The 230686-nt window shown below is 73.6% G+C and carries 186 protein-coding genes, 2 pseudogenes and 3 riboswitches (2 of these 191 only partly in view); of the genes and pseudogenes, 94 read left to right on the top strand and 94 right to left on the bottom strand.

Annotated elements, in window-relative coordinates; genetic code table 11:
- Positions 1–314, top strand: the final stretch of a protein-coding gene (locus tag ACH4SL_RS07790; RefSeq protein ID WP_398442530.1) for a TetR/AcrR family transcriptional regulator. The gene continues 337 nt to the left of window position 1, outside the view; the window shows 314 of its 651 coding nt (coding positions 338–651); its start codon lies off the left edge, out of view; its stop codon occupies positions 312–314.
- A 35-nt stretch (positions 315–349) separates the two neighbouring features.
- Here ACH4SL_RS07790 and ACH4SL_RS07785 read toward each other — a convergent pair whose 3' ends face one another.
- Together ACH4SL_RS07785 and ACH4SL_RS07780 are read right to left on the bottom strand one after the other, a co-directional pair.
- Complete coding sequence (locus ACH4SL_RS07785) at positions 350–598, bottom strand: hypothetical protein (RefSeq protein WP_398442529.1); 249 nt, start codon at positions 596–598, stop codon at positions 350–352.
- A 230-nt stretch (positions 599–828) separates the two neighbouring features.
- Positions 829–1656 (bottom strand): hypothetical protein, encoded by an 828-nt coding sequence (locus ACH4SL_RS07780; RefSeq protein ID WP_398442528.1) that lies wholly within the window; start codon positions 1654–1656, stop codon positions 829–831.
- 227 nt (positions 1657–1883) lie between these two features.
- On the opposite strand from ACH4SL_RS07780, the gene secD reads away from it, so the two are divergent.
- The 6 genes from secD (at position 1884) to ACH4SL_RS07750 (ending at position 8313) form a co-directional block, all read left to right on the top strand.
- On the top strand, positions 1884–2714 hold the full coding sequence (gene secD / locus ACH4SL_RS07775; protein ID WP_398442527.1) for a preprotein translocase subunit SecD: 831 nt from the start codon (positions 1884–1886) through the stop codon (positions 2712–2714).
- 145 nt (positions 2715–2859) lie between these two features.
- Positions 2860–3441 carry a hypothetical protein gene (locus ACH4SL_RS07770; RefSeq protein WP_398442526.1) on the top strand — a complete coding sequence of 194 codons (582 nt, stop codon included), beginning with the start codon at positions 2860–2862 and terminating at the stop codon, positions 3439–3441.
- A complete protein-coding gene (locus ACH4SL_RS07765) occupies positions 3428–4021 on the top strand; it encodes a SigE family RNA polymerase sigma factor (protein ID WP_398442525.1) in 594 nt (197 codons plus the stop codon). The genes ACH4SL_RS07770 and ACH4SL_RS07765 overlap by 14 nt, the downstream gene beginning before the upstream one ends.
- Positions 4022–4026: 5 nt before the next feature.
- A complete protein-coding gene (locus ACH4SL_RS07760) occupies positions 4027–4797 on the top strand; it encodes a hypothetical protein (protein WP_398442524.1) in 771 nt (256 codons plus the stop codon).
- A 422-nt stretch (positions 4798–5219) separates the two neighbouring features.
- On the top strand, positions 5220–6506 hold the full coding sequence (locus ACH4SL_RS07755) for a glycine betaine/L-proline ABC transporter ATP-binding protein (RefSeq protein ID WP_398442523.1): 1287 nt from the start codon (positions 5220–5222) through the stop codon (positions 6504–6506).
- Complete coding sequence (locus ACH4SL_RS07750) at positions 6499–8313, top strand: ABC transporter permease/substrate binding protein (RefSeq protein ID WP_398442522.1); 1815 nt, start codon at positions 6499–6501, stop codon at positions 8311–8313. Before ACH4SL_RS07755 ends, ACH4SL_RS07750 begins: the two co-directional genes overlap by 8 nt.
- Positions 8314–8374: 61 nt before the next feature.
- On the opposite strand, the gene ACH4SL_RS07745 is transcribed toward ACH4SL_RS07750, so the two are convergent.
- Positions 8375–10039, bottom strand: coding sequence for a ricin-type beta-trefoil lectin domain protein (locus ACH4SL_RS07745; RefSeq protein ID WP_398442521.1), 1665 nt, complete (start codon positions 10037–10039; stop codon positions 8375–8377).
- Positions 10040–10261: 222 nt separating this feature from the next.
- Positions 10262–10975, bottom strand: coding sequence for an ArsR/SmtB family transcription factor (locus ACH4SL_RS07740; protein ID WP_398442520.1), 714 nt, complete (start codon positions 10973–10975; stop codon positions 10262–10264).
- A 64-nt stretch (positions 10976–11039) separates the two neighbouring features.
- On the opposite strand from ACH4SL_RS07740, the gene ACH4SL_RS07735 reads away from it, so the two are divergent.
- The 3 genes from ACH4SL_RS07735 to ACH4SL_RS07725 all read left to right on the top strand — a co-directional run bounded on the left by ACH4SL_RS07735 (position 11040) and on the right by ACH4SL_RS07725 (position 13906).
- The gene (locus ACH4SL_RS07735; RefSeq protein ID WP_398442519.1) at positions 11040–11678 is read left to right on the top strand and encodes a flavin reductase family protein; all 639 of its coding nucleotides are present in this window, start codon (positions 11040–11042) and stop codon (positions 11676–11678) included.
- A gap of 67 nt (positions 11679–11745) precedes the next feature.
- Positions 11746–12216 carry a hypothetical protein gene (locus ACH4SL_RS07730; protein ID WP_398442518.1) on the top strand — a complete coding sequence of 157 codons (471 nt, stop codon included), beginning with the start codon at positions 11746–11748 and terminating at the stop codon, positions 12214–12216.
- Between the two features lie 130 nt (positions 12217–12346).
- Entirely contained in the window at positions 12347–13906 is a 1560-nt protein-coding gene (locus ACH4SL_RS07725; protein ID WP_398442517.1) for a hypothetical protein, read from the top strand.
- 15 nt (positions 13907–13921) lie between these two features.
- Here the strand turns inward: ACH4SL_RS07725 and ACH4SL_RS07720 are convergent, their stop codons facing one another.
- Positions 13922–14467, bottom strand: coding sequence for a hypothetical protein (locus ACH4SL_RS07720; protein ID WP_398442516.1), 546 nt, complete (start codon positions 14465–14467; stop codon positions 13922–13924).
- 141 nt (positions 14468–14608) lie between these two features.
- On the opposite strand from ACH4SL_RS07720, the gene ACH4SL_RS07715 reads away from it, so the two are divergent.
- On the top strand, positions 14609–15526 hold the full coding sequence (locus ACH4SL_RS07715) for an NADP-dependent oxidoreductase (RefSeq protein WP_398442705.1): 918 nt from the start codon (positions 14609–14611) through the stop codon (positions 15524–15526).
- 90 nt (positions 15527–15616) lie between these two features.
- Here ACH4SL_RS07715 and ACH4SL_RS07710 read toward each other — a convergent pair whose 3' ends face one another.
- The 3 genes from ACH4SL_RS07710 to ACH4SL_RS07700 all read right to left on the bottom strand — a co-directional run bounded on the left by ACH4SL_RS07710 (position 15617) and on the right by ACH4SL_RS07700 (position 21074).
- A complete protein-coding gene (locus tag ACH4SL_RS07710; RefSeq protein ID WP_398442515.1) occupies positions 15617–18871 on the bottom strand; it encodes a hypothetical protein in 3255 nt (1084 codons plus the stop codon).
- Entirely contained in the window at positions 18868–19296 is a 429-nt protein-coding gene (locus ACH4SL_RS07705; RefSeq protein WP_398442514.1) for a hypothetical protein, read from the bottom strand. The genes ACH4SL_RS07710 and ACH4SL_RS07705 overlap by 4 nt, the downstream gene beginning before the upstream one ends.
- 182 nt (positions 19297–19478) lie before the next feature.
- Positions 19479–21074, bottom strand: coding sequence for a helix-turn-helix domain-containing protein (locus tag ACH4SL_RS07700; protein WP_398442513.1), 1596 nt, complete (start codon positions 21072–21074; stop codon positions 19479–19481).
- 284 nt (positions 21075–21358) lie between these two features.
- Between ACH4SL_RS07700 and ACH4SL_RS07695 the strand changes: the two genes are divergently transcribed.
- Positions 21359–21808 (top strand): hypothetical protein, encoded by a 450-nt coding sequence (locus ACH4SL_RS07695; RefSeq protein ID WP_398442512.1) that lies wholly within the window; start codon positions 21359–21361, stop codon positions 21806–21808.
- 311 nt (positions 21809–22119) lie between these two features.
- On the opposite strand, the gene asnB is transcribed toward ACH4SL_RS07695, so the two are convergent.
- The 5 genes from asnB to ACH4SL_RS07670 all read right to left on the bottom strand — a co-directional run bounded on the left by asnB (position 22120) and on the right by ACH4SL_RS07670 (position 29464).
- Positions 22120–23949, bottom strand: coding sequence for an asparagine synthase (glutamine-hydrolyzing) (gene asnB, locus ACH4SL_RS07690; RefSeq protein ID WP_398442511.1), 1830 nt, complete (start codon positions 23947–23949; stop codon positions 22120–22122).
- Positions 23950–24145: 196 nt separating this feature from the next.
- Positions 24146–25471 carry a cytosine permease gene (locus ACH4SL_RS07685; RefSeq protein ID WP_398442510.1) on the bottom strand — a complete coding sequence of 442 codons (1326 nt, stop codon included), beginning with the start codon at positions 25469–25471 and terminating at the stop codon, positions 24146–24148.
- 32 nt (positions 25472–25503) lie between these two features.
- Entirely contained in the window at positions 25504–27000 is a 1497-nt protein-coding gene (locus ACH4SL_RS07680) for a DUF1116 domain-containing protein (RefSeq protein ID WP_398442509.1), read from the bottom strand.
- Entirely contained in the window at positions 26997–28547 is a 1551-nt protein-coding gene (fdrA, locus tag ACH4SL_RS07675) for an acyl-CoA synthetase FdrA (RefSeq protein ID WP_398442508.1), read from the bottom strand. The genes ACH4SL_RS07680 and fdrA overlap by 4 nt, the downstream gene beginning before the upstream one ends.
- Entirely contained in the window at positions 28544–29464 is a 921-nt protein-coding gene (locus ACH4SL_RS07670) for a DUF2877 domain-containing protein (protein ID WP_398442507.1), read from the bottom strand. Before ACH4SL_RS07670 ends, fdrA begins: the two co-directional genes overlap by 4 nt.
- Before the next feature lie 125 nt (positions 29465–29589).
- Between ACH4SL_RS07670 and ACH4SL_RS07665 the strand changes: the two genes are divergently transcribed.
- Positions 29590–30525 (top strand): carbamate kinase, encoded by a 936-nt coding sequence (locus ACH4SL_RS07665; protein WP_398442506.1) that lies wholly within the window; start codon positions 29590–29592, stop codon positions 30523–30525.
- Positions 30526–30538: 13 nt separating this feature from the next.
- Here ACH4SL_RS07665 and ACH4SL_RS07660 read toward each other — a convergent pair whose 3' ends face one another.
- Positions 30539–31192, bottom strand: coding sequence for a GntR family transcriptional regulator (locus tag ACH4SL_RS07660; RefSeq protein ID WP_398442505.1), 654 nt, complete (start codon positions 31190–31192; stop codon positions 30539–30541).
- A gap of 187 nt (positions 31193–31379) precedes the next feature.
- Between ACH4SL_RS07660 and ACH4SL_RS07655 the strand changes: the two genes are divergently transcribed.
- The 3 genes from ACH4SL_RS07655 (at position 31380) to ACH4SL_RS07645 (ending at position 38025) form a co-directional block, all read left to right on the top strand.
- Positions 31380–32888: a cryptochrome/photolyase family protein gene (locus tag ACH4SL_RS07655; protein WP_398442504.1), complete on the top strand. Its 1509-nt coding sequence runs from the start codon at positions 31380–31382 to the stop codon at positions 32886–32888.
- A 93-nt stretch (positions 32889–32981) separates the two neighbouring features.
- Entirely contained in the window at positions 32982–34001 is a 1020-nt protein-coding gene (locus ACH4SL_RS07650) for a hypothetical protein (protein ID WP_398442503.1), read from the top strand.
- Between the two features lie 187 nt (positions 34002–34188).
- Positions 34189–38025: a S8 family serine peptidase gene (locus tag ACH4SL_RS07645; protein WP_398442502.1), complete on the top strand. Its 3837-nt coding sequence runs from the start codon at positions 34189–34191 to the stop codon at positions 38023–38025.
- A gap of 78 nt (positions 38026–38103) precedes the next feature.
- On the opposite strand, the gene ACH4SL_RS07640 is transcribed toward ACH4SL_RS07645, so the two are convergent.
- The 3 genes from ACH4SL_RS07640 to ACH4SL_RS07630 all read right to left on the bottom strand — a co-directional run bounded on the left by ACH4SL_RS07640 (position 38104) and on the right by ACH4SL_RS07630 (position 40259).
- Positions 38104–38907 (bottom strand): transglycosylase SLT domain-containing protein, encoded by an 804-nt coding sequence (locus ACH4SL_RS07640; protein ID WP_398442501.1) that lies wholly within the window; start codon positions 38905–38907, stop codon positions 38104–38106.
- Between the two features lie 280 nt (positions 38908–39187).
- Positions 39188–39505, bottom strand: coding sequence for a hypothetical protein (locus ACH4SL_RS07635; protein ID WP_398442500.1), 318 nt, complete (start codon positions 39503–39505; stop codon positions 39188–39190).
- A gap of 64 nt (positions 39506–39569) precedes the next feature.
- Entirely contained in the window at positions 39570–40259 is a 690-nt protein-coding gene (locus ACH4SL_RS07630) for a DJ-1/PfpI family protein (RefSeq protein ID WP_398442499.1), read from the bottom strand.
- A gap of 198 nt (positions 40260–40457) precedes the next feature.
- Here ACH4SL_RS07630 and ACH4SL_RS07625 point away from each other — a divergent pair, with 198 nt between their 5' ends.
- The gene (locus ACH4SL_RS07625; RefSeq protein ID WP_398442498.1) at positions 40458–41396 is read left to right on the top strand and encodes a GlxA family transcriptional regulator; all 939 of its coding nucleotides are present in this window, start codon (positions 40458–40460) and stop codon (positions 41394–41396) included.
- Between the two features lie 99 nt (positions 41397–41495).
- Here the strand turns inward: ACH4SL_RS07625 and ACH4SL_RS07620 are convergent, their stop codons facing one another.
- From ACH4SL_RS07620 to ACH4SL_RS07605, 4 genes are all read right to left on the bottom strand, one after another.
- Entirely contained in the window at positions 41496–42998 is a 1503-nt protein-coding gene (locus tag ACH4SL_RS07620; RefSeq protein WP_398442497.1) for a glycoside hydrolase family 6 protein, read from the bottom strand.
- A gap of 268 nt (positions 42999–43266) precedes the next feature.
- Positions 43267–44115 (bottom strand): universal stress protein, encoded by an 849-nt coding sequence (locus tag ACH4SL_RS07615; protein ID WP_398442496.1) that lies wholly within the window; start codon positions 44113–44115, stop codon positions 43267–43269.
- Between the two features lie 149 nt (positions 44116–44264).
- A complete protein-coding gene (locus tag ACH4SL_RS07610) occupies positions 44265–46190 on the bottom strand; it encodes a cellulose binding domain-containing protein (protein WP_398442495.1) in 1926 nt (641 codons plus the stop codon).
- Positions 46191–46497: 307 nt separating this feature from the next.
- Positions 46498–47235: a TetR/AcrR family transcriptional regulator gene (locus ACH4SL_RS07605; RefSeq protein WP_398442494.1), complete on the bottom strand. Its 738-nt coding sequence runs from the start codon at positions 47233–47235 to the stop codon at positions 46498–46500.
- Positions 47236–47289: 54 nt separating this feature from the next.
- Between ACH4SL_RS07605 and ACH4SL_RS07600 the strand changes: the two genes are divergently transcribed.
- Positions 47290–48438: an FAD-dependent oxidoreductase gene (locus ACH4SL_RS07600; RefSeq protein ID WP_398442493.1), complete on the top strand. Its 1149-nt coding sequence runs from the start codon at positions 47290–47292 to the stop codon at positions 48436–48438.
- Between the two features lie 15 nt (positions 48439–48453).
- Here ACH4SL_RS07600 and ACH4SL_RS07595 read toward each other — a convergent pair whose 3' ends face one another.
- Positions 48454–49014: a TetR/AcrR family transcriptional regulator gene (locus tag ACH4SL_RS07595; RefSeq protein WP_398442492.1), complete on the bottom strand. Its 561-nt coding sequence runs from the start codon at positions 49012–49014 to the stop codon at positions 48454–48456.
- Between the two features lie 182 nt (positions 49015–49196).
- Here ACH4SL_RS07595 and ACH4SL_RS07590 point away from each other — a divergent pair, with 182 nt between their 5' ends.
- Entirely contained in the window at positions 49197–49649 is a 453-nt protein-coding gene (locus tag ACH4SL_RS07590; protein ID WP_398442491.1) for a nuclear transport factor 2 family protein, read from the top strand.
- A 4-nt stretch (positions 49650–49653) separates the two neighbouring features.
- On the opposite strand, the gene ACH4SL_RS07585 is transcribed toward ACH4SL_RS07590, so the two are convergent.
- Both ACH4SL_RS07585 and ACH4SL_RS07580 read right to left on the bottom strand, forming a co-directional pair.
- On the bottom strand, positions 49654–51048 hold the full coding sequence (locus tag ACH4SL_RS07585; protein WP_398442490.1) for a GH1 family beta-glucosidase: 1395 nt from the start codon (positions 51046–51048) through the stop codon (positions 49654–49656).
- 115 nt (positions 51049–51163) lie between these two features.
- Positions 51164–52384: a hypothetical protein gene (locus ACH4SL_RS07580; protein WP_398442489.1), complete on the bottom strand. Its 1221-nt coding sequence runs from the start codon at positions 52382–52384 to the stop codon at positions 51164–51166.
- 133 nt (positions 52385–52517) lie between these two features.
- Between ACH4SL_RS07580 and ACH4SL_RS07575 the strand changes: the two genes are divergently transcribed.
- Positions 52518–53759 (top strand): histidine kinase, encoded by a 1242-nt coding sequence (locus ACH4SL_RS07575; RefSeq protein WP_398442488.1) that lies wholly within the window; start codon positions 52518–52520, stop codon positions 53757–53759.
- On the top strand, positions 53747–54397 hold the full coding sequence (locus ACH4SL_RS07570) for a LuxR C-terminal-related transcriptional regulator (protein WP_398442487.1): 651 nt from the start codon (positions 53747–53749) through the stop codon (positions 54395–54397). Before ACH4SL_RS07575 ends, ACH4SL_RS07570 begins: the two co-directional genes overlap by 13 nt.
- Positions 54398–54446: 49 nt before the next feature.
- On the opposite strand, the gene ACH4SL_RS07565 is transcribed toward ACH4SL_RS07570, so the two are convergent.
- Both ACH4SL_RS07565 and ACH4SL_RS07560 read right to left on the bottom strand, forming a co-directional pair.
- The gene (locus ACH4SL_RS07565) at positions 54447–58412 is read right to left on the bottom strand and encodes a GH92 family glycosyl hydrolase (RefSeq protein ID WP_398442486.1); all 3966 of its coding nucleotides are present in this window, start codon (positions 58410–58412) and stop codon (positions 54447–54449) included.
- 959 nt (positions 58413–59371) lie between these two features.
- Positions 59372–61717, bottom strand: a pseudogene (locus ACH4SL_RS07560) (GH92 family glycosyl hydrolase); the annotation flags it as partial.
- Between the two features lie 320 nt (positions 61718–62037).
- Between ACH4SL_RS07560 and ACH4SL_RS07555 the strand changes: the two are divergent.
- The 3 genes from ACH4SL_RS07555 (at position 62038) to ACH4SL_RS07545 (ending at position 63714) form a co-directional block, all read left to right on the top strand.
- Positions 62038–62544 carry a hypothetical protein gene (locus ACH4SL_RS07555; protein WP_398442485.1) on the top strand — a complete coding sequence of 169 codons (507 nt, stop codon included), beginning with the start codon at positions 62038–62040 and terminating at the stop codon, positions 62542–62544.
- 67 nt (positions 62545–62611) lie between these two features.
- Entirely contained in the window at positions 62612–63037 is a 426-nt protein-coding gene (locus ACH4SL_RS07550; protein WP_398442484.1) for a PPOX class F420-dependent oxidoreductase, read from the top strand.
- A gap of 173 nt (positions 63038–63210) precedes the next feature.
- Complete coding sequence (locus ACH4SL_RS07545; protein ID WP_398442483.1) at positions 63211–63714, top strand: hypothetical protein; 504 nt, start codon at positions 63211–63213, stop codon at positions 63712–63714.
- Between the two features lie 250 nt (positions 63715–63964).
- Here the strand turns inward: ACH4SL_RS07545 and ACH4SL_RS07540 are convergent, their stop codons facing one another.
- A complete protein-coding gene (locus ACH4SL_RS07540) occupies positions 63965–65002 on the bottom strand; it encodes a substrate-binding domain-containing protein (protein ID WP_398442482.1) in 1038 nt (345 codons plus the stop codon).
- 174 nt (positions 65003–65176) lie between these two features.
- On the opposite strand from ACH4SL_RS07540, the gene ACH4SL_RS07535 reads away from it, so the two are divergent.
- Positions 65177–67168 (top strand): glycoside hydrolase family 35 protein, encoded by a 1992-nt coding sequence (locus tag ACH4SL_RS07535; protein ID WP_398442481.1) that lies wholly within the window; start codon positions 65177–65179, stop codon positions 67166–67168.
- A gap of 17 nt (positions 67169–67185) precedes the next feature.
- Here the strand turns inward: ACH4SL_RS07535 and ACH4SL_RS07530 are convergent, their stop codons facing one another.
- Entirely contained in the window at positions 67186–67560 is a 375-nt protein-coding gene (locus tag ACH4SL_RS07530; protein ID WP_398442480.1) for a winged helix-turn-helix transcriptional regulator, read from the bottom strand.
- 86 nt (positions 67561–67646) lie between these two features.
- Between ACH4SL_RS07530 and ACH4SL_RS07525 the strand changes: the two genes are divergently transcribed.
- A complete protein-coding gene (locus tag ACH4SL_RS07525) occupies positions 67647–68636 on the top strand; it encodes a zinc-dependent alcohol dehydrogenase family protein (RefSeq protein WP_398442479.1) in 990 nt (329 codons plus the stop codon).
- A gap of 22 nt (positions 68637–68658) precedes the next feature.
- Here ACH4SL_RS07525 and ACH4SL_RS07520 read toward each other — a convergent pair whose 3' ends face one another.
- Entirely contained in the window at positions 68659–69612 is a 954-nt protein-coding gene (locus ACH4SL_RS07520) for a helix-turn-helix transcriptional regulator (RefSeq protein WP_398442478.1), read from the bottom strand.
- 42 nt (positions 69613–69654) lie between these two features.
- Between ACH4SL_RS07520 and ACH4SL_RS07515 the strand changes: the two genes are divergently transcribed.
- The 5 genes from ACH4SL_RS07515 to ACH4SL_RS07495 all read left to right on the top strand — a co-directional run bounded on the left by ACH4SL_RS07515 (position 69655) and on the right by ACH4SL_RS07495 (position 76963).
- Positions 69655–71148, top strand: coding sequence for an MFS transporter (locus ACH4SL_RS07515; RefSeq protein WP_398442477.1), 1494 nt, complete (start codon positions 69655–69657; stop codon positions 71146–71148).
- Between the two features lie 136 nt (positions 71149–71284).
- The gene (locus ACH4SL_RS07510) at positions 71285–72793 is read left to right on the top strand and encodes an MFS transporter (protein ID WP_398442476.1); all 1509 of its coding nucleotides are present in this window, start codon (positions 71285–71287) and stop codon (positions 72791–72793) included.
- Entirely contained in the window at positions 72790–73356 is a 567-nt protein-coding gene (locus ACH4SL_RS07505) for a TetR family transcriptional regulator (protein ID WP_398442475.1), read from the top strand. The genes ACH4SL_RS07510 and ACH4SL_RS07505 overlap by 4 nt, the downstream gene beginning before the upstream one ends.
- A 207-nt stretch (positions 73357–73563) precedes the next feature.
- The gene (locus ACH4SL_RS07500; RefSeq protein ID WP_398442474.1) at positions 73564–74988 is read left to right on the top strand and encodes a condensation domain-containing protein; all 1425 of its coding nucleotides are present in this window, start codon (positions 73564–73566) and stop codon (positions 74986–74988) included.
- An 88-nt stretch (positions 74989–75076) separates the two neighbouring features.
- The gene (locus ACH4SL_RS07495) at positions 75077–76963 is read left to right on the top strand and encodes an alkaline phosphatase D family protein (protein ID WP_398442473.1); all 1887 of its coding nucleotides are present in this window, start codon (positions 75077–75079) and stop codon (positions 76961–76963) included.
- 57 nt (positions 76964–77020) lie between these two features.
- Here the strand turns inward: ACH4SL_RS07495 and ACH4SL_RS07490 are convergent, their stop codons facing one another.
- Complete coding sequence (locus tag ACH4SL_RS07490) at positions 77021–77965, bottom strand: alpha/beta fold hydrolase (RefSeq protein ID WP_398442472.1); 945 nt, start codon at positions 77963–77965, stop codon at positions 77021–77023.
- A 90-nt stretch (positions 77966–78055) separates the two neighbouring features.
- On the opposite strand from ACH4SL_RS07490, the gene ACH4SL_RS07485 reads away from it, so the two are divergent.
- Positions 78056–78646: a TetR/AcrR family transcriptional regulator gene (locus ACH4SL_RS07485; RefSeq protein WP_398442471.1), complete on the top strand. Its 591-nt coding sequence runs from the start codon at positions 78056–78058 to the stop codon at positions 78644–78646.
- 121 nt (positions 78647–78767) lie between these two features.
- Positions 78768–79451 (top strand): DUF4232 domain-containing protein, encoded by a 684-nt coding sequence (locus ACH4SL_RS07480; protein WP_398442470.1) that lies wholly within the window; start codon positions 78768–78770, stop codon positions 79449–79451.
- 104 nt (positions 79452–79555) lie between these two features.
- Here ACH4SL_RS07480 and ACH4SL_RS07475 read toward each other — a convergent pair whose 3' ends face one another.
- Positions 79556–80272: a G1 family glutamic endopeptidase gene (locus ACH4SL_RS07475; protein ID WP_398442469.1), complete on the bottom strand. Its 717-nt coding sequence runs from the start codon at positions 80270–80272 to the stop codon at positions 79556–79558.
- A 241-nt stretch (positions 80273–80513) separates the two neighbouring features.
- Positions 80514–81254: a class I SAM-dependent methyltransferase gene (locus ACH4SL_RS07470; protein ID WP_398442468.1), complete on the bottom strand. Its 741-nt coding sequence runs from the start codon at positions 81252–81254 to the stop codon at positions 80514–80516.
- Between the two features lie 141 nt (positions 81255–81395).
- Here ACH4SL_RS07470 and ACH4SL_RS07465 point away from each other — a divergent pair, with 141 nt between their 5' ends.
- From ACH4SL_RS07465 to ACH4SL_RS07455, 3 genes are all read left to right on the top strand, one after another.
- Positions 81396–81926, top strand: coding sequence for a hypothetical protein (locus ACH4SL_RS07465; RefSeq protein WP_398442467.1), 531 nt, complete (start codon positions 81396–81398; stop codon positions 81924–81926).
- A gap of 101 nt (positions 81927–82027) precedes the next feature.
- Positions 82028–83134 carry a sensor histidine kinase gene (locus ACH4SL_RS07460; protein WP_398442704.1) on the top strand — a complete coding sequence of 369 codons (1107 nt, stop codon included), beginning with the start codon at positions 82028–82030 and terminating at the stop codon, positions 83132–83134.
- A gap of 8 nt (positions 83135–83142) precedes the next feature.
- Entirely contained in the window at positions 83143–83811 is a 669-nt protein-coding gene (locus ACH4SL_RS07455; protein ID WP_398442466.1) for a response regulator, read from the top strand.
- A 17-nt stretch (positions 83812–83828) separates the two neighbouring features.
- Here ACH4SL_RS07455 and ACH4SL_RS07450 read toward each other — a convergent pair whose 3' ends face one another.
- From ACH4SL_RS07450 to ACH4SL_RS07430, 5 genes are all read right to left on the bottom strand, one after another.
- The gene (locus ACH4SL_RS07450; protein ID WP_398442465.1) at positions 83829–85706 is read right to left on the bottom strand and encodes a hypothetical protein; all 1878 of its coding nucleotides are present in this window, start codon (positions 85704–85706) and stop codon (positions 83829–83831) included.
- A gap of 170 nt (positions 85707–85876) precedes the next feature.
- Positions 85877–86317, bottom strand: a complete 441-nt coding sequence (locus tag ACH4SL_RS07445; RefSeq protein ID WP_398442464.1) for a hypothetical protein — start codon at positions 86315–86317, stop codon at positions 85877–85879.
- A 214-nt stretch (positions 86318–86531) separates the two neighbouring features.
- Positions 86532–87587 carry a hypothetical protein gene (locus ACH4SL_RS07440; protein WP_398442463.1) on the bottom strand — a complete coding sequence of 352 codons (1056 nt, stop codon included), beginning with the start codon at positions 87585–87587 and terminating at the stop codon, positions 86532–86534.
- A 133-nt stretch (positions 87588–87720) separates the two neighbouring features.
- Positions 87721–88539, bottom strand: coding sequence for an SAM-dependent methyltransferase (locus tag ACH4SL_RS07435; protein WP_398442462.1), 819 nt, complete (start codon positions 88537–88539; stop codon positions 87721–87723).
- A 172-nt stretch (positions 88540–88711) separates the two neighbouring features.
- Complete coding sequence (locus ACH4SL_RS07430; protein ID WP_398442461.1) at positions 88712–89575, bottom strand: PhzF family phenazine biosynthesis isomerase; 864 nt, start codon at positions 89573–89575, stop codon at positions 88712–88714.
- A 95-nt stretch (positions 89576–89670) separates the two neighbouring features.
- Between ACH4SL_RS07430 and ACH4SL_RS07425 the strand changes: the two genes are divergently transcribed.
- The gene (locus ACH4SL_RS07425) at positions 89671–90579 is read left to right on the top strand and encodes a LysR family transcriptional regulator (RefSeq protein ID WP_398442460.1); all 909 of its coding nucleotides are present in this window, start codon (positions 89671–89673) and stop codon (positions 90577–90579) included.
- 75 nt (positions 90580–90654) lie between these two features.
- Here the strand turns inward: ACH4SL_RS07425 and ACH4SL_RS07420 are convergent, their stop codons facing one another.
- The 5 genes from ACH4SL_RS07420 to ACH4SL_RS07400 all read right to left on the bottom strand — a co-directional run bounded on the left by ACH4SL_RS07420 (position 90655) and on the right by ACH4SL_RS07400 (position 96081).
- Positions 90655–91503 (bottom strand): ketose-bisphosphate aldolase, encoded by an 849-nt coding sequence (locus tag ACH4SL_RS07420; protein ID WP_398442459.1) that lies wholly within the window; start codon positions 91501–91503, stop codon positions 90655–90657.
- A 111-nt stretch (positions 91504–91614) separates the two neighbouring features.
- Positions 91615–92571 carry a DMT family transporter gene (locus ACH4SL_RS07415; RefSeq protein WP_398442458.1) on the bottom strand — a complete coding sequence of 319 codons (957 nt, stop codon included), beginning with the start codon at positions 92569–92571 and terminating at the stop codon, positions 91615–91617.
- Positions 92568–93560, bottom strand: a complete 993-nt coding sequence (locus tag ACH4SL_RS07410; RefSeq protein WP_398442457.1) for a BadF/BadG/BcrA/BcrD ATPase family protein — start codon at positions 93558–93560, stop codon at positions 92568–92570. Before ACH4SL_RS07410 ends, ACH4SL_RS07415 begins: the two co-directional genes overlap by 4 nt.
- Before the next feature lie 50 nt (positions 93561–93610).
- Positions 93611–94789 (bottom strand): SIS domain-containing protein, encoded by a 1179-nt coding sequence (locus tag ACH4SL_RS07405; protein ID WP_398442456.1) that lies wholly within the window; start codon positions 94787–94789, stop codon positions 93611–93613.
- A complete protein-coding gene (locus ACH4SL_RS07400; RefSeq protein ID WP_398442455.1) occupies positions 94786–96081 on the bottom strand; it encodes a D-tagatose-bisphosphate aldolase, class II, non-catalytic subunit in 1296 nt (431 codons plus the stop codon). Before ACH4SL_RS07400 ends, ACH4SL_RS07405 begins: the two co-directional genes overlap by 4 nt.
- A gap of 120 nt (positions 96082–96201) precedes the next feature.
- Here ACH4SL_RS07400 and ACH4SL_RS07395 point away from each other — a divergent pair, with 120 nt between their 5' ends.
- On the top strand, positions 96202–97014 hold the full coding sequence (locus ACH4SL_RS07395) for a GntR family transcriptional regulator (protein WP_398442454.1): 813 nt from the start codon (positions 96202–96204) through the stop codon (positions 97012–97014).
- 193 nt (positions 97015–97207) lie between these two features.
- The gene (locus tag ACH4SL_RS07390) at positions 97208–98470 is read left to right on the top strand and encodes an FG-GAP repeat domain-containing protein (protein WP_398442453.1); all 1263 of its coding nucleotides are present in this window, start codon (positions 97208–97210) and stop codon (positions 98468–98470) included.
- 40 nt (positions 98471–98510) lie between these two features.
- On the opposite strand, the gene ACH4SL_RS07385 is transcribed toward ACH4SL_RS07390, so the two are convergent.
- Both ACH4SL_RS07385 and ACH4SL_RS07380 read right to left on the bottom strand, forming a co-directional pair.
- Positions 98511–99284, bottom strand: a complete 774-nt coding sequence (locus ACH4SL_RS07385) for a class I SAM-dependent methyltransferase (protein ID WP_398442452.1) — start codon at positions 99282–99284, stop codon at positions 98511–98513.
- 153 nt (positions 99285–99437) lie between these two features.
- The gene (locus ACH4SL_RS07380) at positions 99438–100499 is read right to left on the bottom strand and encodes an EamA family transporter (protein WP_398442451.1); all 1062 of its coding nucleotides are present in this window, start codon (positions 100497–100499) and stop codon (positions 99438–99440) included.
- A 115-nt stretch (positions 100500–100614) separates the two neighbouring features.
- On the opposite strand from ACH4SL_RS07380, the gene ACH4SL_RS07375 reads away from it, so the two are divergent.
- A complete protein-coding gene (locus ACH4SL_RS07375; RefSeq protein WP_398442450.1) occupies positions 100615–101160 on the top strand; it encodes a CGNR zinc finger domain-containing protein in 546 nt (181 codons plus the stop codon).
- Between the two features lie 7 nt (positions 101161–101167).
- Here the strand turns inward: ACH4SL_RS07375 and ACH4SL_RS07370 are convergent, their stop codons facing one another.
- Both ACH4SL_RS07370 and ACH4SL_RS07365 read right to left on the bottom strand, forming a co-directional pair.
- The gene (locus ACH4SL_RS07370; protein WP_398442449.1) at positions 101168–101725 is read right to left on the bottom strand and encodes a putative glycolipid-binding domain-containing protein; all 558 of its coding nucleotides are present in this window, start codon (positions 101723–101725) and stop codon (positions 101168–101170) included.
- A 74-nt stretch (positions 101726–101799) separates the two neighbouring features.
- A complete protein-coding gene (locus ACH4SL_RS07365) occupies positions 101800–102528 on the bottom strand; it encodes a spermidine synthase (RefSeq protein ID WP_398442448.1) in 729 nt (242 codons plus the stop codon).
- Positions 102529–102791: 263 nt separating this feature from the next.
- On the opposite strand from ACH4SL_RS07365, the gene ACH4SL_RS07360 reads away from it, so the two are divergent.
- From ACH4SL_RS07360 to ACH4SL_RS07325, 8 genes are all read left to right on the top strand, one after another.
- Entirely contained in the window at positions 102792–103859 is a 1068-nt protein-coding gene (locus ACH4SL_RS07360; RefSeq protein ID WP_398442447.1) for an ABC transporter ATP-binding protein, read from the top strand.
- 12 nt (positions 103860–103871) lie between these two features.
- Positions 103872–104990, top strand: a complete 1119-nt coding sequence (locus ACH4SL_RS07355; protein ID WP_398442446.1) for a PotD/PotF family extracellular solute-binding protein — start codon at positions 103872–103874, stop codon at positions 104988–104990.
- A 31-nt stretch (positions 104991–105021) separates the two neighbouring features.
- Entirely contained in the window at positions 105022–106773 is a 1752-nt protein-coding gene (locus tag ACH4SL_RS07350) for an ABC transporter permease (protein ID WP_398442445.1), read from the top strand.
- A 49-nt stretch (positions 106774–106822) separates the two neighbouring features.
- Complete coding sequence (locus ACH4SL_RS07345; protein ID WP_398442444.1) at positions 106823–108400, top strand: DUF885 family protein; 1578 nt, start codon at positions 106823–106825, stop codon at positions 108398–108400.
- 106 nt (positions 108401–108506) lie between these two features.
- A complete protein-coding gene (locus ACH4SL_RS07340; RefSeq protein ID WP_398442443.1) occupies positions 108507–109286 on the top strand; it encodes an IclR family transcriptional regulator in 780 nt (259 codons plus the stop codon).
- A 67-nt stretch (positions 109287–109353) separates the two neighbouring features.
- Positions 109354–110343: a succinylglutamate desuccinylase/aspartoacylase family protein gene (locus ACH4SL_RS07335; RefSeq protein WP_398442442.1), complete on the top strand. Its 990-nt coding sequence runs from the start codon at positions 109354–109356 to the stop codon at positions 110341–110343.
- Positions 110344–110432: 89 nt separating this feature from the next.
- Positions 110433–111647, top strand: a complete 1215-nt coding sequence (locus tag ACH4SL_RS07330; RefSeq protein ID WP_398442441.1) for an amidohydrolase family protein — start codon at positions 110433–110435, stop codon at positions 111645–111647.
- 32 nt (positions 111648–111679) lie between these two features.
- Positions 111680–112618: an aldo/keto reductase gene (locus ACH4SL_RS07325; protein ID WP_398442440.1), complete on the top strand. Its 939-nt coding sequence runs from the start codon at positions 111680–111682 to the stop codon at positions 112616–112618.
- 37 nt (positions 112619–112655) lie between these two features.
- On the opposite strand, the gene ACH4SL_RS07320 is transcribed toward ACH4SL_RS07325, so the two are convergent.
- Positions 112656–113321, bottom strand: a complete 666-nt coding sequence (locus tag ACH4SL_RS07320; protein WP_398442439.1) for a hypothetical protein — start codon at positions 113319–113321, stop codon at positions 112656–112658.
- Between the two features lie 333 nt (positions 113322–113654).
- Between ACH4SL_RS07320 and ACH4SL_RS07315 the strand changes: the two genes are divergently transcribed.
- From ACH4SL_RS07315 to ACH4SL_RS07295, 5 genes are all read left to right on the top strand, one after another.
- Positions 113655–114914 (top strand): glycosyltransferase, encoded by a 1260-nt coding sequence (locus tag ACH4SL_RS07315; protein WP_398442438.1) that lies wholly within the window; start codon positions 113655–113657, stop codon positions 114912–114914.
- A 271-nt stretch (positions 114915–115185) separates the two neighbouring features.
- The gene (locus ACH4SL_RS07310; RefSeq protein WP_398442437.1) at positions 115186–116121 is read left to right on the top strand and encodes a DUF4232 domain-containing protein; all 936 of its coding nucleotides are present in this window, start codon (positions 115186–115188) and stop codon (positions 116119–116121) included.
- A gap of 175 nt (positions 116122–116296) precedes the next feature.
- Complete coding sequence (locus ACH4SL_RS07305; RefSeq protein WP_398442436.1) at positions 116297–117397, top strand: NADH:flavin oxidoreductase/NADH oxidase; 1101 nt, start codon at positions 116297–116299, stop codon at positions 117395–117397.
- Between the two features lie 382 nt (positions 117398–117779).
- Positions 117780–118544, top strand: coding sequence for a hypothetical protein (locus ACH4SL_RS07300; RefSeq protein WP_398442435.1), 765 nt, complete (start codon positions 117780–117782; stop codon positions 118542–118544).
- Between the two features lie 157 nt (positions 118545–118701).
- The gene (locus tag ACH4SL_RS07295) at positions 118702–119883 is read left to right on the top strand and encodes a helix-turn-helix domain-containing protein (protein ID WP_398442434.1); all 1182 of its coding nucleotides are present in this window, start codon (positions 118702–118704) and stop codon (positions 119881–119883) included.
- A 31-nt stretch (positions 119884–119914) separates the two neighbouring features.
- On the opposite strand, the gene ACH4SL_RS07290 is transcribed toward ACH4SL_RS07295, so the two are convergent.
- Complete coding sequence (locus ACH4SL_RS07290) at positions 119915–121255, bottom strand: toll/interleukin-1 receptor domain-containing protein (protein ID WP_398442433.1); 1341 nt, start codon at positions 121253–121255, stop codon at positions 119915–119917.
- Positions 121256–121515: 260 nt separating this feature from the next.
- The gene (locus ACH4SL_RS07285; RefSeq protein WP_398442432.1) at positions 121516–121785 is read right to left on the bottom strand and encodes a hypothetical protein; all 270 of its coding nucleotides are present in this window, start codon (positions 121783–121785) and stop codon (positions 121516–121518) included.
- 247 nt (positions 121786–122032) lie between these two features.
- On the opposite strand from ACH4SL_RS07285, the gene ACH4SL_RS07280 reads away from it, so the two are divergent.
- Entirely contained in the window at positions 122033–122335 is a 303-nt protein-coding gene (locus ACH4SL_RS07280) for a hypothetical protein (RefSeq protein ID WP_398442431.1), read from the top strand.
- A 595-nt stretch (positions 122336–122930) separates the two neighbouring features.
- Here the strand turns inward: ACH4SL_RS07280 and ACH4SL_RS07275 are convergent.
- The 4 genes from ACH4SL_RS07275 to ACH4SL_RS07260 form a co-directional block, all read right to left on the bottom strand.
- Positions 122931–123443: a hypothetical protein gene (locus tag ACH4SL_RS07275; protein ID WP_398442430.1), complete on the bottom strand. Its 513-nt coding sequence runs from the start codon at positions 123441–123443 to the stop codon at positions 122931–122933.
- Between the two features lie 157 nt (positions 123444–123600).
- Positions 123601–124203, bottom strand: a complete 603-nt coding sequence (locus tag ACH4SL_RS07270) for a GNAT family N-acetyltransferase (protein WP_398442429.1) — start codon at positions 124201–124203, stop codon at positions 123601–123603.
- A 38-nt stretch (positions 124204–124241) separates the two neighbouring features.
- Positions 124242–129851, bottom strand: coding sequence for a WD40 repeat domain-containing protein (locus ACH4SL_RS07265; protein ID WP_398442428.1), 5610 nt, complete (start codon positions 129849–129851; stop codon positions 124242–124244).
- Positions 129848–131266: an esterase/lipase family protein gene (locus tag ACH4SL_RS07260; protein ID WP_398442427.1), complete on the bottom strand. Its 1419-nt coding sequence runs from the start codon at positions 131264–131266 to the stop codon at positions 129848–129850. The genes ACH4SL_RS07265 and ACH4SL_RS07260 overlap by 4 nt, the downstream gene beginning before the upstream one ends.
- A gap of 548 nt (positions 131267–131814) precedes the next feature.
- Here ACH4SL_RS07260 and ACH4SL_RS07255 point away from each other — a divergent pair.
- From ACH4SL_RS07255 to ACH4SL_RS07245, 3 genes are all read left to right on the top strand, one after another.
- Positions 131815–133323, top strand: coding sequence for an FAD-binding protein (locus tag ACH4SL_RS07255; RefSeq protein WP_398442426.1), 1509 nt, complete (start codon positions 131815–131817; stop codon positions 133321–133323).
- 142 nt (positions 133324–133465) lie between these two features.
- A complete protein-coding gene (locus ACH4SL_RS07250; protein WP_398442425.1) occupies positions 133466–136813 on the top strand; it encodes an FtsX-like permease family protein in 3348 nt (1115 codons plus the stop codon).
- Between the two features lie 41 nt (positions 136814–136854).
- Positions 136855–139656, top strand: coding sequence for a hypothetical protein (locus ACH4SL_RS07245; protein WP_398442424.1), 2802 nt, complete (start codon positions 136855–136857; stop codon positions 139654–139656).
- Between the two features lie 15 nt (positions 139657–139671).
- Here ACH4SL_RS07245 and ACH4SL_RS07240 read toward each other — a convergent pair whose 3' ends face one another.
- From ACH4SL_RS07240 to ACH4SL_RS07195, 10 genes are all read right to left on the bottom strand, one after another.
- Entirely contained in the window at positions 139672–140676 is a 1005-nt protein-coding gene (locus ACH4SL_RS07240; RefSeq protein ID WP_398442703.1) for an ABC transporter ATP-binding protein, read from the bottom strand.
- 145 nt (positions 140677–140821) lie between these two features.
- On the bottom strand, positions 140822–142102 hold the full coding sequence (locus ACH4SL_RS07235; protein ID WP_398442423.1) for an FAD-dependent monooxygenase: 1281 nt from the start codon (positions 142100–142102) through the stop codon (positions 140822–140824).
- 160 nt (positions 142103–142262) lie between these two features.
- Complete coding sequence (locus ACH4SL_RS07230; protein ID WP_398442422.1) at positions 142263–142958, bottom strand: IMP cyclohydrolase; 696 nt, start codon at positions 142956–142958, stop codon at positions 142263–142265.
- 15 nt (positions 142959–142973) lie between these two features.
- Positions 142974–143681 (bottom strand): hypothetical protein, encoded by a 708-nt coding sequence (locus ACH4SL_RS07225; protein ID WP_398442421.1) that lies wholly within the window; start codon positions 143679–143681, stop codon positions 142974–142976.
- A complete protein-coding gene (locus ACH4SL_RS07220; RefSeq protein ID WP_398442420.1) occupies positions 143678–144535 on the bottom strand; it encodes a class I SAM-dependent methyltransferase in 858 nt (285 codons plus the stop codon). Before ACH4SL_RS07220 ends, ACH4SL_RS07225 begins: the two co-directional genes overlap by 4 nt.
- Positions 144532–145128 carry an AAA family ATPase gene (locus ACH4SL_RS07215; protein WP_398442419.1) on the bottom strand — a complete coding sequence of 199 codons (597 nt, stop codon included), beginning with the start codon at positions 145126–145128 and terminating at the stop codon, positions 144532–144534. Before ACH4SL_RS07215 ends, ACH4SL_RS07220 begins: the two co-directional genes overlap by 4 nt.
- 29 nt (positions 145129–145157) lie before the next feature.
- Positions 145158–145901 (bottom strand): hypothetical protein, encoded by a 744-nt coding sequence (locus tag ACH4SL_RS07210; protein ID WP_398442418.1) that lies wholly within the window; start codon positions 145899–145901, stop codon positions 145158–145160.
- A gap of 22 nt (positions 145902–145923) precedes the next feature.
- Positions 145924–147408, bottom strand: a complete 1485-nt coding sequence (locus ACH4SL_RS07205; RefSeq protein WP_398442417.1) for a class I adenylate-forming enzyme family protein — start codon at positions 147406–147408, stop codon at positions 145924–145926.
- Entirely contained in the window at positions 147402–148889 is a 1488-nt protein-coding gene (locus ACH4SL_RS07200) for a nucleotidyltransferase family protein (protein WP_398442416.1), read from the bottom strand. Before ACH4SL_RS07200 ends, ACH4SL_RS07205 begins: the two co-directional genes overlap by 7 nt.
- Positions 148890–148903: 14 nt before the next feature.
- Positions 148904–149341, bottom strand: coding sequence for a cupin domain-containing protein (locus ACH4SL_RS07195; protein WP_398442415.1), 438 nt, complete (start codon positions 149339–149341; stop codon positions 148904–148906).
- A gap of 783 nt (positions 149342–150124) precedes the next feature.
- Between ACH4SL_RS07195 and ACH4SL_RS07190 the strand changes: the two genes are divergently transcribed.
- From ACH4SL_RS07190 to ACH4SL_RS07170, 5 genes are all read left to right on the top strand, one after another.
- Entirely contained in the window at positions 150125–151771 is a 1647-nt protein-coding gene (locus tag ACH4SL_RS07190) for an ABC transporter ATP-binding protein (RefSeq protein WP_398442414.1), read from the top strand.
- Complete coding sequence (locus ACH4SL_RS07185) at positions 151768–153582, top strand: ATP-binding cassette domain-containing protein (RefSeq protein WP_398442413.1); 1815 nt, start codon at positions 151768–151770, stop codon at positions 153580–153582. Before ACH4SL_RS07190 ends, ACH4SL_RS07185 begins: the two co-directional genes overlap by 4 nt.
- A gap of 65 nt (positions 153583–153647) precedes the next feature.
- Entirely contained in the window at positions 153648–155036 is a 1389-nt protein-coding gene (locus ACH4SL_RS07180; protein ID WP_398442412.1) for an aldehyde dehydrogenase family protein, read from the top strand.
- A 25-nt stretch (positions 155037–155061) separates the two neighbouring features.
- Positions 155062–156453 carry a condensation domain-containing protein gene (locus ACH4SL_RS07175; protein WP_398442411.1) on the top strand — a complete coding sequence of 464 codons (1392 nt, stop codon included), beginning with the start codon at positions 155062–155064 and terminating at the stop codon, positions 156451–156453.
- A 27-nt stretch (positions 156454–156480) separates the two neighbouring features.
- Entirely contained in the window at positions 156481–157647 is a 1167-nt protein-coding gene (locus ACH4SL_RS07170; RefSeq protein ID WP_398442410.1) for a nucleotidyltransferase family protein, read from the top strand.
- Between the two features lie 30 nt (positions 157648–157677).
- Here ACH4SL_RS07170 and ACH4SL_RS07165 read toward each other — a convergent pair whose 3' ends face one another.
- The 5 genes from ACH4SL_RS07165 to ACH4SL_RS07145 form a co-directional block, all read right to left on the bottom strand.
- Positions 157678–158667, bottom strand: a complete 990-nt coding sequence (locus ACH4SL_RS07165) for a phosphoribosylaminoimidazolesuccinocarboxamide synthase (RefSeq protein ID WP_398442409.1) — start codon at positions 158665–158667, stop codon at positions 157678–157680.
- A 108-nt stretch (positions 158668–158775) separates the two neighbouring features.
- The gene (gene tmk, locus ACH4SL_RS07160) at positions 158776–159399 is read right to left on the bottom strand and encodes a dTMP kinase (protein ID WP_398442408.1); all 624 of its coding nucleotides are present in this window, start codon (positions 159397–159399) and stop codon (positions 158776–158778) included.
- Positions 159399–160379, bottom strand: a complete 981-nt coding sequence (locus ACH4SL_RS07155; RefSeq protein ID WP_398442407.1) for a hypothetical protein — start codon at positions 160377–160379, stop codon at positions 159399–159401. The genes tmk and ACH4SL_RS07155 overlap by 1 nt, the downstream gene beginning before the upstream one ends.
- 36 nt (positions 160380–160415) lie before the next feature.
- Positions 160416–162527, bottom strand: a complete 2112-nt coding sequence (locus ACH4SL_RS07150; protein ID WP_398442406.1) for a PEP/pyruvate-binding domain-containing protein — start codon at positions 162525–162527, stop codon at positions 160416–160418.
- Between the two features lie 819 nt (positions 162528–163346).
- The gene (locus ACH4SL_RS07145) at positions 163347–164171 is read right to left on the bottom strand and encodes a hypothetical protein (RefSeq protein WP_398442405.1); all 825 of its coding nucleotides are present in this window, start codon (positions 164169–164171) and stop codon (positions 163347–163349) included.
- A gap of 163 nt (positions 164172–164334) precedes the next feature.
- Between ACH4SL_RS07145 and ACH4SL_RS07140 the strand changes: the two genes are divergently transcribed.
- The gene (locus tag ACH4SL_RS07140) at positions 164335–165699 is read left to right on the top strand and encodes an SMI1/KNR4 family protein (RefSeq protein WP_398442404.1); all 1365 of its coding nucleotides are present in this window, start codon (positions 164335–164337) and stop codon (positions 165697–165699) included.
- Positions 165700–165745: 46 nt separating this feature from the next.
- Here the strand turns inward: ACH4SL_RS07140 and ACH4SL_RS07135 are convergent, their stop codons facing one another.
- On the bottom strand, positions 165746–166069 hold the full coding sequence (locus ACH4SL_RS07135) for an SCO0607 family lipoprotein (protein ID WP_398442403.1): 324 nt from the start codon (positions 166067–166069) through the stop codon (positions 165746–165748).
- A gap of 115 nt (positions 166070–166184) precedes the next feature.
- On the opposite strand from ACH4SL_RS07135, the gene ACH4SL_RS07130 reads away from it, so the two are divergent.
- Positions 166185–166742, top strand: coding sequence for a hypothetical protein (locus tag ACH4SL_RS07130; RefSeq protein ID WP_398442402.1), 558 nt, complete (start codon positions 166185–166187; stop codon positions 166740–166742).
- A gap of 178 nt (positions 166743–166920) precedes the next feature.
- On the opposite strand, the gene ACH4SL_RS07125 is transcribed toward ACH4SL_RS07130, so the two are convergent.
- A complete protein-coding gene (locus ACH4SL_RS07125) occupies positions 166921–167856 on the bottom strand; it encodes an aldo/keto reductase family oxidoreductase (protein ID WP_398442401.1) in 936 nt (311 codons plus the stop codon).
- Positions 167857–168153: 297 nt separating this feature from the next.
- On the opposite strand from ACH4SL_RS07125, the gene ACH4SL_RS07120 reads away from it, so the two are divergent.
- Positions 168154–169440, top strand: coding sequence for a phosphatase PAP2 family protein (locus ACH4SL_RS07120; RefSeq protein ID WP_398442702.1), 1287 nt, complete (start codon positions 168154–168156; stop codon positions 169438–169440).
- 65 nt (positions 169441–169505) lie between these two features.
- Here the strand turns inward: ACH4SL_RS07120 and ACH4SL_RS07115 are convergent, their stop codons facing one another.
- The 8 genes from ACH4SL_RS07115 to ACH4SL_RS07080 are packed head-to-tail and all read right to left on the bottom strand — an operon-like array spanning position 169506 to position 178561.
- Complete coding sequence (locus ACH4SL_RS07115; RefSeq protein WP_398442400.1) at positions 169506–170459, bottom strand: hypothetical protein; 954 nt, start codon at positions 170457–170459, stop codon at positions 169506–169508.
- Positions 170456–171544: a ring-opening amidohydrolase gene (locus ACH4SL_RS07110; RefSeq protein WP_398442399.1), complete on the bottom strand. Its 1089-nt coding sequence runs from the start codon at positions 171542–171544 to the stop codon at positions 170456–170458. The genes ACH4SL_RS07115 and ACH4SL_RS07110 overlap by 4 nt, the downstream gene beginning before the upstream one ends.
- Positions 171541–172998 (bottom strand): amidase, encoded by a 1458-nt coding sequence (locus ACH4SL_RS07105; protein ID WP_398442398.1) that lies wholly within the window; start codon positions 172996–172998, stop codon positions 171541–171543. Before ACH4SL_RS07105 ends, ACH4SL_RS07110 begins: the two co-directional genes overlap by 4 nt.
- Entirely contained in the window at positions 172995–174647 is a 1653-nt protein-coding gene (locus ACH4SL_RS07100; protein WP_398442397.1) for an ABC transporter substrate-binding protein, read from the bottom strand. Before ACH4SL_RS07100 ends, ACH4SL_RS07105 begins: the two co-directional genes overlap by 4 nt.
- Positions 174644–175675 carry an oligopeptide/dipeptide ABC transporter ATP-binding protein gene (locus ACH4SL_RS07095; protein WP_398442396.1) on the bottom strand — a complete coding sequence of 344 codons (1032 nt, stop codon included), beginning with the start codon at positions 175673–175675 and terminating at the stop codon, positions 174644–174646. The genes ACH4SL_RS07100 and ACH4SL_RS07095 overlap by 4 nt, the downstream gene beginning before the upstream one ends.
- Positions 175672–176598 (bottom strand): ABC transporter ATP-binding protein, encoded by a 927-nt coding sequence (locus ACH4SL_RS07090; RefSeq protein ID WP_398442395.1) that lies wholly within the window; start codon positions 176596–176598, stop codon positions 175672–175674. The genes ACH4SL_RS07095 and ACH4SL_RS07090 overlap by 4 nt, the downstream gene beginning before the upstream one ends.
- Complete coding sequence (locus ACH4SL_RS07085; protein WP_398442394.1) at positions 176595–177464, bottom strand: ABC transporter permease; 870 nt, start codon at positions 177462–177464, stop codon at positions 176595–176597. The genes ACH4SL_RS07090 and ACH4SL_RS07085 overlap by 4 nt, the downstream gene beginning before the upstream one ends.
- The gene (locus tag ACH4SL_RS07080) at positions 177461–178561 is read right to left on the bottom strand and encodes an ABC transporter permease (RefSeq protein WP_398442393.1); all 1101 of its coding nucleotides are present in this window, start codon (positions 178559–178561) and stop codon (positions 177461–177463) included. Before ACH4SL_RS07080 ends, ACH4SL_RS07085 begins: the two co-directional genes overlap by 4 nt.
- A 272-nt stretch (positions 178562–178833) precedes the next feature.
- Between ACH4SL_RS07080 and ACH4SL_RS07075 the strand changes: the two genes are divergently transcribed.
- The 4 genes from ACH4SL_RS07075 (at position 178834) to ACH4SL_RS07060 (ending at position 182739) form a co-directional block, all read left to right on the top strand.
- Complete coding sequence (locus tag ACH4SL_RS07075; protein WP_398442392.1) at positions 178834–179769, top strand: IclR family transcriptional regulator; 936 nt, start codon at positions 178834–178836, stop codon at positions 179767–179769.
- Between the two features lie 2 nt (positions 179770–179771).
- Positions 179772–180146 carry a hypothetical protein gene (locus tag ACH4SL_RS07070; protein WP_398442391.1) on the top strand — a complete coding sequence of 125 codons (375 nt, stop codon included), beginning with the start codon at positions 179772–179774 and terminating at the stop codon, positions 180144–180146.
- Complete coding sequence (locus tag ACH4SL_RS07065; protein WP_398442390.1) at positions 180143–181429, top strand: Zn-dependent hydrolase; 1287 nt, start codon at positions 180143–180145, stop codon at positions 181427–181429. The genes ACH4SL_RS07070 and ACH4SL_RS07065 overlap by 4 nt, the downstream gene beginning before the upstream one ends.
- 62 nt (positions 181430–181491) lie before the next feature.
- Positions 181492–182739 carry a dihydroorotase gene (locus ACH4SL_RS07060; RefSeq protein ID WP_398442701.1) on the top strand — a complete coding sequence of 416 codons (1248 nt, stop codon included), beginning with the start codon at positions 181492–181494 and terminating at the stop codon, positions 182737–182739.
- A gap of 71 nt (positions 182740–182810) precedes the next feature.
- Here the strand turns inward: ACH4SL_RS07060 and ACH4SL_RS07055 are convergent, their stop codons facing one another.
- From ACH4SL_RS07055 to ACH4SL_RS07040, 4 genes and pseudogenes are all read right to left on the bottom strand, one after another.
- A complete protein-coding gene (locus ACH4SL_RS07055; protein WP_398442389.1) occupies positions 182811–183203 on the bottom strand; it encodes a hypothetical protein in 393 nt (130 codons plus the stop codon).
- 424 nt (positions 183204–183627) lie between these two features.
- Positions 183628–183842 (bottom strand): annotated as a pseudogene (locus tag ACH4SL_RS07050) (DDE endonuclease); the annotation flags it as partial.
- A 182-nt stretch (positions 183843–184024) separates the two neighbouring features.
- Positions 184025–184534 carry an SMI1/KNR4 family protein gene (locus ACH4SL_RS07045; protein ID WP_398442388.1) on the bottom strand — a complete coding sequence of 170 codons (510 nt, stop codon included), beginning with the start codon at positions 184532–184534 and terminating at the stop codon, positions 184025–184027.
- Between the two features lie 306 nt (positions 184535–184840).
- Positions 184841–186190 (bottom strand): DUF3370 family protein, encoded by a 1350-nt coding sequence (locus ACH4SL_RS07040; RefSeq protein ID WP_398442387.1) that lies wholly within the window; start codon positions 186188–186190, stop codon positions 184841–184843.
- 223 nt (positions 186191–186413) lie between these two features.
- Here ACH4SL_RS07040 and ACH4SL_RS07035 point away from each other — a divergent pair, with 223 nt between their 5' ends.
- The 9 genes from ACH4SL_RS07035 to ACH4SL_RS06995 all read left to right on the top strand — a co-directional run bounded on the left by ACH4SL_RS07035 (position 186414) and on the right by ACH4SL_RS06995 (position 198159).
- Positions 186414–187733, top strand: a complete 1320-nt coding sequence (locus ACH4SL_RS07035) for an ABC transporter substrate-binding protein (protein ID WP_398442386.1) — start codon at positions 186414–186416, stop codon at positions 187731–187733.
- Between the two features lie 112 nt (positions 187734–187845).
- The gene (locus ACH4SL_RS07030; RefSeq protein ID WP_398442385.1) at positions 187846–188724 is read left to right on the top strand and encodes a carbohydrate ABC transporter permease; all 879 of its coding nucleotides are present in this window, start codon (positions 187846–187848) and stop codon (positions 188722–188724) included.
- Positions 188721–189650 (top strand): carbohydrate ABC transporter permease, encoded by a 930-nt coding sequence (locus ACH4SL_RS07025; protein WP_398442384.1) that lies wholly within the window; start codon positions 188721–188723, stop codon positions 189648–189650. The genes ACH4SL_RS07030 and ACH4SL_RS07025 overlap by 4 nt, the downstream gene beginning before the upstream one ends.
- The gene (locus ACH4SL_RS07020) at positions 189647–190417 is read left to right on the top strand and encodes a GntR family transcriptional regulator (RefSeq protein ID WP_398442383.1); all 771 of its coding nucleotides are present in this window, start codon (positions 189647–189649) and stop codon (positions 190415–190417) included. The genes ACH4SL_RS07025 and ACH4SL_RS07020 overlap by 4 nt, the downstream gene beginning before the upstream one ends.
- Complete coding sequence (locus ACH4SL_RS07015; RefSeq protein WP_398442382.1) at positions 190414–191436, top strand: ROK family protein; 1023 nt, start codon at positions 190414–190416, stop codon at positions 191434–191436. The genes ACH4SL_RS07020 and ACH4SL_RS07015 overlap by 4 nt, the downstream gene beginning before the upstream one ends.
- On the top strand, positions 191433–192977 hold the full coding sequence (locus tag ACH4SL_RS07010) for a DUF4127 family protein (protein WP_398442381.1): 1545 nt from the start codon (positions 191433–191435) through the stop codon (positions 192975–192977). The genes ACH4SL_RS07015 and ACH4SL_RS07010 overlap by 4 nt, the downstream gene beginning before the upstream one ends.
- Positions 192974–194755: an FAD-dependent oxidoreductase gene (locus ACH4SL_RS07005; protein WP_398442380.1), complete on the top strand. Its 1782-nt coding sequence runs from the start codon at positions 192974–192976 to the stop codon at positions 194753–194755. Before ACH4SL_RS07010 ends, ACH4SL_RS07005 begins: the two co-directional genes overlap by 4 nt.
- 12 nt (positions 194756–194767) lie before the next feature.
- A complete protein-coding gene (locus tag ACH4SL_RS07000) occupies positions 194768–195514 on the top strand; it encodes an N-acetylmannosamine-6-phosphate 2-epimerase (RefSeq protein ID WP_398442379.1) in 747 nt (248 codons plus the stop codon).
- The gene (locus ACH4SL_RS06995) at positions 195511–198159 is read left to right on the top strand and encodes a glycosyl hydrolase-related protein (protein WP_398442378.1); all 2649 of its coding nucleotides are present in this window, start codon (positions 195511–195513) and stop codon (positions 198157–198159) included. Before ACH4SL_RS07000 ends, ACH4SL_RS06995 begins: the two co-directional genes overlap by 4 nt.
- Positions 198160–198245: 86 nt before the next feature.
- On the opposite strand, the gene ACH4SL_RS06990 is transcribed toward ACH4SL_RS06995, so the two are convergent.
- Complete coding sequence (locus tag ACH4SL_RS06990) at positions 198246–199079, bottom strand: phytanoyl-CoA dioxygenase family protein (RefSeq protein WP_398442377.1); 834 nt, start codon at positions 199077–199079, stop codon at positions 198246–198248.
- A 146-nt stretch (positions 199080–199225) separates the two neighbouring features.
- Here ACH4SL_RS06990 and ACH4SL_RS06985 point away from each other — a divergent pair, with 146 nt between their 5' ends.
- Complete coding sequence (locus ACH4SL_RS06985; protein WP_398442376.1) at positions 199226–200134, top strand: AraC family transcriptional regulator; 909 nt, start codon at positions 199226–199228, stop codon at positions 200132–200134.
- On the opposite strand, the gene ACH4SL_RS06980 is transcribed toward ACH4SL_RS06985, so the two are convergent.
- Positions 200131–201090: an NmrA family NAD(P)-binding protein gene (locus ACH4SL_RS06980; protein ID WP_398442375.1), complete on the bottom strand. Its 960-nt coding sequence runs from the start codon at positions 201088–201090 to the stop codon at positions 200131–200133. The two genes, ACH4SL_RS06985 and ACH4SL_RS06980, sit on opposite strands and share 4 nt — an antisense overlap.
- A 112-nt stretch (positions 201091–201202) precedes the next feature.
- Here ACH4SL_RS06980 and ACH4SL_RS06975 point away from each other — a divergent pair, with 112 nt between their 5' ends.
- Positions 201203–201994: a TetR/AcrR family transcriptional regulator gene (locus ACH4SL_RS06975; RefSeq protein ID WP_398442374.1), complete on the top strand. Its 792-nt coding sequence runs from the start codon at positions 201203–201205 to the stop codon at positions 201992–201994.
- 90 nt (positions 201995–202084) lie between these two features.
- On the opposite strand, the gene ACH4SL_RS06970 is transcribed toward ACH4SL_RS06975, so the two are convergent.
- A complete protein-coding gene (locus ACH4SL_RS06970; RefSeq protein ID WP_398442373.1) occupies positions 202085–203344 on the bottom strand; it encodes a phosphopyruvate hydratase in 1260 nt (419 codons plus the stop codon).
- A gap of 372 nt (positions 203345–203716) precedes the next feature.
- Positions 203717–203782, top strand: a riboswitch (Fluoride riboswitch).
- A 42-nt stretch (positions 203783–203824) separates the two neighbouring features.
- Between ACH4SL_RS06970 and ACH4SL_RS06965 the strand changes: the two genes are divergently transcribed.
- The 11 genes from ACH4SL_RS06965 (at position 203825) to ACH4SL_RS06915 (ending at position 216074) form a co-directional block, all read left to right on the top strand.
- The gene (locus ACH4SL_RS06965) at positions 203825–204790 is read left to right on the top strand and encodes a respiratory chain complex I subunit 1 family protein (protein ID WP_398442372.1); all 966 of its coding nucleotides are present in this window, start codon (positions 203825–203827) and stop codon (positions 204788–204790) included.
- A complete protein-coding gene (locus tag ACH4SL_RS06960; RefSeq protein ID WP_398442371.1) occupies positions 204790–205482 on the top strand; it encodes a hydrogenase in 693 nt (230 codons plus the stop codon). Before ACH4SL_RS06965 ends, ACH4SL_RS06960 begins: the two co-directional genes overlap by 1 nt.
- Positions 205483–205489: 7 nt before the next feature.
- Positions 205490–206956, top strand: coding sequence for a proton-conducting transporter membrane subunit (locus ACH4SL_RS06955; protein WP_398442370.1), 1467 nt, complete (start codon positions 205490–205492; stop codon positions 206954–206956).
- Positions 206953–208473 carry an NADH-quinone oxidoreductase subunit C gene (locus tag ACH4SL_RS06950; protein WP_398442369.1) on the top strand — a complete coding sequence of 507 codons (1521 nt, stop codon included), beginning with the start codon at positions 206953–206955 and terminating at the stop codon, positions 208471–208473. The genes ACH4SL_RS06955 and ACH4SL_RS06950 overlap by 4 nt, the downstream gene beginning before the upstream one ends.
- Positions 208473–209258, top strand: coding sequence for a ferredoxin (locus ACH4SL_RS06945; RefSeq protein WP_398442368.1), 786 nt, complete (start codon positions 208473–208475; stop codon positions 209256–209258). Before ACH4SL_RS06950 ends, ACH4SL_RS06945 begins: the two co-directional genes overlap by 1 nt.
- Positions 209255–211312, top strand: a complete 2058-nt coding sequence (locus tag ACH4SL_RS06940; RefSeq protein WP_398442367.1) for a proton-conducting transporter membrane subunit — start codon at positions 209255–209257, stop codon at positions 211310–211312. Before ACH4SL_RS06945 ends, ACH4SL_RS06940 begins: the two co-directional genes overlap by 4 nt.
- A 53-nt stretch (positions 211313–211365) precedes the next feature.
- Positions 211366–211815, top strand: coding sequence for a universal stress protein (locus tag ACH4SL_RS06935; RefSeq protein WP_398442366.1), 450 nt, complete (start codon positions 211366–211368; stop codon positions 211813–211815).
- Positions 211816–211874: 59 nt separating this feature from the next.
- Positions 211875–211941, top strand: a riboswitch (Fluoride riboswitch).
- 192 nt (positions 211942–212133) lie between these two features.
- Positions 212134–212643, top strand: a complete 510-nt coding sequence (locus tag ACH4SL_RS06930) for an inorganic diphosphatase (RefSeq protein WP_398442365.1) — start codon at positions 212134–212136, stop codon at positions 212641–212643.
- Entirely contained in the window at positions 212640–212993 is a 354-nt protein-coding gene (locus ACH4SL_RS06925; RefSeq protein WP_398442364.1) for a DUF190 domain-containing protein, read from the top strand. The genes ACH4SL_RS06930 and ACH4SL_RS06925 overlap by 4 nt, the downstream gene beginning before the upstream one ends.
- Before the next feature lie 43 nt (positions 212994–213036).
- The gene (locus ACH4SL_RS06920; protein WP_398442363.1) at positions 213037–214575 is read left to right on the top strand and encodes a hypothetical protein; all 1539 of its coding nucleotides are present in this window, start codon (positions 213037–213039) and stop codon (positions 214573–214575) included.
- Positions 214572–216074 carry a hypothetical protein gene (locus tag ACH4SL_RS06915; RefSeq protein WP_398442362.1) on the top strand — a complete coding sequence of 501 codons (1503 nt, stop codon included), beginning with the start codon at positions 214572–214574 and terminating at the stop codon, positions 216072–216074. The genes ACH4SL_RS06920 and ACH4SL_RS06915 overlap by 4 nt, the downstream gene beginning before the upstream one ends.
- 34 nt (positions 216075–216108) lie before the next feature.
- Here the strand turns inward: ACH4SL_RS06915 and ACH4SL_RS06910 are convergent, their stop codons facing one another.
- From ACH4SL_RS06910 to ACH4SL_RS06875, 8 genes are all read right to left on the bottom strand, one after another.
- Complete coding sequence (locus ACH4SL_RS06910; protein ID WP_398442361.1) at positions 216109–216621, bottom strand: NUDIX domain-containing protein; 513 nt, start codon at positions 216619–216621, stop codon at positions 216109–216111.
- A gap of 45 nt (positions 216622–216666) precedes the next feature.
- A riboswitch (Fluoride riboswitch) is annotated at positions 216667–216728 on the bottom strand.
- An 82-nt stretch (positions 216729–216810) separates the two neighbouring features.
- Entirely contained in the window at positions 216811–218049 is a 1239-nt protein-coding gene (locus tag ACH4SL_RS06905) for an MFS transporter (RefSeq protein ID WP_398442360.1), read from the bottom strand.
- A gap of 168 nt (positions 218050–218217) precedes the next feature.
- Positions 218218–220056 (bottom strand): dihydroxy-acid dehydratase, encoded by a 1839-nt coding sequence (gene ilvD, locus ACH4SL_RS06900; RefSeq protein ID WP_398442359.1) that lies wholly within the window; start codon positions 220054–220056, stop codon positions 218218–218220.
- 94 nt (positions 220057–220150) lie between these two features.
- Positions 220151–220903: a 2,3-diphosphoglycerate-dependent phosphoglycerate mutase gene (locus tag ACH4SL_RS06895; protein ID WP_398442358.1), complete on the bottom strand. Its 753-nt coding sequence runs from the start codon at positions 220901–220903 to the stop codon at positions 220151–220153.
- Complete coding sequence (gene eno, locus ACH4SL_RS06890) at positions 220900–222168, bottom strand: phosphopyruvate hydratase (protein WP_398442357.1); 1269 nt, start codon at positions 222166–222168, stop codon at positions 220900–220902. The genes ACH4SL_RS06895 and eno overlap by 4 nt, the downstream gene beginning before the upstream one ends.
- A 352-nt stretch (positions 222169–222520) precedes the next feature.
- A complete protein-coding gene (locus tag ACH4SL_RS06885; RefSeq protein WP_398442356.1) occupies positions 222521–223249 on the bottom strand; it encodes a hypothetical protein in 729 nt (242 codons plus the stop codon).
- Positions 223246–223632 carry a hypothetical protein gene (locus tag ACH4SL_RS06880; RefSeq protein WP_398442355.1) on the bottom strand — a complete coding sequence of 129 codons (387 nt, stop codon included), beginning with the start codon at positions 223630–223632 and terminating at the stop codon, positions 223246–223248. The genes ACH4SL_RS06885 and ACH4SL_RS06880 overlap by 4 nt, the downstream gene beginning before the upstream one ends.
- Before the next feature lie 317 nt (positions 223633–223949).
- A complete protein-coding gene (locus ACH4SL_RS06875; RefSeq protein WP_398442354.1) occupies positions 223950–225581 on the bottom strand; it encodes a tannase/feruloyl esterase family alpha/beta hydrolase in 1632 nt (543 codons plus the stop codon).
- Positions 225582–225822: 241 nt separating this feature from the next.
- On the opposite strand from ACH4SL_RS06875, the gene ACH4SL_RS06870 reads away from it, so the two are divergent.
- Positions 225823–226380, top strand: coding sequence for a CGNR zinc finger domain-containing protein (locus ACH4SL_RS06870; RefSeq protein ID WP_398442353.1), 558 nt, complete (start codon positions 225823–225825; stop codon positions 226378–226380).
- Positions 226381–226536: 156 nt separating this feature from the next.
- Here ACH4SL_RS06870 and ACH4SL_RS06865 read toward each other — a convergent pair whose 3' ends face one another.
- Entirely contained in the window at positions 226537–230106 is a 3570-nt protein-coding gene (locus ACH4SL_RS06865) for a CHAT domain-containing protein (RefSeq protein ID WP_398442352.1), read from the bottom strand.
- Between the two features lie 75 nt (positions 230107–230181).
- On the opposite strand from ACH4SL_RS06865, the gene ACH4SL_RS06860 reads away from it, so the two are divergent.
- Together ACH4SL_RS06860 and ACH4SL_RS06855 are read left to right on the top strand one after the other, a co-directional pair.
- A complete protein-coding gene (locus ACH4SL_RS06860; protein ID WP_398442351.1) occupies positions 230182–230538 on the top strand; it encodes a hypothetical protein in 357 nt (118 codons plus the stop codon).
- A protein-coding gene (locus ACH4SL_RS06855; RefSeq protein WP_398442350.1) for a hypothetical protein crosses the window boundary here: on the top strand, positions 230535–230686 show its 5' portion. The gene runs 502 nt beyond the window's last position; 152 of the gene's 654 nt are visible here — the first part of the coding sequence; it begins with the start codon at positions 230535–230537; its stop codon lies beyond the right edge, outside the window. The genes ACH4SL_RS06860 and ACH4SL_RS06855 overlap by 4 nt, the downstream gene beginning before the upstream one ends.

The raw sequence follows: 230686 nt of genomic DNA, 5'->3' as shown, positions 1-230686 counted from the left end.
TCCTGCGGCTCCACATGCTGCTGATGATGAGCGACGAGGCCGCCGAGGCGGAGGTCGCGGAGATCAACCGGCAGGTGCGCGAGGAGGGCCGCGCCTACATGCGCGTCATGATCTCCTCGGCCTTCGCCGACGAGGGCCCGGAGACGGCCCGGGCGGTCGCCGAGGAGCTGGACCACTTCGCCATAGCGGGCTTCGACGGGGCCTTCGTCAACTCGCAGACCGACCCCGAGCGCAGCATCGCCCGCCAGATGTCCCACCTCACCGACGCGATGGTCGCCCTCGGCGACGCGGCGGCGGCGCGCCTGCGGGGGTGACGCCCCGGGCCGGACGGCCCGGGGCGCCTACCGGCTCAGTGCATCCAGAGCAGGTACAGGCCGTTGGTGCCGTACTCGCAGATGTAGACCGGCCCGTGCACGGGCGCGTACGCCTGCGCCTGGGCCACACAGCTCTCGTTCGTCGGGAAGTACCCCATGAACATGAACCCGCTCCCGGGCGGCGGCGAGGCCTGCGCCGCCGTGGTAGCGAGGCCGACCCCGAGGACGGCGGTGGCGGCGAGGGTGGCCGCGCGGGCGAGGATCTTGGTGCGCATGTCGCTCACGACTCCTTCCAGGCAGGCGGATGCGCCTGCGGCTGAACTGGCAGGGGGAGGTGGTGCGTTGTGCGTGGACACACGTGCGCGCGCAGCACGAAGCTTGGCCGCTCCCGGGGGCGGAATTCAATAGGTCCAGACCAATTGGTGAGGGTGGGGTGGGTGAGGCGCGGCTCCCCCGGGGGCGGGAGACGCGCCACCACCGGCCCTCCTCGGCGCCGCGGACCCGGCCCGCCGGACTAGCCGACCATGAACTCCGTGGTCGTGGTCGCCCCGTAGCGGCCCAGTACGTCCCGGGCGGAGACCTGCAACTGCTCGAAGGTGGCGTAGGGAGGGGTGAACACGATCGTGGCCGGGGATCCGGTGACGATCGTCCAGGCGCTGTCGGTCGCGAACTTGTAGCGGTAGCCGACGACAGGCGAGTCCCCGTCTGCGGGCGCGAAGGTGAAGGTGCCCGGGACCCCGGCCCCGCCGTGGGGCCCGCAGTCGTTGGCGGTGCACTCGGTGTACGGGCCGCCGTACGTGATCCCAGGGGCGAGGGGTGCGGTCGGATCCACGGTGAAGTAGCAGTACGCGGTGGCGTCCGAGACCGTGTACTGGGTCTGGTCTGCGGCGTAGGCCCAGGTGGCGGCCGATATCCGGTAGACGGTGTCCGTGGACAGCGTCGTCATCAGGGTCGTCGTCTCCACCACGCCGTCGCCCACGAAACCCGCGGAGGGTGCCAGTTGGTCGGCGACCGGCGTCCACGTGCCGTCCGCGTTGCGGCTCGCCACGTCGAAGTCGGCCCGCAGGCGGGGCGGCTGCGCGCCGTCCGCCACGCCGTGGACCCGGGCGGTCAACTGCGGCCGCGGACTCGCAACGACGCCGGGAGCGGATTCGTCCCCGGCGCATACGACGCCGCTGCCCTGCACGATGCCCTGCTCCGTCGGCACGGCGGGCGCGGGCCCGCCGTCCGCGTGTGCCGCGGCCAGCGGGACCACGGCGAGCAGGCATCCTGCCGCAAGGGCCGCCCAGCGGCGTCCGGTCTTCCGCTCGAATCCGCCGCGCGTACGCGTCCTGGTGTCCACGTGCGATCCCCACCCCTCGACCCACCATCAACGAACGTATGTACGAATCTTGGCGCACGGAATCCGCTCCGGCAAGCACCCGTCAGCTCCCTCACCCGAATACAGCAGGACCGCGCGGCATCCGTCGCCCTGCTCGCCCTCGCCCGGCTCGACGGCCGGCTGTCAGCGCCGCCGCCGGGTTGCGGAACACCCGCACCCGGCGGGGCGTGACACGACACACTGGGCTCATGCGCAATCACCGTACGGCGTACGCCGCCGCGCTCGCCGCCGTCGTGCTCGGCCTCTCGGGCTGCTCTGGCTCCGGTGGGAGCCCGAAGCCGGCGCCGCCCTCCGACGCCCCGCAGGCGCGCACCACCGCGTCGTTCACCGCGAGCCGCGCCGACTCCGGCGCCCCGACCGCCGAGGACATGCGGACGACCGCCGACCGGCTGCGTGAGCGCGCCGCTTCCCTGGGCCTGAAGAACACCGACGTGACGGTCGCCGGCAGCGTCGTCACCATCGTGGCGCCCCGCGCCGACGCCGACCGGGTGGCGCAGATGACGGCGACGGCGCTGCTGGAATTCCGCCCGGTGCTCGACCCGGCGACCGCCGCGCAGAAGGGCCTCAAGGCCGCCTACGACGCGCTGGTCTGCGACGGATCCACCCGGGCGCTCACCTCCCTGCCGGACGGTCCGGGCGTGGCCTGCGACCACCGGCTGAAGGAGAAGTACCTGCTGGGACCGACCGCGCTGCCCGGTACGGACGTGGAGAGCGCGACGGCGGCGCTCGACACGTCCCACGACAGCGGATGGGTCGTCAACCTCTCCTTCACCCCGGGCGGCTCCGCCGACTTCGCCAAGATCACCGGCACCCTGTCGCAGAACCCCCCGCCCACCAACCAGTTCGCGATCGTGGTCGACGGCGAGGTGGTCTCCGCCCCCGCCGTCTACTCCCCCATCACCGGCGGTACGGGCCGGATCAGCGGCAGCTTCACCCGCGACAGCGCGCAGAACCTCGCCGCGGCGCTCTCCAGCGGGGCGCTGCCCGTCCAGCTCGTCGCGAGCGGCACGAAGCAGTAGACCGGGCACCCGGCTCCGCGGCCGCGCGGTTGCGGAAAGACGCGGACGGCGTGCAACTCCGGTGGCGGTACGGGAGTGAAGGAAGGCGGAGGAGCGGCGGGGAGGCTCCTCCACCAGACCGGACACACCGTTACGGAGGATCTCCATGAAACTGCGTCACCTCGCCTCGGCCGCGGCTGTCGCGGCCGCGGCCGCGGTCGCCGTCGGCACCGCCCACGCGTCCGCCGCGCCGACTCCCGCGGCGGTCAAGGCCCAGGCGAAGGCCCCGGTGCGGGTGGCCGCGCAGGCCGCGCCGGCCGAGGCCGCTCCCGTCGCAGCCGCCAAGGCCCCCGGTGTGCTCGTCGTACGGCCGGGGCAGCTGGTGAACGCCGGGCACGGGCAGTACCTCAAGCTCACCCGCGCCGAGCGCTGCCTCGGCGTCCCGTCCGAGGGCTGGGCCACCTGCAAGAGCGTGACCGACGGCAACCAGCCCGCGGGCACGGTGAGCCTCCAGAGCACGGGCGACGCGACCGGCAGCCTGTACTCCCCGCTCTACATCGGCGACGGGCGGGCGGCCCGTATGACGGTGACGTCCGGCGGCGTGACGTACCAGGTCCGGGTGGTCACGCTCGGCGGACACCCGGGATACGCGACCGGCTACGTGTGGGGCGCCCCGACCTCCTTCCCCGGCGACACGCCGGAGGTCACCGTCTACGACGCCTCGGGCACGGTCCTTGCCCACCTCTGACGGCCCGTTGCTCGACACCCCCGCGTGCGGCGGCGCCCTCCCGGGACCTGAAGCGTCCCGGGAGGGCGCCGCCGCCGCGGAGCCGGGCCCGGACTTCGAGTCCTGGGCGGCGGTGCGGTGGTCCCGGCTGGTACGGACCGCGTATCTGCTGACGGGCGACCACCACGAGGCGGAGGACCTCGTCCAGACGACCCTCGCCAAGATCTATCCCGGCTGGTCCCGGATCAGCCGGCTCGACGAGCCCGACGCGTACGTCCACCGCGCGCTGACGAACAACAACCTCAGCAGATTCCGCCGGCGCCGCGTCGTCCACCTGCTCACCGCCCGGCTGCCGGAGCGGAGCCGGCCGGAGAGCACCGGCCGGGTCGAGACCCGGGCGTCGCTGGTCGCCGCCCTCGCCGCGCTCCCGCCGCGGATGCGCGCGGTGGTGGTGCTGCGCTACTGGGAGGACATGAGCGAGCAGCAGGTCGCCGACGTGCTCGGCTGCTCGGTCGGCAACGTCAAGAGCCAGGCGAGCCGGGCCCTGCGCAAATTGCGGGACCATCCGGCGCTCGCCGCGGCGGAGAGCGGGGAGAGGTGACAGGCGTGAACGGCAGCCACCAGGAGGGCGCCGGCGGGCCGGCTCCCGAAGAGGCGCACATGCTGGAGGAGCGGCTGCGCCGCGCCCTCGCCGATGCCGCGGGCACGATCGCGCCGGGCCCCTGGCCCGCCGGGCGGGTGCTGGGGCGCGCTGCGCGCCGGCGGCGCAACCGCCTGGTCGCGGTGTGGCTGCCCGCGCTGGGCGCGGCCGCCGCCGTGGCCGTCGCGGCGGTGCTGGCGGGCGCGCCGCGCGGCCAGGACGGGCCGAGCCCGGCGCTGGCCGCCCCCGCGCCCCGTACGCACCCGGCCACCTCCCCCTCTCCCCCGGTCGTCTGGCCGGCGGTGCGGGTGGTCGCACCGGGCAGCGCCTTCGGCATCGGCGACGGGGGCCGGATGCGCGTCACCGCGGGCGAGCGCTGCGTCGACGAGAGCGACGGCACCGGCTGGGACTGCCGGGACGAGACCAACGCGGACGGGAACCAGCCGCCGGAGTCGGTGAACGTCCAGTCGTACGCCTACGCGGGCGGCATGCGCTATCTGCTGGTCTACCGGGGGACGCACGTGCCCGCGCGGATGGGCGTGACCTTCGGGGGCCGGGTCCGGCCCGCGACGGTGGTGACGCTCGCGGTGCACCCGGGGTGGGTGGGCGGCTACCTCGACGTCCCGTCGTCCACGGCGGTGCAGGACTCGTTCGACTCCCCCGGCGTCACGGTGTGGGACGCCCGGGGCCGGGTGATCGCGTCGATGGCGGAGATGCCCCCGCGCCCGGGTCGGTGACCGGCGGCCGGTGACGAAGGGCGGGGCGGAGGCCGCGCCGCCCCCGTCCGCCGGTCACCGACCGTCACGGACGGGACGGCCACCGAGGACGCCATGACCGCCGGTGCGGCATTCCTCACGTTCGCCCGATGCGCGGGGGCATCGCCGCGCCGGTGTAGGTTCGTCGTACACAGCGGCGCGCGGAAACCTCTTTCCCCTTGCGCCGAGCGCGGCGGCCCGGATCGCCGGCGCGGTGCCGCCCCGGCGGCCGGACCTGCGGGAACACCCACCACGAGAGACCCGGATGTGACCCGCCCCACACGGGCGCGGGGAAAATGTTTGCCCGATGCACGGGCCTGGGTACGCGCGCCGCGACCACTACGTCCATGGAGCGGCGCGGTCACCTGCCGGACGACGGAGGGTGACCGGGCAGGAAGGCAGTCGTGCCGAAACTTGCAGTCGAGAACGTGTACAAGGTCTTCGGACGCAGACCGGGGGAAGGCGTCCGCCGCTTGCGGCAGGGCGCGGACCGGGCCCGGCTGCGCGCCGACGGCACCACGGCCGCCGTGATCGACGCCTCCTTCGAGGTGGCCGCCGGCGAGATCTTCGTGGTGATGGGCCTGTCCGGCTCGGGCAAGTCGACCCTGCTGCGGACCCTCAACGGGCTGAGCGCCCCCACCGCAGGCCGGGTGCTCTTCGACGGGCAGGACCTGGCGCAGCTGCCCGGCAAGGCGCTGCGCGCCCTGCGGGCCCGCCGCATCAGCATGGTCTTCCAGCACTTCGCCCTCTTCCCGCACCGCAGCGTGCTGGAGAACGCCGCCTACGGCCTGGAGGTCCAGGGCCGCCCGTGCGAGGAGCGCGAGCGGCGCGCCACCGAGGCGCTGGAGCTGGTCGGCCTGGCCGGCTGGGAGCGGTCCTGGCCGGACGAGCTGTCCGGCGGCATGCAGCAGCGCGTGGGCCTGGCCCGCGCGCTGGCCACCGACGCCGACCTGCTGCTGATGGACGAGTCGTTCTCCGCGCTGGACCCGCTGATCCGCCGCGACATGCAGGACCAGCTGCTGGAGCTCCAGCGCCGGCTGCACAAGACCATCGTCTTCATCACCCACGACCTCAACGAGGCCATGCGGCTCGGCGACCGTATCGCCGTCATGCGCGACGGCGAGATCGTGCAGGTCGGCACCGCCGAGGACATCCTCGTGGGGCCCGCGAACGACTACGTCGCGAGCTTCGTCCAGGACGTCGACCGCTCCCGGGTGCTCACCGCCGCCTCGATCATGGAGGAGCCGGGCATGACCGTGGAGCCCGGCGACGACGCGCGGGCCGCGCTCCGCGCGCTGCGCGACGACCACGCGCCGGCCGCCTTCGTGGTGGCGCCCGACCAGCGCCTGGTCGGCCATGTCACCGGGGAGGACGCGGCCGGGGCGGGCGGCGCGGACCACGACCGGGTGCGCGACGTGATGCACACCGACTGCGCCGTGGCGCAGGCCGACACCCCGCTGGCCGAGCTGCTCTCGCCGGCCGCCCGCTCCGAGGTGCCGCTCGCGGTGGTCGACGAGCAGGGGCGCCTGACCGGCGTGATCCCGCGCGGCACGCTGCTGGCCGCGCTCGGCGACCAGCCCGAACCGGCCGCCGCCTCGTCCTCCACCTCGGCCTCCGCCGCGGCCGGGGACGGCTCGGGAGCCGCCGCGCCGGCGGACGTCCCCTTCCGGAAGGAGGCCGCCGGTGCCTAGGCTCCGTCTCGGCAACTGGGCCGAGGACGTCGTCGACTGGCTGACCCGCCATCTGTCCTGGCTCTTCGACGCGGTCTCGGCCGTCGTCAACCACCTCTACGACGCCGTCGAGTGGGTGCTCGGCGGCCCGTCGCCGCTGCTGATGGCGGCCATCCTCGCCGCCGTCGCCTTCTGGCTGCGCGGCGCGGCCGCGGGCGTGCTGTCCTTCGCCGGCTTCGCGCTGGTGGATTCGCTCGCGCTGTGGGACGAGGCGATGCAGTCGCTGTCGCTGGTGCTCGTCTCCGCCGTGGTCGCGCTCCTGCTGGCGGTGCCGCTCGGCGTGTGGGCGGCCAGGAGCAAGGCGGCCGGCGCCGTGGTGCGCCCGGTCCTGGACGTCATGCAGACGCTTCCGGCCTTCGTCTACCTGATCCCCGCGATCATCTTCTTCAGCCTGGGCACCGTCCCGGCGGTCATCGCCACCATCGTCTTCGCCATGCCGGTCGGGGTGCGCATGACCGAGCTGGGCATCCGCCAGGTCGACCCGGAGCTGGTCGAGGCCGCCGACGCGTTCGGCACCTCGCCGGGCCGGACGCTGCTGCGCGTGCAGCTGCCGCTTGCGCTGCCGACCATCATGGCCGGCGTCAACCAGGTCATCATGCTCGCGCTGTCCATGGTCGTCATCGGCGGCATGGTCGGCGCGGAGGGCCTAGGCTCCACCGTCTTCGGCGCGATCAGCCAGGTGGACATCGGCCTCGGCTTCGAGGGCGGGGTGGCCGTCGTCGTGCTGGCGATCTACCTCGACCGGGTGACCGGCGCCCTCGGCGACCAGGTCTCGCCGCTGGGCCGCCGGGCGCTGGCCCGGATGCGCTCCGGGCTGCACGGCGCGGCCGTGCTGCGCTACCGGCCGCGCCCCGCCGTGGGCCTGTCCTGCGTCGTCGTCCTCGCCCTGGTGGCGGGCGGCACCGGCGTCTTCTCCGGATCCGGTTCCGGTGACGGCTCCGGCTCCTCGGCCGCCGCCACCGCGGGCAAGGGGCGGGCGGTGCACATCGGGGCGTTCAACTGGGACGAGTCGGTGGCCACCGCCAACCTCTGGGACGCGGTGCTCGACGACCGCGGCTACAAGGCCGACGTCAAGACGTACGACCCGGGCGCCGCGTTCACCGGCCTGTCACGGGGCGTGCTGGACTACATCACCGACGCCTGGCTGCCGACGACGCACGCGTCGTACCTGAAGCAGTACGGGGACAGCTACACCGACCTCGGCCCGTGGTACGACGAGACGTCCCTGGAGGTCGCCGTCCCCTCCTACGTCAAGGGCGTCAAGACGATGGCCGACCTCAGGGGCAGGAGCGCGGAGTTCGGCGGCCGGATCATCGGCATCGAGCCCGGCGCGGGCGAGACGAAGCTGCTGGCGACGAAGGTGCTGCCGGGCTACGGCCTGGACAAGGAGTACAAGCTCGTCAACAGCTCGACCGCGGCGATGCTGGCCGAGCTCAAGCGCGACTACGCCGCGCACAAGCCGGTCGCCGTCGTGCTCTGGTCGCCGCACTGGGCCTACAGCACGTACGACATGACGAAGCTGTCCGACCCGAAGGGGCTGTGGGGCAAGGGCGACTCGATCCACACCCTGGCCAACAAGGCGGGCGCGGCGAAGCTCCCCCAGGTGACCGGGTGGATGCGGGACTTCCACCTCACCGACGCCCAACTGGGCTCCCTGGAGGCCGACATCCAGCAGGCCGGGCAGGGCAAGGTCATGCAGGGCGTGCGCACCTGGCTGCAGCAGAACCCGGGCGTCGAGGACAAGATGGCGCCGGTCGCCGCCGGCTGACCCGCCGTTCCCCGGGCCCCGGTGCCGGCCGCGAACCGCGCGGCCGGCACCGGGGCCGTTCTCAGGCCAGGGCGAACTTCTGGGCGCCGGAGCCGTTGCAGTCCCAGATCTGCAGCCGGGTGCCGTTGGCGGTCGCGCCCGAGGGCGAGTCGACGCAGCGGCCGGTGGTCGGGTTGGACAGCGAGCCGTCCCCGTTCACCACCCAGTTCTGGTAACCGCCGCCGTTGCAGGTGGCGAGCTGGAGCGGGGTGCCGTTGGCGTTGGCGCCCCCGGCGATGTCCAGGCACCTGCCGAGGGTGCGCAGCGTCTGGCCGCTCCAGGTCCACTTCTGGTCCAGGGAGGTCGCCTGCTGGCAGTCCCACAGCTGGACGGCGGTGCCGTCGCCGCCGGTGTCGTCGCCCGCGACGTCCACGCACTTGCCGCCGGGGCCGTAGACCGGGGTGCCGATGGCGAAGCCCTGCGCGCCGGAGCCGTTGCAGTCCCAGATCTGCAGCCGGGTGCCGTTGGCGGTCGCGCCCGAGGGCGAGTCGATGCAGCGGCCGCTGGTGGGGTTGCGCAGCGAGCCGTTGGTCTGCCGCACCCAGTTCTGGTAGCCGCTGGTGTTGCACGTGGCCAGTTGCAGTTTGGTGCCCGCGGCGCTGTTGCCGCCCGCGATGTCCAGGCACTTGCCGAGGGTCTGGAGGGTCTGGCCGCTCCACGTCCAGTGCTGGTCCTTGGCCCCGGACTGGCAGTCCCACAGCTGCACGGCGGTGCCGTCGCCGCCGGTGTCGTCGCCCGCGACGTCCACGCACTTGCCGCCGGGGCCGGTGATCGGCTGGCCGGTCACCGAACCGCCGCCGCCCCCGCCTCCGGAGCCGGGGCCCTTGTTGTAGACGGACACCGAGTCGATGACGAGCTTGCCGCCGGAGACCGTGGCCGCGTTGGGGCCGCCGCCGAAGGCGTCGGGGAAGCCGCCGCCGATCGCCAGGTCGTAGATGATGAAGAAGGGGTGGTCGACCGCGTCGGACCAGGTCGTCGCGTCCACCTGGTTGGCGCTGACGGTGAAGAAGTTGTTGCCGTCGAGGTAGAAGCGGATCTGCTCGGGCGACACCGAGCGGTCGATCTCCGCCGCGTAGTCGTGGAAGCCGGTCTGGCAGCCGGAGCACGCGCGCTCGCCCGAGCCGATGCCGGTCGACTCGTTGCACGGGCCGCCCGGGTTCACCCCGCAGTGGAGGGTGCTGAAGTCGGAGCTGCGGCCGTTGATGTCCTCCATGATGTCGACCTCGCCGGACTTCGGCCAGGTCACTCCGCTGCGCAGCGGCGCGCCGAGCATCCAGAACGCCGGCCAGTAGCCGGCGCCGTTGGCGGTGCTGACGTTCGGCTGCTGGAGGACGGACTCGATGCGGACGACGCCGCCCGCGGGGGCGCCGAAGGTCGCCGCCTGGGTCTCCACCCGGCCGGACGTCCAGTTGCTGCGCGGGTCGGAGCCGGAGTGCTGGGCCTGGAGCACCAGATGGCCCTGGCCGTCGTAGTAGACGTTGGACGTGCTGCTCGTCATGGTCTCGATCTCGCCGGTGCCGAAGCTGCTGCCGGGCCCGGTGTCGTACTTCCACAGGCCCTGGTCGATGCCGGTGCCGGCGGCGCCGTTGAAGTCGTCGCTCCAGGTGAGCGAGAAGCCCGACGGCGGCGCGGGCACGGCCGCCTGGGCGGCAGGTGACGCGGTGACGGTGGCTGCCACCGTGGCCACGACGACGGGCAGGAGTGAGAGCGCTCTCTTCCATGCACCACGACGTGCTCGTACGAAATTCCAGCGCATAGGTCCAACTCCAGGGAGAAGGCGTGATGTCCGCATGGTCACCGCGCGGGGTGCGCGGGCGTAGGCCGGACCGCCGCGCGGGGTGCCGCCGCACGGTGTGTCATGAACACAGCTTGGAGAGCGATCGGACGTCCGGCAAGATGCGTGACCGGGTCAGCCGAAGACGCTGTCGCCCAGGCCGAGATGGCGGTGCAGCTCGCGCCGGCCGAGCGGTGTGACGGCGACCGCGCGGGTGGTGCCGACGCGGGCGATCCACCCCTGGTCGAGCGCGTGCCGGCACAGCGCGCCGCCGACGGCGCCGGCCAGGTGCGGGCGGCGCTCCGTCCAGTCCAGGCACGGCCGCACCGACGGCCGCCGGGTCCCGGCCGGGACGGTGACGCCGAGGTCCGCGAGCCAGGCCGCCCCGGCGCCGGTGAGCCCGAGCCCGTGCTCCAGGTCCAGCAGCCGCCGCCCGATCATCGCGTCGGTGACGGCGACCCCGAGGGCGCCCGCGAGGTGGTCGTAGCAGGTACGCGCGTGCGCCAGGGCCCGGCGGCGGCCGTCCGCCGAGAGCGTGCGGGGTGCCGCGGCGCGTTCGGGGGCGAGCGCCGCGAGGCTCTCGATCAGCTCGGCGACCTGCGGACCGGCCAGCCGGACGTAGCGGTGGCGGCCCTGCCGCTCCTCGGCCAGCAGACTCCCGCGGACGAGTACGTTCAGATGCTCCGTCGCGGTCGACCGGGCCACCCCCATATGGCGTGCCAGCTCCGTCGCCGTCCAGGCCCGGCCGTCGAGCAGCGCCACGCAGAAGCCCGCCCGGGTGCCGTCGGCCAGCAGGGCCGCCACCGAGGCCAGATCGGGACCTGTCCCGCGCTCGCGCGTTGCGTCCATGCCTCCATTGTCCCCGGTGACGCTTCGGCCGCCGCCGAAGCGAGCGGCTCCTACGCTCCCCGCCATGGACACCGCACCGCCGGACGCCCCGGCCGCCTCCGTGGAGATCGAGCCCGCCATCCTCTATTTCGGCACGCCGGTGGTGCTGCTGTCGACGGAGAACGAGGACGGGTCGTTCAACCTCGCTCCGATCTCCTCCGCCTGGGCGCTCGGGTGGACGGTCGTCCTGGGCCTGGGCCGCGAGGGCCAGACCGCCCGCAACCTCGCCGCCCGCCCCGACCTGGTGATCAGCCTGCCGTCCGCCGGGCAGTGGCGCGCGGTGGAGCGGCTGGCGCCGCTGACCGGCCGCTTCCCCGTGCCCCCGACCAAGCCCGCGGGCTGCCGCTTCGAACCCGACAAGTTCGCCGCGGCGGGCCTGACCCCCGAACCCTCCCGCCATGTCCGCCCGCCCCGCGTCGCCGGCTGCCCCCTCCAGCTGGAGGCCCGCGCCGAGCGGGTGCGCCCGGACGCCGCCGGCAGCTTCGTCGTCGTCGAGGCCGCCGTCCGCACGGTCCACGCCGACCCGGCCGTCGTCGTCCCCGGCACCGACCACGTCTCCCCCGCCGCCTGGCGCCCGCTCATCTACAACTTCCGCCACTACTTCGGCCTGGGCCCCGAACTCGGCCACTCCTACCGCACCCGGACGCCCACGGCCGGACGGTGACAGACCTGTTGCTGGAAGTGTGGCCTCCGTCACAGCAGCCGGGCCCCGGCCCTGCTGGACTCGCCCGATGGCGTACGCGCTGTTCCTCCTGCTGCCCGGCTGTCCGATCGCCGCCATGGCCCTGGCCGGCTACGGCCTCGGCCGCCACCGGCTGCGGCAGGCCGACCGGCAGGCGCGGCTGCGCTCCCTGGCCGCGCTGGCGGGGTCCGTGGCGGCGGCGGTCTACACCCTGGGCCTGCTCTGCCTCACCCTGGCGATCCTGGACTCCGACGACAGCGGCGCCGACTCCGCGCCCCTGCACCCCTGCCGGGTGGCGGGCCACCCGGAGCGGGCGGCGCACGTGACCGACTACCGGGTGGAGTACATCCCCCTGCGCTACGTCTGCGAGACGACGGACGGCTCCGACTACTCGGCCGCGGTGGTGCCCGGCTGGGTCACCCCGGCCGCAGCCGGTTCCGGCCTCGCGGCCGTGGGGTGCGCGGGCGCCGCGGCGTACGAGGGCGAGCGCCGCGCCCGCCGCGGCGCGGCCACCGCCTGAGGCACGGGGCAGCGGCGCCTCCCCGCAGGCGGGATGGGGGCGCGGTCAAAGCTTTGCCCGCCCGTCCGCGGCCGTTCGTCTTGCGGGGCTAGTGTCCACACGCCCGGTCCCGCGGCGGAGAGGCATGTCCATGAGCACCCCGGTCCACCGCAGTCCGGAACGGCAGTCCGGGGCCGTCGCGGCGCCGGGCCGCAAACGGTCCGCGGGGGCGCCCGAGCGGGGGCTGCTCGGCGTGCAGGCCGGGGCGGGCAACCGGGCCGCGGCCGCGATGGTGCAGCGCGCCGGGGGCGCCGACGGCGCGAAGGGCAAGGGCAGGGCGGCGGAGGGCGGGGGCCCGGCGGCGCCCTCGCCGGGCTACCGCGACCGGATCGCCGCGGTTCTGGACCGGCTGAAGAAGAACTTCGAGTTCATCGACACCTTCGTCAAGAACGTGCAGGTGCCCGCCAACGCGGGCTTCTCCCAGCACGCGGCCGCCACCGTCGACGACGGCCTGAAGCACTCCGCCGCCTCCTCGGGAGGCGCCGCGGGCTCGGAGAGCCTTGTCGCGGAGGCCGTGGGCGCCGCGCTCGGCGGCATGGAGGCGGCCAAGGCGCGCAAGGACGCCGCCAAGCACAAGACCGGGGCCGCCTTCCACGGGGCGAACAAGAAGTTCACCTCCAAGGCGACCGAGGCGGTCGTCGGCGCGGCGAGCGCCGGGAACAACGCCCTCGGTGTCGCCAAGGAGCTGACGAAGGCGGAGAAGGCGCTGCACGCCGCGCAGGCGGCCGAGGTGAGCGGCATCGGCTCCGGCGTCGTCGGCGCGGTGAAGGGCGCGCGCGCCGCCCGCCGTTTCGGCCTGACGGCCCGCAAGTACCGCGCCCTCAAGGGCATCGAGAAGCCCGGGCGCACAGGCGAGGGGGCGCTGAACCGGCTCAGGGAAGCGCGCGACGACGCGGAATGGGCCGCCGCCGAGGCGTACGTCGCGCTGGACGCCCAGTGGGACCACGAGGGTGACGACCGGCTGGACCGGGTGTCCGACGCCATCGACGCGGCCTGGGCGTCGATGGGCGAGGCCCGCGACGCGGCCAGGGACTTCCGGCGCGCCGAGGACGTCAACACGATGGACACCGTCCTCACGTACGCGCTCGGCAAGCAGCGCAACAAGATGGGCAAGCAGGCGCTCACGGCCGTGGGCGAGTCGACCAAGGCCGCGGGCGGCATCGTGACGGCGATCGCCGCGACCGCGGGCGGCGCCGCGCTGGCCAGCAACCCGGTGGGCTGGGGCCTGGCCGCGGGCGCGGCCGGCCTCATCCTGGGCGTCACCGCGTACAAGGCGGGCCGCGCGGGCACCAAGCGCTACGACGGCGCCCGCCACCCCGACCGATGGGCCGACGACGGCGCGGCCGCGGCGGAGCCCGCCTCGCGCGGGGACGCGCTGAAGGAGGCCCTGAAGTTCTGGAAGAAGGTGGAGAACGGCGAGCGCCAGGCCATGGCCCGCAGGATCTACGCCCTCGCCGCGGGCCCGGACGTCAGGGGAAGCGGCGACACCTCCGCCGCGATGCGGGAGTCGGCCCGGGCCCTCCTCGTCGCCCTCAAGGCGGGCCCGGCCAACCAGCGCCTGACCCCCGAGGAGTGGGCGGACTCCCTCAACGACCCGCGGAAGACCACCGCCTGGGTCAAGGAGATCGCCGAGCAGCTGTCCTCGGCATGACCCGCGGGGCCGGCCTCAGTGGGTCAGGGCGTTCGCGCTCACGATGAAGAGGCCGAGCAGGACGTCCACGAGGCCGACCCGGCAGGCGGGGCCCCAGCCCTGGCCCGCCGCACGGGCCGCCAGCAGGCCCCAGCCGAAGAGGGCGGCGGTGTTGACGGTGAGGATCACGTCGACGGCGCTCTCCTCGCCCCACCACCCGGCGGCCGCGCCCAGCAGCGCCGCCACCGTCGGGAGGGCCGCGGCGACCAGGGGCCACTCGGCGAGCACCGAGCGGACGCTCTCCGCGGTGGCCCGCCGGCCGCCGCCCGTCCAGTGGGCGATGGCGTGCGCGTAGCCGTGCGCCGCGGCCGCGGCCAGGGCCGCCACCAGGATCCACAGCGCGTCGTACCCCGGGTTGGGCTTGCCCTCGCCCTCGTCGAGGGCGGAGGCGAGCGCGCTGGCGAGCACCGTCCCGTACACACCGCCGAACAGCAGTCGCTGGAGCGGCACGCCCAGGGGCGCGGCGGGCGTACCGTGCCCCGCGCCTTCCGGCACGGCGCCGCCCCTCGGCGGAAGCGTCATCCCTCCACGATGTCACCGCGGGCGGGCGCGGGCGCCGGGACGCGCCGCACCGCCTTCCGGATCGGCGCCGGGGCCCGTGGTGGGATGGAGGCGGCGGGGGCGGTTTCGGTGCGGAGAGGTCGGGCGATGGCCGAGAAGACCATGCGGGCGATGGTGTACGGGACGTACGGCGGGACGGAGGTGCTGCGGGAGGAGCGGGTGCCGCTGCCGAAGGTCGCCCCGGGCGAGGTGCTCGTCAAGGTGCGCTGCGCCGCGGTCAACCCGGTGGACTGGAAGGTCATGGCGGGCGGGCTCGACAGCATGATGGACGTGGTGTTCCCCGCGATCCCCGGCTGGGACGTGTCCGGCACCGTCGCGGACGTCGGTATCGACGTCCCGGAGTTCGCCGTCGGCGACGAGGTGATGGGGTACGCCCGCAGGGACTCCGTGCACGGCGGCACCTTCGCCGAGTACGTCAGCGCGCCCGTGCGCACCCTCGCGGCCAAACCCGCCGCGCTGGACTGGGCGCAGGCCGCCGGGCTGCCGCTGGCCGGGCTCACCGCCTACCAGGTGCTGACGCGGCTGCGCACCGGCGCGGGCGACACCGTGCTGGTGCACAACGCGGCGGGCGGCGTCGGCTCGCTCGGCGTGCAGATCGCCCGCTCCCTGGGCGCCCGCGTCATCGGCACGGCCTCCCCGCGCAACCACGAGCGGCTGCGCGCACTGGGCTGCGAGCCGGTCGCGTACGGGGACGGGCTCGCCGAGCGGGTCCGCGCCCTGGCCCCGGACGGCGTCGACGTCGTCGCGGACTTCGTGGGCGGGGTCCTCGACAGCACCCTGGCGGTCCTGGCCGCGGACGGCCGGCACGCCTCCATCGCCGACCCCGCCGTGCTCGGCGCGGGCGGCCAGTGGATGTGGGTGCGGCCGGTCGCCGAGGACCTCGCCGCGCTGGGCCGGCTCGCCGACGCGGGCGACCTCACGGTGGAGGTCGCGGAGACCTTCCCGCTCGCGGACCTCGCGGCGGCCTTCGCCCGCAGCCAGGAGGGCCACGCCGCCGGGAAGATCGTCGTCGAGGTCTGACCCCCGGCGGGAGCCGGGTCCTTGCCTGCAGGACAGGCTTTCGTGCGCTCGTCAGCACCTTCGACGGGAGAGCCCCGCCTCGGCGCGTGGTCACTTGCCCGGCGGGCTCCGGAGCCAGGACGGGATGGGCTGACCGGTCATCTGTCGGTATTGAAGGGAGACCGCTTGTGGAGCGCCGGCGTGCGCGGTGCGGATCAGCTCCGCGAGCCACAGTCGGATCGGAGGCCCTTCCTCATGCAGTTGGGGCACGAAGCTGGAGGCGAAGACCAGCGGGACAACGGCTTCGGCGAACCGGCCGCCCTTGATCAGGATGTGGGCGAAGACCGCGGTGTTGCGCACGTAGCCCTCCCGGTGGGTATCGGGATCGAGCTCGAAGAGCTCCTCGAACCACTCGACCGCCAAGCGGCAGTGAGCGAGGGCTTCCTCTTGCCGTCCCGCGTCCGCCAGCCTCGATGCGTGGTCGCTCACCCGCCCTGCCAGGTCCGGCAGGTTGGCATCCCTGTCGGCCTGGACGCGTCCGTAGGCGATGTCGACGGCCTCCGCCGAGTAAAGGAGGACGTCACGGAAGCGCTCGCTCTGTTCCAGCCACAGCGCATGCAAGCCGGACGCGATAGGCAGATCGACGGTGTCGGCCGGTCCGCCCTTCAACTCGTCGGCGGCGGCCGTCGCCTCCTGCGAGTAAGCGAGGGCCTCGTCGAAGCGGCCGGCCTTCATCAGGCGCGACGCGTGAGGAATCAGCGCGCGGACCAGGTCCGCGAGGCTGTCCGGGTCGCCCTCACGCTGCGCCATCTCCCGGTGCAGGGCGACTGATTCCTCCGAGTGCCGGAGGACTTGGGACGCAGGCGCATCGGCCTCCTCCAGCAGGACCAGGTGAAGTCTCACCGCCGCGATGAGCGGCCGCAGGTGTGTGTCGCGGTCCTCGGCTGCCAGTTCCCGGCAGGTGAGGACCGCTTCCTCGGACACGTGCACCGCTTCCGCCGTGCTGCCCACCTCCGAGAGCCGCACAGCGTGCCGGCTCAGCTCCTGGGCAAGTGGCGCGCGGTACGCATCCTGGTCGTGGCTCGCCAGTTCCCGGAGAACCTCGACCGCTTCCTTCGAATGTGGCAGGGCGTCGAGGGGACGGTCGGTCTGCTCCAGCAGGTCTGCGTGGTCGCACAGGGATGCGGGGAGTTCCGGCAGGAGCCTCGTGCGGTCCAGGCGTACCAGGCTCTGGAGCGCCGCCAGGGACAAGCCGGAGAGAGCGAGTGCTTCCTCGTGCCGTCCCACGGTCGCGAGCAGTCGCGCGTGGCGGGACACGGCTGCGTTGAGGTCTTGCAGGGAGGGGAGGTGGAGGTTCCCGTCGGGCAGCTCGGTGAGTTCTCGCAGCCATTCGACGGCGTCCTGGGACCAGCTCAGTGCTTCTTCGTGACGGCCGGCGTCCGCCAGCCAGCCTGCATGGTTGTAGTGGGCCCTGGCGAGTTCGGGAAGGAATCCGTCCCGGTCCTGCTCAGTGAGAATCATCAGCCAGAGCACTGTCGTGTTCGAGTGGGTCAGTGCTTCGTCGAGGCGACCGGACTGGGCCAGGCGTACGGCGAAGTTGCCCTCCGCGTACGCGGCTTCGGGCAGGTACGCGGAAATGTTCTCGGGTGCCAACTTGTGGAAGGCCCTGAAGGCTTCCTCGGAGAGGGCCAGGGCTCGCTCCGTGTAGCCGACGTTCGCGAGGCGGTTGGCAAGGCCTGCGCGGATCCGCGCACGTCCGGCCTCATCGGCTGCGGCCAGCCGCCGGTCGAACAGCCTGTCCGCGACCGCGGCCGCTGCGGGAGCCCATTGTCTGCGCTCCTCGGGCAGTAGCGTGTCGATGGCTTCCAGGACGTCGGGGTCGATGTGCGGGTGTGCGGCGAGGGCGACAACCGCAGCTCCGCCGGCCTCCAGGGCAAGCGCGGGCCTGGCGAGCAGCAGCGGGTAGAGCTGCCTGTGTGCCAGATGCGGCCACCGGCCGGCGGCTTCGACAAGGGTGGTCAGCGCTCGGCGGGTCCACACCGGACCGGCGGTCTCGGTTGCCGTGCCGGCGTTGCCCGGGAGAGTCAGGAGCCGGGCGGGTGCCTCGTCGGCCCACAGGTCGCTCGGGAAGTCGTGGGAATGGCCGTGGGTCAGCAGTGCGATGTAGTCCTCGCCCAGACGATCCGGGTACAACGGTTCCAGCACGGTGGCCGGGGTCGTGCCGGCTGCGCCCGGCTGCGCGGCGGCCGGATAGCAGCGGGCATGCTCCTTCAGCATCGTCCCCGGTGGCTCCGTGCTTTCGACGCCTGCCTGGAGGATGGCCTGCTTCGCGTCGCCGTAGCCGACCGGGCCGGTGAGGGTTGCGGTATAGACGAGCTGTCCCATCGCGTCCGGCGTCACGGTGATCGGGTCCTCGCGGCGGTGGCGCAGGGACAGCCAGTGGTCACGTTCCCGGGCCAGCAGGTACGCGGACACCGCGGCGGGTTCGCTCGGCGGGGCGTCGCCGTGGCGCGTCGCGAGGACGGCGCCGAGGGCGGCCATGTGCACGGCCAGGACGAGCTGATAATCGTCGCGGCCCAAGAGGCGCGCCGGAGGAAGGGCTGCCCTGGCTTCGGGTACGGCCAGCAGTTCGCTGAAGCGGTCCCGGGCGGCGGAGAACAGCCCCTCCCGGGAAACCGTCGGGTCGCTTTCCGCCGGCGGGAGTTCGAACCGTTCTGCCCGGATGCCGAACTCGCGCTCGACGCGGTAGGAGATGTTCTGCCACCACACTCCGCTCGGCCGGGCGAGCAGCAGGACCCGGACCCGGATGCCGCGGTCGGCGCCCGCGCTCGTGTCTCCGAGCAACGTCAGCAGCTCCTCGGTGTCCCATCTCTCCGCGTAGTCCACGACGACGAGCACACCGGCCGCCCGGTCCAGGCCCTCCGGAACGCTGAAGGCCGGCGGGGCCTGCCGGTCCCGGTGGTGGAACGCGCCCAGGACCGTCCAGCCCTGCACACGCCATTCGGCTGCGACCTGCATCGCGAGCCGCGTCTTGCCCTGACCGCCGGGGCCGTGGACCAGGCACACGCGCAGCGTGCCTTTTGCGTCGCGCCACCGGCGCGCCCGAGCCAGCTCCGCCGACCGGCCGGCGAAGTCCACGGTCGCGGCGCCCGCCTGCAGCAGCGTGCTCGGCGCCGCCGCCGGTCCTGATGCCCCTTCGTGTCTCGACGGCGGCCACGGCGCGAGCCGGTACGGCTCGCCGCCTTCGTACACCACCATGTCGCCCGCGGCCTGGAAGATCCTGCCGAAGCCGGACGCGGCAGCACGCTGCTCCGTCCGGGCGGCGCCGAACGCCTCCCCGGGGAGCGGCCGTTCCGCAGCAGTCACCTGTCGCTCCGGTGGATCGTGATGTTTCCGCCGGCCTGGTGCACCGAACTGCCCCCGGACGCAACGGCCGACTGCTGGATCGATCCGCCTGTCGCCTGAGGTCCTGCCGCGTGCCGATCCAGCGCGTCGACAAGGACCTGCAACTCCTCCGCGAAGCCGGCGTCCCGCTCTGCGCGCTCGGCAAGGGCGTCGCTGACCCGGCGCACCGTCCGCTCGCTGACCTCCCCGTCGCCGCTCCCGGCCTCCGTGACGAGCGTCTCCAGTGCCGTGTCACCGGACAGATTCCGGGTCACCAGCTCGTGGATGGCGTCCATCCCGGTATCGAGAACCTGATCGACCTCCTCGTCAGCTCGTCCCGCCACGCGGTGCAGTTTGCGGACCATGTACCCCACGGCGGCGCCCGCCAGTAACTCGATGCCCGTCACCGAACCTCCCCCGGTCAAACTCCGACGCACTGCCGGCGTTTATATACCCACATGCCCCACAGCGCCCACCTCTGGCCGGGCGCATCCCCGTGACGTGTTTCGCGGCTCCGCAACGGGGCCGCCGGCCTCCGGACCCGGGAGGTGCCGTCGGAGAGACCGGTCGCGGGGCCGACCGGCGTATGTCAGTGCAGGGCGCTGTCGCGGACGTGGCGGTCGAGGCCGGCCCACCAGTCGGACATATGCCGGGTGGGCGCGGTCCGGGACCGCTTCTCGGCCACCAGCCGGGTCAGCAGGTCGAGTTCGCCACTCATGGCGAAACAGCACACGAGGCGCTTGAGGTCGCCGTGCCGGGCGGCGCCGTCCTGGTCGCGGGTGTACTTGCCGAAGACGGCACGCCAGTAGCCCTCCGGGCTGGTGCCCCTTATGTGTGCCAGGGCGTGCACGGCTGCGAGGGAGACGCCCGGGGGCAGGCCCGGGGCGAGGGTGAGGCCGGCGACCGCCGCTCGCTGGCCGGGGCCGCCCAGAACGCGCAGGGCGTGCAGGAGGGGGATTGCGCGGTCCTCGGCGCGGGCGGTCGCCGGCTGCCGCAGTTCCTCGGCCAGGGCGGCGGCGATCCGGGGACCGTGGGGGCTGGCCTGCAGCAGCATCGCCGCGTGGAGTCGCACGTCCGTCACCGGATGGTGCAGGAGTTCGCCGACGACAGCGGCCAGGACGCCCGCGGGCCCTCCGGGGGTGTCGTCGCCCAGCCGGGCCATGATGCGCGAGACGGTGACCTCGGCTGTGACCGGATCGGTCAGCAGGCCGTGTGCCACGATCGCGTGGGCGGTGGGGCCGAGGTCGGCCGCGGAGGCGGTGAGCCGCTCGGCGCGCCCGCTCTGCAGCGGCAGCCGGTGCAGCAGGACGGCGGCGGCTTCGACGTCCGGCTGCGGGTGCGGCGTGCGGGGGTGGGCCAGCAGATCCTCCACCGCGTTCATGAGGGTCCGTGTCTGCTCGGCGGTGAAGTGCTGCTTGCGGACCTTGCGTGCGGCGGCGAGCAGCGCTCCGTAGCGAGTGTCGGCGGTGGTGGGATCGGTGAGCTGGGTCAGCACGGCTCGCCCGGCGTCCGGGTGCGGGCTGGCGTCCAGCAGGCACACTGCCTCGATCAAGCCGGCGTGATCGGGCTGCTGCGCGGCGCCGGCGCACACGGTGATGGTCGCCGGCCCCCACAGGGGGTCGGTGACGAGGCGGTTGAGCGCCTCGAAGCGGCGCATCCACGAAACGCCGTCTGCCACCGTCGTCTCCAGCAGCAGCCGTTGCACGACCGCGTCGCGCACCCGGCTCGGGAAGACCCGTCCGCCGCCGCCGGCGGTCCACCGGGTCAGGGCGTCCCAGTCGCCGCCGGTGAGCATCCCGTTGTCGAGCGCGCGGTCGAGCAGTGACTCCATTCGGGGGCCGGTCTCCGGGGCGGTGCGGCCCCCGCGGAGGAACGCTGCCGCGGCCGGGCCGCCCTGGTGCCGGGCGATGGTCTGGACGGGCGCCAGCAGGCTGTACGGAGGCAGGCCCACCAGGTCCTCGTAGCGCCGGACGGCGGCTGCGGTCACCGGTACAAGGCCGTTCTCCCACCGCGACAGGGAACTGGGCGAGACCCCGCCGGCAAGGCGGCGGTCCTCACGGTAGGCGCGGGCGAACCCGGCCAGCCCGCGGAGTGCCGGATCCCGGTGCCGCGTGCGGTGGGTGCGCAGCAGCCAGCCCGCTTGCACCTGCCACGGCGTCGAGCGGATGAACGCCGGTCTGGTCACGGCAGTTCGCCCCATGTCGGCCCCTCGCGTGAGTGCCTCTCCGCGCAACGTTCCGCAGCGTGTTTCAGGATGAGGGGGTGCGTCCCGGACTGTGAGACCAATTTCGGACATCGGTAGACGAGGCAGGACGTCCGGCCCGTAGCAGAGCCACGGGCACCGCGGTAGAGGCGTTGCACGGGACTGCCTGGCAGTGGGAGGCCGCGGCCACCGAGTGCGGCGCCCGCCTACAACGGAACCGGCGTCCGGCACAGGACGCCGACCGACGTCGCGAAAGGACCACGGAGATGACGATCTCTTCCCTCGGCCTCAGGCCGTCCACGGCGAAACGCGAGAGCAGGCGGCTCGCGACGGCGGGGCGTCACCGGCGCCGCGGCCTGCTCCTCGGTCTGGCGGCAGCCGGGGCTGCCACGGCCGTCCTCGCGGTGGGCACGCCCGCCTTCGCCACCACCGACGTGACGATCTGGGACGCCAACGCCAACGTCCGCGACTGCTACCACCCGCCGCAGTCCTACCCGAGCACCAGCTGCGCCCCCCAGGCGACGCTGGAGGCGTGGCTCCCGGTCCGCCTGGTCTGCCAGTACCCGGGCCAGACCGTCAGCGGCGACCCGTACTGGGACTACGTCCTTTACCCGGCGACCTCCGCGCACGGAGCCGGTGAGGGCTATGTGTCCGACTCCCTCGTCTACACCAAATTCGGCACCCGTGACCCCCAGGTCCCGATCTGCACCTGGTAGCCGGCGCCCGTCCGAGGGGAATCCCGTAGCCGCCGCACGGGACCTTCGGAGCGGGGACGCCCTCGTCCGGCTGCTGTCGGTGCCCATGGTCACGAACCGCAGGAGCACCGGCAGCAGCCGGACAGCGCGGCAACAGACCGCTCGGCGCGGGTAGGAGAGGCATCAACGCTCGTCGGAACGCGATCGTCGTCGCTACGGCAAGCGCCGCTGACCGCTGCCGTCCGGATCACCGGCGAGGAGGCCCGCCGCCTGGAAACCCCCTCCCCCGCGCCACGTCGTCTCCGGCTGCGCCGACGCCTGACGCGCGTGCGTCACGCCGCCTCGACGACCGGGTGGCGCAGGTCGAACCAGGCGGCGAGGTCGAGTGTGCGCTCCAGCGCGGAGCGCTCCTGCTGGGTGATCTCCGCGGGCCCGGCGCTCGCGGCGGCGCGGACCGCGTCGCGGTCGCACAGGGCGAGGCCGGTGTGGTCGGACGCGAGCAGGTCGAGGGCCTGCTGCTGGACGGCCGAGACGTACGCCGGGTCGAAGGTGCCGGGGTAGCCGCTCTTCTTGCGGTCCGCCACCGAGGGCGGCAGCAGGTCGCGGGTCGCGGCGCGCAGCAGGCTCTTCTCCCGGCCGTCGAAGGTCTTCAGCGACCAGGGCGTGTTGAAGACGTACTCCACGAGCCGGTGGTCGCAGAAGGGCACCCGGACCTCCAGGCCGACGGCCATGCTCATCCGGTCCTTGCGGTCGAGCAGGGCCTGGACCATACGGGTCAGATGGAGGTGGCAGACCTCGCGCATCCGCCGCTCCAGGCCCGTCTCGCCGTCGAGCCGCGGCGTCGCGGCGACGGCGGTGCGGTACTGGTCGGCGAGGTAGCCGGGCAGGTCGAGGGCGGCCCGCAGGTCGGGGGCGAGGACGCCCTCGGAGTCGAAGGCGCCGCCGCCCGCGAGCCACGGGAAGGTGTCGGCGTCGCGCCGCTCGTCGTGGAACCACGGGTAGCCGCCGAAGACCTCGTCCGCCGACTCGCCGGACAGCGCCACCGTCGACCGCTCGCGTATCGCGCGGAAGAGCAGGTAGAGGGAGTTGTCGCGGTCCCCGATGCCGACCGGCAGGTCGCGCGCGCCGACCGCGGCCCGGCGGACCTCCGGCGAGGCGAGGTCCGCGCCGCCGAGGACGACGTCCTGGTGGTCGCACCGCACGTGCTCGGCGACGGCGTGCACGTACGGGGTGTCCTGGGTGGGGCTGATGTCGACGGGCCGGAAGTGCCGCTCCTGGTCGGGGAAGTCGACGGCGAAGCTGCGTACGGTCTCGCCGTCCGCGGCGAGCCGGAGCGCGGCCAGCGCGGTCATGGCCGAGGAGTCGAGCCCGCCGGAGAGCAGCGTGCAGCGCGGGACGTCCGCGACGAGCTGGCGGGCGATGACGTCCTCCAGCAGCTCGCGCACCCGGCGTACGGTCGTCTCCCGGTCGTCGGTGTGCTCGGTGGCCTCCAGCTGCCAGTAGGCGCGCTCGCGCACGCCGGCCGCGTCCACCACCGCGAGGTGGCCGGGCCGCAGTTCGCGGATGTCCTTCCACACCGCCCGGCCGGGGGTCTTGGCGAAGGTGAACAGCTCGCGTAAGCCGTCCAGGTCGACGACCGGCCGGCACAGCGGGTTGGCCAGGATCGCCTTGGGCTCGGAGCCGAAGACGACGCCGTCGTCGGTCTCGGCGAAGTAGAAGGGCTTGATGCCCATCCGGTCGCGGATCATGACGAGCCGGTCGGTGCGGGCGTCCCAGACGGCCAGCGCGTACATGCCGTTGAGCCGCTCGGCGACCGCCTCGCCCCATTCGAGGTAGCCGTGCAGGACGACCTCGGTGTCCGAGGCGGTGGTGAAGCGGTGGCCGCGCGAGCGCAGTTCGGCCCGCAGCTCGGTGTAGTTGTAGGCCTCGCCGGAGTAGACCATCGCGACCGGGCCGTCGTCGGTGTCGATGTGCATGGGCTGCGCCCCGCCCGGCAGGTCGATGACCGCGAGCCTGCGGTGGCCGAGCGCGGCGTGCCGGGCCGTCCACGCGCCGCGCGCGTCCGGGCCCCGGCAGGCCATCGTCTCGGTCATCGCGTCCAGGACGTGTCCGTGGGCGGTCAGGTCACGCCGGTAGCCGACCCAGCCGGTGATTCCGCACATGTGCTGCCTCCGTCACGAGGGGATTGGGTGCATTCACCATGCACCCGAGCGTGACGGAGCGGGCACGCTGTGCGGCGAGTGAGATTGTTGTATTTCTCACACGTAAAGACTTGTTATATACATGTTTCCCCGGCGGGGCCGGATCCAGGACATTCCCGCGGATCCCCTTCCCGCCGGGCGGCGGAACGTATACGGCTCAGGTGGCGGCCGACGGCCGCGGCAGCACCCGTTCCAGCACGGCGTAGGCGGCCACCGCGACGACCAGGCCGGTCACCGCGTCGGACAGTTGCGGGGCCCACCAGTGGGCGATCGCGGCCGCGCCCGCGCCGACGGCCCACGCGCCGAAGGCCGTGGGGCGCACGGCCGCGGTGGGCCTGCTGTCCATGGCCCCGCGGCCGCCGCGGGCCAGGAACTGGTCGGCGATGAGGACACCGCCGAGCGGCGGCACGAACACGCTGAGGATGACCAGCCAGTCCAGGAAGTGGTTCCACACCCCCGCGAGCGCGGCGACGGTACCGATCACGCCGAGGACGACCGTCGTCGTGCGCATCCGGCGGCCGGTCAGGTGCGACCAGCCCAGCGCGCCGTTGTAGAGGCAGTGGCTGCACACCGAACCGAGGTTGACGAAGACGAAGACCGCGGCCAGCACGTTCAGGATCCCGGAGTGCTCGCCGGTGAGGATCGGCAGGAAGTCCCCGCCGCCGGTCGCGGGCGCGGCCACCGCGCCCGCCGCGACGACCAGGCCGCCCGTCACCTGGGCGACGACGCTGGCCACCGGGAAGGCGCTGACGGTCGCGAGGACCGCCTGCCGCCCGTTCTTCGACCAGCGGGTGAAGTCCGCCGTCATCGTGCCGGAGTCGGCGAAGGTCGCCATCATCATCGACACCGCGGCCCCGAAGGTGAGGCTCGCGTCGCCGCCCACCCCGTCGTACGAGAGCACGTCGCCCAGGCCCTGGTTGCGGGCGACGATCACCAGGGCGACGCCGCCGGCCAGCAGGAACAGCGGGGCGGCGACCGCGCCCAGCCAGGACAGCGCCCTGATGCCGAGGTAGGTCAGCGCGATGAAGCCGAGCCCGGCGAGGACGGCGACCAGCCGCTCGTGCCAGCCGAACGCCTGGTGCAGCGTCGCGCCGGTGGCGCCGGTGTTGAAGGCGAACCACCCCACCACCACGGTGGCCAGGAACGCCGAGGCGATGACGTAGCCGGCGCGGCCGAAGGTGCGGGTGGCCTGCAGGGAGAAGCTCTCGCCGGTGGATCCGGCGCGGTGGCTGAGGATCCCCACGTACAGCAGCATGACGAGGTTGGCCGCGGCGATGGCCGCGAGCCCGCGCCAGAAGCCCAGCATGGCGACGACCACGCCGCCGGGCACCGCGTTGGTGAGGATCATCGGGAAGCCGAACCAGACGGCCGAGACCGTCCAGAGCGACTTGCGGCTGTCCGCGGGGACGGGGCTGTGCTCGAACTCGGCGTCCAGCTCCCGGGCCGCGGGGGCCGGGGCCGCCGCGGCGTCGTGCGTGTTCATGGCATGTGGGCTTCCGGTCGGGCTCTCGTGCATCAGGAGAGGGCGTCGGCGGGGGATGCTGCGGAATCTGCGGCGGCGGCCGTGCCGGTGAAGAGGCCGGCCAGCGCGGTGGCCGCCGTGGTGAAGGCCTCGGCCGGCGGGTGCGTGATGCCCGCGCCGATCATGCCGATACCGGCCTCCTTGTGCGCGATGGCCGTGTTGATGACCGGCAGGATGCCCGTGTCGAGGACCTTGCGGACGTCGATGCCGGTGGGCAGGCCCTGGAAGTCCAGCGCGGGGATGGTGACGTTGGGGTTCTGCGCGGTGGTGATCTCGCCCATGTCCCGCGTGTAGCCCATGGCCTCCTGGACGGTGCCGCCGACCAGGGCGACGATCGCGGGGGCGGCGGACATCGCGAAGCCGCCGAAGCCGTACGTCTCGGTGATCGCGCTGTCGCCGATGTCCAGGCCGGAGTCCTCCGGCTTGTAGCCGGCGAACATCGGGCCGACGACCCGCTGCGCCGGGCCGGTGAACCAGCGGCCCGGCAGCCCGCTGACGCGGATGCCGAACTCGACGCCGTTGCGCGCCATGGTGGTGACGATCGTGGAGTCCGCGATGCCGTGCGCGGCGTCGAGCGCGGCCTTGGCCATCGCCATCCACGTGGGCCCGGAGAAGTAGTCCGAGCTGGCGATGAAGTCGAAGACCTCCTTCTTCTGCTCGGTGGTGAAGGACGTCCGGATCAGCGAGGAGCTGAGCGCCTGCGCCAGCAGCAGGGTGCCCGCGTTGTTGCGGTTGTGGCACTCGTCGCCCATGTGGACGGCCTGCGAGAGCATCAGGCGCAGGTCGATCGGCCCGCCGATCTCCACGGCCTCCTTGAGCATCGGCCCCAGGACGTCCCGCATCCAGTTCAGCCGGTCGATGACGCTGCGGTCGTTGGCGCCCATCCGCAGGATCTTGGCCATCTGCTCGGACAGGTTGGTGTACGCGGTGTTGCCGTGCGTCTCGTTGCGCACGACGTGCATGTACATCGACGCCGAGGTGACACCGGCCATCGAGCCGACGCAGTCGTGCTCGTGGCACGGCGCGAAGGTGATCGCACCGGAGGCGGCCAGCTCCGCGGCGGCGTCCAGGTCCGCGGCCAGGCCCTCGAAGACGAGGGCGCCGGTGACCGCGCCCTTCATGGCGCCGGCCATCCGCTCCCAGGTGATGGGCGGGCCGGAGTGCAGGATCGTGGTGGGCGTCATGCCCGGCACGACGTCGAGGGCGCGGCCGAAGCCGACGAGCATCGGGCGGGCGGCGGTGATCCGGGCGACAGCCTCCTCGTTGGCCGCGGCGATACGGGCGGCGACCTCCGGCGCGTCGAGGACGTCGAGGGCGCGGGCGGCCTCCGGGCTGCCGCCGCCGGGCGGGGTCCAGTCGACGGTCGTGACCCGCGCGCCCTGGGCCGCGATGTCCCGTTCGAACATGGCCAGGCCGACGTTGACGACGACGGGCTCGGCGGCGAACAGCGCGGCGGCGGGGGTGGTCTGCGGTGCGGTGGTGTCGGTCATGCCTGCTGGGCCTTCCGTGCGATCTCGCGGGCGAAGCGGCCCGTCTCGGTGCTGCTGGTGGTGACGGTGACGCCGGCTGCCCTGAGCGCCTCGGTCTGGGCGGCGACCGACGGGGTGTCCAGGTCGGTGCCGAGGACGTAGCCGACGATCTCCAGGTGGCGGCCGGCCGCGCGGGCGACGTCCTGGGCCCGGATGATGGCGGGCAGCGTGCTGCCGACCGGGTCCTCGTGCGCGCCGAAGCCGAGCACGAAGTCCATGACGACGGCCGCGACCTCGGGGTCGGCGGCCTCCGCGACAAGGCGCTCCAGGCGCACGGAGGGGTCGATCATGGGGTGCGGGCGGCCGTTGGTGAAGTCGTCGTCCCCGAAGTCGAGGAAGGTGTGGCCGGTGCTGGGCGCGGTGGCGGCCAGCCGGCGGGCCGGGTCCTTCTGGATGTTGCTCCAGACGTCGAAGCCCGCGTCGCGCACCGCGTACATCGTCTCGTCGCAGAGGGTGCCGCCGCAGAACAGGCCGCGGACGTACCGCTGGCCCGGGGCGAGCCGGGCGGCGACCGCGTCCGCGGCGGCCGTGACGTCCAGCTCCTCGGTGGCCGCGGGCTCGATACCGGCCAGCCGCACCGCCTGGCGGGCGGCGTCCTGGCTGTCGGCGGCGAAGTGCCCGCCGGCCGCCGCGACCGCCTCCCGCGAACCGCCGATGAAGTAGACGACGACGGGCTTGCCCGCGGCGGCGACCTCGGCCAGCACCTTCTTCTCGACCGAGGGGGCCGGGGGCTTGGAGACCAGGACGACGACGTCGGTGGCCGGGTCCGCGGCGAGCGCGCGGATGCCGTCGATCATCATGATGCCGCCGACCTCCTCGCTGAGGTCGCGGCCACCGGTGCCGATCAGCTGGGATATGCCGCCGCCGAGGGCGTGCACCCGGACGCCGACCTCCTGCGAGCCGGTGCCGGAGGCGGCGACCACGCCGATCCGGCCGGGGCGCACCTTGTTGCCGAAGCACAGCGCGACGTTGCCGATGACGGCGGTGCCGCAGTCCGGGCCCATCATGAGCAGGCCGCGGTCGTGCGCGAGGTGCTTGAGGGCGACCTCGTCCGCGACGGACACGTTGTCGCTGAAGAGCATCACGTGCAGGCCGCTCAGCAGCGCCTTGCGCGCCTCGCGCGCGGCGTAGGCGCCGTTGACCGCGATCACCGCGAGGTTGGCGCCCGGGGTCGCCGCCGCGGCGGCGGGCAGGGTGCGGTACGCGACGGCGCCGGGGGCCGCGGAGGCGGGGGCCTTGCGCTGGAGCAGCTCCCCGACCTGGTCGAGCAGGGCGTCGGTGTCGGCGTCCTCCGCGGTGACCAGGACGATCATCAGATCGCCGTTGCCCGCGTCCCGCAGCTCGTCGGTCAGCAGGCCGAGGTTCTCCAGGACCTGCTTGTTCATCTCGGTGCCCATGGCGGTGAACGCCTGGTCGACGCCGTCCAGGCCGTTGGCCTTGGTGGAGACGGACATCAGGGACACGGAGTCGAAGTAGGTGTTCTTCCGTACGACTGCTGTGGTGCTCACAGCGGACCTCGCAGTTCTTCTTCCAGATGGAGTCCGGCCGCCAGGCCGGACAGGGTGTCGCTGCCCGAGGTGTGGCCGATGGCCAGCACCGCGCGGACCGGAGCGTGCAGGTCGAGCGGGTCGGCCGCACGCTCCAGCAGCCGCAGCAGGTCCAGGAGTTCGGCGCGGGCCCGGCCGTCGGCGGCCTCGCGCAGCGTCGCGAGGGCGACGTCCGTGGTGCGCTCCGGGTGGGTGTCCACCGCGTCGCGCACGACGGGGACGAGCCCGGCCAGCGCGCTGCCCGGGAGGGCGGCGACGAGCACCAGCCCGGTCAGGAAGTCGTCGCCGGCCGGGGTCAGCCCGGGGCCGAGGCCCAGCAGGGCGAGCACCCCGCGGCGCGTCGCCGCGCTGTCGCGGGCCAGGATCCCGGCGGTCAGCGCCGCCCGTCCCGCGTGCAGGGCCCGTACGACGGCGGCCGCCATCGGGCCCGCGCCCGGGGCCGCGGCGAGCATGCCGCCGCGGGGGCCGTGGGCGTGGTTGAGGCGGTCCAGCTCCGCGGCCGCGGCGGCGCGGGCGCCCGGCGGCAGACCGGCGAGCGACGGCCGGATGGTATACCAACACCGCGCACCCTCGGCGGTGAGACGCAGCGGGCGGCCCGGCACGCCGAGCGTGACGCCGCCGGGCGCGAAGGCGACCGGCTGCCCGGCGGCGATTCCCCGCCCCGCCCAGTCGGCGACGTCGGCGGTGAGCGTCCGCGGGGCGTCGCCCGAGCCCCGCACCGCCAGTGCGATCAGCACGTCCTGCGGGCTCAGGACGTTGACGACGCGCGCGAAGACGGAGTGGACGCGGCCGGTGCCGCCCCCGGTGCGCAGCCACCGGAGCAGCACCGCGTCACCGGACTCCACCCGTACCGCGGTCGTCGCGCCGTGGTCCGCCATCGCACCTCCTCTGCCGCTGCCCCGGCCGGCCGCGCCCGCGCACCCGCGCAGGCTCCCGGCACCTCGTCCATATTGGTATACCATTCTGATCCGATAAGCGAACACACGTAAGGCAGGGACACCACATGCGCATCGTCGTCGCCCTCGGAGGCAATGCACTGGCCAGGCGCGGGGAGCCGATGACGGCCGGGCACCTGCGCGCCAACGTGCGCGGGGCCTGCCAGGCGCTCGCGGGCCTCGCGCGCGAGCACGAGGTGGTCATCACCCACGGCAACGGGCCCCAGGTCGGCCTGCTGGCGCTGCAGAACCTCGCCTACCAGGACGTGGCCGCCTACCCGCTGGACATCCTCGGCGCGGAGACCCAGGGCATGATCGGCTACGTCATCCAGCAGGAGCTGTCCAACGCCCTGGACGGCGAGCGGGACGTCGCCGCGATCGTCACCACCACGGAGGTCGACGAGGCGGACCCCGCGTTCGAGCGCCCCACCAAGCTGATCGGCCCGCAGTACTCGGCCCAGGACGCCGCCGAGGCCGCCGCCGAATACCGGTGGACCATCGCCCGCGACGGGGCGGCCTTCCGCCGCGTCGTCCCCTCCCCGAACCCGGTGCGCATCATGCAGGCGCCGCTGGTGAGCCGGCTGCTCGACAGCGGCATCCTCGTGGTGTGCGTGGGCGGCGGCGGTGTCCCGGTGCGCACCGACTCGCGCGGCCGCCAGGTCGGCATGCAGGCCGTGGTCGACAAGGACCTCGCGAGCGCGGCGCTGGCCGCCGACCTCAAGGCGGACATGCTGATCATGCTCACCGACGGCGATTTCGTCAGCGAGAACTGGGGCACCCCGGAGCAGCGCGACATCCTCACCGCCTCCCCCGAGGGCCTGGCGCGGCTCGCCTTCGCCGAGGGCTCGATGCAGCCCAAGGTCGACGCGGCGGTGCGGGTCGCCAAGGCGGGCGGGCGCGCGCTCATCGGCCCGCTGGAGCGCCTGGACGACCTGCTGGCGCGCGAGGTCGGCACCGAGATCCGCCCGGACCTGCCGGAGGGCATCGTCTACACCGGCGCGTGATCCCGGGCGGGGGCTACTCCGCGGTGGTCACGGCGCGGCGGGCGGCGGCCCGCTCGCCGCTGGACTCCAGGTGGCGCGCGGCCAGTTCCTCGACGCCGGGTACGTCGCGCGCCTCGATCGCCCGGTAGAGGGCCTCGTGCTCGTCCGCGACGGCCACGAAGTCGTCGTGCTGCCCGAGCAGCCAGCGCAGCCGGCTGCGCAGGGTGAGGTCCAGCTCGCTCAGCAGCGCGTTGTCGGCCAGCTCGGTGACCGTCTCGTGGAAGCCGGCGGCGGCCCGCCGGGCCGCGGCGCCGTCGCCCCGGGCGGCGGCGGCCACCTCCTCGTCCAGCCGGGCGCGCAGCTTCGCCAGCCCCGCCCGGGTACGGCGCTGCGCGGCCAGCCGGAAGCCCAGCGTCTCCAGCGCGGACCGCACCTCGTTGAGGTCCGCGACATCGGTGGGGCTGAACTCCCGCACCACCGCCCACGTCCGCGGCCGCGGTGTCACCAGCCCCTCGCCGACCAGCCCGCGCAGGGCGTCCCGCACCGGCAGCCGGCTCACCCCCAGCTCGGCGGCGATCTCCCGCTCCACCAGCCGGCTCCCCGGCGCCCGGGTGCCGTCGGTGATCTGGTCGCGCAGGACGCGCATGACCCGCTCCGACTCGGGGGTGAATTCCTCAGCGCCTGTCATGCCCTCATTTTCGCACCGGCCTCCGCCCGGCCCGCCCCGGCGCCGCCGCGACATGGCGTCAGGGCCGTCGGAGTGAGCTTGCGCGCGCGGCCCCCCGGCGTCCCCGATCATGCTGCGAGCGGCATGCGTACGGGCGGATCGCGTACGGGCGGCCGCGCCGGCAGGGCACGGGAACGGAGACGTGGACATGGCTGATCCGCACTGGCTGTTCGGCGACCAGCTCGGCCCCGGCTTCCTGCGCCCGGACGCGCGCGGCGGCGGCCCCGGCCGGGACAGCCTCGTCGTGATGGTCGAGGCCCGCTCAGTCTTCCGGCGGCGGCGCTTCCACCGGGCCAAGGCGCATCTGGTGCTGTCGGCCATGCGGCACCGCGCCGCCGAACTCGGCGACCGCGTCCGCTACGTCCGGGCCGACACCTACCGGGAGGGGCTGCGCGAGGCGGTGCCCACCGGACCGGTCACGGTGCACCACCCCACCTCCCGCGCCGCGCTGGCCCTGGTGAACCGCCTGGAGCAGGTCCGCGTCCTGCCCGCCCGCGGCTTCCTCGTCCCGCACGACGCCTTCGCGTCCTGGGCGGACGGGCGCGAGGGGCACCGGCTGCGGCAGGAGGACTTCTACCACTGGGTCAGGCGTACGCACGGCCTGCTGATGGACGGGGAGGAGCCGGCCGGCGGGCGGTGGAACCTGGACCGGGACAACCGCGAGCCGCCGCCCGCCGCCGCCTCCCTCGGCGCGCCCGCGCCCTACCGCCCGCGCGAGGACGACATCGACGCCGAGGTCAGGCACGACCTGGACCGCTGGGAGCGCGCCGGTGAGGTGAGCTTCGTCGGGCGCGACGGGCCGCGGATCTTCCCCGCCACCCGCCGCGAGGCCCTGGCGGCGCTGCGCCGCTTCACCGGCACCCGGCTGGCCGGCTTCGGCCCGTACGAGGACGCGATGCTCGCCGGGGACCCGGTCATGAGCCACAGCCTGCTGTCGTCCTCGCTCAACCTCGGGCTGCTCGACCCGGCCGAGTGCGTGGAGCGCGCGGAGGCGGCCTGGCGGGCGGGCGAGGCCCCGCTGAACAGCGTCGAGGGCTTCGTACGGCAGGTCGCCGGATGGCGCGAGTACGTCTGGCAGCTCTACTGGCACTTCGGCGAGGACTACCGGCGGCGCAACGCCCTCGGGCACCGCGCCCCGCTGCCGGAGTGGTTCACGGAGCTGGACGCCGACGCGGTCACGGCGCGGTGCCTGTCCACCGTGCTGGGGCAGGTCCGCGACACCGGGTGGACGCACCACATCCCGCGCCTGATGGTGCTGGGCAGCCACGCCCTCCAGCAGGGGTGGGAGCCCGCCGCGCTGACCGACTGGTTCCACCGCTGCTTCGTCGACGGCTACGACTGGGTGATGCTGCCCAACGTCGTCGGCATGTCGCAGTACGCCGACGGCGGGCGCATGACGACCAAGCCGTACACCTCCGGCGGCGCCTACATCGACAGGATGAGCGACCTGTGCGGGCCTTGCGCCTACCGCCCCGGGGAGCGCAGCGGCGAGCGGGCGTGCCCGTTCACGCGCGGCTACTGGTCCTTCCAGCACCGCCACCGCGCCCTGCTCGCGGCGAACCCGCGCACGGCCCGTGCCGTCTCCGGCCTGGACCGCCTTGCCGACCTCGACGCGCTGCTGCGCGAGGAGCGGGAGCGCGGGAACCGGCCGCCGTGACCCCCACCCGCCGGGCGGACGGCGGGTGTTGACAGCGGTTGTACGGGACATGAAGATTCCGGCACGGATTATTCCAGCTCCGGGGGGGTGCTGATGCTGGCTCCGCTCGGGATCCCGCCGGAGCAGGAGCGGTTGTACGTGCTGCTGGTCGGCCGCCCCGGCAGCTCCGCCGCGGAGCTGGCCGAGCGGGCCGGGATCGGCGTCGGGGAGGCGGTGGCCCGGCTCGACGAGATGGCGGCCGGCGGGCTCGTCGTCGGCGAGGAGCCGCCGCCCTTCGGCGACGCGGGCCCGCGGGAGACGGGTGCGCGCACCTACCGGGCGGCGTCGCCCTCGGTCGCGCTCGCCCCGCTGCTGGTACGCCGCCGCACCTCGCTGGACGAGGCGGGCGCGGCGGTCGCGGCGCTCGGGGAGCAGTTCCGCAGCGCCTCGTCCCGCGCGGCGGGCGGGGTGGTGGAGGTGGTGTCGGGGCCGGTCCCGATCCGCCACCGGCTCGGCCAGCTGATCGGCGGGGCCCGCCGCGAGGTGCTGATCTTCCTCGCGGAGTCGGTCATCGCGGTGGAGCGCGACAGCGTCTACCCGATGGAGCGCGACGCCCTGCTGCGCGGGGTGGACTTCCGCGCGATGATCACCCGCAGCCATCTGGAGGTCCCCGGCATGTGGGACGACGTGCGGGAGGTCGTGGGCCTCGGCATGAAGATGCGGGTGACGCCGGAGATCCCGATGCGGCTGATCATCTCCGACCGCGCCAACGCCATGGTGCCGCTGTCGCTCGGCGAGGAGCCCGGCCACGCCGACACGGTCGTCGTGCACGGTACGGGCCTGGTGGCGGCGCTGGTGCTGCTCTTCGAGGAGCACTGGCGGCGCGCCCGGCCGCTGCCGGTGCCCGGCGAACCGCCCGGCCCCGGGCCCGCGGGCCCGCAGCCGGGCGACCTCGACCGGCAGATCCTCGCGCTGCTCGCCCTCGACGTCGCCGACCGGACCATCGCCGCGCAGCTCGACCTGTCGCTGCGGACCGTCGAGCGCAAGATCCGCGCCCTGATGGACCTGGCCTCGGTCGGCTCGCGCTTCCAACTCGGCGCCGAGGCCGTCGCCCGCGGCTGGCTGGCCCGCTGACCGGCGGCCCCGGGCGTATCCGCCCTTACCGCCGCCCATCCGGCGGCCTGACGCACCGTCAGTGACGGCAGGCTTCCGTCATGGCGGTGAACCGTCACGCCGAAGTGTTCAGCCCGCATCGCCGCGCCCGAAGAATGTGCTGCGTTCCCGTGTTCCCGCGTTCCACGCACCGTATGGAGGGCACCACGTGAGATCCCCGACCCGGCGCGGGCGGCTGCTGACCGCCGTCGGCGCCGTCCTGGCGGCGATAGCGGCGACCCCGTCGATCGCGCAGGCCGCACCGTCCCGGACCGCCCCGCCGCCCGGCCCCCCGGCCGCCGCCCCGGCCGCCACCGCGAGCACCGTCACCCTGGTGACCGGCGACCGGGTGACCGTGACCACGCTGGCCGACGGGCGCGCCGCGGCGGCCGTCACCCGCCCGGCGAACCTGACCGGCGGCGTGCAGACCAGGACCGTCGGCAAGGACCTGTACGTCTACCCGTCGGAAGTCCTCCCCTACGTGGCGGCCGGCGTCCTGGACCAGCGGCTGTTCGACGTCACCGCCCTGATCGCCGACGGCTACGACGACGCCCGCGCCCCGTCCCTGCCGCTGATCGTGCAGTACGGCGACACGGCCGCGCGCACCGCCCCCGCCGTGCCGCGCGGCCTGTCCACCCGGCTCGACCTGCCCGCCGTGCACGGCAGGGCGATGAGCCAGAGCCGGTCGGGCGCGGCCGCCTTCTGGCAGGCCGTCACCCCGCCCGCGGCGCTGACCCGCGCGAAGAGCCGCGCCGCGCAGCGGCAGGCCGCGGACGGCGGCGCCGCGGACGCGAAGGCCCGGTCCGCGGACGGCGCCGCCGTCTTCGGCGCGAACATCAGCCACATCTGGCTGGACGGCAAGGTCAAGGCGTCGCTGGCCGACAGCACCGCGCAGATCGGCGCCCCCGGCGTGTGGCAGGCCGGTGACGACGGCAAGGGCGTGGACGTCGCCGTCCTCGACAGCGGCATCGACGCCGAACACCCGGACCTGGCGGGCCAGGTCGCCGCCTCGCAGAGCTTCGTCCCCGGCCAGGACACCACCGACCGCCTCGGCCACGGCACCCACACCGCGTCCACGATCGCGGGCACCGGCGCGGCCTCGGACGGCAAGGAGAAGGGCGTCGCCCCCGGCTCGCGGCTGCTGGTCGGCAAGGTGCTGGGCGACGACGGCTTCGGCGACGAGTCCTGGATCATCGCCGGGATGCAGTGGGCGGCGCAGACCCGGCACGCCCGCGTCATCAGCATGAGCCTGGGCTCCACGGAGGTCAGCGACGGCACCGACCCGATGAGCCAGGCCGTGAACGACCTCAGCGACTCCACCGGCGCGCTGTTCGTCATCGCCGCGGGCAACACCGGCGCGGGCGGCATCGGTTCGCCCGGCGCCGCGACCTCCGCGCTGACCGTCGGCGCGGTCGACTCCGCCGACCAGCTCGCGTACTTCTCCAGCTGGGGCCCGCGCTCCGGGGACGGCGGGCTGAAGCCGGAGATCACCGCGCCCGGCGTGGACATCCTCGCCGCCCGGTCGCAGTTCTCCGCCGAGGGCTCCGGCCCGTACATCACGATGAGCGGGACGTCGATGGCGACCCCGCACGTCGCGGGCGCCGCCGCGCTGGTCGCCGAGCAGCACCCGGACTGGACCGGGCAGCAGATCAAGGACGCCCTGGTCAGCACCGCGCACGAGACCCCGGACATCCCCGTCACCCAGGGCGGCAGCGGGCGGCTCGACGCGAAGGCGGCGGCGCTCGGCGGCGTGCGCGCCACGGCGACCGCCTGGGCCGGGTTCTACCCGTGGCCGCACACCGCGGACGCCCCGGCGACCAGGACCGTCACGTACTCCAACACCGGTACGGCCGCTGTCACCCTCGCCCTGAAGGCGACCGCGACCGGCCCCGACGGCGCCGACGCGTCGGCCGCCTTCACGCTCTCCGCGCCGTCGGTCACCGTCCCGGCGGGCGGCAGCGCCTCGGTCGACGTCACCGCCGACCCGGCCGAGGCGCCGTACGGGGTGAGCGACGGGCAGCTGGAGGCCTCGGCCGCGGACGGCTCGGTGGTCGCGCACACCCTGATCGGCATCGACCGCGAGGAGGAGCGCTACAACCTGACGATCACCACGGCCGACCGGTCCGGCGCGCCCGTCGCGGGCTACGCGGTGGTCTACCGCACCGGCGAGACGACGCCCTACCAGGTGGAGGTCCCCGACAGCGGCAAGCTGGTGATGCGGCTGCCCAAGGGCGAGTACTCGGTGCTGATGTACGCCGACCTGCCCGGCGCGGCCGGGCCCGACGACCTCGGCCTCGGCGTGCTGTCGGTGCCCCAGCTCCAGCTGGACGGCGACCGGACGGCCGCGCTGGACGCCCGCAAGGCGCACCGCGTCTCCGCGGTCACCCCGCAGCGGTCGGAGGACCGGCTGACGCGGGTGGAGTGGAACAGGGTGGCCGGGGGCTTCGCCCTCAACGAGAACTACCTGCTGCCCGTCGCGTACACCAGCGTGTGGGCGCAGTCCACGACGAAGGTGACCAGCGGCAGCTTCAATTTCGACACCCGCTGGCGCAAGGCTGCCCCGCTGCTGACCGCCACCGCCAAGGGCGCGCACGGCAAGGCCCCGGACCTGTCGGGTCTGCTGGTGCAGGCCGGGTCCACCCTGCTGCCGGCCGGCCGCAGCAAGCTCCCCGTCGTCTACGCCGGGCTCGGCGCCACCGCGGACTACGCGGGTCTGAAGGCCAAGGGCAAGGCCGTGGTCGTCCGCTACGACCGGCAGGCCGACCCGGCCGACCAGGCGGCCGCCGACACCGCGCAGGCCGCGGCCGCGGCCGCCGCGGGCGCCAGGCTGCTGCTGGTCGTGGGCGACACCCCGGGAAGGCTGTCGGCCTGGTACGGCGCGGACGACTACACCTCGTCCGCACCGATCGAGACGGCCTCGCTGCAGCCTGCGCAGGGCGCCGCGCTCGTCGCCGCCGCCGCCCGCCCCGGGCTGACCCTGGACGTGACCTCGACGCCCACCTCGCCGTACCTCTACGACCTGGTGGAGCGGCACGACGGGGCCGTCCCGGCGGCCGATCTGACCTACGCGCCGAAGCAGCGCGACCTGGCCAGAATCGACTCGCGCTTCGCGGGCGAGGCCGCCGACGCCGGTGACAACGGCCGCTACGACATGCAGGACTTCGACAGCTTCGGCGTCGGCTTCCAGACCGCCCAGGCGCTCGGCACGGCCCGTACCGACTGGGTCACCCCCGGTGGCGACCGCTTCGGCTGGTACGAGGAGTCCGACAACCCGGTGGTCCAGGAGCGCTCCCTGATCACCCACCCGGCGAAGGGCTCGACCACGCGCAGCGACTGGTTCCTGCCCGTCTACCACCCCCGGATGAACGACAGCCAGTCGCTGCCGAACCGGCAGGGCGACTTCTTCGTCCTGAACGTCCCCGGCTGGGGCGACTCCGGCTCCGGCCACAACGGCTTCGACCTCAACCTGTGGGGCGAGGAGGACAACCTCCACGAGACCGTCACCCTCTACCAGGGCGACAAGGACCTCGGGTCCACCGTCTACCAGCAGCTCGCCGCCGACGCGCCGAGCAGCGACCCGCTGCCCTACCGGCTGGTCGCCGAGACCAGCCAGGACGGCATCCTGCCCAGCTCGCCGAGCACCCGCACCGAATGGGGCTTCACCTCGGGCAGCGGCTATGTGAACCTGCCGCTGCTGCAGCTGGACTACGGCGTCCCCACCGACCTCGCGGGCCGGGCCCACCGCACCGCCCCGCTGACCCTGACCGCCTCCCACCTGCCCGGCGTCACCGGCGCCGGCACGATCACCGCGGCCACCCTCCAGGTCTCCTACGACGACGGCGCCACCTGGACCGGCCTCCACCTCTCCCACGGGCACGGCGCCACCTGGACCACCACGGTCAAGGCCCCGCACTCCGCCGCCCGCGTCTCGCTGCGGGCCACCGCCAAGGACGACGCGGGCAACACCGTCAGCCAGACCGTGCTCGGGGCGTACGCACTGAAGTAGGCGTATCCGGACACGCCGAAGGGCGGCGGGGCCGGAATGGCCCCGCCGCCCTTTCGTATCGCTTTTTCCGGTGACGGATCAGTACGCGGAGTCGACGTTGTCCATCGTGCCGTAGCGGTCGGCCGCGTAATTGCAGGCGGCGGTGATGTTCGCGACCGGGTCGTAGATGTTGTGCGAGGTGCCGGCCACGTGGAAGCGGTTGAACGTCGGGTCGATCACCTGGAGCAGACCCTTCGAGGGAATGCCGTTGCGGGCGTTGATGTCCCACAGGTTGATCGCCTTGGGGTCACCGCTGGACTCGCGGATGATGTTGCGGTGGATTCCCTCGTACGTGCCGGGGATCCCCTTCTTGTGCATGATGTCCAGCGACTGCCGGATCCAGCCGTCGAGGTTGTTCGTGTAGTGCTTCGCGACCGGCTTGGCGGCGGGCTTGGCCGCGCTCTTCTTCACCGCGGCGGCGCGGTGCTCCGAGCGGTTCGCGGCGGCCTTGGCCTTCGCACGCTCGTTCGCCACCTTCGCCTCGGCCGCGGCCTTCTTCTTCGCGGCCGACGCGGTCAGGTCCGCCTTGGGCTGCGCCTTCGGCGCGGCCAGCGCGGTCTTCGGCGCCGCCTTCTGCTGCGTGGTACCGGCGGCCGCCTTCAGCTGCGCCGTACCGCTCTGCGCGCCCAGTTCCTTGGCGTGCGTGACAGCTGCGGCGGACACACCGGTCGTGCTGCTCGCCGCGGACGCCGAACCGGCACCGGCGGTCGCTTGCAGCCCGGTGACGGTCAGCACGACCGCAGCGGCGGCGCCTGCGCCGGCCGCGGTGACCTTGTGCTTGGTCGACATCTGGTTGAACTTCGCGAACGTCGGGCGCTTCTTCGGCATCGTGGGGAGCTGCATGGAGAAATTACCTCTTCCGTAGCGGGACCCCTGAATTGTTAGGGGGCGCGGAACCCCGGGTCAAAGACCCCCACTACGGTGCACTTTCGTAGCACGCATATCCGGCATTGATATCCGGTGCGACGACGCGACCGAGGCCTACTAAGCGGCTTCGTATGTGACCCGCGCCTCGTAGAGGGCATCACAAAGGGCCCGCACAGTTTTCACCGCGCGCGAGAAAAGGCCTGCGCTGCGTGAGCGGAAATGGTGACGGCGGTCACTCGGAAATCAAGGAGCTGGGTCACGCCCGGTGTTCCGGGACGGTCTCGCGCGTGCCGGTGACCTTCGACGACGGAAGGCGGCCGGCCTTGGAAGTGCCCTGGAGGGTGTCGCCGTCGACCGTCACGTCGAACGCCAGGTTCAGCCGCACGGGCTTGGTGACGGCCTGCTTCCAGGTGAGCCGGTCGCCGTCGAGGGTGATGTCGCCGAGCGGGACTTCCTCGCCGGCGCCGTGGGCGGTGCCGGTCAGGGTGCCGTCCTGCTCGCGGAGTTCGACCACGGCCTTGATCTTGCCGATGGGGGTGGAGATGGACAGGTTCCAGGTGCCTTCGACGGACATGCTGATGGTGTCTCCTGACGTGCGCGGAGGATGGTGGGCGGCTGGATCGCGAGGGGCCGGATGCCTAGAAGGCACTGGGCGTCGGGCCCTGCGGGCGCCAGACCGTGCCGCGGCGCTCGTGGGCGAACAGCTCTTCGACGGCGTGCGCGACGCGGGGGCCGACCTCACGCTCCAGCAGGTACAGGCCCAGGTCGAGCCCGGAGGTGACGCCGGCGCCGGTGACGAGGTCGCCGTCGTCCACGATGCGGGCGCGGACCGCGTGGGCACCGGTGGCGTCCAGCATGTCCAGGCCCATGTGGTGAGTGGTGGCGTGTCGTCCCTCCAGCAGGCCGGCCATGGCCAGGACGAGCGAGCCACCGCAGACCGTGGCGACCGTGGTGTCCGGGTCGTCCATGGCCAGCTGGAGAAGCGCGGGGAGCCCGGTGGTCAGCGTGCGGCCCAGCAGCACCGGGATGAGCTCGTCCTGCTGCCGCTCGCCGGCGCCCGCTTCCTCCTCCGGCACCTCGCCGGGCTCACCCACCCGGCCGGAGGCGCCGGGAATCAGGACCATGTCCGCACGCTCCGGGTCGAGGGCACCCGTGGCGCACAGCGCCAGCCCCTCGGTGCCGCTGATCACCTCCCGGGGGCCCTCCGCGGAGACCAACTCCACGGTCACCGCACCGTCCGATGCCTGACCGCCGGCGGAGAGCACCTCGTAGGGAGCGACGACGTCGAGCGGGTCGAACCCGTCGAACAAGACAACCTGCACGTGCATGAGCGTTCCTTCGGAATGGGGTTCTCAGCTCGGACACGTGGGAGTCAACCTCCTGCGGAACCCGGCGCCCAGTGGCATGAATGACATCTTTCAACGGAAAAATGCCACGCGCTTCCCGGGCCTCGGACGTCGGGTGACAATGAGGATGCCCCGATATCGGACCGCTGTGATCGAGCGGTGAGGAGGGAGGTTCCGGCCATGCACACAGTCGCCGTTCTCGCGCTGGACCAGGTGATCCCCTTCGATCTGTCCACCCCGATCGAGGTCTTCTCGCGGACCCGCCTGCCCGACGGGCGACCCGGCTACCAGGTCCGCGTGTGCGCCGAGGTCGAGGAGGTCGACGCCGGAGCCTTCACCCTGCGTGCCCCCTGGGGTCTGGAGGGCCTCCGGGACGCCGACACGATCATCGTGCCGGGCGTCAGCGATCCCGCGGCCCCGCTCACCCCCGCCGTACGGGACGCGCTGCGATCGGCCGCCGACGACGGCACCAGGATCGCCTCCATCTGCACGGGCACTTTCCCCCTGGCCTCCACCGGGCTCCTCGACGGGCTGCGCGGCACGACCCACTGGAGCGCGGCCGGGCTTCTGGCCACCCTGCACCCGGACGTCGACGTCGATCCGGACGTCCTCTATGTCGACAACGGCCAGTTCCTCACCTCGGCCGGCGCGGCCGCGGGCCTGGACCTGTGCCTGCACATGATCCGCCGTGACTACGGCTCGGCGGTCGCCGCCGACGCGGCCCGTCTCTCGGTGATGCCGCTCGAACGCGAGGGAGGCCAGGCGCAGTTCATCGTCCACGACCACGCCCCCGCACCGCAGGGCTCCGAACTGGAGGCACTGCTCACCTGGCTGAGGGGAAACCTGGCCCGCGAGCTCACCCTGGCCGATATCGCCGCGCACTCCGGTACCAGCACCCGGACCCTGATCCGGCGCTTCCGCGACCAGACCGGTACGACCCCGCTCCAGTGGCTCCACCAGGCCCGCATCCGCCAGGCGCAGCACCTGCTGGAAACCACGGACCACTCCGTGGAACGCATCGGCAGCCAGGTCGGCTTCGGGTCGCCCACCACGTTCCGCGACCGCTTCAAACGCACCACCGGCGTCAGCCCGCGAACCTACCGGCGCACCTTCAGCTGAACCAGCGGCCCCTCGGCGGGCAGGACAGTGCTCGCCGAGGGGTGCAGTCCCAGATCTCCAGTTGGGTGCCGTCGGCGGTGCCGCGACGCTGGGGGCGGATCAGGACACGGTGCAGGCGGCGCCGTTCAGGGTGAAGGCGGTGGGCGAGCCGGTGCCGTTGCCCGTCCCCTGGAAGCCGAAGCTCGTGGAGCCGGCGGCCGGGATGGTCCCGTTGTAGCCCAGGTCGGTGGCGGTCACGGCCGCGCCGGACTGGGTGGCGGCGGCGTTCCAGGCGCTGGTGATCTTCTGGTCGGCCGGGAAGGTCCACTTGAGCGACCAGCCGTTGACGGCGGTGCTGCCGGTGTTGCGCACGGTGACGTCCGCGGTGAAGCCGCCCGTCCAGGCACTGGAGACCTTGTAGGTGACGGAGCAGCCCGCACCGGCCGGCGGGGTCGTCGGGGGCGTCGTGGGCGGCGTGGTGGGAGGCGTCGTCGGAGGAGTGGTGGGCGGCGTGGTCGGGGGCGTCGTCGGAGGAGTGGTCGGCGGAGTCGTGGGCGGAATCGTCGGAGGGGTGCTCGGGTCCGACGCGCCCGCGGACGCGAGCTGGTAGGCCACGTCCGGCAGGAAGGTGCCCGCGGTACCTGCGCAGCCGTCCGCCTCGCCCGGCGGCTTCACCCAGAGGAAGGCGTCGATCGCCGGGTCACCGGTGTCGGTCGTGGGGTAGGTGCCGATCGCCCGGCCGGACGGGTCGCACCACTCCCCTCCCCCGGCGGGACCGTTGCCGTTGCGGCTGGTGTCGACGACGGCGTGCAGGTTGCCCGGGTTGCCCAGCGCGGACAGCACGTTCTTGGCGAAGTTGACCTCGTTCGCCGTGCTGTTGAAGTTGGAGACGTTGGTGAACAGGCCGTCGGCGTTGGTCAGGATGCCGGCGCTGCGCAGCCGGTTGGCCTGCTCGGAGGCGCTGTTCCAGGCCGAGTGGCCGCCGTCCAGGTAGACCTTGGAGCTGGGCGAGGCGGCGTGGATGGCGGCGCCCGCCCGGGAGAGCGCGGCGAAGCGGTCGGACTGCTGCTGCGCGGAAAGGCACGTGGTCAGGGCGATGGAGTCGGGCTCCAGGATGACGATCGACTGCCCGCTGCCCAGCCCGGCGGCGAAGTTGCCCACCCAGGTGTCGTACGCGGCCAGGTCCGGCGCGCCGCCGGCGGAGGCGCCGCCGCAGTCGCGGTTGGGGATCTCGTACACCGCCAGCACCGGCACCTGCCCGGCGGCGGCCGCGGCCGAGGTGACCTTCCGGACGTCGGCGGTGACGGTGGAGGGGCTGTAGTTGGAGAACCAGACCGCCTGCGGCTGGGAGGCGATCCGCCGGGCGATGACCGGCTCGCGGGAGTCGCCGGGGTTGGCGGCGACCCACCGGTTGACCTGGGACGTCGGGTCCTTGTAGAGCTGGGTGCCCGTGGGGAGGCTGCCCTGCGCCGCGGCGCCCGCGGAGATCTGGGTGCCCAGCGCGATACCGGCGGCGGCGAGCCCGGTGGCCAGGCCGAGCGCCACGGCCTTGCGCAGCCGGGGCCCGCGCGTGGCGGCCGCGGCCGGCCCGGCGGGGCGCGGGGTGCGGATGGGGGGTGTCACAGTCGTCCTCCGTGCTCTCGTGGGGGGAGAGGGCGGGCCCTCGGATGAGGGCCGGGTGCGGCGGGGGCTTTCCATGGGAGCGCTCCCGCGCAACCGGGCCCGAGCCTAGCCAGCGCGGCGGAGCTGCGAAATCCCTGCGCGCCATGCACTTTCCACCAAATGGGAGCGCTCCCACTCGCCGAACCGGCCACGCGGCCCGGATCCCGGGGGCACTCTGGTGCCGCCGGGGCCCGATACGTCGGAGGGGTCCGGCGGTCCGCGGCCTCGGTCAGCCGGTGCGCGGCACCACGGCCACCGGGCAGTCCGCGTGGTGCAGCAGGGCGTGGTTGACCGGCCCCAGGTGGAGCCCGACCGCGCCGTCGCGCCGCCGCGCGCCCACCACCAGCAGGTCGCTCGACGCCGAGGCCGCCAGCAGCGGCGTCCGCGCCTTCGCCTCGGTGGTGCTCGCGTGCACGGCGACCCCGGGGCTGTCGCGGCGGGCGTCGCGCAGCGCGTCGTCGAGGACCCGCTCCGCCGCGGCTTGGCCGCCGCCCGCGTCCCCGTCGCCGTCCGGGCTGCGCCAGGCGTGCAGGGCCTCGACACGCACGCCGCGCGCCGCGGCCGTACGGAAGGCGAACCGCACCGCGTCGGCCGCGTCGTCCGGCCCGCCCACGCCGAGGGTGACGCGGCCGAAGCGCCCGGCCACGTTCGCGTCCCCGCCGCGGACCACGACGACCGGGCAGGACGCCTGGCCCGCCACCGTGAGGCCGACCGACCCCAGCAGCATGTCGGTGAGCTCGCCGCGGCCGCGGTTGCCCACCACCAGCGCGTACGCCTCGGGCGCCGCGCGCAGCAGGGCTCCGAAGGGGTCGTCGGCGACGTCCTGCGCCGTCAGCGGCACGCCGGGGCCGAGGCGGGCCGCCCGCTCACGGGCCGCGTCCACCACGGCCTCGTCCGCCGCCGGCTGCCCCGGCCGTACGGCAGCGAGCTTCGGGGCGGGCCGCACGTACCGGTCCCACAGCGACGCGTGCAGGATGCGCAGCGGCAGCTCCAGCCGCGCGGCCTCGTCGACGGCCCAGTCCAGGGCCCGCAGGCTCGCGTCGGACCCGTCGACGCCGACCGTCAATGGCTTCGTCATGACCGCCCACCCGCTTCCCGGCCGCACACCGTCCCGTACCGCCTCCTTCCACCGTGCGCCCTCCGGCCGCGCGCGGCCAGACGGCCGGGGCCCCGCGGTCCCACGCGGCGGTCGGCCCGTGCGGGCCGGCCGCCGCGGTGGGCCGCCGGTCAGGCCGTCGTGCAGGTGCCGCCGTCGAGGGTGAAGGCGGCCGGCGCCGGGTTGCTGCCGCCCTGGTTCGCCAGGAAGCCCACGGTCACCGAGCCGCCCGCGGGGATGGTGCGGGTGTAGTCGGCCGGGGTCACGGTCACCGCCGCGCCGCTCTGCGCGGCCGTGCCGCCCCACATCTGGGTGATGGTCTGGCCCGCGGTGAAGGCGAAGGCGAGGCTCCAGCCGGAGCGCGCGGCCGCGCCGGTGTTGCTGATGACGATCTCGCCCTGGAAGCCGCCGCTCCAGCTGTTCGTGACCCGGTAGCCGACCCCGCAGCCGCCCGTGGAACTCCCGGCGGACGTGGTGAGGGTGACCCTGGCGGAGCGGGCCGAGCGGTTGCCGGCCGCGTCGCGCGCGTAGACCGCGAAGGTGTAGGCGGTCGCGGCGGCCAGGCCCGTGACGGTGGCCTGGCTGGTGGTGGAGGTCGCGGCGGCCGTCTCCGTACCGCCGCTGACCCGCACCACGTCGTAGCCGGCCACGCCGGTGTCGTCGGTGGAGGCCGGCCAGCTCAGCGTGGCGGAGGTCGCGGTGACCGCGGTGGCCGCGGGCGTGCCCGGCGTGCTGGGCGGCTTAGTGTCGGTCCCGCCGGAGGGGCCGGTCGTGACGACGAAGGTGGTGACGCTCTGGGCGGGGAGCGTGCCGGTGAAGGTGCCGTTCGCGACGGCGGGCCCGCTCTGGGCCGCCAGCGTCCTGGTCGCGTCCGTGACCCAGCAGCTCACGGCGGACGCGGTGGTGCCCGCCAGCGTGAAGGGCTGGGTCGCCGCGGCCGTACCGGTGTTGACGGCCACCACGACCACGGAGGAGCCGTCGGTGTAGGCGGACGTCCAGACGTTCGTCTGCGGGGTGGCGGCCGCGTCGATCCGCGCGTACCCGGGGCGGACGAACTTCGAGAAGTGCGCCATCATCGCGCCGCGCTTGCTGATCTGCCCGTCCTCGCGCAGGGGCCCGTAGGAGCGCCGGATGTACCACCACACGTACGCCTGGAATTCCGCGTCCACCAGGGCGTGGTGCATGTGCTCCGCGACGCCGAGCGAGGCCGGCCACAGGTCCGCGGAGTCGGTGCTGTTGGGGTAGTAGACCTCGGTCATCCACAGCTCCCTGCCCTGCCCCTTCTGCTGGAAGAGGGGGTAGGGGAAGTCCGCGTAGGACGTGCCGTAGAGGTGGGCCCCGAGGATGTCGAGGTTGGCGAGCGCCGCGGCGTCGTTCAGGATCGGGTCGGACATGCTCTTGACGTACTGGAAGGACTCCGGGGCGATGACCCGGGTGCCGATCGAGCCGGCGTTGTCCCGCAGGAAGGTGACGATCTCGGCCGCGGTCCACCACGTCCAGTCCTGGGCGTAGTCGGGCTCGTTCTGGATCGAGATCGCGTACAGGTCCACGCCGTTGCTCTTCATGAAGGCGTGGAAGTCGTTGAGGTGCTGCGCGTAGGCGGCGTAGCTGTCGTGGCGCAGGCGCTTGGCGTCGGTCTGGCTCCCGCGGACGAAGGTCTCGACCAGGGCGGCGGGCGGATTCCACGGCGAGGCGAAGACGAGGGCCCCGAGGGCGGCCGCGCGCTGGGCGGTCGCCACTTCGGCGCTCCAGTTCGCGGAGTTCTCGTCGATGTGGATGCGCAGGATCGAGAAGCCGAGCTGGCCCGTCCCGTTGCCGAAGGCCGTGTCGCGCTGGGCGGCGGTCAGGTCGCCCGCCCAGGCGGGGTGGTTCATGCCGCCGAAGCCGCGGATCGTCTGCCGCCGCTTGCCGGGGTCGACGACGACGGCAGCGGCCGCCGCGGTGGCCGGCGGCAGCGCGACGGCGAGGAGTGGGAGCGCTCCCATCGCCGCCAGCACGGCCCTGCGGCGCAAGCGTTGCGGTCCGGGAGCGGTCGATTCGTCCTGTGGTGAGGTCATGGCTGTCTCCTGTGCCTCGGTGGGGGGATGCGCCGGTCGGGGCCGGGCTGGGCCCGGACCGGGCAGGGGCGACGCCGCGGGCGCGTACGGGGCGCGGAGGAGCATCGAACCGTCCTCGCGTGGGGGGGAGGAGCCGGTCGGGGGGCACCGCGTGAGCGCTCACATGCGGCGGTCGGGCGGCGTTGCGGAGCGGAGCCCCGCACGGGGCGGGGCGGTCCGAACGGAGAATGTAGGCGACGGCCGCCCCGTCGGCAAGGGAGCGGGGCTCCCGGCGCCGCCGCACACCGGCGCCCCCGGGAGCGGGGCGTCACTCCCCCGCGGGCTGCGCGAGCCTGGCGGCCACGGCGTCGAGGATCCACTCCAGGCCGATCGCGAAGGACGTCGCGGCGTCGACGTCCGTGCCGTCGTGGACGGCCCTGGACAGCGTCGGGAAGCGGCCCGTGGCCAGCATCCTCGTCAGGTGCGGGCCGGACGCGCGCTGCCACTCGCGCTCGGACAGGCCCGTGGCGCGCTCGGCCCGCAGGCGCGCGACCTCGCGCCGGATCGCGCCGGTGACGTAGGCGTTGACGGTCTCCACGGCGCGCATCGCGGTGTCGATGTCGGTGTGCCCTTCGAGGGCGGCGAGCGTCGCCTCGCCCACGGCGAGGCCGTTCGGCCCCAGGGCCGGGCGGCCGCCGAGCAGGTCGGCCAGCCACTCGTGGCGCAGCGCCGTCCGCCGGGTGCCGTGGGCGAGGGCGTGCAGCGCCGCCCGCCAGTCGCCGGGCGGCCCGGCGGGCAAGGCCTCGGCCCGGACCTCGTCGCCGGGCGGCCCGGCGGGGACGATCTCGGCCCGGACCTCGTCGAGCATGAGGTCGAACAGCTCCTCCTTGGTGGCGATGTAGCCGTACAGCCGCATCGGGCCGGCGTTCAGCCGGGCGGCGACCTTGCGCAGCGACACCGCCTCCAGCCCGCCCTCGTCGGCCAGCGCGACGGCGGCGACGACGATCCGCGCCCGGTCGAGCGGTACGGGGCGGGTCGGCGGCTCGGGGCGGTCCCACACAGTCATGGCCACCACCGTACTGTTGCCGGACACCGCATCGGATCAATACAGTGTATCGACATGAGACACCGCATCGCAGTGGTCGGCGGCGGACCCGCCGGCCTCGCCTTCGCCCGCGTCATGCACCGCCACGGCCACCGCGTCACCGTCCTGGAGCGCGACTCCTCCCCCCACGCCCGCCCCCCGGGCGGCACGCTCGACCTGCACGCGGGGCTCGGCCGGCTCGCCCTCGACAAGGCCGGGGTGCTCGCGGAGTTCACGGCGCTCTCCCGCCCCGAGGGGCAGGCCATGCGCATCCTCGCCACGGACGGGACCGTCCTGCGCGACTGGCGGCCCCGGCCGGACGACCTGGCCAACCCCGAGATCGACCGCGGCCAGCTGCGCGACCTGCTGCTCGGCCCCCTCGACGTCCGCTGGGGGCACGCCGTGACGCGGGTCGAGCCGGGGACGGCGGAGGGCACGGTGGTCCACGGCGCGGACGGGCGGCGGGAGGCGTTCGACCTTGTCGTCGGTGCGGACGGCGCGTGGTCCCGGGTCCGCCCGGCCGTCTCGCCGGTGACGCCGCACTACACCGGGGTCACCGCGGTCGAAACCTCTCTGGACGACATCGACACCCGCCACCCCGGCCTGGCCCGGCTGGTCGGCGACGGCTCGCTGGCTGTGTACGGCGTGAACCGCTCGCTGGTCGCGCAGCGCAGCAGCGGCGGGCACGTCAGGGTGTACGCGCAGTTCCGCGCCCCGCTGGACCACCGGCCCGCGGGCACGGTCACCGACCCGGCGGGCGTCGAGGCCGTGCGCTCGGAGCTGCTGGCGCTGTTCGAGGGCTGGGCCGAGCCCGTCCGCGAACTCCTGCGGCACGGCGCCGCCTTCACCCGCCGCCCCCTCCACGTCCTGCCGGTCGCCCACACCTGGACCCACGTCCGCGGGGTGACGCTGCTGGGCGACGCCGCCCATCTGATGCCCCCGCTGGGCGCGGGCGCGAACCTCGCGCTGCTGGAGGGCGCGGAACTGGCCGATTCCCTCGCCGAATCCCTCGCCGCGGACCCCGCCGACCCCACGGGCCTGGACGCCGCCGTCCGCGCCTTCGAGGAGCGGATGTGGGCGCGGGCCGCCCGGTGGGCGGCGCGGACGGCGGCGGGCCTGGAACGCCTGGTGAGCCCGGACCCCGCCGCGGCCGTCGCCCTCTTCGACGAGGTCCAGCCGTCCTGACGGGCCGCGGCGGCGCTACGGCCGGGCGGCCAGTCCGTCGCACAGGACGGCCACCACGAGGTCCTGGTCCACCGGGGCGGCCGGGTCGCGCGGGCGGGCGCGCAGCGCGTGCAGCAGGCCGGACAGGAGGGCCATCAGCTCGGCGGCGCCGAGGTCGGGGCGTACGGCGCCGCTGCGCTGGGCCCGCGCGAGGAGGCGGCCGACCTCCTCGCGCAGCTCGGCCGCGGTGTCGGCGACGGCGGTCCGCACCTCCGCCCCGGCGCCGCCCAGCGCGTCGACCAGGTCCTGCTTGGGGGCGGCCTCGCGCACCATGTGGGCGACGAAGCCGAAGAAGGCGGCGCCCGGGTCGGGGTCTTGCGCCGACTCCCGTGCGCGGGCGACGAGTTGGCGCAGCCGCTCGTGGACGACGGCCTCGAAGAGCGCCTCCTTCGTCGGGAAGTGCCGGTAGAGGGTGCCGGGGCCGACACCGGCCCGGCGGGCGACGCTGTCCAGCGGCACCCCGATCCCCTCCTCGGCGAAGGCGTCCTGCGCCGCTCGCAGCAGCAGGTCGCGGTTGCGCCGCGCGTCGGCCCGCATGAACCCTCCGCCTCTCTCTCCGGTAAACCCCTGTAAGCGGGGCGCACTCTCCGGTACCGTCCAACCGGGGCGCACTCTCCGCTTCTGCCGTACCGCTCCCGGTCCGGCCCCCGAAGCCTGGCCCCGCGACCCCTGCCCCGGCAACCCGGGGCGCAGCAGCCCGGCCCCGGAAGGACACCAGCATGCCGAGCACCGCCCGCGAGACCGCCGAACGCTTCCTCACCGCCACGACCGGGGCCGACCCGGGGGATCTCGCCGACTGCTACGCCCCGCACACCGTCATCGAGATGCCCTTCGCCCCGCCCGCCCTCCACCCCGCCCGCACCGAGACCGACCGGGAGTCCCTGCGCGCCCGCTTCCGGGCCGGTGCAGCCGTACGCCGGTACGAGCGCGTCACCGGCGCGACGGTGCACGAGACGGCCGACCCGGAGGTCGTGATCGTCGAGTACGACCTGCACGGACGGCTGCTCGCCGGCGGGGAGCCGTTCACGCTGTCGTTCCTGATGGTGATGACGGTCCGGGACGGCCTGATCGTGCACACCCGCGACTACGCCGACCCGATCGCCGGCGCGACGGCCCTCGGCCGCCTGCCGGAACTCCTCGAAGCCCTCGCCGCCGCGGGCCAATACAGCTAGGGCGTCAGTTCCCGTGTGCCGCGCGCTCGGCGGCGATGAAGTCGCGGTACCAGCGGTAGCTGTCCTTGGGGGTGCGCCGGAGCGTGTCGTAGTCGACGCGGACGATGCCGAAGCGGCGGTCGTAGCCGAAGGCCCACTCGAAGTTGTCCAGCAGGGACCACACGTAGTAGGCGCGCACGTCGACGCCCTCGGCGACGGCCTGGGCCAGCGCGTCGAGGTGGTCGCGGAGGTAGTCGACGCGGTCGGCGTCGTGGACCGTGCCGTCGTCGCCGGGGACGTCCGCCTCGGCGGAGCCGTTCTCGGTGACGACGATCGGCGGCAGGTCCGGGTAGCGGCGGGTGAGGTCGACGAGCAGGTCGCGGAAGGAGGAGGGGACCACCGGCCAGCCCATGGTGGTGCGGCGGGCGGCCGGGTCGCCCCAGGTCTCCGCGGCACGGATGTCGACGGCGGTGCGCAGCGCCGGGTCGGGCTGCTGCCAGGGGGCGTCGGCGACGGTGATGGGCCGGTAGTAGTTGACGCCGCAGAAGTCCAGCGGGCGGGAGGCGAGCGCGAGGTCGCCGTCGCGGCGGAAGGAGAAGTCGCTGATGCCGCCCCAGACGTCCGCCTCGCCGTCGGGGTAGCGGCCGAGGAAGATCGGGTCGAACCAGCAGCGGTTGTGCAGGATCTCGGCGCGCGCCACGGCCTCGGCGTCCGCCTGCGAGCCGGTGGCGGGCAGCAGCCGGTCGGGGTTGAGTGCGATGCCGACCTCGCGGGCCCCGGCGGCGCGCAGCGCGTCGACGGCCAGGCCGTGCCCGACGAGCAGGTGGTGCACGACGGCGAGCGCGCCGTCGCCCTCGCGGGTGCCGGGGGCGTGGCGGCCGACGGCGTGGCCGACGAACGCGGTGCAGAAGGGCTCGTTGAGGGTCATCCAGCGCCCCGCCCGGTCGGCGAGGCGGTCGGCGACGACGGCCGCGTAGTCGGCGAAGGCCTCGGCGGTGTCGCGGACCCGCCAGCCGCCCGTGTCCTCCAGGGCCTGCGGGAGGTCCCAGTGGTAGAGGGTCGGGGCCGGTTCGACGCCCGCGGCGAGCAGCTCGTCCACCAGCCGGTCGTAGAAGTCGAGCCCGGCCGGGTTGACCGCCCCCCTGCCCTCCGGGACGATCCGCGGCCAGGCGATCGAGAAGCGGTAGGTGTCGGCGCCCAGGTCGCGCAGCAGGGCGACGTCCTCGGGGTAGCGGTGGTAGTGGTCGCACGCGATGTCGCCGGTGGCCCCCTCGGCGGTGGCGCCGGGCGTCCGCGCGTAGGTGTCCCAGATGGACACGCCGCGACCGTCCTCACCGGTGGCGCCCTCGATCTGGTAGGCCGCGGTGGCGGCGCCGAACCGGAAGCCGCGCGGGAAACGCGGGGCGGGGGCGGACGTCATGGGGTGGCTCCTCGTCTTGTCGATCTTCGCGGCCGCCACATTACGCGGCGGCCGCGGCGACCGGAGGACGGCGTCCCGGCGGGCGGGCCGCGGAGCCCGCCCGCGGGGCCGCAGGTCACACCCGGCTGACCACTCCGCAGTCGCCCTTGGTGTCGAGCGGCTTGCTGCGGTCGTACGGGTCCGTGGCGGGGCCGGTGGGGGTGATCTTCGGAGCGGCCTCGGGCAGCGGGTGCACGTAGCCGTCGTCGATGTCGCACTGGGAGCCGCCGAAGGAGGCGGTGCGCGACACGATCCACACCTTGCCGCGCGGCACTTGCGGGGCCCACTCGGCGTCCACCTCGCGCCGTACGACCAGCCGGGCCACCTGCCCGTTCGCGTCCCCGGCCTTCGTGAAGGCGTAGACGAAGGTGTAGTCGGTGTGCACGCGGACGGCGCCGTGGGCGGCCTTGGCGAAGGTCATCCGGCCGCGGACCTTGATCACCTTGCCCACCGGCTGGACCTCTTTCGGGTCGTAGCGGGTGACCCAGGTGGTCGGGTTCTTCTTCTTGCTGGGCGCGTGCACCGCGGCCTTCATCTCGGCCGGCTCGCCGCTGGCCGGGTCGACCAGCCGCGCGGCCGCGGTCGGGGAGCCGCCGCGCAGCACCGCCGGATCGAGGTTGGTCGCCACCAGGTAGGCCCGGGTCGTCTGCAGGACGGCGGCGACCTGCTTGGCGCTCAGGCTGCCGACCGCGGTGGCGTGCGGCACCTCGATGCCGGCCGCGCCGTCGGCCCAGGCGAGAGCGGGCGAACCCGCGAAGGGGTGGCTGACGGTGGGCATGTCGGGGTCCACGGGCGGTGGCGGCGCGGTCGGCGCCGCGGTCTCCGGCGGGAGCGGCGTGATGGGGCTCTTGTCGGGGCCGGAAGCGTTCTCGCCGCTGCCGGAGGAATGCCGGTGACCGCGCACCAGCGCCCGTGCACCCGACGGGTTGAGGGCGATCAGCGCGAGCGCGGCCAGCACCACGACGACCACCCCCGTGCGCGCCAGGTCCCGCCACGGCCGGTGCTCGGCGCGCCGCATCTCCCGCCAGGCGGGCCCGGTCCGCCACCCCGCCGGCTCCTGGGGCCTGCGCTCCTTGCGGCCCCACCGGCGCTTGGCCGCGGCCCGCTCCCGCTCCGCCGCCTCCGCGTCCTCGCGCCGCAGCCGCTCGGTCACCATGCGCGCGCGGGCCGAGGGCTCCTTCGGCGCACTGGCCCGGATCTTGCCGGGGGTGTCGTCCGCGAACTCCTCCCACACCGTGTCAGGTACGGCGGACGGCTCGTCGTCTTCCTCGCGGGGAGGAGGGGATGCAGTTGTCATCAAATACCCTTGATCTCGCCTGAAGTCGGCAGAGATTACCGCATCCGGGAACACCTGTTCGCACGGCCCCGCCCCGTCGAAGGTGTAGCGCGCTCCACTGTGCCGGGAGGCCGGGGCCGGAAGACTGGACGACGTGAAATCGATACCGAAGGTGTGGATGAGCGCGCCGAAGTCGGCGCGGGCCGCCGGGTATTGCGCGGTCACGTTCCTCCGCGGGCTGCTGCTGGTCGTACTGGTGCCCGTGCTGGTGTATTCGGCGGTGCTGTGCCTGGTCGGCCTGGGCCTGCTCGTGCTGCCGGTGGAGCTGCGGCTGCTGCGGCGGCTGGCCGACGGCGAGCGTGCGCGGCTGGGACGGTGGGCCGCGGCCGCCGCCCCGGCCGGGCCGCACGAGGGGCGCCGCCTGGCGGCGGCGCTGTCCGACCCGGCGACGGGCCGGGATCTGCGCTGGGCGCCCGCCGCGATGGTGGCCGGCACCGCGCTCGGGCTGCTCGGCGCCGCGCTGTTCGTCCTCCCCGCGGCCGTGGCCGTCCTCGCGTGCCTGTGGTGGCTGTTCCCCGCGGACCAGCCGATCCGGCTGCTGCTGGACCTGCCCGTGGACAGCTGGTGGGCCGTGCTCTACGCCGGGGCACCCGACCTCCTGCTGAGCGTGCTGCTCGCGCTGGTGGGCCCGCCCCTGGTGGCCCGGCTCGCGGCGTCCGTGAGCCGGTGGCTGCTCGCCCCGTCGCCGGCCGCGGTGCTCGCCGAGCGGGTGTCGGCGCTGGACCGTACGCGGACCGGGGCGCTCACCGCGCACGGCAGCGAACTGCGCCGCATCGAGCGGGATCTGCACGACGGCACCCAGGCGCGGCTGGTGTCCCTGGCCATGCAGCTCGGGCTCGCCGAGCGGACGCTCCCCACCGACCCCGCCGCCGTGGGCCCGCTGCTGGCGCGGGCGCGGGAGGGCGCCGAGGAGGCGATGGCCGAGCTGCGCGACGTGCTGCGCTCGGTCTACCCGCCGGTCCTCGCCGACCGGGGCCTGGCGGGCGCGGTCTCGGCGGTCGCCGCCCGCTGCCCCGTACCGGTGGCCGTGGACGTCGGCGAGCTGGGCGAGGTGCCGCCGCACGTCGAGGCGGCCGTGTACTTCGCCGTCACCGAGGCCCTCACCAACGCGGCCAAGCACGCCCACGCCGCTTCCGTGACGGTGACCCTGGCCCGGTCCGGCGGCGGCGTCCGCGCGGAGGTCGGTGACGACGGCCGGGGCGGGGCGGTGGAAGGCGGGGGTACGGGGCTGCGCGGCATCCGGCAGCGCGTCGAGGCGGTGGACGGCACGCTGCGGGTGCAGAGCCCGCCGGGCGGACCGACGACGGTCACCGTGGAGTGCCCGTGCGCATCGTGATCGCCGAGGACAACGCGCTGCTCGCGCAGGGGCTCTCCGCGATGCTGACGGCCGTGGGCAACGAGGTGCTGGCCACGACGGGGGACGCCGCCTCCTTCGTGGCCGCCGCCGTCTCCCGGCGGCCCGACGTCGCCGTGGTGGACGTCCGCCTGCCCCCGTCCTTCACCGACGAGGGCGTCAGGGCGGCGCTGCGCGCCCGGGAGCGCGTCCCCGGCCTGCCGATCCTGGTGCTGTCGCAGTACGTCGAGGACACCTACGCCCGCGAACTGCTCGCGGACGGCGGCGGGGTCGGCTACCTCCTCAAGGACCGGGTGGCCCGCGTCGACGACTTCCTCGACGCGCTGCGCCGGGTGGCGGCCGGTGGCACCGCCCTGGACCCCGAGGTGGTCCGCCAGCTGTTCACGGCCCGCGGCAACCCGCTGGCGCGGCTCACCGAGCGCGAGCGCGAGGTCCTGGCGATGATGGCCCAGGGCTACGGCAACTCCGAGATCGCCGCCCGCCTCACCGTCACCGGGCGGGCCGTCCACAAGCACGTGGGCAACATCTTCCTCAAGCTCGACCTCCCTCCCGAGGAGAGCGGCCACCGCCGGGTCCTCGCCGTCCTGGCCTACCTGGGCGCCCCGCAGCGCGAACGCTGACGCCCGGGGAGGGCCTCCCCGGGCGTCGGCGGTGTGCGGTGGCGGAGCGTCAGCCGCGGGCCAGCAGCTCCACCTCCGCCAGGGAGGTGGTGGCCGGGTCGCCGCCGTTGGCGGTCACCACCAGGCGGTAGGAGGTGTACGCGCCGGGGTGGGCGATCTCGAAGGGACGGGTCTGCAGCCGGTCGGTGAAGCTCTGGCCGGTCCTGGTGTCGAGCGTCTTCCAGTGCGTGCCGTCCGCGGAGCCCTGGAGCTGCCAGCTCCGCGGGTCCTGGGCGGCGGCGGTGCTGCCCGAGGTGAGCGTGTAGAAGGTGGCCTTCCGCCCGGACTTCCCGGCGGTGTCACCGGCGAAGGTGTAGCGCACGGTGGGGTCGGCCCCGGGGAGGGCGACCGCGGTCTTCGAGGTGTTGTCGAAGAGCGCGGTCACGTCGGTGCCGTCGCCCGCGGACGCGGTGCCCTTGCCCGCGCCGGTCAGGTCGGCCAGCGGCTGCGGGGTGGCCCCGGGCGCGGTCAGGGACGGCGGCAGCGCGTCCTTGCCCGTGCCCCACGACGACGGACGCGAGCCCATCGTGAAGTCCAGCCGCGCGCCCGACTCCAGCTGGCTCTGCGTCAGGTAGACCTTGTTCCACGGCTTGCCGTTGACCCTCAGCGACTGCACGTAGACGTTCTTCCCGCTGTTGTTCGGGGCGTTGACGACGATGCTGCGGCCGTTGTCCAGGTGGACGGTGGCCTTGGTGAACAGCGGGGAGCCGATGACGTAGTTATCGTTGCCGACCTGGAGCGGGTAGAAGCCCAGCGCGCTGAAGACCTGCCAGGTCGAGGTGGCGCCGTTGTCCTCGTCGCCGGGGTAGCCCTGGCCGATGGAGCCGCCGGTGAACAGCCGCTGCTGGATCTCGCGGACGGCGGCCTGGGTCTTGGCCGGGGCGCCCGCGTAGTCGTACATGTAAGGGATGCCGAAGGAGGGCTGGTTGCTCATGCCCAGCTCGCCCATCCGCACGTCGCGGGCCTCGATCATCTCGTGGATGGTGCCGCCGTAGCCGCCCGCGTCACCGTCCGCGGTCTCCTGGGTGCCGAAGAACGCGTCGAGCTTCTTCTCCAGGCCCTTCTGGCCGCCGTAGAGCGCGGCCAGGCCGTTCGGGTCCTGCGGCACGGTGAAGGCGTAGTTCCAGGCGTTGGTCTCGGTGTATTCGTTGCCCCACTGCTGCGGGTCGTACGAGGCGTCCGGGACGCGCCAGGAGCCGTCGGCCTTGCGGCCCTCGAAGAAGCCGACGTTCTGGTTGAAGAGAGTGGTGTAGTTCTGGGCGCGGCCCAGGAAGTACGCCGACTCCTCCTGGTAGCGCTCGCGGTCGGCCTTGGAGGTGTGCGGGGCCTCGGCGAGCCTGGCGGCCATCTGGCCGATGCCGTAGTCGTTGACGTAGCCGTCCAGCGACCACGAGACGCTGCCGTCCACCGAGGTGTTCGTGTAGCCGTTGAAGACCGAGGTGTCCAGGCCCTTGCGGCCGACGCCGCCCGCGGTCGGGACGACGGTGGCGTTCTTCACGGCGGCCTCGTAGGCGGCCTTGGCGTCGAAGTTGTCGACGCCCTTGGCGAGGGCGTCGGCGAAGGCCACGTCGGAGCTGGTGCCGGTCATCAGGTCGGCGTAGCCGGGCGAGGACCAGCGGGCGGTCCAGCCGCCGTCCTTGTACTGCTGCACGAAGCCGTCGGCGAGTTCACCCGCGGTCTTCGACTCCAGCAGGGAGTAGGCGGGCCACTCGCTGCGGTAGGTGTCCCAGAAGCCGTTGTTGACGTAGACCTTGCCGTCGACGATCTTCGCGCCGGTCTGCGTGGGCGTGCTGGGTCCGGTGGCCGGGGAGAAGGGGCTGGCGTACTCGTACACCGGCTTCGCCGCCGTACCGGTGTTCTCGTAACCGGAGTTGGGATACAGGTTCATCCGGTAGAGGTTCGAGTAGAGCGTGGTGAGCTGGTCGTCGCTCGCGCCCTGCACCTCGACCTTGCCGAGCTTGGCGTTCCACTGCCGCTCGGCGTTCCTCTTCACGGTGTCGAAGGAGGTGCCCTTGGGGATCTCCAGCGCCAGGTTCTTCCTCGCCTGGTCGGCGCCGACGAAGGAGGTGGCGATCCGCATCGTCACCGTCCGGGAGCCCGAGGTGTCGAAGGCGGCGTAGCCGGTGACGTTGTCGCGGCCCTGCCCGGTGACCTTGGCGGCCGTGCCCGGGGCGCGGTCGAACTCGGCGTGCACGTACATCCGCGTCGCGGCCTCGCCGCCGCCGGTGTTGACGTCGGACCAGCCGTCCAGGGTGCCCGCGGCGGCGTCGAAGGTCAGGCCGCCGTTGTTGTTGACGTTGTCGAACAGCAGGTCGCCGTGGTCGCCGGGGAAGGTGAAGCGGAATTCCGCGGCGTGGTCGGTGGGCGCGATCTCGGCCTTGATGCCGTTGGTGAAAGTGACGCCGTAGTAGTGCGGCTGCGCCACCTCGTCCTTGTGGTCGAAGGCCAGCGCCCGCTTGCTCCGGTTCAGGTCCGGGGTACCGGTCGCCGCGGACGGCATGACCTGGAAGGTGTCGCGGTCGCCCATCCACGGGCTGGGCTCGTGGCTGATGCCGAGCGCCTGGAGCTCGGGCAGGTTGGCGGCGTCGTTCTGCGCCGCGTAGCTGTACTCCCAGCTGGTCGATCCGGCGTCGGTGACCGGCGTGAAGAAGTTGAAGCCGTTCGGCACCGCCGTCAGCGGCAGGTTGTTGCCGCGCGAGAAGGAGCCCGAGGCGTTGGTGCCGCGCCGGGTGTCGACGTGCTCGGCGTAGCTCGCGTGCGGGTCGCTCGCCGGGGCGGCGCCGATGGTCAGGTCGTCGATCCACCCCTTGAACTGGGTGTTCGCGCCCGCCTCCGCGCTGCCGGCCGGGTTGTCGTAGCCCAGCAGAACGCGGTCGATCGTCTTGCCCGCGGCGACCTTGCCGATGTCCGCGGCGACGGCGTTCCACTGCGAGGCGTAGAGGATCTTGGCCGCGCCCTGGCCGCCCGGGGTGAGCGGCACACCGTTCTGGTCCTGCGCGGGGGTGCGCAGCCTGCTGAGGTAGCTGCCGTCGGTGAAGTGCAGGTCGATCGAGGCGTACGTGCTCGGGTACGCCAGGTCCGCGCCGGTCAGCTCGGGGAAGATGTCGTAGGACAGCCGGGTGTCGCGCCTGACCGGGATGTGCACGTCGTAGAGCTTGTTGTACGCGTGCACCGCGCCCGACCGGGTGTGGGTGCCCGCGTACTCCAGGGCCTTGAGGCCGCTGAAGCCCACGCTCGGCTTGACGTTCGGGCCGGAGGCGGGTCCGGCGCCGATCGAGGTCGTCATACCGGACACCGGCGGCGGCGCGGCGGAGCCGTCGGAGAGGATCAGGTCGGCGAGCTGCACGATGGAGCCGCTGGTGTTCGCCGTGACGTTCAGCCGGTAGTAGCGGTACGCGCCCGGGTCGGCGACGTCGTACACGGTGCTCCTGAGGCGGCCGCTGAACTTCACGCCGCTGCGGGAGTCGACCGTGGTCCAGTCGGTGCCGTTCGCGGAACCCTGGAGGGTGAAGTCCTTGGGGTCGCGCTCCGGGGAGTCGTTCGCGGACGTGAGCGCGTACTTCTTGACCGTCACATCGGCCGACAGCTGGTACTGCACCCACCCGGTCGCGGCGAAGGTCAGCCACTTGGTGTTCGGGTCCTCGTCGGCGGCGTTCTTCGCGACCTCGTTGGGCGGGTTGTCCGAACTGGCCGTCACCGCGGTGATGTCGTCCTTGACGCTGCCGGGCAGCACGGGCAGGGTGCCCGCGGTCACCCCGGAGACCTCGGGGGCGCCCTTGGCGTCGGTCTCCGCGGTGTCGGTCCAGGTCGGCTGCGGGTCGCCGGTCTCGAAGGACGTCGTGAAGGCGGGGGCGGCGCCGCCCGCCCGGGTGACGTCCGCGTGCGCGAGCGCGGTCGCGGGCACGGTCAGTGCCATCGAGACCGCGCCGGCCAGCGCGGCTCGGGTGAGGGTGCGGCGCAGGGGGCCACGTCTCATGGGTGCTGCCTTTCTCCTTGCGGTTCCGGCGGTCTGCTCGGCGGGCCTCATGCGTCACGCCCGCTCAGCGCGTAGAGCGCCAGCCGGGTGTCGTCGGGCAGGGTGAGCGAGACCGCGGTCCTGGTGCTGTCCAGCGGGAGGGTCAGGTGCCAGATGCTGACGCCGACGCCGTCGGGCGCCCCGTGCGCGTCGTAGCGGCTGGCGGCGTGGATCGCCGGGTCCTCGCCGAGCCGCGGGGATCCCGACGCCCAGTCGGTCGAGACGAGCGGGACGTCGGCCGTGGTGCCGTCGGCGTAGGTGACGGTGGCCGTGCTGTCGACGTCCCCGTGGTGGGCGGTGAGCAGCACGTCGAGCGCCGAGTAGCCGCGCGCCACCAGTGGCACGGTCTGGCCGTGCGCGGTCGCGAAGTTCGGGGCGCCGCCGGTGGTGTCGGGGAAGCGGTACGCGTGCCCGCCGAGGACGCCGAGGCCGGGCGCGGGCAGGCTCTCGGCCGGGAAGCTCGCCCCCGTACCGTCGAAGTCGGCGCCGCTGGAGCCGGACGTGCCGACGCCGTCGACGTCGTACTGCGCCGACAGGTCCTGCACGCAGGAGCCGGTGGCGCCCTCGCAGCTCGCCGTCGTCACCGTGACCGGGACGGTCCTGGTGGCGGTGGGCCCGCCTTTCTGGGTCACTGTGACGGTCACCGGGTAGGTGCCGTCCGGGGTGCCCACGGGGGCGGTGATGTGCACCGGCACCTGGTGGGTGGCGGGCAGTGTGTCCGAGGTGACCTCGAAGGACGCGTGCCCGGGCTCCGCGGTGAGCGGGGCGGGGGCGGTGACCGTGATGGTGCCGGACGCCTTGCCGGGCGCGGTGAAGACCGCGGAGACCGTGACGTCGGCGGCGGTGCCCCCGCCGAGGACGCCGACGGACGCGGGCGTGACCGCCGCCGCGGTACGGACCGCGGTCGCGGCAGCCGTGTCGAGCGCGGGCGGCGCGGCGGAGGGCGCGGTGCCCCACGCCGAGGGCGAGTCGCCCAGCGTCAGCGCGACGTCCTTGCCCGCCTTGATGTCGCCGGTGGTGATGTAGGTGCGGTCGAGGTTGCGCCCGCCGAGCCGCGCGGACCTGATGTAGCGGTCGGTGTCCGAGCTGCCCGGGGCGGTGACGGTCAGATGGCCGCCGGGGTAGTACCGCCGGTCGAGCGCCACGTCGACCCGGCTGAACAGCGGTGTCGACAGCCCCCACAGGTCGGTGCCGGGCGCCATCGGGTAGACGCCGATCGCCGAGAGCACCTGCCACGCCGACATCGTGCCGAGGTCGTCGTTGCCGGTCACGCCGTTCGGCGCGTCGGTGAAGAGGGTCAGCGCCGCGTGCACCACGTCGGTGGTCTTCCACGGCTGCCCGGTGGACAGGTAGGTGTACGGGGCGCCGAGGTCGGGCTCGTTCTGCGGGTTGTACTTGTCCTGGTTGTAGTACGCGTAGGGGCCGTTGACCCATACGTTCCGCGCGGTGCCCGCCGGGTCGGCGAGCAGCTTGTCGTACGCGAAGAAGGAGTCCAGCCGGGCGTTGGCCTGCTCCGTACCGCCGATCAGGCCGACGATGCCGGGCACGTCCTGCGGGACGAGCCACATGTACTGCCACGAGGTGCCCTCGTGGAAGCCGACGCTCTGCGCCGGGTCGGCGGGGCCGGTGAAGGCGCCGTCGGTGTCGCGGGCGCGGAAGAAGCCGGTGTCCGGGTCGAGGATGTTGCGGTAGTTCTGACCGCGGGCCAGATACCGCTTCGCGTCGGCGGTGTGGCCCAGCGACTGCGCCATGCCGCCCAGCGCGGCGTCCGCCAGGGCGTATTCGAGGGTGGCCGACGGGCCGTGCTGGAAGTCGTTGTCCCCGGGCTTGCCGGGGTGCTCGGGGGCGTAGGGGACGTAGCCGCCCGCGAGGTACTCGGCGTCGGCCTGCCGCCCCGCGGCCTGCGAGGACGCCGGGGGGACGGTGTCGGCGTGCTTCTTCAGCGCGCGGTACGCCTCCTCCTCGTGGCCCTTCAGCAGGCCCTGCCGGTAGGCGTCCACCAGGAAGGGGGTGACCGGGTCGCCGGTCATGATGTTCGTCTCGGCTGTGGCGTAGCCCCATCTCGGCAGCTGGCCGCTCTGCTCGGCCACCTTCAGCAGCGACAGCGCCATGTCCCGCGACTCGCGCGGGGCGAGCAGCGAGAGCAGTTGCTGCTGGGTGCGGTAGGTGTCCCACAGCGACCAGTTCTGGTAGTACGTCGAGCCGTCGCCCCGGTGCGCCTTGTCGTCCCAGCCGGTGTAGCGGCCGTCGACGTCGCTGCCGATGTTCGGCGCGAGGAAGGAGCGGTAGAGCGAGGAGTAGAACGTGCGCTGCTGCTCGGCGGTGCCGCCCTGCACCCTGACCTGGCCGAGCCGGTCCTGCCAGGCCCGCTTCGCCGCGGCGGCGGTGCGGTCGAAGCTGCCGCGGCCCTCGGCCGCGAGGTTCTTCGCCGCGCCCGCGGCGTCGACCCAGGACAGCGAGGTCACGGCGGTGACGCTGCGGTCCTTCGTGGTGTCGAAGCGGACGTAGGCGCCGCCGAGCCCGGTCGAGGTGGAGCTGCGTGCTCCGGGGGTGACGTCGGCGCCCTTCCAGGTGCCGTAGGAGGCGAAGGGCCGGTCGAACCGGGTCTCCGTCCAGAGGGTGTACGGCCGGGTCTCCTGGCAGAAGCCGCTGCCGGTGATCGACGTGACCACGGTGCGGTCGTCGAGGACGGTGACGGTGCTGCTGGTGACCTTGTGCAGCGCCTGCCCGGAGTTGAGCAGCACATTGGCCCGGTCGGTCGACGGGAAGGTGTAGCGCTGCCAGCCGGTGCGGTCGGTGGCGCTCAGCTCGGCGGTGATGCCGGTCGCGAGCCCGACCTTGTAGTAGCCGGGTGACGCGCTCTCGTCGGCGTGGCTGTACGGCGCGGCGTACTGGCCGTCGTCGGTGGCGGTGATCTCCCCGGTCGTCGGCAGGACGGGCAGGTCGCCGCCGAGGCCGCAGCCGACGCCGGACAGGTGGACGGCGCTGAAGCCGCGGATGTGGTCCTCGTCGTAGTCGTAGCCGGTGTTGTGCCCGGTGTCGGGCGAGAGCTGCACCATGCCGAAGGGCACGGCCGCGCCGGGGTAGGTGTTGCCGTCGTTCTGGGTGCCGATGAACGGGTTGACCAGGTGGGTGAGATCGCCGGTGGCGGGGGCGCCGCCCGCGGCGTATGCGGCGGGGAGCGGCACGATCGCCGCCCCGGCGGCCAGGAGCGCGGTGACCGCGACCGCCGCGGCTGTGCGCAGGCGCTGCGTTCTTGGAGGCATACGTCCTCTCTCCATATCTGACAACGTTGTCAGAGCATCGGTTTCGCCTGTCACGCAAGGGACTTGAGGTGCGGGAACACATGAGTGAGCTGTGAGGAATCTTGTCCTCCGTGGATCGCAGCGTCAATGATGCAGGAGTAAACAATCTCGCCGAGCCACCCCGGGAGCGGCCGCGCGGGCCGAACTCCCCGGCCCCGGCAAACGGAGCGGTCACCACCGGGTGCGCAAAAGCAGCAGGGCCGCCAGGCTGGGGAGTTGGTCGGCGTGACGGCTGCGGCCGAGGGCGCCGCACCGCCCGACTCACCTGCCAGGAGGCCGAGATGAGATCGACCGCGCGACGCCTCACCGCCCTGTGCGCCGCGGTGGGCGGCGTGCTGAGCCTGTCCGGCTGCTTCATGGGGGACCCCCGGGGCGCGGTCTTCGGGTACCGCCTCGTCGACGGAGTGGTCGAGGTGGCCTACCCCATGTGCCCCGGTCACGACGTCACAGGGGTCGAGCTGCGGAGGGGCACCAGCGGAAACGGTGAGGGCCCGTTCCTGTGGAGCGGCAAGGGTCCGAGGTCCGAGGCGGTGCGGCACGGTGTCTTCACCATCGACGCACCAACGAGCTTCACGACCACCACGGACGCACACCCGCTGCCGTGGGGCGTCTACGTCGAGGTCACGGAGGCCGACGGGGGCGGGATGACCGGCTTCCTCGACCTCCCCAAGGTCCGCGCCTTCCACCCCACCGGCCCCGACTCCTGGTTCACGGAGGACGGCCCGCGGACCCGGGCCGAGGTCGACGCGCAGATGGGCTGCAACCGTCCCCGCACGCCGCCGTCCTGACGACGCCCGGCGCGCGTGCGGCGCGGCGTGCCGTGGTGCGCGCGTCCGGAGCGGCCATGATGGGGCCATGCCCCAGATGACCGAGCCCGAGTGGCGGGCCTTCCTCGCCCACGGCACCCGCACCGCCAAGCTCGCCACCACCCGCGCCGACGGCCGCCCGCACGTGGCGCCCGTCTGGTTCCTGCTGGAGGGCGACGAGCTGGTCTTCAACACCGGCCGCGACACGGTGAAGGGCCGCACGCTGGCCCGCGACCCGCGGGTCATGGTCTGCGTGGACGACGAGCAGCCGCCCTTCTCCTTCGTCCTCGTCGAGGGCCTGGCCACCCTCTCCGAGGACCCGGACGAACTCCACGGCTCGGCCGCGCGCATCGCCGCCCGGTACATGGGGGCGGACCGCGCCGAGGAGTTCGCCGCGCGCAACGCCGTCCCCGGCGAACTGGTCGTCCGGGTCCGCATCGAGAAGGTCGTCGCGCTGAGCGACCTCGCCGCCTGAGACCCCGGGCCCGGCCGCCGGGGCGGTGGCCGCTGCCGGGCGGCTCCGCCGAGCGCGCCCTGCCCGCAGCCGACCGGCGTCCCGGCGACGGACCGCCTACAATCCGGTCAGCCTACGAGCGGAGGCGCGGGCCGGTGGACATGGCGTCAGGTCCGGGAGAGCCGGGGCAGGGTATGGGCGCCTGGCCGCTCGAACGCCTCCAGGCGTTCGCCGCGGCCGCTGACGCCTGGTGGCAGCTGGAGTCCGTCCGCGTCGTCGCCCAGCAGCACGCCTACGACTGCGACCGGGCCCGCGAGGCGCGTCGGAGCTGGGCCGGGCTGTCGCTGCTGGCGAACCGGCGGATGCGCGCCGTCGGCCCGCGGGAATCGGCGCGCGAGCTCACCCAGGAGTTCATGCTGCGCACATGGGTGATCGACCACCTCGGCCCCGCGGACGGAAACGCCGAGTGGAGTCCGGAGGCGCTGGGCGCCGACACACTCGCCGCGCTGTCGCTCTCCCCGGCGGACGCCGCGGCCCTCGCCGGGAAGTGGCGTGAGCTTCCCGTCGAACGGATCCGCGAGCTGCGGCGCCACAGGAGCCTGACAGCGCATCTGGAGCGGCTCGTCGGCCATCTGCGGCCCGGCCCCACACACGACCGGCTGGTGGTCTGGATCGAGGCCCGCCGGCTGCTCCCCTGACCGGGCCGCGTACAACGCGCTTGCGGGGCGCGGTGGTTCGGGGACGCAGCCGGGCTCCCAAATCCGGCGGCCGCCTGCGGGAGGGCCGTGGGCGGCGGCGATCAAGGTGCGGGCGCGGGGCGGCGGTCGGCCCGGCCGCCGGGGCCGCTGCCGTGGCCGGGCGGGCGCTCGCCGAAGGCCTTCCCGGCCGGGGCATCGCGCAAAAATGTTATCGATGCCACGCCGTCGCAGGCGGGAGGCGAGGACCGGGTCAGCGCGCGGGTGGCGGCGGGGCGCTGCTGGCGCGGACCCGCAGCTCGGGTTCCACCGTGGGCGACTCCCGCGCCGCGCCGGGATCGCCGGCCAGGCGCAGCAGGTGGCCGACCGCGAGGGCGCCGATGTGCGCGAAGGGCTGCGCCACGGTGGTCAGGGACGGCGAGCAGTATTCGGCCAGCGGGATGTCGTCCACCCCGACCACCGAGACGTCGTCCGGCACCCGCCGGCCCAGCTCGTGCAGTGCCCGGACGACGCCGAAGGCCATCTCGTCGCCGGCCACGAAGACCGCCGTGACGTCCGGGATCTTGCCCAGGATCAGACCGCAGCGGTAGCCGGAGGCCGCGGACCAGTCGCCGTCCAGCTGCGGGGGCACCGCCCGGCCCTCGGCCTCCAGCACCGAGCGCCAGGCGGCGGCGCGGCTCGCGGCGTCGAGCCACGCCTGCGGGCCCGCCACGTGCCAAACGGTCTCGTGGCCGAGGCCGAGCAGGTGGCGGACGGCCAGTTCGGCCACCCTGCCCTGGTCCACGGCGACGACCTCGGTGGCGGCGGTGCGCGAGCCGTCGATGGTGACGGTGGGCACCGCGGCCGTCAGCTGCTCGATGCGCGGGCTGACGTGGATCAGCGGCACCGCCAGGACGACGCCCTCCACGTGCTGTTCGGCCAGCCGCAGCAGCGCGGCCTCGATCGCGGAGGTGTCGAGCGAGGCGGTGGTGGCGGTGCTCACGCTGTAGCCCGCTTCGTGCGCGGCGCGCTCGACGCCGGCCAGGAGGGCCGCCTGCGAGGGGAAGCCCGTCGCCAGGGTGACCAGCCCGACGGTGCGGCTGCGGCCGGAGGACAGCACCCGCGCGGCGTTGTTCCTGCGGTAGCCGAGCTGCTCGGCGGCGGCCACGACCCTGGCGCGCGTCGCGGACCGGACGTTCGGATGCCCGCCCAGCGCCCGGGACACGGTCTGGGCGGAGACCCCCGCGGCCTTGGCGACGTCAGCCATCCCCGGCGGCCGGGAAGCACCGCTCCCGCCCGACTCCCGCACCATGTGGGCCCCTTCCTCGGCGCCATGCTACCGCTCCCACCGCCTGGCGGGAGCCGCTGCGCCCCGCGGGGCGCGGGCCGGCGGGGGCAGCTGATTGGCATCGATAACATCTCGTGCCAGAGTGAGGCGCAAGCCTGGCGCAGAGGCCCGCCAGGGCGTCGGAGAAGGGGGTGGCCCGTGAACTCCTCGGGCGATGACGCGATATCGGTGGCGTTCCGCGGCATGGTCGTACGCCCGGACGAGTTGCGGCGCGGGCCCGGGTCGCGGGGCGGGCCCGACGGGTCGCGGGGCGGGCCGGAGCCGCTGAGCGGCCGCCCGCCGCGCCCGCGGGCGGCCCCGGACCCCGCGGCGGCTCCCCCGGGCGAAGGGGAAGCGGCACCCGGCGCGGCCCCGGCGCTGTCCTGGCGGGACGGCGAGCTGCTGCGCCACGGCCGCCCGCACCGGATCCTCTCCGGCTCCCTGCACTACTTCCGGGTGCATCCGCAGCAGTGGGCCGACCGGCTGGCGCGCCTGGCCGCGATGGGCCTGAACACCGTGGACACGTACGTCGCCTGGAATTTCCACCAGCCCCGGCGCGGGCGGCGGCCGCGGTTCGACGGGTGGCACGACCTCGGGCGCTTCCTCGGCCTGGCCCAGGAGGCGGGCCTCGACGTGATCGTCCGCCCGGGCCCGTACATCTGCGCCGAGTGGGACAACGGCGGCCTGCCCGCGTGGCTGACCGGCGTGCCCGGGATGCGTCCGCGCACCTCGCACGGCCCCTACCTGGACGCGGTGGCCGGCTGGTTCGACGAGCTGATCCCGCGGATCGCCGCCGCGCAGGCCGGGCGCGGCGGACCCGTCGTCGCCGTGCAGGTGGAGAACGAGTACGGAAGCTACGGAGACGACGCCGCCTACCTGGAGTGGCTGCGGGACGCCCTGACCGGACGGGGCGTCACCGAGCTGCTCTACACCGCCGACGGTCCCACCGACCTGATGCTCGACGCCGGCATGCTCCCGGGCGTGCCGGCCGCCGCCACCTTCGGGTCGAAGCCCGCGGACGCGGCGGCCGCGCTGCGCCGGCGGCGGCCCGGCGAGCCGTTCGTGTGCGCGGAGTTCTGGAGCGGCTGGTTCGACCACTGGGGCGAGAACCACCATGTCCGCTCCCCGCAGAGCGCCGCGGACACGCTGTCCGGGATCCTGGACGCCGGCGGCTCGGTGAGCTTCTACATGGCGCACGGCGGCACCAACTTCGGCCTGACGTCCGGCGCCAACCACGACGGCACCCGCTTGCAACCCACCGTCACCAGCTACGACAGCGACGCCCCGATCGCCGAGCACGGCGCCCTCACCCCGAAGTTCTTCGCACTGCGCGACCGCCTGCTGGCCCTCACCGGCGCCGAGGCCGCTCCCCCGCCGCCCGCGCCGGTGCTGCTGGCCCCGCGTACCCTGCGCCCCGTACCGCGTGCCGGACTGCTGGAAGGCCTGGCCGCCATGGCCGGGCCCGCCGTCCGCTCCCCCGCGCCGCCGAGCTTCGAGGAGCTGGACCAGCCGACGGGCCTGCTGCTCCACCGGGCCCTCCCGCGCGTCCCCGCCGGGCCGCACGAACTCAGCGTGCACGGCCTGCACGACCGCGCCCAGGTCTTCGTGGACGGCGCGCCGGCCGGGATCCTCGACCAGGAGACCTCCTCCCTCACCCTGCACGGCACCGGCGCACCCGTCCGCCTCGACCTGCTGGTGGAGAACCAGGGCCGGATCAACTACGGCCCGCTCCTCGGCCAGGGCAAAGGCATCCTCGGCGGCGTACGGATCGACCGGCGCCTTGTCCACACCTGGCGGACGCACGGGCTGCCGCTCGACGAGTGGACCCCCGCGGACGTCCGCCGCGCCCCCGCCGCCGCGCCGCCCGCGGGCCGGGCCGGATTCGCCACCGCGCATTTCACCGCGCCCGAACCGGCCGACACCTTCCTGGCCTTCCCCGGCTTCGCGAAGGGCTTCGCCTGGATCAACGGCACCCTGCTGGGCCGCTACTGGGAGACCGGGCCGCAGACCACGCTGTACGTGCCCGCGCCGCTGCTGACCACGGGCCGCAACACCGTCACCGTGCTGGAACTGGAGCGGTTCGGCGACGCGGTCGACCTGCGCGACCGGCCGGAGCTGGGGCCGCCGGAGGAATACGTCGAGACGTTCTGACGGGTCGGGGCGGGCGGTCAGGCCGCCGGGGACGGGCGGGCGGCTTCGGCCGCCTCCTGGAAGTCGGCGATGTCCCCGCCGTGCTCCCGCGCCCAGTCCGTCAGGACCTCGATGGGTTCGACGAGGGTCCGGCCGAGGTCGGTGAGGCGGTACTCGACCCGCCTCGGCGCCTCGGCACGCCGGTCGACCAGGCCGTACTGCTGGAGCCTGCGCAGCGTCTGGGTGAGGACCTTGCGCGAGACGCCGCCGATGAGGTCGACGAGTTCGCCGTGCCTGCGGGGTCCCTGGCTGAGGCCGAAGAGCACGAGCACGGCCCACTTGTCGGAGATGATCTCGACCGCCAGCCGGGTGGGGCAGTCGGCGAGGGAGGTCGCCCCGTCCACGTTCTGCATGACAGTCGAAGGTACCAGGAGGTAACGCGGGGCTCCGTAGCGTTTCTCCCGATCGGCCGAGCAGTACCGGATGAGGAGGAGTCACCATGCCACGAGTCGTCGTGTTCGACGAGTTCGGCGGGCCGGAGGTCATGCACGTCGTCGAGGAGCCCCTCACGGGACCCGCGGCGGGCGAGGTCCGGGTCAGGATCGAGGCGTTCGCGGTCAATCCGCTGGACGCGATGATGCGGTCCGGCGCCTCGCCCGCCCCCGTCCCCCTGCCGCACGCCCGCCTCGGCGTCGAGGGCACGGGCGTCGTCGACGCGCTCGGGCCCGGGGTCACCGGGCTGCGGGAGGGCGCGGCGGTCATCCTGGCGGCCGTCCCGGACGCGCACGTCCGGGGCAGCTACGCCGAATACACCACGCTCCCCGCGAGCCGCGTCGTCGCCCGCCCGGCCGGGCTCGGGACCACCGAGGCGGCCGCGGTCTGGGTCGCCTTCTCCACCGCGTACGGCGCGCTCGTCGAGAAGGCGGGGATGCGCCCGGGCGACCACGTCCTCGTCACCGCAGCGTCCGGTGGTGTCGGCCGGGCGGCGATGCAGATCGCCCGGCAGATCGGCGCCGTGCCCGTCGCCGTCACCCGGCACGCCGCGCGGGAGGACGAGCTGCTCGCGGCGGGCGCCGCCGCGGTCGTCGCGACCGACCGCGAGGACGTCGCCGAGGCCGTCGGCCGGCACACCGGCGGGGCGGGCGCGGACATCGTCCTCGACCTCGTCGGGGGCCCCGGCCGGCAGGACCTGCTGGGGGCGGCCCGCCCCGGCGGGACGCTGGTGGTCGCGGGCTTCCTCGACCCGCGGCCCACGCCCTTCCCCGCGGGCCCGCCGCTCACGATCCACAGCTACCGGAGCTTCGAGCACACCCTCGACGCCGCCGCGGTGCGGCGCATGGCGGCCTTCCTGGAGGCGGGTGTGCGCCTCGGCGCGCTGCGGCCCGCCGTCGACGACGGCGTGTTCTCCCTCGGCACCGTCGCCGCGGCGCACCGCCGCCTCGAACAGGGGCTGCACGGCGGGCGGAAGATCGTCGTGACGGCGTCCTGACGCGGCGCCGCCGCGCGCCGCGTCAGCGGGTCGCCTCGTGCGCGCGCTCGGCGAAGGCGCGCAGGCGCTCGATCAGGGCCGGGGGCGACTGGACGCGGAAGGGCAGGTCCAGCATCAGCAGGCGCACCGCCATCCAGTCGACACGGTCCGCGTCCACCCGCCAGCGGGACGTGCCGTCCGGAAGGGCGTCGACCTCGCCGGGCGCCCGGCCGAGCCTGGACCGCAGGACGTCGGCGGGGGCGTCGACGTCCACCACGGCCGGCGCCGTGGGCCACAGGCCGCGCAGCTTGGACTCGACGAATTCCGCCGCGTCGGCGGCGGGGAGCGCCCGCGGCGCCGCGCGGGCGCCGGTCGCGGTGACGTCGGCGAGCCGGTCGACCCGGAAGATGCGCCAGTCGTCGCGTGCCAGGTCCCAGGCGACCAGGTACCAGCGCCGCCCGCTGGCGACCAGCCGCTGCGGCTCGGCGTGCCGGCGGCTCTCGGCGCCGTCGCCCGCGCGGTAGGCGAAGCGGACGCTCTCGTGGTTGGCGATCGCCCCGGCGAGGGCGGTCAGGGCGGCGGGCTCGACGCGCGGGCCGCCGCCGGTCATCGTCACCACCGCGGAGCCCAGCGTGCCCACGCGGTGCCGCAGCCGCGACGGCAGCACCTGCTCCAGCTTGGTCAGGGCGCGCAGCGACGCCTCCTCGATGCCGTCGACCGCGCTGCCCGCCGCCGCGCGCAGGCCGACGGCGATGGCGACCGCCTCCTCGTCGTCCAGCAGCAGCGGCGGCAGCGCCTTGCCCGCGACGAGCCGGTAGCCGCCGAGCGAGCCCATCGTGGCCTCGACGGGGTAGCCGAACTCGCGCAGCCGGTCCACGTCCCGCCGTACGGTGCGGGTGCTCACCGCCAGCCGTTCGGCCAGTTCCGTACCGGACCACTCCCTCGGGGTCTGCAGGAGGGAGAGCAGATTCAGCAGTCGTGCCGGGGTGTCCGTCATGTTTTCCACAGTCCGCGCCTTGTAGGACAACAGCTGTCCTACATGACCCCTAGCGTAGAACCTGTCAGCGAACGAGGCAGGCAGGAGCCCCCAGGAATGAATACCGAGCGCAGGCGCTGGATCGCCCTCGCCGTCGTGATGACGGCGAGCTTCATGGACCTGGTCGACGCGACCATCGTCAACATCGCCGTCCCCAGCATCCAGCGCGACACCGGCGCCGGCTTCAGCGCGGTGCAGTGGATCACCGCCGGTTACGCCCTGGCGTTCGCGGTCGGCCTGATCACCGGCGGGCGGCTGGGCGACATCTACGGGCGCAAGCGCGTCTTCCTGATCGGGACGGCCGGCTTCACGGTCGCGTCGCTGCTGTGCGGGCTGGCGGCGAACCCGGAGATGCTGGTGGCGACCCGCATGCTGCAAGGCGTGACAGCGGCGCTGATGGTGCCGCAGGTGCTGTCGATCATCCACGCGACCTTCTCCGGCGAGGAGCGCGGCAAGGTCTTCGGCATGTTCGGCGCGATCATCGGCCTGGCGGCGGTCACGGGCCCGCTGCTCGGCGCGCTGCTCACCCAGTGGGACATCCTCGGGCTGGAGTGGCGGCCGATCTTCCTGATCAACCTGCCCTTCGGCATCGCCGGTCTGCTCCTCGGCCGCCGCTTCATCGACGAGTCGAAGGCCCCGCAGGCGCTCAGGCTCGACCTGGCAGGCGTCGCGCTGGCCACCGCCGGTCTGCTGCTGCTGATGTACCCGCTGGTCCAGGGCCGGGAGAACGGGTGGCCGCTGTGGGGCTACGCGATGATGGCCGGCGGGCTCGCCGTGCTCGCGGGATTCGTCCGCTACGAGCGGGCCAAGGCGGTCAGGGACGGCTCCCCGCTGGTCGAACTGGTCCTCTTCCGGGCCCGCAGCTTCGCCGCGGGCATCGGCGTCCAGCTGATATTCGGCGCCGCGTGCGGCCTCTTCTTCCTGGTCTGGACGCTCTACATGCAGATCGCGCTGGGCTGGTCCCCGCTGCACGCCGGGCTCACCGGTCTGCCGTTCACCGTCGCGTGCTCGGCCTCGGCCGGCATGTCGGTCCAGCTGCTGGTGCCGCGCTTCGGCCGTCTGGTGCTCCAGGCCGGGGCGCTGGTCACGGCCTGCGGCGCCCTCCTCTACATCGCGGAGGCCGCCCGCTACGGGCATTCCGTCCACTCGTGGCAGATGGCGCTGCCGCTGCTGGTGATGGGCCTGGGAATGGGCATGATCTTCTCGCCCCTGACGGACGCGGTGCTGTCCGACGTGCCGCAGGAGCACGCGGGCTCGGCCTCCGGCCTGATCAACACCACCAACCAGCTGGGCAACGCGTTCGGCCTGGCGCTGGTCTCGGTCGCCTTCACCGGCTCGACCCCGGTCCGCGCCTTCGAGCACGCGATGCTCTGGATGGTCGGCGCGCTCGCCGTCGTCGCCGCCCTCATGGCGTTCCTCCCCCGGCGCGGCGCGCGCACCGCGGAGCCCTCCGGGGGCGCGGCCGAGTCGGCGCAGGCCCCCGCCCTGGTGGGGTGAGGCCGCACAGGACCGGATCCGGCCGTGGCCGGGGGAGCAGCTTCCCCCGGCCACGGCCGCCCGCGTTTGGGACTCGCACCCCAGGTATGTCATCGTATGAAGACATCACGTGATGACAAGTGTGGGGAGAACGTCGATGACCGGCCGACATACAGGGTCCGACCTGCGGCAGCGCGCACTGGTTCCGGTACTGGTGTTCCTCGGCACAGTGGTCGCGCTGATCAGCAGCCTGGGGGCTCCGCTGGTCCCGACCATCGCCGATGTGGACCATGTGTCCCTGACCGACGCGCAGTGGTCGCTCACGATCACGCTGCTGGTCGGATCGGTCGCCACCCCCGTGATGGGCCGCCTCGGGGACGGGCCGCACCGCCGCCGGGTCGTCCTGGGGTCGCTCGCCACGGTGCTGGCCGGCAGCGTGCTGGCGGCGCTGCCGCTGGGCTTCGGCTACCTCGTCACCGGACGCGGGATGCAGGGGGTGGGCCTCGGGCTCGTCCCGCTGGCCATCGCCACCGCGCGCGACGTGCTGCCGCCCGAGCGGTCGCGCCCGGCGGTGGCGATGCTGTCCATCACCACCGTGGCCGGCGTCGGCCTCGGCTACCCGCTCACCGGGCTGATCACCGAGTCGCTGGGCATCCACGCGGGCTTCTGGTTCGGCGCGATCATCAGCGGCCTCGCGCTGCTGGCCGCGGCGCTGGTCGTCCCCGCGGTCGGCCCGCGGGAGAAGCGGCCGCTGGACGCCCCGGGGGCGGCGCTGCTCGCCGTCGGACTGGCGTCGCTGCTGCTCGCGCTGAGCGAGGGCGAGGTCTGGGGCTGGACGTCGGCGCGGGTGCTGGGACTGGTCCTGTTCGCGCTGGCGCTGCTGGTCGGCTGGAGCTTCCACGAGCTGCGCACCGCCCACCCGCTGGTGGACCTGCGGACGCTGCGCAACCGCTCGGTGCTGACCGCCAACGTCGCCGGGCTGATAGCCGGCGTGGCGATGTACATGCTGATGTCGATGGTCACCCGCTTCGTGCAGACCCCGAGCGCCACCGGCTACGGCTTCGGCACGTCGGTGCTGGTGACCGGGCTGGTACTGCTGCCCTTCTCCGCCGCCAGCGTCGCCTCCAGCAAGCTGGTGCCGCTGCTGACCCGGCGGACCTCCACCGCGATGGTGCTGCCGATCGGCTGTCTGATCTCGCTGCTGTCGATGGTGATGTTCCTGTTCGCCCGGGGCAGCCTGTGGGAGCTGTTCGTGGTCATGGGCATCGCGGGACTCGGCGTCGGCTGCACCTTCGCGGTGATGCCGGGGCTGATCGTCAACGCCGTGCCCGCGCACGAGACCGGCAGTGCCATCAGTTTCAACCAGGTGCTGCGTACCATCGGCTACACCACCGGCAGCGTGCTGAGCGCCGTCGTCCTGGAGGCGCACACCGCCCCGGGCCGGATACTGCCGGCCAACAGCGGCTACCAGGCCGCCGCCTGGCTGGGCTGTGCGATCTGGGTGGTCACCGGTGTCGTCGCGATCGTCCTGCCGAGGCGGTCCGCCGCCGGGAAGCGCCCTGTGACCCCCGTGACCGTGGACGAGGAACTGATGGACGAGAGCATCGCCGACGCCGAGAGCGCCGAGGACATCGCCACCGCGACACCGCACCGGTCCGGCCGGTGAGCCCCCCCAGACGGCGGGACTCCGCCCGCAGCCGGCAGCTGCTGCTGGAGGCGGCGGCCGGCCTCTTCGCCGAACGCGGGTTCGACCGCAGCACGACCAGGGAGATCGGCGAGCGCGCGGGCGTTGACCCGGCCCTGATCGCCCGCTACTTCGGCGGCAAGGCGCAGCTGTACATCGCCGTGCTCGACCTGGACCGGGCCAGCGCCCGGCCGGCCGACCTGCTGGAGCCCGAACGCAATCTGATGCTGGTCGACCGCGTCGACCGGCGCGGCCCCGGCCCGGTCTTCCGGGCCGCGGTCGCCCCGCTGGAGGACCCCGAGGTCCAGGCCACCGCCGTGGACCAGCTGCACTGGCGACTCGTGGACCCGCTGCGCGAGCGGTTCACCCGCGAGGGTCTGGACCGGCCGCAGCTGCGGGCGGAACTCACGGTGGCCGCCTTCGTCGGCATCGTCCTGTCCCGCCACGGCGGCGCCTTCCGGGCGCTGGCCGAGGCCGGCACGGACGAGGTCGTCCGCCTGGTGCTGGACATGCTCAACCCGCGCGACGGCACGGCGGATTCCTGACCCGGCCGGGAGCCGCCGCCCCGGGCGCCCGCCGGGCTGTCGCAGCGTCAGAGATGAAGCGCATGATCGTGGTGTGACGGCTGCTTCCTTCGCATGGTTGCAGTTCTTGCTGAATCTCCTCAAAGTCTTGCGGGGCCGGGAGCGCCCGCCCCAAGATGACCCGGCTGGTGTCGGGGAGCGGCGGACACTTCGAGGAGGCGGCGGCCGATGGCTGGACCGGTACCGGGGACGATGCTGGGCGGGGCGCGGATGACGGACCAGGTCGTCGTGGCCTTCGACGGGCCGGGCGCCGGGGTCGGCGCACTGACCTGGGGGCAGCGCAAGGTCTGGACGCTGATGCGGCAGGCCGGCACATCGATGAGCATGGGCGGCGCGGTGCCCGTCACCGACGGCCGGACGGTCGACGACCTCGCGGCGGAACTGCGGTTCTTCCTCTGCCGCTACGCCTCGATGCGGGCCCGCATCCGGACCGGGGCGGACGGCGGCCTGGTCCAGGAGGTGGCCGGCTCGGGCCGGGCCGTGCTGGGGATCGTCGACACCCCGGACGGCGGCGACCCGGACCAGGTCGCCCGGGAGCTGGCCGAACGGTGGGAGGCGACGCCCTTCGACCACGCCGAGGAGTGGCCGATCCGGATGGCCGCCGTACGCAGCCGGGGCGGCGTCACCCATGTGGTGGTGACGATCTCGCACATCGCCACCGACGGAGGCGGCATCGCCGTCATGCTGCGCGAGTTGGGCGAACGGGACCGGATCACCGGCGAGCCGGCCGAACCGGCTCCCGCGACGGGCCCGTTGGAGCTGGCCGCACTGCAGCGGACGCCGTCCGCCCGGCGGCAGAACGACATCTCACTGCGCCACTGGGAGCGCCTGCTGCGCGCGGCCGGACCCCGGCGTTTCGGCCCGCGCGTCGACCGCGGCGAGCCGCGCTACCGGCTCGCCGTCTTCACCTCCCCCGCCCTGCACCTGGCGTCGAGGGCCGTGGCCGCCCGCACCGGCGACGCGACGTCCTCGGTGCTGCTCGCCGCGTACGCGGTCGCGGTGGCACGGCTGACCGGCATCACCCCGGCCCTGATCCAGGTGGTCGTCAGCAACCGCTTCCGGCCCGGGCTGGCCGGCGTGTCCCACCCGCTGTCCGTGAACGGCCTGTTCATGGTCGACGTCGCCGACGCCCCCTTCGACGAGGTCGTGGACCGCACCCGGCGGGCCCTGGCCCTGTGCTCGAAGCACGCCTACTACGACCCGGACGCGCTGGACGAGCTGCGCGCCCGGATCGACCGGGAGCGCGGCGAAACCGTCGAGACCTCCTGCCTGTTCAACGACCGCAGGATCGGCGCGGGTGTCGAACCCCCCGCTCAGGTGCCGCCCTCCCGGCAGGAGCTGGAAGCCGCGCGGGCCGCGAGCACCCTGCGCTGGGGCAAGCCGTTCGAGACCTACCTCGACACACTGATGGTCCAGGTCGGCGCGGCCGCGGACACGGTGGAGCTGGAGATCCAGGTGGACACCCACCATGTGTCCGCCGACGACGTGCACGCCCTGATGCTCGACCTGGAGGCGCTGGTCGTCGCGGCGGCGCTCGACCCGGCCACCCCGACCGGCGTACGGACGGCCCCACCGCGGCTCGTCGGCGGGTGAAGCAGGTCCACCGCTGTTCTCCCCGCCCACACCGGCTGTTCACCGTGAGCCCTCGCCCGTATTCATCCACCGCTGGCACGTTCCGCTCGTGACTCCTTCCTCTCACGGCCCCCTGACCCGCCGCACCACGCTCAAGGGTGCGGCCGTCACGGCGGGCGCGCTGGCCCTCACCCTTTCCGCCCGGTCCTTCGACGCCGAGGCGGCCGCCGCCCCCGCGCACCAGGGCGTGTTCGGCTACGGCGTCGCCAGCGGCGACCCGACCGGCACCGCGGTCGTCATCTGGACCCGGGTGACCCCGCCCCGCAGGGGCCCGAAGGACCCGGTGGCGACCCCGGGCAGCGGCCTCGGCTCCCGTACGCACGTGACGTGGGAGGTGGCCCGCGACCGCCACTTCACCCGGATCGCCAGGCACGGCAGCTACCTCACCCACCCGGACAGCGACCACACCGTCAAGGTCGACGTCGAGGGCCTGCGGCCGTACACCCGGTACTTCTACCGCTTCAGGGCCGCGGGCGAGACCAGCCCCGTCGGACGCACCCGGACCGCGCCGGACGTCCCCGGCAGGTCGCACGCCCTCCGCTTCGCCCTGGTCACCTGCTCCAACTACACCGGCGGCTACTTCACCGCCTACCGCCAGATCGCCGCCCGCGACGACCTGGACTTCGTCCTCCACCTGGGCGACTACATCTACGAATACCCCAACGGCCCGGTCTCGGACGCCTCCGACCCCGACGGCCGCTACGGCCCCGCCGCCCTCGTCGGCGTCCGCGACGCGGAGCCGGCGAACAACCTCCTGACGCTGCGGGACTACCGGCTGCGCCACGCCATCCACAAGGCGGACCCGGACGCCCGGGCCGCCCACAACGCCCACCCGTGGATCACGATCTTCGACGACCACGAGGTCGCCAACAACGCCTGGGAGTCGGGCGCCGAGAACCAGGCGGCGGGCACGACCGCGGCGCAGTTCCACGCCCGGCGCAGCGCGGCCTACCAGGCGTACCTGGAGTGGATGCCGTTCCGCCTGCCCGACCAGAGCCGGCGGGTGCCGCACCGCGGGACCCGCTTCTTCCGCCGCTTCACCTTCGGCACGCTCGGCTCGCTCTCCGTCCTGGAGACCCGCCAGAACCGCAGCCGGCAGGTCGACTTCCCGGGCTTCACCGCCCAGGGCGGCGGTTTCATCCCGACCGCCCTCCCCGGGCTCACCGACCGGACCGACGCCGAGCTCGCCGACCCCTCCCGGCATCTTCCCGAGCCCGAGCAGCTCGCATGGCTCAAGGCGGGGCTCAGGGCCGACGACGGCTGGCACCTGATCGGCAACCAGGTCGTGCAGACGCCGGTCCGCTTCCCCGCGGCCGCCATGGCCCCCACCGCGATCGAGAGCAACGGCGGCCCGCTGCCGGACACCGCCCTGCTGGTCAACTCCGACCAGTGGGACGGCTACCAGGCCGACCAGGCGGCGGTCACGGCCGCCTACGCCGCGTCGCCGGGCGACGTCGTCGTCCTCACCGGGGACATCCACTCCTCGTGGGCGACGGAGATCCCCTCCACCGCGGGGGCCACGGCGCCGGGCACGACCGGCTACACACCGGCCGCCGTGGAGTTCGTGACGCCGTCCGTCACCTCCGACGGCTTCTACGAGCAGGTCGCCCCCCTGCTCCAGGCGCGGAACCCCGCGGTCACCCCCGAGGAGGTGGTGGCCACCGTGGAGCAGCTCATCTCCTCCTCGCGCCAGGTCAACCCGTGGGTCCGCTACCTCGACGGCGTCGGCCACGGCTTCTCCGTCCTGGACGTGACCGAGGAGCGGGTCCAGGCGGACTTCTACCTCACCCCGGTCCCGACCAGCGCCCAGCCCGACCCCCGCGTCGTGCCGACCGCCCTGCCGACGTACCGCACGAGCTGGCTCACCGTGAAGGGCACCAGCACCCTGACCCGGGCGAACGCCCCCGTCGGCCCCCGCGCCGACAACCCGGCGTAACACCACCCCCGGCGACGGTCCGCGCCCTCACTGCGCCCACCGCCACCCGGCGCCGGGCTATCCGGCGCTCTCGTGGTCGACGAAGGCGGCCACCGCGGCCGCTGTCGCGTCGGGCTGCTCCTCGGGAATGAAGTGTCCGGACTGCGGAACGACGACGCCCGTCACGTTCTTCACCCAGGGGCCGAGGGACGCGGCCATGTCGGGGATCGAGCCGTGGGAGCCGGAGACTCCCAGGACCGGGACGCCCACGTGGGCCCGGTCGAGCGCGGCACGGTTCCTGCGCGCTGATTCCGCGGCTTCGCGGTAGTAGGCGAGGGACGCCCGGAGCCCGCCCTCGGCCGCGACGGCGGCGGCGTAGTGGTCGACCTCGGCGCCGTCGAAGGTCTCCGGGGACAGCGCCTTGGCCCGCAGGAACCAGTCGACGTAGTCGCGCTCGCGGCCGCGGATCAGCGCCTCGGGGAGTTCCGGCACCAGGTGGAAGGCGAAGTGCCAGGTCTTCCAGGCCCGTTCGGGATCCGTCGGGATGGAGTCCGGGAGGGTGACGCCGGGAATCCCGGCGTCGAGCAGCACGGCGCCGTGCAGGCGGTCCTCGTACGTCAGGGCCAGCGAGAAGGCGACCCAGGCGCCGATGTCGTGGGCGACGAGCCAGCACCTCGGCACGTCGAGCGCGGTCAGCGCGGCCTGGACGCGCGACGCGACGGTGTGCGTGTCGTAGCCGTCTCGCGGGCGGTCGGAATGGCCCTGCCCCGGCAGGTCGATCGCGATCACGCGGGATCGCCCGGCGAGGACGGGCATCACCTTTCGCCAGGCCCACCACGTCTGCGGAAATCCGGCGAGCAGGACGACGGCGGGGCCGGAGGGTGGGCCGCCCTCCACGGCGTGCAGCCGGATTCCTTCCGCCTCGACCCAGCGGTGCGTGAAGCCCGCCAGGTCGTGAAGTGCCAACCCGGGGACGGGGTTTCGGTCGCGGGAGCTGTTCGGAGCGGTGCCGGTGTCGGTCATGGCCGGAACCTAACACATCTTGAACTGATCAGTTCAAGATAAGATGGGCAGGGCCACACTGACCCGGCCCACGAACGAGGTGCATGCGCGATGGCGGGGAAGAAGCAGTTCGACGTGCACGTCGCGCTCGACGCGGCGATGGTCCAGTTCTGGCGGGCCGGGTACACCGACACCTCCCTCGACGACCTCTCCCGGGCCACGGGGCTGAACCGCAGCTCCCTCTACTCCTCGTTCGGCGACAAGGAGTCGCTCTACCTGCGCTGCCTGGACCGCTACACCGCGCGGTACGGAGCCAGGTACGACCGGGCACTCGCACCCGCCCCGGAGGAACCGCTCCGGGCCGTACGGGCGTTCTTCGACGTCACCCTGGGGCGCATCGCCGACCCCGACGTGCCCACCGGATGCCTGGTCGCCCAGACGGCGATGGCGGCGTCGGTACTCGGCCCCGCCATCGCCGCGCGGGTGGTCGAAGCCCTGGAATCCCAGCGCGCCCGGCTGCGGACCGCCCTGACCGGACCGGAGTTGGCCGAGGCCGCCGCCGACGACGTCGCGGTGTACATCGCGGCGGTCAACCAGTCGCTGGCCGTGCTGAGCCGGGCCGGAGCGGGCCGGGAGCAACTGCGCACGGTCGTCGACGTCACCCTGAGCGGGCTCTCGCACACCCTGCACGACCGCCCCTGAACATGTGTCACTCGACACATCAGGTAATCCGCGCCGAGCCCCAACCGCGCCCGGCGATCTTGCGTGTAGAAGTGCGTAAGCGCTCACTGAGAGCCGCTGCTCTTCAAATGAACGGGAAACCATGCGTGTTCAGAAGGCCTCGATCATGGCGGCCGCCGCCGTCACCGCGGCGCTCGCCCTCACCGCCTGCGGCGGCAACGACGACAGCGGGACGAGCGACGCCGCCGGAAGTCCCTCGGCCTCGACCTCCGCCGCGGCCCCCGCCAGCCCCTCCGCCTCGGACAGCGCCGCCACGAAGGACGGCTCCGGCAGCGGTTCCGACTCCGGCGGTGGCTCCAGCTCGGGCAGTGGCTCCGACTCCGGCTCGGGCAGCGGGATCTGCCACGCCGACGGGCTGAGCGGCGCCGTCGCGGCGGGCAGCGGGGCCCAGTCGGTCGGCTCGCAGGGAGCGGAGGTGATCGAGCTGACCAACACCGGCTCCGCCTCCTGCACCATGCACGGCTTCCCCGGGGTCGACCTGATCGCCTCCGACGGGCACCACTGGTCGCTCTCCCGCAAGTCCGCCTCCCCGGCCACGGTCACCCTGGCACCCGGCGGCAAGGCCTACTTCGCCGTCGACTACCTGCCCTACGAGTCCGGTGACGGCACGGAGTTCAAGGCGACCTCCCTCCTGATCACCCCGCCGAACGACACCCACCAGCTCTCGGTGAAGTGGGGCGAGCAGTCCGTGCTCGACCAGAGCGCGGCCACCCACCCGGGCACCTACGTCGAACCGGTCGTCCACTCCAACCCCGCCCAGGGCTGAGCAACGGGAACCCCGCACGCCCGGCCCCCCGCCTCGGTCAGGAGGCGGGGGGCCGGGCGCGTACCCGGCGCCCCGGGCGGGTGGGCGCCCCGGAGCCGGGGCGGCTACTCGCGCAGGTACGTCTCGCTGAAGCTGGTGCCGTTGGAGCCGAGCGCGCCGGTACGGGCCTCGTAGGCGCCGTTCGACGGGTCGAGGGCGACCGGGCCGAAGGAGCCGAGAGAGCTTCCGTTGACGGTGGCCGAGGTGAAGTTGAGGGTGCCGAAGTTCGGGTAGGCCCCGGTCGGCGACTCGATGATGACCTCGGCGCTGAGCCGCTTCGCGGAGAGGGACTTGGTCGTGGTGTAGGTCCAGCCGCGCGTGGAGTCGGTGAGCTTCAGGGTGTACTTGTTGCTTCCGGCGAAGGTCACCTGGGCGGTGATGTGGTCGCCGGCCGAGACCGGGTACGAACTGAGGCTCAGGTAGACCGGGTTCGCCGGGTACATCTCGTACCAGGCCTGGTGCACGGGCCGGCCGCTGGAGCAGTCGGTCGCCACCCCCGTCTGCTCCACGGTGGACGAGCCGTACCCGTCGATGCCGACCCAGGGGGCGTAGAGGTCGTTGCTGGAGTTGCAGGTCGCGTTCGCCTCGGTCCAGGTCGCCGAGACCGAGGTGAAGCCGCTGCCCGTGGCGGCGTACCCGCCCCAGTTGTAGCCGTTGATGTTGTAGTGCAGGGGGCGGAAGGACAGTTCCGGTGCGGCGGCCGCGCCGGCCGGTACGGCGGGGGCGGCGAGGGCGGCCGCCGCCAGCGCAACGGTGGCGACGCGGGAGAGGGATCTGCGCATGCTGGCTCCTTCGTGGGGTTCAGGATGCTCAAGGCGCCGCCCTGGGCCGGGTGAGGAACTTGGGGCGGCAGTACAGCGTCACCGAAGGTCATGCACCTGTCAATACGCCAAAGTGCCCGGCATCACGCGCCACCGGGCCGCACCCGCGCCGACCGGGCACTCCTCCCCCGATTCCGTCACACCAGCCCCACCGGCACCATCTCGTGACGGTGTGTCCGACGCGGCTCCGGTGCGGCGGTGCTCACGGTTTGCGGGTCACCCAGAGTGATTCCGCCGGCCAGCGGTGTGCCCAGTCGGGCGGGTCGGTCCGGTTGTAGCCGTTGGCCGTTCCGGGGTCGGGCCGCGGCTCGATGAGGTCGTCGACGACGAGACCCGCGCCGCGCAGGACCCTGATCCAGTCGCCGTAGGTGAGCTGGTAGCTGGTCGCGCCGTCGCTCTCGTCGACGGTGTCCAGCCCGAAGTAGTCCTGCTGGAGCGTCGTGGTGACACGGCCGGCGGCTTCGTCGTAGCAGGCTTCGAACCACGGGCTGGCGACGTTGAACACCAGGCGCCCGCCCCGGCGCAGTACGCGTGCGGCCTGCGGGACAGCAAGCTGCGGGGGCGCCCAGCTGAGTCCGCCGTAGTCGCAGAACACCAGGTCGAAGGTGTCGGCGGCGAAGGGGAGGCGTTCGGCGGCGCCCTGCACCAGCGGGTAGCGGGCCGTTCCCCTCGTGCGGGCCGCCGCGGCGAGCTGGGCCTCGGACAGGTCGAGCCCGACGACGGTGGCGCCCTCGGCGGCGAGCGCCCTGGACCACTGGCCGGCGCCGCAGCCGAGTTCGAGGACGCGCTTGCCGGTGACGTCGCCCAGCGCGTGCAGACGCGCGTCGGGGAGGGAGTACATGCCCCACAGCCGGGGCCTCGCGCCGATCCGCGGGTCGTGCTCGTGCTGGTAGGCGCCGCTGATCCGGTTCCAGAACCGCCGGTTGGCGGAGACGCTGTCCACGCGCCGACCCAAGCACTGCCCGGCGGGGCGGTCAACAGGGTTGCGGGGCGACCGGGGCGACGGCCCGCCGGGGGCTTCTCCACCCCGGGTTCCACCCGTGGGTCCAGGCGTCGCGGGCCCGGTGAGAACAGGCTTGGGGGCATGACAACGACCGAGTGGATCACCGACATCGCTCTCATCCTCGTCGTCTTCCGGCAGCTGCGGGAAGGCCGGCTGGACCTCAGGACCTTCCTGATCCCGCTGGGGATCGTGGCCTTCGTGGCCCACGCGTACCTGGACTCCGTCCCCACCGGGGGCAACGACCTGGTGCTGGTCGGGGTGCTCATGGGCGCGGGCGCCGTACTCGGGGTCGCCGGCGGCGTCTACACCCGGGTCAGGGCCGCGGGCGAGCACATCCTGATCAAGGCGGGCGCGGTCTCCGCGGTCCTGTGGGTGCTCGGCATGGGTGCCCGGATGGGCTTCCAGCTGTGGACCGAGCACGGCGGCGGCGACGACGTCGCCCGGTTCAGCATCGCCCACCACATCACCAGCGACCAGGCGTGGGTCGCGGCCTTCGTCCTGATGGCGCTCACCGAGGTCGTCACCCGGCTGGCCACGATCTTCGTCCGCAGCCGGATGCTGACCGCAGGGCAGCCCGCCGCCGCCTCCGACCGCGTCGCGGTCCGACCGTGAGTTATGGTCTGGCCGTGCCCACCGCCGAGACCGCCCCCTCCCCCGGACAGGTCCCGCCCCCGCCGGCCGCGCCCCGGCCGGTCCCGGGCCGGGACCCCCGGGTGCAGTGGGCCCTGACAGCGGCGGTCATCGTCAGCGGGGCCCTGACGATCCGGCCGATGGGCTTCAGCGGGCGGGGACTGGCGGTCGCGGTCCTGTTCGCCGTGAACTGCGTTGCGCTGCTGGCCCGGGGCCTGCCCCCCGGCAGGGTCCCGCCGCGTGTCGCCCTCGTCTGGCTGTCGCTGGGCGTCCTCGCGGCGGCCGCGCTGATCGGCGTCAGCCGCAGCGGGACGGGCTACCTCTTCGCCTTCTTCCTCTCCGGCCACATCGGATACCGGCTGCCGGCCAGGCAGGCCCTCGTCCTGGCGGTGGCCTGCGGCCTGCTCTGCGGCGGCGTCCTGTACTTCGAGGTCGGGCCCGGTCACGACCTGCTGCCCTGGGCCGTCGGTCTCACCACCGGCGCGCCGGTCATGGTCGGGATGCTCAACCGCACCCAGCACCAGGCCGTGGACGCGGCGCTGTCGGCGGCAGAGAGCGCGGAGCGCGCCGCCCGGGCCGAGGCGCAGGCCGCCGTGCTCACCGAACGCGGCCGGATCGCCCGGGACGTGCACGACGTCCTGGCGCACACGCTGGCCGGGATCAACATGCAGCTGGAGCTGGCCGACGCGCTGCTCGACACCGGCGATCTGGAGAAGGTCAGGGCGGCCAACGGCAGGGCCCACAGCCTCGTCAAGGAGAGCCTGAAGCAGGCGCAGTGGACCGTGCACGCGCTCCGCGAGGACGCGCTGCCGCTGGTGGAGACCCTCACCGCGATGCTGGAGTCGTCCGGCCACCGCGACGCCCTGACCGTCTCCGGCACCCCGGTGGACGTACCGGCCCGGGTGACCCAGAATCTGCTGCGGATCGCCCAGGAGTCCCTGACCAACGCCGCGCGGCACGCCCCGGGCGGCGAGGTACGGGTGGAGCTGGCCTTCACGGCCTCAGCGACGGCGCTGACGGTACGCAACCGGCCCGCCACCCGTACGGTCGACGCCGGGGTCGGCAGCGGAATGGGCCTGATCGGCATGCGCGAACGCGTCGCCCTGCTGGGCGGCACCCTCACCGCGGGACCGGTCACCGAGGGACCGGACCGAGGCGGCTGGCAAGTGGAGGCAGTGATCCCGCGATGAGTGACCCTGTGACGAATGAACCCCCCGAGGGCACCCGGCCGTTGCGCGTGGTCGTCGCCGACGACCAGGCCGCCGTACGCGAACCGCTCGCCGCGGTGCTCGACCTGACCGAGGACATCGACGTCGTCGCGGCGGCCGCGGACGGCAGCGGCGTACTGGACGCGGTCGCCGCCGGTCCGGTGGACGTCGTACTGATGGACCTGCGCATGCCCGTGCTCGACGGGATCGAGGCCACCCGCAGGCTGAGCGACGCACACCCCGAGGTCGCCGTCGTCGTGCTCACCACCTTCGCCGACGACGACTCGATCCTGGCCGCCCTCGGCGCGGGCGCCCGCGGCTATCTGACGAAGAACGCCGGACGCCAGGACATCGTCCGCGCGATCCGCGCCGCCGCCGCGGGCCAGTCCGTCCTGGACCGCGAGGTCCAGGACCGGCTGCTGGCCACCCTCCGCGCGAGGCCCACGGCGTCCGGGCAGCAGCTGCCCGCCGATCTCACGCCCCGCGAACGCGAGGTGCTCACCCTGATCGGCCAGGGGCTGCCCAACCGGGCGATCGCCGAGAAGCTCTTCGTGAGCGAGGCGACCGTCAAGACGCACATCAACAACCTCTTCGCCAAGGCCGGCATCCGGGACCGGGCCGACGCAGTGCGCCGCGCCATCGCGGCCGGCCTGGCCTGACCCCTGGCCGCCGCGCCCTACGGCTCGCGCCGCCAGAGGGACAACGTCCCCTGCGCGCCTCCGGTCGCGAGCAGCGGCGCGTGCGCGGCGGCCGCGACGCACCAGGCGGCCTCCGCGTGGCCGGTGAGCGTCTCCGTGCGGGCGTTCCCGTCCCACACCACGGTCCTTCCGTCCTCGCCCGCCGAGACAAGGGCGGTCAGGTCCCCCTGCCGGAAGAAGGCGAGCGCGGTCACGGGGCCGTCGTGCGTCCGGGTGTGCGCGAGGTGGGCACCGGAGGGGATGTCGTACACGTGCAGGACCCCGTCCGCCGTTCCGAGGGCGACGACGTCGTGCCCGCCCCAGCGGCCCGTGGCGAGGACGCCGATCGGGACTTCCGAAGGGCGGGCGGACCAGGTGGCCTGGCGGCCGGCGCCGCCCCATGCCTGGAGCAGCCCGTCGTCCTGGCAGGTGACGATGCGGCCGGCGTGGTATCCGATCAGCGAGCAGGGCCGTCCCAGCCGGATCACCACGGTGGGCGGCGCGGCCGGTGCGCCGTCGTCGCGGGCGGGGTCCGGATCGGGCACGGGACCGAAGGTGTCCGGGTCGATCCGGCGGTCGGGGGCCGCGGCCTCGGTGGACGCGGAGGCCGCCGCCCTGGCGGTGGCCTTGCGGTCGGTCTCCACGGCGGTGAGGTCCCTCAGCCGCACCGTGCCCTCCGCGTCGGCGTAGACCAGGCGGGAGTCGTCCCGGCCGTCGACCGCCACCGCGGTCATCGGCGCCGGCGCCTCCCCTGCGACGTCGTTGAGGGGGACCACGATGTCCTCCGCGGGATTCCACAGCCGGAGCGTCCCGCCGTCGTCCAGCAGCGCCACGCGCCCCGTGGCCCCGCCGCCGCAGGCGAGCAGGGACCGTACACCGGGCGTCGCCCGCCACGGGGCGCCGAGGAGGGCGCCGTCGGGCGCGCGGCGCGCGACGAGACAGGCGCCCTCGTCGCCCTCGGCGGCCGTGATCAGCTCGGGGCGCCCGCCCGGGCCCGTCGTCCAGCACATCGCGCGCACCGCGCCGGAGTGGCCCGACGCCTGTGCGGCGCGGACGGGGCGGAGGTCCCAGACCCTGACCCGGCCGTCCTCACCACCGGTCACGTACTGCTCCCTGCCGGCCGCGCGGTGCACGGCGAGCGCGGTCACGGGCCCGTCGTGGGAGTCGATGGTCCCGCGCGGGGCACCGGTCCTGGCGTCCCACATCCGCAGGCGGCCGTCCTCGCAGGCCGCGAGGAGGACCAGCCGCCGGGAGAGCCAGCCGAAGGCGACACCGCGGGCGGCGGCCGGCAGGGACGGTTCGTGCCGCAGGCACTCGCCGGTGTTGGCGTCCCACAGCGCGAGGGCCCGGTCCACCGTGGCGGTGACCGCGAGCAGTCGGCGCCAGGGCCCGCCGAGCGCGACCGCGCGGACCGGGGCCGTGTGGTCGAGCACGCCGCGCAGGGAGCCGTCGCGCAGATTCCACAGCCGGGCGCTGTGGTCGGCCGAACCGGACAGCACGATCCCGCCGCCGGGCGTACGGGCCGAGGCGAGCGAGAGCACGGTGTCGTCGTGCCACCCGGTCCTGCGCGCCGCCGCCCGCGCGGCCCTCTCCCCGGGCTGCGGCGGGGCGGAGGGCAGGCTGCCGAAGTGGAGGATCTCGGCGTCGGGGACGGTGGCGGCGATCAGGCCCAGGTTGTCGGGATCCGGGATGAAGGCGGAGACGGCCGGGGAGACCGGTTCGGTCCCGTCGCCCGCGCCGTCCCAGGCGTGCAGCCGGGTGCCGTACCGGGCGACGACGAGCGGCGACCCCTCGGCCCGGCCCAGCAGCGCGAGGGCGGAGGGCGGCCGGCCGGGTACGCCCGGCAGGGCGGGTCCGCCGGAACGGTGCCGGTCCACGGCCTCGGCGTCGAGGGGCGCATCGCCTTCCTGATACCGGCCGCCAGATGCGACGCCTCCTCCGACAGATCCTCCCGCGGCCCACCGCGCTCCGGCACGTCCACGTCCGCCCCACCCCCGCTGCTCCGCGGACCCCGGCCTCGCGCCGGAATCCGTCCCCGCTCCTGGAATCACATGCCCGGGGATTCCGACGGATACGCCGCCACCGTGACATCGACGGAATCCACGACGGAGCAGCCGACGGGCAGCGTCTTGAAACTGACGTCGTCGTCCGCATTCGGCTTGGCCGCGTGAAGTACCTTGACGCACGCGGGTGACGCGTCGACGAGACAGATGGTGTGCGGGGTGTTCACATCGCCGACGCTCCCGACTCCCTGGTCCACGATGTGCCAACTGCCGTCGCTCGGCGCGATAGGGGCGAACGGCGGTGTGCCGTTCAGGAAGTACGCCTGGTCCCCGGTGGGGTCGAAATCAAAGATCCACCCGGTGTCGCCGTTCGGATCGCGGGCGTCGACCCACCGCCGGTGACGAACAGCCCGGCGATTACGGCCGCGAGGGCGGTTCCCACCACACCGATAACGGCGACGACGAGTAATGTGCGTGTCGCCCAATGCTCGACCTACTCCCTCGGAGGTGCATTCTTGCAGCGGCCGGGGAGTTCCCGATTCCCGTGTTATCAGTGGTGCGCAGGAGCGAAATGCTCATTCGCGTTGTCCGGCAGTTCACGGCGACCTCGACCGCCACGCGCCGCACACCGCCGGGAGGGCCCCCGCGAGGCCGCCGGGCAGGTGTGCCCGGCGGCCCGCGGGCGGGTCGAAGGAGCGGTCAGAGCGCGGGCCCGACGGTGAAGTCGGCGGAGGAGCTGGTGATCGGCGTCATGGTGTTGTCGAACGCCCGGTAGTCCGCGGTCAGTTCCACCGCGGTCGGCGGCAGGTCCGGCGCGGCCGTGAAGGTGAGGGTGATCGCGGTGGTCTGCGGGGTGACCGCGCAGGTCGCCAGGGTGGAGGTGTTCGCGCTGTAGTTGTTGTAGGTGTTCTGGTATTCGACCGGCACCAGGGTGCACTGCGCGCCGCCGTCGCCCGTGACGGCCGTGACGTTCAGTCCGGGCGGCAGGAAGATGTTCTGGCTGCCGTCGCTCCACGAGGCGTCCGGGTCGGTCCACACCTCGCCGGGCGTGGCGGACGAGGCGCGAAGCGGCACCGTGCCGTTGTCCGCCGCGTGGACGGCGACGCGCTCGGTGGCCGTCTGCCCCGCGCCGAAGTCGGTGGGCTGCACGTCCACGCTGTCCTGCGCCGCCCGGGCCTGCGACTCGACGGCGGTGAGGTCGGTCGTGCTGGTGAAGTGCTTGCCCGCCCGCTGCGCCTTCTGGATCTTCGCGAGCGTGTCGTCCTTGTGCGGGACGATGGTCGCCGTGACCCCGATGACCGAGCCGTCCGGGGTGTCGGCACCTATGTGCTCGCCGAAGCTGGCGTAGGGCACCTGGCCGAGCACGTCCATGTCGCAGAGGAACGCGGCCGTACCGCTGCCGGTCGCGGCCGCGGCCGCCGGGAGGCAGGAGCCCTCTTCGAGGGTGGAGGTGAAGCCGGCCGGGATGTCCGGCACGTCGGTGCCGTCGAGCTTCGGCGCGCCGAGGGTGTACATCAGCAGGACGTTGAGGGGTGCCGGGGTGGTGTTGGTCTCGCCCCGGCGGGTCAGCTGGAAGGAGTGGCCGCTGTCGTAGTCCTGCGGGAGCGTCTGCGGCTGCTTGCCGCCGCCCCACGGGGCGTCGAAGCCGAAGTTGTCCAGGTTGACGGCGTGTGCCGCCGCCGCCGTGCCGAGTTGGGCGCCGCAGGCGGCGAGGACTGCCGCCGCGAGCATGGCGAGGGACCTGCGCATGGTCATAGCACTCCGCTGCGAAGAGGCGGCAGGAGCCGCCGGTGCACACCGGCCGGAGTGGCCGGCCGCCGCACCTTACCTCCCATATCCCTTACGGCGCCCGTAGTTTGTGTATGCCGAAATATACGGAGCGCCTGCTTCAGCGCTTGATGCCGACGCCGCTGTAGAAGCCGATGTGGGCGAGTTCCGCCTCGGTCGGCTCCGCTCCTTCGAAATGCCACAGCGACGGCTGGACGACGCCGGGCTCGATCAGTTCCAGGTCGCCGAAGAAGGCGCGTACCTCGTCGTAGGAGCGCAGGTTCAGGGTCGCGGTGGCGCCCCTGTCGCGGTAGACGTCTCGGGCCTGCGACGACCTCGGGTCGGCCCGGTGGAAGTCCTGGGTCCCGTGGCTGAGGACCAGGTAGCTGCCCTGGGGCAGGGCGTCCCGGTAGGCGGCGACGAGCCCGGCGGGGTCCTCGTCGTCCCGGACGAAGTGCAGGATGGCGAGGAGCATCAGGCCGACCGGCCGGTCGAGGTCGATGAGCTCGCCGATGGTCGGGTGGCCGAGAATGCTCTCCGGGTCCCGCAGGTCGCCGAGGAAGAAGCCGGTGTTGCCCGTGCCCAGCAGATGCGCCCCGGCGTGCGTGGCGACGATCGGGTCGTTGTCGACGTACGCGACCCGTACGTCCGGCGAGACCGCGTGTGCCACCTGGTGGGTGTTCGGGGCGGTGGGGATGCCGGTGCCGATGTCGATGAACTGCCGGACGCCGTTCTCGGCCAGGAACCGCACGGCGCGGTGCATGAACGCCCGGTTGGCCCGGGCCATGGGCACGATGTCCGGGGCCAGGTCGATGACGCGCTGGGCCGCCTCGCGGTCCACCTCGTAGTTGTCCTTGCCGCCGAGGTAGTAGTCGTACATACGGGCAGGGTGCGGCCTGCTCGTGTCGATCTCCGCGACAGGGAAGCCCTGTTCGGTCAACGCCGTCCTCCGGTTCGTAGCGGCCCCGCCACTGCGCGGGTCCTCACTGCTGGGTGTGTGCCGGGCCAACTCCCCTGGCAGGACAGCAGTCTGTCATGGTGTCAGCGCACCCGACAGCCTGTAGTGCCGATTCTGCAAATTGCAGATCGAACATCGCAGTGGCGGGCCGTGGTCACCGTGCGAGGACCACCGCCTGCCCGCTCACCCGCACCCGCGGGTCCGCGGCGGACGCCTCGACGCGGAGCAGGCTGGGCCGGCCGAGATCCTCTCCCTGGCGGACGGTGAACGCGCCGGACGGCGGAAGGGCGCCGAGGGTGCGCAGGTAGCCGCCCAGGGCGGCGGCCGCGGCGCCGGTGGCCGGGTCCTCGACGACACCGCCGATCGGGAAGGGGTCGCGGGCGTGGAAGAGTTCCGGGGATTCCCGCCACACCAGCTGGAGCGTGGTCCAGCCGCGCCGGTGCATGATCTCGGCCAGGGCGTCGAAGTCGTAGTCGAGGGCCGCGAGACGCTCACGGGTGGCCACGGCCAGGACCAGGTGGTCGTTCCCGCCGAAGGCGACGTGCGGGGGCAGCGCCGGGTCGAGATCCTCCGCGGACCAGCGCAGGGCCGCGAGGGAGGCGCTCACCTCCTCGTCGTCCGCCGGCCGGGAGCGGGTGGGAACGCTGGTGAGCGTCGCCGTCACGGAGCCCGCGGGCCCCGCGGAGGTGTCCAGGGCGATCTCGCCCACCGGCGTGTCGAAGACGAGCGGGCCGGCGCCGATCCGCTCGGCGGTCGCCACCGCGGTGGCCACGGTCGCGTGGCCGCAGAAGGCGACCTCGGCGAGCGGGCTGAAGAAGCGCAGCCGGAAGCGGCGCGCCCCGTCGTCCGCGGCGGTGACGAACGCGGTCTCCGAGTAGCCGACTTCGGCGGCGATCGCGAGCATGGCGGCATCGTCCAGTGCGGCCGCGTCGAGGACGACGCCGGCCGGGTTGCCGCCCGCGGGGTCGGTGGTGAAGGCGGTGTAGCGCAGGATCTCGGGGCGTGTCTGCAAGGTCATGCCCCTACCGTGGCACCGCCCGGGCATCCTTACCAACGATCGATATCGATCACATCCATCGGCCCGTCCGATGGTAAATGGCTAGGGTGCAGGGCATGGACACCCGTCTGCTGCGCACCTTCGCCGCCGTTGCCCGGACCGGGAACCTGACCGCCGCGGCGGAGCACCTGCACCTCGTCCAGTCCACCGTCACCGCCCAGGTGCAGGCGCTGGAGAAGGAGCTCGGCCTGCGTCTCTTCGACCGGCTGCCGCGCGGGGTCGTGCTCACCGGCCCCGGGGGCGAGGTGCTGGCGCAGGCGGAGGCGGTGCTGGAAGCCGAGTCCCGGCTGCGGGCGGTCGCCGCCTCGGCGGGCGGCGCGGGCGGGCGGGTGACCGGGCGGGTGGTGCTCTCGGCCGGTGAGACGCTGGTGTCCGCGCGGCTGCCGGGAGTCATCGCCGCACTGCGGCGCAGCCACCCCGGCGTCGAGGTGGACCTGCGCACGATGGGCACCGCGGCCGCGGTCGCCGCGCTGCGGACCGGCGAACTGGACCTGGCCCTCCTCCTGGAGGACGAGGCGGCTTTCCGCGACATCGAGTGCACGCCGCTGGCCGGCGAGCCGCTGGTGCTCGTCTGCTCCCCGGACCACCCGGTCGCCCGCGGCGGCACCGACTCGCCCGCCGGCTGGGCGGAACTGGCCCGTGAGGACTACTTCCTGCATGAGCAGGGCTGCTCGTACAGCGACCGCTTCATCGAACGGCTGCTCACCGCCGCCGAGGGCGCGCAGCCCCGGATCACCCGCTTCGGCAGCCTGGAGGCCGCCAGGTCCTGCGTGACCGCGGGCCTCGGCCTCAGCCTGCTGGCCCGCGCCAACGTCGCGGACGCACTCGCGGCGGGCCGGCTGACGCAGGTGCCCGGCACGCACTTCCCCGACGTCACCGTCCAGTTGGCCCGCCACCGCCGGCGCTGGCTCTCCCCCGCGACAGCCGCGCTCACCGCGGAGCTGCCCCGCCACTTCCCGCACTGAGCGCGGTCCCGCCGCAGGCAGGGCGCGCGAGGTCCCCGCGCCGCGGACCGGGAAGTGGTCGGCGACGGCCGACGCTCAGCCGTTCACCACCCCGAGCAGCGCCCGCACGGTCTCGGCCATGGCGTCGCGGCCGCTGGTGACGTAGGGGCGGGGGTCGGTCAGGTCCGGCCGCGCCGCCAGGGTCTCGCGGACCGCGCGGGTGAAGGCGATGTTGAGGGCGGTCCCGATGTTGACCTTCGCGATGCCGGCCCGGACGGCGCGGCGCAGTTCGCCGTCGCCGACGCCCGAGGAACCGTGCAGGACCAGCGGTACGGGGACGGCCCGGCGGAGCCGTCCGATCAGCTCGTGGTCCAGCGCGGCCGAACGCTCGGTCATCGCGTGGCTGCTGCCGACGGCGACGGCCAGCGCGTCCACGCCGGTCTCCGCGACGTAGTCCGCCGCCTCCCGCGGGTCGGTGCGCACGCCGGCCGCGTGGGCGCTCGCGGGGGCGTCGGGCTTGCCGCCTACGTAGCCCAGCTCGGCCTCCAGCCACACCCCGGCGCCGTGGGCCCACTGCGCCGCGGCGCGGGTGGCGGCGACGTTCTCGGCGTACGGCAGCGCGCCGGCGTCGAACATCGCCGAGGAGAAGCCCGCGTCGGCCGCGGTGCGCAGCAGCTCCATGTCCGTGACGTGGTCCAGGTGCAGGGCGATGTCGACGTCGCACGACCGGGCGACCTCGGCCGCGGCCCGCGCGATCGGCGAGACCCGCCCGCCGTGGAACCGCACGGCGTTCTCGCTGATCTGCAGGATCACCGCGGCGCCCGCCGCCGACGCGCCGGCGGCGATCGCCTCGGCGTGCTCCAGCGTGATCACGTTGAACGCCGCGACGGCCCGGCCGGCGGCGGCGGCCTCCGAGACGAGGTCACGCGTCGGAACCAGGGACATGGGGCAATCCCCTCGCTTTCGTTTCGCTTCGACGGCTGATGGAGGTGTACGGCGTGGCGCGGCCGGTACGGACAGGTGCCCTCTCCGTACCGGCCGCCGCGGGGGTGGTGGTCAGAGCTTGTGCGCGGCGGGGACCGCGCCGGCCGGGGTGTCGTCGTCCAGGGCGCCCGGCGCCACGGGGTCGGCGCCGCCCTTCTCGTCGCTGTAGACCATCAGGGTCGAGCCGCCGAGGGCGAGCACGATGCCGATGGCGCCCCAGATGTTGGGCAGCGTCTGGTAGACGGCCAGGGACAGGATGATGGTCAGCACGGGCGCCAGCGCGTTGGTGACCGGGGCCACCACCGAGGCCTTGCCCCGGCTGAAGGCCATGACCAGGAACAGCGCGCCGATCGCGTTGAGGACCTGGGTGACGGCGGTGAGCGTCGGCGCCTGCCACGGGTAGTCCGTCGGGAAGCCGCCGGCCATCGCGAGCGCCACCGGAACGAGCAGCAGACCGCTGATCGTCATCCAGCCGAAGGTCGTCGCGTCGTTCACCCCGACGAGTGCCGCCTTGCGCATGCAGAACGCCTGCACGCCCCAGGCGACGCAGATCCCGATCGCCATCAGCAGCCACGGGCCGTGCGCGTGGCTGTCGCCGCCGCCACCGGGGATGCTGAGCAGGACGATCGCCACCAGTGCCAGGACCACGCCCACGATCGCGAGCCGGTTGATCCGCTCCCGCAGCAGCGCCATCGCCATGAGGACGGTGATCACCGGGGAGAGCGACACCAGCGGAAAGATCAGGTACGCCGGGCCGTCGGCGAGCGCCCGGAACAGCAGCAGCTGTCCTCCGGCGCCGGTCAGCCCCGCGATCAGCCCGTACACCGCGGCGATCGGCCGCCGGTCGAACCTGTTGCCGCGCATCGCGAAGTACGCGGGGATGAGCATGGTGAACGCCCAGATGACGTAGATCATCTCGTTGGGGTAGCCGTACCGGCTGTTCGGCTCGCTGGAGAAGGCACCCCACACGCCCCAGAACAGGACCAGCAGCGACGCGTACAGGATCCAGCTGTTCTTGCCGTTCTTCATCGGTCGTCCTCTCCGGAGGCGGGGGAACCGGGGGTCTCGCGCAGCGCGTCGAGTGCGGTCCGAGTCAGTGGGGTGCCGGCGAGTTTCGCCGCGTACAGGGCGGCGCCCACGACCGGCTCGTGGAGAGGGCGGCGCAGCTCGTAGCTGGAGAAACGATTCTCCAACCCGGCGGTGAAGGCCTCCAGGAGCTGGCCGGCGCCGAACGTGCCGCCGGAGTAGGAGACCGGGACCTTCTCGTCCGGGCCGAACCCCAGCCGCTCACGGGTGACGTCGACGAGCCGGGCCAGTTCGCGGCCGGCCTCGCGGAGGATCGCGGCGGCGCTGTCGTCGCCGAGGTCGGCGGCCTCGGCCACCCGGCGGCTGAGCGCGGCGATCCGGCCGCGGTCCCCCTGCCACCGGTTGTGCACGACGTCGATCACGTCGAGGTCGGAGGCGAGCTCCAGATGGCGCCGGAACACCCCGGCGAGGGGGCCCTCCGGCAGCCGCCCGTCGCTCATCCGGGAGAAGGCGTTGAGGCCGCGGACCGCGATCCAGTAGCCCGAGCCCTCGTCGCCGAAGATCTCGCCCCAGCCACCGACGCGGACGCCCTTGCCCTGCCGCTCGCCGTACGTCATCGAGCCCGTACCGCTGATGACGTTGATGCCGTCGACCGCGCCCAGCGATCCCGCCCAGCCGCAGACCATGTCGTTGTCGCAGGCGTAGCGGTCGTGCCCGAGCACTTCCCGCGGCGCGGCGTCCAGCACGGGCAGGTCGCCCGCCGCCTCGCCGTAGCCGGGCAGCCCGAAGAAGGCGTATTCGATCTCGGCCGGTGCGAGCCCGGCTGTGGCGCAGATCGCGTCCACACCTTCCTTGAGCACCCGCCCGACGAGGTCGATGCCCTGCGAGAAGTAGTACGAACTTGCCGCCTGGGCCCGTGCCACCACGTGTCCGGACCGGTCGACCAGGCAGAACGCGGTCTTCGTACCCCCGCCGTCGACGCCTAGGAACATCGTTGTACCTCCGTCCGGCGCACTCGATCTGCGCCGTTTGATCTGTCCGGTCAGTCCTGCAGGGAGTGCAGGACCACTCCCTCCACGACGCGGTTCACCTCACCCGCGGGGAACGGGTTGTCGGGCCGCAGGCCCCGGGCCTGGGAGGCGCGCAGGGCGATGAGCTGGGCGTACACCACGGCGGACAGCGCCAGGGCGGCGTCCTCGACGCCGCCGAGGCCGGGGAGCGGCCAGGTGTCGCCGCCGCTGCCCTGCGTGCCGTCGCTCTCCGTGCCGTCGCCGAGGTCCGCCGAGACGGTGACGACGCTGTGCGGGGGGAGATTCCCGCGCAGCTCCGCGGCGATGTCCAGGTCGTACCGGCGGGTGTACGGGTCGTTCGACAGGTACACCACTGCCACCGTACGGTCGTTGAGCACCGCCTTGGGGCCGTGCCGGAAGCCCATCGACGAATCCGCGACAGTGACGAGCGTCCCGCCGGTGAGTTCGACCGCCTTCAGCGCCGACTCCTCGGCGAGGCCCTTCAGCGGTCCGCTGCCCAGGAAGACGATGCGCTCGGGGTCGCGGGCGACGAGGGAGCCCACCGTGCGGTCGGCGGCGTCCTTCGCGGTGATCGACTCGACCGCCGCCGCCAGGCAGTCGGCGACCCCGGCGTACGCCTCGCCGCCGAGGGCGAGCAGCGCCGCCAGCGTCATGCACGTGAAGCTCGACGTCATGGCGAAGCCGCGGTCGTTGGACGCGGGCGGCATCAGCAGGACGTACGACGACGACCGCCCGGCGTGGTCACGTGCCAGCCGGCCCTGCTCGTTGCAGGTGATCACGAGGTGGTGCACCTCGGACAGCACCTGGTCGGCGAGGGCGGTGGCGGCCGCGGACTCCGGGCTGTCACCGGACCTCGCGAAGGAGACGAGCAGCGTGGGCACGTCCTCGGCGAGGCAGCCGCGCGGGTCGGACACCAGGTCGGTGGTGGCGACCGCGTCGACGCGCCGCCCCAGCCGCCGGGCCAGCGCCGGCTGGAGCACCTGGCCGGCGAACGCGGAGGTGCCGGCGCCGGTGAGCACCACGCGCAGGTCACCGCGCGCGGTGAGCGGGCGCAGGAAGGCGTCCAGCGACTCCCGGCAGGCGGCGACGGTCCGGTCGACCTCCCGCCACAGCGCGGGCTGCTGGGTGATCTCGCGGACGGTGTGGGCAGCGCCGTCGTCGACGGGAAGCGTGCCGGTGGGCGTGGTCACACGTGCTCCTTGGGGTTCGGGCGGGTGGCTCGGTCGTAGTCGCGCAGGACGTCGCGGACGTGGTCCATGGCCAGGTCGCGCGGCCGGGCGGCCAGCTCGCCGCGGCGGACGCGGGCGTACTGGAGCGGGAGGTGGGCGCTGAGCAGCGGCAGCGGGATGTCCACGGCCGAGAGGTTGCGCAGCAGCCGCTCCTGCGCCGCTTCGATCTCGGGGTCGGGCCAGTAGTAGCGCAGCCGGTCGCTGTAGCTGTAGCGGCGGGCCAGGCGCTGGTCGTCGGCGCTGCCCGGGTAGTAGCCCTCCCACTGGGCGGGCTCGGCGAGCATCCGGCGCTCGACGACCTCGGGCAGCCGCGACCGCTCGGCGGCCGGCACCAGCTCGTCCTCGATCGCGGCCAGCGCGAACAGCGCCTCACGCAGGGCGAAGGTCAGCCCCGGGCCCACCTTGAGGACCGCCCAGTGGTCCTGGACCAGCGCGGTGAGCGCCTCGGGGGTCTGGTAGTCGGTCGAGTGCGCCTCGTAGACCATGGCGGGCTCGCCGTCCAGCACCCTGCGCAGGTCCCCGGTCAGCTCCCGCCGGTAGTCGACGACCCGCAGGTGGTCGAACTCCACGGCCGGCTGGACCACCAGGGCCATCACGCGCGGCCAGACACCCTCGATCCCGTGCTCGGCGAACGCCTTGCGGTGCTGCTCCAGGGTCGCGCGGGCCGCGTCGGCCCCGGTCGGGCGCAGGGCGCCGAGCGTCTCGTGCGCGCCCCCGGGCGTGGGGACCTCGGTGCCGATCACGTACCGTGTCCGCTCCGCCCGCGCCGGGCCCACCGCGTCCTCGACCGCCCGGATCAGCCGGGCGGCGCGGTCGGCGACGATGTCGTCGGTCAGCGGCACGGGATCGCCGGCGCAGGAGAAGCTGCAGTCCAGGTGGATCTTGGTGAAGCCCGCCTCGGCGTAGGCGGTGACGAGTCCGGTGGCCTGCTCCATCGCCTCGTCGGGCGGCAGGGACCGCCACCGGTTCGGGCCGAGATGGTCGCCGCCGAGAACCACCCGGTCCAGCGGCAGACCAGATGCGGCCGCGATCCGGTGCACGAGGTCGCGGAAGTCCGCGGGCCGCATGCCGGTGTAGCCGCCGTACTGGTCGACCTGATTGGAGGTCGCCTCCACCAGCAGGTCGCCACCGGTCTCGACGGCCTGTCGCACGGCCGCCCCGATGACCAGCGGGTGGGCGGAACACACCGAGGTGACGCCCCGCGGCGCCCCGGCCTTCTGCTCGCGGACCACCTCGTCCAGCGCGCTCTGCATGACCAAACACCTTGCTTTCGTACGGTTCGAGCCCATATGCCTCATTGGCGCCGAGCTCGCTGGAACCGTAACTGGTCTTTTCGGTGGCCGTCAATAGTCCCCTACTGGTATGCTTCTGGTATGCCTACTCCGGAAACGAGGCCTGCGCGCCTCCCGCAGAGCCTGCTGACCGACGACGCGCTGCCGCTCTACGCCCAGGTGGCGGCACGCCTGTGGGCCGACGTCTCGGCCGGCGGCGCCCACGCCGGGGACCGCCTGCCCTCCGAACGGGCCCTGGCCGCGCGGTACGAGGTCTCCCGCGTGACCATGCGCGCGGCGCTCACCGACCTGGCCGCCCGGGGCATGCTCGAATCGGCCGCGGCCCGCGGCTGGTTCGTGGCGCAGACCACGGCCCTCCCCGAGCAGGAGCAGGCCGCGGCCCCGGACGCCCGGGGTACGCGCGGCGGCACGCACAGCGTCGAGGGCTTCGCGGACTACGCGGCCAAGCACGGGCTCGCCACCCGCGCCCGGGTGCTGCACTCCGCGGTCCGGCCGGCGACCGTGTCGGAGGCGGAGACGCTGCGCGTCGGGCCCGGCGCGGCCCTCTTCGAGATGCGGCGGCTGCGCTTCCTCGACGGCCAGGTGGTCGTCCTGGAGCACAACCGGCTCCCGCTCGCGCTGTGCCCCGTCCTCGCGGAGACCGACTTCACCGAGGCGTCACTCTTCGCCACCCTGCGCGGCGCCCACCCGGCGCAGAACCCCCAGGTCGCGGACTACTCCGTGGAGGCCCGGCAGCCGGACGCCACCGAACGCGAACTCCTGGAGATCACCGACGCCACCCCCGTCCTCGTCGCCTACCAACTCGCCTACAACCAGGACGGCCGCCCCCTCGAACTCACCCTGGCCGCCTACCGCGGCGACCGCTACCACTTCCGCGGCTCGATCACGTCCTGACCCCCCAGGGCCCGGCCGCCACCGGGCTGGCGGGGCGTCCTGCCCGCAAGCGCCCGCCGGAACCGCCGTTGTCGGACCCCCGGCGTACATTCGTCGGCGGTGGCGTCACCGACGATCACCGATCGGACACCGGCGGGTGCCACTCACCGCGCCGGTCGGCTGGGGGGAACAAATGACAACGACGCAGTCGGTCATGCACGGATTCAGGCGGTCGGCCGCGGGCGCGGCGACCGTGCTGCTCCTCGGCGCCGCCGTCGCGGCGACGCCGACGGCGGCGCACGCGGCCGACGGGCCCGCACCGGCGCCGGGCGAGCCCGGCACGGGCCCCGTCGCGCCGGTCGTCGTGTCCAGGGTCTTCCCGCCGAGCGGATCCGACACTCCGGCGCCCCCGGCCCGCACCACCGGGGCGTTCACCTTCCGGGTGTCGGGACCGGGCTCCGAGGACGCGGTCCGCTTCGAGTACGCGCTCGACCGGCAACTGACGCCCAGCGGCAACGCGTCGGTGCCGGTCGGCCCCGACGGCACCGCGAGGGTGAGGCTGACCCCCACGCAGTGGGGGAGCAACTACCTCCAGGTGCGGACCGTCGACCGGGACGGGAGCGTCGCGGACACGGTGTACTCCTTCGACGTGTCCTCCGCCGCCGGGCCGGACAGGGCCGGAGACCTCAACGGTGACGGGAAGCCCGACCTGCTCGCCACCGCCACCGACGGCAGGCTGTACGTGCTCTACGGCAAGGGCGACGGCACGTTCAAGAAGGCGGTGACCTACGCGGACACCGGCACCGGATGGGACGACGGCGTACTGCTGCGCGACGGCGACCTGACCGCCGACGGCTACCAGGACCTGCTCCGGATCAGCGGCACCGGCTACGTCACGGGCGTCGCGAACGACGGCCTCGGGGACTTCGGCAAGCTCGGGTCCACCTCGGGACCGTGGAACCGCGCCGACGGCACGAGCTGGACCGCCGCCCAGCAGATCCTGCACGGCACCACGGGCAGCACCGGCGCCGTCACCCGCTACCAGGACATCCTCACCGTCGAGAACGGCCAACTGCTGCACTGGGCGGGCCGCCTCAGCGGAATGAGCTCCACCGTCCTGGCCACCGGCCTCGACCACAGCACGGTGATCACCCCGGGTGACATGACCGGCGACGGCATACCCGACATCCTCATCCGCGACGACGTGTCCGGCACGCTCACCCTCGCCGCGGCAGGCGCCGACGGGACGCTCGCCGCGCCCGCCGACCGGACGGTGGTCGGCACGGGCTTCACCGCCTCCCGCTACCCGCGCGTGCTCAGCACGGGCGACGCCGACGGCGACGGTGTCCCGGACCTCTACGCCACCACCGGACACGGCGGCCTGAAGTTCTTCGCGGGCCTCCCCGGCGGCGGTTTCGCACCCGCGGTCGGCGCGCACGGCGGTCTCGACTGGACGACGGTCGTCGCCGCGGACTGAGCAGCCGCGTCTGCGGACGGGCCGGGCCGGCCGTCCGAGGTCAGGCGGGGGAGGTGCCGCGCCAGAGGTGGGCGCCCGCGGCGAAGACGATCGGGTTCATCGTGGACAGCTCCGCTCGTACCCGGGCTTCGAATTCGCTGCGGGCGTCCGCCGGGAGGGCGTCGAAGAAGGCGCGGGAGCCGTGTGAGAGGCCCCAGTCCCAGAACGTGTCGGCGTCGGGGACGGGAAGGCGCTGCTCGACGGCGGTCTCGGTGACGCCGGTGAACCCCGCTTCCGCGAGGAGCCGCTCCGCGTCCAGGGGCCGGCTGAGCCGTCCTCGGCCGACGGGTATCAGGGGTTGGAATTCGCGGAAGAGGGCACCGTAGAACTCCCACTCCGGCGCGTCCTCGACCGCGCCGGGGACGGAGAAGGAGAAGGCCCCGCCGGGAGTGAGGACCCGGCGGATCTCCTGGGCCGCCGCCGCCGGGTCGTCGAGCAGGTGGACGACGAATCCCGCGCAGACCAGGTCGAAGGAGCCGTCGGGGAAGTCCAGCCGGTGAGCGTCCATCAGCCGCGCCTCGCGGATCCGCGGGTGCTGGGCCGAGATCCGCTCCAGCATGCCGGGGGCGCAGTCGATCACCGTCACCTCGCAGCCGCGGTCGAGGGCGGCCGCGGTCAGGGCGCCGCGCCCGGCACCCACGTCGAGGACACGGGTGCCGGGCACCGGGGCGAGCCACTCCAGGTGCTGTCGGCCGAATCCGGTGAAGAACGGCAGTACCTCGTCGTAAACCGAGGCCACTTGGTCGAAGAGTGCGGTGGCTCGCGCTGCGGTCATGGCCGTCATCCTGGCAGCGGGACACCTGGTCCGCACCCCTGTTTCAGCCCGGTGCCCCGTCGCCCCGCGGGCAGGCTGCCTGCTGCCGGGGTCCGCCGAGCCGGATCGGCACGCCGTCGGCCCGGACGTCCGGCGGGCCGAGTGAGCGGGGACTCATGCCGAGGGTCCCGCCGCGTCGCTGCGAAGAGCGGCCAGGGGATCGGCGCCGGAGGGGTCGCCGTACTGCGGCCGGGGGGCAGCCGGGGAGTTCGGGGTGGGGGCACCGGCGGCCCGCGCCGGTGCGCCGCCGCGTACCGGACCGGACGACTGCAGGTGGACGACGGCGGCCAGCAGGACGACACCGCCGGTGATCTGGACCGGATCGATCGTCTGCCCCAGCCACGCCCATGCCGCAAGAGCCCCGAAGAGCGGCTCCAGCGAGATGATGACCGCGGTGGCCTGCGGCCCGAGCCGCGCCGACGCCCAGCTGTAGAGCAGGAAGGGCGCAAAGGTGCCCAGTACGCCGATGCCGATGCTCCCGGCCAGCAGCCGGGGCTGCTGGAACAGCGCCGGTGCACCGTGCGGGAGCTGCCACAGCGCCCAGACCGCGCCGCTCACCACGAAGGCCCCGGTGTTCGCGGCGAGCGCCCCGTGCAGGTGCGCCGCCCGGCCGCCGAGCACGGAGAACGCCGCCACGCCCGCGGCGGCGAGCAGTCCCAGCACGATGCCCGGGGCGCTCCCGCCGGACAGCCCCGCCGTCGGCAGCCGCACCACCAGGGCCACTCCGGCCAGCGCCGCCAGCAGTCCGGCCAGGGTGGCCGGGCGCGGCGCCGTACGGGTGGAGAGCATCAGCCAGCCCAGGACGAAGGCGGGCGCGAGGTTCTGGAGCACCAAGGCGACCGCCACCGGCAGCTTGTCGATCGCCAGGAACAGCGCGGCGTTGGAAGCCGCCACGGCCAGGCCGAACCCGGCCACCGGCCGCAGCCCGCGGGTCCCGGCGCGCAGCCGGGGGCGGCGGACCGCGGCGACCAGCAGCAGTCCGGCGAGTGCCACCCAGGTGCGGACGGCGACGACCTCCAGGGGGGCGGCGCCGCGGTCGAACAGCCCCCCGGCGACGGTGCCCCCGATACCCCAGAGCGCGGTGGCGGTGACGGCCGCGACGACGCCGCGGCGGCGCGAGGCGGTGGAGGACGTCCTCCCGGTGCGCTGCGCGGGGCCGCGTCGCCGGTGGTGCACGAGGCCTCCTCCCGGGCCGGTCGCCGGCCGGTCCCTCGATCCGGTTGTGCCGCACTCCGACAACACGTAACCTACTAAACGTTTTGACGGTTAGTCAACGGAAGGCGGACACACGGTGAAGCGCCAGGACGCGCCGGGCGCGCTGGAGACGGTGCGGGAGTTCATCAACACCTGGGACCTGGAGCTGGCCACCGACGCGCTGGAGAGCGCCGACGGGCTGCGCGACTGGCTGCGGGAGCGCGACCTGATCGCGGCGGGCGAACCGGTCGGGGACGGGGCGCGGCGCCGGGCCGTCGAGGTCCGCGAGGCGCTGCGGGCGCTGGCGGCCACCCACTCCGGGCAGCCGATGGAGCCCGCGGCGGCGCGCGTCCTGGACGACCTCGCGGCCGACGCCGAGGTCCGGCTGTGCTTCGGTCCGGACGGCTCCCAGGACATCGCCGTGCGGGGCGGCACCCCGGTCGGCGCGGCGCTGGGCGGGCTGCTGGCCGTCGTGGGCCGCTGCGCGGCCGACGGCAGCTGGCAGCGGCTGAAGGTCTGCCCGGCCGAGGACTGCCGCTGGGCCTTCTACGACCACTCGAAGAACCGGTCGGGCACGTGGTGCCAGATGGCCGAGTGCGGCAACCGGACGAAGGCCAGGACCTTCCGCTCCCGGCACCGGTAAAGCACCGTCACGGCACCCGGCGGGCCATTCCCGGGTACACCACCACCAGCCCGTCCCGGTCGAACTCCAGGTCGCTGCGGTAGTCCCCGGAGGCGTACCGCACCCGCCCCCCGCCGCCGGCCGGGCCGAGGTGGGTGTAGCTCTGCCGTACGGCCCGGACGGTGAGGTCGGGCACCGAGACGAACGCCATCAGGAAGTCATGGGCGCCACCGTGGTGCAGCCCGTGCCGCAGCACCGGCATGGTGTTCGTCAGCGGGGACATGCCCAGGTCGCAGTCGAGGGCGCCCGCCAGCTCCGGCAGCGCACGCCCGTCCGCCGTCCAACTGCCGCCCTCCTGCCGCAGGTCCAGCCGCCGCGCGCCCGCGCGGTCCTCGGCGCTCACGCGCAGCCGCCGCGTGGCGTAGCGCTCGTCGGTCTCCAGCGCGTACTCCACCCAGTACGGCTCCGGCCGCACCCCGACCGCCCGCCCCCTCGCCCGCAGCGCCCCAGCCTCCCACTCGACCCAGGACGTCTCGACCCCTCCGGTCTCCTCGACGCTCCACGTCAGCATCCGGACCTCGCCCATCGGTACCTCCAGCAACCGCCACCGCCCCCTGCGGCCTTCCGGCGAGCGGCCGGAGGGCTCCGGTGCGCGCGAGGCTACCGGTCCCCGGCGGCCTTGACGGCGATGTAGACGGTGTTGGTGGCGGTGCGGTCCTGGAGGGGGTTGGCGAACGCCACGGTGTGGGCCTCGGCGCGGGCGAAAGCGGTGCCGAGCAGGGAGGTGAAGTCGTCGCTGGGCGGGTCGTTGGACCAGAGCGCGAAGACACCGCCCGGGTGGAGGTGCCCGGCCAGGGCCCTCAGCCCGTCCGGCCGGTAGAGCGCGGCGTGGCACGGATGGAGAACGTGCCGGGGTGAGTGGTCGATGTCCAGCAGGACGGCGTCGAATCGGCGTCCGGGCACCGCCGGGTCGAAACCGTCGGTGCCTGCGGCCAGGGCGAAGAAGTCGCCGTGGACCAGGCGGCAGCGGTCGTCCCCGGTGAGCCGCGCGCCCAGCGGCACGAGGTGCCGGTGGTGCCACTCGATGACCTTGGCGATCGCGTCGACGACGACGAGCGACGCGACACGCGGATCGTCGAGTGCCGCGGCGGCGGTGTATCCCAGCCCGAGGCCGCCGACGGCGACGTCCACCGGCCCGGCGGGCAGCGCGGCCAGGGCGAGCCGGGTGAGAGCGATCTCGCCGGCGGTGAAGAGGCTGGACATGAGGAATTCGTCGCCGAGCTTGATCTCGTGGACGTCCTCACCCGAGGCGGGGTCGCGCCGCCGGCGCAGGCTGATGTCGCCCATCGGCGTCGTGTCCCAGTCGAGTTCCTGGAAACGCAGGCTCATCTGCTCTTCTTTCCGCGGCGCTGCCGTGCGGTGCCCGCTCGGGTCCACCGCTTCGAGGGCTCGATGATGACAGCACCCACAGCCCCTCAGCGATCAGATCCGGCCAGGCCGCCGGCCACTCCCGCCTGCTCCCGGCCACTGCGCCGAGCGGGCTCCGAAGGCCGGAACGTGCACGGGGTGTTGACAGCAAGGTTGTCCCTGATTAGCGTCCTGATCACTTCAGTGGAAGCCAAGTTCCAATGAGTGGAAGCTCAGGTGAGGCTGTGAACCCGGACGACCCGTCGGTTCTCGACGCGCAGCTGACCGATGTCAGCAAGACCTATCCCCATGGCGAAACCGCTGTGACCAGCATGAATCTCGGGATCAGGCGGGGCGAGTTCTTTTCGCTGCTCGGCCCGTCGGGGTGCGGCAAGTCCACGACGCTGCGGATCCTCGCCGGTCTGGAGCAGCCCACCACCGGTACGGTCGCCATCGCGGGCAAGGATGTGACCGACGTGCCGCCGAACCGGCGGCCGACCAACCTGATCTTCCAGAAGCTGGCGCTCTTCCCGCACCTCACGGTGGCCGAAAACATCGCCTTCGGTCCGAAGATCCGCCGCATGTCCCGCACCGAGATACGCGCCGTCGTCAGCGACATGCTCGATCTGGTGGAGCTGTCCGGTTACGCGGACCGCAAGCCGGCGCAGTTGTCCGGCGGCCAGCAGCAGCGGGTCGCGATCGCCCGTGCGCTGGCCAACAAGCCCGCCGTCCTGCTGCTCGACGAGCCGCTGGGCGCGCTCGACCTGCGGCTGCGGGTGCAGATGCAGCGGGCCCTGAAGAAGATCCAGCAGGACTCCGGGACCACGTTCGTCTTCGTCACCCACGACCAGACCGAGGCGTTCACCATCTCCGACCGGATCGCCCTGATGAACCAGGGCCGACTGGAGCAGGTCGGCCGGCCGGACGAGCTGTACAACCGCCCGGCCACCGAATTCGTCGCGACCTTCCTGGGCGACACCAACATCATCCGCGGCTCCGTCGACGAGCGCGTGCTGCGGTCGGGTGCCTTCAGCTGCCGCACCCCCGGGCCCGGTACGGCCCTGTCGGTGCGGCCCGAGGCCATCGCCATGCGGCCCAAGCTGGCGGCGGGCCTCGACAACCGCTTCGCCGCCCGTGTCACCGACCTGACCTTCCAGGGCCCGAGCGTCCGCTTCCAGGTGGCGGTGGCCGACGCGGGCCCGGAACTGGTGGTGCAGCTCCCGGCCGCCGAGGCGGCGGGGATCGCCGCCGGCGACGAGGTGGAGATCGGCTGGCAGGCCGAGGCGGCCGTCATGCTCGGCGCGAAGAGCTAGGGGAAGACGACGATGGCAGACCACACCTCCGGCTCACGCGCCCTCGCCGCGCCGGTCTCCCGGCGCTCGCTGCTGGCAGGCGGCGCCGCCGCCGCGGCCGGGCTCCTCACGGCCGGCTGCGCCACCCGGCAGCCGCCGGGCTCGGCGAACTCGCGCTCCGGCAACAAGCTGGTCATCACCATGACCCCCTTCGCGGGCGCCGATCTCGGCCTGATGCCACGGGAGTTCGCGAAGGACTACCAGGAGCGGCACCCCAACGTCCAGATCAAGATCGACGACACGCTGATCCTCACCAAGCAGACCGCGGCCTTCCAGGCCAACCCCCACCAGCCGCTGAACAACCTGGTGTTCTGCAACGGCGGCGCCACCGGCACGGGCAAGGCCACCGGGATGTACCTCAAGCTGGACTACAGCCGGATGCCCAACACCGACCACCTGCACCCGCAGTTCGTCGAACGCGACCACTGCGGCGTGGTCTTCGGCGCCGACCAGATGGGCCTGGTCTACAACTCCAGGACCTACCCCGACGGCCTGGGCTCCTGGACGGACCTGTGGGCGCCCGCGCAGAAGGGCAAGCTCTGCTTCTTCACCGTCCCGTGGTGGGTGATCGGCATGGCGGCCAAGCTGCACGGCGGCGACTGGAACGCCATGGACCCCGGCTTCGACCTGTGGGTCGAGCACGCCAAGAACATCCGCACGGTCGTCACGGCCAACCCGCAGTTCCTCAACGTGCTCGCCACCAGCGAGGCGCCGCTGACCTCGCACTACCTCGGCACCTCGACGGTGTGGCGCGGCCAGGGAGCGCCGCTCGGCTACCGCCGCCCCGCCGAGGGCGCCTTCTTCGACCCGATCGGCGTCAACATCAACTCGGGCTCCACCGACGACCAGGTGGAGGTCTGCTACGACATCGTCAACGAGATGCTCCAGCCCAAGTGGAACCAGCGCTGGGTGGACACCGCGATCGAGATCCCCGCGGTCAGCACCACCAAGTTGAGCGCGAAGCTCTCGTCCATCCCCGCCATCGCGGCCGGCGCCGACCAGAAGTTCGTGGACGTGGACTGGGACACCGTCGGCACCAAGATGACCGCCTGGACCGAACGCTGGACGCAGGACGTCGTCTCCAGGATCTGAGGACCCGCCCACCACAGGAAGGAGCCGCACGATGGCGGTCAACCTCCGGTCCGCGGCGGAGCGCACAGCGCCCGCGCCGGCCGGCCCCCTCCCCGCACCGATCTCCCGCATCGCGGACCGCCTCAGGCGGCGGCGCACCGCGCTGCTGCTGCTCGCCCCCAGCTTGGTCCTGCTCGTGGCGGTGTTCGCGTTCGCGATGGAGTCGCTCGTCGAATACTCCCTGCAGCAGTACAAGGACGGCGCCGTCGACACCAGCAGCAGCCTGGCGACGTGGACCAAGGTGCTGGGCAGTTCCTACTACTGGTCGGTGATCTGGCAGACCATCCTGATCGGCCTGCTGGTCACCGCGGTCACCGCGGTCGTCGGCTATCTGACCGCCCTGGCGCTGCACCACGTCAAGCGCACGGTGTGGCGCAACGCCGGCTTCGCGATGGTCTTCTCCTCGCTGGTCTTCTCCGGTATCGCCAGCGTCTACGCCTGGCAGCTGCTGCTGGGCCAGGAGGGCTTCCTCAACTCGGCCCTCGGCCTGGTCGGCATCGGCCCGGTGCACCTGCTCTACGAGCGCACCGCCGTCGTCATCGCGCTGGTGCACACGCTGCTGCCGCTGATGGTGCTGCCGATCAGCAGCACCTTCCGGCAGATCGACGGCACCCTGGCCGAGGCGGCCGACGACTTCGGCGCGTCGCGCTGGCGCACCTTCCGCACCATCACCCTGCCGCTGAGCGCGCCGGGGCTGATCGCCGGGTGCCAGCTGACCTTCGCGCTGACCATCTCCAGCTTCACCGCCCCGAGCCTGCTGGGCGGCGGGCGGGTCGCGATGCTGTCCACCACCATCTACGCGCTGGTCGGCACCACGGACTTCCCGGCCGCCTCGGTGTGCGCGCTGCTGCTGCTCGTGCTGGCCCTGCTGTCCACCGGCCTGTTCGTCGTCATCCAGCGCCGCTTCGCCGAGGCCGACCAGGGCGGCGTCACCGTCAGCCCGTCGCCGCCGCGCGGCATCCGCGGCCTGGGGGTGTGGCTGGTCGCGCTGTACGCCTTCCAGCTGCTGCCGGCCGCGATCGTCGTGATCAGCTCGCTGTCCTCGGTCTCGTACGGGCAGTGGCCGCCGCCCGGCTTCTCCACCCGCTGGTACACCAACCTCTTCCACCAGGACGGCGTGGCGCACGCCTTCGTCAGCAGCCTGTGGATCGGTGTCGTGGTGGGCGTCCTCGCCGTGCTGCTCGGATCGGCCGGCGCCGTCGCGCTGGTGCGCTACCGCTTCCGCGGCAGCGGGGCCGTGCAGTCGGCGCTGTTCTCGCCCGCCGTCGTCCCCAAGATCGCCTTCGGCTTCGCGGTGTTCATGCTGCTGGCCCGGCTCGGGCTGAGCAGCGGCCGCTGGGCCGTGATCCTCGCGCACACCGCGGCCACCGTCCCGTTCGTCATCGTGCTGCTGTCGGCGGCGCTGGTCCGGGCCGACCGCACGCTCGACTACGCCGCGATCGACCTCGGCGCCCGCCCCTTCACGGCGTTCCTGCGCTCCACCCTGCCGCAGATCGCCCCCGCGATGCTCATCGGCGGTGTCTTCGCCTTCCTGGTCAGCTTCAACGAGCTGGACCTGTCGATCTTCCTGCTCAGCACCGACCAGCAGACCCTGCCGGTGTGGATGTACAGCTACCTGAACAACTACCAGGACCCGACCCCGGCCGCCCTCGCCACCTTGATGACCGCCCTGTCGGTCGTGGTGGTCGGCCTCGGGGCGCTGGCCCTGCGGCTCGTCCAGCGCCGCCGCCGGGCGGCGCTGTGACCGCGCTGCACCCCGCCCCGTCCGCAACCACCCCGAGGGAGGGCATCTGATGGCCGACCTGTTCCCGCGGCTGCGCCACGTCTGCGACATGGACGCCGCCTACATGCGCGAATACTCCGGGCTGCACGACGAGTACGACGGCACCGTCGTGGACCTGTCGCCCGCCGGCGTGCGGACCGCCCTGGCCGCGCTGGGCGGCGCGCCGCTGGCCGATGCGCACGACGAGGCCCAGCTCGCGGCCACCGAGAACGCGATGCGGACCCGTTTCGGCCGGATCCGCCAGCACCGCTGGGACCCCTGGGTGCACATCGAGGCCCTGGACCTGTCCCCGTACGACCGCCCGTACGCCGCCGCCGCCGACCGCGAGCGGGCCAGGAGCGCCCATCTGCGGCTGTGGCCGGAGGCCGTGGCCAACGCGATCGAGGCGCTGGACGAGCTGTCGGCGCCCGTCGCCGGGATGTTCCTGCCCGCGGCCCGCGGTATGGCCGCCGAGATCCGCCCGCAGGACGGCGAGGACGGCGCCCGCGCGCTGGCCGCCCTGGAGCGGCTGGCCGCGCACCTGGAGACCGCCGCCCACGAGGGCGACCCGGCCCCCGGCCTCGGGGCCGAGGACCTCGTCGCGCTGCTCGGCTGCGAGGACCGGGTGCCCGTCGACCTGGACGAACTCGCCGCCATGGCCGAAGCGGAGTACGACCGGATGCGCGACGTCCTCGACGACGCGGCCGACCGCCTCGACCGTACGCCCGGCCTCAGCGCCGCCGAGCGGACCCGGCGGGTGAGCGCGCGGGTGCGGGCCGACCACGGCGACTTCCGGCAGATCCTCGCCGACACGCAGGCCCAGGTGGCCACCGCCGCCCGCTTCGTGCGCGACCGCGACCTGATCCCGGTGGTGGACGACGCGTGCGTCATCGAGCCCTCGCCGCCGGCCCGCAGCTGGGGCGCGGGCCGGGTGAGCTGGTGCGCCCCCTGGGAGACCGAGGGGCACTCCCTCTTCCACGTGACCGCGCCCGCGCCCGGCTGGCCGGCCGAGGACCACCGCGCCTGGCTCTCCCGTTTCAACCGGGCGGCGATGGCCGTGATGGCGGTCCACGAGGTGGGGCCGGGCCACTGCAGCCACGCCCTGATGATGGGCCGCGTCGACTCCCCGGTGCGCAAGACCCTGTGGTCCGAGCTGTTCTTCGAGGGCTGGGCGCACTACGCCGAGGAGATGATGTGGGAGGAGGGCTACCAGGACACCACCGCGCTGTACCAGTTCGGCATGGCGCAGGAGGCCATGATGCGGACCGTCCGCGTCCAGGCCGCCCTCGGCGTCCACACCGGGGCGCTCGCCGTCGGCGAGGCCGTCGAACTCTTCGAGCGCCGGGCCTTCCTGGCCGGCCCCGCCGCACGGGCCGAGGCGCTGCGCGGCGTCTGGGAGCCCAGCTACATCCGCTACACCTGGGGCAAGGTCCTCGTGCGGCGGCTGCGCGCCCAGGCCGAGGCCGCCTGGGGGCAGCGGTTCAGCCTGTCCCGCTTCCACCGCGAGCTCATGGCCTTCGGCTCGCCGCCGGTCGGACTGGTCGCCGCGGCCATGGGCATCGCCCCGCCGGCCGACGCGGCGCCCTCCGCCGGGAGCGCACGGCCGTGACCGGCCGACGCAAACCCGCACACGGGCGGCCCGCCAACCGGTAGGACGGCGGGGAAGCGGACGGCGCGGACGGCGCCGCCGACGGGACGACAGGAGACACACACCGATGGCACAGGGAAACGGGACCCGCACCGCGGCCCCTTCCGAGAACACGAAGTCACCCAGCTACATGGGGCGCATCCTCAACCTGCTGGAAGTGTCCGTCACCGCGGACAACGCGCCCCTGACGCTGAGCGAACTCGCGGCGGCGGCCGACGCGCCCCTGTCCACGGTCTCCCGGCTGGCCACCCAACTCGTCGTCTGGGGCTTCCTGGACGAGACGGCCGCCCACCGCTTCGTACCCGGCCGGCGGATGGTCGCCATGGCCACCGCGGTGAGCGAGCACCTGTACAGCAACGACCGCCTGCAGCAGGCCACCCGGCTGCTCACCGGCGTGACGGAGGAGTCCACGACGGCCGGCCGCATCGTCGGCAACAGCATGTACATCATCGCCCGCACCGAGTCCGAGCAGCCGCTGCGCGCGGTCAACCGGATCGGCGAGTTCATCCGGCCGGAGTCGTCCGCGCTCGGCAAGGCGATCATGTCCCGGCTGCCCCGCTCCCGGCAGCTCGCGCTGCTCGGCGGCGCCGGTGTCGAGAACCCCGAAGCGGTGCTCGACGCGATGCAGCCCGAACTGGCCGAGGCGCTGCGCCGCGGCTACGCGGTGGACGAGGAGACCTACGCCGTGGGCCTGCGCTGCCGCGCCGCCGCCATCGTCGGCCCGGACGGCGTGGCCGTCGCGGGCCTGTCCATCAGCGGGCCCGCGGCCCGCTTCACCCGAGAACTCGCCGACGGAGCCGTCGAGGCCCTGCGCCAGGAGGCGGCCGCCATCGGCGCCCAGCAGTGACGCCCGGCCGGCGACCCCGGCCGCGGCACACCGCACCCGTGAACGACAGCACGAGGAGACACCGCACATGACCGACAGCGCCCCCACCCCCGCCACCGCCACCGCAGCGCCGGGCCACACCGTCACGGCCGTCCCGGTCACCCGGATGGGCAACGGGCACGACGTCGAACTGACCGTCCACCGCGTGACCGGGGCCCGCCCCGGCCCGACCCTCGTCGCCTTCGGCGGTGTCCACGGCGACGAGGCGATGGGCCCGGAGGAGGTGCGCCGGCTGGTCTCCTCCGTCGACCCCGCGGAGCTGTCCGGCACCGTCGTCGCCGTCCCGGTCGCCAACCCGTACGCCTACGACGCCATGTGCCGCTTCACCCCGCAGGACGGCCTCAACCTCAACCGGATTTTCCCCGGCGACCGCAACGGCTCGGTCACCGAGCAACTGGCCGCCGTCCTCGCGGAGATCATGCTGGAGGGCGACTACTTCATCGACTTCCACTCCGCGGGCCTGTACTCCACCGTCGAGTACGCGTACGTCATGGACGACGGCGTGGACATGGCCACCGGCTTCGGCTCCCCGCTGCTCTACCACCACGCCCCGTACGAGGGCACCTCCAACGCGTGGGCCATCAAGAACGGCATCCGCTCCACCGTCTGCGAACTCGGCGGCGGCGGCCAGCTGACCGACGCCTTCCTGGACAAGGCGGTGCGGCGGGGCCGCAACATGCTCAAGGCCATCGGCATGCTCGACGGCGAGCCCGAGGCCCTCGCCGCACCCCAGACGGTGCTGACCGAGCTGGTCACGCTGCGGCCCACCAAGGGGGGCGCCGTGATCTCCCACTTCGGCCCGGACCGGCTCGGCGAGGTCGTCAAGGGCGGCACGGTGATCGGCGAGGTCGTCGACCCCTACACCTTCGAGGTGGTCGAGCAGCTCCTGGCGCCGTACGACTCCAGCATCCTGGTGCTCACCCGCGAGAGCTACACCCGCACCACGCCCGGCGACTACGGCTTCATGGTCGGCAACGCCGACACCGCCACCACCCTCGACGCCCTCTTCACCGGCTGAGGCGCGCTCCTCACCGACCGACCGGACGACCGGCGCCCCGCCGGACGGCCCGGGGCACACACCGCACAGCGAGAGGGCAGCGAGCACCGATGCACATCAGGCACGTCGACGTGGTGGATCCGGACGGCGAACGGGTCCTGCCCGACCGGCGGATCGTCCTGGACGGCGACCGGATCGCCGCCGTCACACCCGACACGTCCGAGCCGCCGGCCGCCGGCGACCTCGACGGGACGGGGCTGTACGCGGTGCCCGGCCTGATCGACTGCCACGTCCACGCCACATCGGTCACCGCCGACGAGTGGGCCGACACCGGCTACCCGCCCAGCTACGTCACGGCGCACGCGCTGCGGCAGCTGCGCGGCATGCTGGAGCGCGGCTTCACCACCGTGCGGGACGCGGGCGGCGCGGACGCCGGTCTGGCCGACGCCCTCGACGAGGGGGTGGCGGCCGGACCCCGGCTGTACGTGTGCGGCAAGGCGCTGTCGCAGACCGGCGGGCACGGCGACCTGCGCCCGCGCGGCCGCCGGCACGCCGACGACCACCCGGCCGTCCCCGGCATCGGCCAGGTCGTCGACGGCGCCCCGGCGCTGCGGGTCGCGGTGCGCGAACTGGCCCGGTCGGGCGCCTCGTTCGTCAAGCTGATGCTGTCCGGCGGGATCTCCAGCCCCACCGACCGGATCGACGGCACGCAGTACAGCGACGAGGAGGTCCGCGCCGCCGTCGAGGAGGCGCAGCGCGCCGGCCTCTACTGCGCCGGGCACGCCTACACCCCGCAGGCGGTGGCCAGGGCGCTGCGGCTCGGGGTGCGCACCATCGAGCACGGCAACCTCATCGGGCCCGAGGAGGCGGCGCTGCTCGCGGCGTACGGCGCCTTCTACGTCCCGACGCTGGTCACGTACACCGTGCTGGCGGAGGAGGGCCCGCGGCTGGGGCTGCCGCCGGCGAGCGTCGCCAAGGTCGCCGCGGTGCGCGACGGCGGGCTCGCCGCGCTCGCCCACGCGCACCGGGCCGGCGCCGCCGTCGCCTTCGGCACCGACCTGCTCGGCGGGATGCACCACCACCAGTCCGGGGAGTTCGCGCTGCGCGCCCAGGTGCAGCCGGACTGGGCGGTGCTGCGCAGCGCGACCACCACGGGGGCGCGGCTGCTCGGCGCCACGGGCGCCCTCGGCGTCATCGCCGAGGGCGCCCGCGCCGACATCCTGCTGACCCGGCACAACCCCGGCACCCACGTGGCGCTGCTCGCGGACCCGGCCGCCGAGATCGCCGCGGTCGTCTCGCGCGGCCGGCCCGTCGTACGGGGCTGAGGGCTGTCCCACTCAACGAGACAGGGAGACACATGCACCACGCATCACCCCGACCCGTCGGCGCGGAACGCGTCTGCGGGCGGTCGAAGGTCTTCCCGGTCGGCCTCGGCGGCATGCTGCTGTCCATCGAGGACCGCCCGGACCGGGCGCGGGCGGTGGCGACGATCCACGCCGCGCTCGACGCGGGGATCACCCTCGTCGACTCCGCCTCCGCCTACCACACCGGCGCCGGGGAGGTCGGGCACAACGAGATCCTCATCGCCGAGGCCCTGGACAGCTGGCAGGGCGACGCGGCGCGGATCACCGTGGCGACCAAGGCCGGCCGGGTCCGCCCCGGCGACGGGCGGTGGCTCACCGACAGCAGCGCCGACCACCTGCTGCGCTCGGCCGCGCAGTCCCGGGACCGGTTGCGCCGGGAGCGCATCGAGCTGTTCTTCCTGCACGCCCCCGACCCGCGGGTCCCGCTGGAGGAGTCGCTGGCGGCGCTGGACCGGCTGGTACGCGAGGGCGTCGCGGCGACGGTGGGCGTCTCCAACGTCACGGTCGCCGAACTCGACCTGGCCCACGAGGTGCTGGGCGACGCGCTGGTGGCCGTCCAGAACGAGTTCTCACCGAGCGCCACCCAGCACACCGCCGTCCTGCGCCGGGCCGAGGACCTGGGCCTCGCCTTCCTGGCCTGGCGCCCCCTCGGCACGGTCGGCCGGACCGCCGACGACCTCACCGCGGCCTTCGCCGCCGCCGGCGAGGCGCACGGGGCAAGTCCCCAGCAGGCCGCGCTGGCCTGGCTGCTGGAGACCAGCCCCGCCCTGATCCCGATCCCCGGCGCGCGCCGCCCGGCGACCATCCGCGACTCCGCCCTGGCCGCCGGCCTGCGCCTCTCCCCCGCCACCCTGCGCGCCCTGGACGCGGCCACGTCCTCCGACCGCGCCCCGGGCGCCGAGACCACGACGGCTGCACGGGGCGGCAGATAGCGGGGAGTCCACGGCCGGGCGGGCCGCTCCGGGCCGGTCAGCTCAGCCGCTTGATCGACATCACGTTGTCGAAGTTCGTCGTCGGGTGCCCGCAGCGGTTCGTGGCCCACGCCTGGGCGGTCACGGCCCATCCGGTGGGTACCGGCGCGTCGGAGCACACGCTCAGCACGGTGCCCACCGGCTGGTTGTCGTAGCGCGTCGCCGTCCAGGAGTTGTAGAAGAGCGTGCTCGGGTGCCCGCACGTCGTGGCCGACCAGGTGTCGTTCGTCCTGATGAAGCCGGCGGGCATCGGGCTGAAGTCGCAGATCGCCAGCGACGTGTCCGTGGCGCGCACCTGGTAGATGGTCCTGACGTTGTAGAAGAGCGTGCTCGGGTGGCCGCAGCTGTTCGCCGCCCAGGTGTCGTTGGTGACGACCCAGCCCGACGGCGTGCTGACCTGGTCGGCGGCGGCGGCACACACCGCCATCGACGCGCCGGGCGCCTGGTCGTCGTAGCTGGAGATCTGCCACACGTTGTAGACGAGCGTGGAGGGCCGCCCGCACGTGCTCGAACTCCAGCTGTCGTTGGTCTCGATCCAGCCGCTGGGCACCGGGCTGCCGGCGCAGATCGTCGAGACCGCCGCGGAGGCGGGCGCCGATCCGAGCGCCACCGCCAGGGGCACGGTCATCAGCAGCGTCACGATGACACCGAGAAGTCTTCTCATCTGCCGTCCCGTCAAGGGGTGCGGACCGTCGGTGGTCCGCGTCGGCAACAGTGTGGACGCAACCGCGGTGCGTACGCAGCCGGTTGGGAAGGCGGTGACCTCGCACGCGGAAAGAGGCGCCCGGGCCCCGGCGAGATCTTCGCGCGACCCCTCGGCGGTGTACTGCCGCCGTGTCGACCGGATTTGCCGGCAATGCACAGTACCGTGAGGTACGGACAGGTATGGGAGACCCCGGCTGCGTCCCGGGCAGGCCGGCTCGACCACCGCGGCCCGCCGCCTTGCCGGCCGTGGGCGCACGGCCCGCTCCGTTCCGGCGGGAAGGAGAGCCGCTCGATGCGGATCCAGATCATCACCGTGGGCACGACCGGCTCGGTCGCCCCGTACAGCGGACTCGCGCACCGGCTCCTGGCCGAAGGCCACGAGGTCGAACTCGTCACCCACGCCAAGTTCGCGGGGGCGATGGCGTGTTGCGGCCTCACCGTGCGGCCGCTGGAGGCCGACCCCTTCGCATCCCTCATCAGCGCCCGCACGCGCCTGCAAGCCACCGCCCGGGGGTTCGACGCGCTGCGCACGTTCCGGTCCCTCGGCTCGTTCGTCCGAACCGCCGAGCAGGGCATGCTCTCGCTGGTCGACAGCATCCTCGCCGCAGCGGACCCGAAGGCCGACCTGCTCCTGCTGTCGAGCATGGCCGCGCCTCTCGGCTCGGTCATCGCGCGTTACCACGGCGTTGCGAGCATGGGCGTCTTCCTGCAACCCGACGTGCCCACGAGCGAGTTCTCGCACTGCACGCTGGCCTGGCGCTCCGAGAGCCGCGCCAACATCCCCCGGGCGCGAGCGGCGAACGCCCTTCTGGACACCGCGTACCGCACCGCCAACCGGGAGCTGCACGCCCGCCTCGGACTCCCCCACCGCAGCGGCCGCCGGCTGCGGGTCGACCGGGAGCGAGGCCGGTGGCCGATCTGGCACGGCTACAGCCCCTGGGTCGTACCGCACCCGGCGGACTGGCGGCCCGGTCTGCACGAGGCCGGCTACTGGTGGCCCCACGAGTGTCCGGACTGGCGACCGCCCGCGCTGGTGACGGACTTCCTGGCGGCCGGCCCGCCCCCGGTGCTCATCGGCTTCGGCAGCATGATGCCCGGCGATCCCCAGCAGCTCGGCGAGTCCGCGGCGCGGGCCCTGCGGCAGGCCCGGCTGCGCGGGATCGTCCAGTCCGGCTGGGCCGGGCTCTCGGTGGTCGACGACGACGTCATCACTGTCGACGCCCTCCCGCACAGCTGGCTGATGCCGCGCACGGCCGCGGTGGTCCACCACGCCGGCGCCGGCACCACCGCGGCGGGCCTGCGGGCGGGAGTTCCCGCCGTCCCGGTCCCCGTCATGACCGACCAGCCGTGGTGGGCGGCCCGGCTCGTACAGCTCGGCGTCGCCGCGGACGCGATTCCCTGCACCGAACTGACGCCCGCACGCCTGGCCGCCGCGCTCACCCGGGCGACCCGGGACCCCGGCCTCGCTCGGCGTGCCGCAGCGGCGGCCGGCCGGCTGGCCCAGGAGGACGGAGCCGGAGCGGTCGCCCGCGCCGTCGCCGAGAGCGCCTGACCGACGTCGCCCCTTCTCCTGCCGGCGGGCCCGCGCCCGCCGCTCCGTACGGCACCCGTAGGATTTCGATCCTCGGACGCTCGGGGGGGTCATGCACAGGACACGGCAAGTGATGACACGTGCGGCGGCAGCAGCGGTGCTGGCGCTCGTAATTGCGGGGTGCGGCTCGCAGCCGGGGCCCGCCACGCAGACTCGGGCACAGGCGCCGACGCCGTTGCCCGCGCGGGTTTCGGCCGCGGCGACACTGGAGCCGGACGGCACGGTGCCGTGGGTGGACGAGCCCGCGGTCGACGCCGACTTCCAGATCCCCACCCAGGCGCCGCCGCCGGCGACCGGACCGACCTGCCGGGCGTCCCAGGTCGACGCGGCGCTGGACCACTGGATCCACAAGAGCACCCACGGCGAGGTGAACGACCCCGTCATGGACGGCTCCCTGTACGGCTACGTGGTGCTGACCAACACCTCGCGCACCGCGTGCCAACTGCACGGCATCCCGACGGTGCAGCTGGCCACGGACGGCAAGGCGGTGCGGCTCGACCACATCGGGGTGCGGACCCGTCCCCCGGTCGGCCTGCCGCCGGGCGGCAAGGCGAACTTCCGGCTCGACTGGGACGCCCCGTACTGCCCGACGTCGCAGGGCCACAACACGCTGGCCGCGAAGCTGCCGGGCGTCGGCGGCTTCCCCGTACGGCTGGCGGACCAGACCGTGCCGGGCTGCGTGCACGACGAGACGCACCCGCAGATCAGAACCGCCCTCTCGCCCGGGCCCGTCGCCAACGGCGACGCGCAGCCGCGGCCGCCTGCCACCTCCCCGCTGACGGCCCTCACCGCGCGGGCCGGCGACCTGCCCGCGCACGTACACCCGGGCCAGACCTTCGACTTCACCGTGACGCTGTCCAACCCCACCGGCAAAGCCCTGTCGTTGGCGGGTCGGCCGGGCTTCTCCCTGGACGTCCTGTGCCAGAGCACACCGGCGAGCGGCCGGGAGGGACTGGGCGGCGCCACCAAGGTGTACCTGCTCAACAACCGCCCGGTCCGGCGCGTTCCCGCCCACGGCTCGGTCCGCTTCGCCATCCGCGTGTCCGTCCCGCAGGCACCTTCCTTCCCCGGCCCCCGACTTACCGTCACCTGGCGCCTGCTCACCCTGGGCTACCCCTCCGGGCTCCCCTACGTCGTCGTCAACCTCCCCACCGGAGTGCCGGCCTGACACGGGCCGCGACGGCCGCTCCACCAAGGGGCGGCGCCGTGACGGACACCATATTCATGTGTGCACATATACCTGCTCGTGCAAGTAATATGGCTCCAGGTACCGCCCTCCCGCCGGCGAGGCGGCAGCGCGCCCTGCCCGTCGTCCGGCACCGCCACAACCGCGGAGACTCCCCATGTCCAAGCTGTTCGAGCCGTACACCCTGCGGTCGCTGACCGTGCGCAACCGGGTCTGGATGTCCTCCATGTGCCAGTACAGCGCCGCACCCACGGGTGCGGGCACCGGCACCGTGAACGACTGGCACTTCACCCACCTCGCCGCGCGGGCGGCCGGCGGCACGGGCCTGATCCTCACCGAGGCCACGGCGGTCGGCCCGGAGGGCCGGATCTCCCCGTACGACCTCGGCATCTGGAACGACACGCAGGCCGACGCCTTCCGGCGGGTGACCGCGTTCCTCAAGGAGCAGGGCACCGTGCCCGGCATCCAGCTCGCCCATGCCGGCCGCAAAGCGTCCACCGAGCGGCCCTGGGTGGACCGCGGCGCCCCGATCCCGGCCGACGCGCCGCTCGGCTGGACGCCGGTCGGCCCGAGCGCCCTCGCCTTCGGGCCGGCGTCGACCGTGCCCGAGGAACTGACCGAGGACGGACTCCGCCGGATCGTCGAGGAGTTCGCCGACGCGGCCCGCAGGGCGCGAGCGGCCGGCTTCGAGGTCGTGGAGATCCACGGCGCCCACGGGTATCTGCTCCACCAGTTCCTCTCCCCGTACAGCAACCGCCGCACCGACGCGTACGGCGGTTCCTTCGAGAACCGGACCCGCTTCCCGCTGGAGGTCGTCCAGGCGGTACGCGCCGTGTGGCCGCAGGACCTGCCGGTCTTCTTCCGGATCTCGGCCACGGACTGGCTCAGCGAGAACGCGGAGGACGACCGCGAAGGCTGGACGGCTCAGGACACCGTGGCCTTCGCCAAGGAGCTGCACGCCCGCGGGGTGGACCTCCTGGACGTCTCCACCGGCGGCAACGCCCCCGACGCCCGCATCCCGGCGGCTCCCGGTTTCCAGGTCCCGTTCGCCGAGCGCGTGCGCAACGAGGCGGGTATGCCCGTCACCGCGGTCGGCCTGATCACCGAACCGGCCCAGGCCGAGGAGATCGTGGCCTCCGGCCGTGCGGACGCGGTGCTGCTCGCCCGCCAGCTCCTGCGCGACCCGTACTGGGCACGCCACGCCGCGGAGGAACTCGGCGCCCAGCCGTACCTGCCCGAGCAGTACCACCGCTCGTAGCCCGGCCCTTGGGGGCGGCGCACCCGGCGCCCCCCGTGCTCCGCCCACCGGGCAAGCAGGTGTCCCGTCTACTTCCGCCCCGGTGGGCACGTCCGCGCCGTCGTGCTCGTTGTGCAGGCGTCGGTCAAGGCCGGGGGAGCATGATGGCAGTTCAGGTGTGGGAAGCGCCCAGCCGTGTCCGGTCGCTGTGGTGGCACGGGGAAGACCTCGTCGACCTGGTGGGGGGCGGAGTCCGGTGGACGGCGGACGGAAACTGCCGGGACACCTCCCTGCGGTGGGGGTTCCCTTTCGACCAGGCGGTGGCGGCGCCGTCCGGACGGTTCGCCGTCGTGTACGAGGAGCGCGGGACCAAGGGGCTGGTGGTCAGCTCGAAGGCCCGAAGGTGCTCCGGGAGATCAACCGCAGCCATCACCACGCCAAGGACTTCGACTACCCGGTGGCGATCGGCCGGCTGCCGGACGGCCGGGAGATCCTGGCGCACTGCCCTGAACGCTACGGCCGGCTGCAGATCGAGGACCTCGTGACGGGGGAACGCCTGACCGAGGGCGAGCGCGGCGCGGTCGACGTCTTCCACTCGCGGCTCGCGGTGAGCCCCGACGGCCGGTATCTGCTGTCGGCGGGCTGGGTCTGGGCCCCGCTCGGGGTGGCGCACGTGTACGAACTGGCGGCGGCGTTCGCGGATCCTGCCACGCTGGACACGGACAGCCTCTTCGCACCGCACGCCGGGATCGACGCCGAAGTGAGCGCGGCCTGCTGGCTGGACGAGGACCGGCTGGCGGTGGCCACCACCGACCAGTCCCTGGAATGGGACCAGGATCCGACGCTCGGCACCATGCAACTCGGCGTGTGGTCGGTCGCCCGGCGCAGCTGGCTGCACCGCAGCCCCGTCGGCCACCTCACCGGCACACTCCTGCCCCGCGGCTCACAGGTGGTCTCGCTGCACGGCCACCCCCGGCTGCTCGACACCACGACCGGCCGCGTGCCGGCCGAATGGCCCGACGTGACCGTCCCGCAGAAGGCAGACTGCTACGGCGTCGAGCACATCCCCACCCCGATCGCCGCCCTCAGCCCCGACGGCACCCGCCTGGCGGTCGCCCAGGAAGCCGCCATCGCCGTCATCGACCTGCCCGAGCTCCGCACCGTCTGAACCCGCGCCTCATCTGGCGAGGCAGACCCAGCGTGCCCTCACCCCGGGCGCGCCACGCCCGGAGGCCGATCCGCACCTGGGCCGGGGTGTTCGGGCCGAAGCTCTTCGCATCGTCGATCGCTACCTTCACTCTCTCCGCGCTCCTACCCTGACATGTATGGACCTTCCGTTCGTATCGAGCCGGGAAGCCACGCAAGGCCTCCCCCCGGCGCAGGAGTTCGGTGTGGAGCTCGCCCGGCTCCGGGTACTCAAGGGCTGGTCGGTGCGCGGGCTGGCCGAACGCACAGCCATCTCCGAGGGGCACATCTGCAATCTGCAGAGCGGTCGGCGCAACCCCACGGCAGCGGTTGCGGCGGCCTGCGATGCGGCGCTGGGCGCCGACGGTGCGCTCGAAGCCCTCGCCGGAAAGGCTCGGCAGGGCCGCAGCACCGGCATCGACGCCGATCTCCTGATCTCCGGTTACACGCGGATCTTCGACGACCTCCGGGCTCTCGGACGGACCGCGGGCCCGAGCACGGTGGCCGCGCCCATGCGGTCCGTTGCCGGTCTGCTGGCCGATGCGGCGCCGCGCGTCGGCCGGGTTCGCCGGCAGGAGGTCTGGCTGATCGCCGCAAGGTATGCGGAATACCTGGGCTGGATGGCCCAGGAAGCGGAAAGGCCGGCTGATGCGCTGCGCTGGACCGACGTCGCGGTCCGCTGGGCAGCGCTCGGCGGCGACGACTCGATGGCCGCCTACGCGCTGGTCCGCCGGGCCTCCATCGCCCAGCACCGCGGCGACCGGTCCGGCGTGGTCGACTACGCCCGTCGCGCGGCCGGCCATCCGGCCGCGACCCCTCGGATCCTTGTACATGCCGCACGGCGCGAGGCCCAAGGCCACGCTGTCCTCGGCGACTACGATCTGTACCGGCGCGCGTTGGACCGCGTGCGAGTCCATCGGGCCGAGACGGCAGCGGGCCCGGAAGGGCCCAGGTGGGGGCCGAGCATCGAGAACGGGACCCCGCGCGTGATCGAGGCGTCCTGCCTGGTCGACCTTCGCAGATTCGGGCAGGCCGCCGGGATCTTCGCCGTCGAGCTTCAGCGTGCCCCTGCGACGAGCGCCGACGCCAACTCGCGGGCCCGCTTCGCGGTGCGGTACGCGACCGCCCAGGCGGGGACGGGCGATCACGAGGGGGCCTGCCGCACCGTCGCGGAAGCGCTACCGGTGATCGAAAGCGTCGACTCGGCCACCGTCCGGGCCGAACTGCGCCGATTCCTCGGCGCAGCAGACCGCACACCGGCCGCGAGCCGACAGCACGGGGTTCTGAATGCTGTGCGGGCCGCGGCCTACCGTGCTGCGTGACGGCCGAGGTTTGCCCTGGCGTGAACGGCGCTCATGAACAAGCGCGGCTCGATCCCAGCCGTATCGTTCGGGCCGCTTCCCACAGCGCGGGTTCCTGGGTTTCCATGGGCGCCGAATTGCCGAGCAGCTGCACGATTTCGAAGCAGGTATCGCCTGGCTCGGTCGGCTCGACCTGGGGCAAGCTCATACAGAGAACGACTTCCCACGGGTTGCCGTCCGGTATTGTGGTGTATCCGGCGTAGATATGAGCGTTGGGCTTCAACGATGTGAGATGGTCCGACGTGGCCGACGGAACGTCAACACCGGCAGTGCGCGAACTCGACCATCCATGAGCAACGCATTCTGCGGGATCGGAGTATCCGGTCATCTCGATCCGCAGAGACGCCCCGGCGAGCGGATCTCCGATGGCGGGATCCGCCGAGCAGTCGTCACCCGCTTGAACGGCGCTGTACGGGTCGTTCTCCGAGCAGGCCTGCCAACCGTTCGGCAGGGTCATGAAGCCTGACGTGAGATCGCCGAGCGTGACGCCCTGGCTCTTGGTGGCGGGATGTGCCGCCCGGAGGGCTGTGTCGGCTCCGGTCGCGGTCGCGGGGGTGCGCGCACCGGCGTCCCCCGTACCGCCGGTCGTGACAGCGACGGTGACGACGACGCCGGCTGTGACGGCCGCTGCTGCTGCCGTGGCGATGCCGGTCCTGCTCGTGAGAAACGTGGCGGCGGTGGCGAAGATGCCGCCCGTCTTGATCTTCGTCTCGCGGATGTCACCACCGGCCACCCGAGCGTTCTTCGCCCCGCCGTGGACGGATACGGCGTTGCCTCCGCCGGTGTTCTGGGTGACCGGTGCCGCCGTTGGCAGGGGATCGGCCGGCGGCGCGGCCGGCTCGTTGCCGCCGGAGCCGGAGGTGGGCAGATCGGGTACCAGCCCGGACAGTGAGGTGACGAACCGCCGCAGGCCTTCCTCCAGGTGCGTCTCCGGTACGCGCAGGAACTGCAGATGCGCGAGTTCCGCGATGTCCTCGGGTAGCGCCACCGGCGCGGGCAGCATCGCGGCGTCACCCAGCAGGACCGGGATCACGCGGTTCCCGGCGGCGAGCGCCGTGGCAATCTCCACCCGCACCCAATCGTCCCCACGGTCCAGGAGCCTGCCGCCGCCCGCGTCACGGGCATCGGACCAGCCCGTCCCGATGAGCACCAGCATGACTTCGCACTCGGCGGCCTGCCGACGCAAGATCGCCGCGAAGTCTCCGCCGGGCGGAATCGATTCACCGGACTTGAAGATTTCACCGGCGCCGAACATATCCGCGAGCGCCTGGTAGACGCGGTCGCGCATCCAGCGGTTGTCGACCTTGCGGAAGCTGACGAAAATCCGTGGCATATGCCCCCCTTGACGCTACGGGCCGGAGACCCGGAAACATCCGACCCCGACCACACGGTAGAGGCCGCACACCCGTCCAGTGACCGAACCGCGCCATTCACCTCGAACTGAATAACGATCTGACAGGTATCGGCGCTCATGGCCCAGACTTTGTGCAATCAACGGGATCGGACGGTGGCGTCGCGCCGGCCCGTCTCCTCGAAGCCGGCATCGCTCCAGGCGCTCTCCAAGAGACCTGGTCCCTGGTGACCGCCGCCGCCCTACTGCGACCGCAGGGCGGCGGCGCAGGTGCGGCACTCCCACTCCCCCATGTCCGGCGGCAGCCACGGGGCGCCCGGGTCCGAAGGCTGGTAGTTCACCCGCTCCATGTCCTGGGTCTGCTTGCCGCAGAAGGTCCGGTCTTCCGGGTCTTCCGCGACGTCCGGGTCAGCCGGCGCCGCATGCACCGCCTCGATGTGCGGGACCGCATCACCCGGGCCGAAGTCCTCGGACTGCTTCTTACCTAGCTCGCGCAACACTCTGATCGCCATGTGCTCACCTTCGGTGGTGATCGGCGGGGCCGCATCCCGGAACGCCCAGCTGCCGGTCCTCGTCACGGAGAGACAGGACAAGGCCCAGGCTCTTCGGCGATTGTCCGCAGTCGGGGCAGGCCGGCGGCTCGGGAGTCAGGTCCACGGCGGACGGGCCGGCATCTCTGACGGCCAGAGCGCTCGACCGTCTCTCCCCACCCCCCGTGGCCGGATATCGTGGCGCTGCCACGACTCGCGAGGAGACCCGATGCCCTGGTCCGATTCACAGATCCGTGACCGCGAGACAGCCGCGGCGTACGCCGAAGAGCGCGGGTGGGAGCGGGTTGCCACCGATGTCACCAGCCAGGGGCTGACCGTCTGCACCGACCGGTGGACCCATCCGCACCGCGAGGACATCGTGATCGCGGTCTGGGCCCTCTACGAGGCCAAGGAATCCGTGGCCTACTGGGCGTGCGGCATCCGGGAGCGCCGAGCCGTGGCGGTCAAGATCGACAGCATGTGGACCGAGAAGGGGCTCAGCCTCGAACGGGCGCTGGACGGGACGGCCTGAGGCGCGTTCATTGCTGCTGGACGCCCTGCGGGTGATCCCGAACCCGATCATGGTCAACGACGACGACCCGTCGATCACCTACACCGGCGCCGGCATCGACGTGATCGGTCCGATGGAGCCGGGCGGGAACGGGCGGTGCCACCTGCCATCGCCCGGACGGCCGGGGCGCACCGGCCGTCCGGGCGATGGGTCAGCCACGGGTCCGGCTCTGGTTGGTCCCTCCGCGCCTTCCTGGACAAGTGCGGCATGGCCGGCACCGGCTACACCGGCTACACCCTCGGCTCCACTCTGATGGACAGTGCCCTGCCCTGGGACAGGTACCTGGCCGGCAACCGGAACCTCGGCACCTGGAACGACAAGCTCCAGGCGTCGGTACTCGCCTCCCTGGACCCAGCGCGCCGACACCAACCCGACCGTTCCCGCGCACAGTTGGGGCGCCTGGTGGGTGGGCGAGCATGGCTACGGCAGCACCTACAACGCCGCCAACGGCATCCAACTGCTCGGCCCGACCGACCCGGAGCTGCGCGAGGAGGCCGTCGACGACCTCGAGTTCCTGCTCGGCAACCAGTCCTCCCCCGATGGAGTGGGGCGAGAGCTACAAGAACGGCTCGTGGACCACCCCGCCGGCCGACCTGGAGTCCTGGGGCTCCAGCGGCATCCTCAAGACACTTCCGGAGACCTCGGTCGTGGTCCAGAACGACGGCACTCTCGTCATCGGCCGCGGCATCCCGCAGAGCTGGCTCGACTCCGGCAGGAGCGCGGTGTGGCGCCGGGTGCAGATCGGCGGCGGCCAGACCCGGGACGTCACCATCGCCCCGCTGTCCGGCAACCGGGTCCAGGTGAACTTGAGTTCACCGACCAGCCGCCCGGTGAAGGTCGAACTCCCCTCCTTCGTCGACAACATCGCCTCCGCCACCGCGGGCACCGTCGACCAGGCCTCCGACGCGCCCACCCTCGGCGACGTCAAGGTGGCCATCCGCAAGAAGGCGGGCACCACCGGCCAGTCCGACGTCACCGCGGGCCTGTACGCGGTCTCCGGCGGCCTGCCGACCGGCCCGGCGCTGGCCACCGCCACCATCCCGGCAGCCTCCGCGGGCACCGGCTTCACACCGTCACCGCGCCGCTGCACTACGACGGGCTGGTCGACGGCCGCGGCTACGCGGTCGTGCTCGGCCAGAAAACACCGGGCGCGGGCGTCTACGAGTGGGCCACCGCCGGCGCCGGCAGTCGGTGATGCCACCACCCGAGCGGCCGGTCCGTCTCGCTCAACTCGGCGGCGTGGCGTGTGGCGGCCCGGGAGGAGCGGCCAGTGCCTTGCGGTGCAGCCGCTCACGCACGTGATGGCCCTCCTTCTCCAGCGCCGGATCGTACTGCTCGATGCCGGTGTAGGCCCAGCCGGACCGCTCGTAGAAGCCGCGCGCGGGGGCATTGTCGCTGAACACCCACAACACCGCTGAGCCGTAGCCGGCCTGGGCGAGCCATTCCTCGGCGGCGTTCAGCAGGCGGGTTCCGATTCCGGTGGCGAAGTGTCCGGGGTGGACGAAGAGGTATGTCACCTCGCCCTCGCGGGTGCCGTCGGGTCGTGCAGGCTCGGCTGAGGGCGGCCCGGCGGCGGGCCAGGGATGCCTGGCCTCCACGAAGCCGATGATTCGGTTGCCCTGCCAGGCCGCGGTGATGCGGTGGTCCGTCGGCAGGGACCGTAGATGGGCGGTCCAGCGTGCCGTCTGGACGTCGGGGACGAATCGGGCCAGCACGGCGGGAGGGAGGACGTTCCTGTATGCGTGGAGACAGGACTCGGTGAAGACGTCCGCGACCGCGGCCGCGTCGGCGGGTGCGGCGGGACGGAGTTCGACCGTTGATCGAGCCATGTGCGACGACCTCCTCGCAGAGCCGGGGAACGGGCCCGCTACAGGCCGGGCCGGGCCGGGAAAAGGCAGGAGTTCACATCCAGGGCGAGGATCCCGGTGCGCAGGCCGACGGTCAAGGTGGCGCCGTGGTCGGTGCGTTCAAGGCGACGCCGGTCCGCAGGCTGCCGCCGCAGGGCGTGTACGGGGACGCCGAGGGGAATCGTGTGCACGGCGGCGCCGCTTGTGTGGTCCCACAGCCGGACGGTTCCGTCGAAGCTTCCCGAAGCGAGGAGCGTCCGGCCGTCCGCCGCGGTGATACAGGCGATGGCGCGCACCTGGTCGGTGTGGCCGGAGAGCTCGATGATCTGGCGCGCGGTCACCGGGTCCCAGAGCCGCACCGTGCAGTCGGCGCCGGCCGACGCCACCATGGGGCCGCCCGGGGCCGGCAGGACGGCCAACGCCCAGACCGTACCGTCATGACCGGTCAGAGGCGCCGACCGGGCCCCGCCCGCAGTCGGATCCCAGATCCGCACGGAGCCGTCGTCTCCTGCCGAGACCAGCAGTCGCCTGTTCCCGTCGTCGAGTGCGCACAGGTCCCGCACCGGCGCGGAGTGGCCGCGCAGAAATCGCGGCGCTTCCTCCCCCGACCCGTCTCCGTCCAACGGGCGCCACAGCGCGATCGCTCCGCTCCGGCCGCCGGCAGCGACGGTCGCGGATCCGTCGACGTCCAGTACGCACAGGGCGAGGACGGCTCCTTCCTCCCCCTGTACCGGCGGACGCACGAAGCGGCCTCCGTCCGGCGTGAGGAGGTGCACGAATCCGGAGGCGTCACCGGCGACCAGGGCCGTCCCGCCGCCGGTTGCGTAGGACGCGACGGCGGTGATCAGCGGCGGCGCGGATACCGGGGAGAGGGAGGCTGTGGTCGTCTCCCACAGGTGTACGCGTCCGTCGGCTGTGAGGACCGGACAGCCCGGGTCGGAGCCAACGGCCTGGGCGAGGGAGCACACGGTGTCGGAGGACTGGGTGAGGGGCTCACCGACCGCTCTGCCGGAGTTGGGGTTCCAGAGCCGCACGGTACCGTCGTCGCCGGTGGTGGCCACGAGCGGATACGGGCCAGGTGGCACGCCCAGGAGGAATCCGGGCAGCGGGCAGGCGCCCCACACCCGGCCGGTGTGCCCGGCCAGGGTGCCGGTCACCTGCTCCCCTGTCTCCGGCGACCATATCCGCACCGTCCGGTCGTAGCCGGTCGTCACCAGCAGGGTCGGAGCGTCCGGACGGTTGCCCGGCAGGGGGCATACGCTCAACACCCCGGACCTGTGGCCGCTCATCTCCGGGCCGTACCCGCGTCCCAGGACGGGGTCCCACATGCGCAGTGTCCCGTCGAAACTGACGGTGGCCAGCAGGGACCGGCCCATCGGCTGCCCGTCCCAGGGGAAGGAGCAGATGTCCTGGATGTCGCTGGTGTGTCCGACGAGAGGTGGTCCCACGGGAGATCCGCTGAGGGGATCCCAGACCCGGACCACCAGGTCGTCGTCGTAAGTGGCCAGGAACGAGCGTCCGTTGGGACGGCCGTCCGGGTGGAAGCCCGGCAGGGCGCATATGCCCGTCACGGCGTTGCGGTGGTCGGTGTCCAACCGCAGGACGGGTCGGCCCGACCGCGGGTCCCACAGCTCCACCTCCGAGCCTGTTCCGGCGACAGCCACGAGGGCGCCGGCGTCGGCACCGCCCGTCGGGGACCACGGCACCGCGCAGGCCGTCCAGCCCGCCTGATCGGCTCGGCCCAGCGGGACGCCGACCTGTTCACCCGTCTGCGGATCCCACAGGTGAACCCTTCGGTCCTGGCCGCCTTCGGTGACCACACGATCAGCCATTCGGTCCTGACCGACACCTGCGAGCACGCTCCGCCCGTCGGGCCCACCGCCCGGTACGGTGAACAGCGTCCAGACTCGTTTGGAGTGGTGGGTGAGGGGATGATCGACCGGTCGGCACGTGACCGGGTCCCAGACCCACAGGTCGCCTCCGAAGCCGGAGGTCACGAGCATCGGGACGCCGTCCCGGTCTCCGGGCAGTACAGCGACCCTTCGGGCGGACTGCTTCAGACGTGGCCCGGAGCGATCGGCGGGCTGGCCGGCCGCCGGGTCCCATACCCGTAGGGTTCCGTCGCTCCCCGTGGTGGCCAGCAGCACCGGCCCGCCGGGGTCGGGGCTGGGCAGCACGCACATCCCCCAGGCCGCCCCGGCATCGCCGGTGAGCGGATGGCCGACCGGTTCCCCGGTCGTGGAATCCCACAGGGCGACCGCCCCGTCGTATCCGGTCGCGGCCAGCACACTGCGCCCGGTGCCACCGTAGCCGGGGACGGCGCATACGGTGATCAGGCTGTCCGGGTATTCCGCGATCACCCGGCCCTCGGTCCGTCCGGACTCGGGGTCCCACAGCACCAGCTTCCCGTCACCGCCGACGCCGGCCAGCAGCCAGCGGCCGGCGGAATCCGGATCCGGGAACGCGCATACGCAGAACACCGTGCTTCTGTGGCCGGTGAGCGGTTCGCCGACCTGCTCGCCAGTGGCCACGTCCCAGATCCGCACGGTTCCGTCGTCGCCGCAGGAGGCCAGCCGGGCACCGCCGTAGGCGACATCGGCCGCGGTGCGCGGAATCGCGCACACCGCCCACGCCCAGCCCTGGTGGCCGATCAGCGGTTCCCCCACCTGACGTCCGGCGACCGGGTCCCAGATCCGTACCGTGCCGTCGGCGCCGGCGGTGGCGATCCGATCCGGCCGGCCTGTCCCGCTCCCGGGAATCGTGCACATGCCGAAGATGCGGCCGACATGTCCGGTCAGGGGCTCGCCTACCTCCCAGCCGGTGTACACGTCCCACAGGCGCACGGCTCCCTCGCCGCCTGCCGACGCCAGCATGATCCGCCCGCCCGGGTCCCGGAAGACCGCCAGATCCTCGACCGTGCTGGTGTGCCCGAGCATGGGCGAGCCGATGGGCGTGGCTGTGGCGGGATCCCACAGGCGGATACTGCCGTCGTCGCCGGCGGAGGCGATGATCGTGCCGCGCCGGGGTAACTGCAGGCTGCGGACGCTGTTCACCGACGCCGTGTGGCCACCGAGCCGCACGTGCGGGGTGACCGGGCGGGCGCGGGCAGCGGCGATGCCCCAGTTCCTGGTCGGCTCGTCGATCACCCGCTGCGCGCCGTGCGTCGCGGTGGCCATCTGGCGCAGGCCTGCCCGATCACGCGGTGAGGCGGTGACGAGGGCGTCGCGGGCTCCGATCACCCCGGCGACCCGCGGCGGGATGGGGCGGCGCCCGAACAGGGTCCGCAGGGCGTCGGCGGTCACCGCGTCCGGGTCCAGACGGTCCAGGATGTCCGGGCGGTCGGCGAGCGCGTCCCACATCTCCGCGCTTGCGACGTGGCCGCTGAGGTGCCGTACGAGGTACTCCGGCACCGGATCGGTATCCGCCGCGGCGGACCGGGCGGCTGCGCGCAGCAGGGCGTCCGCGATCCGGATCCGGTCGCAGCGGTGCTCCGGACGCTCGCGATCGCGTACGGCGAAGAACTCGGTGAACGAGCGGTGGGCCAGCCGGTAGACCGTGGATGTCCCGTCCGCCGCCGCGGGCTCGGCGGTCCGTGCGCTGGGTGTGTCGGCGGTAGGCGTGTCCACGATGACGTACGCGGCGGCACGGGTCAGGAGTCCGCCGATCGCCTCTGCCCACACCGACCGGATGTCATCCCCGCAGTCCGCCGACGGGGATGTGTCGAGTGCGGCAACCATGGCCGCCCATATCCCGTCGGCCTCGGGCACGCCCCGGCCCTGGGCGTGGGCGAGCGCCCGCAGGAGGAGGGGGTAGCGGTCGTCCTCCTCGCCCAGGCGTTTCAGCGCCCGGCCGAACAGGTCCTGGTGGTCGCCGGCGAGCAGCTCGCCCAGCGAGCGTGTACGTCCCTCGGTGAGCAGCCGTGCGTCCTCGACGAGTTCGTACACGGCCAGCCTGGTGTAGAGGAACTCCCGGTTCCGGCCGGCGATGTTCTCGGCGACGCGTTCGATGTCCTCGTCCCGCACCCTGTCCATGAACGGTACGGACCGACCCGCGCGGCCGAACCTCCTGGCCCCGTCGAGCCGGCGCCGCACGTAACTGCGGATGGCGGCGGTGTCCCCGGTGACGTCGACGTGGGTGTCCCGGCTGGCCGGCCGATACGGAACCGCGCCGGGGCCGTGCCGGGTCGGTGGCGGCAGCGTCGCCAGGGCATCGAGCAGATCCGTGTCCGGTGGAGGTGCGTCAAAGAGCTCACGGGTGGAGACCCGAGTACCGACCACGACGCGGACGCCCCTGATCGCGGCGATGCGGGCAAGCAGTGACCGGGCGGTGTCCAGCGGGTCGGTGGACTCGTCCAGCGCATCGACGAGAACGGTGAAGGAGGCGGTTTCGCCGGGAGGTTCCGGATTGCACAGCCTGCTGAGCTGATCCGCGAGCCAGTCCAGGTCGGTGGCCATCCCGAGCGCGGAGTTGCTGTGGGACGGGGGCGGTTCGAGGCGGGCGGCGGCCGCGGTCCTGGCGACGATCTGCGGCACGGTGAGTCCGGAGAGGTGGATCACGGCGTCGAAGACGCCGTCGGGCGGCAGGTCGCCGGGAGCAAGCGGCGTCGCCAGCCCGCGGCGGGCCAGCGCGTCGCGCAGGTCGGGCAGGGACTGCACCATGACGTTTCCGAGGAGTGCGGACTTCCCCGCTCCGGCCCGCCCGTGCACCACCAGCATCCCGGTCGTGGCGGTGCGCAACCACGCCGAGATCCTCCTCAGCTCGGAAGCACGCCCCTCGAAGAACCAGGAGAGCTCACCGTATTCGACTCCCTGCGCCTTGGTGAAGAAATGGTGGCGCTCGTCCGGCCCCAGGTTCTCCAGCACATCCTCCAGATGCCGGACCGTGTCGTAGGGCGCGCACATCCATGACGCCGCAGGCGGGAAGACGTGGACGAGTGCCGCCCGGCCCACCTTCAACGGCGTTACGGTGCAGTCCTCCAGCAGGTCCTCGAGCTGGCTGCCCAGGTCCTTCAAGGTGATCCGGCGGTTGGCGGCGTAGGTCGTTTTCACCACGATGCCCAGGGCCTCGCTGAAGCGGCCCAGTGTCGTGGCACCCTCGCCCGAAACGCCTACCAGGAGAACGTCTCTCACTCGGTCGTCGGCGAGCAACAGGGAGCCCAGGAGCTTGGCGAACCGCTGCGAACGGCAGGCGTCCACCACCACCACGGCCCAACTGCGCCGCCCCGGTTGTGCCTGACGTCGGCGCACCGCGTCGGCGATGTCTTCGGGGCTGACTCCGGCGGAACCCACGCGGCCAGGACTCTGCTGGTGCGCCAGCGCCGCACGGGTGCCGTCCGTCCAGCCGTGGCCCACCCAGTAGAGCACGGAGCCGTCCACCGGCCGTGACCCGCTGTCGGCCCACTGGCCGAGTCTGCGCTCGACCGCGTCTGCGTTCCGCTCCAGTTCGGGGACCTCCCACGGCACGTGCCTGCCCCCGAACGGCGCCAGCAGGTCGAGGACCCGCCCGACGTGGTCCTCCACCTCCAGGTCCGGCAGCCCGGCGCTGTCGTAGTGGCCGATCGCCACGGGGAAGATCTCGATGACCGGAGAGGTGCCGGCCGCTGACTCCCCCGCCGCCCCCGCCGCGCTCATGGTGTTCCGGCCGGCGGCTCGGAAGAGCCCGTCGCGAAGTCCGCCGTGCTCAGCAGCGTCTGCGTCACCGGTGACATCCCGCCGCCGTCCGCCCGAACCTGGAAGAGCCCCGGGGGCAGTGGCGCGCTCTTGGCGACGATCGCCCCCTCGCCCCACTGCAGGTGCGGCGCGTCGGTCTCCAGCCCGGTCGCCAGGTCGACGACCGTGCACCGGACGTCGACGGGCGACTCCACACCCTCGACCGCGAACGTGAACGGTCGGCCCGCTCGGACGATGTCGGGCAGGTCAAGACCGATCCGTGTCTCTCCCAGCCATGGGCCGGTCCGGCGGTCGAGCACCGCGTCCTGTGCCACCAGGACGGACTCGGCCGTCGCTGCGAGTGCTCCGTGCGACTGGGCCAAGGGCACCGCGCCACCGGACGGCAGCTGCGCGGACTCGCGCGGAACGGTGCCGTCCCCGCCGACATCCACGCGGACCACTCCTCCCGCAGACGGGCGACAGGTGAAACGGTGTGCGGACAAGGTCCCCCGATGCAGTGTCAGGGCCTGCACGGTGGGCTGGTGCGCACCCACCACCTGCACATGCCCCACGGGCGGCCGGGTCGCCTGCCAGCCACCCAACGGAAGCGATGCGGCCGCCAGTTCGGGGTCACCGCCGAGTTCGACGACGTCAGCGACGGTCAGCCGTCGGGCCGAGTCGCCGTCGGTCACACATCGATGCGCGGGCAGCAGGTCGTACATCCCCGGAAGGGTCGCCGCCAGCCGCCGCAGCCGCCGCCGGGGAAGGGGGGCGCCCTTGCCCGTCCCGAGGATCACCGCTGCCTTCGGGCTGCCGAAGAACGGAGTGCCCAGCGTCACGGTTGTCCTCACCAGGGCGGCCAACCCGTTGTCCTGGCAGGCATGCCAGGCGACCAGACCACCCATCGAGTGCGCCACCAGCACCAGCCGCGGCGCCGGGTCCGGTGGAGATCCCGAACCGGGCCGACGCGCGGCCGGGGCGGCCGGGTGGGCGCTCCACGCGGCAAGGTGCCGCCGGGCGAAATCCGCGAGCAGAGCGCCGTTGTGGGCAACGGGCAGGCGCCAGTCATAGGCGAAATCCGCCAGCGCGTCGGGGTGCCGTACGACCGCGAGCAGCCCCTTGCGGAGACGGCCGTACGGTGACAGCCCGCCCAGCACCGGGGCGAAAGCAGGAAAGCCCAGCAGACGTGTCGCCCGGACGCGGCCGTACGTCCCCACACGTTCCTCTGCGGAGAGTCGAAGTGCCTCCAAGGATGTGCCCGTGGTCCACGCGGAGACGTACCAGCGCGGATCCGCGAGCCCCCACAGCACGCTTCCGGTGAGGTTGTCGACCAGCTCACTGCCCATGACGCCGGGGACCAGGACCACCGCGTCCCCCGTACGTGGCCGTTCTGCCACTTCGCCCCCTCCGTGCCGCAGGGTCCGCCCCTCGGCGGACGCGACAGAGCCACCGACCAGGCTAGCCGGGACACACCCGGATACAGGCGGATACGTCCGGCGGTGATCCCGAACTGTGACCCCTGCCCGTTGAAGGACGCGAACGAGGCGCCGGCACGGAACGGTCGAACGAGGCGAGCCCGCCGATCGCCTGACGCCAACCGGCCTGGCAGATGTGGCGGCCCGGGGACTTACCAGAGCGCGCGTTCGTACCGGCCGCCGCCACGCCGTCCAGTTCCGCCACGCCTTCGGACCCGAGCCGTGAGCCGGGCCGGGGCACCGCGTCCGCGCATCACCCGGCGCGGCCTTCGCTCCGGACCCGGACCGGGAGTCCACCGCCCGGTGATCGCGGGGTACGGCCCAGCGTCTCGCGACACGCGGACGCGTTCGGGTCCATGACGCCTGCGCAGGCGCACCGTTGCGGATAGCATCGCGCTGGTCGTGGGCCCGTGCCTGCCCGGCGCCGGCGCACCGTACGAGAGACGTTGCGACCTGCGAGGAGGCGGAGCATGGCCCATCAGCCCACCCGACGGACGGTTCTGCACAGCATGGCCGCGGGCGTCGGGGTCATCGCCTTCGACCCGGCGGCCCGCTCCTGGGTCGCGGGCCCGGCCCGGCCGCACTCCGCGGGCAACAGCCTGGCCGGCGTGGCCGGCGTGCCGAAGCTGGACGGCACGCTGCTGACCGACCCCGCATCGCTCGCCGCCGACGCGGACGACTTCGGCCACACCGTGCACCACCTCCCGGCGGCCGTCCTGCGGCCCGGCTCGGTCGCCGACATCGTGGCGATGGTCCGGTTCTGCAACACCCATCACATCCAGGTCGCCGCCCGCGGCCAGGGCCACGGCACCAACGGCCAGGCACAGGTGGCCGGCGGGCTGGTCATCGAGACCGCGCCGCTGGACGCGATCGGGCCGGTACGCACCGGTGCGGCCGGCACCGGGACCGTCTCGGTCGGCGCCGGCGCCGTGTGGAGCGCGGTCGTGCGGGCCACCCTCGCGCACGGCCTCACCCCGCCGGTCTTCACCGACTACCTGGAACTGTCGGTCGGCGGCACCCTGTCGGTCGGCGGCCTCGGCGGCCAGTCGCACCGGTACGGCGCCCAGGTGGACAACGTCACCGCGCTCCAGGTCGTCACCGGCGCGGGGGAGCTGGTCAGCTGCTCCCCGACCCGCCGCCCCGACCTCTTCCGGGCGGTGCTCGCCGGGCTCGGCCAGTGCGCCGTCATCGTCTCCGCGACCCTGCGGCTGGTGACCGCGCCCACGTCCGTACGCCACTTCCTGCTGCCGTACACCGACCTGGCCACCTACCTCGACGACCAGCGGCGGCTGGTGGACGACCGCCGGTTCGCCTACGTGGAGGGCTCGGTCGCGCCCGATGCGACGGGTGCCTTCACCGGCTACGTCATCGAGGCGACCGCCTACGGCCCGCCCGCGGGGCCCGCACCGGACGACGCCGCGCTGCTCCGCGGTCTGCGCTACGACCGGTCCGGCGCGGTCACCGCCGAGACCCTGGACTACTTCGACTTCCTCGACCGGCTGGCCCCGGGCATCGCGGCGCTGGAGGCGGCCGGCGTCTGGACATGGGCGCACCCCTGGCTGAATCTGCTGCTGCCCGGCGACGACGCAGCCGCGCTCGCCCGCACCCTGCTGGACCGGATGGCCGGGCAGGACACCGGCCCCGGCGGCGTCGTCCTGCTCTACCCGCTCTCCGCCGCCCGGCTGCACACCCCGCTGCTGCGGATGCCGGACGACCCGGTGCCGTACCTGTTCGCGGTCCTGTGGACGCTGGATCCGGCCGACCCCGCCGCGATCACCGCCCGCGTGGCCGCCAACCACGCGGCGTACGAGACGGTGCGCGCGGCCGGCGGCACGCAGTATCCGGTGGGCACCATTCCCATGAGCGCCGCGGACTGGCGCCACCAGTACGACGGCGTCTGGGCGGAGTTCGCGGCCGCCAAGCGCCGCTACGACCCGTGCGCCCTGCTGGCCCCCGGCCAGCACGTCTTCCCGGCCTGACCGGCGCGACGGTCCGGCCCCGGCGGCGCCGGGGCCGGGTCCGTGGCCGGGAGCGGCCGCCCCGCCTTGTGGGGGCGGGGCTCCCCTGTGATAGATCTGGGGCGCGTCGCCACCATCACATGTTCGAGGCAGGGGAGTTCATGTGGTCGCCCCCGGCCTTGCCACGCCGCCGACGCGGCACCAGGGCGCTCCGCGCCGAGCCCGGCGGATTCCCGCGAGTGCGCGGCGGGCCGCGCAGCACGGCCTGGTCCTGGCCGCCGTCGCCGTAACGGTTCTGCTCTGCGCGACGGCCCTCGCCGCGCTCACCGCCCAGGCCGGCAGCTCCGTGCAGGCCGGCGCCGTCCGCAGGCTGGCCGACGACCCGGGCGCGCAGGTGACCGTCAGCGCGTCCTTCACCGCCGACGGGATGGCCGCCGCCGACCGGGGCGTACGCGCCGCCGCCGCGCGGGCCTTCGGCGGGGTGCCGCAGCACACCTACGTGGGGCTGCTGGGCACATCGCCGGTCTCCCTCACGGGCGTCGAGGGCGCCAAGGGCCCGGCGCAGGGGCCGGGCGGCACGAGCCTGCACCCCGTGGCCGTGCAGGGCGCGGGCTCCTTCGGGCAGCTGGTCGCGGGGAAGTGGCCCGCCGGGACGGCCGACGCCCCCGGCAGCGCCTTCACCTCGCTGCCCACCGTCCGGGTCGGCACCGGGTCCACCGCCCCCGTCGACGTGGCGGTGCCCGACACGCTGGCCCGGCTGCTCGGGCTGCGGCCCGGCTCGGCCCTGCGGGTGCAGGACGCCTTCCAGCGGGTCATGACCCTCCGCGTCACCGGCGTCTTCCGGCCGTCCGGCGCGGTCGGGTTCTGGCCCGCGATGGCCGGCGACCTGACGCAGCAGCAGACCGCCGTCCAGGACCTGCTGGTGGTCGCGCCCTCGGCGCTCAACGGCAGCGCGGCGCTCAACGGGCATCTGACGGCCCACTGGAGCGTGCAGCCCGACTTCTCCCGGCTCGACGCGGACAGCCTGCCGGGGCTGCGCGACCGGGTGCGCGCCCTGTCCGGCAGCAAGACCGGGGTGTCGGTCTTCGGCGGGCGGGAGCCGTCCCTGGACGACGTGACGGTGGCCTCGGGCCTCCCGGGCGCCGTCGACACGCTGTCCGTGCCGATGGTCGCCGCCCGGTCCTCGCTGTATCTGCCGAGCGTGATGCTCGCCGTCCTCGCGCTGGCCACCCTGGTGCTGGCCGCACGCCAGTTGACGGTCCGCAGGCGCGGGGAGCTGGCGCTCCAGCGGGGCAGGGGCGCGAGCACCGCGCGGCTGCTGCGGGCCGCGGCCGGCGAGTGGGCGCTCACCGGCATCCCCGCCGCGGTGGCCGCGGTCTTCCTCGCCGGGCTGCTGCACCCCGGCGGCCGGGGCGGCGACTCCTGGGCCGCGGTGGGCCTGACCCTGCTGGTGCACGCCGCCGCGGTGCTGCTGCCCGTACTGCCGTCGCCGGCCGCGCGGCCGCCCCGCGGGGCGCGCGCCGCCGCCGTCCAGCGCATGGGCGCCGACCTGGCGCTGCTGGCCGTCGCCGTCGCGGGCTACCTGGAGCTGCGCCGGCACCACTCGCTGCTCGGCGGCGCGGGCGGCGGGAGCGCGGCCGCCGACCCGGTGCTGGTGCTGGTGCCGTCGCTGGTGGCCGTCGCCGCCGCGCTCCTGCTGCTGCGGCTGCTGCCGCTGACCTCGCTGCTGCTGGACGCCGTGGGCCGCCGCAGCCGGGGCCTGGTCCTCACGCTCGCCGGGTGGCACCTCGGCCGCAGGGCCGCGGGCAACGCCGGGCCCGTGGCGCTGATGTGCCTGGCCATGTCGGTGAGCGCCTTCGCCACCACCGCGCTGGCGTGCCTCGGCGGCCTGGCGTCGGAGCAGGCCGCGTTCACCGTCGGCGCGGACGTACGCGTCCAGCCCTCCGCGGTCGACGGCTACCCGTCGGTGGTGCTCGGGTCCGCCTACCGCGCGCTCCCCGCGGTCACCTCGGTGGCGCCGGTGACGCAGACGACGGTGAATCTGCCCGGCGGCGTCACCGAGACCCTGGTCGGCACGACCGGCGGCCCCGCGCCGCGCACCCCGGCGCCCGCCGTCCACGGGATACCCCTGCCGGGGCGGCCCACCGCGCTGCTGCTGGACGAGCAGCTGCGCAGCGACGGCAGCCACGCGGCACCGAAACTGGCGCTGACCGTGCAGGACGGCTACGGCCTCGACAGCACCGTGTCGGCCTTCCTGCCCCCCGCCGACGGCGCCCGGCACACCGTCGTCGTCCCCCTCGACACGGCCGGCGGCGGGCTCCCGCGGACGTACCCGCTCACCGTGACCGCCGTCAGCGTCCTGCCGCAGGCCGACCAGCGGCCCGCGCGGCTCGACCTGCGCATCCTCAGGTTCGGCGCGCGCGGCCCGGGCGCCGCGGACCGCTGGACCGCGCCGGCCGGCGGGCAGACCTGGGCCGACGGCACCGACCACGGGGCCACGTCCGCCGCCGCGGCCTGCCGGGGGCAGGCGGACTACAGCTACCAGCCCGGCACCCCCGGGGTGTGCGCGATTTCCCACGGCGGCGCCGACGCGCTGCGGGCCACGATCAGCACCGGCCTCAATGCCTCCCAGGCGAGCCCGGACCTCCTCGCCGGCCTGTCCGTGAGCGACTTCGACACCCGGCCGGGCACCGAGGCACGGCTGGTCGCGGGCCCCGCCGGGAAACCGCAGCCGCTTCCGGTACGTGCCGACGCCGCGATGCTGCGCGACACCCGGCTGAGCGTGGGCGACACCACCTCGCTCGGCCTGAGCGGCGGCGCGCGCGTCACGGTGCGGATCGTCGGCCGGGCGGAAGCGCTGCCGGGCCTCGGCCGCGGACAGGGGCACCTGGTCGCCGACCAGCGCGCACTCGCCTCGGCCACCACCCTGGCCGGCGCCGACCAGACGGACCCCGCCTTCTGGTGGCTCGGCAGCACCGACAGCGCGCGTACGGCCGCGGCCTGCGACGCGCGGCCCGCGCTCGGCCACGCCACCACGACACCGCGCACCGCGGCGGCCCTCCAGGACGATCCCTTCCGCAGCGGGCTCCGCCGCGTGCTGGAACTCGTCCGCCTGATGGCCCCCGGCTTCGCGGTCGTCGCCTTCACCGTGCACGCGGTGATCTCCGCCCGGCAGCGGCGCAGGGAGTTCGCCCTGTTGCGGGCGGTCGGCGTCCGCACCCGGAGCCTGTCCGCGCTGCTCGGGGCCGAGCAGGTGGGCCTCGCGCTCTTCGCGGTGGTGCCGGGCGCGCTGATGGGTACGGCGCTGGCCGCCGCGGTGCTGCCCCTGGTCACCGTGGACGACAGCGGGCAGGCGCCCTACCCGCCGCTGCCGCTCGTCGTCCCGTGGGGCGTGGTCGCGCTGACCGCGGTGGCGACCGCGCTGGCGATCAGCGCGGTGGTGCTGGGCCTCGGCCGGCTGCTGGCCCGGGTGGACCTGGTACGGGTACTGCGCGCGGGGGAGGACCGGTGAGCCGGGTGGCGGAGAAGCAACGTCCGGGCAGGGGCCCGGCGATGACGCTGCGCCTCGTCCGCAGGGAGACCCGCGGCGATCTGCCGCTGCTGGCGTGCCTCGCGGTCCTCGTCCTGGTGCTCGCCGCGCTGTGCGCCTGGGCCCCCGCCCTCGCCGGCCGGCAGGAGGACCGGGCGCTGCGGCAGCGGGTCGAGGCCGCGCAGGCGCAGACCCCGCTGGTCACCATGAGCACCACCCCCGCGGTCTTCAACGGCCCCCAGGTGGACATCGGCCGGCTGCTCGGCGCCGGCCGCACCCTCACCGCCCGGCTCGGCGCCCCCGCCGCCGCGCACCTGACCCCCGAGGGCGACGCCGGGTACGACTACAGCCAGGCGGCCCTGACCTCGCCGCGCCCGCCGGACCACACCGTCACCGGCACCCAACTCGCCCTGAGCTACCTGCCGTCCGCGCGGGAGCACCTGCGCTGGGTCAGCGGCCACGCGCCCGCCGACAGCACGCCGAAGGGCTCGGTGCCCCAGGTCGCCCTGTCGCAGGCCACCGCCGCCGCGCTGGGCGTCGGTACCGGCAGCCGGCTGGCGGTCGACTTCGCCGCGACGCCCGACGTGCAGGACACACCGCCGCACGTGACGCTGCTGGTGAGCGGGATCTACCGCCCCGCCGGCGGGGCCGGCGGCTACTGGACGGGGCGGGAGAGCCTCGACCGGCCGACCAGCGCCCCCGCCGAGCGCAGCGCCGGCACCGTCCTGTCCGCCCGCGGCCTCGTCGGCCGGGACACCGCCGACGTGCTGTCCGACGCCGGGGTGCGCGGCCCCCTGGTGACCTGGCAGTTGCGCGCCGACCTGCACGGGGCGGCGCTGGACGAGGCCCGCGCCCTGTCCGGGCCGCTGGCCGGTTACGCCTCCACGCTGAACGCCGAGCTGTGCCAGGGGCAGGGCACCGACTTCGTCACCGGCGACGTCGTCTGCACCGTCGCGGGCCAGGCCACCGGGTCCGTGCTGGTCGTCGACTCCCTGACGCCGCTGCTGGCCTCGTTCACCGCGCGGGACCAGCAGGCGAGGGCGCTGGCGGCCTTCGCCGTGGACGCGCTGGCCGCCGTCGTCCTGGCCACCGTCGTCGTCGCGGTGCGGCTGCTGCTGCTCCGCAGGCGGGCGCACCTGCGGCTGCAGCGCGCGCGGGGCGCGTCGACCGCGCGGCTGGTGCTGGTGCGCTGCGCCGTGGCGTGGACGGTGATCCCGGTGGCCGCACTCGCCGGCTGGGCGGTGGGACGCGGCCTCGCGCCCGGCGGTACGTCCGGGGCGGCGCGGCCGCTGCCTGCCGTCGCCGCCGCCGCGGTGGTCGCGGCGACGGTGCCGCTGATGACCTGGCTCGCGGTCCGTGAGCCGCGCAGGCCCGGCCGGTTGCGGCCCACCCGTCGGCGTACGGCCGCGCTGCGGCGCGCGGTCCTGGAGCTGACGGTGCTGCTCGCGGCGGCGGCCGGGGTGGTCGCGCTCCGCTCGCAGGGCCCCGACGGGATACTCGGGGCGGTGCCGGTGCTGGTGGCGCTGGCCGTCGTGCTGGTGCTGCTGCGCTGCTACCCGCTGGCGCTGCGCCTGCTGCTGCGGCAGACCCGGCGCGGCCGGGGGACGGTGGGCTTCGTCGGCGCGGCCCGCGCCGCGCACGACGCGCCGGCGACCGGGCTCGCGCTGTTCGTCCTGGTGCTGACGCTGGGCACGGCCGTTTTCGGCGGGCTCGTGCAGCGCACGATCGGCGACGGCCTGGCCGGGGGCGCCGCCTGGGCGGCCGGCGCCGACGCGAGCGCGACCGCGAGCGGGCACGTCACGCCCGCGGGGGCCGCCCCCGGGATGCGGACCGCCGTCCAGCAGGTGCACACCGTCAGCCTGGTGGGGCAGGCCGACGGGGCGCTGACCACCCGGGCCGCCGTGATCACCGTGGACCCGGGCCAACTCGTCGCCGTCGCCCCCCGGTCACCGCTGGCCCGCGCCCTGCTGGCCGGGCTCGGGCCCACGCCCGCGGGCCGCCCGGACGCGCACACCCCGCTGCCCTCCTTCCTCTCCGCCGACCTGCGGGCGAGCGAGCGCACCGGCGGCTTCACCACCTCCCTCGGGACCGAGGGGCAGCCCACGGTGGACCTGACCTTCACCCCGGTCGGCACCCTCACCCCTGCCGACCTGCGCGACCCCCTGCTCGGGCCGGTCACCGCGCGGATCCCCGCCGGGACACCGCTCGTCGTCACCACCGCCACCGCCGACCGGCTGATGCCGCCGCAGAGCACGGACACCACCGTCCTCCTCCTGCGCGGCGAGAGCCCGGCCACCGCCGCACCTGCCGCGCTGCGGTCGGCGGCGGCCCGCGCGCTCGGACCGCTGGCCCGGATCCGGGTCCGCGCCGAGGAGCTGAGCGCCCTGCACGACGACGGCCTCACCCGGGGCCTCGGCACCCTCTACACCGCCGCCTCGGCCCTGGCCGCGCTGTCCGGCCTGCTCGCCCTCGCCCTGGAGCTGGCCCTCACCGCCCATGAACGCGGCCGCACCACCGCCTTCCTGCGCACCCTGGGGCTCGGCGGCCGGGAGGCGGGAGCGCTGCACCTCCTGCAGCTGCTGCCGCTCGCTGCGGCCTCCGCGGTGGGCGGCACGGTGCTCGGGCTGCTCGAACCCCGGCTGACGGCACGGTCGTTGGACCTGCGCCAGTTCACCGGCGGCCCGGCGCAACCCGCGCTGCGTACCGACTACGGGCTGCTCGTCGCGCTGGTCGCCGGGGTGACGGTGCTGGTGCTCGCCGCCGCGGCCACTGAGACCGTACTCGCCCGCCGGCGCCGCCTGGGGGCCGCGCTGCGGCTGAGCTGACCGGTCTCCCCCGGGCTACGGCAGATCCTGCGCGTCCCCGGAACTCCCGGCGTCCCCGGCGTTCTCGGCGTTCTCGGCGTTCTCCGCCGCGGACCTGGCCCGCCGCGCCGCCTCGTCGGGCCATACGCCGATGTGGTCGCTCTCCAGGGCCAACCGCACCCGCTTGCGCATGTGCAGGTGCTCGGTGAACTCGCCGGGCAGTTGCAGCCGCCCGCTGCCGTCCAGGACGGCGTACTCCTCGGCGGTGAGCACCTCCACGCCGTCCTCGCCGGTGGCGACCCGCCGCAGCACCTCGGTGGAGGTGCGGCCGTTGCGGATCAGCACGGTGCGCTGGACCTGCTCGGACACCAGCGGGTCGTGCGTGACGACCACCACCGTGACCCCGAGCTCCTCGTTGGCCCGGCGCAGAGCCGCGAACACCTCGTCGCTGGTGGCCGTGTCCAGCTCGCCGGTGGGCTCGTCGGCCAGCAGCACGCGCGGTGCGTTGGCGTTGGCGACGGCGATCGCGACACGCTGCTGCTCACCGCCGGAGAGCATGTCGGGGGTGCGGTCCGCGCAGTGCGCGACGGACAGCATGCCGAGCAGCTCCTCCGCGCGCGCCCGGCGCCGGGACCGCCTGGCACCGGTGTACGTCATCGGCAGCATCACGTTCTCCACGGCCGTGAGGTACGGCAGCAGGTTGTGCGACGTCTGCTGCCAGATGAAGCCCACCGTGTCGCGCCGGTAGCGCAGCCGGTCGCGGCCCTTCATCGCCAGCAGGTCCTGCCCGCACACGGCGGCGGAACCGGCGGTGGGCACGTCCTGCCCGGACAGGATGCCCAGCAGGGTGGACTTCCCGGATCCGGAGGCACCGATGACCGCGGCCATCTCGCCCTCGGCGACCACCAGGTCGAGCCCCTGGAGCGCCTGCACCTCCACGCCCTCGGTCCGGTAGATCCGCACCAGGTTCTCGCAGACGACCACGCCGTCCTCACGCTGCGGGGCGGCGGCCTCGGCGGCCCGCCGCCGCAGTTCCGCCAGATCCCGTGCCCCAGTGGGCTGTTCACGAACTGCCACGCGGTCCCCCCGGGGAGTGAAGTCGGTCCCGGCCATTGTCGCCGGTCCGTCCGGCAGCCGCGGACCGGGGGCGTACCCCGTACCGCCCCCGTACCGGTGAGGACCGGCGCTACGGCCCGGTCGGCGAGACGGTCGGCGGTCCGGCCGGGGCCGCGGCGTGCGGCACCCCCGTGTAGTCGGGCAGCTCGACGCCGTTGATCGCGCGGCCGACCAGTTCGGTGAACCACTCGCCGGTGAAGTCCGGAGGCGGCTCGGTGTCCGGCCCGGGGACGTCGCGGCTGCGGGCGTTCAGCCGCCCGATCTCCTGGTTGGCCTCGACGAACGCGCGCATCCGCGCCTCGTAGCGCGCGAAGCCGGTGCCGGGGTCCCATCCGGCGGCGGCCAGCTCCCCGGCCAGCACGTAGGCGCCGACCAGCGCCAGCCCGGTGCCCTGCCCTGACATCGGCGAGGAGCTGAACGCCGCGTCCCCGAGCAGCCCGACCCGTCCGCTCGACCAGCGGTCCATCACGACCTGGGCGACCTGGTCGAGGTAGAAGTCCGGGGTGTCGTCCAGGTGCGCGAGGATGTCCGGGACCAGCCAGCCCAGGCCCGCCATCCGCTCGCGCAGCAGGCGCTTCTGGGCCGCGACGTCCCGGTGGTCGACGTCGAAGCCGGCCGCGGGGAAGGAGAACATGGACATCGCCCGGGTGGCGTCCTGGACGGGTCGCAGCAGGGCGGAGCGCCCGGACTCCCGGTCCTGGAGCTCCAGCAGCCAGCGGTCCAGCCCGAATTCGTTGGGCACGCTGTAGAAGGCCAGTACATGCCCGAGGTGGCGCAGGAACCGCTCGTGCGGCCCGAAGACCAGCGCGCGCAGCGGCGAGTGCAGACCGTCGGCCCCGACGACCAGGTCGAAGCGCCGCCGGTCGCCGCCGGCGAAGACCACGTCGACCCCGGCCGCGTCCTGGGTGAGCCCGGCGATCCGGTCGCCGAAGACGTACTCGACGCCGTCGCGGGTGTCGTCGTGGAGCAGCCGGGACAGGTCCCCGCGCAGGATCTCGATGTCCGCGACGAAGCCGTCGCCGCCGTCGTCGTCCGCGCGGAAGGTCTCCAGCACCCGCCCGTCCGCGTCCACGGTGTGCGCGCCCGCGGTGTCGGTGCACGCCGCGCGGACCGTCGCGTCCAGCCCCATACGCCTGATGACCTCCCTGGCGACCCCGCGGGCGTCCACCGCCTGCCCCCCGGGGCGCAGTTCGGGAGCCCGCTCCACCACGGTCACCTCGGCCCCCCACCGCCGCAGCCAGTGGGCCAGCGCCGGCCCCGCGATGCTCGCCCCCGCCACCAGCACCCCGGGGCCCCTCCCCCGCTCCCCCGTCCCGACCGTGCGCTCCCGCCCCGAGTCGTCGACGCCCATCACGTGCCTCCCTGCGCTCCCTCCCGCGCCGGAACGCTCCCGGCACGGGCCCACCCGTGCCGGTGGATCCAGCGGTACCGACTGCGGAGAGGCGCACAACTCATCGGTGCGCCAAGCACATCACGCGCCGGGCGGCGGGAGCCCCCTCGCGGTGCCCTCGTCAGGCGTTCTCGCAGCGCAGGGCGGCGTGGCTCAGGGGGCGGAGGGGGTCGTAGGCGGCGACGGCCACGCGGTACTTCGGGTCGAGACTTTCCCAGACCGTGTCGAGGACCTCGTCGCGGGTGGTCGCGGCCGTGGTGGCGAGGACCGGCTCCGGGGTCGGGCCGAAGGTCGTTCCGTCGGAGCGGTAGGTGGTCGTCCAGACCGCCTCGCCGGCGGCGAGTTCCTGTACGAGCAGGCTGCTGACGTCCGCGGCGGTCCGCTCGCCCGCGGGCTTGCGGGCGGAGCTGAAGAACAGCCGGGAGGTCTCGTCCCGGTGCACGACCGTGGTGATCCGGGCGGTGCACAGCGGCGGGTCCGGCTCGTACCCGACGGGGAGGAACGCCTCCACGGGAGACGCTCCCGCCTGGATCCGCTCCAGCACCTCGTCCACGTGGTCGCCGTTCCCCACGACGACCCATTTCCCGGCCCCGCGCGCGGCCGGGTAGTGGCGCAGCGGGTCGTGCGAGAATTTCGTGGCGATCATCTCCAGCGTCTCGTCACCGGTCACGGTGAGGGACCTCGCCCGGGATTCCGCGCTCCGGCCGGTGGCGAAATAGAATCCCACCAGTCCGTCCTGGAGGGTGTTCACCCAGCCGACCCCGCGCCCGGGATACACGTTGGAAGCGAGGTCTTTCACCAGGAGATCGCTGCTCATATAAGCCGGCCTCTGTCATCGATGTCGCGGGGTTGCAGGTTCCGCACCAGGCAGGAACGGGTGAAAGATACCTTCCAGCCGCCCCATGTGCAACAGGCCCTCCTTGTTCTGGGGGTCCGGCGAGGAAGTGTCATAGAATGTTCCCCGCTCGGTGTCGAAAATGCGCGCGGTCGGCTGGAGGGAGGGCCCGCGCACAAAGAGTGTGATACACGGATCGAATTCGCTGTCCATGATGACCTGGTGCGGCTTCCGATAGGCGAGAGAGTTCGTCATGCCCGCGGCAAAGGTCTGCTCGTGGCTGACCCGCACTTCCGCCCGCCTGTTTTCCTCGTCGAGGTCGAGCACGTCGAACCGCCGTTCCCGGTAGCTGCCGGAGAGGATCACCGTGCTCATGTTCCATTTGTGGTAGTGGACCTTCTCGGTCGCGTTTCCGCTCCATTTTCTCGGCCAGAAGCGGTGCATACGCACCCGGAATCTGTCCTCCGGGTCGACGTGGAGCACGAACTTGTCCATGAGGACCCGCGGATAGGCGAAATACGGCGAGAGGCTCCGGTAGAGCGCGTCGTCGGCCACGATCTCCTCGGTGCGCTCGCGCAGCAGGTCGGGCTGCGCGGCGGCTTCCCGGAGGATCCGCTCCACCGTGCCGGCCTGGGATCCGAGATAGTCCCCGTCCCGCCAGTCGACCTCGGTGGCCAGGGAGGTGACGAATTGGCGCCAGTTCATTGCTGCTCCTCGCTGGTTGCTTTCCGCCGTTTCTCGCTGATGACGGCGTGGCTGCCCATGCCGAACAGGTTCGCGACGGGTGCCGCGTTCAGCCGGTCGAGCAGGCGCATCACCGGTATCAGCGACGCGCTCCACGGGATGCAGAGCGCGTCGGCGCCGAAGTGCCGTATCTCCGTGCCGTAGCCGGTGAGCCGCCGTTTCATGGCCCAGGGGAAGAGCCATTCGTGCCGCCACGGCACGCCGTCCTGGATCTGCGTCTCCGCGAGGCCGTCGGCGCGTCTGACCAGCGCGGACAGCAGCTTGAGGCTGCCGCGCAGGAAGGTGCGGGCCGAGTCGCGGCCCGGCCGGTAGGGGTTGCCGCCGCCGAGGCGGCAGACGGCCGCGGCGTTGAGGCAGGTCGGGAGCGCGACGATGCCGCGGTCGCGGGTGAGCCGGCAGATCTCCGCGACGACGGCGGCGGGGTCGCGCACGTGCTCCAGTACGTGCAGGCTGGCGACGACGTCGAAGGACCGCGCGGGCAGCGGCAGCGCGTCGGGGGCGCCGGTGACCACCGTCGTGCGCCCGGCGACGCCGCGCTCGTGGGCGTAGGCGCGCAGCGCCCGCGCGTGGTCGTCGTCGGGCACGCTGATGGCGACGCGGTGCCCCCGCACGGCCGCGAGGACGGCGAACACCCCGTCCACCGAGCCTCCCCTGCCGACCTCCAGCAGGGTCTCGCCGGGCTCCAGGAGACGCAGCAGGTGACGGAACTTGGCCTCGTGCACGTACCGCTGGAGCGCGTAGGGCGAGTCGAGGCGGGACGCCCGCAGCGCCGCCCGTTCGAGTGCCGGGGCGTCCGCGGGGTCGAGGGCGCTCACAGCGTGGACGCCCAGCCGCGGATCTGCTCGATCGCGCCCGGGTCGTTGTCGCGCAGGACGAGGACGTCGTCCCGCCCCTCCATCGCGGCGAACTCCTCCCACAGCAGGCGGGTGAACTCGTCGGTGTCCTCGTGCCGGAAGACCCTGTCGCGCTCCTCCCGGACGCCGGCGCGGGTCCTGCCCCGAAGGCGCGTGACGACGGTGTCGAGCGGGGGGACGAGGAGCACGGTCGGCACCGGGTGCGCCTGGTTCCGCAGCACGAAATCGAGGTCCCGGAACTGCTCGGGGGTGATCCAGCCGAGCTTCGTGTACGCCCGGATGTACGCCTCCGAGTCCCGGATACCGCGGCTGACGAGAAGGTGGGTACCGGGGTCCGCGGTCGCCCGGGAATCGGCCAGGGTCGTCAGGTAGGAGCGGTGGTACAGGCGCACCAGGCAGCGCTCCCAGTGCTGGAGGCCCTTGAAACTGGTGAAATCCCTGAGGAAGTCGATGTCGAAGGACAGAGCGCTGAAGTCGGGGCGGTCGCGTACCAGCCGCTCGATGAGCGTGGTCTTTCCGCCACCGTGCGGACCGGAGACATAGATGGCCGTCATGGGTGCCAACACCTCTTCCTTTTGTTGTCCTACGGGGTAGTGGAGCCCAGTGCGGCGCGGAGGAAGGCGAGTTTCGTCTGCGTGTGCGGGGCGAGCGTGTCCGGATTCGCCGCCGCGACCTCTTCGGTGACGGCGACGAGCGCGGCGACGATGTCCTCCTCGCCGGCCGGCGCAATACCGCTGCCCAGCGGCAGGACGTGGCCGGCGTATTCGATCTCCGCCTGGTCCTGGCGGGATTCCCCGGCGGTGCAGCAGGTCACGGCAAGGGAGTGGACCGTACCGGACGGGAAGTGGTGGATCCATGTCTTGCTCCGCCGCTTGCACAGCTTCCCCACCCGCTGCAGGCCCACCGTGTTGCGGGCCATGGTGACGGGATCGTACGCGAATTCCTCGCGCGACTTCATGACGCGTACCGGCGAACCCACGTCCAGGACGCCGTGCACCTTGATTTTCTGCAGGGCCCGGTCCTCGTAGCGGAAGTTGGAGAATTCGACGTCCCCGTCGGTCCAGTATTCCGGCGTCATCACCGAGGAGTGCACCAGCGGGAAGAAGGCGCAGCCGGGGGCGGAGCCGGCGGCCGCGACGATGCGCCGGAGGTTTTCCTCCGGGGTCGGGAGCGCGTCGCGCACCTCCATTTTCGTCTCGTACTCGTAGGTGTCCTCATGGCGGACGACCCGGGCCCGGATCAGCTGTCCGAATTCCTCCAGTACATTGCGTCCGGGGGGTTTCCAGGATTTCAGCAGGGCACGGATGCGCGCGGGTTCCTGTGTCACGGTGCGTTCTCCGTCCACCTCGTCAGCGTTGTCCGAGTGCGCGCCGGTCGATCTTTCCCGAGCGCAGGCGGGGCAGGCGTTCCAGCCGCAGGACGGTGAGCCCGATCGCCCCGGGGTCGAAGCGCCGTGCGATGTGGCGCCGTACGTCCTCCGGCTCGGCGCCGGCCGGCTGCGGCACGTAGCAGGCGGTGACCGCGTCGCCCCTGCGTGCGTCCGGGACGCGGACGCAGCACGCCTCGCGTACCCCGTCGAGCCGGTCGAGCCAGCGGTCCAGCTCTTCGAGCGAGACGGACAGGCCGCCGCACTTGGCGACGTTCTTCTGCCGTCCCACCAGGGTCAGCCAGGGGTGGGAGGAGGGCCGCTCCTCCAGCCGTCCCAGGTCGCCGGTGCGCAGCCACCCGCTCCCGACGGCTTCGTCGGTGGCGGCGGGGTCGCCGATGTAGCCGGACATCAGGGAGTCGCCGCGGACGGCCACCTCCCCCACCTCCCCGGCGGGAAGGCGGGTGCCGTCCGCCGCCAGCACGGCGACCTCGCAGCTGCCGAGCTGATGTCCCACCGCCGGTATCGGCCGCCGCAGCACGTGTTCCTCGTACGCCGCCCCGGCCAGGTCCACCGGCATGGTGGTGGCGAAGTTCATGCACTCGGACAGCCCGTACCCCTGGACCAGGCGGTGTCCGCCGCGGGCGTGGACGGCCCGGGCCGTGGCGACGGGCAGCGGGGCGGCGGCGGTGACGAAGTAGCGCAGGTCGTCGAGGTCGGGCCAGCGGGGCATGTCCGCCAGCGCGTGCAGGAGGCTCGGCACGGTGGTGGCGCGGTTCGCGCGGGTGCGGGCGAGGACCCGCAGGTAGGACAGCGGGTCGAACCGCTCGAACAGGACGCAGACCCCGCCGCTGAGCAGCGTGGCGAGCAGCCCGAAGTGCAGTCCGTTCACGTGCGAGAGGGGAAGCGCGCACGCCATGGTCTCGCCCGGCCGCATGCCGTGGTGCCGGATGGTGGCGTGGACGTTGGCCAGGACGGCGCGGTGGCTCTGCGCGACCGGCTTGGAGGCGGCGGTCGACCCGGTCGTGAAGACCACGAGGCCGCTTTCCTCGGTGCCGGGGAGCGGGCGGGCCGCGGCCGGCAGCCGGACCTGGCTGCCGTGGGGGTCGCGGGTGAGGACGGCGTCGCACAGGAGCGCGGTCTGCTCGTCCTTCCGCTCGGCGCTGTCCGCGTCGTCGACGACGACCGCGGAGGCGCCGTACCGCAGGACGGCCAGCAGGTCGACGACGGAGGCGATGCTGTTGGTGACGCTCACCGCGACGCGGCGGCTCGCGGCCGGTATCTCGCGGGACAGCCGCTCCGCCCGGTCGGCGGCGGCCCGGTCGAGTTGCCGCAGGCCGATCCGGGAGACGACGGCGCCGGACGGGGCGATCTGCACCACGCCCGCCGCGTCGCCGTACCTCCGTGCGGCGGCGGCGAGTTCGCCGTGGATCGTCGGCGGAACGGCGCCGTCCGGGCCGGCTACCACTGGCCCTGGGGGCGGGGAAGGGCCGACTGCTCCGAGACGTGCCGGAGGCGGTTCCGGTCGAAGACCCGGTGCCGGAAGCCGACCGGCCAGGTGGCGGGTTTTCCGTCCAGCCGCCCGTACTCCTCCAGGTAGCCGAGGTCGTCCGGGCGCAGGCGGTCCAGGAGTTCCGGGGCGAGCACACCGGGGTACAGCTCGTCGGTGAAGTGCAGGCTGTAGTACAACTCCGCGGTCACGTCGTAGCGTTCGGCGAGGGCGACGAGCGCGTCGGGGTCGAGGGTGTCGCGGGTGTGGCGGTACCACTGGACGATGTCGACGAACCTGATGAGGCACAGGTCCTTGCCGGCCCGGATCGAGCTGAGCGTCGTCGCCTCGCGGAAGAGGTGGACGCCCACGTCGAGCAGGACGTCCTCGTCGCTGGGGACGAGCGCGGTGTCGCCGGCCAGCGGGACGCGCCGGGCGCGGGCGAGGAAGTCCTCGGCGGGGATGCTCTTGCCGCTGGCGGGCTCCATCAGGTCGCGCCGGACGTCGACGGAGAAGAAGTCGATGTACGGGTCGCTCGTCGCGCGCTGGAAGGGGGTCAGCGCGGCGACGTTGAGGGCCCAGAACAGCTCGGTGTCCCGCGGCACGTCCTGTACGGTCCTGCGGTCGCGGGAGTAGCTGCCCTGCGCGTAGCCGAGGCGCCGCATGGTGCGGCCGAGGCCCTCGACGTCGCCGCCGGTGACGTAGATGTCGGTGTCCTCCATGTACCGCATGGCGACGTCGGGGTAGACGTACGGGGCCAGGTACATGCCCTTGCGTGCGACCGGTGTCAGGCCGTCGGCGTTGAAGGAGGCCAGGAGCTGGCGCCGTTCGCGCTCCCAGGAGTGGGCCCGTCCGAGGTTGTAGAGGTAGGCCGCCCGCAGGACGGAGCGCCGCACCGGGCCTATCGGGCCGAGGTGCTCCCGGTCGATGTTGTGGGCGACCAGGCCGAGGACGCGGTGGCGGGTGGCCAGGTCGACGAACACGCCCCAGTCCAGGGGTGGTTCCTGGGCGCCGAGCAGGCCCACTGCTCGTGTGACGTCGTCGGCGGTCATGCCCACTTTCGCGGTGCAGAGCAGCAGCGCGCCCTCGGGTCCCGCGGCGGCCCAGGGGTCCGGCCGCTCCTCGGCCGGGGGGACCGCGGCGGGGCTCGGCTCCGGCTGGGCGGCCGCGGCGGCGGCCGGCTGCGGCTCCCCGCTCCCGTAGCGCGCCACCAGGGCGACCACGGAGCCGAAGGTGGCGAAGGTCTCCGCGGACAGGTCGTCGTCCGCGATCCGGATGCCGAACGCCTGCTCCGTCTCGTTGACGAGCTGCACCAGGACGAGCGAGTCGATGCCGAGGTCCTTGAGCGAACTCGCGTCCCAGGAGTCCCCGTTGCGGGGAGGAAGGTCGAACTGCTCGGGGACCAGACGCCTGACCAGGTCGGCGACCATTGCCGAGACCTGCTCGATGCTCCGCTGCATGATGCCTTCCTCCGTCAGTGGGAGTGGTCCTGCTCGGCCGTCACCAGGTGCATGCGCTCGTCGTCGTCGAGGCGGTGGTGCGGCACACCGAAGGAGATGAAGCGGAAGGGGTGCGAGGCGCCGTCCACCGTGGTGACCCCGTGCGGGCACTCGGCCGGCACGAACACGGCGTCCCCGGAGGACAGTTCGTGGAGTTCGCCGCCGATGGTGATCCCGCCGCGGCCTTCGAGGACGTAGAGCATGTGGTCGCCCTCGTGCTCGTGGAGGTCGAACCGGGTGCCCGGCAGCATGGTGATCTCGTCCACGCCGATCGCCTGCCCGCCGAAGCCGGTGACACGGGGACCGGGATGCCCGGTCACGCCGACGAGGTCGGCGCCCAGGCCGTCGCGCAGCTGTACGCGGCGACTTGCCGGGATATTGATCAGATGATCTTCCGCACTGAATTCACGCATGATCATTCCTTCCGAACCGGACACGGAAACGCGACGACGCAGGTCAGGGGAATCAGCCGTCGCAATGACTGGGCGATCCCACCCGCGGGCACGGCGAAAGGTCGCACCGAAGGAAGCGACCGGTGCAACGAGCACCATAGAAACACCGGAGCAGCCGGATGTCGACGCCCGATCCACATCGCGGGACGCCCGCAGCAAATTTCCTGTCAGCTCAATTAATTTCCATCAATCCGTTTCGTGCCGGAATGAAAGACCGTCAGATCCTCTCCCGTCAACAGATTCCGGTCACCAGCCGGACACAGAGCCGCAGTTCAGCACGCCGTGAGGAAGATTCCTTCGAACTCGGGGGAATCCGCGGGACGGCAGGAACGACATAGCATCCACATCGGTCGAACCACACATACCACCCGGTCCAGAAGATTAACACCAGACGAACAAGGCATTGACACATGACGTCCTCGCTCGGCATCCTCTGATGGCCGCCGGCCGGTCCCGAGAACAGAATGAAACGACCAGGAGAAAGCGGGTTTTCTCATCGCCGCCGAAAGAAGACGGTCGTCTCGGACCGTCGACTACATCATCCGGCAGTGGAATTCAGCGGTCTCCCGATGGGGTCTTGTCCGGCTGCTCCGGCTGTGCGGCGCACCGAGTGTCGCATTCCTCGTCGGGGTTCTCGTCTGCAATGCCGTGCTCCCCGGGCTGATCGCACTTTTCGCCGGCCGGCTCACCGGTGTCCTGTCCGAGGCAGTCGCCGGGGGCCACCCGGCCGGCAGCGGACCGGGCATGGACGCAGCACTGGCCCCGCTGCTGGGGATCGGCGGGGCCCTGCTGCTCAGCCACGTCCTCGACGCCGTCAAGTCGGTCCTCGAACACGATGTCTCCCAGCAGATCGACGGGCGGCTCCGGGCGCGGGTCCGCCGGCTCTCCCTGCGGCCCGAGACGATCACCCACATCGAGGACCCGCGGTTCCAGGACGACCTGGTGCGCGCGGCGGACATCGGACTGGCGAGCGAGGGCAGGGAGCGCTCCCCCGGCATGGCGGCCGCCGCACAACTGAGCCTGCTCGCCCGCCTGGTGTCGGCGGTCTTCTCCGCCCTGGTGCTGGCCCGGTACTCCTGGCTCCTGGCCGTGGCGATCCTCGCCGCGGCGGTGGCCACCCGCGCGGTGCTGCGCCGCCAGTGGCTCCACCTCGCCTCGGTGTCCGACGCCGCGGCCCCCGTCGAACGCCGGACCCGCTACTGGTCCTCGGTGCTCAGCGGCAGCCGCGACGCCAAGGAGGTGCGCCTGTACGGGCTGGCCAGGTACTTCGGCGACCTGCGCACGCGGGACGCGCAGCGGTGGATCGACACCTACCTGACCGAACTGCGCGGCGTGCTGCGGGGCCAGCACTGGGCGCTCGTCCTGGCGGGGGCCTCGGCGTTCACCGGGATGCTGCTGCCCGCGCTCGCCGCCTCGTCCGGCTCCATATCCGTGTCCCTGCTCGCGTCGTCCCTCGTCGCGGCGTGGGCGATTCTGGCCATCAGCTTCATCGGCAGGGAGGCGTTCGACATCGAACGCGGTGTGAAGAGCTACGACGCGGTCGTGCGGCTGACCGCGGAGGGCCGGCAGTGGTCGGTGGCGGAGCACGGCCGGGCGCCGCTGCGCACCGCCCAGCCGGGAATCCGGTTCGACGGGGTCTGCTTCGGTTACCCGGGGTCGGACCGCCGGATCCTCGACGGCCTCGACCTGGAGGTACGGGCAGGCGAGGTGACCGCGATCGTCGGCGGGAACGGTGTCGGCAAGACCACCCTGATCAAGTTGCTGAGCGGTCTGTACCGCCCCACGTCGGGGCGGATCCTGCTGGACGGCCAGGATCTCGCCGACGTCGATCTCACCGCGTGGCGGCGGCGGTTGGCGGTCGTCTTCCAGGATTTCGTGCACTACCCGCTGTCCGTCGGCGAGAACATCCGGCTGTCGGCGCCCGAGCAGGCGGCGGACGAGCAGGCGCTGCGCGACGCCCTGCTCCTGGCCGGCGCGACCGACGTGCTGTCCGGCCGGGAAGGGGAGCTGGGATCGTCGCTGTGGTCCGGCGGCACCGGGGCGGACGGCCTGTCGGGCGGGCAGTGGCAGCAACTGGCCATCGCCCGCGCGGTGTACGCGCTGGGCCACGGCCGTACCTGCGTCGTCCTCGACGAGCCCACCGCACACCTCGACGTCCGCGCCGAGACCCGCTTCTACCAGCAGGTCGTCACGAGCCTCCCGGGTGCCACCGTGCTGCTGATCTCCCACCGCCTCTCGACGGTCCGGCACGCCGACCGGATCCTGGTGCTGCGCGACGGCCGGCTGGCCGAGCAGGGCAACCACCGCGAACTCATGGCGCACGCGGGCGAGTACGCCCGCCTGTTCGCGCTCCAGGCGGAGCGCTTCCACCTCCGCGAGGCCGCCTCGTGAACACGCCTGCCGGCCGCCGGCGCGAACCCGGGCGGACCCGGCGCACGGGCTCGGTCTTCGCGCACATGCTCCGGCTCTCGCTGGCCGTCGACCGCCGGGCCGTCGCCCTGATCGCGGTGATCACCGCGGCCTACGCCGCGTCGATCTACGCCGTGGCCACGAGCCAGCGGTGGGCGGTCGACGCGTCGCGCAGCCACACCACGGTCGCCATCGTCGCCGCGGCGGCCCTCGGCACGGCGGGGCACCTCGTGCGCTCGGTGTGCCACCGGGTACAGACGCATCTCGAAGGCGACCTGTCCGACCGCGTCGCGGTGCAGGTGGCGGACGACATCCTGCAGTCCGTGGCCGCCATCCCCACGATCACCCACCTGGAGGACCCGGAGTACCTCGACCGGATCACCGTGCTCCAGCAGGGGAGCCGCCACCTCGCCAAGTCCTGCTGGACGGTCGGCAACGCCGCCGCCTCCGCGCTCAGCCTCGCCCTGTCCGTCGCCCTGCTGGCGTCCATCGAACCGTGGCTGATGGTCCTGGCCGTACTCGCGGTGGCACCGATGTGGTCGGGAGAGCGGGGCCAGCAGGGGGTGCGCGGCGCGCTGCGGAAGTCCGGGGCGCTGCTCCGGCACGAGCAGCAGCTCCACGCGCTGTGCGTCACCCCCGCCTCCGCCAAGGAGCTGTGGATCGCGGGCAGCGGGGCGGCGATGTCCGACCTGGCCTACCTCCGCTGGGAGGAGTACCGGCGCCTGGAGCGCCGGGCCCGTATGAAGGGGGCGCTCTGGCAGGCCGCGGGCTGGGTCGTCTACTCGGCGGGGCTCGCGGGCACCCTCGCGGCCGTCGTCCACCTCGCGCTGCGCCGCGAGGCGAGCCTCGGCGACGTCGTCCTCGTCGTCTCGCTGTCGATGCGGCTGCGCACCCAGGTCTCGGAGACCGTGGGCGGCGTCGGCGAGATCGTCGAGGCCAGGCATGTGGCCGAGGAGTACCTGTGGCTGCAGGAGCACGCCACGAGCCTCGGACACGGCGAGGCCGCCGTCCCCGTGACCGCCGGGACGGGGCTGCGGCTGCGGGACGTCGGCTTCCGCTACCGGGGCGCGGCACGGCAGGCCCTGTCCGGTGTCAGCTTCAGCGCGCCCGCGGGGAGCGTCGTCGGGGTCGTCGGACTCAACGGCGCGGGCAAGAGCACGCTGATCAAGCTGCTCCTCGGCCTCTACCAGCCCACCGAGGGGGAGATCCTGCTGGACGGGCAGTCCGTCGCGCTGATGGATCCGGCGCGGTGGTTCGCCGCGAACTCCGCCGCCTTCCAGGACTTCTCGACGTTCCGCCTCACCCTGGGGGAGGTCGTCGGGCTGGGCGACCTGCCCCGCCGCGACGACTCGGCCGCGGTGCGTTCGGCCCTGGAGACGGCAGGGGCCGGCGGTGTCGTGGCGACGGCCGCCCGGGGGCTGGAGACCTCGTTGGAGAACGGCGCGCACGGCGCGGACCTCTCCCACGGCCAGTGGCAGAAGCTCGCGCTGGCCCGCTCGTTCATGCGCCGCGACCCCCTGCTGCTGGTCCTGGACGAACCCGCCTCCGCCCTCGACCCGCAAGCCGAGCACGACCTGTTCGTCCGGGTCGCGCAGCACGCCCGCGAGCTGGGGCGGCGGGCCGGAACGGTCACGGTGCTCATCTCCCACCGCTTCTCCACCCTGCACATGGCCGACCAGCTCGTCGTCATGTCCGACGGCGAGGTCACCGAGCGCGGCACCCACGAGGAACTGATGTCCGCCCAGGGCCAGTACGCCGACCTCTACCGGCTCCAGGCGGCCGCCTACACCTGATCCGGCCCGCGTCGGGACCACCCCCCCCGATCCCGCCACCGCCAGACGACGAACGGAGCCCGACTGTGACGACACCCGATCCCCGCGGCGGCGGCAGCGCCGGCCGACGGTACGACGGCGCGCTCACGGACCCCCGTACCGGCCGTCCTCGGCCGGGTCCCCCCGCGGCTGACGCCCGTGCGGTGCGCGCCGCGGTACGCGCCGCGCGCGACGCCCGGCCCGCCTGGGCCGCGCTGACCCCGCGGGAGCGGTCCGGGCGCCTGCTGCGGTTCGCCGACGCCGTCGAGGCGCGCGCGGACGCCTACGTGTCGGCCGAGCGGGCGGGCACGGGCAAGCCGCTCGCGGAGGTCACCGGGGAGGTGGGCCAGTGCATCGACCTGATCCGCTTCTACGCCGGGGCCGTACGCGCCGGCCTCGCGCCCGCGGGCGGCCACCTCGTCCCCGGCCGGGAGAGCTGGGTGCGCTGGGAGCCGCTCGGCGTGGTGGGGGTCGTCGTCCCGTGGAACTACCCCCTGATGATGGCGACCTGGCGCTTCGCCCCGGCGCTCGCCGCGGGCAACACGGTCGTGCTCAAGCCCGCCGAGACGACTCCGGACAGCGCCCTGCTCGCCGCCGAGGACGCGGCCGGGACGCTCGGGCCCGGCGTCCTCCTGACGCTGCCCGGCGACCGGGCCACCGGACGGCTGCTGGTCGAGGCGGACGTGGACGCGATCGCCTTCACCGGCAGCCACACCGCCGGCGCCGACGTGCTGTCCCGGGCCGGGGTCCGCCGGGTCAGCCTCGAACTGGGCGGGAACTGCCCCGCGCTGGTCCTGCCCGACGCGCCGGAGGACACCTACCGGCGGCTGGCCGAGGCGTGCACGTACAACGCCGGGCAGAGCTGTGCGGCGCCCGCCCGGGTGATCACCCTGGCCGAGAACCACGACGAGACGGTGGAACGGCTGGCCGAGGCCATGCGGCAGCGCACCGCGGGTACGGATTTCGGCCCGCTGAACAGCGCGGGCCAACTGGCCCGCTACGACCGGATCATCAGCTCCAGCCGGGCGCGCACCGTTCGCACCGCCGACGCCGCCGTCCGCCCGGACGAGTCGGAGGGCTACTGGCGTCCGGGCCTGGTGCTGGCCGACCTGCCCCCCGACGCGGCCGCGGTCACCGAGGAGGTCTTCGGCCCCGCGCTCACCGTGCAGTCCGCCGCCGGCGAGGAGGAGGCCGTACGGATGGCCAACAGCTCCGCGCAGGCCCTCGCGGCCAGCGTCTGGAGCACGTCCGCGGCGCGCGGGCTCGGGCTGGCCCGGGAGCTGGACGCCGGTGAGGTCTGGATCAACTGCCACCTCGAACAGACCCCGGAACTCCCGCACGGCGGCCGCAAGCAGTCCGGCCACGGCACCGACCTCAGCGTCCTTGCGCTCGGTGAGTACCAGCGGCCCAAGACGATCACCGTCGCCCTGTCCTGACAACGACCGGAACGCCGAGGACGCGATGCCCCAGACCTCCACCGAACCGCTGCGCTTCTCCGGGATGTGCGAGCGCCGCGGCCCGATCTCCTGGCCCCAGCACGCCATCCTCTCCGTGCTCCGCTGGGAGGGCGACCACTCCCACGCCCGCAACCTGTCACTGACGTGGGAGATCCCCGGGAACCGCGCTGCCGCGGACGTGCTCGGCGCCTTCACCCGGCTCGTCGACTGCTGCCAGACCCTGCGCACCACCTACCGGCAGCCGGCCGGGGACGCCCCGGCGGAACAGGTGGTGCACGGCACGGGGGAGATACCCGTCCGGGTGTCCCGGACGGGTCCGGAGGGCGTGGAGCAGTGCACGCGGGCGCTGCGGGAGGAGCTGGGCCGGACGGTCTTCGACGTGACCCGCGACATGCCGCTCACCGTCGGCCTGGTCATGGACGGCGGGCGGCCGGTGCGCGCCCTGTGCGTGATCTCGCACGCCGCGGTCGACGGGTGGAGCCTGCGGATCGTCCGGCGCCTGGTGCGGACGCTCCTGGACGGCGGCGCCGACGACCCGTACGTGGCCGAGGTCCGCCGGGCGCAGCAGCCGCTGGAGCGCGCGGAGTTCGAGCAGTCCGCGGACGGCCGCGAGCTGGGCCGCAGGACCCTGGACTTCTGGGCCGACAGCTTCCGCCGGCTGCCCCTGCCCGTCTTCGCGGGCGCCGCCGAGGAGCAGGCCCGGCCCGCGCGCGGGCGCATCCACTCGCACGTGCTGGCGGCCGCGGTGCGCGACATCTGCCGGCGGGAACCCGTGACGAGTTCGTGCGCGGTCCTCGCAGCTGCCTCCCTGCTGCTGTCCTCCTGCCTCGACGTCGACGACGTGGCCGTCCGGGTCCTGTTCGCCACGCGCTTCCGGCCCGAGGCCCGCCACTCCGTCGGCGCGGTGAATCTCAACGGCCTCTTCCGCGTGCCCGTCCGCGGCGGCACGGTCACCGAGCACCTCAGGGCCGCGCACCGTGCCTTCCTGCTCGCCGGGCGCTACAGCCAGTGCGACCCCGTCGTCCAGGAGGAGGCGCTGGAGAAGATCATGCGCGAGCGCGGTGCGGACACCAAGCAGTATCTGTTCTTCAACGACAACCGGTTCAAGTACCGGGATTTCCGTCACGGCGACGCGGACGGGCAGGCGTGCTGCGACGGCACGACACGTTTCCGCACCGACACGGACGTACTCCCGGACAAGGACTCCAAATTCCTGCTGGCCGTGCACGACATGTCGGACGCGGCGGATGTCTCGGCGCATCTGGACGGCCGCTTCTTCGGCGGGACCGGACCGGTGGAATTCCTCCGCGCGCTGGAGTCCCTGCTGGTCGTCCTCGCCCGGGACCCGGACGCCCAGGTCACCGAGGCTCTGCGCCGCGCGGGCGTGCACGTCTGAACTCGACCCCATGCGAAGGGACCTGGAGTGAACCACCACCCGGACCGCAGTCCCCTGGCCGACGAGGAGTCGCCGGTGGATGTCGCCGAACTCGAAAGGACCGACCCTGCCGCGGCGTTTCTCCTCGCTACGTGCAAGGAGCTGCTGCACCCGGCCGGGCAGCACATCGCGCTCGCCGGCCGGCTGACGTCCCGGCAATGGGCGCGCGCCTGCCTCTTGGCGTCCGGGCATCGCGTCGCCAGCCTCTGCGGGTATTTCGCCCTGCAGCAGCCCTCGTCGTTCCCCGAGAACGCCCGCAACCTGCTGCGCGCCGGATTCAGGAGCAACCGGATCGCCAACCGCGTCTACCTCGACGAACTCGTGGTGCTCGTGGACGCCTTCGCCCAGGCCGGGGTCGACGTCCGCGTCCGCAAGGGTGCGGCGATGCTCCAGAGCGTCTACCGCGACATCGGTGTGCGGGAACTCTCCGACATCGACCTGCTCATCCGGCGCGAGGACCGCGCTGCCGCGGTGGACGTCATGACCTCGCTCGGCTACAGCCAGGGCCGGCCCGCGCCGGGATACCGGACCGTTGCGCCGTTGAGCCGCGAGGCCCAGCTCTTCTGGGGCATCCACGCCTCCTCCATGGCGGCCTTCTACCGGCCGGCGCCCGACACCGTCCTGGGCCGCCTCCGGGTCGAGCTGCGCTTCGACCTGCTCGAACCGTCGGCCGGCAAACGCCTCCCGATGGACGAGTGGTTCGGGGCCGGAGCTCCCGGCGGGACCGGCCCCACGTCCTCCCCCGAGCACTTCTTTCTGGACGTCGCCGTGCACCTCTTCCGGGAAGCCACGACCCTGACCTCGATCACGATGGGCAAGGACCTCAGGCTGTCGTGGTTCCTCGACATCGCCATGCTGGTGAGCCGCCCCTCTCCGCTGCGGCCCGACCCGGACGCGCTGGCCGCCGCCGTCGACAGGCTGGACCTGCGGCACGAGGTCTTCTTCGCCCTGTGGTACGCGCACCGCCTCTTCCCGGAGAGCGTGCCGCGCGCACTGCTCGACCGGACGGCACCGGCCGGGGACCTCGGCTATCTGAGCGAGTACGGCGAGCTGGACAACCAGAAGTCGCGCTGGGAGGCGCCCTTCGTGGACCGCCTCTTCGACCTCGACAGGGACGAGCGGAGCGAGGGCAGGGCCACGGTGATCCGCTGGTGACCGCGGCCCGTCCCGGCGGTCGCGCCGCGGTCAGAAGAACTCGGGCAGCTCGGTCGCCAGCGCGCGCCGGATCCGCTCGCGCACCGGGGTCCCGGCCTCCGGGGCCCGGAACGCCAGGCCGGTGACCTGCTCGAACAGGTTGACGTACTTGTTGCTGAACTCGATCAGCGTCTCGGCCGGGATGTCGGGGATCGGCTCCCGGTAGGGGTCGCAGCGACGTGTGACCCACAGACGCAGGAATTCCTTGTCGAGGCTTTCCGGTTCCTCCCCCGCGGCGAACCGGTCGTCGTAGCTGCCGGCCAGCCAGAAGCGGCTGGAGTCGGGTGTGTGGATCTCGTCGGCGACCACGAGGGTGCCGTCCTGGTCCACGCCGAACTCGTACTTGGTGTCCACCAGGATCAACCCCTTCTCGGCGGCCACCTGTTGGCCTCGCGCGAAGAGCGCGAGGCTCACCGAGCAGAGCGCTTCCCACTGCGCGGGCGTGACGGGACGGTCGCGGAGGATCTCCGCCTCCGTGACGGGTTCGTCGTGCCCGCCGTCGAGCGGCTTCGTGGTGGGCGTGATGATCGGCCGGTCCAGCCGCTGGTTCTTGACCATCCCGTCGGGGAACGTATGGCCGTAGAGGACCCGTTCGCCCTTCTCGTAGCTCGGCCACAGGCTGGTGTTGGTCGAGCCCGTCAGGTACGAGCGCACCACGATTTCGAGCGGGAGCATGTCCAGGTCCTTGGCCAGGACGACATTGGGGTCCGGGTAGGACAGGACGTGGTTCGGGCAGATGTCCGCGGTCTCGTCGAACCAGTAGCGCGCGGTCTGGGTCAGCACCTGTCCCTTGTGGGGCACCACGCCCAGGACCTGGTCGAAGGCGGACTGCCGATCGGTCGCGATCAGCAGCCGCCGCCTGCCGGGCAGTTGGTAGGTGTCGCGGACCTTGTTGCGGCGGTAGCCGGGAAGTTCGACGAACTCCGCGTCGCGCAGGCAGTTCTCGATGAGGCGGGAGTCGCTGGTCGGCTGGGTGTTCACGTCGCTACCTCGTGGTCGTTCCGTGGTTCGGGCGTTCGGGACGGGCTCCTGGCGGGTCCTGCCGCCCGGAGCAAAGCATGTACGGATGGACGGGTGCAGGCGACGCGCCTACACCTGTTGCGTCGGCGCCGCGCCGAGCAGGGACATCGTGGTGCGGACGACGCTCCTGTGCACGTCCTCCACGTCTCCCCTGCCGTCGATGTCGAAGACCCGTTCCTCGTCGGCGAGCAGCATCCGGTAGCGGTCGAAGACCTCCCGGTGGAATTCGACGCCTTTGGCCTCGATGCGGTCCTGGGCCGTCCGCCGTACGAGCCGCTTCCGGCAGTCCTCGGGAGGCGTGTGCAGATGGAGGATGTAGTGGGCGTCCTGCGGTCCGCAGATGGTACGGCGCAGGTAGCTGATCAGCCGGCGGTCGTCCTCGCTCCTGCCCTGCATCGCCAGGATCGACAGGAAGAACCTGTCGACGACCAGGACGTCGTAGTCGCCCACCTGCTCGGACAGCTCGTCCAGCAGGGCCTGCCTGGCGGCGCTGAGGACCAGTATCTCGACCTTGTTGCTGAAGCTGTTGTCGATGAAGAGCGTGCGCAGCAGCGAGCCCGCCTCGCTGTCGAACACGTGCTTGTACAGGCTCCGGTACCCGTGCGCGGTCAGGTACTCGTTCAGCCGCTTGGCCTGCGTCGTCTTGCCGCTCCCGTCGATGCCCTCGAACACGATCCACGTCGGCTTCCTCATCAGCTCCCTGGCCCTCCAGTAGCGGTGAACGGACGGTCCCGGGAGTCCGCCTGCAGGAGCGGGACCAGCGCCTCCGCGCCTTCCTGCGAGAAGACGTCGACCTGGGCGAAACGGACGTCGAACCGCCGGCACAGGGCGTCCAGCAGCGCGTCCGCCGCGCTCAACGCCCTTCCGAAGTCGAGGGGGTCCGCACCGAAGTGGTCCGCGACGTCCTCCTTCAGCTCCCAGTTGCCGACCGATTCGGCGAAGAAGCGCAGGTTGGCCTTGGCGACGTCGGGGGGCATGGGCGCGATCACGGCCCGTCCGTCGGTGCGGTACCTCACCCACAGCACCGACCCGATGGGCGTCCAGCCGCCGTCCGCCTCGGGACCGTGCCCGCGGTCCGCCGGCAGGTAGACGTCCCGTCCGCCCTCCCGTACGCGGATGTTCGACCGGACACCGCAGACGGAGTCCCCGTCGACCAGCAGGTGCGTGTTGCCGAGGAGGCGCGCCCCCTGCCGGCACATGGCCCTCGCCATCTCGGTCTTGCCGCTCCCGCCACGGCCGAGGATCAGATGCGCCCTCCCGCCGGAGGCGACCGCGGCTCCCTTGATGTGCAGAACCCCCCGGCGAAGGGAGAAGACGGTGAGGACGTACTTGACGACCAGGCTCCAGACGATCGTTCCCGGGTCGGGATGCGCCAGCGCGAGGTTGTGCCCGTCGATGACCTTGAAGCGGGCCGGCGGGCCGAAGTGGTGCCCGCGGTAGGAGCCGCGCGACACCATGTCCTCGCGGTAGGTGCGGGGATCGTCGAAGATCTCGTCGTCCTCGTCGCACACGAACACGTTGACGATCTCCCTGTCCCCACCGGCAGGGGCGGGGACGGAGCTGATCATCTTCGTGTCCCAGGGACCCGACGAGTGGATCTTCAGCAACGCCAGCTCCAGGTCGCACCACACGATGTGGTCGAGTGCGGCAAGGTCCATCAGGGGACGCGCCATGGGGCAGGCTCGGCGAGGCGTGGGCCCCCCGGCGCATCAATAAGGCCTGACCTGGAAGATGTACAGCTCGCCATCCCTCATACCCCATTCGATCTGTACTCGGCCGGAGAACAAGCGTTCCAGCGCTGTTGCGGTCCTCGCCAGGTTCCGGAACGCGGCACGGAGCGGCTCGGACACGATCGCCGGGTACGCGCGCACGACGGCGCCGTCCTTCAGCACGTCCGCCTTGCTGATGTAGGAACTGAACGGAGTGACGTCGCCCTGCATCAGGAACCACAGGTCTCCGGCGACGTACTCGACGAGCAGGTAGTCCAGCCCGTCGAACGTGCAGGAGGACAGGACCACCCCGGACACGTCGGCGGAGATCTGCTCCTGGACGAGGACGGACATGTCCCCCTCGGGACTGCCGTACTCGCGGACCTGGGCCGCCCGCGGGGAGGAGTGGACCGCCTTGACCAGTTCCAGGACGGTCTTCCAGTCCTGCGCGTCCACGTCGACGTAGCTCTCGAAGAGCCCGGCGTAGGAGCCGCCCGCGCCGTCCTCGCTCTCGTGCGACGAGCGGATGACCAGCCGGGCGCAGTCCAGCGACGCGACCCTCGCCCGGAGCGCCTCCCGGACCTCGGGGTCGTCGATGTCCTTCAGCGCGCGGCTGGTGGCCACGAAGCCGTTCGCGACGGTGGCGGTCCGGTTGATCCGCATGAGACGCGCGGCCTTGGCGCCGACGTCCTCGGGGCCGGCGTGCCGCTCCTCGTCGAGGCCGACGAAGCGGGGTATCGGCGTGGGCGCCGGGCCGGTGCCCCCCTGCGACCTCACGATCGTCCCGAGATCGAAGTCCACGTCGATGTGGTCGTCGGTGTCGAGAGCGTCCAGCAGGCCCTCGACACTGATCATGCTGTTGATCCCGAGCTCGCGGCAGAGCACGGAGGCGTGGGAGGTGTAGCCGCCGTACTGGGTGATCAGGGCCCCGAACCTCTTCAGCTTGGGCACCAGGTGGGGCCTGAGGACGTTGGTGACGACGGCCACGTCCTCGGCGCTGCCCACCTCGTCGACGAAGCGGTCGAAACCGGTCAGCCCGGCCTCGTCCTGCTCGACCCTGCGGACCCGGTACGTCCTGGTGCCGGTGCCCACGAGCACGTCGCCGGAGAGCTGCTGCCACGACGCACCGGGTCCGCCGCGTATCTCGACGCCGTCCGGCACGGCGTCCAGGAACGCGATCTCCTCCCCGTCCAGCACGAACACCGTCGTCTCCCTGCGCCGGCCGAGCTCGGCCGGGTCGACCCGCGAGCCGTCGCGGATGAAGTCCGCGATCTCGTCGATCCGCATGTGGTCGAACTCGCCCTTGCCGATGTCGGCGACGAGATCGCGCAGGAAGGTCCTGCGGACCGTGACCTTGAACTCCTGGAACTCCTCGCGCATCTTGATCTTCAGGTACGAGAGTTCAGCGGCGCGTCGCACCAGGACCTCGGTCTCGTGGCGGAGCCCCAGAAGTGCCGAGGTGCCCTCGCTCCACTCCCGCGCGTGCCGGTAGCGGAAGTGCAGATTCTCCAGGAAGGCGTTCTCCGACCGGACGCTGCTCGGGGTCTGCCGCCCGAGGTGGTCCCGGACCTCGTCGGCCGAGATCCCGTCCGGGCTTCCGGACGACACGGTGGTCGACCGGTACCTCTCGACGAATGCCGCGACGTCGTGCGCCACGTCCTGCCCGTCGACGTACCGACGGGACATCGCCAGCAGGTCGACCGACTGCGCGTGGGTCAGCAGGTCGATGTTGTCGGTGGCGAACAGGGCGTCGCGAATGCCCTTCACCGCGAAACGCGACTCTTCCGGCAGCTCCGCGTCGACAAGAGCGAAGACGTCCGCGTAGAAGGCGTCCGTTATCACCGAGTTGTAATAGGCGATGTATTCGCACAGCAGGTCGCAGTAGAGCTGGAACCGCTCCGCCGGCCCGCGTCCGGCAAAGGCGTCACCCACACGTCGCATGCGGTGCATGACGGCACCGATCTCCGCCACGCACCGGTCGAAGGCGGCGTCGTCGCCCAGGAACCGGACAATGCCACGACGGACGCGGCTCAACTCCTCCTGCTCGAAGTAGCCCTTGTAGTAGCGACGGCTTCCCACGGACAGGTAGTAGTCGATGTCCAGTCCCGCCATGGAGCCGTGATACCGCTGCAGCGCTCGAACATTGCTCTCCTCGATCATGAGGGCCCAGCTTCCCTCGTCGAGAAGTTCGAGTTTCGTGGCGGAGGTTGCCGTACAGCCTCCGCCCGCAGAGGAATCATTGTCCATCGACGTGCCCACAGGTAGCGGAATCCTCACGGTGAATGGGTCCGAAATTCGCTTACGGAACAGGGCGGCCGCCGTTCGCAATCAGCCCCCGCGTCGAACGCATGAAACATGCTCAGGGCACCCGGAGGCGGTGTCAACCCTGAGTTGAAGTTCGGGCAACCGGAGAAGGAACGCACGACACCCTGCGCCCGCCGGCGCGCGGCACCCGGCGGGAAACCGTCCTGACACCCTCTCAACTGGTATTTCCCCACCGAACGACCGCATCAGGTGACCCCCGCGACCCTGGTCACGGCTGCCGCGAAGCCCAAGGAAAAACAATGTCATGCCAATTAATTTCCGTCACGGAAGCGTTCCCCGAAATAAGTCCCCTGCCCGATCGAGAAGCCATGTTTTCACCCGAATTGAACCGGTCGCCATATGAATGGGGGGCGAACACCGTCTGTCCGCGGCGTTGACCGGCGCCCACGCTCGCGCGTTACAGGGCGCCGATCGCCACCGCCACGACTGCTTCAACGGATAGGCCGTTTCGACAACGCAGCCTCCCGGCTTGTGCCCCGGCGCTTTTTCGCTCGGCCTGCAGCCGCTCCTTCAATCAGCCCTGGATCGCAGGCAGTGCGAATTCCTCGCTCGACCAGACCGAGTTGATGGATTCGAGATCCTTGGCCAGCGTCGGAGGGCCGCGGGCTACCGGTGGTCGGGCTCCGGGGGTGCGCCCCAGCCGTGGTGCCGCTGGGCGGCGCGCCGGACCGCGAGGCCGGTGTGCGTGAAGACGCAGCCGACGCCGATCCCCCACCGGTCGCCTTCGTAGCGGACGGCGGGATCGGCGAGGGCGGTGCCGAGGGAGTCGACACCGATCACGCTGAAGGTGTCGCTGTCGCCGTCAGGGTGGTGACGGACCTCGATCCAGCCGTCACGGACGAAGCGCAGCAGCGGCGCGATCTGCCGTTCCACCCAGGCACGCCGCCGGGCCGCGTCCAGCTCGTCCGGCGGGTCCTCCCACAGACCAAACGCTCCCGTGAGCATGGCGCCCGCGTCCCCCGCGCAGAGCAGCACCTCCCGCTCCTCGACACTCAGTTCACCCCACGTCGGAAGACCCGCCGGGTCGGCAACCGGATATGCGTCGCCGGACCAGTGCTCACGCGCGGGCTCAGGGGCGGAAAGGAAGAGGTGACGCTCGGGCCGGGTGCTCCACAGCCAGTTCGCCGGTTCGGCGAGAACCCGGCGCAGCTGAGGCCCGGTCACCGGGCGGGGAACGGCGGGGCGGTACCTCTCCCCCTCGCGGACGGCCAGCAGCCCCCGTTCCGCGAGGTCGAGAGCGGCCGCAGCCAGCCCCGGAACGACGGCCCGCTGCTCGTCGTCGGTATAGCTGCGCGGCGCCGGAGCGCCCTCGGCACCGGCCCACCGCAGCGCCGCACCGTAATCCTGGACCACTCCGGTCAGCGGGTAATCCGACAGGGCGGACCGCATGAGTGTCTGCTCGGCAATGGTCAGGGAATCCCACGAGCGCATGACGCGCATGCTCTCACCACGGACAACGCCGGCCGCAACCGCCTGCCCCGCACGATGCCCGCACCGCATTTGCCGGTCGAGCCGGTAGAGCCGGTCGAGCAGCTGGACCGGGTGTACGGGCTCGGCCGCTCGTACTGTCATCGGCTCCGCATATGGTCTGCGCATGGTTGATCAGAGCGCCCCGTTGCCGTCGGTATGCGATCTCGCGATCTGGGAGCCCGTGCTCCGGCTCACGCCGGAGGACGGCACGGAGCGGGGCGCAGGCCGGTCGGCGCGGGTGGCAGGACGCATCAGTCCCTCCGGATACAGCATCGCCCATCGGGGATCCATGCCGTCGACAGCGCGGATCGCGGTGCAGGACATACAGAGGGAGCTGGCGCGCGGCGGAGTCCGGGAAGTCGTCTTCAGGGCGGAGGTCCGGCCGGACGGACTGACCACGCTCGGCCTGGTCTGGCCGAGCCCGGCTGTGGAACCGGCTTACGGCTCGGTGAACCTGGGGGTGCTCGTCCTGGCCGACGGCTCCCTTCCCGCACCCTGGCTCCGCCGCCCCGATCCGGTGCCCGGGGCGGTACCCGCACCGTCAGCGGATCCGGAGTTGCTGGAGCGGACGCTCCGCGAACGGCTGCCCGACGCCGTCGGCGCGACGGAGGAGGAGATCGCCGCCGCCGAAGCGCGTCTCGGTGTCACGCTGTCCGACGAGCTCAGGGTGCTCTACCGGGTGGCCGGAGGGGACTGGGCTGATGACGTCGAGACGGCGATACGCGTCGACAAGGCGGTCGGCTGCGAGATCTTCGGCGTGGAGCACCTGTTCGGCATCGACGCGGCGTCCCGTTTCCCCGGCTGGGACCTCGGTGCGACGGATGCGATCCGCACCCCGCCCGACGCCGTGGTGCAGGGCCTGGCCGGCTCACCGGGCTGGATCGGCTTCGGCACCAACGGCGGCGACGTGTTCGCGGTCGACCTGACCCCCGGCCCGCGCGGGCACTTCGGGCAGATCGTCCTGCTCGGTCACACGGAGAGCCTCGGTGCCGAGCCCGTCGCCGATTCCCTCACCGATTTCGTTCTGGGCCGGCTACGGGAGGAACGCCCTGACCGCCGCGGAGCCGAGCTTCCGGCCGTGGCCGGCGTCGGCACCGGACGCCTTGCGTCGGTCCAGGCCGCCGCCCATCCCGCCCTGGAAGTCCTGTCCCTCGACGGCGGGGACGGCCCACCGTTCCATCTCGCGCCTGTCGCCGGGCTGCCCCGCCTGCGCACTCTCACCGCCATGCCCGGCGCACTGGCCGACCCCCTGGAGGTCGCCGGGCTCACCGCACTGGAGTTCCTGGCACTCGGCGTACAGGAATGGCGCGTCCTGCTGGACGCCGGAGCAGTCCCGCGCACGCTGAAAGCCGCGGCCGTCACCGTGCGGCACCAGGACCACCTGCCCGTCGTCCCCGTCGCCAACGAGATCCTGGCCCTCTGGGACCGGCCCCGGATCGCGCAAACCCTCCTCGAGGGAGACCTCGGCCCCGCGGCCGCACCGGCATGACGGCACGCGGTCGGGCCGGTGCGGGGCCCGAGGCCTCGCGGGCGGTTCACCCCTTCCGCACCTGGTCCGGGTCGGTGATGAGCCGGCCGTTCGCGTCCAACGCGTGGTCCTGCCAGTACTTGTCCCACTTGTCGTCGACGTGCTGCGGCACTTTCCCCTCGGGGTAGCGGACGCTGCCCTTGGGCGGCTGCTCCTTGTCGGGGACGCAGGAGCCACCGCCCGCGGACCCGACGGCGGCGACCGGGTATTCGTCCGAGCCGCAGATCGCGTCCCGGAGGTCGACGGAGCACGCGGCCGTCAGTGCGGCGACCGCGCTTCCCGCCAGCAGCAGGGCGAGAGTGCGGACTGGGCCGCCGGCAACCTTCTTCATGGGATCCCCCTCTTCGGTTGCCTCCGAGTCTGCCGACGGGCGGTGGCCCGCAGATCCGTACACCTACTCAGACCGGACGGAGTAGCGGCCGGCCGCAGGTGAGTATCTTCGGACCATGACCTCACCCGAGCTCAGCGATCTGGACTACCTCCGGGAGATCGAGCGTCTCGCCAACCGCGTCAGCGTGGAGGCGTCCAACGAAGGCTGGCTCTCGTACCAGGCGGACCCGGACGAGGCGACACCGCTCCAGCGCAGCGTGAACGCTCTTGCTCGGGCTCTGCGCCATTACCACTTCGAGGGTGACGGTTGCCTGGAGGAGGACCGGCCTCTTGTCCGCCTCGTCGGGGCCTCGGTGTTGAAGCCCGGGGTCATGCCGGCCGGGGTGGAGGAGGCGTACGAGGAGGTGTGCGCGCGGATCGGGGTCGACCCCAGACCGGAGGGCTGGGCCCTGTGGTACACGTGGGGCGAGGGCGACCTGAAGGTGACCATGGTGGTGTCCGCGGTCGAGACGACCGAAGGGCTGTTCCAGAACTGGGCGCGAGGGAGGGCAGTCGACCCGGCGTCGCCGCTGCCGTCCCAGGTCGCCCTCGTGCGCCAGGGCTGGATAGGACCGATCACGTTCTCGCCTCGCGGCGTCGGACGAACCGGCCGTGGCGGTCGGCCGCTGTCCTAGGCTCCTGCCCTCGGCCGGCACGCACCGGCTTCCGCCTTTCCACCGCCTCGATGTGATCCCACCCGGTCCTCGTACGCGGCGCCTTCGGGATCCCCGCCCTCCTGCTGCCCGAGGGGCAGCGGGTGACCGGGCCCACGCCCGCCGCACGCGGACGCGGCCCGGCGTCGGGCGCCCCGTCTCAGGGGACGATGTGGCCCGCGGCGCGGAACAGTTCGTACCACTCGGCGCGGGTGAGCCGCAGGTCGGAGCCCTGGGCGGCGCCTGCGACACGTTCGGGGCTGGTGGTGCCGAGCACGACCTGCATCCGGGCGGGGTGGCGGGTGATCCACGCGGTCGCGATCGCGATGGCGGGGACGTCGTACCGGGCGGCGAGGCGGTCGATGACGGCGTTCAGCTCGGGGTAGTCCGGCGAGCCGAGGAAGACACCCGTGAAGAAGCCGGCCTGGAAGGGGGACCACGCCTGGACGGTGATGTCGTTCAGCCGGCAGTAGTCGACGATCCCGCCGCCGTCGAGGGTGGCCGCCTGCTGCTCCGCGAGCATGTTCGCCGCGACGCCCTGGGCGACGATCGGCGCGTGGGTGATCGACAGCTGGAGCTGGTTGGCCACGATGGGCTGGCGCACGTACTTGCGCAGCAGGTCGATCTGACGCGGGGTGTGGTTCGAGACGCCGAAGGCGCGCACCTTGCCCGAGGACTCGAGCGCGTCGAAGGCGCGCGCGACCTCCTCCGGCTCGACGAGCGCGTCCGGGCGGTGCAGCAGCAGGATGTCGATGCGGTCGGTCCGCAGGGCCGCGAGCGAGCCCTCGACCGATTCGACGATGTGCTCGTAGGAGAAGTCGAAGTACCCACCGTCGGGCACGATCCCCGTCTTGGTCTGGATCGTGATCCCGTCGCGCTGCGACGGGGTCAGCGCCATCGCCTCGGCGAAGCGGCGCTCGCAGGCGTGCAGCTCGCCGCCGTAGATGTCGGCGTGGTCGACGAAGTCGATGCCCGCGTCGCGCCCGGCGCGGACGAGCTCCCGGACCTCCTCGTCGCTCTTGTCGGCGATACGCATCAGGCCGAGCACGACGTTCGGGGCGACGATGTCGGTACCGGGCAGGGTGAAGCTCTTCACGAGGATTTCCCTTTCAGATGTCCAGGTCTGCACAGTACAAGCGGACCGCCCCGCACCGCCGGGAGGGCTCGGCGTCCCGCGCGACCGACCCCCGTTCTACTCCCGTTCGACCCCCGGTAACATGTTCGAAATCACGGGGATCGCCCCCTTCGGCCGGCGTTCGCCGGTAAAGGCGTGCCGTTCGGCACGAGGAATGCTCCGTGCGGCCGACATCCGACAGACCAACCACAATTGATATCCAAGACATCGCGGGCAGACAGCAGAACAGTGTTCGCCACCTGGCAGCGGCCGGGTTCGGTGCTGTGGGGCACGGCAGGCGCAGTGGTCCTCGGATTCCTCGTCTCGCTGGAGATCGCCGCGCGCCACTACGGTCTGCCCGGACCTGTCACCAACCAGGCGCGTGAGGTGGTGTTCGCCCCCACCTCGGGGCCGCTGCTGTACGCCGGACTGGCGCTGATGACGGTGGTGCTCACCTGGCGGCAGCGGTTGATCGCAGTCGGCGCGGCGGTCGGCATCGACATCGTCTTCTGCCTCGTGCGCTGGGCGGTGGGCGCCGGGATGCGCTTCGGCAACGGCGCCCTGTGGGTGATCCTGAGCTGTGCGGTCATCGCCGTCACGCGCCGCGCCGGGCAGGAGCGCATCCTGCTGCTGAAGGGTGTCGGTCTCGGCCTGCTGCTGGTGACCGGCCACAAGACCGGCGACACCTGGTTGCTCATCACGTCGAAGACCCGCCCGACGGTGCTCGACCAGTACGTGGCGACCGCCGATCACGCGCTGGGCAATCCGTCGTGGCTGGTGGGCCGGGCCGTCGCGGCCACCGGTCCGGCGGGTTCCCTCCTCCTGCACGGCGTCTACGGCCAGCTCCCGCTGGCGGCGGCCGTCATCGCGCTGTACCAACTGCGCAACGTGGCGGTGGAGCGCCGTTTCCCGGGCCACCACCTGGTGCGGACGTTCCTGGTCATCGGCCTGCTCGGGCCGGCCGTCTACATGGTCTTCCCGGTGGTCGGCCCGGTCTTCGCCTTCGGCGCCGACGGCGGCCACTGGGCGGCGGCCAATCTGTGGCCGGACACGCCGACACCGGTCCGGTCCCCGCACCGGATGGTGTTCGACGGGATCACCCCGCGCAACTGCATGCCCAGCCTGCACACGGCATGGGCGACCACGATCTTCATCCACTCCCGCAAGGGTCCGCGGCTGCTGCGGGCGGCCGGCGCGTTCTGGCTGGTCGCCACGCTCGGGGCGACGCTGGGCTTCGGCTACCACTACGGCGCGGACATCGTGGCCGGTGTGGTGTTCGCGCTCACCGTGGAGACGGCGATGCGCGCGCTCGACCGCGGTTGGGACCGGCCGGCGTCGCTGCTGGTCGCCCGCGGTGCGGCGGTCTTCGTCGCGCTGCTGCTGTCCTACCGCTACCTGCCGTTGGAGATGGCCAGGCATCCGTGGGCGTTCGGACCGCTCCTCGTCCTGGCGCCGGTCTCGGTGATCCTCCCCTACGTGCGGACCACAAGGCGATGGGACCAGGGCCCCGCCGCGGAGCCGCCGCTGGAACCGCGACCGACGGAACCGCGGCCCGAACTCGTCTGAGCCGCGCCCGTGGCCGGCGTCCGGGCCCGTGGGTCCGGTGCCGGCGGGCCGGCAGCCGGCCCGGGTCAGGCGATGCCGAGGCGGCGCATCGTGAGGCAGGCGAGGGCGACGTCGCAGGCGGCGACGCCCTGGACCACCGCGAGGACGCGGTCGCCCGGGTCGGTGCGGCCGGGGCGGAGACCGGCCGCGACGGCGGGCAGGAGGGCGGTCAGCCGCGCGGAGAGGGTGCCGGGCGACAGGCCCGCGGCGAGCCAGCCGGCCACCGATCCGGTCTCGCTCGCGTAGTCGAGGTCGTCGACGAAGAAGCGGTCGGCGGCGTCCGGCCCGGTCAGCGCCCCGGCGGCGATCTCGGCGCCGCCGCCCAGGCCGATCAGCGTGCCGCCGGGCGGCAGGTGGCGGGCGTGGACCACGGGCTCGCGGGCGGAGGTGATCGCGACGACGACGTCGGAGCCGGGCGCGGCCTCGTCCAGGCCCGCGGCCGCGGTGACGATCAACCCCGGCAGCGACTGCCGGGCGGCGAACTCGACCGCCGACGCCGGCGTCCGCCCGACCACCCGCACCTCCGTCACGCCGAACTCCGCGGCGAAGGCCGCCGGCACCAGCCTGCCGATCCGCCCGGTGCCGACCAGCGTGAGCACCGTGCTGTCCGGCCGGGCCAGCAGCCGGGCTGCGACGGCCGCGGACGCCGCGGTCCGCAGGCGGTAGAGCCAGCTCTCCTCGACCGCGACCAGCGGGCGGCCCGACGCCGTCTCCAGCACCAGGCACCAACTGCCGTGCCCGCCGGTGTGGGTCGGGGTCACCCGCACCCCGGCGACGCCGTAGCGGTCGAGCAGCGCGCCCTTCAGGCCGAAGCCGCGGGCACCGCCGGCGAGCCGGGTGATGGTGGGCGAGGACAGGGCGAGCCGGTCGGCCCCGAAGTCCTCGTACGTCTGCCGGACGACGGCCAGCGCGTCCTCGATGCCGACGACCCGGCGCACTTCCTCGTCGGCGACCAGCGGCAGGGTGGTCGACACGCTCATGCGCCCGCCTCCGCGGCGCCGGGCCGCACGACCGCGACGCACAGGCCGCCGCCGTCGGACGCCTGGTGCACGGAGTTGGCCGAGACGAAGATCCGGCCGCTGCCGAGCACGGAGCCTGCGACCCCGCTCATGACCATCCGGATGTGCTTGTCCGGGTCGAGATGGCTGGTCAGCACCGTGGTCCGGGCGCCGCGCAGGGTGCCGTCGTGCCGGTGCCCCGCCTTCACGAGCAGCGCCGCCACGCGGTCCGGGTCGCGTACGGTGCCCTCCGCCGTCAGTCCGGCGCCCGCGGCGGCCAGGACGCGGCGGATGCCCGGCGCGTCGAGGACGTCGGCCAGCTGTCCCGAGGCGATCCGCAACGTGCCGGTCGCGCCGGGGCGGTTGCCGAGGACGAGCACCTCCACGCGGGCGGCCTCGGAGCTGGAGAAGACCATGGTGCGGCGGGAGTACAGGGTGAGGTCGCGGCCGAAGGCGGCCGGGACGACCCGGGCGGGGTCGACCTCGCCCAGCGCCAGCGCCGCGCCCAGCGCGCCCACTGCCTTGGCCTGTGCCGAGGTCACCCGCACCGGCTCGTCATGGCCGGTCAGCGGCGTCTTGACCAGAGCGAGCGCCACCTGCTGCGGCGTCAGACCCGCGTCGGCCACGGCGTCGGCCACGGCCCGCTCGGCGAGCGCGACGTGCTGGGGTGAGCCGATCTCCGAGCCCCGGACGGTACGGCTGCGGCCGACGCCCATGCTGAGGGCACCGCCGGGAGCGGGCCCGGAAGCGTCCTGGGCGGCCGCGGCGGGCTCCTCCGCCACGTCGGCGATCAGATAGCCGAACGGCGTCATCGCCCCTTCCGCGCCCGTCGAGTGCAGGAAGACCGTGCGTTCCAGCACCTCCGTGCCGAGCCGCGCCAGCACGGCCTCACGGGCCCGCCAGGAGGCCAGCTCGCGGGAGAAGTCGTTGGTGTCGGCGCTGCCCTCGGTCTTGACCAGCAGGGCCAGCCGCCGGACCCGGGCGGGGTCGAGGGCGTCCAGGCACGCGGACAGGGCGGCGGTGTCGCCGGGGCCCGCGGTGTCGAAGGAGTCGATCCTGACGGTCATGCGCGGCCGCCTCTCTCGTGTGGGAAGGGCCCGGCGGGAGCGGGCTCGCGGGGGACGGTAGGGCCGGGCCACCGGTCGGCCCAGGGGTGTGCGGCCTCGTACGCGTAGCCGAGGTCCAGCAGCGCCCGGTCGGTGCCGAAGCGGCCGACGAGCTGGAAGCCCACCGGCAGGCCGGCCGGGGAGGGCGGGCCCGGCAGGGTGATCGCGGGCACCCCCGTGGCGTTGGCGATGCCGGTGAAGACCCGCTGGTAGGGCGGGGCGAGTTCGGCGGCGGGCCACGGCATCGCGCCGGCAGCGGGGGTGAGCAGCAGGTCGGTGCCGGTGAAGAAGTCGGCGAGCTGGGCGAAGAGGGTGCGGAAGGTGTCGAGGGCGGCGAGGTAGTCCACCGCGCCCAGCGTGCGGCCGTGCTCGACCATCGGCGGGTAGATGTCGCCGACCTGGCCGCGCCAGCCGTCCCTGCCCCGCATGAGCCAGGCCAGCCCGGTGGTGCCGATCGTGCGCCAGTGGGCGTCGAAGGCGGCGAAGTCGAAGGGTGCGGGGCCCCTTTCCACGTGGTGCCCCATCGCGGTGAGCCGGTCGGCGGCGCCGGCCAGCGAGGCGGTGATCCCGGGCTCCACCGGGTAGTCGCCGAAGCGCTCCACCAGCCGGATGCGCAGCGGCCCGCCGCCGTACCCGGGCTCGTCCGGCACGCCGAGGGAGCGGCGGTCGCGCGGGTCCGGCCCGGCGACGGCCTCCAGCAGGGCCTCGGTGTCGGCGACGGTGCGCGCGGCGGGCGCGACCACCTCCAGGTCGTGCAGGACGACGGGCAGTCCGTCGTACCGGGCGATCCGGCCGGCGGTCGGTTTGAGGCCGACCAGCCCGCAGTACGCCGCCGGCCAGCGGATGGAGCCGCCGCCGTCGGTGCCGAGCGTCACCGGGCCGACGCCCGCCGCGACGGCGGCGGCACCGCCGCCGGTGGAGGCGCCGGTGGTCAGCCGCGGGTCCCACGGGTTGCGGGTGGTGCCGTGCAGCAGGGTGCTGACGTTGCCGAGGCCGAGGGTGAACTCCGAGACGTTGCTCTTGCCGAGGATCACCCAGCCCCCGGCGCGCAGCCGGGCGACGCACAGTTCGTCGCGCTCCGGGACGTGGTCGGCGTACAGCCGGCTGCCCCACGCGCACGGCATGCCGGCGACGGGGATGTTGTCCTTGACGGTCAGCGGCACCCCGTCGAAGGGGCCGAGCGGGACGCCCCGCAGCCAGCGCTCGGTGCTGGCCGCCGCGTCCCGGCGGGCGGCGGCGAAGGCGCGGTGGGCGAAGAGGCCCAGCCGCGCGGTCCGGTCGGCCTGCCCGGTCACGGCGTCGAGGGCGTCGAGCGGGCTGACCGACCCGTCCGCGTACCCGGCGGCGAGCTGCCGGGCGGACCACTGCCACAGCGGCCGGGACGGGGCGGCGTCCGCGGGGCGGGCGGCGGTCACTTGGCGGGCTCCAGCGTCCAGTAGAGGGTGACCGGCTCGGGGGTGAAGGTCAGCCCGCTGACGCCCGCCGAGGTGACCAGGGTGCGCCCGGTGAGCACCAGTGGCACGAACGCGGCGTCCTGGGCGGCGAGTTGCTGGATCTGCCGGTATGCCTGGGCGCGCTCGGCGCTCGGTGCGGCCATCGCGTACCGGCTCTGGAGACGGTCGATCTCCGGGTCGCTGGTGCGGGCGAAGTTGACCACGCCGCCGGTGACGCTCCAGAGCTTGACCGGGGTCTTGGCGTCCTCGACGTAGGTGGAGAGGGTGAACAGGACCATGCCGTCGCCGGGGCTGCCGGCCTGCTCGGCGGTGGCGCGGCCGATGATCGCGGTGATGAGCGCGGCGGAGGTCTGCGGCTGGAGCGTCACGTCGATACCGAGCGGCGCCAGCGAGCTCTTGATCAGCTGGGCGGCGGTGGCGAAGTCGGTGTTCTCGCTGGGGTAGCGCAGCTTGGTGCTGATCCTCGGGCTGCCGGCCTGCTCCATCAGCTTCCTGGCCGCGGCCGGGTCGCCGTAGTCCTTCCACGCGGGGGCGTAGCCGGCGGCGTTCTTCGCGACGTAGGAGTCGGCGCGTTCGGCCTGCCCGTAGTAGACGTTCTTCACGAGCGCGTCGTACGGCAGCGCCTGGGCGACCGCCCGGCGCACCAGGGGGTCCTTGAAGGGGCCCGCGTCGGAGGCCAGTTGCAGGTAGAGGTAGCTGGAGGTGTCGGCGTGCTCGGCGTGGAAGCCCGCCGAACCGAGCGACTTGGTGTCGCGCGGGCTCAGGCCGTACTGGGCGACGTTGACGCTGCCGCCGCGCAGCAGGGCCGCCACGTTGCCGTCGTTGACGACCCTCAGCTTCACCGAGGAGAACTTCGGCGCGTCCACGGCGGCACCGGGCACGGCCGCCAGGTCGAGTGACTGCCCGCTCTGCCGGGAGGCGACGTAGTAGGGGCCGGTGCCGGCGACGTTGCTCTTGAGCCAGTCGGCGGCGATCGGGTCGGCGGGGGTGGCGTGCGCGCGGGCCGCCTTGGAGTCGACGATGCCGTACCAGCAGGTGCGCAGCGTCGCGATGTTGACCTCGCTCGCCTTGGCGGGCTTGCCGTCGCCGTCCCGGTAGCGGATGGCGACGTGGGTGGCGTCCGGCGCGGTGATCTGGTCGGCCGCGAAGACGCCGCTGTTGTTCAGCTCGACGGCGCCGTTGAGCTTGAGCGCTCGCTGGAGGGACCACACGACGTCGGCGGAGGTGACCGGGTTGCCGGAGGGGTGGAATTTCACGCCGCTGCGCAGGGTGAAGGTGACGGTGTCGCCGGCGACCGACCAGGAGGTGGCCAGCTCCGGGCTCGCGGCCAGGCCGTCGGAGACCGCGTGGCCGCCCTGGGCGGAGGTCTTGTAGCCCACCAGGTTCTGGTAGACGTTCATCGCCAGTTCCTTGTCCTGGTCGGTGTTGACGTTGCCGGGGTCCATGGTGGAGATGTCGCTCGGCCAGGCGGCGACCAGCGAGGCGGGGGCCTTGGTACCGGAGCGGCCGCCGCCGTCCGCGGGGGCGGAGCAGGCGGCCAGCACGGTGCCCGCCGCGAGGGCGGAGGCGGCCACCAGGTGTCGTGAGCGGCGGGGCAGGTGACGGGTCATCGGGGTCTTCCTTCGGTTCGCTGGTGACGCGTGTCCGGGAGGTCGGCGCTGACCTGGCGGTGGGTGACGGGGCAGGCGGCGTGGTGCGTGCCGCCGAAGGGAAGCTGCGCCGGCCGGGTGGCCCTGCACGGCTCCTCCGCCAGCGGGCAGCGGGGGGCCAGCGAGCAGCCGGCCGGCGGGTCGAAGGGACCCGGGTTCTCCCCGCTGAGCCGGAAGGCCCGGGTGTGCCCGCGGTGGACGGCGACCGGGGCCGCGTCCAGCAGGGCTCTGGTGTAGGGGTGGGCGGGGCGCTCCAGGACGTCCTGGGTACTGCCGGACTCCACGACCCGCCCCAGGTACATCACGTGGACGCGGTGCGCGATCCGCCGCACCGCCTGGAGGTCGTGCGAGATGAGCAGGTACGCCAGGCCCGTCTCGCGCTGGAGCCGGGCCAGCAGGTCCAGCACCACACCGCGGGTCGAGGCGTCGAGCGAGGCGGTCGGCTCGTCGAGGATCACCGCCTTGGGCTCCACCGACAGCGCCCGCGCCACCCCGACGCGCTGGCGCTGGCCGCCCGACAGCTCGGCGGGCAGCCGGTCCAGCACCTCGGGCGGCAGCTCGACGGCGGCCAGCAGTTCGCGGACGCGCTGCTCGCGCCGGTCGGCGGGCATCCGCAGGTGCAGCCGCAGCGGCTCCTCCAGCACCGAGCGGATGCGCTGGCGCGGGTCGAGCGACGAGCGCGGGTCCTGGAAGACCATCTGCACCTCGCGGTAGAGGGCCCGCCGGTCGCGGTACGACGCGAGCGGGCGCCCGGCCACGGTGACGGCTCCCGCGGTGGGCTCCACCAGCCGCAGGATCGACCGGGCCAGGGTGGACTTGCCGGAACCGCTCTCCCCGACCACGGCCAGCGTCTCGCCGGGGCGCAGCACCAGGTCGACCCCGTCCACGGCGCGCAGGGTGTGCCGCAGGCCGCGGCTGCGGACGGTGAAGTCGGTGCGCAGGCCCTCGACCTCCAGGACGGGTGCGGCGGGTACTGCCGGTGCGGTCATGACGGGCTCCCGGGTGTGTCGGCCGCGCCGGGGTCCCGGCCGGGCCTGTCGGCGTCCTCGGCGGTGGCGGCGTCCTTCTCGCCGAGCCGGTTCGCGGCCAGCAGGGCGCGCGAGTAGTCCGCCCGCGGGGAGCGGAAGAAGTCCCCCGCCTCGGCCTCCTCCACGACGCGGCCGCGGCGCATCACCACGACCCGGTCGCAGGTCTCGCCGACCACGCCCAGGTCGTGGGTGACCAGGCACGCGGTCAGGCCGTCCTGCCTGGCGAGTTCCACCACCAGCTCCATGACGTCGGCCTGCGTGGTGACGTCCAGCCCGGTGGTCGGCTCGTCCAGCAGCATCAGCCGCGGGCGGCACAGCAGCGCCATCGCGATCATCGCGCGCTGCGCCATGCCGCCGGAGAACTGGTGCGGGTACTGCCCCATCCGCCGCAGCGGGTCGGGGATGCGGACCCGGGCCAGCGTCTCGGCGACCAGGCCGCGGGCGGCCTTCCGGCCGACGCCCTGGTGCAGCCGGGCCACGTCGGTGAGCTGGCGCCCCACGGTGAGCACCGGGTTGAGCGCGGAGCGGGCGTCCTGGAAGACCATGGCGATCTGCGCGCCGCGCAGATCCCGGTAGGCGTCCTCGTCCAGTCCCATCAGTTCCCGGCCGTCGAAGACGACCGATCCGGTCGCCTCCATCCGCGGCGGGCGCAGCCCCATCACCGTCAGCGCGGTCAGCGACTTGCCGCTGCCCGTCTCGCCGACGACGGCGGTGATCGCCCCCCGCGGCACCCGGAAGCCGACGTCGTGGAGCACCTCGGTCCGCTCGCCGTGCGGCCCGCGGAAGGCGGCGGACAGCCCCGACACGGTCAGCAGCGCGGAGTCCGCGGCGCCGGGGGCGCGTTCGGCGGCCACCCCGCCCTCGGTCGTGGTGCCGGTCGTCATCGGTGGTCCTCCTTGTCGACCAGGCCGTCTCCGAGCAGGTAGAAGGCGCCTGCCAGCAGCAGCACGGCGAGGCCCGGGAAGAGGGAGATCCAGTAGGCGTCCGGCGCGTCCTTGCCGCCGGCGATCATCGAGCCCCACTCCGGGCTGCCGGGCTCGATGCCGACACCGACGAAGCCGAGGCTGGACACCACGATCGCCACCCACGCGGCGTTGACGGCCGCGTAGGACACCAGCGGCGCGATGCCGCCGGGCACCAGGTGGCGGACCAGCACGCGCGTGCCGCTGTTGCCGGCCAGTACCGCCGCCTCGGCGAACTCCCGGCTCCTGCTGCTGCGCACCTCGGCGCGCAGCAGCCGCAGATAGCCGGGCAGTCCGACGAAGGCGACCACGACGATGACGTTGAGCAGCCCCGAGCCCAGGGTGGTGACCAGCAGCAGCGCCAGCAGCAGCGCGGGGAAGGACTGGAGGATCTCGGTGACCCGCATGATCACCGCGTCCGTCCAGCCGCCCCGGTAGCCGGCGATCGCCCCGAACAGGCTGCCGACCACGAAGGCGACGGCCACCGCGACCACGGTGAGCCACAGGTCCGTCCAGGTCGCGGCGAGCGTCTTGGAGAAGACGTCGCCGCCCGCCTGGTCGGTGCCGAACCAGTGCGACCCGCCGGGTGCCTGGAAGGGCACCCCGACGGCGGGTGCGTCCGGGTCGTACGGGGTCCAGATCCGGCCGACGACCGCGGCGGCGACCAGCAGCGCCATCAGTGCGAGCCCCACCCGTACGGTCGGCGGGGCGGCCCGCAGCCTGCGGGCGGCGGGGGCGCCCGGCGCAGGGTGCGCCCGTGCCGGGGGTGCGGAAACCGGTGCGGTCATGAGCGGATCCTCGGGTCGGCCAGCGAGTAGGCGAGATCGACCAGTGCGTACAGGACGACGTAGACGACCGCCGCGTAGAGCACGAAGCCCTGGAGCGCGGGGAAGTCGGACTGCTGGACGGCGGTGAGCGCGTACTGCCCGATACCGGGCCAGCCGAAGACGCCCTCGACGAGCACCGCGCCGGTGAAGGCGAAGGCGACGCCGCCGGCGGTCATCGTGATGACCGGGAGCAGCGCGTTGCGCAGCGCGTAGCTGCGGTGGATGCGGGCGCGGCCGAAGCCGTACGCGTGCGCCGTCCTGATGTACTCGCTGCGCAGCGCCTCGGCCATGGCGGATCGGGCGATGCGGGTGATGGGCGCGAAGATGCCGCACACCAGCACCGTGCAGGGCAGGACGAGTTGCCGGACGGCCTGCCAGGCGGTGTGCCAGTGGCCGCCCAGGGCGGAGTCGAGGACGTAGCTGCCGGTCAGATGGGGCGGCGGCGGGACGTCGGCGGGCAGTCGCCCGATCGGACCGGGCAGCCAGCCGAGGTTGACGAAGAACACCGAGAGCAGCACCAGTCCGAGCCAGAACTGCGGCACGGCCAGCGCGACCAGCGTGACGGCGCGGATCGCGTGGTCCACCGCTCCTCCGCGGCGGACGGCCGCGAGGACACCGAGCGCGGTGCCCAGCAGCACACCCACCACCAGGGCGGGCACGGCCAGTTCGAGCGTCGCCGACAGCCGGCCGGTCAGGTCGGACGCGACCGGGCGCCCGGTGCCGAAGGACGTACCCAGATCGCCGTGCAGCAGGTCGTCCAGATAGATCAGGTACTGCCGGAAGACGCCCCGGTCCAGGCCCAGCGAGTGCCGCAGCTGCTCGCGGGCCTGCTCGGTCGCGCCGGGCGGTACCAGCAGCCCCGTCGGGTCGGGGGCCACGACCCGCGCCACGACGAAGGTGAAGGTGACCACGCCCCACACCACCAGCAGCGCGCCGCCGGCCTTGCGGGCCACCAGCAGCAGCGCGCCGCGGGGCAGCCGCCCGCGGGCCGGGCCGCGGGGCCGGTCGGCGGTGCTCGGCGGCCGGTTCACCGCGATGTCCACATCGGAAACAGTCATCACACTCCTTCCCGTATTTCCGCGAGACGGAAACGCATATTCCATGCTGCGGATTCGCAAATACTGGAAGCCTGCACTCCGGCTGTCAAGAGATCCGTGGCCAAGACCTGCGACGTCCGGGAAAATGCTGGCGATGCCTGATGAGCGGTCATTGACAGGCGCCCCAGGGAACTTCGATACTCCCGGTACCAGAGCCGCACCAGTGATTCCGTGAGACGGAAATGACGCACGGCGGTAACTGCCGCGAAACAAGACCGGGATGGGGACAGTCCATGGACAAGGGCACAGCCGGCAGCGACAGGAGCGAGCGGAGGGGCGCCGAACGGCCCATGCAGGTCGTGGTGCGGGCGCTGTCGGTGCTGACCCACCTGTCCGCGTACCGCCAGGGGCTGACGCTCCAGCAGCTGCACCAGCACCTGGAGATCCCGGTCGGCAGCATGCACCGGGTCATGAGCACGCTGGAGCAGACCGGCTTCGTCAGCAGGTCGGCCACCACCAAGCGGTACGTGCTCGGCCCCGCAGCGGTGAGCCTCGGGCACGCCGACGACTACGAGCCGTTCGTGATCGAGCCGCCCGCCCCGCTGGTCGAGGCCGAACGGCGGTGCGGCGAGAGCGTCGTGCTCACCCAGCTCATCGACGGCCGGGTCGTCGCCGTCTCCATCGCCGGGACCGAGCGCCCGCTGCGGCTGTTCGTACGGCTCGGCCAGGAGGTGCCGCTGCACGCCGCGGCGTCGGCCCGCGCCATCCTCGCCTACCAGGACCCGGCCTTCGTCGAGACGCTGCTGTCGTCCTACCCGCGCGCGTCCTTCACCTCGGGGACGGTCCGGGAGATCAACCGGCTGATCGACCATCTGGCCGTGGTGCGCGTCCGCGGGTTCGACGTGTGCGACAACGAACTGGACGAGGGCGTCTGGGCGGTGTCCGCGCCGGTCCGCGGGCGCGGCGGGCGGGTCTCCACCGCCGTCACCGTGTGCGCGGCGTGGTCGCGGGTCGCGGACCCCGCCGACCGGGCGGTCGCGGCGCGCATCGTCCTCGACGCCGCGCAGGCCCTCTCCCGGGAGCAGGGCTACGACCGCCCCTTCGACCCGGACCCGACCGTGGCGGAGCTGGCGCAGCTGCTGGCCGCCGACACCCCGGCCGTCCAGGGCCCGGGCGGCCTGCCCGGCCAGACGTCCGCCGCCGCCTTCCGTATGCAACGACAGGAGTAGCCATGCCCTCCATACCCCCCGCGGTGGTCCTCGGCGCCGGGCTCCCCGGCGACGACCCCGCCTCCGTCGAGTACGCGGGCGCCGCCCTCGCGGAAGAGGCCGCCCGCCACCGGCCGGAGGCCGTCGTGAGCTGGAACGACACCACCGACGTCCTGCTCGCGCACGTCGTCGCCCGCACCCTCGGCATACGCCGCCGGGTCGTGGTGGCCGACCTCGGACGGCTCATCGTCGAGGACGTGCTGCCCGGCGAGCGGACCGCCGTGGTCACCGCGGGCGGCGGGCCCGGCACGGGCCTGGAGCCGCTGCTGCGCGCGGTGGCCGGGCACGGCGGCCGGGTCGTCTGCGTCTGCTCGGTGACCGGGGAGGGAGCGGAATGACGGGCACCCGTACGACGGCCGGTCCCGCCGCCGCACCCGCCGCCGTCAGCGGGGAGCGGATCGACGCGCACCTCGCGCGCTTCGCCGGCCTCACCGAGCCGGGTTCCGGCCCCGGCTGCACCCGGCTCGCCTACAGCCCGCTGGAGCGCGACGCGCACGCGGTGTTCGCCGCGCACATGGGCGCCCTGGGCCTGACCGTGGCCACCGACCCGGCGGGCAACACCGTGGCCGAGCTGCCCGGCGAGCCCGGCGTACCCGCTGTCGGCACCGGCTCGCACCTGGACACCGTGCCGCGCGGCGGCGGCTACGACGGCATCGTCGGGGTCGTGGCCGCCATGGAGGTCGCCGAGGTGGCCGTCCGGCTGCGGCTGCCGCACCGCCGGCCCTGGCGCTTCGTGGCGTTCGCCGCCGAGGAGGGCGCCCGCTTCGGGCAGGCCTGCAACGGCAGCCGGATGGCGGCGGGCCTGACCGGCGCCGCGGACCTGCCGGGGCTGACCGACCGCGAGGGGCGCACCATGGCCGACGCGATGGCGGCGGTCGGGCTGCGGCCCGACCTCGTGGACGGCGCCCGCTGGCGGCCGGAGGACTGGTTCGCCTTCGTCGAACTGCACATCGAGCAGGGCGAGGTGCTCGCCTCCGAGGGCCTGGACGTCGGCGTGGTCGACGTCATCTCCGGCAGCACCCGGCTGCTGGTCGAGGTCACCGGACGCGCCACCCACTCCGGCGGCACTCCCATGCACCTGCGGCACGACGCGCTGGTGACCGCTGCGCACTGCGTCGAGCTGGGCGACCGCTTCGCGCGCCGGCCGGGCAACGAGGGTCTGCGCGTCACGGTGGGACGGCTCGGCGTGGAGCCCAACTCCATCACCACCGTGCCGGGCGCCGTCGAGTTCAGCGTCGACATCCGCGACGTCGACCCCGTACGCCAGCGCGCCGCCGCGAAGGCCCTGGCCCACGACTTCGCGGCCGCGGCCGGCGAGCACGGCACCGCCCTGACGACCCGCGTCCTCGCCGACACTCCCCCGGTCGTGCTGCCCGAGTGGGTCGCCGGGCACGCGGAGGCGGCCTGCGCCGCGGTCGGCGCGGCCTACCGCGTCCTGCCGAGCGGCGCCAGCCACGACACGCAGCAGGTCAACCATGTCGTTCCGGCGGGCATGATCTTCGTCCCCAGCGACGGCGGGCTCAGCCATGTGCCGGAGGAGTCCACCCCCACACCGCAGATCGCGACCGGCGTCCGGGCGCTGCTGGAGACGCTGCGCGGCCTCGACCGGGCCGAGCGGTGAGCGCCGCACCGGTGTCCGGGCGGTGGCGGCTCACCGCGGTCGCCGTCGCCGGGCGCGAGGGGCTGTGGGACCTGGAGGTCGCCGGCGGGCTGATCGGCTCCCTGCGGCCGTCGGACGTCCCGCCGGGGCGGGACGCGCACGCCGTCGTCCTGCCGGGGCTCGTCGACCTGCACACCCATCTGCGCGAACCGGGCGGCGAGGAGGCCGAGACCCTCGCCTCCGGGGCCCGCGCGGCCGCCGCGGGGGGCTTCACCGACGTCTTCGCGATGGCCAACACCTCGCCGGTGACCGACACCGCGGAGCGGGTACGCGCGCTGCGGGCGCGAGCGGATGGGCTGCCGGTGCGGGTGCACCCGGTCGGCGCCGCCACCACCGGGCTGGCCGGGACCGCGCTGGTGGACGTGCCCGCGCTGGCCGCCGCGGGGGTCACCGTCTTCTCCGACGACGGGCGGTGCGTCGACGACGCCGGGCTCGTGCGGGACCTGCTGACCGCGATGGCCCGGCACGGCACCGTCTTCGCACAGCACGCCCAGAGCGCCTCGATCGTGCGCGACGGCGTGGTCAACGACGCGGTCGCCGGCCGCCTCGGGGTCCCCGGCTGGCCCGCCGCCGGGGAGGAGGCCGTGATCGGCCGCGACCTCGCGCTCGCCGCCGCGACCGGCGGCCGCCTGCACCTGTGCCATGTGTCGACGGCCGGGGCCGTCGCGCTGCTCCGCTCCGCGAAGCGCGACGGGCTGCCCGTCACCGCCGAAGTGACCCCGCACCACCTCGTCCTCACCGACGGCCACGCGGCGGCGGAGGGCCCCGCGCTGAAGGTCAACCCGCCGCTGCGCACCGCGCGGGACGTGGCGGCCGTGCGCGCCGCGCTGCTCGACGGCACGATCGACGTGGTCGCCACCGACCACGCCCCGCACCCGGCGCGCGCCAAGTCCGGCTCCTGGCGCTCCGCCGCCTTCGGCCTCACCTCGCTGGAGACGGCGCTCCCGGTCGTGGCCGAGGTCTTCACCGACCCGGGCACCGGCGCCGTGGACTGGTCCGCGGTCTCCCGCGTGACGTCCTTCGCGCCCGCTGCAGCGGGCGGGATCGCCGCCACGGCGGGCCGCCCCGTCACCGCCGGCGGACCCGCCACCTTCTGCGTCGTCCAGCCACTGCCCTGGCGGGCCGCCCCCGCCGCCTGGCACAGCCGCTCGGCCAATTCCCCCTTCCACGGCCGCCGTTTCGCCCACCGCGTGACCGCCACCGTCCTCGCCGGCCACCCGACCCACCTGCTCCCCACACCGGGCGCGGTACGCCCGGAACCGGTCCGCTGACCCATCTCACGGACGGCGGGGACTGGCTACGGGCCCGCGGCCACCGCACCAGCCCCCGCCTCCTGGTCAGCTCAGGCCGTGCCGGTTGCCCAAACGATCCTGTCGGTCCTGGCCGAGTCGTCCCAGATGTAGAGCCAGATCGTGTTGCCCTCGGGGATGTTCAGGTTCTCGACGGCGTAGTCGAGGACGGCGGAGGTGCCGGGCGCCGTGTAGAGGTGATCTTGCAGTTTGCCCGAGGAGTCGTACCACTCGGCTTCCGTGTAGATGGAGTCTCCGTCGTTCTTGGTGTCGTACACCCAGAGCTTGTCGTCGTAAGGGTGGAACTCGGTCTTCCCCACGTACGAGCCGCTGCTGTCCCGCAGCTCTATCTTGACGGCCTCGCCGCCGTCCTCCTGTGCGAAGCGCGTCCCGTCGAACGGGTCGCTGAGGCTGCAGGGGCAGTAAGTCGTGTTACGGAAGGACACGGTGGGCGACGGGTTGGGGCTGTACGCCTGAGCCGGCAAAGCTGTCGCGGCCAGAAGTGCCCCCGTGGTGAGGGCTACCCCTGCGGCAGCTCCAGCCATCCGATGTCGAACTCGCATGAAAATCTCCCCCTTGTCGGATGAACGGACCTCACGATGTTCCGAACGGGCCGGGTGCGCTGTCCCCGCGGGTACCACCACGGCGTACGGCACGGCCGCGGGAGAGCCCCGCGCTGCTGGGCCAGCCGGCCTACCGGAGCTTCATCAGATCCCCCCTGCTCAACCGGACCCCCGGCTGAACGCAACCATCATCGCACCGGCCGGCCCGAGCGGGAGGTCCGGAAAGGACGAACGGCGCAATACCGCCAAGGGCCTTGCACGCACTCCGCAAGTTCGAGACCTTCTACAACCAGCACCGACCCCACCGCACTGACCAGATGCGCTCGACCGGCCAGTCCCGTTCGGCGATGTAGCGGCGCATCCCGCCGGTGAGGTGCGTGTTCAGACTGTCCCGGACGAGAACGATGGGGCCTCCGAGCTGCTGGTGCGCGGTCTGGATCAGGTCGCGGAGTCCTTCCAGGAGAAGCTCTTGCGGCCGTCGGGCCGCACGTCCGGGGACGGCCGGTAGAGAAGACCAGCCATGCCCCGAGCGCCGCCCTCTCCTTCACCCGCCCGGCCACCGCCGCGTCGTCACGGACGTGGGTTCGACTTCGACGGCGGGACGCCGCCGGCCCGATTCACCGTGCTGCCCAAGAGATGGCTGGTCGAGCGGACGTTCGCGGGGCCTATGCACTCACGCCGCCTCGCCAAGCGGTCATGCTGATTCAGGACCGCGGTTCGTAGAACGGGCGGTCGGGCGCCAAGTTGCGTGAACACACCGTCACGTCCTCACCCCTGAGGTACGCCAGCAGCCACTCGCCGAACGTCATCTCGTGGAGAGTCCAGGCCGGACTGTCGAACTCATGGACCACGACGCGCCATGGCGACGAGGGGTCCTCCGGAACTCGGAGGAAGACCGCCTCGCCCGTCGTGGCCGACGCCACCGGCATCAGCTCTCCGGGCCCCGCCCCAGCCGGCGCGGGCAGGAACTTCGCCATGTCCTCCTCCTGCCACATCTCGAGATCACCTCTGACCTCTTTTCCCAGATGCCCGGCGGGGTGGTCCAGATAGAGCTGCCTGTTGATCCGGACCGAGCCGTAGGCGTTCACGATCTCGCGGAAGTCCGCAGGGAACTCGATACCGAACTCCCTCTCCATCTCGTCCCACGGCGCCGGATCCGACCAGTTGAACCGGGGCTCGCCCAACAGGGCTTCGACCTCCGAAAGCGTCGCCACCACAAAGCACCTTCCCCTGGGTCCCGGGCGTCCCGGCCGGGTCCCCCGCCCCGGTAGCCTACGAACCGCCTCAGCCTCGGACCAGCCCGACCGTCTCCCGGGCGATCACGAACCGCTCCCGCACGGCTTCCGCCTCGCGCAGCCCGGCCTGAGGAGCAGCAGGGGTGTCAGCGGTCCGGTGTGCCACCCTGCGGAACGGCCGGCCCAGCACCAACTGCAGCCACGTCGGGAGTTGTATGCGTCAAACGGTAAAGCCGCAGGCCATCCCCGTACCATGACGCTCCCGCCCGGACGGGGCCGCCGGTGTCAGATGCTCTCCAGGAGCAGCTGCGACCCCGCCGTGATGAGGCCCGGGACCTCGAAGTCCAGTTCCACCAGTGTCCGGCCGCCCGGCGGGAGCAGGAAGGTGCCCAGTGGGCAGCGGGGGGCCGTGGGGCGGACGTAGACGGTGGTGAGCTGGGGCGTGCCGCTGTCGACGGTCAGGGTCGCGGCGCCGTTCCAGGTGTCGCCGGGCACGTCGGTGGCGGCGGTGACGTTGGAGCCGAAGGTCAGGGCCACGGTGCGCGCGTTCTGCGAGGGGTTGGCCAGCTGGAGCCGGACGGCGTACCGCATGCCGTAGTTGCCCCAGCTGCGCTGCGAGGAGTCGGCGAGGGCGGCGACCGCCGGGACGGTCTGGTCGAGGGCGGCGACCTGGCGCTGGGTGGTGTTCACCGCCAGGCCGAGGTGGCTGCCGGGCGCGGGGACGTCGATGCCGACCAGGCCGGTGTCCCAGGTCGAGGCGGCGTAGACACCGGCCTCGCGGCCGTAGGTGGTGTCGGTCTGCGGGGCGGTGTTGCCGGGGGCCGCCATCTCGTCGTGCTGGGTCGAGTTGATCGCGGCGGCGGTGTCCCCGTCGTCGGTGGCCGCGGTGTAGACGTGGACGCCACCACCGGTCGCGGTGACCTCCAGCAGCCCGTCGACGATGGACGAGGTGAGCGGGACCAGCGCGACCTGCGCCATGGCGCCGGGGGCGAGGACGGTGGCGGGCAGGTAGGTCCGCACGGCGCCGGTGGCCCAGTCCTGGGAGGTCGCGTAGCAGGGGCCGGTCCCGGCACGCTGGAGCGGGTCCTGGACCAGCGGCTTGTCGCCGTTGGTCCACACCGAGCCGCGCGCGGACACGGTCACCGGTGACGGCCCGGGGTTGGAGACGAGTACGTGCACGTACGCCGTCCGGCCGGTCCCGTTCTGGTGGTAGAGGTACACCGGGAAGGTGCCGGACAGCGGGTGCGCGGCGCCTCCGCGGTTGGCGGTGGTGCGTCCGCACTGCGCCAGCCAGCCGGTGCCGGTGAAGGTCTCCGGGTTGTTGGAGACGAACATCTGCGGGCCGCCCGCGCCGCCGGGCAGCTGCGTGAGCTGGTCGCGGGGAACGGTGGGCCCGGGTGCGGAGGGCGTCCCGGAGGTCCAGGCACCGGTGCCCATCGTGGTGGTGACCTGCCGGCCGTCGGCCCGGCAGTGTCCCGCCCGGCCTCCCCGGCGCCCCGACGAGTGGTCCGTACCACTGCGCGCCGCACTGGTCCCGGCGGCCACCACCGGAAGTGCCGCTCCGGCCACCAGTACGCCCGCCGCGCGACCCAGCAGGGACCTGCGCGAGGGGGTGGTGTTGTTCAGGGGTTCCATGATGCTCCTGGTGAATGAGTAGTCCGGGCAAGAAGCGCACCCGTCAGTCCAGTTGGATACCAGACCGGCCGCATCACCAACAGTGGTAGGGAGCAATCTGACCTTCTTTGCCGCTCACCCCTTGACGACCTGGGAGTGCCGGTGAAAACGTGCAGCAAGTGGTCGCTACCAGTTGGAGCGACATGACCGTGGACCTTGTGGTCTCCACTGTCCGAGGAGAGACATGCCCAGCAGCAGACGCCTGCACCTTGCCGCCATCGGGACCGTCGTGGCGCTGACCGCCACGGCCTGCGGCCTGGGGTCGGGCTCTTCGTCGCAGGACTCCGGTCCGGCCGCGGGCAGCGGCAAGGTCTCCGGCACGATCACGCTGGAGACGCTGCAGCTGAAGCCGACCTTCACCGACTACATGAACAAGGTGATCGCCGCCTACGAGAAGTCCCACCCGGGCACCAAGGTCAAGTGGGTGGACATCCCGTTCCAGGGCGCGCAGGAGAAGCTCACGACCGACGCGACGGCCGGCTCGCTGCCCGACGTGGTCAACCTCAACCCGCAGTTCGCCCAGGCGCTGGAGGCCAAGGGCCTGTTCGTCGACATGGACACCGCCGCGGCGGGCGTCAAGTCCGACTACGTGCCCGGCGCGTGGAGCGCCTTCACCGTGCCCGGCAAGTCCGGCGCGTACGCGATCCCGTGGTATCTGACCTCCGAGGTCACCATGTACAACAAGCAGCTCTTCAGCAAGGCGGGGCTGGACCCGAACTCCCCGCCGTCGACGTTCGACGAGCTGCTCGCCGACGGCCGCAAGCTCGCCGCGGCCGGGCACGGCTCGACCTACGGGCTGCACCCCGCGCTGGAGAACCGCTTCATCACCGACCTGGCCAAGCAGGGCGTGCCGCTGCTCGACGACTCCGGCACCAAGTGGACGTTCAACACCCCCGCGGCCGTGGCGTACCTGCAGAAGCTCGTCGACGCCTACAAGGGCGGCGTCTACCCCAAGGACTCGCTGACCCAGGACCACAGCAAGGAGACCGAGGCCTACCAGGCAGGCCGCATCGGCCTGTTCCCCTCGGGCCCGAACTTCCTGACCGTGGTCAAGCAGAACGCGCCGGCCGTCGCCGCCCAGACCGGCGTCGGCCCGCAGATCACCGGCCCCGACGGCACCACCAACATGTCCGTCATGGGCCTGCTGGTCCCCAAGAGCGGCAAGAACCGGACGACGGCGCTGAATTTCGCCGAGTACCTGGGCAACGCCGAGAACCAGCTGGCGTTCAGCAAGATCGTCACGATCCTGCCCAGCACCCTGTCGTCCCTGAAGGACCCGTACTTCACCTCGGACGGCGACGGTTCGGTGGAGTCCAAGGCCCGCACGATCTCGGCCGCCCAGATCGCCAAGGCCCAGAACCTCGTCCCCGTGCAGTACGACGCCCGCGTCACCGCCGCCGTCATCGGCAAGGTCCAGCTCGCGCTCCAGGGCAAGCTGTCCGCCAAGGACGCGCTGGACCAGGCCGTGGCCGCCGCCGACGCCATCACCTCGGCCGCCCGCTGACACCCACCGCCCGCGCGCGTCCGGCTCCCGGCCGCGCGCGGGCGCTCCTCCGGCGACGCCGTACGCACACGGCTCGACCGACAAGCCCGACAAGCCCGACAAGGAGGCCCGCGTGACCGGCCGCCGCTGGTACGTACCCTGGCTGTTCCTCGCCCCGGCGCTGGCCATCGCTGTGGCCTTCTTCCTGGTCCCCTTCGCCAACACCGTCGTGCTGTCGTTCACCGACGCCAGCACGCTGGGCGGCGGCCACTTCACCGGGCTCGCCAACTACCACCGGCTCTGGCACGACCCCCAGTTCTGGCAGTCGGTGCGCAACACCGCGCTGTACATCGTGGTGGTGGTGCCGTGCATGGTGGTGCTGCCGCTGCTGCTCGCGGTACTGGTCCAGCGGCGGGTCGCCGGCATCGGCTTCTTCCGCGCCGTCTTCTACTCGCCGGTGGTGGCGTCCATGGTGGTCGCCGGACTCATCTGGTCGTGGCTGCTGTCCAGCGACGGCCTGGTCAACGCGGCGCTGCGGGGCCTGCACCTGGTGTCGGAGCCGGTGCCCTTCCTCACCGACTCGCACTGGCTGCTGTTCAGCTCCATGGCGATGACCGTCTGGAAAGGCCTCGGCTACTACATGGTCATCTACCTGGCCGCCCTCGCCAACGTCCCGGCCTCGCTCCTGGAGGCCGCGCAGGTCGACGGGGCCGGAGCGGTACGGCGCTTCCGCAGCGTCACGCTCCCGCTCGTCCGGCCCACCATGGTGCTGGTGGCGACGCTGTCGGCCATCGCGTGCGCGAAGGTCTTCGCCGAGGTCTTCACCCTGAGCGACGGCAGCGCGGGCCCCGGCGGCCAGGCGCGCACCCTCGTCTACACCATCCGTGAGACGGGCCTCGGCCTCGGCGGCGAGGCCGGATACGCCTCGGCCATGAGCCTGGTGCTCTTCCTGGGCACCCTCGGCCTGTCGGTCGCCGTCACCCGCCTCAACACCCGGGAGGACCGGGCATGACCTCGCTCGACACCCCGGCGACCCGCCGGTCCCCGGCCGGCCCGCGACGCGGCCCCGGCAGTGCCCCCGAGCGGCCGGCCGCGGCCGACGCGGCACGGCGCAGGCGCCGCGCCGCCGGGCTCGCGGCACGCTACCTGCTGCTGTGCTGCGTGCTCGCCCTGACCGTGGGGCCCTTCCTGTGGCAGCTGTCCACGTCGTTGAAGGGCGCGGGCGAGAGCGTCTTCGGCTACCCGCCGCAGCTCCTGCCGCACCACCCCACCCTGCACCACTACACCGAGGTCCTGCACACCGTCCCGGTGCTCCGCTACGCGGGCAACTCGCTTCTGGTGGCGCTCGGTTCGGTGGTCACCAACTGCCTCTTCGGCTCGATGGCCGGATACGCGCTGGCGCGGATGCGGTTCCGCGGGCGCGGCATCGCCGTCGGCGTCTTCCTCGCCACCATGATCATCCCCTTCGAGAGCATCATGGTCTCGGAATTCCTGGTGGCAAGGAACCTCCACCTGACGAACAGCCTCGTCGGGGTGATGCTGCCGCTGGCCGCCTCCGGCCTGTCGGTGCTCCTGATGCGCAACGCCTTCAGCCGTCTTCCCCGGGAGGTCGAGGAGGCCGCGCTGCTGGACGGCGCGGGGGAGGTGCAGCGGTTCTTCCGCGTGGCGCTTCCCTCGGTCGGGGGCAGCCTGGCCGCGGTGGCGATCTTCAGCTTCGTCTTCGCCTGGGACGACTTCCTGTGGCCGCTGGTGGTCCTGTCCGACCCGGCCAAGTACACGCTCACGGTGGGCATCCAGTATCTGTCCGGCACCTTCACCGACGACCAGCGGGTGGTCGCCGCAGGCACGATGATGGCCGTCGTGCCGCTGCTGGTGCTGTTCTTCGCCTTGCAGCGGTTCTTCTTCCGGGGCGTGGGTGAAGGAGCGGTCAAGGAATGACAGGGAACACCGAGCGGGAGCTTGCCGGCGCGTCCGCGGGGACGCAGGTGCCCGCCGTCCGCGAGCCGAAGCACGAGGTGCTGCGCCGACGGCTGCTCGACCTGGTCGAGGCGGCGGAGGCGCACCAGATGCTGCCGAGCGAGCGCGAGCTGATGCAGCGTTACGACGTCAGCCGCGTCACCGTGCGCCGCGCCGTCGAGCGCCTGACCCAGGAAGGCCGGATCTACCGCGTCCAGGGCGCGGGCACCTTCGTCGCGGAGGCCGAGACGATCAGCAAGTCGCTGCGGCTGACGTCCTTCTCCGAGGACATCCGGGCCCGGCGCATGGTGCCCGCGGGCACGCTGCTCGTCATGGAGCGGGTGCCGGCCGACGTCGCCAACGCGCGGGACCTGTTCGTCGAGCCGGGGGCGCCGCTGGTGCACCTGGAGCGGCTGCGGACCGCCGACGGCGTGCCGATGTGCCTGGAGAACGTGTGGCTGCCCGAGCACCTGGTGCCCGGCCTGCTGGACGAGGGCGCGCCCGACTCGCTGTACGACGTGCTCGACCGGCAGGGCGCGGCGCCCGAGGCGGCCGACCAGACCGTACGGGCCACCGTCGTCGACGCGGCGCAGGCCCGGCTGCTGAAGGTGCCGCCGCAATTCCCCGCCCTGCACGTCGAACGGCTCACGCGCGACGCGCGCGGACGCGCGGTCGAACGCGCCGTCAGCCTGTACCGGGCCGACCGGTACGACTTCCACTTCACGATCACCCGGGAACGGCATCCATGACACCTCCCCACCCGTCCTCCCCCGGCGGCAGCCCCGGGAGCGCGGCCGTGCTGGCCGTGGACATCGGCGGCACCAAGACGAGGGCGGCCGTCGTCACCGCCGGGCACCGCGTCCTCACCTCGGTGACGGAGCCGACTCCTGCCGGCGACGGCGGTCCCGCCGTCCTCGCCACGGCGCTGCGCCTGGCCCGCCGGGCGCTGGCGGACGCGTCCGGCGCGGGCACCGCGACGTGGGCGGCGGCCGTCGGCGTCGGCACCGCCGGCGTGGTGGACCCCGGCGGCCGGACGGTCACCGCGGCCACCGCGGCGCTGCCCGGCTGGGCGGGCACACCCGTCGCCGACGCCTTCGAAGAGGAGTTCGGCGTTCCGGCCACCGTGCTGGGCGATGTGCAGGCGTTCCTGGCCGGGGAGCTGGCGGCGGGGGCGGCCCGCGGCTGCGGCGGCGCCATTGCCGTCATGGCCGGGACCGGTATCGGCGGGGCCGTCGCGACGGGCGGGGCGGTGGTGCGCGGGGCGCACGGCGCCGCCGGGCACCTGGGGCACGTCGGCGTCGGGGCCGCGGCCGGGCTGCTCTGCCCGTGCGGTGCCCGGGGCCACGTCGAGGCGATCGCGTCGGGACCCGCCATGACCGTACGGGCCCGCGCGCTGCTGCCGGACGCGGGCCTGGAGGGCCTGCCGGACGTCGCCGCCCTCGCCCGCGCCGGGGTGCCGGAGGCGCGGCGGGTCCTGACGGACGGCGGGACCGCGCTGGGCACCGCCGTGGCCGGCGTCGTGTCGGTCCTCGACCCCGACGTGGTGGTGCTGGGCGGCGGCGTGCTGGACTCCGGGCCCTGGTTCCCGCAGGCGGTCGCCGCGGGCGTCCGCGCGCACGCCCTGCCGTCGCTGGCCGGTGTGCGGGTGTCGGCGTCCGAACTGGGCGGCGCCGCGGTGCTGGTCGGGGCCGCCGCCGAGGCCCGCCGGCTGACCGCGGGCGCCGGGTCCGCCCGGCCCCTCGACCGGTCCGCGGGAGGACGCCCATGACCGCCGGCCGCGCCGGTACGGGCGCGCAGCGGCCGCGTATCGCGCTGCTGCCCCTGGACGAGCGCCCCGCGTGCACGTCGCTGCCCCGCATGGTCGCCGCCGTCGCGGGCGCCGACCTCCTGCTGCCGCCCGCCGGCCTGCTGCCGTCCGTACGGGAGCCCGGCGACCCGGCCGCGCTCGGCCCGTGGCTCGCCCGGCAGCGGGCCGACGCGGCGGTGGTGTCGCTGGAGATGCTCGGCTACGGGGGCCTGATCGCCTCGCGGACCTCACCGGCCGACGCCGGAACGGTCGCCGCGCGCTGGCAGCCGCTGCGCGACCTGGCCCGCCGGGGCACCCCCGTGCACGCCGTCACCCTCGTCACCCGCACTCCCGACTCCGCCGACGCGATGGAGGAGCCGGACTACTGGGACCCGTACGGCCCGGCGCTGCACCGCCTCTCGGCGGATCTCCACCGCGGCCTCACCGGGGACGGCGAGCCGCCGGCCCGTACCGGCATCCCCGAGGAGGTGCGCGCGGACTTCCTCACCCGCCGGCTGCGCAACCACGCGCTGAACCTCGCCGCCCTGGAACTGGCCGCCGACGGCACCGCCCGCTCCCTGGTGGTCGGGGCCGACGACACCGCCCCGCACGCGCTGGCGACGTGGGAGCTGGAGCACCTGAGGCGCTGGACCTCGGCCGCGGGCCTGGCGGACCGGGTCTCGGTACGGCCGGGGGCGGACGAGGCGTGCACGGTCCTGGTCGCCCGCACCGTACGCGACCTGCTCGGCACCGGACCGGTACGGGTGGCCGTCGACGCGGCCGACCCCACCGGGCTGGCCCGGGTGGCGGCCTACGAGAACGTGCCCGTCGCGGCCACCGCCGCCGGCCAGCTCAGGGCCGCCGGCGCGGTCCCGCTGCCGCCGGGCGCACCGGCGGACGGCCGGGACGCCGTCCTGCTGGTCCACACCCCGGCGCCCGGCGGCGACTGGGCCGTGGACCCGCCGCGCGCCACGGACGAGCGGGCCGCCCGGGCCGTCGCCGACCGCGCCGTGCGGCTGCTGGAGAGCGGAGCGCGGGTCGCCGTCGCGGACTGCGCCCAGCCCAACGGCGCCGACCCGGCCCTGGTCGCCGCGCTGGGCGAGGCGGGCGTGCTGGAGCACCTGACGGCCTACGCGGGATGGAACACCGCCGGGAACACCCTCGGCACGGTGGCCGCGCACCTGGTGGCAGCGGTCAGCGCCGAGCGCGCCGGGCGGCTGGACGCGCGGGCCCACCAGCGGCTGCTGCTCCACCGGCTGGTGGAGGACTGGGGCTGGATGTCCGAGGTGCGCGGGCGCACCCGCGCCGCGCTGGGCAGCGACCCCACCCGCCACGACCACGTCCCCGCCGACCATCCGGCGCTGCGCGCCGCGGCCGCCGAACTGGCCGCGCTGCGCGACCGGTTGCCCGCCTTCGGCGGGCTGACCGTCGATCAGGCCTCGGTCCGCCTGCCCTGGCACCGCACCTTCGAAGTCGACTTCTCCCTCGTCCCCGGCAACCTGCCGCAGGAGCCCCAGCGATGACCTCTCCCTCCCCCCGGCGTGCCGCCGCCGACGTCGCCGTGATCGGCGGCGGCCTCGGCGGGGTCGCCGCCGCCCTGGCGGCCTGCGCCGCCGGCCGCACCGTCGTCCTCACCACCGACCAGGACGTGCTCGGCGGGCAGATCACGACCCAGCTCGTCCCCGCGCTCGACGAGCATCCGCATGTCGAGCAGGGCGGGATCTCGGCCTCCTACCGCGGGCTCCGCGACGCGCTGCGCGCGCGGTACGGCGGCGTCGCCAACCCGGGCGGCGGATGGGTCAGCCGGCTGTGCTTCGAGCCCGCCGCCGCGCAGGCGGTCCTCGCGGACCTGCTGGCACCGCACGTCCGGGCGGGCCGGCTCACCGTCCTGACGGGCCTTCGCCCGGCCGCGGTGGCGCGCGACGCGGACCGCGTCGGCGAGGTCCGGCTGGAGCCGGTGGCGCGTTCCGGCGAGCCTTCCCCGCACGGCGCCGTCCTGGTGAGCGCCCAGGTGTTCTGCGACGCGACCGAGACCGGCGAGCTGCTGCCGCTGGCCGGCGCGGCCTGGGTGGTCGGCTCCGAGGGGCGCGACGCGCACGGGGAGAGCCTGGCCCTGCCCGGCGGGCCGCAGCCGCACGCCGTGCAGTCGTGCACGGTGGGCTTCACCGTGGAGCACCGGCCCGGCGAGGACCACACCGTGCCGCGGCCCGACGGGTACGAGCGCTGGCGCGACAGCCAGCCCTTCACCCTGGAGATCGCCGGCTGGGACGACCGCAGGCACCGCTACCGGATGTTCACCGAGGGGCCGGACGGCCATCCCCCGTTCTGGACCTACCGCCGGCTGCGTGACGGTGCCGCGCTCGGCGGCCGGGACGTCGCCCTGATCAACTGGTCCGGCAACGACTACGCCGACGCGTCCCTGATCCACGAACCGCGCCGGGCGGCGGAGCAGGCCCGCGCCCTGTCGCTGGCGTTCCTGCACTGGCTGCAGACCGAGTGCCCGCGCGACGACGGCAGCGGCTTCGGCTACCCGGGGCTGCGCCTGTCCCCCGAGGCGGCGGGCACCCCCGACGGACTGGCGGCCGAACCGTACGTCCGCGAGTCGCGCCGGCTGGCCTCCGCCCGGCCGGTGCGCCAGCAGGACCTGCTGCCCGAGCCGGGACAGGCGCGCGCGGCGCACATGCCCGACGCCTGCGGGCCGGCCTTCTACCACATGGACCTGCACGCCCGGGTCGGGCACCCCGGCTCCGCCTACGCGCCCACCGCGCCCTTCCAGATCCCGCTGTCGGCCCTGGTGGCCGAGCAGCCGGTGAACCTGGTGGCGGCGGCGAAGAACCTGGCCGCCACCCAGGTCGCCGCCGCGGCCTACCGCGTCCACCACGGCGAGTGGGCCGTCGGCGAGGCCGCCGGCACGCTCGCCGCGTTCGCCGTCCGCCGCGGCCTGACCCCGCTGAGGGCAGCCACCGACCCGGCCGCGCGCATCGGCGTCCAGCAGGACCTGGTACGCGCCGGGGTACCGCTGGCCTGGCTGCTGGACGTACCGCCCGGGCACCCCGCCTTCGCGCACGCCCATCTGCTCGCCGCGGCCGGCGGTCTGGCGGGCGGGCGGCTGGAGACCCTCGACGCCCAGCTGGACCGGCCCGTGGACGAGGCCGACGCCGCGGCCCTCGCCGGAGCCGCCCGGCGGCTCGTACCCGGCCTGGAACCGGCCCCGGTGGCCGTGGGTTCCGCGTGGCCGGACGCCGTGACCGCGCTGGGTACGGCGGTCCACCGCGCACTCGACGTCAGCACCGCACGCTGAGAAAGGCAATCTGTGCACCCCAACGAAGGATCACCGCCCTCTCCCCCGGCCCCGGTCCGGCAGTCCCTGCTGCCGGGACTCGCCGGCCGACTGGTGGTGTCCTGCCAGGCCCTGCCCGGTGAACCGCTGCACGGCCCCGTCCACATGTCGGCCATGGCCCGCTCGGCGGTCATGGGCGGCGCGGCGGCCGTCCGTGTGAACGGCCCCGACGACGTGGCCGCGGTGCGCGGCGCGGTGGACGTACCGGTCATCGGCCTGTGGAAGGACGGCGCGTCGGGCGTCTACATCACCCCGACGCTGCGCCACGCGCTGGCGGTGGCCGAGGCCGGAGCCGACATCGTCGCGCTGGACGCGACGAGCCGCCCGCGCGGCGACGGCCTGGGCCTCGCCGCGACGGTCGCCGCGCTCCACGCGGCAGGCGTGCTGGTCATGGCCGACGTCTCCACCGCCGACGAGGGCGTGGCGGCGGCGGACGCGGGAGCGGACCTGGTCGCCACCACGCTGTCCGGCTACACCGGCGCGAGCACGCCCGGCGCGCCGGCCGCCGGTCCGAACCTCGACCTGGTCGCGGCGCTGGCCGCGCGAACCCGCACCCCGGTCGTCGCCGAGGGCCGCATCGCCTCCCCCGCGCAGGCCGCCGCCGCGCTCGCCGCCGGTGCCCACTTCGTCGTCGTCGGCGGCGCCATCACCCGGCCCGCGGACCTGACCCGGCAGTTCGCCACCGCGCTGGCCGCCCACCACACGGAGAGCCCCGTATGAGCACCACCCGCCCCGATGCGCCCCTCGTCACCTGCCATGTCCTCACCCATGTGCACTGGGACCGCGAGTGGTACCGCCCCTTCGAGGCCTTCCGCGCCCGGCTGGCCGAACTCGCCGAGCGGGTCTGCGACGAGCTGGACGACGGCCGTACGGCCTCCTTCCACCTCGACGGCCAGACGATCGTGCTGTCCGACGTGCAGGCGCTGCGCCCCGACCTCGCGGCACGGTTGCGCGACCACGCCCGCGCCGGCCGGCTCACGCTCGGCCCCTGGCACGTCCTGGCCGACAACCAGCTGGTCTCGGGCGAGAACCTGATCCGCAACCTGCTCACCGCCCGCCGCTGGGGCGCGACGGCCGCGGGCCTGTCGCCCGTGGGCTACTGCCCGGACACCTTCGGCCACCCCGCCGACCTGCCGCGTATCCTCACCGGCTTCGGCATGGACACCGCCCTGGTGTGGCGCGGGGCGCCCGACGGCACGGCCCGCTTCCGGTGGCGCTCCCCCGACGGGTCGCAGGTCTTCGCCGTGAACCAGGGCTACCACGCGGCCGAGGTGCTGTGGCCGGAGCCGGACGGCGCGGAGGGCCGCGCCCTGCGGCTGAAGGAGTTCGCGCGGACCGAGCGCGCCCGGCTTCCCGAGGGGCCGTGGCTGCTGATGAACGGCGGCGACCACCTCGCGCCCTCCGACCCGGTCGGCGCGCTGCGGGACGTCGAGGACACCGCCGCGCAGGAGCGCGTGGCGCTGCGGCACAGCACCCTGGAGGAGTTCTTCACCGCCGCGCGGGCCGCCGCCGACGAGGACCGGCTGCCGCTGGTGGAGGGCGCGCTGCGCCACCGGCCGGGCCGGCTGACCTTCATCCTGCCGGGCACCCTGTCGGCCCGCACCTACCTCAAGCAGGCCAACGCCGAGGCCCAGATGCTCCTGGAGCAGCGCGCCGAGCCGCTGCTCGCCCTGCACGCGCCGGACGACCCCGCGCTGGCCGCGGAACTCGGTCACGCCTGGGAGCTGCTGCTGCGCAACTCCCCGCACGACTCCATCTGCGGCTGCAGCGTGGACGAGGTGCACCGGGAGAACGTCACCCGCTTCGAGCGGGTGCGGCAGACCGCGGACCACGTGGTGCTGCGCGCGCTGGCCGCCGCCGGCCTGGACACCCGCCAGTACGGCGCCCCCGCCGACCGCGAGCTGCGCTTCGCCGTCCTCAACCCCCGCCCGCAGGAAGCAGGCGGGCCGGTCACCGTCGAGATACTCACCGCGCCGGGCACCCACCCGTCCGCCGTGCTCGGCCCCGACGGCGCGGAGGTCCCCTTCGAGTCCGTGCCGCTCGGGCCGGAGACCGCCTTCGAGGCGGACATCGACCTCATGCCCGACTCACGGCCCGCGTCGCGGCACCGCCTGGCCCTGCTCGCGCGGGGCGTGCCCGCGCTCGGGCACGCCGTCCACACCGTCCGGCTCACCGGCACCCCGGCCGAGACGGCGACGCCCCGCACCGAACCGGCCGAGCACGTCCTGCCGCTCGCCGGCGGAGCCGCCCTGACCGCCGCCGACGACGCCACCCTGACGCTGCGGCTGCCCGACGGCACCGAACTGCCCGGCCTCGGACGGCTCGTGGACGAGGGCGACCGCGGGGACACGTACAACTTCGACCCCGTGCCCGGTGACGTCCCCGTCACCGCCCGCCTGCGTGCGGTGCGCCGCGTCAGCTCGCCGGTACGGACGTCCCTGGAGCTGGACGCCGAAATCGCGCTGCCCCGCGGGCTGAACGACGCCCGCGACGGCCGCGGCACGACGGTGACGGCCGTGGCGGTGGCCGTCACCGTCACCGCCTGGCGGGACTCCGCCGCGCCCCTCGAATGGGACATCCGGTTCGACAACGCCGCCGACGACCACCGCCTGCGCGTCCACTTCCCCACCCCGAGCCCCGCGGGCGTCTGGACCGCCGACACCCACTTCAGCCTGCTCGACCACCCCGTCGGCCCGGACATGGGCCCGCTGCCCGCCGAGCCCGCGCACGAGGCCGAGTACGGCGCGGTGCCGGTGCAGACCGTCAGCGCGGTCGGCGAAGGCACCGGACGCGTCGCCGTGGCCGCGGCCGGGCTGCACGAGCGGACGGGCCTGGCCTCCGCGCACACCGCCTCCGGCAGCGAGGAGCTCGCCGTCACCCTGCTGCGCTCGGTCGGCTGGCTCTCCCGCTTCGACCTGGCGGCCCGCACCACCGGGGCCGGTCCGATGCTGGCCACACCGGAAGCCCAGTGCCACGGCCCGCAGCACTTCCGCCTCCTGGTCGCCACCGGGCAGCAGGCGGAAGGCGACGCCGGGCTGGTCCGGCTGGCCACGGCGGTCAAGGCCCCGCTCCACGCGGTGCCCCTGCGCCCGGGTGCGACCCCCGTCCCCCGGTCGCCGCAGCCGCTCACCGTCGACGGAGCCGCGCTCACCGCGCTCAAGCCGGCCGAGGACGGCCGGGGCCTGATCCTGCGGATCTCCAACCCCACACGTGAGGCGGCCACCGTGCGGCTCACGACGCTGCCCGGCACGACGGCCGAACGGGTCCGCCTCGACGAATCCGCCCTCCCCGCCCCGGAGCCGGTGGGCGCCGAACTGCCTCTGGCCCCGTACGCCCTGGAGACGCTGCGGCTCGTCACCGGGTGACGGAACGGCCGGGTCCCTTGCCCTCGCGGACCCGGCCACGGTCGGCCTCCCCCGTGCCCGCCCGGCGTTCCGGGCGGGCACGGGGGTCAGGCGCGGCTGTCGTACAGGACGGGGTTGAGGGGGGTTTCGGGGATCCGGCCGGTGCCGGCGCCGGGCATCCAGGCGCGGTCGGCGGCCTGGTGCGCGTTGGTGGGCTCGGTGACGCGGATGTCGGCGTCCATGTAGATGACGGTCATCACGCGTCGCGGCTGGGTGCCGCGGTTCGGGCCGGCGTGGTGGAAGGTCCAGCCGCGGTGGAAGCTGGCGTCGCCGAGGGCGAAGGGCTCGACGACGTCCTCGAAGTCCTGCTCGGCCAGGGCCTCCTTGAGCTGCCGCTCGGACTCGTCGGAGATGGGCAGGTCGCGGCCGTGGGAGAAGTTGTGGCTGCCGCGGGCGAAGGCCAGCGGACCCATGTCGAGGGGGGTGTCCTGCAGCGGGAGCCAGATCGTCACGCACCGGTCGGAGGAGAGCGGCCAGTAGTACTGGTCGGCGTGCCACGGGGTGATACCGCCGCTGGGCTCCTTGTACAGGGCCTGGTCGTGGTAGAGGCGGACGGCGTGGACGCCGAGCAGCGCGGCCGCGATCCCGGCCAGCCGGCGGGAGAGGACCAGGCGCTTGACGGTCTCGTTCTCCCGCCACAGGTTGGACACCTGCAGGAACGCCCTGCCGTAGGTGTCGCGTTCGGCGAGCGGCAGATCCTGCGTGTTCAGCCGGATCACCTCCGAGGTGATCACCGGCTCGTACGCCGCGATCGTCTCCGCCGACAGGACGCCGCGCAGGTGCACGAATCCGTCGCGGTGGAAGTCGGCCGTCGCCGTCGCCGGCAGGCCCGGATAGGGAACGTCCAGTTCGTCGGCCGGGGTCTTCGCTGTCACGGTCACTGCGGTGGTGCTCCTCACGTATCGGGGGGCGGTTGCCGGACATCACCGTCGCAGGACCGGTGCGAGTGGCACCACGTCCGTGTTACCCACTTCCGGTACGCAGTTGACATTTACCGTCCGGGCAGGCCCGGGCTAGGCTGCCCCCTGTGAAGCCGCGCTACGAGCAGCCGCGCTCCCCCGACGGCACGACGTTCCTCAGCTACATCCGCCGTGAGGAGGCCTTCGGCTTCGGCTGGCACTACCACCGGGAGTACGAGCTCACGCTCATCACCGAGGGCTCGGGCACCTGCTATGTGGGTACCACCATCGCGCGCTACCAGCCGGGGGACCTGATGCTGCTCGGCCCGGACCTGCCGCACACCTTCGCCTCGGAGCCGTACGCGGGGATGGCCGAAGCGGCGGTCACGCAGTTCCGGCACGACTTCCTCGGCCCCGACTTCTTCGCCCTGCCGCAGTTCCGCGCCCTCGGGGGCCTGCTGGCCCGCTCCGCGCGCGGCCTGCGCTTCGACGGCGCCGGCGCCGGGACGACGGCCCTCGTGGCCGCCCTCCCGGCCATGGAGGCCACGGCTCAGACGGTGGCGCTGCTCGACGTGCTGGGCCGCCTCGCCGCCGATGCGGGCGCCGCGGCGCTCACCGGTCCCGGTTACGCGCCGGCGCCGAGCAGCGCGGTGCGCAACCGGGTCGACGCCGTGTGCCGGTATCTGCAGCAGACCCACACCGGGCCGGTGCAGCAGGACGAGGTCGCCGCGCTGGTGCTGATGTCGCCGACGTCCTTCAGCCGCTTCTTCCGCAACGCCATGGGCCGCACCTTCACCGACCACCTCAACCAGTTGCGCGTGGAGACCGCCTGCGCGCTGCTGACCGACACCTCGCTGCCGGTCACGGAGGTCGCCGAGCGCAGCGGCTACCGCAACCTGTCCAACTTCAACCGCCGTTTCCGCGAACTGAAGGGGCTCCGGCCGACCGAATTCCGCGCCGCCCACCGCGAACTCCCCCTTCAGAGGCCGACCCCCGCCGGTCAGCCGCGTCAGCACCCCGCGGGTCGGTACGCCTAGGCGATCAGCAGGGCGCGCAGGGCGGCGGCGCCGCCCTGCGCGAGCCAGTCGGACAGGGTCCGCAGGCCCGGGTGGATGACGCGCAGCGCCTCGATGTCGGCGCGCCAGCGCTCGCCGGAGATCCAGCGCCGCCGGACCTCGGCGATCGCCGGGCTCAGCGCGGCGCCCTCCTCGTGGGTCAGCTGCTCGTAGCGCAGCCGGGTCCCGGTCGCCGCGCCGATCGCCGCGACGGCCTCGGCGGGGGTCGGCGCGTCGCCCGCGAGTTCCAGCGTGCGGCCGGCGAAGCGCTCCGGTTGGTCGAAGGCCAGGGCGGCGAACTCGGCGATGTCCTCCAGGGCGATGATCTGCAAGGGCTCGTCCGGCGGGAAGAAGTGTCGGTGGACACCGCCGGCGAAGCCGTCGAGGCCGAGGCCGGGCGTGCCGAGGTAGTTGGACATGAAGCGCACCGGGCGCAGCACGGTCACCTGCGGGACGCGCTCGCGCAAATACCCCTCGATGTCCCGCTTGCCCGGGGCCGCGAACGCGGCGCCGGAGGTCGAGGCGACGCCCGTGAAGACCACGTGGCGGACCCCCGCGGCGACCGCTGCGTCGGCCAGGGCCCGGCCGCGGGCGACCTCCAGGGCCTGGTCGCTGCCTCCCGGCCCGTACGTGGTCGGCGGTACGGCGAACAGCCCGGCGGCGCCCTCCAGGGCCGGGGCCAGGGTCGACGGCTCGTCGAAGTCCGCGACGACGAGTTCGGCGCCGATGTCGGCGAGCGCCCCGGCGCGGGGCGAGGCCTTGTCGCGGACGAGCGCCCGTACCGCGCGCCCGCCGGCCAGCAGCCGCCGGGCGGTCGCGCCGCCCTGGTTGCCGGTGGCGCCGGTCACGACGACGAGCCCGTCGGCCGGGCCCGCAGCGGGGTCGGGGGCGGGTTCCGGGGCAGGCCCGACGACAGGGGTGGGCCGGGTGGCGGTCATGGTCGTATCTCCCTTTCCCCGGGGGCTGGTTGGCAGGGAACACACGCGGCGGCCCCGGGACAGATGGAATACTTCAACCCGGTTGAGCGCCGTCCTCAAGGGGTTTCGTGACATGACCGCAGTGACCGCCGGGGGCGACCGGGCCGACGCCCGCCGCAACCGGGCCAAAGTGCTGTCCGCCGCGGGCCAGGCCTTCGCGGCCGGCGGGCTGGAGGTCCCGCTCGGCGAGATCGCCCGCCGTGCGGGCGTCGGCGCGGGCACCGTGTACCGGCACTTCCCGACGAAGCAGGCCCTGCTGGAGGCGGTGTTCGCCCGGCACCTGGACGGCCTCGCCGCCTCCGGGGAGCGGCGTTCGGCCGGGTCGGGGCCCACCGAGGCGTTCTTCGGGTTCGTCATGGACGTGGTCGAGATGTCGCACCGCGGCGGCCCCGTGTGCGAGGTCGCCGCCGCCGAGGCCGGCTGGCCGCGCCCGGCGCTGACCGCCTCCCTGCTGCGCTTCCGCCAGGTCCTGACCGCCCTGCTGCACGCCGCGCAGCGCGCCGGGGGCGTCCACCCGGACATCGGCCCGGAGGACGTCGTCGCCCTCACCGTCGGGTGCGCGGCGACGCTGGCCGCCCGCCGCGACCGCGCGGAGGGCCTCCGGCTCGTCCGGCTGACCCTCGACGGCCTGCGGACCGCCCCTGTCACGCAACGCACCGCGTTTCGTGACAACACCGCCCGCGGCCGGGATTCCGCCCCGCGCTGCGAGGAGTGCGGAAACGGGCTCGCGCCCCGGCCCACCGGCCGTCCCGTCCGCTTCTGCGGCGCAGCCTGCCGCCAGCGGGCGCACCGCCGCCGGCTCGCGTCCCCACCGGGCGGCGAGGCCGTCCACCCGGCGCCCGAGGTCCGCCGTCCCGCCCCTTGACCTTTGGTACCGGCCGTCGGGCGGCGGTACGTCGAGGCCACGCCGATGACGGCGTCGGGTCCGGCGCGGAGATCGCCGCGGCGCGGGCCGTCAGGGCAGGCCGTACGGCAGTGCGGGGCACGCGTCGGCGAGTGCGAGGAGCCGGTTGTATTTCGCGACGCGTTCTCCGCCGGCGGGGGCGCCGGACTTGATCTGCCCGGCTCCGGTGCCGACCGCGAGATCGGCGATGAACGGGTCGACGGTCTCTCCGGGACGGTGGGAGACCATCTGTGCGTAACCGGCGCCGCGACAGATACGCATGGCTTCCAGCGTCTCGGTCACCGTACCGGTCTGGTCGACGGCGATGAGCGCGCAGTTTCCGGTGCGGCGGTCGACGGCCGCGGTGGCGGTGGACGGGTCGGTGGTGAGGACATCGCGGACCAGCTGGACGCGGTCGGCGAGCCGTGCGGTCAGGCGGGTCCAGCCGTCCACGTCGTCCTCGGCAAGTGCGTTCTCGATGCTCCAGATCGGGAAGCGGTCGACGAGGTCCTCGTAGCGGTCGACGAGCTGGTCCGCGCCGAGGCTCTTCCCCGCCACCAGGTATCGGTCCTGGTCCCGGAGGATTCCGGCGGCGGCGTTCACGGAGATGGCGACGCCGTCGCGGCCGGGGGCGTAGCCGGCGTCGGTGATCGCCTCGACGAGCAGGGTCAGGACGTCCTGGGGGCGGCCGGCCGGGGCGAATCCGCCGCCGTCTCCCAGCGCGGTGGAGCAGCCGGCCGCGGCCAGGCTGGCTCGCAGCCGCCCGTAGATCTCTGCGCCTGCCCGCACGGCGTCGGACAGGGACGGGGCGCCCAGCGGAGCGACCATGAATTCCCGGAAGGCCAGGTCCGTCGCTGCGTCGGCGCCGGCGTCGACCACGGTGATGTGCGGAACGGGGAGGCGGGGGGCGGTGCGGGCGACTCCCGCCAGGGACTCCCACAGGTGCATGCCCTTGGCCGCGGCCTCGGCCCGTGCCGCGGCGAGGGAGACTCCGGCGACTGCGTGGACGCCGTAGCGGGACTTCGTGCCCGTGCCGTCCATGATGATCAGGGCCGCGTCGACCTCCACGGCGGAGGCGAAGTCCCGGCCGAGGACGGCGTCGGCGATCTCGCCGTTGACGTAGGCGACGGCGTCGCGGACGCCTTGGCCGTGGAAACGGGCGGGGTCCGCGTCGCGCCGTTCGGTCGCCCCGCGGCCACCGGCGGAACCTCCGGACGGCACACCGGCCCCCACTCGCCTGCCGTCGGCCAGGGTGAGGGTGACGGCCAGGGTGGGACGCCCCTGGGAGTCCAGGATCTCCGCGGCGCGCAGTCCGGAGAAGCGCAGCGTCATATCTCTTCCCCGGCGTGGCTGAGGAGCCGTCCGTCCGGCGGCAGTTGCCGTGGCGTGCCCGGCAGCCGATCCGGCGCAAGGGCTCCGGGCAGGGCGGGTGCGGGCATGGGTCCTCCTGGTTGCCATCTCAACCAGGGACCGTCAGCGGCATGGTGCCGCGGTTGCGGTGAGCCCCATCACCGGCGCGCCTGAGCGATGTGCTCAGTCTGCCCCACCTGAGCTGTCGCCGACATGCCTCGAACGGTGAAACGTCGATCCGTCCAGCAGGGCGTGCGCGGGGCCCGCCACTGCGCCAGGCGGGGGATGTCCGTCCCGGACTCGGAGGACATCGCTGCGTGGTCCTTTGCGGGCCGCCCGGTCGCGCGTCCATCATCGGAGGCAGGCGATGAGGCCCGCCTTCAACCGCGGTTGTGCGCCGCTGATGGCTTCTACCGACGAACCCGCACCGATTCGTGGTGCCCGTGTCCCGGTGGAGGCCCGATGGCGAGCGTGGTCCTTCCCGTCCCCTTGGTGCAGGCCCTCCAGCCGCTGACCGTACTGGTGGCCGCACCGGGCCTTTCGGGTGCGATCGCGAAGATCGAGGCGCGGATCCAGGGCCGCCGCGGGCCGCGTGTGCTCCAGCCGTACTACGACCTGGCGAAGCTGTTCGGCAAGGAGTCCCTGGCGCCCGAAGGCGCGAGCCCGTTCTTCCTGCTGGCCCCGGTGGTGGCCATGGCCTGCTACATGACCGTGCCGCTGCTCATCCCGGTGCTCACCACGTTCGGCCTCCCGCTGGGCTACATGGGCGACATCATCGGCGGGAGCTTCCTGCTGAGCCTCGCCAGTTTCGGAGTCGCGGTCGCCGCGGCCGAGACCGGCGCACCGTACGCGCAGCTCGGCGCCAGCCGTTCCAAGACCTTCGGCGCGATCACCGAACCCGTGATGCTCTTCGTGGTCTTCACCGTCGCCCTGGTCACGACCACCGACCTGCCGTACGCGCAGGCGGCCACCGTCCGCTCCTCGGCCAATCAGATCATCAGGCCGGGGCATCTGCTGGCCGGCGCCGCGCTGTTCCTGGTGATCCTCTACGAGACCGCGCGTATCCCGGTGGAGACGCACACCGGCACCAACGAGTTCGGGATGATCGAGGAAGCCCGCACGCTGGAGCATTCGGGCCCCTACTTCGCGCTCCTGACCTGGGGATCGGCGTGCAAGCAGCTGATCCTCTACACGATCCTGATCGATGTCTTCCTCGCGCCGTGGGGCCTGGCATCCGGCACGCACGCCGGTCCCGTGGCGCTGGCGGTCCTGGCGCTTCTCGGCAAAGCGCTCCTGCTGGGCTGCGTGGTGGCGGTCATCGACAACACCTTCGCCAAACTGCGGCTGTTCAAGATCTCCGAGTTCGTCTCGGCGGCCTTCCTGCTGGCGGTCCTCGCGGTGTTCACCCTCTACCTGGGGGGCGGCTGATGGGCCCCGGACCTCTCGTGCTCGCGGCCGGCGACGCTCCCACCACCTTCGAGGGCGCCACCAACACGGTGGCCGTCCTGCTGCTGCTCACCGAGTTCGCGATGCTGCGCGCCGCCCTGTCCCGCTCACAGGTCCGGCTGTACGCGGTCCAGTCGCTGCTGGTGTCGCTCCTCGCCGCGATCGTGGCGGCCGACCGGGATCTTCCGGAGCTCTACGCGCTGGCCGCGGTCTCCCTGGCGCTGAAGGTGATCGCGGTGCCCTGGGTGATCACCCGGCTGCTGCGCGACGCGGGAGCCGAGATCGCCGGGTCCGGGGCGATCGGCGTGGCCAGCGCGACACTGCTGGCCCTGGCGCTGGCAGGTTTCGGCTTCTTCGTGCTCGGCTCCCTGGACATCAGCAGTCCCTTCCTGCCGCAGGCGGCACTGGGCCTGTCGATGTCGATCGTGCTGGTGGCCTTCGTCCTGATGATCGTCCGCCGGGACGTCGTCTCGCAGGCGGTGGGGTTCTTCTCCCTGGAGAACGGCGTCTCCCTCGCGTCGCTGGTGGTCGCCGCCGGTATGCCGCTGATCATCGAGGTGGCGTTCCTGTTCGACCTGCTGGTGGCCGTCGTGGTGTTCGGCGTGCTGATGCGCGTCCACCACCACCGCACCGCCTCGCTGTCCACCGTCCCTCTCACCAAGCTCCGGGGGTGACGGCACGGTGAAGGCCGTACCGGTCCTGCTCGCGCTCCTCCCCCTGCTGCCCGCGGCGGCGGCCCTGCTCGCACCGCCGAAACTCACCCAGTACCTCACGGTGGTCTCGGGGGCCGCGTGCCTCGGTCTGGCGTTCGCGCTCGTGCCGCGTGCTGCAAGCAGCGACGTGGACGCGGGCATCCTGCACGCCGACGCCCTGTCGACCGTCTTCGTCGTGGCGACCGCCTTCGTCTACGCCACCTGCGCCGCGCACAGCATCGGCTACCTGCGGCACGACGAGCACGCCCACGACTTCCCGCGCTACGCCCGCCGCTTCTACCTCGGCCTCAACCTCTTCGCCTGGTCGATGCTGTGCGCGCCCCTGGTCGACGGCCTCGCGCTGCTGTGGGTGGCCGTGGAGGTCACCACCGTCATCTCCGCGCTGCTGGTCGCCGTGGAGAACACCGAGGGCGCCACCGAGGCCGCGTGGAAGTACGTCCTGATCGCGTCGGTGGGTCTGGGCGTGGCGCTGCTGGCCACGATCTTCATGTACTACGCGGGCGCGCAGGAACTGGGCCGGACCTACGACCTGGCGTTCGCCCCCCTGCTCAAGGCCGCACCGCACCTGCCGCACACCGTCGTGCGGCTGTCCTTCGCCCTGGCCGTCCTCGGCTTCGGCACCAAGATGGGCCTCGTCCCCGTCCACACCTGGCTGCCCGACGCGCACGCCGAGGCACCCACCCCGGTCTCCGCGATGCTCTCCGGCTCGCTGCTGGCCGTCAGCTTCTACGCCGTCCTGCGGTACTTCCAGGTCGCCTCCGCGTGCCTCGGGCCGGGCTTCCCGCGGGCGGTGCTGGTCGTCCTCGGGATCGCCTCGCTGCTGCTGGCGGCGCTGTACCTGCTGGACCAGCACGACATCAAACGCCTGCTGGCGTACTCCAGCGTCGAGCACATGGGCATCCTCGCCACGGGTGTCGGCTTCGGTGCCCGGCTCGCCTCCGCCGGGGTGCTGCTGCACGTCCTGGCGCACGCGGCCGCCAAGGGAAACGCGTTCATGGGCGCGGGCGCGCTGGTGCGGACGTTCCGCACCAAGGAGATCGCGCACCTGCGCGGCGGTGCGAGCCTGCTGCCGTGGTCGGCGCCGCTGTTCCTGGCCGCGATCCTGGCCCTGTCGGCGATGCCGCCCTCGGGCATCTTCCGCAGCGAGTTCCAGATCGTCGCCGGCGGCCTGCGGTCGCGGGCGTACGGCCCCGCGGCCGTTCTCGTCGTCCTGGTGACCGTCGCCTTCATGGGCCTGGCGATCGCGGCGACCCGCATCGTCCTGGAACCGGCCGCCCGGGAGGACACGCCGCCGCGGAAGGGCGAGCCGAGCGCGTGGATGGTCGCACCGGTGCTCGCCGGGGTGGTGGCACTGCTGGTGCTGGGACTGCACCCGCCCGCGGACCTCGCCCGGCTGCTGGACCGCGGTGCGGCCGAACTGGGAGGCCGGCCATGACGACGCCGCAGCCGACGTCCGCGGGTGGTCCGTCTCCGCGGGGCGAGTGGCGCGACGAGGTGGCCCGGCTGGTCGCCGGACCGCGCGGGGCCCGCTTCGCCGGGCTGTTCGGCTCGGCCGAGGAGGACGGCGCGGTGGGCCTGTCCGCGTATCTCTTCCCGCAGGGTGCGCCCACGGCGCTCGTCCTGCGCACCACGCTCCCGCCGGACGCCCTCACCTACCCCTCGCTCACCCCTGACCTGCCCGCGGCCTTCTGGTACGAGCGGGTCCTGCACGACCTGTTCGGCGTCACACCCGCCGGCCACCCCCGGCTCGACCCCCTGCTGCTGCCCCTGCGGGACCCCGAGCACACGCCGCTGCCCGGCACCGCCCGCCGGCCGCGGCCGCTCGACCCGCAGGAGAGCGCGATCCCCCGCGCCCTGACCGGCCCCGGCGTCTTCACCATCCCGCACGGCCCGGTCCGCTCCGGGGTCACCGAATCCGTCGAGTATCTGGTGGAGACCCCCGGCGAGGACATCCCCCGCGTACAGATCCGCCTCTTCCACAAGCACCGCGGCGTGTCCAAGGCGTTCGAGGGCCGTACGGCCGCCGACGCCGTCCTCGTCGCCGAACGCGTCGAGGGGATCGCCTCCGTCGCGCACGCCCTGGCCTTCTGCCACGCCGCCGAGACCTGCGCCGGCGCGGACGTGCCGTGGGCCGCGCGGCTGGTACGCGTCCTGTTCGCCGAACTGGAACGTGTCGCCAACCACCTCGACGTCATGGTCAGGCTCACCGAGGCCGCCGGGCTGGCCGTCGCGACCGCCCGCTTCGGACTGCACAAGGAGCGGGTGCTGCGGCTCACCGGACGGCTGTGCGGCAGCCGCTTCGGGCGCGGCGTCGTGGTGCCCGGCGGCGTACGCGGTCTGCCCGCCCTCCCGGCCGCCGGTCTCGGCACCGAACTCGGCCGCCTGCACACCGCCGTCATCTCCGACTGGCACGCCGCCATGACCACCCCGTCCTTCCTGGACCGGCTGCGCGGCACCGGCCCGCTGGAGGTGGGCCTCGCCCGCCGCCACGGCGCGCTCGGCCCGATCGGCAAGGCCTCGGGGTGCGGTTCCGACGCCCGCCTGGACCGCCCGTACGACGCCTACGGCTCCCTCGCGCTCGGACCGCCGCCGGAACACCCCGGCGGCGACGTCATGGCCCGCACACGCGTCCGCGGTCACGAGATCGCCCAGTCCTTCCGGCTGCTCAGCCAGGTCGTGGACGAACTGCGCGTCCTCGCCGCCGATCCGCCGCCGGCGGTGGAGCTGCCGGGCGACCTGACCGGAGAGGCGTCCGGCTGGGCCGAAGGGCCGCAGGGCGAGACGCTGTACGTGCTGCGCCTCGACCAGGGGCGGGTGGCACGGTGCGCGCCGCGCTCGGCGTCCTTCCACAATCTCGTGCTCTTCCACGAGGTGTTCGCCGGCGACATCCTCACCGACTTCCCGTTCGTCGAGGCGAGCTTCGGCCTGTCGATCGCGGGGGCGGCCATCTGATGCCCTGGTTCCTGCGCGGCCTGCGCGAGGGCGTGGTGACGACCGCGTACCCGGCCGGGCCCGACCCGTACGCCGCGACCTTTCCCGCGGCCGTCACCGTACGGCGGGGCGTCGCCCCGCTGACCCCGGCCGAGGCCGCCGCGCTGTGCCCGACCGGGGCGATCACCGCCGACGAGGGGGTCACCCGGGTCGACCGCGGCCGGTGCATCATGTGCCGCCGCTGCACCGACCTGTGGCCCGAGGTCTTCGCCGAGGCACCGGGATCCGGCACCGCCGGTGGTCCCCGTTCGGCGCTCGTCGTACCCGGGCAGGCCGAGAGCGACGACGCGCTGGAGAGGATCCGTTCGGACCTGGCCGCCCGCACCCGCCGCTTCCGCCGCTCCCTGCACATCCGGCACGTCGATGCCGGGTCCGACGGCAGCGAGGAGTGGGAGATCGCCGCCCTGACCAACCCCGTCTACGACATCCACCGCCTCGGCATGTTCTTCACCACCAGCCCCCGCCACGCCGACGTCCTGCTGGTCACCGGCGCCGGCACCCGCGGCATGGCGGCGCCGCTGCGCCGCACGTACGAAGCCACCGCGCAACCGGTGGTGGTGGTCGCCGCCGGGACCGACGCGTGCAGCGGCGGCGTGTTCGCCGACTCCTACGCCACCCACGGCGGGCTGGGCTCGCTGACCGATGTCGACGTCTGGGTGCCGGGGTCACCGCCGAGCCCGTTCTCGCTGCTGCACGCCCTCCTGCTGGCCGCGGGCCGGATCACCGGTCAGGGGGCCCGGCGATGAGCACGCTGATCGGTGCCGGCCTGCTGCTGTTCGCCGCGGCAGCCGTGGCGGACCTGGCGCCGTGGCCCGGCGGCGTACGGCGCCCCTGGCAGGCCGCGGTGCCCTACGTCCTTGCGGCCGCCGGGGCCGGCTGCCTCGCCGCGGTCGGCGCCGTGGCGCTCAACACCCCGGGCGACAGGCCGGGGCTGGGCTTCGGGACCTGGCTCGGCTTCGGCAGGAGCGGCCTGGTGGTGGACCCCCTCTCCGGGCTGTTCTGGCTGCTGACGTTCTCGGTGGCCGTCGCCGCGTGCCTCACCGCCGCGGGCTGGGCGCCGGGGCGCGCGGGCGGCCGGGGACCGGCCACGTACAGTGCGGCGGTGCTCGCGGCGGTCGCCGTCGTGCAGAGCGCCGACAACGTCTTCCTGTTCCTGATGGCGTGGGAAGCCCTGACCGTCGGCTTCTACCTGCTCGCCTCGGCCGGGCACCGCCGGCTCGGAGCGGCGGTCGCCACGGCCGGCTTCGGCAAGGTCTCCGGCGCGGCCCTGCTGCTCGGGATGCTGGCGGCCGCCGCGAAGGCCGGCGGATTCGCCTTCGCCGACCTCGCCCGGCTGCCCGCGGGCACCCTGCACGGCACGGTGTGGGTGCTGCTGGTCCTCGGGTTCGCGATCAAGGTCGGCCTGGCCCCGGTGCAGGTGTGGATGCCCCGCGGCTACGCGGCCGCGCCCGCGGGGCTGCGCCCGCTGATGGCCGGGGTCGCGGTCAACGCGGGCTTCTACGGGCTGTGGCGGACCCTCGACCTGTTCGGCCGGCCGCCGGTCTGGCTGGCGGTCGCCCTGCTGGTGGTCTCCGCGCTCACGGCTCTGCTGGGCATCGCCCACGCGGCGGTGCAGAACCGCCTGGAGCGGGTCATCGCCTACTCCAGCGTGGAGAACGCCGGGCTCATCTGCACCGGCTACGCCGTGGCCCTGGTCGGGGTGTGCCGCGACAGCCCGCGGCTGGCCGCGGTCGGGCTGATCGCCGCCACGCTGCAGGTCGTCGCGCACGCCTTCGCCAAGTCGCTGCTGTTCGCCGGCGCCGCGGGGTTCGAGTCGGGTGCGGGAACCGGTGACCTGGAACGGCTGCGCGGAGCGGGACGGCGCCGTCCCTGGGCGGGCGCGGCGATCGCCGTCGGCGCGGTCACCCTGGCCGGGCTGCCGCCGACGGCGGGCTTCGTCTCGGAGTGGTTCCTGCTCGAATCCCTGATGCAGCAGTTCCGGCTGCCCCATCTGCCGTACGCGCTGGCCTTCGCGGTGGCGGGGGCGCTGGTCGCGCTCACCGCGGGCTTCGCCTCGGTGACCTTCGTCCGGATCGTCGGCATGATCGTTCTCGGTCCGCGCCGGGGTGCCGCCCCCGGCCGCGCCGGATGCCGTGACGACCTCGGCCTGCCCGGCCGCCTCGGGGTGCTCGTGCTGATCGTCGGCGGTCTGCTGGTGGCCGCGCTGACGCCGCTGGAGATCCGGGTCGTCGTCCGCGGTCTGCGGCAGCTCGTACCGGCGGAGGCGGGCCGCGGTGCGCTGAAGTCCCCCTGGGCCGTCCAGCCGGTGTTCGGGGACTTCTCCGTCCTGTCGCCGAGCTGGCTGTGGGTCGTGCTGCCCCTGCTCTTCCTGGCGACGGCACTCCTGCTGCTGCTCGGTGCGTCCCGTGGAAGCGCGCTGCGGGTGCGGCGCACCCCCGCCTGGCGCTCGGCCGGCGGCGGGGTGCACGGACAGGACCAGTACACGCCCTTCGGCTACGCCAACCCCACCCGGCGCGTCCTCGCCGGCGTCCTGCTCACCCGCAGCCGCACCGGCCCCGCCCACCCCGCGGCCGCACCGCGGGACGCCACGTCGGCGACAGCGGCGACGGGCGGGGTGATCAGCTACTCGGCGGAGGTGGTCGAGGTCGTCGAGGCGTACCTCTACCGGCCGTTCCGGCCACTCCTGGGAATCCTCGTCGCGGCCTTCAAACGGCTCCAGTCCGGACGGCTCGACGCCTATCTCGCCTACATGCTCGTCGTCCTGGTCGCGCTGCTCGCCCTGGTCGCGGGCTTCGCCTGACCCGGCGCCGCATTCCCGCGCACCCCACGATCCGGCACCGAGGAGAAACCCCGATGACCGCAAGCCCGTTCCACCGCATCCTCGTGGGCTGGGACGCGTCCCCCGCCGCGCACACGGCGCTGACGACGGCGCTGGCCCTCGCCGGCGAGCGGGGAACCGTCATCGCCCGCGCCGTTCTCAACCCGCCGGAGCACATCGAGACCGCGGGTGAGCAGCAACGCGACATCGCTTCCCAACGGCGTTGGCTGGAGGACCGGTTCGACCGGGCCGCGGGCGCCGTCAGCACGTACGGAGCCCATGTGCGCCTGGAATGGGGCGAGCACACCGACATCGCCCGGGAGCTGCGCACCTGCGCCACGGCACACAACTGCGACCTGATCGTCGCCGGCCGGCACGGGGACGACAGCCGCCTGCGTGCCGCGGGGCTCGGACCGGTCGCCCGCGCCCTCGCCCAGGACGCGGACCTGCCCGTCCTCCTCGTCAGCCCCGCGCCCGGCCGCTGAACACGGCACGGCGCCCACGTGTTCGGGACGGCCGGCGGAGCGGGCCGACGGTGTACATTTCCTGTACCGGTGATGGGGCTCACCGCAACCGCGGCCTACGAGGTCGCTGACGGTCCCTGGTTGTTGACGATCGACACGACCAGGAGTCCTCATGCCCGATTCCGCAGTCTCCGTCCGGTTCCCCGCGCGTGCACGCGCCGTCGGGCGCTCCCCCGACCGTTCCTGTTGCCCCGGACACCCGTGTGAAGGCCGCCACGGGTCCGTCCGCGCACCGTGGATCCCGCCGGACCCCTCCGCCCACCGAGCAGGAGATCACTCATGAATTTCACCGTCGTCGTGGAGGTCCCGCAGGGATCGCGGAACAAGTACGAGATGGATCACACACTGCACCGGATCCGGCTGGACCGCATGCTGTTCACCTCCACGCAGTACCCGGCCGACTACGGCTACGTGGAGGGGACGCTCGGCGGGGACGGCGATCCGCTGGACGCCCTGGTGCTGACGGGGGAGCCGACCTTCCCGGGCTGTGCGATCGAATGCCGGGCCGTGGGCATGTTCTCCATGACGGACGAACACGGACCGGACGAGAAGGTCCTGTGCGTACCGGCGCACGACCCCCGTTACGCCGGCCTCCAGGACATCGCGGACGTCCCGGACTTCCAGCGGCTGGAGATCACCCACTTCTTCGAGGTCTACAAGGACCTGGAGCCCGGCAAATCCGTCGAGGGCTCCCACTGGGAGGGCCGGGAGCGCACTTACGAGGAGATCAGGGCCTCGCGCGAGCGCGCGGTCGCCCACGCTGCCGACACCACGGGGAGCCGTCGATGAAGCAGACCGGAAACGCGGTGAAGCTGACCATCTTCCTCAGCGAATCCGACACCTGGCACCACAAGCCCCTGTTCGCCGAGATCGTCCACCGCGCCCACGGCGCCGGCCTGGCCGGAGCGTCGGTCTTCCACGGCGTCGAGGGCTACGGCAGCTCCTCCTCCCTCCACACCGCCCGGTTCCTCTCCCTCAGCGAGGACCTGCCCGTGGCGGTGGTCGTCGTCGACTCCGAGGAGCGGGTACGCGGCTTCCTTCCGGAGCTCGACGAGCTTCCCGCGCCAGGTTTGATGATCATGGAGGAGGTGGAAGTGGTCCGCCACGTCGGACGGGACGGCGGGGGCGGGGATGTCTGACGGACAGGCACGCGCCACACCGTCGTCGCGGAGGACCCCTGCCATGGCCGAGCCACTGCCCAGCGTGCTGTTCACCGACGCCGCGGACGCGGCGCTCCCCGCGGCCGGGGAGCCCTCGTTCTTCGGCGACCTCAACCTCGACCAGGTCGTCCGCGACCTCACCGCGGGCCGCAAGGACCACGATCTCGCGCCCTTCTTCCACACCCCGATCCGCACCCTGGAGACGGTCGCCCACCGTCAGGCGGTGTTCCGGGATCTGGAGGACCCGGACCTCGTCGCCGGTGTCGCGGCCTTCGGGAGCCGGATGCGGGAGGCGCGGCAGCAGTTGCGGCAGGCCCACCGGCTGCACCACCCCTACCAGCGCGAGAGCTGGTTTCTGGACGCCGTCGGCACGTACTGCCGGGCGGTCGGGGAGGTCGCGGAAGTCCTCGACCGCGGCGACCTGCGGTCCGCCGGGATGGCGGCGGTCCGCGACCACGTCGCCGCCTACCGCTCCGGTGACCGTTTCCGCGGGCTGTCCGAAGCCACCGGGAGCCTGGCCACCCGGCTGTCGGAGGTCCGCTACAGCCTGCACATCACCCCGGGCCGGGTCCGGGTCAGCGGCGGCCTGGAGCAGGTCGACTACGGCGCCCACGTCGTGGGTGTCTTCGAGAAGTTCAGCCAGGGGGAGCCCACGGACCACCGTGTCCCCTACCGCTCGGACATCGCCATGAACCACGTCGAGGAAGCGGTGCTCGACCGGGTGGCGAGGCTCTTTCCCGACGTCTTCGCCGAGCTGGACGCCTACTGCGAGCGCTACGGGGACTTCCTCGACCCCACGGTCGAGGCCTTCGACCGGGAGGTCCAGTTCTATCTGGCCTACCTGGAGTACATCGCGCCGCTCAAGGCCGCGGGCCTGGCGTTCTGCCGTCCGGAGGTCGACGACACCTCCAAGGAGGTTCTCGGCCGCGACGTGTTCGACATCGCGCTTGCCGCCAAGCTCGTACGCGCACGCGCCCCGGTCGTGCCCAACGACTTCGAACTGTCCGGTCCCGAGCGGGTGATCGTGGTGTCCGGTCCCAACCAGGGCGGCAAGACCACCTTCGCCCGCGCCTTCGGACAGCTGCACCACCTGGCCGCCCTCGGCTGCCCCGTCCCGGGCAGCCGGGCCCGGCTGTTCCTGTGCGACCAGCTCTTCACCCACTTCGAGCGGGGCGAGAACCTCACCGACCTGAGCGGCAAGCTGTACGACGATCTGGTGCGCACGCGCGACATCCTCGCGCAGGCGACACCGTCCAGCGTCGTCGTCATGAACGAGGTCTTCACCTCCACGACGCTCCGTGACGCGGTGCTCCTGGGCACGCGCACCTTGGAGAGCGTCATCGAGCACGACCTGCTGTGCGTGTGCGTGACCTTCGTCGACGAACTCGCCTCGCTGGGGCCGAGCACCGTCAGCATGGTCAGCACGGTCGTCCCCGACGATCCGGCCCGGCGCACCTACCGCGTGGTGCGCGAGCCCCCGGGCGGCATCACCCACGCCCTCGCGATCGCGGAGAAATACCACCTGACGTACCGGCAGCTCAAGGAACGGCTCTCGTCATGAAGGCACTCCTGCTCCATCCCGAGCACGACATCGACTGGCAGGGGGAACTCCCCGCGCAGACGTCCGATCTCACCCGCGACCTGGACCTGGACACCCTTTTCGACGCCATGGCCGGCGACGACGACTTCCTCCGCGACGTCTCCACCCGCGTCCTGCTGAACGGGCTGCTCGACCCCGAGGTCATCGTCTACCGCCAGCGGATCCTCGCCGACGCCCTGGCCCACCCCGACGTCGTACGCGACCTCTACGCGACCGCCGTTTCCGCGATCAACGGCGAGCGGCGGGTCTTCGGCAGCTTCCTGCACACCGCCGACTCGATCCTCCACCGGGCCGTGGAGGTCCTCGACCTGTTCATGGACCACCTGCACAGGCTGCGGCACGTGCAGGACGAACACGCCGCCGCGTTCGGCTCGGAGGGCTTCACGCGGTTCTTCGCCATGCTCGCGACGGAGCTGGACGACGACTACTTCGCCACCGTGGAGGAGCACCTCACGCAGCTGAAGTTCCGGGGCGGTGTCCAGGTCGGCGCCGCCCTCGGCCAAGGGCTCAAGGGCACCGGCTACGTCCTGCGCGAACCGCCCTCCCGGCAGGGCTGGCTGGACCGGCTCACCAGCAGCGCGCCCACCTCGTACACCTACCGCGTACCGGACCGGGACGAGGCCGGCGCACAGTACCTGGGGGATCTGCGCGGGCGCGGCATCAACCTGGCCGCCGACGCGCTGGCCCGCTCCGCCGACCACATCCTCGGCTTCTTCGTCATGCTCCGCCACGAACTGGGTTTCTACGTCGCGTGCCTGAACCTGCACCACCTACTGGAGGGCAAGGACGAGCCTGTCTGCTTCCCCGAGCCGCTGCCGGCCGGCGCGCCGGTCCTGTCCTGCCGGGGCCTGTACGACACGTGCCTGGCGCTGCGCCGCGAGGAGCCCGTCGTCGGCAACGACGTCGATGCCGACGGACCGGGCCTGCTGGTGGTCACCGGAGCGAACGAGGGAGGGAAGTCCACCTTCCTGCGCAGTGCCGGACTCGCCCAGATCATGATGCAGGCCGGCATGTTCGTCTCCGCCGACCACTACACCGCCGACATCCGGGACGCGGTGTTCACGCACTGCCGCCGCGAGGAGGACCCGGACATGGCCAGCGGCAAGTTCGACGAGGAACTGGCCCGGATGAACGACATCGTCGGCCGCCTCACCCCCGGCAGCTTCGTGCTGTTCAACGAGTCCTTCGCCGCGACCAACGAACGCGAAGGCTCGGAGATCGCCCGGCAGATCTTCCGGGCGCTGCGCGAAGCCGGAGTGAAGATCCTCTGCGTGACGCACCTGTACGACCTCGCCTCCAGCCTCCGAACGCACTACGGCACGGACGCGCTGTTCCTCAGAGCGGAGCGTCGCGCGGACGGCACCCGCACCTTCCGCCTCGTCGAGGGGCCCCCGGAGCCGACCAGCCACGGCGAGGACCTGTACGAGCAGGTGTACGGCACCACCGCGCGCCGCCCCTAGCCGGTCGCCCCTCCCCACCCGGGAGGTGAGGTGCTCACCGCGGCGGCGGGTACATCCCCATCGCCGGAGTCGTCGTGTCCTCCGGGCCCGGCTCCTCGTCCTGGTCGGCCAGCTCGCGGCGGTGCAGGTCGTGCAGGCCGTGGAGGTGCCCGCTGATCGACGGGCGCAGGGTCAGGCGGGCGAGCGCCGAGAGGGGTACGAAGTACGGTTGCCGGCCGCTCTCGCACGCACGCGGCTCACCGTGGACCTTCTCCAGCGGGAAGAGGACGACTTCGACCATGTAGCGGCCCGAGGCCTCGTCGTGGACCTCCTGGAAGAGCCCGCAGCGCAGCCGGCCTGCTTCGAGCCCCGTTTCCTCACGCAGCTCCCGGCGACCGCAGGCCGCCAGGCCTTCGTCGGCGCGGACGTGGCCGCCCGGGACCTTCCACACCGTCGAGCCGTTCTCCTGGCTCCGTACCAGGAGCACGGAATCGTCGCGGAAGACGGCGACGCAGCAGCGGGTCTCCGGAGACCGATCGGACCCCGGGTGCTCGGAAACCATGGTCATGGCGGCATCTCCGACCGTAAGGCACCCCTGCTCGCAGGGATGCGCGGTGGAACAGAGGCCATCAGCGGATCTCCGCGGTCGGGGCGAGCCTCATCGCCACAGGCCTCCATCGTCGCGCGACCGGTCGCCCCCGGCAAACGGACGCCGGCCGACGGATCCTTCCGCGCGGTCGGCCGGGGCCGGAGGGCGTCAGGCACGCGGGACACGCAGGGCGAGAAGCAGCACGAGGGCGGCGGTCTGGACGGCGGCCACGGTGGTGATCAGCGCGGGGACGGAGACCTCGTAGAGGGCCCCGGTCAGAGCGCCGCCGGCCAGGGTGGCGACACCCATGGCCGATGCGAAGAGGCCGTACGCGGTGGCGCGGCGGCCGGCGGGGACCAGGTCGGCGACCGTGGCCCGCAGGGTCGACTCCTGGATACCGAGGGCAGCGCCCCACAGCAGCGCGCCGAGCACGGCCGGCCACACGGCGTCGGTGAACGCCAGAACGGGCACGACGGCGGACAGCACGGGCAGGGCGGCCAGGACGCGGGCGCCCCAGCGATCGTAGAGCCAGCCGGTGGCCAGTGCGGCGAGCGCGTCCACTGCCATGGCGGCGGCGTAGAGCACCGGCACAGCGGCGGTGGGCAGCAGGTGATGCCGCACCAGGTGGTAGGAGAGGACGCCGAAGGTGGCGAATCCGACCATGGTCGCGCCGGTGAAGCCCGCGTACACCCAGAACGCCCTCGGCAGCCGCACGCGTATCCGCTGCTCGGGGGCGACACTGACGGGCACGGGGCCGGCCGCGGCCTCGTAGGCGACGGGGTCGGGCACGCGGGCGCGCAACCGGACGAGCAGCGCCAGCGCGACCGCCCCGGGCAGGGCGAGCAGGCCCAGAGCGGGGCCGTAGCCGTTGCCGGAAAGGGCGAGGATCCCGGCGACCGTCAGCGGACCGAGCACCGCGCCGACCTGGTCCAACGCCTCGTGCACAGCGAATCCCCGGCCACGGCCGGTGGCCGCGGTGGCATGGGACAGGAGGGTGTCCTTGGCCGGGGAGCGCACGGCCTTGCCGACGCGTTCGGCGATCACGAGAGCGCAAGCCGCCCACAGCGCCCCCGCGAGGCCGAGGACCGGCACGGTGACCGCGGTGAGCGCGTACCCGGCGACGGTCCAGGCCCAGAACCGGCGGGTACGGTCGGCCAGCGGCCCGGAGACCAGCCGGAGCCCCAGCGCGGCGGCCTCGCCCACCCCGGTCACCACGCCCACCACCAGAGCCGAGGCCCCCAGGTGGGCGAGCAGCGGCCCGGTGACCGAGCGCGCGCCCTCGTAGACGAAGTCCATCAGCAGGCTGACGGTCCCGAAGGCCATCACGAAGCGCCACGCCGTCAGCCGAGGCGCCGACGCGCGCACAGGGGCGACGACGGGCGGGGGGTTGACGTCGTCGGCCGTCACCGCGCCGCCTCCCGAGCGGGAGGAGCCGACTCCACCCGGACGGCCTTCACCACGCACCGCCACGGCCGCCGTGGGGCAGGGTGGAAGCACGTGACGTGCTGGGTGCCGCCGCCGGGGGCCGGCCGGCGTGACGCCGGGTCAGCCCCCGGCGGGCGTCCGGCGACCGCATCAGGGGAGCAGCGTGACATCGCGCACGGCTCCGGTGTCCGCGCTGGTTGCCATCGCCGCGTACGCCCTCAGGGCCGGTGAGACCTGGCGGTCGCGGTCGCGGGGCGCGTACGTCCCGCTGAGCGCGGCACGGCGTTCCGCCAACTCGGCTTCGCCCACCAGCACGTCGATGGAGCGCTCCGGGATGTCGATGCGGATCGGGTCGCCGTCCCTGACGAGGGCGATCGTGCCGCCGGCGGCCGCCTCCGGGGAGACGTGGCCGACGGACAGGCCCGACGTGCCGCCGGAGAAACGGCCGTCGGTGGCCAGCGCGCACGACGTGCCGAGGCCCCGGCCCTTCAGATAAGCGGTCGGGTAGAGCATCTCCTGCATGCCCGGGCCGCCCTTGGGGCCCTCGTAGCGGACGACGACCACGTCCCCGGGCCTCACCCGCCCGCCGAGGATCACCTCGACGGCCTGCTCCTGGGAGTCCACGACGACGGCGGGCCCCTGGAAGGACAGGTTCGCCTCGTCGACCCCGGCTGTCTTGACCGCACACCCGTCAACGGCCAGGTTTCCGTACAGGACGGCGAGCCCCCCGTCGGCGGAGTACGCGTGTGCCGGGTCACGCACGCACCCCGACACGGCATCGACGTCCAGCGATTCCCACCGTTCCGACTGCGAGAACGCCTGCGCGGAGCGCACACAGCCGGGGGCGGCGTGGAACAGCTCCACCGCCCGCGGTGACGGGGAGCCGCCGCGCACGTCCCACTGCTTGAGCCAGTCGGCCGGCGAGGCGGAATGGACGGTGTGGACGTCCTCGTCGAGGAGACCGGCCCGGTGCAGCTCGCCGAGGATGGCGGGGATGCCGCCCGCGCGGTGCACGTCCTCCATGTGGAAGGTGCTGCTGGGCGCGACTTTGCACAGGCAGGGAACGCCACGTGAGAGGCGGTCGATGTCGGCGAGGGTGAAAGGGACGTCCGCTTCGCGAGCGGCCGCGAGCAGGTGCAGGATCGTGTTGGTGGAGCCGCCCATCGCGATGTCCAGGGCCATCGCGTTCTCGAACGCGGCGCCGGTGGCGATGGCGCGCGGCAGCACGGTGGCGTCGTCCTGCTCGTAGTGGCGCCGGGTCAGCTCGACCACGGTGCGGCCCGCGTCCTCGTACAGCGCCCTGCGGGCGGTGTGGGTGGCCAGGACCGTGCCGTTGCCCGGGAGTGCCAGGCCCAGCGCCTCGACCAGGCAGTTCATCGAATTGGCGGTGAACATCCCCGAGCACGACCCGCAGGTGGGGCAGGCGGCTTCCTCGACCCGCGCCAGCTCGCTGTCGGAGACCGACGGGTCGACCGCTTCCGACATCGCGTTGATCAGGTCCAGCTTGCGGACCGTGCCGTCGACCAGCGTCGCCCGCCCGGCCTCCATCGGACCGCCGGAGACGAAGACCGTCGGGATGTCCAGCCGCAGCGCGGCCATCAGCATGCCCGGGGTGATCTTGTCGCAGTTGGAGATGCAGATCAGCGCGTCCGCGCAGTGGGCCTGCACCATGTACTCGACCGAGTCGGCGATCAGGTCGCGCGACGGCAGCGAGTAGAGCATGCCGCCATGGCCCATCGCGATGCCGTCGTCCACCGCGATCGTGTTGAACTCACGCGGCACCGCACCGGCCGCCTTGATCGCCTCCGAGACGATCCGGCCGACCGGCTGGAGGTGGGTGTGCCCCGGTACGAACTCGGTGAAGCTGTTGGCGACCGCGACGATCGGCTTGCCGATGTCGGCGTTGTCCACGCCGGATGCGCGCATGAGGGCGCGCGCACCCGCCATGTTGCGGCCGTGGGTGACCGTACGTGACCTCAGCTCGGGCACGGTTGCTCCATTCGTAGGGGATTGTCCTGCGAGGCGACGCATGTGCTGCGCGCCGCGCGCGACGGTGCGGGGGCCGGACCGGGGCGGCTTCCGCTCACTGGTGTGCCACCGCCTCCGCTGCCCGGGACGCCGCTTCGGGGTCCAGATAGGTGCCGCCGGGGGCCGCGGGCCGAAGGGAGGAGTCGAAGGCGTAGTGCAGCGGGATACCGGTGGGGATGTTGAGTCCTGGGACGTCCTCGGGCGGCAGGCTGTCGAGGTGGGCGACGAGCGCGCGCAGCGAGTTGCCGTGCGCGACGACCAGCACGGTGCGGCCCCGGCGCAGGTCGGCGGCCAGGGCGTCGGCCCAGTAAGGGAGCAGCCGCGCCTGGACGTCGGCCAGGCTCTCGGTGTCCGGCCGGGCGTCCGGCGGGAGCGCGGCGTAGCGCGGGTCGCCCGCCGGAGGTGTGCTCCCGGGCGCGGCGGGCGGCGGCGCCACGTCGAACGACCGCCGCCACACCGCGTACCGCTCCTCCCCCGCCTCCGCGCGCACGTCCTGCTTGCGGCGGCCGGTGAGGCTGCCGTAATGGCGCTCGTTGAGCCGCCAGGTCCGCCGCACCGGGATCCAGTCCCGCTCCAGCACGGCCAGCGCCAGGTCGGCCGTGCTGACGGTGCGGCGGAGCACCGAGGTGTGGACGATGTCGGGGAGCAGCCCGGCCGCCGCGAGCAGGCGCCCGGCGGTGAGCGCCTCGACGCGGCCGGTGGGGGTCAGCGGCACGTCCGTCCACCCGGTGAAGACACCCGCGGCGTTGGCGGTGGACTGCCCGTGGCGCAGCAGCACCAGCGCGCCGGGCGCATGCGGACACGTCACGGCTGGAGGCCGTAGGGCAGGTCGGGGTGCTCGGCGGCGATCTCGATCAGCCGGTTGTACTTGGCGACGCGCTCGCCGCGGGCGGGGGCGCCGGACTTGATCTGGCCGCAGCCGGTGCCGACCGCGAGGTCGGCGATGAAGGTGTCCTCCGTCTCGCCGGAGCGGTGCGAGACCATCGCCGCGTAGCCGGCGTCACGGCAGACCGCCATCGCGTGGAGCGTCTCGGAGACGGTGCCGATCTGGTTGAGCTTGATCAGGGACGCGTTGGCGATCCCGTCGCGCACCGCGTCGGCGATGACCGCCGGATCGGTGACGAAGTTGTCGTCGCCGACGAGCTGCACGCGCCCGCCCAGGTGGGCGGTGAGGGCCGTCCAGCCGTCGTGGTCGTCCTCGCCGAGCCCGTCCTCGATGCTCCACACGGGGTACTCGTCGATGATCTTCGCGTAGCGGGCGATGAGGTCCTGACTGCTCAGCAGCTCGCCGTCGACGCGGTAGCGCCCGTCCGGCTGCCGGAATTCGCTGGCCGCGGGGTCGAGCGCGATCGCGACGCCGTCCCGGCCGGGGGTGTGCCCGGCGTCGGTGATGGCGAGTGTGATGAGCTCCAGGGCGTCCTCGGGCCGGGACAGCGCGGGGGCGAAGCCGCCCTCGTCGCCGAGCCCGGTGTCGTGGCCGGCGTCCCGCAGCCGCTTGCGCAGCGCCGCGTAGACCTCGGCGCCCGCCCGTACGGCCTCGGGCAGGTCGGGCGCGCCCAGCGGGGCGATCATGAACTCCTGGAAGTCCAGCGGGTTGGGGGCGTGGGCCCCGCCGTTGAGCACGTTGAAGTGCGGGACGGGCAGCCGCGGATCGACCCCGATCGGGGCCAGGTACCGACACAGCGGTACGTCCGCCTGGGCGGCCGCGGCCCGTACGGCGGCCATCGAGACCCCGACGATCGCGTTGGCGCCCAGCCGCGACTTGTCCGCGGTCCCGTCCAGCTCGATCAGTGCCCGGTCGAGCGCGGCCGGGTCGGCGAAGTCCCGGCCGCGCAGGGCGTCGGCGATCTCACCGTTGACATGCGCGACGGCGCCGCGCACCCCCTGCCCGGCGTAACGCGCCGGGTCCTGGTCGCGCAGCTCCACCGCCTCACCGGAGCCCGTCGAGGCGCCGGACGGCACCCCCGCGCGCCCCACCGCGCCGCCGGACAGACCGACCGTCACCGCCAGTGTGGGGCGAGCCCGGGAATCGAGGATCTCTACAGCGTGCAGCGTCGTGATCTGGATCGACATGGTCAGCCCTTCGTCGGGGAAGCCGGAAGTCCGGGAGAAGGCAGCACACGCACCGCCCCGCCCGCGCCGACGCCGGCGCCCGGCCGTGCCGGGAGGGCGCGAGGAAGCGCAAGGCTCGGCGGTCGCGACCGCGAGGTGTGAGGAAACGGGGGCATGGTTCTCCTACCTGTGAAGGTAGGGACCGTTGGCGGCGGAATGCCGCGGATGACGGCGAGCCCCTCCGCCGTTCGACGCTCCTAGCCTACGCGGCCCGCGCGCCGGAAAGCGCCGGGGGCCACGGTGTCCCACCGACCGAACGCGACGGCTCCGAGTCCCTCAACGCCGTGAGCGCGCCCGGGGCGCCGGCCGCGGTTCACGGCAGGGGCTCCTCCGCTGCCCGTGCACGCCAGTGGGCGAGGTTGTGGCGTGCGGTGAGGGCGGAGGGGTGGTCGGCGCCGAGGTGGTGCCGCGCCCGGGCGCTCAGCTCCTCGCAGTGGCGGACGGCCGCGACCACCTGGCCGGACTCCCCCGGGCTCGTCCCCGCGCGGAACAGCACCGGATGGGCGTCCGGCCGGTACAGGCAGCCGGCGGCCTCCGCGAACGAGGCCAGTGCCGAGGCGCACGCCCGGAACGCCTGGGCCAGGGCGGTGTCCCGCTCGACGTCCGGCCACGCCGCGACCAGGCCGTCCGCCGCCGCGCGGGCGGTCTCCCCGTAAAGGGCGGGGGAAAGGTTGTCGCGGGTCGCCCGCTGGACGATCTGGTGGACCCGCACCGACGCGCCTTGCCGGCCCGCGCCCTCGGACACGTCCAGCAGGCTGAGACGGTGCAGCGCGCGCAGGGCGCCCATGGCGTCCTCGGCGGCGACGGCGCCGCCGCGCCCGGACGGCGCGCTGCCCGCCGGGCGGTGCGCCGCGAGGTGGCCGAGCACCGGGGTGGTGAGCAGGGCGGCGGCGGGGGTGCCGCCGGCGTCGAGGAAGGCGGCGAGGCGCAGCATGGGCCGTGCGAGCCCGGCAGGCCGCAACCGGTCGGCCTGCTCCAGGGACAGCGACCATGCGGCGGCCATGCTGTGGCCCTGGCTGTCGGGGAGGACGTCCGGGCTCATGTCGGAGAGCGTGCGGGCGCGGTCCGCGAGCCGCTCGCGGTAGCCGCGCACCGGCACGGCCGCTGCCCGGCCTTGGGCTCCAGCCGCGCCACGAACGCCTCGGCGGCGGCCTGCGGGTCGGCCGGGTCGGCGCCCGCGACCCTGGCGCGCCCCAGTCCGGCGACGACAGCGGCGCGGTCCACCGCGGTCACCCACACCAGGAGGTCCGCCTCGCCGCCGGCCCACGCGGTACGGGCGTGGTCCGCGGCCAGTTGCGTCTTGCCGACACCGCCCGTCCCGGTGAGGACCCGGCACAGCACCGCGGTACCCCCGGCGGCGACGGCGGCCCGCAGCCGGCCCGCCTGCACCCGGTCCTGGAGGGCATGGGCGCGTGACGGGATCACGCCGACCTGGTGGGGTCACCGTGCAGGCCGCCCGGTACGACGCGGCCTGCACGGTGACCCGGTCGATCCGCCCCGCCGCGACCGATCCCTGCCCCACGGCGCGGACCTCCAAATCGCCGCCCACCGCCTGGCCCCGACCGTCGGCCTGCGGTAAGCCGCCCTCCGCACGCTCCCCGGTCACTCACACCTCCGTGCCGTACTTCCCCCGACAGTAGAGCGCGGCGGGCCGTTGTGACGTACAGCCTCGGTGACCATGTCGTTCCGGTGGCCTGCCGCCGCTGTGGACGCGTGCCGAGGTCAGGCCGTAGGAGAGAGCTTCAGTGCCGGGAGGGCGCGACGCAGCGGTAGCTGCCGGCCGAGGCGGGGTCGCCGTGGCCGTTCCAGCGGGAGACCTCGGGGTAGCGGCACAGCTCGCGGGTGACGGGCCGGCCGTCCGGCAGGGTGGCCGCCGCGCTCAGGGTGCGCGGGGCCTTGCCGTGCTCGACCCACTCCGTCAGGGCGCCGAGCGCGTCGGTGGGGGCGGGGCCCGAGGTCGGGGTGGCGGCGCAGTGGGTGACGCCCGGGGCCAGGAAGAGCCGGTAGAAGTCGTCGACGTTCCCCGTGCCGCCCATCAGCCGGTCGACCTTCTCCCGGTAGTCCACCGTGCCCTGGGCGGGGATGTACTGGTCGGCCTGGCCCTGCCAGCTGAGCAGCTTGCCGCCGGACGCCCGGAAGGCCGTCAGATCCGGGTCGTCGGTGCCGATGATCCTGTCGTACTCGGCCTCGGACTGCCGGAAGAGCTGGGCGAACCGGTCGTAGGTGAGGGTGGTGAGGTCGTAGGCGGGCTGCTTCAGCACGAAGTCCGCGACCCACTGGGCGGGGACGGGGAAGGGGTTGCCGATCGAGGTGCCGTCGTCGGCGGTGCGGGTGGCGGCCAGGTCGAAGCTCGCGCCGACGGGCAGGCCCGCCCACAGCTGCCGCCCCGAGGTGGTGCGCGGGCCGTCCCAGATCTTGCGGACGACGGCCGCGTCCGCGGCCGTGACGGTGACGGGTGTGCCCTCGCAGTCGATGGTCGTGCCGACGAGCCTGCGCGGGTCGTAGTGGCAGTCCCCCGGGTCGCCGATCAGTCCGTCGGGGTTGCCGTCGAGCATGTCGCAGGCCTTGACCGCGGCGGCGGTGAAGGCGTTGAACTCGCACTGGCTGGGGAAGGTGTGCTCGTTGTTCATGACCACCTGCGGCCACAGGGTGGCGACCTCGAACTCGTCCCAGTTGATCGCGGGCGCGTCGGCGAGGATGCCGTCGTAGTCGTCCGGGTGGCGCTGGGCCTCCATGTAGCCCTGGCGGCCGCCGGTCGAGCAGCCGTTGAAGTAGGAGTAGCCGGCCGGGGTGCCGTAGACGCCGGCCACGACCTCCTTGCTCACCACGGCCGTGTCGTGCTCGGCGCGTGAGGCGAAGTCCTCCAGCAGGGTCCGGTCGACGTCGCCCTGGGCGTCCAGCGCCCAGCCGGTGTCGGTGTAGCCGCCGACGCCCGCGTCGGTGGTCGCGGCGGCGTAGCCGTGCTTGATCGCGTCGGCCAGGTTCTGGCCGTAGTCGCCGGCGGCGTAGGCGCTGCCGCCCACGGTCTGGAGGCGGCCGGTCCAGCCGGTGCGGGGCAGCCAGACGGTGACCTTCTCGTGGTCGCCGGCCCCCGGGTGGGTGAGCGTGAGGACCACCTCGCAGTAGGCGGGGACGTCCGGGACGTCCACCGGTCCGGTCGGGGTGATGTCCACGTGGACGGTCCCGCCCGGCAGGCTCCGCGCCGTCACGGACTCCACGGCCGTGCCCGCCGGGCCCCGGACGGACACCGGCGAACATCGGAAGGGCGCGCCCTCGCGCGGTCCGGGACCGGTCTGCGCGGAGGCCGAGGCCGGCAGGCAGACGGCCGCGGCCAGGGGTACGACGGCGGCGAGGACGGTCAGAAGTCGTCTCATGGCATTCCCATCGGTGAGGTGGCCGGCCACCGGGCCGGGCCGCCATGTGCGGGCGGCCCGGCGGCGGACGCGACGTCAGGTCTTTGGGGAACCGCAGGTCGCAGGCCGTACGGGCGGCGACCTCGCGGATCGTGAAGAGATTTGCACACAGCGCCGTCACCGGTCAAGCCGGTGACGCGTGTCGCGTCCCGGCCGCCGCCGCGGCCTTGCGCCCGCGGTAGTCACCCGTCAGACTGGTGACATGAACCTGGACCACGTGTTCGTCTGCGGAAACCCCGCGCTCGACTTCGCGGCGACGCTCCGAGCGCGGCGCTCGCTGCGTTTCGAGATGTTCGTGACGCCCGACCGCCTGGACGCGTGGTACCGGGAATCCGGCATCGTCGACGAGGTCTCCCCCTCCAGGGAGGCGGACGTGGAGCGCGCGAGGACGGTCCGCGAGGCGATCTACCAGCTGGTCACCGCCCGCCGCCTCGGCGAGCCGTACGCCGGCGGGGCCCAGGAGACGCTCAACGCCGCGGCGCGCGAGCCGTCGGCGGTGCCCCAGCTCACCCCGGCCGGGCGCTGGACGGCCGCGACACCGGGAGAGGCCCTGGCCGCTCTGGCGCGGCAGGCCGTCGAACTGCTGAGCGGCCCCGACGTCCCGCTGCTCAAGGAGTGCGGCAACCCCGAGTGCACGCGCGTCTACATCGACCGCTCCCGCGGCATGCGGCGCCAGTGGTGCGGCATGGAGTCCTGCGGAAACAGGATCAAGGCCGCCGCCTACCGCGCCCGCAAGAAGACCGCCCCCACCCCGGCCTGACACCCGCACGCCACCCGGCGGGACGGAGCGGCGGCGGCCGTCTCGTCGAGCACCTCGCCAGCGGTGAGTTCACCGCCGGCCGGCGGCCGCGGCCCGCGAGCGGTGGGCGCGGGCCGCGGCGGCGGGGTGCCGTGCGGCTCTCGGCCGCGTGCGCCGCTACGGGCCGTCGTGGACGAAGGGCGCCCAGACCGTCGGGTCGGTCGGGTGGTCGGCGCGCAGGGCGGCCACCGCCCGGTGCAGGGCCTCGGCCGTGCCGGCGGGATCGAGGCCGGCCGGGCCGGCGAGATGCCGGTACAGCTCGGCGGCCACCGTCGCCGCCGCCTGGTCGTTGACGCTGCCGAGCGTCGCCACCACGTGCCGGAAGCCGGCCATGCGGAACGCGCCGGCCGGGTGGATCGCCTCGTCCATGAGGTTGCCGCCGCCGACCCGGGTGTGGCAGGCCGAGAGGAAGGCCAGTTCGGCCCCTTCGTGGCGCAGCTCCGCGATGTCCAGCACGCTCAGGTCGCCGTCCCGCAGGCACAGCCCGGCCGAGGAGGGCGAGGTCATGTCGAGCCCGCCGTGGCATGCGAAGTGCGCGCACGCGTGGCCGGGCAGCAGCTCCCTGACGGCCCCGGTGGTGGCGGCGCCGTCGAGCAGGACGGTCAGCCGCTCCCGGTCGAGCACCTCCGTCAGCGCCGCGACCTCCTTCGCCACCCCCGGCAGAGCGGCGTGCCCCCGGCCGGTGTCGGTCACCCCGACCGCCAGCAGCCGGCCTCCTGCCGCCGCCGGCCGCTGCCGGCTCTCGACGAGTGCGGCCAGCGTGGTGGTGTACGAGGACACGGTCAGGAACGGCAGGCCGACGGGCTCGGGACCCCCGGGGCCGGACGCGGTACGCGGGTAGCGGCCCGCCGCGTGCAGGGGCGCGTTGGCCAGCGAGGCGGTGGGGCACCACCAGATCCGGGGCGGCACCGTGCCGCCGCTCAGCGCCCTGAGGCGTTCGAGGACCGGGGAGACGATGCGGTCCCACAGCCACTCCAGGGTCGTGTGCGCGGTGTGCCGGGCCCTTTCCCCGGCCAGAAAGCCGGCGCCGGGGCCCGTGGCCTCCTCGCGGTGCCGCACGTAGGTGTTGACGATCTCGTCCGTCTCCCGCATCTCCACCTCCTTCAGCGGGACGACCTCGGCCCGGCGGTCCGGCAGGACGATGACCGCGTCGCAGCGGATGCTGCTGATGTTGACGATGACCACCGGTCCTTCGGCCGCGGCAGTCGCGAGGGTCTCGAAGCGGGGCGGGGCGAGGAAGTCCTCGAACCCCTGGAGGGCCCGCGCCTGCGCCAGCTTGTGCGCCCACCGGGTCCCCAGCCGGAGCCGGGCTTCCGCGTCCAGCGCTTCGGCGCCGGGCTGGTCCTCTGCCTCCAGCGCCTCCGCGCCGAGCTGCTCCCCCGTAGCCAGCCCCTCCGCGCCGAGCTGGTCCCCCGCATCCGGCGGCTCCGCGCCCGGCCGCCGTGTCCCGCCGGTGGTCGCCGTGCCTGCCATGAGGGCCGAGCGGATCTGCTCCAGTTCGGCCGCCAGGCCGGATTCGCGCGCGGACAGGGCGGCGAGGTCGCCCCGCATCTGGAGGGCCGCACGCCACAGCACCGACCGGCCCTGCTCCAGCAGTTCGACGGCGAGTTCGGGCCGGCCGGTCTCAATCGCCAGGGCCGCCGCCTCGCGGGGCATCGCCGCCCCGTCGCGCAGGCTCCGCTCCTGGTCATCCCGGTCGAGGCCCATCCACCCGAACTCCTGCACCAGCCGGACCGCGACGACGGAGCCCGCCAGGGCGTCCTCCGCGTCCCCCGCCTCCCACGCGACACCCGCCCAGAACCTGGTGGCGAGCAGGCGGTCCTGCGGTGAGGAGCCCGGAGCCCGCGCAGCCCTCCGCAGGGCGTCCAGCGCGGCCTCGCGATCGCTGCCCGGGCCGCCGAGCCGGTGGCGGGTCAGCAGCGCGGCCGCGAGGTCGAACGTCAGCTGGGAGTAGGCGATGTGCCCGGGGGGACAGGCCTCGACGGCGGCGGTGAAGGCGTCCACCGCCTCCGTTGCCGTGGCGTAGGCGTCCGCCGGCGGTTGGGGGGCGTCCGTGGGGCCGTCGCCCGGAGCTGCGGGCTCCCCCGCCCCCTCGGCCCGGTCGGCAGACTCCCCGGCCTCCTCGGCGACGTTCCGCAGCATGCGCCCCAGCGTCCGGTGCGCGTCGAGGCGGGACAGGGAGCCGCGCGCGGTGGCCGCCGCCTCCCGCGCCGCCGCGACGGCCGCCGTACGGTCGCCCGCGGCGTCGAGCAGCTCCGCCAGCCGGGCCAGCAGCATGGGGCGGCGGGCATGGCCGGGCGGCGCCGCCTCCAGCGCGCGGCGGACGACGCCGGCCGTGTCGGGGCCCTTCGCCGCGAACGCCGCGGCGATCAGGGTCTCCGGGTGGTGCTCGGGGGCCGTCCCGGGCCCCTGACCCACCCGCTCCGCCTGCTCCCGCGCGGCCCGGCGGTCGGCCTCGCGCCCGGTCAGGTCGGCCCGGGCGCGCAGCGCGCTCGCGAGGTTGGTGGCGGCGCGGACGGCGTGCCGGGGGTCGTCACCGACACGGGCCGCGCCCAGGTTCGCGACCGCCGCGTTCAGATCGTCCAGCGAGCCCCGCCGCATACCGCGCACGAGCAGCGCGGCCCCCAGGTTCCCCAGCGCCAGGGCGCCGCCCGGCGGTGCGAGCGCGACCGCCTGCTCGCCGAAGGCGACCGCGTCGTCCAGCCCGCTGTCCGTGTCGGCCCGTTCGGCGAGCCTGGCCAGTGCCCCGCACACGCTCGCCGCGAGGGCCATCCGCCCGTGCGGGTCGCCACCGGGCTGCGCCAGCACGGGGCGCCCGACCTCCTCCACCGCCCACTCCAGCGGCCCGGGCTCCTCGTCGGCCTCGAACCGGAGGGCCAGCACGGCGATCAGGGCCTGCGCGGCGAGCGGCCGCCGGGAGTCACCCGCCGGGACGGCCGTGAACGCCGCCGCCGCCGTGGCGATCGCCTCCTCGAGGTCGACGCTGCGCCCGTAGAGGTCGTACCGCTCACGGAGCCGGTCCCGGAGGGCCGCCAGCATCTCCGCCCGGAGGGGATCGCGCTCGGAAGCGGCCTCCACCGCCCGCCGGGCGAGGGTGACTGCGCGCACCAGCGACGCGTCCTTCCCGGTCAGACCGAAGACGCGGTACGCGGCCTCGGCGTCCCGGTGGAGCGCGTGCGCGTCCGCCGCGGGCCGGGCCGGCCGCCGGAGGAGGCGCCACCTCCGCCGCGGGGGCTGCGCCGCCGGCCGCTCGCCCCCGGTCATGGCAAGGAACGCCCGCACGTTGCCCGCTGCCTGCGGGTGGCCCATCGCCTCCGCCGTGCGGAACCAGTCGAGCGCCTTCGGATCCCCCGCGTTGTGGAGCAGCACCCCGAGGTTGTTGGCGGCCTCCGGGTGCCCTCCGAGATGCGCCCGGGTGTAATACCGCTGCGCCAGCGGCAGGTCGCCCCGCCGCTCGGCCAGCAGCCCGCAGTTGTACATGCCCCCGGGGTCGCCGAGCCCGGCCGCCTCGCGGAACAGCTCCTCAGCCTCGGCGGTGCGCCCGAAACGCTCCAGCCGGACCCCCTCGACCACCAGGCCGTACGCGTAACTCCCCAGCTCCTCCACGGCGTCGTCCGGGCCCGGTCCCTCGTCCGCGCCCGCCAGGCCGTCCGGGCCCGCCGTGTCGTCGTCCTCGTCCGTCGCCATGCGTGGCCCCCCAGGCGTTGCGAAAGATAGTCAGATTTCATGCCAGGCTACGACGTTGCTCACTAAGGTGGAGGCATGTCCGACGAAGCCGGGATCAGCTATTCCGCGACCACCGATTACCACTGGACGGAGCGCGCCTTCACACTCCTCACCTCCGCGGACCTGACGGTCGAGCGGCACGTGGCGGGGGGCGCGCCGTACTTCGTGGTGACCGGTCCGTGTCCGCGCTGCGGCCACCACTTCGCCGACCGGCAGGTCACCGCGGCGCTCACCGGCCTGTCCGGCCCCAGCAGAGGCGAGGGTTCCGACGCCGCCGACGTGGTCTTCCTCGATCTCACGTGCAGCTGCGGGACCGCGCACCAGGACGCGCCCCAGGGGGCGACCGGGTGCGGCGTCAGCTTCCGGATCGGGATAGAGACGGCCGAGGGATGAGCCACGCGTTCCGGCTGCCGCCGCGGCCTCCCGGTGAGGCCGATCTGGCCGAACGCGACCGCTTCCAGGCCCTGGTACGGGACTCGCTCCCGAACGTCCGCGCCAGCGCGGAGGCATGGCGCAACGGCCTGGCGGCGTTCGTCACCCT

The organism is Streptomyces sp. NPDC021020 (genome assembly GCF_044333285.1).
Taxonomy (GTDB): domain Bacteria; phylum Actinomycetota; class Actinomycetes; order Streptomycetales; family Streptomycetaceae; genus Actinacidiphila.
Note: the sequence above shows the minus strand (reverse complement) of the source record. Positions and strands in the feature narration are given on the sequence as shown.

Coding starts and splice junctions, on each gene's coding strand:
- secD (WP_398442527.1), top strand. CDS start 1,884: ATGCGCAATCACCGTACGGCGTACGCCGCCGCGCTCGCCGCCGTCGTG.
- ACH4SL_RS07770 (WP_398442526.1), top strand. CDS start 2,860: ATGAAACTGCGTCACCTCGCCTCGGCCGCGGCTGTCGCGGCCGCGGCC.
- ACH4SL_RS07740 (WP_398442520.1), bottom strand. CDS start 10,975: ATGGACGCAACGCGCGAGCGCGGGACAGGTCCCGATCTGGCCTCGGTG.
- ACH4SL_RS07735 (WP_398442519.1), top strand. CDS start 11,040: ATGGACACCGCACCGCCGGACGCCCCGGCCGCCTCCGTGGAGATCGAG.
- ACH4SL_RS07730 (WP_398442518.1), top strand. CDS start 11,746: ATGGCGTACGCGCTGTTCCTCCTGCTGCCCGGCTGTCCGATCGCCGCC.
- ACH4SL_RS07725 (WP_398442517.1), top strand. CDS start 12,347: ATGAGCACCCCGGTCCACCGCAGTCCGGAACGGCAGTCCGGGGCCGTC.
- ACH4SL_RS07720 (WP_398442516.1), bottom strand. CDS start 14,467: ATGACGCTTCCGCCGAGGGGCGGCGCCGTGCCGGAAGGCGCGGGGCAC.
- ACH4SL_RS07715 (WP_398442705.1), top strand. CDS start 14,609: ATGCGGGCGATGGTGTACGGGACGTACGGCGGGACGGAGGTGCTGCGG.
- ACH4SL_RS07695 (WP_398442512.1), top strand. CDS start 21,359: ATGACGATCTCTTCCCTCGGCCTCAGGCCGTCCACGGCGAAACGCGAG.
- asnB (WP_398442511.1), bottom strand. CDS start 23,949: ATGTGCGGAATCACCGGCTGGGTCGGCTACCGGCGTGACCTGACCGCC.
- ACH4SL_RS07685 (WP_398442510.1), bottom strand. CDS start 25,471: ATGAACACGCACGACGCCGCGGCGGCCCCGGCCCCCGCGGCCCGGGAG.
- ACH4SL_RS07680 (WP_398442509.1), bottom strand. CDS start 27,000: ATGACCGACACCACCGCACCGCAGACCACCCCCGCCGCCGCGCTGTTC.
- ACH4SL_RS07670 (WP_398442507.1), bottom strand. CDS start 29,464: ATGGCGGACCACGGCGCGACGACCGCGGTACGGGTGGAGTCCGGTGAC.
- ACH4SL_RS07665 (WP_398442506.1), top strand. CDS start 29,590: ATGCGCATCGTCGTCGCCCTCGGAGGCAATGCACTGGCCAGGCGCGGG.
- ACH4SL_RS07660 (WP_398442505.1), bottom strand. CDS start 31,192: ATGACAGGCGCTGAGGAATTCACCCCCGAGTCGGAGCGGGTCATGCGC.
- ACH4SL_RS07655 (WP_398442504.1), top strand. CDS start 31,380: ATGGCTGATCCGCACTGGCTGTTCGGCGACCAGCTCGGCCCCGGCTTC.
- ACH4SL_RS07650 (WP_398442503.1), top strand. CDS start 32,982: ATGCTGGCTCCGCTCGGGATCCCGCCGGAGCAGGAGCGGTTGTACGTG.
- ACH4SL_RS07640 (WP_398442501.1), bottom strand. CDS start 38,907: ATGCAGCTCCCCACGATGCCGAAGAAGCGCCCGACGTTCGCGAAGTTC.
- ACH4SL_RS07635 (WP_398442500.1), bottom strand. CDS start 39,505: ATGTCCGTCGAAGGCACCTGGAACCTGTCCATCTCCACCCCCATCGGC.
- ACH4SL_RS07630 (WP_398442499.1), bottom strand. CDS start 40,259: ATGCACGTGCAGGTTGTCTTGTTCGACGGGTTCGACCCGCTCGACGTC.
- ACH4SL_RS07625 (WP_398442498.1), top strand. CDS start 40,458: ATGCACACAGTCGCCGTTCTCGCGCTGGACCAGGTGATCCCCTTCGAT.
- ACH4SL_RS07615 (WP_398442496.1), bottom strand. CDS start 44,115: ATGACGAAGCCATTGACGGTCGGCGTCGACGGGTCCGACGCGAGCCTG.
- ACH4SL_RS07610 (WP_398442495.1), bottom strand. CDS start 46,190: ATGACCTCACCACAGGACGAATCGACCGCTCCCGGACCGCAACGCTTG.
- ACH4SL_RS07605 (WP_398442494.1), bottom strand. CDS start 47,235: ATGACTGTGTGGGACCGCCCCGAGCCGCCGACCCGCCCCGTACCGCTC.
- ACH4SL_RS07600 (WP_398442493.1), top strand. CDS start 47,290: ATGAGACACCGCATCGCAGTGGTCGGCGGCGGACCCGCCGGCCTCGCC.
- ACH4SL_RS07595 (WP_398442492.1), bottom strand. CDS start 49,014: ATGCGGGCCGACGCGCGGCGCAACCGCGACCTGCTGCTGCGAGCGGCG.
- ACH4SL_RS07590 (WP_398442491.1), top strand. CDS start 49,197: ATGCCGAGCACCGCCCGCGAGACCGCCGAACGCTTCCTCACCGCCACG.
- ACH4SL_RS07585 (WP_398442490.1), bottom strand. CDS start 51,048: ATGACGTCCGCCCCCGCCCCGCGTTTCCCGCGCGGCTTCCGGTTCGGC.
- ACH4SL_RS07580 (WP_398442489.1), bottom strand. CDS start 52,384: ATGACAACTGCATCCCCTCCTCCCCGCGAGGAAGACGACGAGCCGTCC.
- ACH4SL_RS07565 (WP_398442486.1), bottom strand. CDS start 58,412: ATGAGACGTGGCCCCCTGCGCCGCACCCTCACCCGAGCCGCGCTGGCC.
- ACH4SL_RS07555 (WP_398442485.1), top strand. CDS start 62,038: ATGAGATCGACCGCGCGACGCCTCACCGCCCTGTGCGCCGCGGTGGGC.
- ACH4SL_RS07550 (WP_398442484.1), top strand. CDS start 62,612: ATGCCCCAGATGACCGAGCCCGAGTGGCGGGCCTTCCTCGCCCACGGC.
- ACH4SL_RS07545 (WP_398442483.1), top strand. CDS start 63,211: ATGGGCGCCTGGCCGCTCGAACGCCTCCAGGCGTTCGCCGCGGCCGCT.
- ACH4SL_RS07540 (WP_398442482.1), bottom strand. CDS start 65,002: ATGGTGCGGGAGTCGGGCGGGAGCGGTGCTTCCCGGCCGCCGGGGATG.
- ACH4SL_RS07530 (WP_398442480.1), bottom strand. CDS start 67,560: ATGCAGAACGTGGACGGGGCGACCTCCCTCGCCGACTGCCCCACCCGG.
- ACH4SL_RS07525 (WP_398442479.1), top strand. CDS start 67,647: ATGCCACGAGTCGTCGTGTTCGACGAGTTCGGCGGGCCGGAGGTCATG.
- ACH4SL_RS07520 (WP_398442478.1), bottom strand. CDS start 69,612: ATGACGGACACCCCGGCACGACTGCTGAATCTGCTCTCCCTCCTGCAG.
- ACH4SL_RS07515 (WP_398442477.1), top strand. CDS start 69,655: ATGACCCCTAGCGTAGAACCTGTCAGCGAACGAGGCAGGCAGGAGCCC.
- ACH4SL_RS07510 (WP_398442476.1), top strand. CDS start 71,285: ATGACCGGCCGACATACAGGGTCCGACCTGCGGCAGCGCGCACTGGTT.
- ACH4SL_RS07500 (WP_398442474.1), top strand. CDS start 73,564: ATGGCTGGACCGGTACCGGGGACGATGCTGGGCGGGGCGCGGATGACG.
- ACH4SL_RS07490 (WP_398442472.1), bottom strand. CDS start 77,965: ATGACCGACACCGGCACCGCTCCGAACAGCTCCCGCGACCGAAACCCC.
- ACH4SL_RS07485 (WP_398442471.1), top strand. CDS start 78,056: ATGGCGGGGAAGAAGCAGTTCGACGTGCACGTCGCGCTCGACGCGGCG.
- ACH4SL_RS07480 (WP_398442470.1), top strand. CDS start 78,768: ATGCGTGTTCAGAAGGCCTCGATCATGGCGGCCGCCGCCGTCACCGCG.
- ACH4SL_RS07475 (WP_398442469.1), bottom strand. CDS start 80,272: ATGCGCAGATCCCTCTCCCGCGTCGCCACCGTTGCGCTGGCGGCGGCC.
- ACH4SL_RS07465 (WP_398442467.1), top strand. CDS start 81,396: ATGACAACGACCGAGTGGATCACCGACATCGCTCTCATCCTCGTCGTC.
- ACH4SL_RS07440 (WP_398442463.1), bottom strand. CDS start 87,587: ATGACCATGCGCAGGTCCCTCGCCATGCTCGCGGCGGCAGTCCTCGCC.
- ACH4SL_RS07430 (WP_398442461.1), bottom strand. CDS start 89,575: ATGACCTTGCAGACACGCCCCGAGATCCTGCGCTACACCGCCTTCACC.
- ACH4SL_RS07425 (WP_398442460.1), top strand. CDS start 89,671: ATGGACACCCGTCTGCTGCGCACCTTCGCCGCCGTTGCCCGGACCGGG.
- ACH4SL_RS07420 (WP_398442459.1), bottom strand. CDS start 91,503: ATGTCCCTGGTTCCGACGCGTGACCTCGTCTCGGAGGCCGCCGCCGCC.
- ACH4SL_RS07415 (WP_398442458.1), bottom strand. CDS start 92,571: ATGAAGAACGGCAAGAACAGCTGGATCCTGTACGCGTCGCTGCTGGTC.
- ACH4SL_RS07410 (WP_398442457.1), bottom strand. CDS start 93,560: ATGTTCCTAGGCGTCGACGGCGGGGGTACGAAGACCGCGTTCTGCCTG.
- ACH4SL_RS07400 (WP_398442455.1), bottom strand. CDS start 96,081: ATGCAGAGCGCGCTGGACGAGGTGGTCCGCGAGCAGAAGGCCGGGGCG.
- ACH4SL_RS07395 (WP_398442454.1), top strand. CDS start 96,202: ATGCCTACTCCGGAAACGAGGCCTGCGCGCCTCCCGCAGAGCCTGCTG.
- ACH4SL_RS07390 (WP_398442453.1), top strand. CDS start 97,208: ATGCACGGATTCAGGCGGTCGGCCGCGGGCGCGGCGACCGTGCTGCTC.
- ACH4SL_RS07385 (WP_398442452.1), bottom strand. CDS start 99,284: ATGACCGCAGCGCGAGCCACCGCACTCTTCGACCAAGTGGCCTCGGTT.
- ACH4SL_RS07370 (WP_398442449.1), bottom strand. CDS start 101,725: ATGGGCGAGGTCCGGATGCTGACGTGGAGCGTCGAGGAGACCGGAGGG.
- ACH4SL_RS07365 (WP_398442448.1), bottom strand. CDS start 102,528: ATGAGCCTGCGTTTCCAGGAACTCGACTGGGACACGACGCCGATGGGC.
- ACH4SL_RS07355 (WP_398442446.1), top strand. CDS start 103,872: ATGGCAGACCACACCTCCGGCTCACGCGCCCTCGCCGCGCCGGTCTCC.
- ACH4SL_RS07350 (WP_398442445.1), top strand. CDS start 105,022: ATGGCGGTCAACCTCCGGTCCGCGGCGGAGCGCACAGCGCCCGCGCCG.
- ACH4SL_RS07345 (WP_398442444.1), top strand. CDS start 106,823: ATGGCCGACCTGTTCCCGCGGCTGCGCCACGTCTGCGACATGGACGCC.
- ACH4SL_RS07340 (WP_398442443.1), top strand. CDS start 108,507: ATGGCACAGGGAAACGGGACCCGCACCGCGGCCCCTTCCGAGAACACG.
- ACH4SL_RS07335 (WP_398442442.1), top strand. CDS start 109,354: ATGACCGACAGCGCCCCCACCCCCGCCACCGCCACCGCAGCGCCGGGC.
- ACH4SL_RS07330 (WP_398442441.1), top strand. CDS start 110,433: ATGCACATCAGGCACGTCGACGTGGTGGATCCGGACGGCGAACGGGTC.
- ACH4SL_RS07325 (WP_398442440.1), top strand. CDS start 111,680: ATGCACCACGCATCACCCCGACCCGTCGGCGCGGAACGCGTCTGCGGG.
- ACH4SL_RS07320 (WP_398442439.1), bottom strand. CDS start 113,321: ATGAGAAGACTTCTCGGTGTCATCGTGACGCTGCTGATGACCGTGCCC.
- ACH4SL_RS07315 (WP_398442438.1), top strand. CDS start 113,655: ATGCGGATCCAGATCATCACCGTGGGCACGACCGGCTCGGTCGCCCCG.
- ACH4SL_RS07305 (WP_398442436.1), top strand. CDS start 116,297: ATGTCCAAGCTGTTCGAGCCGTACACCCTGCGGTCGCTGACCGTGCGC.
- ACH4SL_RS07295 (WP_398442434.1), top strand. CDS start 118,702: ATGGACCTTCCGTTCGTATCGAGCCGGGAAGCCACGCAAGGCCTCCCC.
- ACH4SL_RS07290 (WP_398442433.1), bottom strand. CDS start 121,255: ATGCCACGGATTTTCGTCAGCTTCCGCAAGGTCGACAACCGCTGGATG.
- ACH4SL_RS07285 (WP_398442432.1), bottom strand. CDS start 121,785: ATGGCGATCAGAGTGTTGCGCGAGCTAGGTAAGAAGCAGTCCGAGGAC.
- ACH4SL_RS07280 (WP_398442431.1), top strand. CDS start 122,033: ATGCCCTGGTCCGATTCACAGATCCGTGACCGCGAGACAGCCGCGGCG.
- ACH4SL_RS07270 (WP_398442429.1), bottom strand. CDS start 124,203: ATGGCTCGATCAACGGTCGAACTCCGTCCCGCCGCACCCGCCGACGCG.
- ACH4SL_RS07265 (WP_398442428.1), bottom strand. CDS start 129,851: ATGAGCGCGGCGGGGGCGGCGGGGGAGTCAGCGGCCGGCACCTCTCCG.
- ACH4SL_RS07255 (WP_398442426.1), top strand. CDS start 131,815: ATGGCCCATCAGCCCACCCGACGGACGGTTCTGCACAGCATGGCCGCG.
- ACH4SL_RS07245 (WP_398442424.1), top strand. CDS start 136,855: ATGACGCTGCGCCTCGTCCGCAGGGAGACCCGCGGCGATCTGCCGCTG.
- ACH4SL_RS07235 (WP_398442423.1), bottom strand. CDS start 142,102: ATGGGCGTCGACGACTCGGGGCGGGAGCGCACGGTCGGGACGGGGGAG.
- ACH4SL_RS07230 (WP_398442422.1), bottom strand. CDS start 142,958: ATGAGCAGCGATCTCCTGGTGAAAGACCTCGCTTCCAACGTGTATCCC.
- ACH4SL_RS07225 (WP_398442421.1), bottom strand. CDS start 143,681: ATGAACTGGCGCCAATTCGTCACCTCCCTGGCCACCGAGGTCGACTGG.
- ACH4SL_RS07215 (WP_398442419.1), bottom strand. CDS start 145,128: ATGACGGCCATCTATGTCTCCGGTCCGCACGGTGGCGGAAAGACCACG.
- ACH4SL_RS07200 (WP_398442416.1), bottom strand. CDS start 148,889: ATGCAGCGGAGCATCGAGCAGGTCTCGGCAATGGTCGCCGACCTGGTC.
- ACH4SL_RS07195 (WP_398442415.1), bottom strand. CDS start 149,341: ATGCGTGAATTCAGTGCGGAAGATCATCTGATCAATATCCCGGCAAGT.
- ACH4SL_RS07190 (WP_398442414.1), top strand. CDS start 150,125: ATGGACGCAGCACTGGCCCCGCTGCTGGGGATCGGCGGGGCCCTGCTG.
- ACH4SL_RS07175 (WP_398442411.1), top strand. CDS start 155,062: ATGCCCCAGACCTCCACCGAACCGCTGCGCTTCTCCGGGATGTGCGAG.
- tmk (WP_398442408.1), bottom strand. CDS start 159,399: ATGAGGAAGCCGACGTGGATCGTGTTCGAGGGCATCGACGGGAGCGGC.
- ACH4SL_RS07155 (WP_398442407.1), bottom strand. CDS start 160,379: ATGGCGCGTCCCCTGATGGACCTTGCCGCACTCGACCACATCGTGTGG.
- ACH4SL_RS07150 (WP_398442406.1), bottom strand. CDS start 162,527: ATGGCGGGACTGGACATCGACTACTACCTGTCCGTGGGAAGCCGTCGC.
- ACH4SL_RS07145 (WP_398442405.1), bottom strand. CDS start 164,171: ATGCGCTCGTGGGATTCCCTGACCATTGCCGAGCAGACACTCATGCGG.
- ACH4SL_RS07140 (WP_398442404.1), top strand. CDS start 164,335: ATGGTTGATCAGAGCGCCCCGTTGCCGTCGGTATGCGATCTCGCGATC.
- ACH4SL_RS07135 (WP_398442403.1), bottom strand. CDS start 166,069: ATGAAGAAGGTTGCCGGCGGCCCAGTCCGCACTCTCGCCCTGCTGCTG.
- ACH4SL_RS07130 (WP_398442402.1), top strand. CDS start 166,185: ATGACCTCACCCGAGCTCAGCGATCTGGACTACCTCCGGGAGATCGAG.
- ACH4SL_RS07115 (WP_398442400.1), bottom strand. CDS start 170,459: ATGAGCGTGTCGACCACCCTGCCGCTGGTCGCCGACGAGGAAGTGCGC.
- ACH4SL_RS07110 (WP_398442399.1), bottom strand. CDS start 171,544: ATGACCGTCAGGATCGACTCCTTCGACACCGCGGGCCCCGGCGACACC.
- ACH4SL_RS07100 (WP_398442397.1), bottom strand. CDS start 174,647: ATGACCCGTCACCTGCCCCGCCGCTCACGACACCTGGTGGCCGCCTCC.
- ACH4SL_RS07095 (WP_398442396.1), bottom strand. CDS start 175,675: ATGACCGCACCGGCAGTACCCGCCGCACCCGTCCTGGAGGTCGAGGGC.
- ACH4SL_RS07090 (WP_398442395.1), bottom strand. CDS start 176,598: ATGACGACCGGCACCACGACCGAGGGCGGGGTGGCCGCCGAACGCGCC.
- ACH4SL_RS07085 (WP_398442394.1), bottom strand. CDS start 177,464: ATGACCGCACCGGTTTCCGCACCCCCGGCACGGGCGCACCCTGCGCCG.
- ACH4SL_RS07080 (WP_398442393.1), bottom strand. CDS start 178,561: ATGACTGTTTCCGATGTGGACATCGCGGTGAACCGGCCGCCGAGCACC.
- ACH4SL_RS07075 (WP_398442392.1), top strand. CDS start 178,834: ATGGACAAGGGCACAGCCGGCAGCGACAGGAGCGAGCGGAGGGGCGCC.
- ACH4SL_RS07070 (WP_398442391.1), top strand. CDS start 179,772: ATGCCCTCCATACCCCCCGCGGTGGTCCTCGGCGCCGGGCTCCCCGGC.
- ACH4SL_RS07065 (WP_398442390.1), top strand. CDS start 180,143: ATGACGGGCACCCGTACGACGGCCGGTCCCGCCGCCGCACCCGCCGCC.
- ACH4SL_RS07040 (WP_398442387.1), bottom strand. CDS start 186,190: ATGGAACCCCTGAACAACACCACCCCCTCGCGCAGGTCCCTGCTGGGT.
- ACH4SL_RS07035 (WP_398442386.1), top strand. CDS start 186,414: ATGCCCAGCAGCAGACGCCTGCACCTTGCCGCCATCGGGACCGTCGTG.
- ACH4SL_RS07025 (WP_398442384.1), top strand. CDS start 188,721: ATGACCTCGCTCGACACCCCGGCGACCCGCCGGTCCCCGGCCGGCCCG.
- ACH4SL_RS07020 (WP_398442383.1), top strand. CDS start 189,647: ATGACAGGGAACACCGAGCGGGAGCTTGCCGGCGCGTCCGCGGGGACG.
- ACH4SL_RS07015 (WP_398442382.1), top strand. CDS start 190,414: ATGACACCTCCCCACCCGTCCTCCCCCGGCGGCAGCCCCGGGAGCGCG.
- ACH4SL_RS07010 (WP_398442381.1), top strand. CDS start 191,433: ATGACCGCCGGCCGCGCCGGTACGGGCGCGCAGCGGCCGCGTATCGCG.
- ACH4SL_RS07005 (WP_398442380.1), top strand. CDS start 192,974: ATGACCTCTCCCTCCCCCCGGCGTGCCGCCGCCGACGTCGCCGTGATC.
- ACH4SL_RS06995 (WP_398442378.1), top strand. CDS start 195,511: ATGAGCACCACCCGCCCCGATGCGCCCCTCGTCACCTGCCATGTCCTC.
- ACH4SL_RS06980 (WP_398442375.1), bottom strand. CDS start 201,090: ATGACCGCCACCCGGCCCACCCCTGTCGTCGGGCCTGCCCCGGAACCC.
- ACH4SL_RS06975 (WP_398442374.1), top strand. CDS start 201,203: ATGACCGCAGTGACCGCCGGGGGCGACCGGGCCGACGCCCGCCGCAAC.
- ACH4SL_RS06970 (WP_398442373.1), bottom strand. CDS start 203,344: ATGACGCTGCGCTTCTCCGGACTGCGCGCCGCGGAGATCCTGGACTCC.
- ACH4SL_RS06965 (WP_398442372.1), top strand. CDS start 203,825: ATGGCGAGCGTGGTCCTTCCCGTCCCCTTGGTGCAGGCCCTCCAGCCG.
- ACH4SL_RS06960 (WP_398442371.1), top strand. CDS start 204,790: ATGGGCCCCGGACCTCTCGTGCTCGCGGCCGGCGACGCTCCCACCACC.
- ACH4SL_RS06950 (WP_398442369.1), top strand. CDS start 206,953: ATGACGACGCCGCAGCCGACGTCCGCGGGTGGTCCGTCTCCGCGGGGC.
- ACH4SL_RS06945 (WP_398442368.1), top strand. CDS start 208,473: ATGCCCTGGTTCCTGCGCGGCCTGCGCGAGGGCGTGGTGACGACCGCG.
- ACH4SL_RS06940 (WP_398442367.1), top strand. CDS start 209,255: ATGAGCACGCTGATCGGTGCCGGCCTGCTGCTGTTCGCCGCGGCAGCC.
- ACH4SL_RS06935 (WP_398442366.1), top strand. CDS start 211,366: ATGACCGCAAGCCCGTTCCACCGCATCCTCGTGGGCTGGGACGCGTCC.
- ACH4SL_RS06930 (WP_398442365.1), top strand. CDS start 212,134: ATGAATTTCACCGTCGTCGTGGAGGTCCCGCAGGGATCGCGGAACAAG.
- ACH4SL_RS06925 (WP_398442364.1), top strand. CDS start 212,640: ATGAAGCAGACCGGAAACGCGGTGAAGCTGACCATCTTCCTCAGCGAA.
- ACH4SL_RS06920 (WP_398442363.1), top strand. CDS start 213,037: ATGGCCGAGCCACTGCCCAGCGTGCTGTTCACCGACGCCGCGGACGCG.
- ACH4SL_RS06915 (WP_398442362.1), top strand. CDS start 214,572: ATGAAGGCACTCCTGCTCCATCCCGAGCACGACATCGACTGGCAGGGG.
- ACH4SL_RS06910 (WP_398442361.1), bottom strand. CDS start 216,621: ATGACCATGGTTTCCGAGCACCCGGGGTCCGATCGGTCTCCGGAGACC.
- eno (WP_398442357.1), bottom strand. CDS start 222,168: ATGTCGATCCAGATCACGACGCTGCACGCTGTAGAGATCCTCGATTCC.
- ACH4SL_RS06885 (WP_398442356.1), bottom strand. CDS start 223,249: ATGAGCCCGGACGTCCTCCCCGACAGCCAGGGCCACAGCATGGCCGCC.
- ACH4SL_RS06875 (WP_398442354.1), bottom strand. CDS start 225,581: ATGAGACGACTTCTGACCGTCCTCGCCGCCGTCGTACCCCTGGCCGCG.
- ACH4SL_RS06870 (WP_398442353.1), top strand. CDS start 225,823: ATGAACCTGGACCACGTGTTCGTCTGCGGAAACCCCGCGCTCGACTTC.
- ACH4SL_RS06865 (WP_398442352.1), bottom strand. CDS start 230,106: ATGGCGACGGACGAGGACGACGACACGGCGGGCCCGGACGGCCTGGCG.
- ACH4SL_RS06860 (WP_398442351.1), top strand. CDS start 230,182: ATGTCCGACGAAGCCGGGATCAGCTATTCCGCGACCACCGATTACCAC.